204 protein-coding genes, 4 tRNA genes, 1 pseudogene and 1 riboswitch (1 of these 210 running past the window's edge) are annotated in these 227,453 nt (G+C 59.1%); of the genes and pseudogenes, 102 read left to right on the top strand and 107 right to left on the bottom strand.

The annotated features are described in order from the left end of the window. Positions 1–95: 95 nt before the first annotated feature. Positions 96–1,310: a pyridoxal phosphate-dependent aminotransferase gene (locus ACW5XC_RS02895; protein WP_005334367.1), complete on the bottom strand. Its 1,215-nt coding sequence runs from the start codon at positions 1,308–1,310 to the stop codon at positions 96–98. Between the two features lie 381 nt (positions 1,311–1,691). On the opposite strand from ACW5XC_RS02895, the gene ACW5XC_RS02900 reads away from it, so the two are divergent. Then, entirely contained in the window at positions 1,692–1,904 is a 213-nt protein-coding gene (locus ACW5XC_RS02900; protein ID WP_005334366.1) for a DUF1653 domain-containing protein, read from the top strand. Between the two features lie 270 nt (positions 1,905–2,174). Beyond that, on the top strand, positions 2,175–2,864 hold the full coding sequence (gene aqpZ, locus ACW5XC_RS02905) for an aquaporin Z (protein WP_005361747.1): 690 nt from the start codon (positions 2,175–2,177) through the stop codon (positions 2,862–2,864). Positions 2,865–2,956: 92 nt separating this feature from the next. On the opposite strand, the gene ACW5XC_RS02910 is transcribed toward aqpZ, so the two are convergent. Further along, the gene (locus tag ACW5XC_RS02910; RefSeq protein ID WP_408649420.1) at positions 2,957–3,706 is read right to left on the bottom strand and encodes a lytic transglycosylase domain-containing protein; all 750 of its coding nucleotides are present in this window, start codon (positions 3,704–3,706) and stop codon (positions 2,957–2,959) included. 328 nt (positions 3,707–4,034) lie between these two features. On the opposite strand from ACW5XC_RS02910, the gene ACW5XC_RS02915 reads away from it, so the two are divergent. Next, entirely contained in the window at positions 4,035–4,475 is a 441-nt protein-coding gene (locus ACW5XC_RS02915; RefSeq protein WP_041980377.1) for a GNAT family N-acetyltransferase, read from the top strand. 5 nt (positions 4,476–4,480) lie between these two features. On the opposite strand, the gene ACW5XC_RS02920 is transcribed toward ACW5XC_RS02915, so the two are convergent. Then, the gene (locus tag ACW5XC_RS02920; RefSeq protein WP_042055457.1) at positions 4,481–5,023 is read right to left on the bottom strand and encodes a DUF1439 domain-containing protein; all 543 of its coding nucleotides are present in this window, start codon (positions 5,021–5,023) and stop codon (positions 4,481–4,483) included. Between the two features lie 97 nt (positions 5,024–5,120). On the opposite strand from ACW5XC_RS02920, the gene cls reads away from it, so the two are divergent. Both cls and ACW5XC_RS02930 read left to right on the top strand, forming a co-directional pair. Then, positions 5,121–6,602 (top strand): cardiolipin synthase, encoded by a 1,482-nt coding sequence (cls, locus tag ACW5XC_RS02925; RefSeq protein ID WP_005361740.1) that lies wholly within the window; start codon positions 5,121–5,123, stop codon positions 6,600–6,602. Positions 6,603–6,709: 107 nt separating this feature from the next. After that, positions 6,710–7,972 carry a DUF945 family protein gene (locus ACW5XC_RS02930; protein ID WP_042055459.1) on the top strand — a complete coding sequence of 421 codons (1,263 nt, stop codon included), beginning with the start codon at positions 6,710–6,712 and terminating at the stop codon, positions 7,970–7,972. Between the two features lie 79 nt (positions 7,973–8,051). On the opposite strand, the gene purU is transcribed toward ACW5XC_RS02930, so the two are convergent. Beyond that, positions 8,052–8,888, bottom strand: a complete 837-nt coding sequence (gene purU, locus ACW5XC_RS02935; RefSeq protein ID WP_005344188.1) for a formyltetrahydrofolate deformylase — start codon at positions 8,886–8,888, stop codon at positions 8,052–8,054. Between the two features lie 259 nt (positions 8,889–9,147). After that, a riboswitch (FMN riboswitch) is annotated at positions 9,148–9,304 on the top strand. Between the two features lie 104 nt (positions 9,305–9,408). Between purU and ribB the strand changes: the two genes are divergently transcribed. After that, positions 9,409–10,062 (top strand): 3,4-dihydroxy-2-butanone-4-phosphate synthase, encoded by a 654-nt coding sequence (ribB, locus tag ACW5XC_RS02940; protein ID WP_042055519.1) that lies wholly within the window; start codon positions 9,409–9,411, stop codon positions 10,060–10,062. Between the two features lie 225 nt (positions 10,063–10,287). Further along, positions 10,288–10,530 (top strand): Lpp/OprI family alanine-zipper lipoprotein, encoded by a 243-nt coding sequence (locus ACW5XC_RS02945; RefSeq protein WP_005334342.1) that lies wholly within the window; start codon positions 10,288–10,290, stop codon positions 10,528–10,530. A gap of 172 nt (positions 10,531–10,702) precedes the next feature. On the opposite strand, the gene ACW5XC_RS02950 is transcribed toward ACW5XC_RS02945, so the two are convergent. Both ACW5XC_RS02950 and ACW5XC_RS02955 read right to left on the bottom strand, forming a co-directional pair. Further along, the gene (locus ACW5XC_RS02950) at positions 10,703–11,551 is read right to left on the bottom strand and encodes a tetratricopeptide repeat protein (RefSeq protein WP_005353298.1); all 849 of its coding nucleotides are present in this window, start codon (positions 11,549–11,551) and stop codon (positions 10,703–10,705) included. Continuing rightward, complete coding sequence (locus tag ACW5XC_RS02955) at positions 11,548–12,270, bottom strand: 4'-phosphopantetheinyl transferase family protein (protein ID WP_042055461.1); 723 nt, start codon at positions 12,268–12,270, stop codon at positions 11,548–11,550. The genes ACW5XC_RS02950 and ACW5XC_RS02955 overlap by 4 nt, the downstream gene beginning before the upstream one ends. Positions 12,271–12,545: 275 nt before the next feature. Between ACW5XC_RS02955 and ACW5XC_RS02960 the strand changes: the two genes are divergently transcribed. The 4 genes from ACW5XC_RS02960 to ACW5XC_RS02975 all read left to right on the top strand — a co-directional run bounded on the left by ACW5XC_RS02960 (position 12,546) and on the right by ACW5XC_RS02975 (position 16,786). Further along, complete coding sequence (locus ACW5XC_RS02960; RefSeq protein ID WP_005334331.1) at positions 12,546–13,034, top strand: C40 family peptidase; 489 nt, start codon at positions 12,546–12,548, stop codon at positions 13,032–13,034. 148 nt (positions 13,035–13,182) lie between these two features. After that, on the top strand, positions 13,183–14,154 hold the full coding sequence (rlmF, locus tag ACW5XC_RS02965; RefSeq protein ID WP_042055463.1) for a 23S rRNA (adenine(1618)-N(6))-methyltransferase RlmF: 972 nt from the start codon (positions 13,183–13,185) through the stop codon (positions 14,152–14,154). A 245-nt stretch (positions 14,155–14,399) separates the two neighbouring features. Continuing rightward, on the top strand, positions 14,400–15,125 hold the full coding sequence (locus ACW5XC_RS02970) for a MaoC family dehydratase (protein WP_042055466.1): 726 nt from the start codon (positions 14,400–14,402) through the stop codon (positions 15,123–15,125). A 245-nt stretch (positions 15,126–15,370) separates the two neighbouring features. Further along, positions 15,371–16,786 carry an SLC13 family permease gene (locus ACW5XC_RS02975; RefSeq protein ID WP_042055470.1) on the top strand — a complete coding sequence of 472 codons (1,416 nt, stop codon included), beginning with the start codon at positions 15,371–15,373 and terminating at the stop codon, positions 16,784–16,786. A 65-nt stretch (positions 16,787–16,851) separates the two neighbouring features. Here the strand turns inward: ACW5XC_RS02975 and ACW5XC_RS02980 are convergent, their stop codons facing one another. Further along, positions 16,852–17,841, bottom strand: coding sequence for a DUF481 domain-containing protein (locus tag ACW5XC_RS02980; RefSeq protein ID WP_042055473.1), 990 nt, complete (start codon positions 17,839–17,841; stop codon positions 16,852–16,854). 39 nt (positions 17,842–17,880) lie between these two features. Beyond that, the gene (locus ACW5XC_RS02985) at positions 17,881–18,837 is read right to left on the bottom strand and encodes a L,D-transpeptidase family protein (protein ID WP_042055474.1); all 957 of its coding nucleotides are present in this window, start codon (positions 18,835–18,837) and stop codon (positions 17,881–17,883) included. 391 nt (positions 18,838–19,228) lie between these two features. On the opposite strand from ACW5XC_RS02985, the gene ACW5XC_RS02990 reads away from it, so the two are divergent. Then, positions 19,229–19,318 (top strand) — tRNA-Ser (locus tag ACW5XC_RS02990). 86 nt (positions 19,319–19,404) lie between these two features. Here ACW5XC_RS02990 and ACW5XC_RS02995 read toward each other — a convergent pair. Both ACW5XC_RS02995 and ACW5XC_RS03000 read right to left on the bottom strand, forming a co-directional pair. Continuing rightward, positions 19,405–22,539, bottom strand: coding sequence for a multidrug efflux RND transporter permease subunit (locus tag ACW5XC_RS02995; RefSeq protein WP_042055476.1), 3,135 nt, complete (start codon positions 22,537–22,539; stop codon positions 19,405–19,407). Positions 22,540–22,554: 15 nt separating this feature from the next. Next, positions 22,555–23,712, bottom strand: coding sequence for an efflux RND transporter periplasmic adaptor subunit (locus ACW5XC_RS03000; RefSeq protein ID WP_042055478.1), 1,158 nt, complete (start codon positions 23,710–23,712; stop codon positions 22,555–22,557). Between the two features lie 157 nt (positions 23,713–23,869). Between ACW5XC_RS03000 and ACW5XC_RS03005 the strand changes: the two genes are divergently transcribed. The 3 genes from ACW5XC_RS03005 to ACW5XC_RS03015 all read left to right on the top strand — a co-directional run bounded on the left by ACW5XC_RS03005 (position 23,870) and on the right by ACW5XC_RS03015 (position 29,996). Then, positions 23,870–24,598 (top strand): response regulator, encoded by a 729-nt coding sequence (locus ACW5XC_RS03005; RefSeq protein ID WP_040065122.1) that lies wholly within the window; start codon positions 23,870–23,872, stop codon positions 24,596–24,598. Further along, positions 24,595–25,680: an ATP-binding protein gene (locus ACW5XC_RS03010; protein WP_042055480.1), complete on the top strand. Its 1,086-nt coding sequence runs from the start codon at positions 24,595–24,597 to the stop codon at positions 25,678–25,680. Before ACW5XC_RS03005 ends, ACW5XC_RS03010 begins: the two co-directional genes overlap by 4 nt. A 440-nt stretch (positions 25,681–26,120) precedes the next feature. Next, positions 26,121–29,996: a DEAD/DEAH box helicase gene (locus ACW5XC_RS03015; protein ID WP_042055483.1), complete on the top strand. Its 3,876-nt coding sequence runs from the start codon at positions 26,121–26,123 to the stop codon at positions 29,994–29,996. 156 nt (positions 29,997–30,152) lie between these two features. On the opposite strand, the gene ACW5XC_RS03020 is transcribed toward ACW5XC_RS03015, so the two are convergent. Next, positions 30,153–31,046, bottom strand: a complete 894-nt coding sequence (locus ACW5XC_RS03020; RefSeq protein ID WP_042055486.1) for a DNA replication terminus site-binding protein — start codon at positions 31,044–31,046, stop codon at positions 30,153–30,155. A 525-nt stretch (positions 31,047–31,571) separates the two neighbouring features. On the opposite strand from ACW5XC_RS03020, the gene ACW5XC_RS03025 reads away from it, so the two are divergent. Next, a complete protein-coding gene (locus ACW5XC_RS03025) occupies positions 31,572–31,781 on the top strand; it encodes a DUF1127 domain-containing protein (RefSeq protein WP_005337823.1) in 210 nt (69 codons plus the stop codon). Positions 31,782–32,073: 292 nt separating this feature from the next. Then, positions 32,074–33,099: a succinylglutamate desuccinylase gene (gene astE, locus ACW5XC_RS03030; protein ID WP_042055489.1), complete on the top strand. Its 1,026-nt coding sequence runs from the start codon at positions 32,074–32,076 to the stop codon at positions 33,097–33,099. A 160-nt stretch (positions 33,100–33,259) separates the two neighbouring features. Here the strand turns inward: astE and ACW5XC_RS03035 are convergent, their stop codons facing one another. Together ACW5XC_RS03035 and gloB are read right to left on the bottom strand one after the other, a co-directional pair. Next, a complete protein-coding gene (locus tag ACW5XC_RS03035; protein WP_042055492.1) occupies positions 33,260–34,813 on the bottom strand; it encodes a LysM peptidoglycan-binding domain-containing protein in 1,554 nt (517 codons plus the stop codon). A 70-nt stretch (positions 34,814–34,883) separates the two neighbouring features. Further along, entirely contained in the window at positions 34,884–35,648 is a 765-nt protein-coding gene (gene gloB, locus ACW5XC_RS03040) for a hydroxyacylglutathione hydrolase (RefSeq protein ID WP_042055494.1), read from the bottom strand. A gap of 72 nt (positions 35,649–35,720) precedes the next feature. Here gloB and ACW5XC_RS03045 point away from each other — a divergent pair, with 72 nt between their 5' ends. Next, positions 35,721–36,443, top strand: a complete 723-nt coding sequence (locus ACW5XC_RS03045) for a methyltransferase domain-containing protein (RefSeq protein WP_042055496.1) — start codon at positions 35,721–35,723, stop codon at positions 36,441–36,443. Here the strand turns inward: ACW5XC_RS03045 and rnhA are convergent. Next, positions 36,431–36,895: a ribonuclease HI gene (gene rnhA / locus ACW5XC_RS03050; protein ID WP_005337815.1), complete on the bottom strand. Its 465-nt coding sequence runs from the start codon at positions 36,893–36,895 to the stop codon at positions 36,431–36,433. The genes ACW5XC_RS03045 and rnhA overlap by 13 nt on opposite strands. A gap of 79 nt (positions 36,896–36,974) precedes the next feature. On the opposite strand from rnhA, the gene dnaQ reads away from it, so the two are divergent. Together dnaQ and ACW5XC_RS03060 are read left to right on the top strand one after the other, a co-directional pair. After that, the gene (dnaQ, locus tag ACW5XC_RS03055; RefSeq protein ID WP_005337813.1) at positions 36,975–37,709 is read left to right on the top strand and encodes a DNA polymerase III subunit epsilon; all 735 of its coding nucleotides are present in this window, start codon (positions 36,975–36,977) and stop codon (positions 37,707–37,709) included. After that, positions 37,706–38,971, top strand: coding sequence for a TIGR03503 family protein (locus ACW5XC_RS03060; protein WP_042055499.1), 1,266 nt, complete (start codon positions 37,706–37,708; stop codon positions 38,969–38,971). Before dnaQ ends, ACW5XC_RS03060 begins: the two co-directional genes overlap by 4 nt. A 93-nt stretch (positions 38,972–39,064) precedes the next feature. Here ACW5XC_RS03060 and ACW5XC_RS03065 read toward each other — a convergent pair whose 3' ends face one another. After that, a complete protein-coding gene (locus ACW5XC_RS03065; RefSeq protein WP_042055501.1) occupies positions 39,065–40,582 on the bottom strand; it encodes an HD domain-containing phosphohydrolase in 1,518 nt (505 codons plus the stop codon). Positions 40,583–40,905: 323 nt separating this feature from the next. On the opposite strand from ACW5XC_RS03065, the gene ACW5XC_RS03070 reads away from it, so the two are divergent. The 5 genes from ACW5XC_RS03070 to ACW5XC_RS03090 all read left to right on the top strand — a co-directional run bounded on the left by ACW5XC_RS03070 (position 40,906) and on the right by ACW5XC_RS03090 (position 45,750). Then, the gene (locus tag ACW5XC_RS03070; RefSeq protein ID WP_042055504.1) at positions 40,906–41,709 is read left to right on the top strand and encodes a siderophore-interacting protein; all 804 of its coding nucleotides are present in this window, start codon (positions 40,906–40,908) and stop codon (positions 41,707–41,709) included. Positions 41,710–41,884: 175 nt separating this feature from the next. After that, positions 41,885–42,901 carry a FecCD family ABC transporter permease gene (locus tag ACW5XC_RS03075; RefSeq protein WP_042055507.1) on the top strand — a complete coding sequence of 339 codons (1,017 nt, stop codon included), beginning with the start codon at positions 41,885–41,887 and terminating at the stop codon, positions 42,899–42,901. Between the two features lie 7 nt (positions 42,902–42,908). Further along, positions 42,909–43,946 carry a FecCD family ABC transporter permease gene (locus tag ACW5XC_RS03080; RefSeq protein WP_456516092.1) on the top strand — a complete coding sequence of 346 codons (1,038 nt, stop codon included), beginning with the start codon at positions 42,909–42,911 and terminating at the stop codon, positions 43,944–43,946. After that, a complete protein-coding gene (locus ACW5XC_RS03085) occupies positions 43,946–44,749 on the top strand; it encodes an ABC transporter ATP-binding protein (protein ID WP_042055512.1) in 804 nt (267 codons plus the stop codon). The genes ACW5XC_RS03080 and ACW5XC_RS03085 overlap by 1 nt, the downstream gene beginning before the upstream one ends. A gap of 83 nt (positions 44,750–44,832) precedes the next feature. Beyond that, on the top strand, positions 44,833–45,750 hold the full coding sequence (locus tag ACW5XC_RS03090; RefSeq protein WP_042055514.1) for an ABC transporter substrate-binding protein: 918 nt from the start codon (positions 44,833–44,835) through the stop codon (positions 45,748–45,750). Between the two features lie 119 nt (positions 45,751–45,869). On the opposite strand, the gene ACW5XC_RS03095 is transcribed toward ACW5XC_RS03090, so the two are convergent. The 4 genes from ACW5XC_RS03095 to ACW5XC_RS03110 form a co-directional block, all read right to left on the bottom strand. Further along, entirely contained in the window at positions 45,870–46,223 is a 354-nt protein-coding gene (locus ACW5XC_RS03095) for a copper-binding protein (protein WP_042055517.1), read from the bottom strand. A gap of 44 nt (positions 46,224–46,267) precedes the next feature. Then, positions 46,268–49,396 (bottom strand): efflux RND transporter permease subunit, encoded by a 3,129-nt coding sequence (locus ACW5XC_RS03100; protein WP_074042639.1) that lies wholly within the window; start codon positions 49,394–49,396, stop codon positions 46,268–46,270. Continuing rightward, entirely contained in the window at positions 49,393–50,901 is a 1,509-nt protein-coding gene (locus ACW5XC_RS03105; RefSeq protein WP_042056441.1) for an efflux RND transporter periplasmic adaptor subunit, read from the bottom strand. The genes ACW5XC_RS03100 and ACW5XC_RS03105 overlap by 4 nt, the downstream gene beginning before the upstream one ends. 293 nt (positions 50,902–51,194) lie before the next feature. After that, a complete protein-coding gene (locus ACW5XC_RS03110) occupies positions 51,195–51,695 on the bottom strand; it encodes a hypothetical protein (RefSeq protein ID WP_042056443.1) in 501 nt (166 codons plus the stop codon). A gap of 392 nt (positions 51,696–52,087) precedes the next feature. On the opposite strand from ACW5XC_RS03110, the gene ACW5XC_RS03115 reads away from it, so the two are divergent. From ACW5XC_RS03115 to ACW5XC_RS03130, 4 genes are all read left to right on the top strand, one after another. Further along, positions 52,088–53,272 carry an OmpP1/FadL family transporter gene (locus ACW5XC_RS03115; protein ID WP_042056444.1) on the top strand — a complete coding sequence of 395 codons (1,185 nt, stop codon included), beginning with the start codon at positions 52,088–52,090 and terminating at the stop codon, positions 53,270–53,272. A 284-nt stretch (positions 53,273–53,556) separates the two neighbouring features. Further along, on the top strand, positions 53,557–53,862 hold the full coding sequence (locus ACW5XC_RS03120; RefSeq protein WP_021231217.1) for a hypothetical protein: 306 nt from the start codon (positions 53,557–53,559) through the stop codon (positions 53,860–53,862). Then, positions 53,859–54,119, top strand: a complete 261-nt coding sequence (locus ACW5XC_RS03125) for a hypothetical protein (RefSeq protein ID WP_236727600.1) — start codon at positions 53,859–53,861, stop codon at positions 54,117–54,119. The genes ACW5XC_RS03120 and ACW5XC_RS03125 overlap by 4 nt, the downstream gene beginning before the upstream one ends. A 70-nt stretch (positions 54,120–54,189) precedes the next feature. Beyond that, the gene (locus ACW5XC_RS03130) at positions 54,190–54,945 is read left to right on the top strand and encodes an HlyD family secretion protein (protein ID WP_236727601.1); all 756 of its coding nucleotides are present in this window, start codon (positions 54,190–54,192) and stop codon (positions 54,943–54,945) included. Between the two features lie 60 nt (positions 54,946–55,005). Here ACW5XC_RS03130 and ACW5XC_RS03135 read toward each other — a convergent pair whose 3' ends face one another. From ACW5XC_RS03135 to ACW5XC_RS03160, 6 genes are all read right to left on the bottom strand, one after another. Further along, positions 55,006–58,110: an efflux RND transporter permease subunit gene (locus ACW5XC_RS03135; RefSeq protein WP_042056447.1), complete on the bottom strand. Its 3,105-nt coding sequence runs from the start codon at positions 58,108–58,110 to the stop codon at positions 55,006–55,008. A 9-nt stretch (positions 58,111–58,119) separates the two neighbouring features. Then, positions 58,120–59,319, bottom strand: coding sequence for an efflux RND transporter periplasmic adaptor subunit (locus ACW5XC_RS03140; RefSeq protein WP_042056448.1), 1,200 nt, complete (start codon positions 59,317–59,319; stop codon positions 58,120–58,122). Positions 59,320–59,715: 396 nt separating this feature from the next. Beyond that, entirely contained in the window at positions 59,716–60,522 is an 807-nt protein-coding gene (xthA, locus tag ACW5XC_RS03145) for an exodeoxyribonuclease III (protein ID WP_005337776.1), read from the bottom strand. A 115-nt stretch (positions 60,523–60,637) separates the two neighbouring features. After that, positions 60,638–61,600: an ion channel gene (locus ACW5XC_RS03150; protein ID WP_042056449.1), complete on the bottom strand. Its 963-nt coding sequence runs from the start codon at positions 61,598–61,600 to the stop codon at positions 60,638–60,640. Between the two features lie 66 nt (positions 61,601–61,666). Beyond that, positions 61,667–63,313: a tetratricopeptide repeat-containing response regulator gene (locus ACW5XC_RS03155; RefSeq protein WP_042056451.1), complete on the bottom strand. Its 1,647-nt coding sequence runs from the start codon at positions 63,311–63,313 to the stop codon at positions 61,667–61,669. Between the two features lie 159 nt (positions 63,314–63,472). Then, entirely contained in the window at positions 63,473–64,519 is a 1,047-nt protein-coding gene (locus tag ACW5XC_RS03160; RefSeq protein ID WP_080771419.1) for an FAD:protein FMN transferase, read from the bottom strand. A gap of 335 nt (positions 64,520–64,854) precedes the next feature. On the opposite strand from ACW5XC_RS03160, the gene azu reads away from it, so the two are divergent. Then, on the top strand, positions 64,855–65,295 hold the full coding sequence (gene azu / locus ACW5XC_RS03165) for an azurin (protein WP_005337768.1): 441 nt from the start codon (positions 64,855–64,857) through the stop codon (positions 65,293–65,295). 114 nt (positions 65,296–65,409) lie between these two features. Here azu and ACW5XC_RS03170 read toward each other — a convergent pair whose 3' ends face one another. The 14 genes from ACW5XC_RS03170 to ACW5XC_RS03235 form a co-directional block, all read right to left on the bottom strand. Continuing rightward, the gene (locus ACW5XC_RS03170; protein ID WP_042056581.1) at positions 65,410–65,967 is read right to left on the bottom strand and encodes a HutD family protein; all 558 of its coding nucleotides are present in this window, start codon (positions 65,965–65,967) and stop codon (positions 65,410–65,412) included. A gap of 84 nt (positions 65,968–66,051) precedes the next feature. Beyond that, a complete protein-coding gene (locus ACW5XC_RS03175; RefSeq protein ID WP_042056452.1) occupies positions 66,052–66,711 on the bottom strand; it encodes a YceH family protein in 660 nt (219 codons plus the stop codon). A 139-nt stretch (positions 66,712–66,850) separates the two neighbouring features. Beyond that, positions 66,851–68,977, bottom strand: a complete 2,127-nt coding sequence (locus tag ACW5XC_RS03180; RefSeq protein WP_042056453.1) for a GGDEF domain-containing protein — start codon at positions 68,975–68,977, stop codon at positions 66,851–66,853. Then, positions 68,974–70,167, bottom strand: a complete 1,194-nt coding sequence (locus tag ACW5XC_RS03185; RefSeq protein ID WP_042056454.1) for a sugar ABC transporter substrate-binding protein — start codon at positions 70,165–70,167, stop codon at positions 68,974–68,976. Before ACW5XC_RS03185 ends, ACW5XC_RS03180 begins: the two co-directional genes overlap by 4 nt. A gap of 162 nt (positions 70,168–70,329) precedes the next feature. Continuing rightward, on the bottom strand, positions 70,330–70,545 hold the full coding sequence (locus ACW5XC_RS03190) for a YdcH family protein (protein WP_005337763.1): 216 nt from the start codon (positions 70,543–70,545) through the stop codon (positions 70,330–70,332). A gap of 276 nt (positions 70,546–70,821) precedes the next feature. Then, entirely contained in the window at positions 70,822–71,433 is a 612-nt protein-coding gene (locus ACW5XC_RS03195) for a hypothetical protein (protein WP_042056456.1), read from the bottom strand. After that, positions 71,430–72,791 (bottom strand): MATE family efflux transporter, encoded by a 1,362-nt coding sequence (locus ACW5XC_RS03200; protein WP_013723595.1) that lies wholly within the window; start codon positions 72,789–72,791, stop codon positions 71,430–71,432. The genes ACW5XC_RS03195 and ACW5XC_RS03200 overlap by 4 nt, the downstream gene beginning before the upstream one ends. Positions 72,792–72,912: 121 nt before the next feature. Then, complete coding sequence (locus tag ACW5XC_RS03205; RefSeq protein ID WP_042056458.1) at positions 72,913–74,736, bottom strand: SulP family inorganic anion transporter; 1,824 nt, start codon at positions 74,734–74,736, stop codon at positions 72,913–72,915. 71 nt (positions 74,737–74,807) lie between these two features. Continuing rightward, positions 74,808–75,398, bottom strand: coding sequence for a nucleotidyltransferase family protein (locus ACW5XC_RS03210; protein WP_042056459.1), 591 nt, complete (start codon positions 75,396–75,398; stop codon positions 74,808–74,810). Further along, positions 75,385–75,645 carry a GNAT family N-acetyltransferase gene (locus ACW5XC_RS03215; protein ID WP_005337747.1) on the bottom strand — a complete coding sequence of 87 codons (261 nt, stop codon included), beginning with the start codon at positions 75,643–75,645 and terminating at the stop codon, positions 75,385–75,387. The genes ACW5XC_RS03210 and ACW5XC_RS03215 overlap by 14 nt, the downstream gene beginning before the upstream one ends. Positions 75,646–75,848: 203 nt before the next feature. Beyond that, positions 75,849–77,033 carry an iron-containing alcohol dehydrogenase gene (locus ACW5XC_RS03220; RefSeq protein WP_042056460.1) on the bottom strand — a complete coding sequence of 395 codons (1,185 nt, stop codon included), beginning with the start codon at positions 77,031–77,033 and terminating at the stop codon, positions 75,849–75,851. Positions 77,034–77,051: 18 nt separating this feature from the next. Continuing rightward, the gene (locus ACW5XC_RS03225) at positions 77,052–77,570 is read right to left on the bottom strand and encodes a hypothetical protein (protein ID WP_005361659.1); all 519 of its coding nucleotides are present in this window, start codon (positions 77,568–77,570) and stop codon (positions 77,052–77,054) included. Beyond that, positions 77,551–78,171, bottom strand: coding sequence for a TetR/AcrR family transcriptional regulator (locus ACW5XC_RS03230; RefSeq protein WP_042056583.1), 621 nt, complete (start codon positions 78,169–78,171; stop codon positions 77,551–77,553). The genes ACW5XC_RS03225 and ACW5XC_RS03230 overlap by 20 nt, the downstream gene beginning before the upstream one ends. Positions 78,172–78,182: 11 nt before the next feature. Further along, the gene (locus tag ACW5XC_RS03235) at positions 78,183–79,628 is read right to left on the bottom strand and encodes a coniferyl aldehyde dehydrogenase (RefSeq protein ID WP_042056461.1); all 1,446 of its coding nucleotides are present in this window, start codon (positions 79,626–79,628) and stop codon (positions 78,183–78,185) included. A 212-nt stretch (positions 79,629–79,840) separates the two neighbouring features. Here ACW5XC_RS03235 and ACW5XC_RS03240 point away from each other — a divergent pair, with 212 nt between their 5' ends. The 3 genes from ACW5XC_RS03240 (at position 79,841) to ACW5XC_RS03250 (ending at position 81,767) form a co-directional block, all read left to right on the top strand. Beyond that, the gene (locus ACW5XC_RS03240; protein ID WP_005353197.1) at positions 79,841–80,134 is read left to right on the top strand and encodes a hypothetical protein; all 294 of its coding nucleotides are present in this window, start codon (positions 79,841–79,843) and stop codon (positions 80,132–80,134) included. A 222-nt stretch (positions 80,135–80,356) separates the two neighbouring features. Next, the gene (locus ACW5XC_RS03245) at positions 80,357–81,325 is read left to right on the top strand and encodes a nucleoside hydrolase (RefSeq protein ID WP_005337734.1); all 969 of its coding nucleotides are present in this window, start codon (positions 80,357–80,359) and stop codon (positions 81,323–81,325) included. 106 nt (positions 81,326–81,431) lie between these two features. After that, positions 81,432–81,767 (top strand): DUF3634 family protein, encoded by a 336-nt coding sequence (locus tag ACW5XC_RS03250; RefSeq protein ID WP_005353195.1) that lies wholly within the window; start codon positions 81,432–81,434, stop codon positions 81,765–81,767. Between the two features lie 88 nt (positions 81,768–81,855). Here the strand turns inward: ACW5XC_RS03250 and ACW5XC_RS03255 are convergent, their stop codons facing one another. Beyond that, entirely contained in the window at positions 81,856–83,061 is a 1,206-nt protein-coding gene (locus ACW5XC_RS03255; protein ID WP_042056466.1) for a cytochrome c, read from the bottom strand. Next, the gene (locus ACW5XC_RS03260) at positions 83,058–84,983 is read right to left on the bottom strand and encodes an NAD(P)-binding protein (RefSeq protein ID WP_042056470.1); all 1,926 of its coding nucleotides are present in this window, start codon (positions 84,981–84,983) and stop codon (positions 83,058–83,060) included. The genes ACW5XC_RS03255 and ACW5XC_RS03260 overlap by 4 nt, the downstream gene beginning before the upstream one ends. A gap of 366 nt (positions 84,984–85,349) precedes the next feature. On the opposite strand from ACW5XC_RS03260, the gene ACW5XC_RS03265 reads away from it, so the two are divergent. After that, positions 85,350–85,724 (top strand): DUF805 domain-containing protein, encoded by a 375-nt coding sequence (locus ACW5XC_RS03265; RefSeq protein WP_042056473.1) that lies wholly within the window; start codon positions 85,350–85,352, stop codon positions 85,722–85,724. 82 nt (positions 85,725–85,806) lie between these two features. Here ACW5XC_RS03265 and ACW5XC_RS03270 read toward each other — a convergent pair whose 3' ends face one another. The 5 genes from ACW5XC_RS03270 to manA all read right to left on the bottom strand — a co-directional run bounded on the left by ACW5XC_RS03270 (position 85,807) and on the right by manA (position 94,313). Next, positions 85,807–86,910 carry a YdcF family protein gene (locus ACW5XC_RS03270; protein WP_042056475.1) on the bottom strand — a complete coding sequence of 368 codons (1,104 nt, stop codon included), beginning with the start codon at positions 86,908–86,910 and terminating at the stop codon, positions 85,807–85,809. A 300-nt stretch (positions 86,911–87,210) separates the two neighbouring features. Next, on the bottom strand, positions 87,211–87,963 hold the full coding sequence (locus ACW5XC_RS03275; RefSeq protein WP_005361643.1) for a DNA/RNA non-specific endonuclease: 753 nt from the start codon (positions 87,961–87,963) through the stop codon (positions 87,211–87,213). Between the two features lie 233 nt (positions 87,964–88,196). Further along, a complete protein-coding gene (locus ACW5XC_RS03280; protein WP_042056478.1) occupies positions 88,197–90,089 on the bottom strand; it encodes a PTS fructose transporter subunit EIIC in 1,893 nt (630 codons plus the stop codon). A gap of 519 nt (positions 90,090–90,608) precedes the next feature. Beyond that, positions 90,609–92,249 (bottom strand): methyl-accepting chemotaxis protein, encoded by a 1,641-nt coding sequence (locus ACW5XC_RS03285; protein WP_005353179.1) that lies wholly within the window; start codon positions 92,247–92,249, stop codon positions 90,609–90,611. Between the two features lie 864 nt (positions 92,250–93,113). Further along, entirely contained in the window at positions 93,114–94,313 is a 1,200-nt protein-coding gene (manA, locus tag ACW5XC_RS03290) for a mannose-6-phosphate isomerase, class I (RefSeq protein ID WP_042056480.1), read from the bottom strand. Between the two features lie 129 nt (positions 94,314–94,442). Between manA and ACW5XC_RS03295 the strand changes: the two genes are divergently transcribed. Both ACW5XC_RS03295 and icd read left to right on the top strand, forming a co-directional pair. Then, on the top strand, positions 94,443–95,318 hold the full coding sequence (locus ACW5XC_RS03295; RefSeq protein WP_042056482.1) for a helix-turn-helix transcriptional regulator: 876 nt from the start codon (positions 94,443–94,445) through the stop codon (positions 95,316–95,318). 156 nt (positions 95,319–95,474) lie between these two features. Further along, positions 95,475–96,728 carry an NADP-dependent isocitrate dehydrogenase gene (icd, locus tag ACW5XC_RS03300; RefSeq protein ID WP_005347179.1) on the top strand — a complete coding sequence of 418 codons (1,254 nt, stop codon included), beginning with the start codon at positions 95,475–95,477 and terminating at the stop codon, positions 96,726–96,728. Positions 96,729–96,800: 72 nt separating this feature from the next. Here the strand turns inward: icd and ACW5XC_RS03305 are convergent, their stop codons facing one another. From ACW5XC_RS03305 to dsdX, 3 genes are all read right to left on the bottom strand, one after another. Next, on the bottom strand, positions 96,801–96,977 hold the full coding sequence (locus ACW5XC_RS03305) for a hypothetical protein (protein WP_005337712.1): 177 nt from the start codon (positions 96,975–96,977) through the stop codon (positions 96,801–96,803). Positions 96,978–97,285: 308 nt separating this feature from the next. After that, positions 97,286–98,617 carry a D-serine ammonia-lyase gene (locus ACW5XC_RS03310; protein WP_042056485.1) on the bottom strand — a complete coding sequence of 444 codons (1,332 nt, stop codon included), beginning with the start codon at positions 98,615–98,617 and terminating at the stop codon, positions 97,286–97,288. A 16-nt stretch (positions 98,618–98,633) separates the two neighbouring features. Beyond that, positions 98,634–99,971 carry a D-serine transporter DsdX gene (gene dsdX / locus ACW5XC_RS03315; protein WP_042056486.1) on the bottom strand — a complete coding sequence of 446 codons (1,338 nt, stop codon included), beginning with the start codon at positions 99,969–99,971 and terminating at the stop codon, positions 98,634–98,636. A gap of 222 nt (positions 99,972–100,193) precedes the next feature. Between dsdX and dsdC the strand changes: the two genes are divergently transcribed. Further along, positions 100,194–101,138, top strand: coding sequence for a DNA-binding transcriptional regulator DsdC (gene dsdC / locus ACW5XC_RS03320; RefSeq protein WP_042056489.1), 945 nt, complete (start codon positions 100,194–100,196; stop codon positions 101,136–101,138). A gap of 168 nt (positions 101,139–101,306) precedes the next feature. Here dsdC and ACW5XC_RS03325 read toward each other — a convergent pair whose 3' ends face one another. The 3 genes from ACW5XC_RS03325 to ACW5XC_RS03335 form a co-directional block, all read right to left on the bottom strand. After that, entirely contained in the window at positions 101,307–101,483 is a 177-nt protein-coding gene (locus tag ACW5XC_RS03325) for a hypothetical protein (RefSeq protein ID WP_005337704.1), read from the bottom strand. Positions 101,484–101,794: 311 nt separating this feature from the next. Then, on the bottom strand, positions 101,795–102,244 hold the full coding sequence (locus ACW5XC_RS03330; protein ID WP_042056492.1) for a C40 family peptidase: 450 nt from the start codon (positions 102,242–102,244) through the stop codon (positions 101,795–101,797). 194 nt (positions 102,245–102,438) lie between these two features. Beyond that, the gene (locus tag ACW5XC_RS03335) at positions 102,439–103,347 is read right to left on the bottom strand and encodes a hydrogen peroxide-inducible genes activator (protein WP_005337702.1); all 909 of its coding nucleotides are present in this window, start codon (positions 103,345–103,347) and stop codon (positions 102,439–102,441) included. Positions 103,348–103,493: 146 nt separating this feature from the next. Here ACW5XC_RS03335 and ACW5XC_RS03340 point away from each other — a divergent pair, with 146 nt between their 5' ends. After that, positions 103,494–104,096: a peroxiredoxin C gene (locus tag ACW5XC_RS03340; RefSeq protein ID WP_005337701.1), complete on the top strand. Its 603-nt coding sequence runs from the start codon at positions 103,494–103,496 to the stop codon at positions 104,094–104,096. Positions 104,097–104,396: 300 nt separating this feature from the next. Here the strand turns inward: ACW5XC_RS03340 and ACW5XC_RS03345 are convergent, their stop codons facing one another. From ACW5XC_RS03345 to ACW5XC_RS03370, 6 genes are all read right to left on the bottom strand, one after another. Beyond that, positions 104,397–105,362 (bottom strand): alpha-L-glutamate ligase-like protein, encoded by a 966-nt coding sequence (locus ACW5XC_RS03345; protein ID WP_005337700.1) that lies wholly within the window; start codon positions 105,360–105,362, stop codon positions 104,397–104,399. A 3-nt stretch (positions 105,363–105,365) separates the two neighbouring features. Further along, a complete protein-coding gene (locus ACW5XC_RS03350) occupies positions 105,366–106,904 on the bottom strand; it encodes an inactive transglutaminase family protein (protein WP_005337699.1) in 1,539 nt (512 codons plus the stop codon). Between the two features lie 3 nt (positions 106,905–106,907). After that, positions 106,908–107,696 (bottom strand): ATP-dependent zinc protease family protein, encoded by a 789-nt coding sequence (locus ACW5XC_RS03355; RefSeq protein WP_005337698.1) that lies wholly within the window; start codon positions 107,694–107,696, stop codon positions 106,908–106,910. A gap of 52 nt (positions 107,697–107,748) precedes the next feature. Next, positions 107,749–108,726, bottom strand: a complete 978-nt coding sequence (cmoB, locus tag ACW5XC_RS03360) for a tRNA 5-methoxyuridine(34)/uridine 5-oxyacetic acid(34) synthase CmoB (protein ID WP_042056497.1) — start codon at positions 108,724–108,726, stop codon at positions 107,749–107,751. Further along, positions 108,723–109,469 (bottom strand): carboxy-S-adenosyl-L-methionine synthase CmoA, encoded by a 747-nt coding sequence (gene cmoA, locus ACW5XC_RS03365; RefSeq protein WP_042056499.1) that lies wholly within the window; start codon positions 109,467–109,469, stop codon positions 108,723–108,725. Before cmoA ends, cmoB begins: the two co-directional genes overlap by 4 nt. A gap of 275 nt (positions 109,470–109,744) precedes the next feature. After that, complete coding sequence (locus ACW5XC_RS03370; RefSeq protein ID WP_042056501.1) at positions 109,745–110,593, bottom strand: DUF72 domain-containing protein; 849 nt, start codon at positions 110,591–110,593, stop codon at positions 109,745–109,747. Between the two features lie 162 nt (positions 110,594–110,755). Here ACW5XC_RS03370 and ACW5XC_RS03375 point away from each other — a divergent pair, with 162 nt between their 5' ends. The 3 genes from ACW5XC_RS03375 to ACW5XC_RS03385 all read left to right on the top strand — a co-directional run bounded on the left by ACW5XC_RS03375 (position 110,756) and on the right by ACW5XC_RS03385 (position 113,649). Then, positions 110,756–111,007, top strand: a complete 252-nt coding sequence (locus ACW5XC_RS03375; RefSeq protein WP_005337686.1) for an FmdB family zinc ribbon protein — start codon at positions 110,756–110,758, stop codon at positions 111,005–111,007. A gap of 32 nt (positions 111,008–111,039) precedes the next feature. Further along, positions 111,040–112,806 carry an aspartate--tRNA ligase gene (gene aspS, locus ACW5XC_RS03380; protein ID WP_005337684.1) on the top strand — a complete coding sequence of 589 codons (1,767 nt, stop codon included), beginning with the start codon at positions 111,040–111,042 and terminating at the stop codon, positions 112,804–112,806. 102 nt (positions 112,807–112,908) lie between these two features. Beyond that, on the top strand, positions 112,909–113,649 hold the full coding sequence (locus ACW5XC_RS03385; RefSeq protein ID WP_005337681.1) for a YebC/PmpR family DNA-binding transcriptional regulator: 741 nt from the start codon (positions 112,909–112,911) through the stop codon (positions 113,647–113,649). Positions 113,650–114,148: 499 nt separating this feature from the next. Here ACW5XC_RS03385 and adhE read toward each other — a convergent pair whose 3' ends face one another. Next, positions 114,149–116,815 (bottom strand): bifunctional acetaldehyde-CoA/alcohol dehydrogenase, encoded by a 2,667-nt coding sequence (gene adhE, locus ACW5XC_RS03390; protein WP_042056504.1) that lies wholly within the window; start codon positions 116,813–116,815, stop codon positions 114,149–114,151. Between the two features lie 840 nt (positions 116,816–117,655). Between adhE and ACW5XC_RS03395 the strand changes: the two genes are divergently transcribed. The 8 genes from ACW5XC_RS03395 (at position 117,656) to ACW5XC_RS03430 (ending at position 125,535) form a co-directional block, all read left to right on the top strand. Further along, positions 117,656–118,291 carry a YchE family NAAT transporter gene (locus ACW5XC_RS03395; RefSeq protein ID WP_005337678.1) on the top strand — a complete coding sequence of 212 codons (636 nt, stop codon included), beginning with the start codon at positions 117,656–117,658 and terminating at the stop codon, positions 118,289–118,291. A 279-nt stretch (positions 118,292–118,570) separates the two neighbouring features. Beyond that, complete coding sequence (locus ACW5XC_RS03400) at positions 118,571–120,190, top strand: ABC transporter substrate-binding protein (RefSeq protein WP_005337675.1); 1,620 nt, start codon at positions 118,571–118,573, stop codon at positions 120,188–120,190. A 98-nt stretch (positions 120,191–120,288) separates the two neighbouring features. Beyond that, positions 120,289–121,209: an oligopeptide ABC transporter permease OppB gene (gene oppB, locus ACW5XC_RS03405; RefSeq protein WP_005337672.1), complete on the top strand. Its 921-nt coding sequence runs from the start codon at positions 120,289–120,291 to the stop codon at positions 121,207–121,209. Between the two features lie 14 nt (positions 121,210–121,223). Beyond that, the gene (gene oppC / locus ACW5XC_RS03410; protein ID WP_005337670.1) at positions 121,224–122,135 is read left to right on the top strand and encodes an oligopeptide ABC transporter permease OppC; all 912 of its coding nucleotides are present in this window, start codon (positions 121,224–121,226) and stop codon (positions 122,133–122,135) included. Between the two features lie 54 nt (positions 122,136–122,189). Continuing rightward, the gene (gene oppD, locus ACW5XC_RS03415; protein ID WP_042056506.1) at positions 122,190–123,176 is read left to right on the top strand and encodes an ABC transporter ATP-binding protein; all 987 of its coding nucleotides are present in this window, start codon (positions 122,190–122,192) and stop codon (positions 123,174–123,176) included. After that, positions 123,173–123,292, top strand: coding sequence for a hypothetical protein (locus ACW5XC_RS03420; RefSeq protein ID WP_042056508.1), 120 nt, complete (start codon positions 123,173–123,175; stop codon positions 123,290–123,292). The genes oppD and ACW5XC_RS03420 overlap by 4 nt, the downstream gene beginning before the upstream one ends. Continuing rightward, the gene (gene oppF, locus ACW5XC_RS03425; protein ID WP_005337666.1) at positions 123,293–124,288 is read left to right on the top strand and encodes a murein tripeptide/oligopeptide ABC transporter ATP binding protein OppF; all 996 of its coding nucleotides are present in this window, start codon (positions 123,293–123,295) and stop codon (positions 124,286–124,288) included. 302 nt (positions 124,289–124,590) lie between these two features. Next, positions 124,591–125,535, top strand: a complete 945-nt coding sequence (locus ACW5XC_RS03430) for a TerC family protein (protein WP_042056510.1) — start codon at positions 124,591–124,593, stop codon at positions 125,533–125,535. A 64-nt stretch (positions 125,536–125,599) separates the two neighbouring features. Here ACW5XC_RS03430 and alr read toward each other — a convergent pair whose 3' ends face one another. Then, positions 125,600–126,826: an alanine racemase gene (alr, locus tag ACW5XC_RS03435; RefSeq protein ID WP_042056513.1), complete on the bottom strand. Its 1,227-nt coding sequence runs from the start codon at positions 126,824–126,826 to the stop codon at positions 125,600–125,602. Between the two features lie 173 nt (positions 126,827–126,999). Here alr and ACW5XC_RS03440 point away from each other — a divergent pair, with 173 nt between their 5' ends. Then, positions 127,000–127,449 (top strand): methyltransferase family protein, encoded by a 450-nt coding sequence (locus tag ACW5XC_RS03440; RefSeq protein WP_042056515.1) that lies wholly within the window; start codon positions 127,000–127,002, stop codon positions 127,447–127,449. A 93-nt stretch (positions 127,450–127,542) separates the two neighbouring features. On the opposite strand, the gene tapW is transcribed toward ACW5XC_RS03440, so the two are convergent. Together tapW and ACW5XC_RS03450 are read right to left on the bottom strand one after the other, a co-directional pair. After that, positions 127,543–128,682: a type IVa pilus ATPase TapW gene (gene tapW, locus ACW5XC_RS03445; RefSeq protein WP_005353124.1), complete on the bottom strand. Its 1,140-nt coding sequence runs from the start codon at positions 128,680–128,682 to the stop codon at positions 127,543–127,545. Between the two features lie 58 nt (positions 128,683–128,740). Then, positions 128,741–129,097: a DMT family protein gene (locus ACW5XC_RS03450; RefSeq protein WP_005337656.1), complete on the bottom strand. Its 357-nt coding sequence runs from the start codon at positions 129,095–129,097 to the stop codon at positions 128,741–128,743. Positions 129,098–129,209: 112 nt separating this feature from the next. Here ACW5XC_RS03450 and ACW5XC_RS03455 point away from each other — a divergent pair, with 112 nt between their 5' ends. From ACW5XC_RS03455 to ACW5XC_RS03465, 3 genes are all read left to right on the top strand, one after another. Then, the gene (locus ACW5XC_RS03455) at positions 129,210–129,941 is read left to right on the top strand and encodes a substrate-binding periplasmic protein (RefSeq protein ID WP_021230624.1); all 732 of its coding nucleotides are present in this window, start codon (positions 129,210–129,212) and stop codon (positions 129,939–129,941) included. Between the two features lie 97 nt (positions 129,942–130,038). After that, positions 130,039–131,046: a vitamin B12 ABC transporter permease BtuC gene (gene btuC, locus ACW5XC_RS03460; RefSeq protein ID WP_042056519.1), complete on the top strand. Its 1,008-nt coding sequence runs from the start codon at positions 130,039–130,041 to the stop codon at positions 131,044–131,046. A gap of 65 nt (positions 131,047–131,111) precedes the next feature. Continuing rightward, positions 131,112–131,909 (top strand): ATP-binding cassette domain-containing protein, encoded by a 798-nt coding sequence (locus ACW5XC_RS03465; RefSeq protein WP_456516094.1) that lies wholly within the window; start codon positions 131,112–131,114, stop codon positions 131,907–131,909. Positions 131,910–132,025: 116 nt separating this feature from the next. Here the strand turns inward: ACW5XC_RS03465 and ACW5XC_RS03470 are convergent, their stop codons facing one another. Then, positions 132,026–133,087: a 3-deoxy-7-phosphoheptulonate synthase gene (locus ACW5XC_RS03470; RefSeq protein WP_042056526.1), complete on the bottom strand. Its 1,062-nt coding sequence runs from the start codon at positions 133,085–133,087 to the stop codon at positions 132,026–132,028. A 144-nt stretch (positions 133,088–133,231) separates the two neighbouring features. Here ACW5XC_RS03470 and ACW5XC_RS03475 point away from each other — a divergent pair, with 144 nt between their 5' ends. After that, the gene (locus ACW5XC_RS03475) at positions 133,232–133,612 is read left to right on the top strand and encodes a diacylglycerol kinase (protein WP_005337641.1); all 381 of its coding nucleotides are present in this window, start codon (positions 133,232–133,234) and stop codon (positions 133,610–133,612) included. Between the two features lie 83 nt (positions 133,613–133,695). Here ACW5XC_RS03475 and serA read toward each other — a convergent pair whose 3' ends face one another. From serA to ACW5XC_RS03500, 5 genes are all read right to left on the bottom strand, one after another. Next, the gene (serA, locus tag ACW5XC_RS03480; RefSeq protein ID WP_005337639.1) at positions 133,696–134,928 is read right to left on the bottom strand and encodes a phosphoglycerate dehydrogenase; all 1,233 of its coding nucleotides are present in this window, start codon (positions 134,926–134,928) and stop codon (positions 133,696–133,698) included. A 324-nt stretch (positions 134,929–135,252) separates the two neighbouring features. Next, positions 135,253–135,906 carry a ribose-5-phosphate isomerase RpiA gene (gene rpiA, locus ACW5XC_RS03485; protein ID WP_005353106.1) on the bottom strand — a complete coding sequence of 218 codons (654 nt, stop codon included), beginning with the start codon at positions 135,904–135,906 and terminating at the stop codon, positions 135,253–135,255. 161 nt (positions 135,907–136,067) lie between these two features. After that, the gene (locus ACW5XC_RS03490) at positions 136,068–136,664 is read right to left on the bottom strand and encodes a 5-formyltetrahydrofolate cyclo-ligase (protein WP_042056528.1); all 597 of its coding nucleotides are present in this window, start codon (positions 136,662–136,664) and stop codon (positions 136,068–136,070) included. A 213-nt stretch (positions 136,665–136,877) separates the two neighbouring features. Continuing rightward, positions 136,878–138,212 carry a Na+/H+ antiporter NhaC family protein gene (locus ACW5XC_RS03495; protein WP_042056531.1) on the bottom strand — a complete coding sequence of 445 codons (1,335 nt, stop codon included), beginning with the start codon at positions 138,210–138,212 and terminating at the stop codon, positions 136,878–136,880. A 428-nt stretch (positions 138,213–138,640) separates the two neighbouring features. Further along, positions 138,641–139,621, bottom strand: a complete 981-nt coding sequence (locus tag ACW5XC_RS03500; protein WP_042056534.1) for an alpha/beta hydrolase — start codon at positions 139,619–139,621, stop codon at positions 138,641–138,643. Between the two features lie 273 nt (positions 139,622–139,894). Between ACW5XC_RS03500 and dapB the strand changes: the two genes are divergently transcribed. The 4 genes from dapB to ACW5XC_RS03520 all read left to right on the top strand — a co-directional run bounded on the left by dapB (position 139,895) and on the right by ACW5XC_RS03520 (position 147,211). Continuing rightward, a complete protein-coding gene (gene dapB / locus ACW5XC_RS03505) occupies positions 139,895–140,707 on the top strand; it encodes a 4-hydroxy-tetrahydrodipicolinate reductase (protein WP_005347132.1) in 813 nt (270 codons plus the stop codon). Between the two features lie 669 nt (positions 140,708–141,376). Continuing rightward, the gene (carA, locus tag ACW5XC_RS03510) at positions 141,377–142,513 is read left to right on the top strand and encodes a glutamine-hydrolyzing carbamoyl-phosphate synthase small subunit (protein WP_005337628.1); all 1,137 of its coding nucleotides are present in this window, start codon (positions 141,377–141,379) and stop codon (positions 142,511–142,513) included. Between the two features lie 20 nt (positions 142,514–142,533). After that, positions 142,534–145,758 (top strand): carbamoyl-phosphate synthase large subunit, encoded by a 3,225-nt coding sequence (gene carB, locus ACW5XC_RS03515; protein ID WP_005337626.1) that lies wholly within the window; start codon positions 142,534–142,536, stop codon positions 145,756–145,758. A 301-nt stretch (positions 145,759–146,059) separates the two neighbouring features. Then, the gene (locus ACW5XC_RS03520; protein WP_042056536.1) at positions 146,060–147,211 is read left to right on the top strand and encodes a DUF1615 domain-containing protein; all 1,152 of its coding nucleotides are present in this window, start codon (positions 146,060–146,062) and stop codon (positions 147,209–147,211) included. 57 nt (positions 147,212–147,268) lie between these two features. Here the strand turns inward: ACW5XC_RS03520 and ACW5XC_RS03525 are convergent, their stop codons facing one another. From ACW5XC_RS03525 to ACW5XC_RS03550, 6 genes and pseudogenes are all read right to left on the bottom strand, one after another. Then, positions 147,269–148,276, bottom strand: a complete 1,008-nt coding sequence (locus tag ACW5XC_RS03525; protein ID WP_042056538.1) for a DUF1176 domain-containing protein — start codon at positions 148,274–148,276, stop codon at positions 147,269–147,271. A gap of 74 nt (positions 148,277–148,350) precedes the next feature. Next, positions 148,351–148,506: pseudogene (locus ACW5XC_RS03530) on the bottom strand (nuclease); the annotation flags it as partial. 23 nt (positions 148,507–148,529) lie between these two features. Next, a complete protein-coding gene (locus ACW5XC_RS03535; protein WP_042056541.1) occupies positions 148,530–149,237 on the bottom strand; it encodes a phospholipase D family protein in 708 nt (235 codons plus the stop codon). A gap of 311 nt (positions 149,238–149,548) precedes the next feature. Next, entirely contained in the window at positions 149,549–149,932 is a 384-nt protein-coding gene (locus ACW5XC_RS03540) for a hypothetical protein (protein ID WP_042056543.1), read from the bottom strand. 87 nt (positions 149,933–150,019) lie between these two features. Then, the gene (locus ACW5XC_RS03545) at positions 150,020–150,559 is read right to left on the bottom strand and encodes a hypothetical protein (protein ID WP_042056545.1); all 540 of its coding nucleotides are present in this window, start codon (positions 150,557–150,559) and stop codon (positions 150,020–150,022) included. 625 nt (positions 150,560–151,184) lie between these two features. Beyond that, entirely contained in the window at positions 151,185–152,108 is a 924-nt protein-coding gene (locus tag ACW5XC_RS03550) for an autotransporter domain-containing protein (protein WP_234896986.1), read from the bottom strand. 265 nt (positions 152,109–152,373) lie between these two features. Between ACW5XC_RS03550 and ACW5XC_RS03555 the strand changes: the two genes are divergently transcribed. Further along, a complete protein-coding gene (locus tag ACW5XC_RS03555; RefSeq protein ID WP_005337611.1) occupies positions 152,374–153,249 on the top strand; it encodes a flagellar protein MotY in 876 nt (291 codons plus the stop codon). Positions 153,250–153,335: 86 nt separating this feature from the next. On the opposite strand, the gene gloA is transcribed toward ACW5XC_RS03555, so the two are convergent. From gloA to ACW5XC_RS03600, 9 genes are all read right to left on the bottom strand, one after another. Next, positions 153,336–153,749 (bottom strand): lactoylglutathione lyase, encoded by a 414-nt coding sequence (gene gloA / locus ACW5XC_RS03560; RefSeq protein ID WP_005337610.1) that lies wholly within the window; start codon positions 153,747–153,749, stop codon positions 153,336–153,338. A gap of 56 nt (positions 153,750–153,805) precedes the next feature. Then, the gene (gene nth, locus ACW5XC_RS03565) at positions 153,806–154,447 is read right to left on the bottom strand and encodes an endonuclease III (RefSeq protein ID WP_042056548.1); all 642 of its coding nucleotides are present in this window, start codon (positions 154,445–154,447) and stop codon (positions 153,806–153,808) included. 13 nt (positions 154,448–154,460) lie between these two features. Beyond that, positions 154,461–155,222, bottom strand: coding sequence for an electron transport complex subunit E (locus ACW5XC_RS03570; RefSeq protein WP_019445996.1), 762 nt, complete (start codon positions 155,220–155,222; stop codon positions 154,461–154,463). Positions 155,223–155,237: 15 nt separating this feature from the next. Then, positions 155,238–155,870: an electron transport complex subunit RsxG gene (gene rsxG / locus ACW5XC_RS03575; RefSeq protein WP_042056550.1), complete on the bottom strand. Its 633-nt coding sequence runs from the start codon at positions 155,868–155,870 to the stop codon at positions 155,238–155,240. A gap of 43 nt (positions 155,871–155,913) precedes the next feature. Then, the gene (rsxD, locus tag ACW5XC_RS03580; RefSeq protein WP_042056553.1) at positions 155,914–156,966 is read right to left on the bottom strand and encodes an electron transport complex subunit RsxD; all 1,053 of its coding nucleotides are present in this window, start codon (positions 156,964–156,966) and stop codon (positions 155,914–155,916) included. Between the two features lie 11 nt (positions 156,967–156,977). After that, a complete protein-coding gene (rsxC, locus tag ACW5XC_RS03585; RefSeq protein WP_042056555.1) occupies positions 156,978–159,728 on the bottom strand; it encodes an electron transport complex subunit RsxC in 2,751 nt (916 codons plus the stop codon). Positions 159,729–159,742: 14 nt separating this feature from the next. Further along, on the bottom strand, positions 159,743–160,321 hold the full coding sequence (gene rsxB, locus ACW5XC_RS03590) for an electron transport complex subunit RsxB (RefSeq protein ID WP_005350799.1): 579 nt from the start codon (positions 160,319–160,321) through the stop codon (positions 159,743–159,745). Between the two features lie 2 nt (positions 160,322–160,323). Then, complete coding sequence (gene rsxA / locus ACW5XC_RS03595; RefSeq protein WP_005337600.1) at positions 160,324–160,905, bottom strand: electron transport complex subunit RsxA; 582 nt, start codon at positions 160,903–160,905, stop codon at positions 160,324–160,326. A gap of 181 nt (positions 160,906–161,086) precedes the next feature. Continuing rightward, a complete protein-coding gene (locus ACW5XC_RS03600) occupies positions 161,087–164,230 on the bottom strand; it encodes a DUF3427 domain-containing protein (RefSeq protein ID WP_042056558.1) in 3,144 nt (1,047 codons plus the stop codon). A 214-nt stretch (positions 164,231–164,444) separates the two neighbouring features. Here ACW5XC_RS03600 and ACW5XC_RS03605 point away from each other — a divergent pair, with 214 nt between their 5' ends. Both ACW5XC_RS03605 and ACW5XC_RS03610 read left to right on the top strand, forming a co-directional pair. Then, positions 164,445–164,708 carry a hypothetical protein gene (locus tag ACW5XC_RS03605; protein ID WP_042056561.1) on the top strand — a complete coding sequence of 88 codons (264 nt, stop codon included), beginning with the start codon at positions 164,445–164,447 and terminating at the stop codon, positions 164,706–164,708. Positions 164,709–164,912: 204 nt separating this feature from the next. After that, positions 164,913–165,281: a VOC family protein gene (locus tag ACW5XC_RS03610; protein WP_005337594.1), complete on the top strand. Its 369-nt coding sequence runs from the start codon at positions 164,913–164,915 to the stop codon at positions 165,279–165,281. Between the two features lie 122 nt (positions 165,282–165,403). Here the strand turns inward: ACW5XC_RS03610 and ACW5XC_RS03615 are convergent, their stop codons facing one another. Continuing rightward, positions 165,404–166,984, bottom strand: coding sequence for an alpha/beta hydrolase (locus ACW5XC_RS03615; protein ID WP_042056564.1), 1,581 nt, complete (start codon positions 166,982–166,984; stop codon positions 165,404–165,406). Between the two features lie 345 nt (positions 166,985–167,329). Here ACW5XC_RS03615 and ACW5XC_RS03620 point away from each other — a divergent pair, with 345 nt between their 5' ends. Then, a complete protein-coding gene (locus ACW5XC_RS03620) occupies positions 167,330–167,452 on the top strand; it encodes a hypothetical protein (protein WP_005337590.1) in 123 nt (40 codons plus the stop codon). Beyond that, entirely contained in the window at positions 167,442–168,458 is a 1,017-nt protein-coding gene (rluF, locus tag ACW5XC_RS03625) for a 23S rRNA pseudouridine(2604) synthase RluF (protein ID WP_042056566.1), read from the top strand. Before ACW5XC_RS03620 ends, rluF begins: the two co-directional genes overlap by 11 nt. An 80-nt stretch (positions 168,459–168,538) precedes the next feature. Here the strand turns inward: rluF and ACW5XC_RS03630 are convergent, their stop codons facing one another. Continuing rightward, on the bottom strand, positions 168,539–169,813 hold the full coding sequence (locus tag ACW5XC_RS03630) for a cyanate transporter (RefSeq protein WP_042056569.1): 1,275 nt from the start codon (positions 169,811–169,813) through the stop codon (positions 168,539–168,541). Next, the gene (locus ACW5XC_RS03635) at positions 169,806–170,336 is read right to left on the bottom strand and encodes a nucleoside deaminase (RefSeq protein ID WP_042056572.1); all 531 of its coding nucleotides are present in this window, start codon (positions 170,334–170,336) and stop codon (positions 169,806–169,808) included. The genes ACW5XC_RS03630 and ACW5XC_RS03635 overlap by 8 nt, the downstream gene beginning before the upstream one ends. Positions 170,337–170,445: 109 nt before the next feature. On the opposite strand from ACW5XC_RS03635, the gene ACW5XC_RS03640 reads away from it, so the two are divergent. Continuing rightward, on the top strand, positions 170,446–171,288 hold the full coding sequence (locus tag ACW5XC_RS03640; RefSeq protein WP_042056574.1) for a LysR family transcriptional regulator: 843 nt from the start codon (positions 170,446–170,448) through the stop codon (positions 171,286–171,288). A gap of 45 nt (positions 171,289–171,333) precedes the next feature. On the opposite strand, the gene rsmS is transcribed toward ACW5XC_RS03640, so the two are convergent. Continuing rightward, positions 171,334–171,489 carry a pleiotropic regulatory protein RsmS gene (rsmS, locus tag ACW5XC_RS03645; protein ID WP_074042636.1) on the bottom strand — a complete coding sequence of 52 codons (156 nt, stop codon included), beginning with the start codon at positions 171,487–171,489 and terminating at the stop codon, positions 171,334–171,336. A gap of 95 nt (positions 171,490–171,584) precedes the next feature. Beyond that, positions 171,585–172,052 carry an acyl-CoA thioesterase gene (locus tag ACW5XC_RS03650; protein ID WP_005337580.1) on the bottom strand — a complete coding sequence of 156 codons (468 nt, stop codon included), beginning with the start codon at positions 172,050–172,052 and terminating at the stop codon, positions 171,585–171,587. A gap of 139 nt (positions 172,053–172,191) precedes the next feature. Between ACW5XC_RS03650 and ACW5XC_RS03655 the strand changes: the two genes are divergently transcribed. Then, on the top strand, positions 172,192–172,830 hold the full coding sequence (locus ACW5XC_RS03655) for a tellurite resistance TerB family protein (RefSeq protein ID WP_042656069.1): 639 nt from the start codon (positions 172,192–172,194) through the stop codon (positions 172,828–172,830). A 154-nt stretch (positions 172,831–172,984) separates the two neighbouring features. After that, on the top strand, positions 172,985–173,443 hold the full coding sequence (locus ACW5XC_RS03660) for a GNAT family N-acetyltransferase (protein ID WP_042056363.1): 459 nt from the start codon (positions 172,985–172,987) through the stop codon (positions 173,441–173,443). A 93-nt stretch (positions 173,444–173,536) separates the two neighbouring features. On the opposite strand, the gene ACW5XC_RS03665 is transcribed toward ACW5XC_RS03660, so the two are convergent. Beyond that, positions 173,537–174,952: an aminotransferase-like domain-containing protein gene (locus ACW5XC_RS03665; RefSeq protein ID WP_042056391.1), complete on the bottom strand. Its 1,416-nt coding sequence runs from the start codon at positions 174,950–174,952 to the stop codon at positions 173,537–173,539. 122 nt (positions 174,953–175,074) lie between these two features. Between ACW5XC_RS03665 and ACW5XC_RS03670 the strand changes: the two genes are divergently transcribed. The 8 genes from ACW5XC_RS03670 (at position 175,075) to ACW5XC_RS03705 (ending at position 181,560) form a co-directional block, all read left to right on the top strand. Further along, positions 175,075–176,646 (top strand): cytochrome ubiquinol oxidase subunit I, encoded by a 1,572-nt coding sequence (locus tag ACW5XC_RS03670; protein WP_042056360.1) that lies wholly within the window; start codon positions 175,075–175,077, stop codon positions 176,644–176,646. Further along, entirely contained in the window at positions 176,646–177,785 is a 1,140-nt protein-coding gene (gene cydB / locus ACW5XC_RS03675; RefSeq protein ID WP_042056357.1) for a cytochrome d ubiquinol oxidase subunit II, read from the top strand. The genes ACW5XC_RS03670 and cydB overlap by 1 nt, the downstream gene beginning before the upstream one ends. 16 nt (positions 177,786–177,801) lie before the next feature. Then, on the top strand, positions 177,802–177,912 hold the full coding sequence (cydX, locus tag ACW5XC_RS03680) for a cytochrome bd-I oxidase subunit CydX (protein ID WP_005337572.1): 111 nt from the start codon (positions 177,802–177,804) through the stop codon (positions 177,910–177,912). Positions 177,913–178,041: 129 nt separating this feature from the next. Continuing rightward, complete coding sequence (locus ACW5XC_RS03685) at positions 178,042–179,001, top strand: MBL fold metallo-hydrolase (RefSeq protein WP_042056356.1); 960 nt, start codon at positions 178,042–178,044, stop codon at positions 178,999–179,001. Next, a complete protein-coding gene (locus ACW5XC_RS03690) occupies positions 178,994–179,323 on the top strand; it encodes a hypothetical protein (protein ID WP_042056354.1) in 330 nt (109 codons plus the stop codon). Before ACW5XC_RS03685 ends, ACW5XC_RS03690 begins: the two co-directional genes overlap by 8 nt. After that, positions 179,311–180,168: a DUF692 domain-containing protein gene (locus ACW5XC_RS03695; RefSeq protein ID WP_042056351.1), complete on the top strand. Its 858-nt coding sequence runs from the start codon at positions 179,311–179,313 to the stop codon at positions 180,166–180,168. The genes ACW5XC_RS03690 and ACW5XC_RS03695 overlap by 13 nt, the downstream gene beginning before the upstream one ends. Continuing rightward, positions 180,161–180,955, top strand: coding sequence for an HvfC family peptide modification chaperone (locus tag ACW5XC_RS03700; protein WP_042056349.1), 795 nt, complete (start codon positions 180,161–180,163; stop codon positions 180,953–180,955). The genes ACW5XC_RS03695 and ACW5XC_RS03700 overlap by 8 nt, the downstream gene beginning before the upstream one ends. Next, complete coding sequence (locus tag ACW5XC_RS03705; RefSeq protein WP_005337566.1) at positions 180,952–181,560, top strand: HvfX family Cu-binding RiPP maturation protein; 609 nt, start codon at positions 180,952–180,954, stop codon at positions 181,558–181,560. The genes ACW5XC_RS03700 and ACW5XC_RS03705 overlap by 4 nt, the downstream gene beginning before the upstream one ends. 115 nt (positions 181,561–181,675) lie before the next feature. On the opposite strand, the gene ACW5XC_RS03710 is transcribed toward ACW5XC_RS03705, so the two are convergent. Continuing rightward, on the bottom strand, positions 181,676–182,347 hold the full coding sequence (locus ACW5XC_RS03710; protein ID WP_042056346.1) for an NAD(P)H-dependent oxidoreductase: 672 nt from the start codon (positions 182,345–182,347) through the stop codon (positions 181,676–181,678). Between the two features lie 155 nt (positions 182,348–182,502). Beyond that, on the bottom strand, positions 182,503–183,681 hold the full coding sequence (locus ACW5XC_RS03715) for an MFS transporter (protein WP_042056344.1): 1,179 nt from the start codon (positions 183,679–183,681) through the stop codon (positions 182,503–182,505). A 340-nt stretch (positions 183,682–184,021) separates the two neighbouring features. On the opposite strand from ACW5XC_RS03715, the gene ACW5XC_RS03720 reads away from it, so the two are divergent. Further along, the gene (locus tag ACW5XC_RS03720; protein ID WP_236727599.1) at positions 184,022–185,032 is read left to right on the top strand and encodes an HAD family hydrolase; all 1,011 of its coding nucleotides are present in this window, start codon (positions 184,022–184,024) and stop codon (positions 185,030–185,032) included. A 161-nt stretch (positions 185,033–185,193) separates the two neighbouring features. Here the strand turns inward: ACW5XC_RS03720 and dkgB are convergent, their stop codons facing one another. From dkgB to ACW5XC_RS03735, 3 genes are all read right to left on the bottom strand, one after another. Continuing rightward, positions 185,194–185,997: a 2,5-didehydrogluconate reductase DkgB gene (gene dkgB / locus ACW5XC_RS03725; protein ID WP_042056339.1), complete on the bottom strand. Its 804-nt coding sequence runs from the start codon at positions 185,995–185,997 to the stop codon at positions 185,194–185,196. Positions 185,998–186,063: 66 nt separating this feature from the next. Next, positions 186,064–186,360: a putative quinol monooxygenase gene (locus ACW5XC_RS03730; protein WP_042056337.1), complete on the bottom strand. Its 297-nt coding sequence runs from the start codon at positions 186,358–186,360 to the stop codon at positions 186,064–186,066. Positions 186,361–186,994: 634 nt separating this feature from the next. Next, positions 186,995–187,381: a DUF6404 family protein gene (locus ACW5XC_RS03735; RefSeq protein WP_042056331.1), complete on the bottom strand. Its 387-nt coding sequence runs from the start codon at positions 187,379–187,381 to the stop codon at positions 186,995–186,997. Positions 187,382–187,572: 191 nt separating this feature from the next. On the opposite strand from ACW5XC_RS03735, the gene ACW5XC_RS03740 reads away from it, so the two are divergent. Next, a complete protein-coding gene (locus ACW5XC_RS03740) occupies positions 187,573–188,475 on the top strand; it encodes a LysR substrate-binding domain-containing protein (RefSeq protein WP_042056329.1) in 903 nt (300 codons plus the stop codon). Positions 188,476–188,620: 145 nt separating this feature from the next. On the opposite strand, the gene ACW5XC_RS03745 is transcribed toward ACW5XC_RS03740, so the two are convergent. The 4 genes from ACW5XC_RS03745 to ACW5XC_RS03760 form a co-directional block, all read right to left on the bottom strand. Then, the gene (locus tag ACW5XC_RS03745) at positions 188,621–188,854 is read right to left on the bottom strand and encodes a hypothetical protein (protein ID WP_042056325.1); all 234 of its coding nucleotides are present in this window, start codon (positions 188,852–188,854) and stop codon (positions 188,621–188,623) included. Positions 188,855–189,047: 193 nt separating this feature from the next. Then, positions 189,048–191,024: a methyl-accepting chemotaxis protein gene (locus ACW5XC_RS03750; protein WP_042056323.1), complete on the bottom strand. Its 1,977-nt coding sequence runs from the start codon at positions 191,022–191,024 to the stop codon at positions 189,048–189,050. A gap of 226 nt (positions 191,025–191,250) precedes the next feature. Continuing rightward, on the bottom strand, positions 191,251–192,753 hold the full coding sequence (gene glpK / locus ACW5XC_RS03755; protein WP_005337546.1) for a glycerol kinase GlpK: 1,503 nt from the start codon (positions 192,751–192,753) through the stop codon (positions 191,251–191,253). Positions 192,754–192,807: 54 nt separating this feature from the next. Continuing rightward, a complete protein-coding gene (locus tag ACW5XC_RS03760; protein WP_042056320.1) occupies positions 192,808–193,656 on the bottom strand; it encodes an MIP/aquaporin family protein in 849 nt (282 codons plus the stop codon). A gap of 489 nt (positions 193,657–194,145) precedes the next feature. Here ACW5XC_RS03760 and glpT point away from each other — a divergent pair, with 489 nt between their 5' ends. The 9 genes from glpT to ACW5XC_RS03805 all read left to right on the top strand — a co-directional run bounded on the left by glpT (position 194,146) and on the right by ACW5XC_RS03805 (position 204,058). Beyond that, on the top strand, positions 194,146–195,504 hold the full coding sequence (gene glpT, locus ACW5XC_RS03765) for a glycerol-3-phosphate transporter (RefSeq protein WP_042056318.1): 1,359 nt from the start codon (positions 194,146–194,148) through the stop codon (positions 195,502–195,504). Positions 195,505–195,606: 102 nt separating this feature from the next. Then, positions 195,607–196,365, top strand: coding sequence for a DeoR/GlpR family transcriptional regulator (locus tag ACW5XC_RS03770; RefSeq protein WP_005337538.1), 759 nt, complete (start codon positions 195,607–195,609; stop codon positions 196,363–196,365). Positions 196,366–196,682: 317 nt separating this feature from the next. Then, the gene (gene glpD, locus ACW5XC_RS03775; RefSeq protein ID WP_042056315.1) at positions 196,683–198,170 is read left to right on the top strand and encodes a glycerol-3-phosphate dehydrogenase; all 1,488 of its coding nucleotides are present in this window, start codon (positions 196,683–196,685) and stop codon (positions 198,168–198,170) included. Positions 198,171–198,277: 107 nt separating this feature from the next. Continuing rightward, positions 198,278–199,366 (top strand): glycerophosphodiester phosphodiesterase, encoded by a 1,089-nt coding sequence (glpQ, locus tag ACW5XC_RS03780; protein ID WP_042056313.1) that lies wholly within the window; start codon positions 198,278–198,280, stop codon positions 199,364–199,366. A gap of 218 nt (positions 199,367–199,584) precedes the next feature. Then, complete coding sequence (gene eco, locus ACW5XC_RS03785) at positions 199,585–200,067, top strand: serine protease inhibitor ecotin (RefSeq protein WP_005337529.1); 483 nt, start codon at positions 199,585–199,587, stop codon at positions 200,065–200,067. 298 nt (positions 200,068–200,365) lie between these two features. Then, a complete protein-coding gene (locus ACW5XC_RS03790; RefSeq protein WP_005350885.1) occupies positions 200,366–200,737 on the top strand; it encodes a DUF413 domain-containing protein in 372 nt (123 codons plus the stop codon). After that, positions 200,737–201,609 carry an HTH-type transcriptional regulator HdfR gene (hdfR, locus tag ACW5XC_RS03795; RefSeq protein WP_042056309.1) on the top strand — a complete coding sequence of 291 codons (873 nt, stop codon included), beginning with the start codon at positions 200,737–200,739 and terminating at the stop codon, positions 201,607–201,609. Before ACW5XC_RS03790 ends, hdfR begins: the two co-directional genes overlap by 1 nt. A 171-nt stretch (positions 201,610–201,780) precedes the next feature. Then, positions 201,781–202,722: a hypothetical protein gene (locus ACW5XC_RS03800; protein ID WP_042056307.1), complete on the top strand. Its 942-nt coding sequence runs from the start codon at positions 201,781–201,783 to the stop codon at positions 202,720–202,722. A 145-nt stretch (positions 202,723–202,867) separates the two neighbouring features. After that, on the top strand, positions 202,868–204,058 hold the full coding sequence (locus ACW5XC_RS03805) for an amino acid aminotransferase (RefSeq protein ID WP_005350888.1): 1,191 nt from the start codon (positions 202,868–202,870) through the stop codon (positions 204,056–204,058). 106 nt (positions 204,059–204,164) lie between these two features. Here ACW5XC_RS03805 and ACW5XC_RS03810 read toward each other — a convergent pair whose 3' ends face one another. Both ACW5XC_RS03810 and ACW5XC_RS03815 read right to left on the bottom strand, forming a co-directional pair. Further along, on the bottom strand, positions 204,165–204,668 hold the full coding sequence (locus ACW5XC_RS03810; protein ID WP_042056304.1) for a DUF2062 domain-containing protein: 504 nt from the start codon (positions 204,666–204,668) through the stop codon (positions 204,165–204,167). After that, on the bottom strand, positions 204,662–205,180 hold the full coding sequence (locus ACW5XC_RS03815) for a DUF2062 domain-containing protein (RefSeq protein WP_005350890.1): 519 nt from the start codon (positions 205,178–205,180) through the stop codon (positions 204,662–204,664). The genes ACW5XC_RS03810 and ACW5XC_RS03815 overlap by 7 nt, the downstream gene beginning before the upstream one ends. A gap of 27 nt (positions 205,181–205,207) precedes the next feature. On the opposite strand from ACW5XC_RS03815, the gene ACW5XC_RS03820 reads away from it, so the two are divergent. From ACW5XC_RS03820 to ACW5XC_RS03900, 17 genes are all read left to right on the top strand, one after another. Further along, positions 205,208–207,409, top strand: coding sequence for a DNA internalization-related competence protein ComEC/Rec2 (locus tag ACW5XC_RS03820; protein ID WP_042056301.1), 2,202 nt, complete (start codon positions 205,208–205,210; stop codon positions 207,407–207,409). Positions 207,410–207,513: 104 nt separating this feature from the next. Then, on the top strand, positions 207,514–209,277 hold the full coding sequence (gene msbA / locus ACW5XC_RS03825; protein ID WP_042056299.1) for a lipid A ABC transporter ATP-binding protein/permease MsbA: 1,764 nt from the start codon (positions 207,514–207,516) through the stop codon (positions 209,275–209,277). Further along, positions 209,277–210,272, top strand: a complete 996-nt coding sequence (gene lpxK / locus ACW5XC_RS03830) for a tetraacyldisaccharide 4'-kinase (protein ID WP_042056297.1) — start codon at positions 209,277–209,279, stop codon at positions 210,270–210,272. Before msbA ends, lpxK begins: the two co-directional genes overlap by 1 nt. A gap of 121 nt (positions 210,273–210,393) precedes the next feature. Then, entirely contained in the window at positions 210,394–210,582 is a 189-nt protein-coding gene (locus ACW5XC_RS03835; protein WP_005347033.1) for a Trm112 family protein, read from the top strand. Continuing rightward, on the top strand, positions 210,579–211,328 hold the full coding sequence (kdsB, locus tag ACW5XC_RS03840; protein ID WP_042056295.1) for a 3-deoxy-manno-octulosonate cytidylyltransferase: 750 nt from the start codon (positions 210,579–210,581) through the stop codon (positions 211,326–211,328). The genes ACW5XC_RS03835 and kdsB overlap by 4 nt, the downstream gene beginning before the upstream one ends. A gap of 212 nt (positions 211,329–211,540) precedes the next feature. After that, complete coding sequence (uvrY, locus tag ACW5XC_RS03845; protein WP_005337448.1) at positions 211,541–212,185, top strand: UvrY/SirA/GacA family response regulator transcription factor; 645 nt, start codon at positions 211,541–211,543, stop codon at positions 212,183–212,185. A gap of 127 nt (positions 212,186–212,312) precedes the next feature. Continuing rightward, on the top strand, positions 212,313–214,166 hold the full coding sequence (gene uvrC, locus ACW5XC_RS03850; protein WP_042056293.1) for an excinuclease ABC subunit UvrC: 1,854 nt from the start codon (positions 212,313–212,315) through the stop codon (positions 214,164–214,166). A gap of 199 nt (positions 214,167–214,365) precedes the next feature. Continuing rightward, complete coding sequence (pgsA, locus tag ACW5XC_RS03855; protein WP_005337443.1) at positions 214,366–214,920, top strand: CDP-diacylglycerol--glycerol-3-phosphate 3-phosphatidyltransferase; 555 nt, start codon at positions 214,366–214,368, stop codon at positions 214,918–214,920. Positions 214,921–215,101: 181 nt separating this feature from the next. Then, positions 215,102–215,177, top strand: a tRNA-Gly gene (locus ACW5XC_RS03860). Between the two features lie 35 nt (positions 215,178–215,212). Further along, a tRNA-Cys gene (locus ACW5XC_RS03865) sits at positions 215,213–215,286 on the top strand. 41 nt (positions 215,287–215,327) lie between these two features. Next, positions 215,328–215,414 (top strand) — tRNA-Leu (locus tag ACW5XC_RS03870). A 261-nt stretch (positions 215,415–215,675) separates the two neighbouring features. Next, entirely contained in the window at positions 215,676–216,884 is a 1,209-nt protein-coding gene (locus ACW5XC_RS03875) for a tyrosine-type recombinase/integrase (RefSeq protein ID WP_042056291.1), read from the top strand. A 243-nt stretch (positions 216,885–217,127) separates the two neighbouring features. Further along, positions 217,128–217,337: a helix-turn-helix transcriptional regulator gene (locus tag ACW5XC_RS03880; RefSeq protein ID WP_042056289.1), complete on the top strand. Its 210-nt coding sequence runs from the start codon at positions 217,128–217,130 to the stop codon at positions 217,335–217,337. A 10-nt stretch (positions 217,338–217,347) separates the two neighbouring features. Next, positions 217,348–217,761, top strand: coding sequence for a hypothetical protein (locus tag ACW5XC_RS03885; protein WP_042056287.1), 414 nt, complete (start codon positions 217,348–217,350; stop codon positions 217,759–217,761). A 14-nt stretch (positions 217,762–217,775) separates the two neighbouring features. Next, positions 217,776–218,315: an ash family protein gene (locus ACW5XC_RS03890; protein ID WP_074042635.1), complete on the top strand. Its 540-nt coding sequence runs from the start codon at positions 217,776–217,778 to the stop codon at positions 218,313–218,315. Between the two features lie 151 nt (positions 218,316–218,466). Further along, positions 218,467–218,727 (top strand): hypothetical protein, encoded by a 261-nt coding sequence (locus ACW5XC_RS03895; protein ID WP_042056284.1) that lies wholly within the window; start codon positions 218,467–218,469, stop codon positions 218,725–218,727. Between the two features lie 123 nt (positions 218,728–218,850). Further along, a complete protein-coding gene (locus tag ACW5XC_RS03900; protein ID WP_074042634.1) occupies positions 218,851–221,115 on the top strand; it encodes a DUF927 domain-containing protein in 2,265 nt (754 codons plus the stop codon). A gap of 520 nt (positions 221,116–221,635) precedes the next feature. On the opposite strand, the gene ACW5XC_RS03905 is transcribed toward ACW5XC_RS03900, so the two are convergent. From ACW5XC_RS03905 to cutC, 7 genes are all read right to left on the bottom strand, one after another. Continuing rightward, positions 221,636–221,965: a DMT family transporter gene (locus tag ACW5XC_RS03905; protein ID WP_074042633.1), complete on the bottom strand. Its 330-nt coding sequence runs from the start codon at positions 221,963–221,965 to the stop codon at positions 221,636–221,638. 48 nt (positions 221,966–222,013) lie between these two features. Then, positions 222,014–222,394 (bottom strand): DMT family transporter, encoded by a 381-nt coding sequence (locus ACW5XC_RS03910; protein WP_042056282.1) that lies wholly within the window; start codon positions 222,392–222,394, stop codon positions 222,014–222,016. A 19-nt stretch (positions 222,395–222,413) separates the two neighbouring features. Beyond that, a complete protein-coding gene (locus ACW5XC_RS03915) occupies positions 222,414–223,115 on the bottom strand; it encodes a hypothetical protein (RefSeq protein ID WP_042056279.1) in 702 nt (233 codons plus the stop codon). Between the two features lie 11 nt (positions 223,116–223,126). Continuing rightward, positions 223,127–223,747 (bottom strand): phosphate propanoyltransferase, encoded by a 621-nt coding sequence (locus ACW5XC_RS03920; protein ID WP_042056276.1) that lies wholly within the window; start codon positions 223,745–223,747, stop codon positions 223,127–223,129. Continuing rightward, positions 223,744–224,196 carry a BMC domain-containing protein gene (locus ACW5XC_RS03925; RefSeq protein ID WP_042056273.1) on the bottom strand — a complete coding sequence of 151 codons (453 nt, stop codon included), beginning with the start codon at positions 224,194–224,196 and terminating at the stop codon, positions 223,744–223,746. Before ACW5XC_RS03925 ends, ACW5XC_RS03920 begins: the two co-directional genes overlap by 4 nt. Positions 224,197–224,208: 12 nt before the next feature. Continuing rightward, a complete protein-coding gene (cutD, locus tag ACW5XC_RS03930) occupies positions 224,209–225,156 on the bottom strand; it encodes a choline TMA-lyase-activating enzyme (protein ID WP_410489887.1) in 948 nt (315 codons plus the stop codon). A gap of 113 nt (positions 225,157–225,269) precedes the next feature. Next, positions 225,270–227,453: the 3' portion of a choline trimethylamine-lyase gene (gene cutC / locus ACW5XC_RS03935; RefSeq protein WP_042056268.1), read on the bottom strand. The gene runs 1,203 nt beyond the window's last position; 2,184 of the gene's 3,387 nt are visible here — the last part of the coding sequence; its start codon lies off the right edge, out of view; the stop codon is at positions 225,270–225,272.

The following is a 227,453-nucleotide window of genomic DNA, read 5'->3' on the forward strand; positions in this document are numbered from 1 at the left end:
TGAAATACAGAACCCCCGATGCGGTACATAGGGGGTTCTGAGTAGAGAAATGCTAGTTGAAAATGTGTAAACCTATTTCAGGACTAGACACTTGCTTACTGCTTGTAGCCCTTGAGGAAGCGGGCGAGGCGGCCGATGGCATCCTCCAGCTCCTCTTCGCGGGGCAGGAACACCAGCCGGAAGTGATCCGGTGCCGGCCAGTTGAAGCCGGTGCCCTGCACCAGCAGCAGCTTCTCTTGCTGCAGCAGGTCGAACACCATCTTCTGATCGTCGCGGATGTCATACACCTTGGGGTCGAGGCGCGGGAACATGTAGAGCGCTCCCTTGGGTTTGACGCAGGAAACCCCGGGGATCTCGTTCAAGAGCTCCCACGCCTTGTCCCGCTGCTTGCGCAGGCGGCCGCCCGGCAGGATCAGCTCGTTGATGCTCTGGTAGCCGCCAAGCGCAGTCTGGATGGCGTGCTGCATCGGCACGTTGGCGCACAGTCGCATGGAGGCCAGCATCTCCAGCCCTTCAATGTAACCGCGGGCACGGCCTTTTGGACCGGTGATGACCATCCAGCCCTGACGGAAGCCGCAGGCACGGTAGGCCTTGGAGAGGCCGTTGAAGGTCACCACCATCACATCGTCACACAGGGTGCAGACGCTGGTGTGGGAGATATCGTCGTAGAGGATCTTGTCGTAGATCTCGTCGGCGAAGATGATGAGGTTGTGCTGGCGGGCAATCTCGATCACTTCCAGCAGGAACTCGCTGCCGTAGACGGCACCGGTCGGGTTGTTGGGGTTGATCAGTACCAGGCCGCGGGTGCGCGGGGTAATGCGGGCGCGGATATCGTCGAGATCCGGGTACCAGTCAGCCCCTTCGTCGCAGCGATAGTGCACCGCATGGCCACCGGAGAGAGTGACGGCGGCGGTCCAGAGCGGGTAGTCGGGGGAGGGCACCAGCATCTCGTCGCCATTGTTGAGCAGCGCCTGCATCGCCATCACGATCAGCTCGCTGGCGCCATTGCCAATGTAGATGTCGTCGATATCGACCTTGCGCATCCCTTTTTGCTGGTAGTACTGCATCACCGCTTTACGGGCAGAGAAGAGCCCCTTGGAGTCGCAGTAGCCCTGGCTCAGCGGCATGTTGAGGATGACATCCTTGATGATCTCTTCCGGCGCATCAAAGCCGAACGGGGCCGGGTTGCCGATGTTGAGCTTGAGAATGCGGTGGCCTTCGTCTTCGAGACGGCGAGCCTCTTTATGCACCGGGCCGCGGATGTCATAGCAGACATCGTCGAGCTTGTGCGACTTGTCGATTGTGAACATGGTGACAGTGATTCCTTCCCCACAGGGACGCGTTGGCGAAAAAGGCGATTTTTAGTATCAAATTTCTTTTCCCCTATTCTTCACAGAATTGAATGCTAGAACAATCCTCTTTTTAGAAGAATTCCCTGATTTTTAGCCCTAAAACAGGGTTGCTAGAACGTTAAATTCAGCACGATCTTTGGTGCTAACCAAGGTTAACTAGTGAAACATGGGGAACGAATTAACAAAGCTGCCTGACTGTGTTGCAATATCCGGATCCTGTGGCACGATTGGCTTGTGTAAAAAATCGTCTTCGTCCCCCTTTTCGATGAGTTGACTGGCACTCATGGTGTCATCTTTATGTGGTTCGCTCATCGGTGTTCACTTCTGCGAGGTTTTCCCATGCAAGCACCCGTTCCAGGCCGCTATCGCCACTTCAAGGGGGGTTACTATCAAGTGCTTGCCTTGGCTCTGCATACCGAAACCCAGGAGCAGCTGGTCATTTATCAATCCGAGCAGGATGGTCAGGTCTATGCCCGACCCGTCGCCATGTTTATGGAGTGGATTGAGCATCAGGGGCAGGTTGTCAGCCGTTTTGCCCCGGCAGGAGACTGACCACGCCTCCGTTTTTATCGTTCAAGGGATGAGCACTCGAGCTAAACGGTGTCACAAGTTGTCGCATGACGCCCTTGGGTATGAGATGTGCAGCCGGCTGTCTTAATGATAAATCCCTTATCTAATCAACAAATTGTGACGAATATCACATTCAATGAGCTCTGCCTGCCGGGTTCGCAATCTGGACTCACACTCCCATAATGCTGCGCTTGTTCAAGCATGGGCCCTTCTCGGGTCTTGTTCGGTGTTATCTCAAATGGGAGAAATAATGTGAAACCTGTTGCTGCTGAGTTTATGGGCACTTTCTGGCTGGTATTGGGCGGGTGCGGCAGTGCCGTGCTTGCTGCAGCCTTCCCTCACGTCGGGATTGGTCTGCTGGGGGTCTCGCTGGCTTTCGGTCTGACCGTGCTGACCATGGCGTTTGCCATCGGCCATATCTCCGGTTGCCACCTCAATCCGGCCGTGACCGTCGGTCTGTGGGCGGGTGGCCGTTTTCCTGCATCTGGTGTACTGCCTTATATCGTGGCGCAAGTGCTGGGTGGCATTGCCGCTGCTGCCGTGCTTTACGTGATTGCCAGCGGTCAGGCCGGGTTTGATCTCTCTGCCGGTTTTGCTTCCAACGGCTACGGTGAGCACTCTCCGGGTGGTTATAGCCTGACTGCTGCACTGGTGTGTGAAGTGGTGATGACCGGTTTCTTCCTGTTCGTCATCATGGGCGCCACCGATAGCCGTGCGCCTGCCGGTTTCGCGCCGATCGCCATCGGTCTGTGCCTGACCCTGATCCACCTCGTCAGCATTCCGGTGACCAATACCTCGGTCAACCCGGCCCGCAGTACCGGTGTTGCGCTGTTTGTCGGTGACTGGGCTATCAGCCAGCTGTGGCTGTTCTGGGTTGCCCCGATTGTCGGTGCCATTCTGGGTGCGCTGGCTTATCGCCTGGTGGCGACTGAGCAGAAGTAATCATTTGCGAAACAAAGTGTGGTATCGACACGCCTGCGGGCGTGTTTTTTGTTTCTGGAGGGGCGAGAAAAGAGCATTAACCGAGGATAACCTCAGAGCCCTTTGACCTGCAGCATCTCTTTGTAGCGCAGGTGGAGGAGCTGGACGCGCTCCACATAGGCACGGGTTTCCGCATAGGGCGGGATACCGCCATGTTTTTGTACGGCGCCCGCGCCGGCGTTGTAGGCCGCGGTCGCCAGCGCCACGTTGCCGTCATACTGCTTGAGCAGTCCCGCCAGGTATTTCACCCCGCCGAAGATATTCTGCTCCGCCAGCAAGGCATTGCCGACCCCCAACTCCCGCGCTGTGGCGGGCATCAGCTGGGTCAGCCCCATCGCCCCCTTACGGGAGACCGCCAGCGGATTGAAAGCGGATTCCGCATGGATCAGCGCCCGGATCAGCGCCGGCTCAACCTGATAGGTTTTGGCGGCCGCCTTGATGGTGCTGGCATAGTCATAGAGAAACAGCCCTGTGGTCTGCCAGTTGACGCTGGATTTGGGGTCGCAGGCGAAGCAGTCGTTGAACAGCAGCAGCTCGTAATGGCCCTCTTCGGGTGCCATATCGGAGTAGCGAACCACCCCGTTTTGTTGCACCGATTTATAGACCTGGATCTGCTTCTTGCCGTTGGTGGCGACTGCCGCTGTTTGAGCGGTGTCGGGTTGTGAGGCGGGAGTGGCATCTTTGCTCGGACGCAAGGGGGAGGGAGCTGCGGTCAGGAAGATCACCTCCGCGGGGGGGGGAGTCTGGCTCCATCCGCTCAGGGGGATCAACAACATATGGCCTGCCAGCATCCATGCTTTCAACCCTAATACTCCTTCTTGTGATGACCATGTTGAGTAAAGCATCATGACGAGGGCAGAACAAGCGGCCAACAGGGGGCAAATGATCCGATTCGGTGACCGGGATCAAAGTATCCGCCGCAATAAAGGATTGTCATCATAAAGCACGGTTTTGGCAGTCGGGCGGTGGGTCATGGCCTCTTCCACCGGGTAAGCAAGCTGCCCACGACGTCCGCTTTTTTGTTGACGAAAGGCATGCTATCGTGCTGGCGTCATGTGGTCGGATTAGCGCACCGTATCTGGCACTAATAACTGATTATCAAAGGATTTGTCTGTGACAAGCAAGCTGGCGATGGAACTCACTTTCGAAGAGTACTGCGACGCCGACCTCTCCCTTATCAGGGACTATTACGAGACGACGTTTTCCCACTATGTGCCGGATCTGGCCGAGCGGATCTTTGTCGTGCGTGATGCTCACTGGCTGGTGGGGGCGGTTCGGTTGCGGGACGAGGAGGAGTTTTACCATCTGTGCGGCTTTCGCCTGTTGCCCCACTACCAGTCGCTGGGATTGGGGTCACGTCTGTTGCAGCACGCCTGCCACGGTCTGTTGGACAAACCTGTGGTCTGTCAGGCGCTGCCCTTTGAGAAGCCTTTCTATCTCAAGGCCGGGTTTGCCGATATGCCCCTCAATCAATTGAGCGGGTCGCTTTTCTCCCTCTACGAGCGGCAGCAGCAGCAGGGTTATCAGGTGGAGCTGCTGGTACGGGATACCACCCAGCCCCTCCTGAATTGAGCGGTTTAGCGGGATTTGGTCAGCAGGTGGATCTTGCCCGGTGACAGCTCCAGCCCCAGCAGATTCTCCTTCAGCCACGCCTGATCCGGATCCTTGTCGTTGAGTTTGTAGACCGGCTTGGTCTCGAGTCGCTTCTCCATGCTCTGCAGCAGCATGTTGAGCATCAGCCCGAACTTCTTCTCGGCCGCCTCCGGCTCCAGCTTGTACTCCACCAGCTTCATGTTATCGAGAAACAGCGCGCTCTGGCTCTTGTCATAGCGGGGTCTCGCCTCATAGGTCATCTGCAGGCGGGCGTCATATTCGGTATTGTCTGGCAGGGCGATTTTGAGCTTGCCCTTGCCATAGACCCGGGCGGTATCGGGGCGTTGGCGACCGATCTGGACATCGCTCTGCTCAAGCGTCACATGGGCCTTGATGATGCCCGGCAGCTCCAGCTGTTTGTCGACTTGCACCTGAGATTGCAGGTACTGGTTTATCTGTTGCTCATTGATGTCATATGAGCCTTGGCCTAGCATGGCCAGGCTGAGCAGCATAGATTGCAGGATCATGCGTGCGACCTGATAGAATGGATTTGCCTTACAGCATACCATCCCGGCCGGTTGGGGTCTGCCCACCGCGCTGTTTGTCGATTAGAAGGAGTCCCCGTTGTTTAACGGTCTGGAACACGATCTTCAACTGCTGTTTTCCCGTTTTCTGGGTTGGCTGCTACTGCTTTTTCATACCGTGATTGTCACCGGTGTGTCGTTTCGGGTGGTGATGAAACGCCGTCCCATCGGGGTGTCGCTGGCCTGGCTGGCGCTGATTTATGCCATTCCGTTTGCCGGGGTGGGCTTCTATGTGCTGTTTGGTGAAATAAAGCTGGGGCGCCGCCGTGCCGAGCGCGCCCAGGCCATGTATCGCCCTTATGCCATCTGGATCCGCCAACTGGCCCGTCTGTTCCCGCAACACTGCTGCGAAGTGGGCGCCAAGGCACAGCCGCTGCACGATCTCATCCAGGGACGGCTCGCCATGCCGATGCTCTCCGGCAACCGCATGACCTTGCTCAACAAGCCGGACTGGATCTTGCGCGAGATTGCCCAGGATATCCGTCGTTCGACGCTCTCCTGCTATCTGGAGTTCTATATCTGGCATCCGGGCGGCGATGCCGACGAGGTGTGCGAGGCGCTGATTGAAGTGGCGCAACGCGGCGTGGATTGTCGCTTGCTGCTCGATTCGGTGGGCAGCAAGCAGTTCTTCCGCTCCCACTGGCCCAAAAAGCTGCGCAAGGCGGGGGTCAAGCTGGTGGAGGTGCTGCCGGTCGGCGCCTGGCGCATTCTGTTCCAGCGTCAGGATCTGCGGATGCACCGCAAGCTGGTGGTGATCGATGACAGGGTGGGGTACACCGGCTCCATGAACATGGTGGATCCCCGTTTCTTCAAACAGGATGCCGGGGTCGGCCAGTGGGTCGACATCATGATCCGGGTGCAGGGGCCCATGGTGCCGCTGATGTGGTCGATCTTTGTCTGGGACTGGGAGATGGAGACCGGCGAGCGGCTGCTCGACAGTCTGCAGCATGAGCCGGAGGCCTGGCCCCAGACCAACTACCGCGCCCAGCTGATCCCGTCCGGCCCCTTCGTCGGCGGCGACTGCATCCAGCAGAGCCTGCTGCTGGCCATCTATCAGGCGCGCAGCCATCTTGTGCTGACGACCCCTTACTTTGTACCCGACGATCCGCTGGCGGCGGCACTCAGTTCGGCAGCGGCGCGCGGGGTGCAGGTGCAGCTGGTGTTGCCGGCACGCAACGACTCCATCATGGCCAATTACGCCTGCAACGCCTTTATGGAGGAGCTGCTGGCGGCCGGGGTGGAGATCTACCGCTACGATGCCGGTCTGCTCCATACCAAGAGCGTGCTGGTGGATGATGACTTCGCGCTGGTGGGGACGGTCAATCTGGATCGGCGCAGCCTCTGGCTCAACTTCGAGGTGACCCTGTTGGTGGACAACCCCTCGTTCGTGGCTCAGATGACCCGGCTGGTACAGGGCTATATGGCGGAAGCCACCCCGATGACCCTGGCCCAATGGCAGGCCCGCCCTTGGTACAAGAAGGCGATGGAGAACATCTTCTATCTCTTCAGCCCCTTGCTGTGATGTTGTGGCGAGCCGCAAGAAAGTGGACTCGCCATCTGATTGGACTTGCCTAGCCCCGAGTCCGCCCCGTAGAGTGCAGTGACAACTCCCTGGAGACACATGGATATATGAAAAAGATAGTGGCCCTCGCCGTGGGTGCGGCACTGGTAGGTGGTGGTCTGGCTGCGTGCTGGTACACGGGCAACAGCTTCGACAACATCATGGCGGAGCAGATCGCCAAGGTGGAGAAAGAGAGTGGGCTCGACATGCAATGGCAGCCGGGCAGCAGCAACCTTTTCACCCGTGACGGGATCCTGAAGGTCGTGGTGACGCCGGAGGAGCTGGCTGCCATCGACAGCGAGCTGGAGGGTAGTCAGCCCATCGAGCTGCAACTGGTGGTCAAGAGCCAGATCCTGCCGCTCTACATCAAGAGCCACTTCCTGCTCGATACCCATAATGGCACTCTGGCGCCGGTCTTTACCGCACTGGGCATGGAGCAGTGGGAACTCGGTCTGGAGTCGGTCACCAGTCTCTGGACCCAGGGTAACAGCAGCCGTTTCTGGGCCAATGAATTCAAGATCAAACAGGGGCTGGACGAGTTCAGCTTCCTGCCCCTGAGCGGTGAGTTCCACGGCAATCTGGAGGGGAATGGTCACCTCACCATGACCTGGCAGGGGATGACGGTCCATGAAGAGCAGAGCAAGATGGACTTGGTGCTGGCCGATCTGAAAGGGAGTGCCGACATTGCCGAGATCAGCGGTGTGCTCCTCTCGCCCCAGAGCGAGATGACCCTCTCGGCCCTCACGGTGCAACTGCCTGACAGCGTCAAGGTCGCCCTGCAGGGGATGACCACCGAGACTCAGCTGACCGGTGATGATGCCCAGACCCTCTCCAGCAGCTATCAGATGAAAATTGCCAAGCTGGATCTGGAGAACGAGACCGACACCCTGGCGGTGACCGACAGCAAGTTGGCGCTCAACCTCAACGGTCTGGATCTGGAAGGGTATCAGGGGCTGCAGGCCGCCGGTGGCAAGGGGGTTGAAGATGCCGCCATCCAGCAGGCGCTGGACAAGATGCTCAAACGTGGCGCGACCCTTGAACTGGCCGATCTCAGCGCCAAGCTCAACGGTGAGGCGGTGACCATGAAGGGGGACGTGAAGCTGGCCTCCACCTCGCTGGAGCAGCTGTTCAACAGCGACGCGGGGATGCAGGCCCTCTCCGGCGTGCTGCATGCCAGCCTCAGCGACAAGCTGGGCAAGGCGGTGCCGCAACTGGCCCCCATGCTCGATCAGCTGACCCTGATGGGTTATCTGAAGGCCGACAAGCAAGCGCTGACCTCCGAGCTGAAGCTGGAGAAGGGCGCGGTGACGGTAAACGATCTGCCGCTCTGACACTCGGCGCAGAAACAACAACGGCTCCCGCGGGAGCCGTTGTTGTTTCTGGCGTTTGCATACGGGCCGTGTGGGCGAATTACTTGAAGACCACCGTCTTGTTGCCGTAGACGAACACTCGCTCGTTCAGTACCAGCTCCAGCGCGCGGCTCAGTACCGATTTCTCCACATCCCGACCCGCCTTGGCCATGTCGTCCGCACTGAAGGCATGACCGACGTGGATCACGTCCTGTTCGACGATGGGGCCTTCATCCAGATCGTCGGTCACGAAGTGGGCGGTGGCGCCGATCAGCTTGACGCCGCGATCAAACGCCTGCCGGTAGGGGCGGGCACCGATGAAGGCGGGCAGGAAGGAGTGGTGGATGTTGAGGATCTTGCGCGGGTAGGCCTCGACGAAGCTCGGGGTCAGCACCCGCATGTACTTGGCCAGGATCACATAGTCAGGCTCATAGCTGTCGATGATGGCGCGTACCTGCTCTTCATGCTCTGTCCGGCTCAGACCCTCGTGACTGACGGTGTGGAACGGGATATCGAACTTGCCGGTGAGCTCGGCCAGGGTGTCGTAGTTGCCGATCACCGCGACGATATCCATATCCAGCGCGCCCGCATAGTTCTTCATCAGAATATCGCCGAGGCAGTGGGTCTCCTTGGTGACCAGAATGACGATGCGCTTCTTGCCCGCCTTGACCAGACGGCGCTGGGCACCGGTGGGCAGGGCATCATCGAGGTCGGCCAGCAGAGTCTCGTCGTTGAAGCGTCCCTCCAGCTCGGTACGCATAAAGAAGCGGCCATTCTCGTGATCCACAAACTCATCGTTCTTGATGATGTTGAGCTGGTGCTTATAGCAGATGTTGGTGATCTTGGCGATGAGCCCTTTGGCATCCGGGCAATCCGTGAGCAGTATTTTCTTTTCCATCTCTGTCATTTTCCGTTTGTGGTGTTGGCGCTGCTGTCTGCGCCGGCAGCGTTGTTCAGGCTCTCTTTTCGGGCCCTGTTTTTTGGTTTCGGGAACTATGCCATAAACCGATCCGCGCCATAAAGAAATTCGCCAGTCATAGCCTCTCGCGCTGGCGAGCAGGCCGCAGAGCGGGATCCCGGGCGCAATGTTGAAACGCTTTTCAGCCTGCGGGGGATTTTGGCTGGTATCTGCAACCGTTTTTCTTTAGGCTGTCTGCGCTTATTCTCAGGGCGGGGTGCAATTCCCCACCGGCGGTATCCCGATTGACTCGGGGAGCCCGCGAGCGCCCGACTTGGCTGATTGCCAGGTCGGGGTCAGCAGATCCGGTGAGATGCCGGAGCCGACGGTCATAGTCCGGATGAAAGAGGATAAGACAGACCTTGCCGCGTTGGCCCTTGTGGGCTGGCCGCTGCATGCCCATCTCTGTCTGCCTTTCCATGCCCTGATTCTGGTCCTTGTCTTGTTTAGGAGTTTTACCATGAATCAGTCTCTACTCAGTGAATTCGGTGATCCCGTTGCCCGTGTCGAAGCGGCTCTGTTTGCCTTGCGTGCCGGAGGCGGCGTGCTGGTGGCCGACGATGAAGATCGGGAGAACGAGGGCGACCTCATTTTCGCCGCCGAATCCATGACCAATGAACAGATGGCGATGATGATCCGCGAGTGCTCCGGTATCGTCTGCCTCTGCCTGCCCGACGAGCGGGTTCGCCAGCTCGAACTGCCGATGATGGTGGAGGCCAACTCCAGCCACTACCAGACCGCCTTTACCGTGACCATCGAAGCGGCGCAGGGGGTCACGACCGGTGTCTCGGCGGCTGATCGCATCACCACTATCCGTGCAGCCATCGCAGACGGCGCCAAACCGGGTGATCTGCATCGCCCGGGTCATGTTTTCCCGTTGCGTGCGCGAACCGGTGGGGTGCTTACCCGCCGTGGTCATACCGAAGCGACGGTCGATCTGATGCTGCTGGCTGGTCTCAAACCGTTTGGTGTGTTGTGTGAATTGACCAAAGAAGATGGCTCGATGGCGCGTCTGCCAGACCTTGTTGCGTTCGGTCGCAAGCACCAGATGCCGGTGCTGACCATCGAGGATCTGGTGCAATATCGTCAATTGTCGTCAGAACGTACAGCCTGAGCCTCATACGAAATTGTAATAAGGCAAAAATTTGGTTAACCTTTGTCCGTGCCCCCACCACACGGCACTCATTTTTTAGACGAATCTGGACAAAAACTGTCCATTCAAAAAAAAATGAGGGTTTTAATGCATTTATCTGTGGTGGGGACTATGCAAAGTAGGATTTTTTTGTGCCATAATCACGCCGCTTGCTAAACGTCTGGCGAGTTCAAGGGAGCTTTAAAAATGAAAAAATTGTTGTTGGTAGGTGTTGTTGGTCTGTCCGCTCTGCTGGGCGGTTGTGCAAACACCAGCGAACTGGAAACTTCCGTTCAGAATCTGTCTAACAAAGTTGACCAACTGGCTCAAGATGTTAGCGCAGTTCGTGCTGATCAGTCCAAAATCGCTGCTGATGTTGCCGAAGCCAAGCAAGAAGCTATGCGTGCTAACCAGCGCATCGACAACATGGCTACTTCCTACAAGAAGTAATCCATGCGAAAAAAATGGCGCAGTTTTGCGCCATTTTTTTTTGCCTGAAATTCACCGTATCTCCACTATTCCCACAGCACCTTATTCCCACAATATCTTCTTCGTACTTGACCCATGAGGTCATGCCGGTCTCCCGGCACTCCCCCATCATTACCAGCCAGTTCGATTCCGCTCAGTAGAGCAGACTATAGAGTTTGCGACGGTAGCTCTGCGCCGCCGGTGTGCTGCCCATGGTCGCCAGAATATCGAGATAGGTCTTTCTGGCATCGCCGAATGCCAAATCCCGCTTGAGGATCTCCAGCAGCAGTCCCAACGCCTCTTCCTGACGACCAGCCTGGTTGTATTGCACCGCCAGCTCCTGAGCCAGGGCAAAATCATCAGGCTGTTCAGCATGGCGGGCTTCCAGCGCGCGCAGCTCCGGGCTGTCTGCCGCTTGCAGGGCCAGCGCCAGTCGTGAGCTCAGGGTATGGAAGTGGCCATCCTGCGCCGCCATCGGGATGGTGCCGAGGCGCTCCTGCGCTTCATCCAGCAGGTTGAGGTCGAGCGCAGCTTGAATGAGCCACAGGCTGATGTCGTGACGTTCAGGAGCCAGCTGGTGTGCCTTGGTCAGATGGGCATAGGCGATGCTGGGCTGCTCGTCAGCCAGTGCTTGTTGCCCCTTGGCCAGCAACTCTTCCTCTTCTTTGGGGGCGAAGGCGGCGAAATACTGGCGCAGGGTGGCTTCATCCTGCGGCCCTTCGATGATCCCCTGTTCGTCAGGGCGACCCTGATGGAACAGCACCAGCGCCGGCAGGGCGCGCAGGCCGAGCTGACTGGCCAGCGGCTGCAACTGGGGATCGTTCATATCCACCTTGGCCAGGGTGACCTGCTCATTGGCGGGCCCAACCAGTGATTCGATCAGCGGTGTCATCCCCTGACACTCCGGCATCTGCGGAGCATGGAAATAGATGACGACCGGCTTCTTCATGGACGCATCGATAAGTTCAGCGTGAAAATTCTGGGGAGTAATGTCGACGATCATGAGTTGGACTCTTCAGAAATGGTGTTGAGTAACATGGGGTTAAGCGAGTGGCAATTCAAGCGCTCATCCAGCCGGTAAAAGGTCACAGGGGCTGCCGCCGCTGCGAGGCTGAGCCAGCCGCTGGCAAAGGGCCAATCCTGTACCTGATAAGGGGTGTCATCGAGCCGGTTGTCGAGTCGCCATCCTTCCTTCGGGAGAAATCGCACCTTCTCCAGCCCCGCCGCTATGCCGCCACCGTGGGCTTTCAGTACCGCCTCCTTGCGTGACCAGAGCCGGTAGAAGGCGCTCTCCTGCTCTTGAGCAGGCTGTGCGCAGAGCCACTCATATTCACTCTGTGCATAAAAGCGGCGGGCCAGGGGGAGGGGATGCCGCCGCCGTTTGCCCAGTTCTATATCCACTCCAAGCGGCCCCTGCGGGCAGAGCGCCAGCACCAGCCAGCTGCCACTGTGGCTCAGATTGAACTGCCAAGCATCATCATGCAGTCGGGGCTTGCCGTGGGGGCCGTTGCAAAATTGCAGACTGGCGGCGGGTTGTTGCAGCCGCTCGGCCAATAGCTGGCGCAGCAGGGCGCGGCTCACCAGATATTCCTGACGCCGTTCAGGATGGGTCATGGCTTGCCAGATATGCTGCTCATCGGTTGACAGCCATTCAGGCAATTGAGCAAGCAGCTCCTGGCATACCCTGGCCGGTTTTAACAAAAAAAGATCGGTTTTGATCATGATTTTTCACTTTAAAAAGGTGCTGAAGCAGGGATAAAAGCCAGTTATCTATGAGGCCCAAGGCTCTTTTTGCGATTGTATATTGTTTGGGCATGCTCACATTAATTATGAAAAATCGTGCATTTCCTTGCAAAAATGTGAGCTTGATAGGGATTTTCACTTGCCTCGATAGAATTCTTGGATATAGTCGGGTGCTGTTGCCTTATAAATTGCCCTTTGGGGCCGTATTTTAACAAGATTTACTATTTAGCGGGGATAAAGGATTGCGCCACCTGATGCTACTGCTGGTCGCGCTCGGAATGGTGGGTTGTGCCTCGGCACCCCAACCCGAGGTCGCGAGCAAGATCGAAGTTTCCATGGTTGAACCTGTCATCGAACCGGAAGCTTCCCAGACACCCGATGTGAATGAAATCCTGACTGTATATAAAGAGTGGCGTGGTGTTCCGTACCGGATGGGTGGCAGCAGCCAGCGTGGTATTGACTGTTCCGCCTTTGCCCGTGAAGTGTTCCGCAATGCCGTCGGTATCGAATTACCCCGCGATACCCGTTCCCAAGTCCATGAAGGGACGCGCGTTTCCAAGCAGGATCTGGTCGAGGGTGATCTGGTCTTCTTCAAAATCAATCGTCGTCTCAACCACGTTGGTATCTATGTCGGCAATGGCGAATTCATCCACGCTTCGACCCGCGCCGGTGTGACGCGCTCCAAACTGGATAGCCAATACTGGCGCAACAAGTTCTGGCAAGCTCGCCGGATCGATATCTGAGTCAGGCTGGACAAACGGCTCGCAGTACGGACTGTTTTTCCAACCTCACTTGAACCGGGCTCGATAGCCCGGTTTTTTATTGCCCTCGTTTAGACTTTCCCGAGTCAAATCACTATAGTGTGGGCCCGTTTTCTTCGGCAGGCTCAGCATGAAACCCCGCATCCCATCAGCCGGTGGCCCCAAGTCGGGCGACCGTAAATCCGGACTTCACTCCCGTAATCGCCATCAGGCGGGTTACGACTTTGAGGCGCTTTGCCTGCGAACTCCCGAATTGGCCGCTCATGTCTTTATCAATGACTACGGCACCCGCACCATCGATTTTGCCAATCCCGATGCAGTGAAGACCCTCAATCGCGCCCTGCTGGCCCATCACTACGGGATTGCCCACTGGGACTTGCCTGCCGGTTACCTCTGCCCGCCTATCCCGGGACGGGTGGACTACCTGCACTGGGCGGCCGACCTGTTGGCCGAGAGCGCAGGCCAGCTCCCTACCGGCAAGGGGGTGAGGGTGCTGGATATCGGGGTGGGGGCAAACTGCATCTATCCGCTGCTGGGTGCCCGCGAATATGGCTGGCGTTTTGTCGGATCGGATATCGATCCGGTCTCGGTCAAGGCGGCCACCCTGCTGGCCAGGAGCAACGGACTCGGCAACCAGATTGAGTGTCGTCTGCAGGGCAATCCCAACCATGTGTTTCGCGGCATCATAGGGCCAAAGGAGCGCTTCGCTCTGACGCTGTGCAATCCGCCGTTCCATGCGTCGCTGAAGGAGGCGAGCAAGGGGACGGAGCGCAAGCTGCGCAATCTGGGCAAGGAGGTGACAGGCGCCCCTGTGCTTAATTTTGGCGGCCAGAAGGCCGAGCTCTGGTGCGAAGGGGGCGAGGCGGCGTTTCTGGCCAACATGATTGCTCAGAGCAAGGAGTTTGCCACTCAGTGTCTCTGGTTCAGCTCGCTGGTGTCGAAAAAAGAGAATCTGCCGGGGGCGAAAAAGGCGTTGAGCCGGGTGGGGGCGCGTCAGGTTCGGGTGATCGACATGGCACAGGGCAACAAGGTGAGCCGGATCCTCGCCTGGTCCTTTCTGGATGAAGTGGGATTGCGTAGCGGCTGGTCGAGCGCGCGCTGACTCCCCACCACAAGGCCCGATGAGGGCCTTTTTTCATGATGAGCCCCGCGAATTTCCCCTGCTGGCGGCATCTTTGGCAATCGATTTCCTCATTGGCAGATCGTGCTGGTTTAGATGATGTAAGTAGTTACTTCCGCCTTGGTACAGGTGTACGCCGAGATTTTTTTGCACTTACAGCTGAAACTTTAATAAAATAGGACTGGTTAGACCTCTTTACAGGCATTGAATCAAATAGGGATCGGTAGATGAAAGTTGTCGATTTTCTGAAGCGCAAGCGCGAAATTCTGGCGCAGCACCCCTTTGAGCTCAAGGATTGGCTCTCTCCGGCGATCCGCGACTACTGGCGTGAGTTTCAGCAAAAGGCACATCTTCACCCTTTGCTGGGGCGTGTGCTGGACTTGCAAGCCGAGTCCCAGAACGAGCAGCAACAGGATGCAGCAACCGTGGCACAAGTAGCCAACGGTCAGCCTGCCGTGGCTCAGGAACCCGCTGTTGAGCTGGGGGCCGAGGCGGCCGAGCTCTATGCCGCCCTGCAGGCCCGCATTGGTGAAGAGACCCATGTCGGCGAGTGGCTGCACGTCAGCCAGCAGATGATCGATCAGTTTGCTGCCGTGACCGGGGATCACCAGTGGATCCACACCGATCCGGAGCGTGCGGCCGCCGAGTCGCCTTTCAAGACCACCATCGCCCACGGCTTCCTGACCCTGGCGCTGCTGCCGCAGTTGACCGGCTCGGTCGATGAGGCCACCCCCGAGTTCCCGACCGCCCGCATGGTGGTGAACTTCGGGCTGGATCAGGTACGCTTCCCGTATCCCATCAAGGTGGACAGCAACATCCGCGCCCGCACCAAGCTGGCCCGGGTCACCCCCATCAAGGGTGGGCTGGAGCTGCTCAAAGAGATCAAGGTGGAGATCGAAGGGATCCGCCGCCCGGGTTGCGTCATCGAGTCGGTGACCCGCATCTACTTCTGAGCCCCCTCATCGGCATGAATGGTGAAACGGGCCCGCTGTCGTGTGCAACGAACAGCGGGCCCGTTTTTTTGCCTGTTTGTTGAAAGGGTTGAGGCGTCAGCCATCGCGCGCCGACCCTAGCTTGATATGACTCACAAAACGGTGCGCCGTGCAGTTAGCCAGCTCTCATTTTGGCGAGTTGGCCGCGTGAGGCGATAGCATGTTATGCCACTATTGGCTTCTTACTCCCGATCCTGGAGACAATAGTGCCCATCAATAACAAGATTATTCTGCCACTGCTGCTGAGCCTCGCCATCCTGTTGATCCCGACCCACTGGATCCCGCTGGAGGGGATCACCGTCATCGAGCAGCGGGTCGTGGCCATTTTCGTGTTGGCCGCCCTCTGCTGGATCCTGGAGCCCATCCCTATCTTTGCTACCTCGGTGCTGATCATCGTGCTGGAGCTGCTGCTGCTCTCCGACAAGGGGCTCTGGTTCATGACTGCCGACAAGGCAGAGCCGGGCTTTGGTGAGCTGCTCAAGTCCACCGAGGTGATGGCGACCTTTGCCTCGCCGGTTATCATGCTGTTTCTCGGCGGTTTTTTCCTCGCCATTGCGGCGACCAAATACCAACTGGACGTCAATCTGGCGCGGGTGTTGCTGCGCCCGTTTGGTCAGGATCCCCGGATCGTCATGCTGGGGCTGATGTTGATCACCGCCACCTTCTCCATGTTTATGAGCAATACCGCCACCACCGCCATGATGCTGGCCATCCTTACCCCTGTGCTGGCGGCGTTTCCCGACAAGGACCCGGCCAAAATCGGCTTTGTGCTGGCCATTCCGCTGGCGGCCAACCTCGGGGGGATCGGCACTCCCATCGGCACTCCGCCCAACGCAGTGGCCCTCAAATACCTGACCGGCGAGCATGCCATCTCGTTCGGTCAGTGGATGGGATTTGCGGTGCCCTTTGTGGTATTGCTGTTGCTGCTTGGCTGGTTTCTGCTGGGGAGCTTCTTCCCGAGCACTCTAAAGCGGATGGATCTCAAGATTGAGGGGCGCTTTATGCAGACCCCTCGCGCCTGGGTGGTCTACCTCACCTTTATCACCACCATAGTGCTCTGGCTACTGGGGGATCTGCATGGCATGAGCTCCTACGTGGTCGCCATGATCCCGGTAGCGGTGTTCCTGACCACCGGCATCATCACCAAGGACGATCTGCACAAGATCTCCCTCGACGTGCTCTGGCTGGTATCGGGCGGTATCGCGCTGGGGCTGGCGCTGGAGGACTCCGGGTTGGCCGAGCGGCTCATCACCCATATTCCGTTCCACGAATACTCCACGCTGGCGGTGCTGGTCGGCGCCTGTCTGCTGGCAGTGGTGATGGCCAACTTTATGTCCAATACAGCAACCGCCAATCTGCTGCTGCCACTGGTGGCGGCACTGGCGGTCAGCATGCCGGAGCTGGCCGAGTGGGGTGGCAGTCACACCCTGATCCTGGCGGTCACCATTTCGGTTTCGCTCGGGATGTCGTTGCCCATCAGTACCCCCCCCAATGCGCTGGCCCACGCCACCGGTCTGGTGGAGAGCCACCAGATGGTGCGCATCGGCGTCATCATGGGATTGGTCGGCACACTGCTGGCGATGGTATGGATCTACCAGATTGCCGCTTGGGGGCTGATCTAGCGAGCCTGTCAGCCTGAAGCAAAGAGGAGCCGATTTGGCTCCTCTTTGCGTGTTGGGGTGGGGGGCTAGAAACTGGCGCCAAGGCTGAGCAGGTGTCTTAGTTCGCTTTCCCGGGGTTCCGGGCTGCCTGTGTCAACAAGGATGTCAGCATCTTCCCAATCCAGCTCACTCGACCAGGAGAGGCGCAGATGGTCGTTGAAGTAGTAGCGCAATCCTATGCTGCCTTTCAGATCCTGATTACGGGTGAAATAGGGGGAGGCTTGTGCCAGATATTTCAGATAGCGCCCCTGGCTGAACAGCTCCATTTTCTCCTGCCAGAGGGAGAAAGGTTGGCGATAATCCCAGTTAAAACCGGCGAAGGGGTAGTCAATGACCCGTTCACCCAGAAAAATCTTGGGAACCTCGCTATCTTCACGGAAGTAGAGTCGGCTTAATCCCCCTTGGGCCATCAGCTCCAGTCGGCGGCGTTTGTCGTTCCAGAAGCGGTAGCCAGGCCCCGAGCCATAGTCCATGTAGAGATAGCGATCTTTATCCAGCATGTCATATTCGGCATCGAGTGAGGTGCGCAAGAACCACTGCTGGTTGAAGAAGTAGTCCAGCGTAGGGTTGAGCTGATAATCATGGCTGTCGGTGACGTTGTCAGCGGTCTCATAGGTATATTCACCGGAGAAGCTGTAACGCCAGTCCAGATTGGCCAGCTCGCTTTTCCACTTGAGGTTGACGTTGTTGGTCTGCTTGTCATTCTGTTTGAGTTTGACATTGAGATCGCCGCTGCCGGTCCAGAGCCAGGCGTTGCGTTCATCCTGGTCATCCTCGAACAGCTTGAGCCCACCCTTTGCCGTTGCCTTGGGTTTGTCCTCTTTATCGATGCGCCAGCGTTTGATGGCCTCCCGCTGGACGGTGACTGCGCCGCTGTAGGGCAGGGCGATGCGCACCGACTGTTCGGTCACCTCCTCGATGTTGCCGGTCAGACGGTCGCCATTGCTCATCCAGAGGATGTCCTTGGCCCACAAGGAGTGACAGGCCAACAGGAGTAGGAGGGGCAGGAATTTCATGAGGTAAGGTGACTCCGGTGCGACTCGGGCGCTGCTGACTTAACCACTGACAAGCTGGCTGCTGATGGGGCGGGGCAGGCCATTTTTGCTCTCCAGCGCCGCCGTCACCTCATCCTGCATCACATCAGGTGCGCTGATAAAGCTCTCTATGGCCGGTGATAGCATCAGCGGGGCGCCATTTTCAAGCTCCTCTTCGGTGCGGGAGAGCGGGGAGTGTACCTCCAGCCAGCGGCGACCATCCGGTTCGATGGCTACCTTGACCGGTTGATTGATGACCCGTACCGACGTGCCGATCGGCACAATCTTGAACAGGGCTTCGATATCGTCAGGTCGCAGCCGGATGCAGCCTGCACTTACCCGCAGGCCAACGCCAAAATCCTTGTTGGTGCCGTGGATCAGGTAGTCGCGCTTGCCATAGCCAAGGCGCATGGCGAACTTGCCGAGGGGATTCTCCGGGCCGGGGGGCACCACGGCGGGCAGGGTGATCCCTTTTTGCTCCAGCCAGGATTTGCGCACCATGGGGCCGGGCACCCAGGTCGGGTTGGGATTCTTCTCGATGACGGTGGTGGTCATCTCCGGAGTCTCGCGGCCGATATCACCAATCCCGATGGGCAGCACGATGACCTCGTTTTTCCCTTTGGGGAAGTAGTAGAGGCGCAGTTCGGGCAGATTGATGACGATCCCCTCGCGAGGCACATCAGGCAGCAGCATCTGGGTGGGCAGCGTCAAGCGGGTGCCCGGCTTGGGTAAATAGGGGTCTACACCCGGATTTGCTTCAAGCAGCGCCAAAAATCCAATTTGTGTATTTTTGCCAACCAGCTCCAGATGCTCATTCTGCTGGATGATGTAATCCTCCAGCTCACCGATGAGGCGACTCCCGGCAGGTGGCAGCGGGTAGCGTTTGGCCTCTGCCGGCGCGGCGCAAAGCAGGATGGCTGCCAGCAGCATGGAAAGGGCAGGCGTTATGGAGAGGGGCATGAGTTTTGGCAATCGCATAAGGAGATCCATCAGTTCAATCGGGGCGGAACATCATCAACACAGCCGCCAGAATGGCGCGATTGTTCCTCAATCAGCCCATGATTACCAGCTTGCCGCGCACCTGTAATGATGTGGGGATACATAGGAAACCGGCCAAAATCGGCATCACCCATAAATTTGAGCGCCAAGCAGGAAAAAGAGGCGCCTCATGGCAATGGGGGAATATCACGACGTGGATAATGGCCAGGTGTGCGAGCGGGTTAATGTCGGGTGGATGCAGGGTGGCCTAGCAACGCGAACAGCACGCGCCGCATTGTGAGCCTGCTCTCAGATATCTGATTCAGCCATTTGATATCTAAGAAATTTTTATTGCATCCTCGGCCCAGCTTGGGTAAAAATCTCTCTCCACGGAGAGATGCCGGAGTGGCCGAACGGGATTGACTCGAAATCAATTGTGGCAGCAATGCCACCCAGGGTTCGAATCCCTGTCTCTCCGCCACATACCAAGCCCAACCTGTTTAGCAGGTTGGGCTTTTTCTTTTGGTGATGTGCTGAGGAATTATCTGGCTGACTGTGTATCTGTGGTCATCGAGCCGGATTAATGCTGTTGGATGCTCGCCGTGCCTGCCAGGAGTGCAGGCGCTGCTGCGCCCCGATGATGAAGACAAAAAAGACCGGTACGAAGAAGATGGCCAGCAGGGTGCCGCTGATCATGCCGCCAAACACGCCGGTGCCGATGGCGTGCTGGGTCTCCGCGCTGGCGCCACTGGCGAGCATCAAGGGCACCACCCCGAGGGTGAAGGCCAGCGAGGTCATCAGAATGGGGCGCAGGCGCAGGCGGGCAGCAGTAACAGCCGCATCAAGCAGCGAGCGTCCTTCACTGTGCAACTGGCGCGCAAACTCCACGATGAGGATGGCGTTCTTGGCCGACAGACCGATGATGGTGATCATGCCCACCTTGAAGAAGACGTCATTGGGCATGCCGCGCAGCATCACGGCCGCGACAGCACCGAGCAGGCCCAGCGGCACCACCAGCATCACCGAGAGCGGGATCGACCAGCTCTCGTAGAGTGCCGCCAGCACCAGGAAGACCACCAGCGCCGACAACAGCATCAGCAGGGGGGCCTGCTCGGCCGACTGGCGCTCTTGCAACGACTGTCCCGTCCAGGCCAATGCGAAGCCTGGCGGCAATTGCGCCACCACACGCTCCATCTCCGCCATCGCCGCTCCGCTGGAGATGCCGGGCGCTGCCCCCCCGGCAATACGCACGGCAGGGAAGCCATCGAAGCGCATCATCTGTTGCGGCGATTCGCGCCATTCCGGTGTCACTACCTCCCGCAGGGGGACCATGCCGCCGCTGGCATTGCGCACCCGCAGGCCGAGCACATCATCGAGCTGCATGCGCGCCGACGCGTCGGCCTGCAGAATGACCTGCTGCATATGCCCGCCGTTGGGGAAGTCGTTGACGTAGAGCGACCCCATTGCGGCCGACAGGGTACTGCTCACGCTGGCGAACGAGAGTCCCATGGCTTCGGCCTTCTGTCGGTTGATCTCGAGGTGAATGCTCTCGCCGGGAGGCAGATTGTCGGGATACACATCACTGACTACCTGGCTTTTGGCGGCCAGTTCCAGCAGTTGGGCCTGGGCGGCCAGCAGCGCGGCATCTCCCCGGTTGGCCCTGTCTTGCAGGAACAGGGTGAAGCCGGAGGCGGTGCCCAGCTCGTCGATGGCGGGTGGCAGCAGGCTCATTACCGTGCCTTCAGGAATGTTTGCCATGGCTGCTTGTGCCAGATCTGCCTCTTCGGCTGCCGTGGCGCCATGACGCTGATCCCAATCTTTGAGCATGGTGAAGGCCATGGCCGCATTGGGGCCTGCGCCGGAGAAGCTGAAGCCCTGCACCACCAGGTTGGTGTCCAGCGCCTCGCGAGAGGCGACGTGAGCCTCGAAGGCCTTGACCACCTCAAGAGTACGCTCGCTGGTGGCGCCGGTCGGCAGCTGGATGGAGGTCATGAAGTAGCCCTGATCCTCGTCCGGCAGGAAAGAGGAGGGCTGCTGGGCGGCGGCGATGGCCAGCACGGCGCAGAGGGCGGCAAAGGTTGCCATCATCCGTCCGCTGCGCCCGACCAGCCGGGTTACCCGCGCACCGTAGCCTGCAGTGAACCGCTCGAAACCCCGGTTGAAGGCACCGAAGAAGCCGCGCTTCTCATGATGATCCGGACTGACCGGACGCAGCAGGGTGGCGCAGAGCGCAGGCGTCAGGGTCAGGGCGAGGAAGGCCGAAATCAGGATCGACACCGCCATCGACAGGGTGAACTGCTGGTAGATGACCCCCACTGAGCCGCTGCCAAACGCCATGGGGAGGAACACCGCCGTGAGCACCAGGGTGATGCCGATCACCGCCCCGGTGATCTCCTTCATGGCTTGCGACGTCGCCTCCCGGGGCGACAGCCCCCGGGTGGCCATCAGGCGCTCGACGTTCTCCACCACCACGATGGCGTCGTCGACGATGATGCCGATGGCCAGCACCATGCCGAACATGGTGAGGGAGTTGATCGAAAAACCGGCCAGCAGCATCACCGCGAAGGTGCCAAGCAGAGCGATGGGGGCGACGATGGCCGGGATCAGGGTGTAGCGCAGGTTCTGCAGGAAGAGAAACATCACCATAAACACCAGCACCATGGCTTCCAGCAGGGTGTGGATCACCTTTTCGATGGAGACCTTGACGAAGGGGGCCGAGTCAAACGGGATCGAATAGGCCATGCCCGCCGGCAGGGTGGGAGCGAGCTGGGCGAGACGGGTGCGCACCGCATCGGCGGTACGCACGGCGTTGGCGCCGGGGGAGAGCTGGATGGCGGCGCTGGTGGCGGCTACCCCGTTCTCGCGGTTGGAAAAGGCGTAGGATTGCGCCCCCAGCTCGACCCGGGCGACATCACCCAGCACCAGCTTGGCGCCATCACCACCGGCTCGCAGCACGATGGCGGCGAATGCCTCGGGGGTCGTCAGCTGCCCCTGAACCGTGAGGGGAACCGTCAGGCGCTGCCCCGGCAGGGAGGGTTCGTCACCGAGGCGCCCCGGGGCAATCTGGATATTCTGCTGCTCGATGGCCTGCGCCACCTCGCCGATGGTCAGCCCGTAGGCGGCGAGTTTGGCCGGATCTACCCAGATGCGCATGGCCTGCTCGGCGCCGAACAGCTGCACTCGTCCTACCCCGTCGATGCGGCGCAGCTCCTGCACAATATTGCGTGCCATGTAGTCGTTGAGGGCAACTTCATCGAAGCGGCCATCCGGTGAGGTCATGCCGACCATCATCAGAAAGCCGGATGAGGCGGACTCCACCTGCAGGCCGGTTTGCCGCACCGCTTGTGGCAAGCGAGGCTCGACCGCCTTGATGCGGTTTTGCACGTCCATCTGGGCCAGCTCCGGATCGGTGCCCGGCTTGAAGGTGGCAGTGATCTGCGCGCTGCCCGAGGCGTCCACCGACGACTCGAAGTAGAGCAGGTTCTTCACTCCCGACAGCTCGCGCTCAATAAGGTTCACCACCGCATCGTTCAGGGTCTGCGGTGTGGCGCCCGGATAGGTGGCATAGAGGGTCACCGACACCGGCGCCACCGAGGGATAGCGGGAGATGGGGAGCTCGGGGATGGCGATGACCCCTGCCAGCACGATGAACAGGGCGATCACCCAGGCAAACACCGGGCGATGGATAAAAAACTGCGGCATGGATAACTCTCCGATTCAGCGAATGCCACCGTCAGCCGGTTGGCTGACAGCGGGTGGTTGCCAGGGGGAAGCTGTGACCTGAACCCCCGGGGTCAGACGGTCGATCCCTTCGATCACCACCTGTTGCCCGGCACTGAGCCCGGACGCGATGCGGTACTGGCCATTCACCAGTTCTGCGGTATTAACCGGAACCAGCTGTGCCTGCCCCTGGCCATCCAACACCCACACGCTGGTCTGACCCGATGTGCGAACTACCGCCTGCTGGGGCACGGTCAGGGCGTTGGCATAGCGGGCACGGGGGATGCGCGCCTGCACATAGAGGCCGGGCAACAGCCGCCGCTCAGGGTTATCCACCAGCACCCGCAGCAGCACGTCGCCGGTCCCGGCATCGACCTCGATGCCGGAGAAGAGGATGCGCCCCTGCATTCCCAGCGGTGTGCCATTGCTACCGAGGATCTCTACCGCCAGTTCCGGTGCCGTTGAGCCAGCTTGCTGGCGCAGGGATTCCAGCACCGAGGCCGGTTGGCGCACATCGACGTAGACCTGATCAATCTGCTGGATCCGGGCCATGGGGGTGGCATCGGTGGGCGACACCAGGGCCCCTTCACTCACCAGCGCCTGATCGATGCGCCCGGCGATGGGGGCCTCCACGCTGGCAAATTGCAGGTTCAGCTGGTGCCGGGCCAGAGTCGCCTTGGCCTGGGCTACATCGGCAGCCGCCTGATCCCGCTGGGAGACCGCATCGTCATAGGTCTGGCGGCTGATGGCGTCGGTGCGCAGCAGCGGCTGCAGGCGCTCAATCTGGATGCGGGCGCGAGCCAGCACGGCCTCGGCCCGTTGCAATGCGGCGGCGGCGCTGTCGACATCGGCCTTGAAGGGGGCCGGGTTTATCTGGAACAGCACTGTGCCTGTGCTGATCTCGGCGCCCTGCTCGAACAGGCGGCGCTGTACGATGCCGCTAATCTGGGCGCGAATGTCGGCGCTGCGCAGTGCCGCCACCCGGGCGGGCAGATCCTCGCTGATGACCAGCTCCCGACCAGTCAGAGTCAGCACCGATACCTGAGGAAGGGCGGGTGCCTCCTGCTCTTGCGGCGCGACATCGCAACCCGCCAACCCGAATGCGGCAATGACGGCGAGCAGGGCGCCCGCATACCGCTGTTTGACAAACATCATCCACTCACCTCGTTAAACCGTCTCTCCGGTGTGATGTGACCGGAGAGTGCATCGAGCGGCCATTATGGCGAGGGGCTATTGCGAATGATTCGAGGCTTTGTGGAGAATCCATGGAGGCGATGATAAAGTTCAACGCCACCTTTTTTCGAGTCCGACTATGTCCCATCTCAATGCTTCCGCCAGCCCGGCGGGCCAGTCACTGGTACTGATTGCAGAGGATGAAGCCGAGATCGCCGACATCCTCGCCGCTTACCTGCAACGTCATGGCTTGCGCTCCCTGCACGCCGCCGATGGCCGTGAAGCGCTGGCCATGCATCAGGCATTCAAACCCGATCTCCTGCTGCTGGATGTGCAGATGCCGCAACTGGATGGCTGGCAGGTGCTCAGCGAGATCCGGGCGCGCGGCGATACGCCGGTGATCATGCTGACCGCCCTCGATCAGGATCTCGACAAGCTGATGGGGCTGCGCATGGGGGCGGATGACTATGTGGTCAAACCCTTCAATCCGGCCGAAGTGGTGGCGCGAGTGCAGGCCGTGCTCAGGCGCACCCGAGCCGTAAAGCCTGCCACGGCGAACGTGTTGCGGGTCGGCCAGTTTCAGATCGATCTGGAGAGCCACGAGGCCAGCATTTTCCGCGATGACCAGCAGCAGGTGCTGGAGCTGACCCTGACCGAGTTCAAGTTGCTCGCCTCTTTGATGCGGGCGCCGAAACGGGTGTTCAGTCGCGCCGAACTGCTGACTCACTGCTTGCCGGAGGGGGATACCCAGGAGCGCACTGTGGATAGCCACATCAGCAAGTTGCGCAAAAAACTGGAGACACACGGCATTCAGGGGGTCCCCGCCAGTGTCTGGGGCGTTGGCTATCGCTTCGGGGGCGATGCATGAAATCGGCGCCCGGCCTTCGCAGGCAGATCATCCGCTCTCTGGGCTTGATGACGCTTGGTATCATCTCCCTCGCGGTGATCGGCACCTATGTGTTTTATGGTATCGCCGTGGCGTTTGTGCCGGGCAGCATCTCCGAGACCTGGGTGCCCTCCAGAGTCGAGATGTTATGGATCGGCTCCACCATTCTCATTGCATTGGGGATGGCGCTGTACGTGGCGGTGCGCCTCTCTCGCCGCATCCTGACTCCCCTCAACTCGGTGGCAACCAGCCTGCGCGAGGTGGCCGAGGGCAAACTCGATGCCCGTGTGCCGGAGGATGAGCAGGCGATCGGGGAGACGGCGCAGCTGGTGCGCGACTTCAATACCATGGCCGAGCGGCTGCAGAGCATGACCCGCGAGCGGGAGTTCTGGAATGCCGCCATCGCCCACGAATTGCGCACTCCGGTGACCATTTTGCGCGGCCGCTTGCAGGGGCTGGCCGAAGGGGTATTTCCTCCCAGTAGCGAACTCTTCGAGGGGTTGCTGCGTCAGGTGGAGGGGCTAAATCACCTGATCGAGGATTTGCGGGTATTGAGCCTCAACGACAGCGGCCATCTGGAGTTGCAGCGGACCGAGGTCAGGCTGGCCGACGAGCTTGCCGTGGTGCTTGAGGCATTTGCCAGCCCTCTGGCGGCGAGCGGATTTGTGTTGCAGCGGGAGCTCGATAGCGAACTTCATGTCTGCTGCGATCTGTTTCGCATCCGTCAGGCCCTGATGGCGATGTTGGAAAATGCCCAGAAGCACGCGCTGCCGGGGTTGCTGACTGTGCGGCTGCATCGCTCGGAGAGTGTGTGCGTCCTGAGTGTGGAAGATGAGGGACCAGGCATCAGCGAGGAGATCGCCGCCTGTATCTTCGATGCGTTTCGTCGGGGAGATCCGTCACGCTCGCGCAAGAGCGGCGGCAGTGGACTCGGACTCGCCGTGGTCAAGGCGATTGCCGAGGCTCACGGCGGCAGTGCGGTTTGCCAAGCTACCGGGCGGGGAGGGAGCCGATTCGTGCTCTCCTGGCCCATCTCGGCCATGTCCGGTTGCCCTGAAACCTAGCCTGCGGGCGGCAGGTTCTGATGAAGCTATACAGCTGACAGCTGACAGCTGCCAGCACAGGGGCGTTCGACAAGCGACCGTCATAGGGTTTTCTACCGCTTGTGCCGGGTGAGCAGGAGGGGTTGGGACATGGCTCATTTGGCGCGAAATCATGGTTTTTTGCCGCTAAAAATTGAAACCGTTTTCAGAAATCCTTTTCAACTGTGATCCGCTTCAAAGCTTTTTCGGGCGCCAACCTCTAGCATTGGCTCCACGAATTAGGGGCTAGCGCTCCCGATTTTCCCGCTGTGGGAGGTAACCGGATGATCCGGCTATTTCCTTCGTTACTTTCGACGGTCATCATGGATGGCCGTTTTTTTTTGAGTTATTTCACGGTAAAGGGTCGAGCCGCTGGCGCTTTACCGTTAAAATTCCGCTTTTGCACTTGCCCGTGAGTCTTGATGTCTGCGTCCACCCTCTCTTCGGATAGTTATGCCCTGCTCGCCACCCTGCAATTGCAGCGCGTTGCCAGTACCCGTTTGCTGCAAGAACAACTGGCGATAGGCCATGCCCTGATCGATAAACTGACCCGATTGCAGGATGCGGGGCTGGTCAGATTGCGCGGGGAGCAGCAGTGGAGCCTGACTGCCGAGGGGACGCTGGCGCTGATCCTGGGGGTGCGTGCCGGTCTCTGCCCGGCACCGGACTGGAGCCGGGTGTCCTCATTGACCGGGCAGGATCTTACCCATGCGGTGGTGCGCGAGCTCTGCCGCGGCAAGGCGGGGGAGATCCCCACCTATTTCTCGGCCAGCGATCTGCTGACCCTGCTCGATACCCCGGACGCTCACCAGTTGTTGGCGGGCTCCAGCCCCGCCTGGCAGCAAATGTTGCTGGAGCACTTCTCGCTGCAACTCTTGCTCGATGCCCCCTATGAAGAGCGCTGGCCGCTGGCCAATGCGCTGGTGCGCTGCGCCCCCGAGGTGCAGGCCCGGGCCAAAGCGTTCGAAGCGGAGTGGCGCTGGCTCTGCGGGGATGGCGAGAGCACATCGCCAACCGGCGAGGACAAGGATGCCGCCCCCGGCTGGCCAGCCCTGCAGGCGCTGGCCCAGCAGAGCCAGAGCGGCCCGCTTGGCGAGCGACTGCTCACCGCGCTGGGCCAGTGGCAGGCAACCGATGAGGGTGAAGCGGGCCAGTGGCCACGTTCATTCAGCGCCCTGCTCTGGCTTGGCTGGTTGCAGCAGGCCGATCCCGTCATCGCCAGCGAACAGCGCAAGAAGTGGCAGCGCAGTCTGACTGGCCAGTTCCCCCTGCTTGCCGACTTGCTCAGCCAGTGGGCGGGCGATCGCCACGGTCAGGCGGTCGGCCTGTTCGATACCCTGCAGCTGCCGGTGGAGGAGCTCCACTGGGGCTATCTCTGGCTCGATCTCTGCGCGCTGGCCCGTCACGGTGCCCAGAGCCCGCAGGTGGCCATGTTGCACAAGTGGGATCTCTCCCATTTGCTCGATGCCGAGCCCCATCATCGCCTGATGGCCTTTTGTCAGGATCTGCTGCGTATCTTGTTGGGCGAGGCGGCCAAAGGGGCGCCCCTGTGCCAACTGCGCGGCAGTGAGGAGAGTGCGCAAGAGGGCAGTGATGAGCAGGATGATGACGGGGACGAGGATAAAACCGCGGCCTCTGCCAGCTGGCTCAACTGGCTGCAGGGGCTGGGACGCTCGAGTGGCGTACGCAAGCCGCAGGAGCGGTTGGTGTGGCTGCTCCATGCCGACGGCCCCGAGCTGGAGTGCAAGATCCAGAAGCTCAGTACCAAGGGGGAGTGGACCGCCGGTCGCCGGGTCGATCCGGCCTTGCTCTCCACCCAGTATGCCGCCATGCTCGACGAGCATGACTGGGCACTGGTTCGCACCCTGCCACGGGTGATGGGACGACTGCCGCGGGATGTCTGGGCGCCGCTGGCCGATCACCCCCGCTTGTTCAACGCCAAGGGGCAGAAGCTGCAACTGGCCATCAGTGCCCCCCTGCTGCAGGTGGTGGCCACCGAACAGGGGATGAGCGCGCAGCTCTGCCCCGATGCGGCCGCCCGCGGGGCCCATATCATGCCGCTGGCGCAGGATCTGTGGCAGCTCATCCTCACCCCGCAGCCGCTGCTCGACCGCTTGCCAGCGCTCGAATCCATCCCGCTGCTGCCCGCCGAGGGGCTGGCCGAGCTGCAACGCACCCTGGACGCCATTCCCGAGCTGCCCTGGCACAGTCAGGTTGCGGGGCTTAGCGGCAACGCCGAACTGGCTCCCTGGCCGGGCATTCCTTCGGTGCAACTGGATTGGCAGGATGGTCAGCTGTCGGTCAAGCTGGTGACCCGCTTTGAGGATCTGCCGCCCCAGCCACTTGGCAAGGGGGAGGCGATCGTACGGCAGGGGATCAAGGCGTACCACTACTGGCAGCGGGATCTCGCGGCCGAGAAGCTGCAGGCCCAGCTACTGCGCAATCAACTCCCCATCGGCCTGCCCGGCAGCGAGTGGCTGCTGCAGGGGGAACAGGCGCTGGCGCTGGTCAATGCCCTGCCCGAGCTGGTGGATGCCGGTGTGGTCATTCACTGGCATCAGGACAGCGCCCGCCTCAAGAGCCTCGATGAAGCGGCTCTGAGCCTGCGCATCGAGCGGCGGCAGGACTGGTTCCAGGTCGAAGGGGCGCTGGCCCTCGATGAGCATCAGATCCTCGATTTGCGCCTGATCCTGCGTCAGCTGACCCCGGGTCAGCGCACCGTTCAGCTCGACGAGAAGACCAGCCTGATGCTGAGCGACAAGCTGGTAGAGCGGCTCACCATGCTGGGGGCCATGCTCGATGAAGAGCAGCGCATCAACAACAAACTGGCCTATCCCCTGACCCGTCTGCTCTCTGTCATTACCACCGAAGGGGATGCGGCGTGGCAATCCCTGCAGCAGGAGTGGCAGCAGGAGGTCGAGTGCCCGGACGAGCTGCTCACCTCCCTGCGGGACTATCAGAAAGAGGGGGTGCGCTGGATGGCGACCCTGGCTCATCACGGTTTTGGTGCCTGTCTGGCCGATGACATGGGTCTGGGCAAGACGCTGCAGGCGCTGATTGTGCTGCGGATGCGCCAGCACCTTGGCCCTGCGCTGGTGGTGGTGCCCAAGTCAGTGGTCACCAACTGGCAGGAGGAGGTGGCCCGTTTCGCCCCCGAGCTGGAGGTGGTGATCTTTGACAATCCCGCCGAGCGCGAGCGCATTATTCGCGATGCCAAAGCGGGGCAGGTGATCATCATCAACTACGGTATGCTCGGCAGTCTGGCGGAGGCGCTCAAGGGGCGTCGCTGGCCCTCCATGGTGCTCGATGAGGCCCAACAGATCAAAAACGCCGGTACCCAGCGCGCCAAGCTGTTGTTCCAGCTCGACGGCGATTTTCGCCTCGCCCTCTCCGGCACCCCCATCGAGAACCATCTGGGGGAGCTGTGGAGCCTCTTCACCTTTATCAACCCGGGGCTGCTCGGCAGCCTTGGCGAGTTCAAGCGTCGCTTTGGCAAGGCGGTCAAGGATCCCCAGCACATGGCGCTGCTGCGGGCGGTGATCAGCCCCTTTATCCTGCGTCGTCTCAAGCAGCAGGTGTTGACTGAGCTGCCGGACAAGACCGAGATCATTCACCACATCAGCCTCTCCCCCGAAGAGCGCCAGCTCTACGAGGCGACCCGGCGGGAAGTGGTGCAGCAGGTGCAAAGCGCCGATGGTCGCGCCCTGATGCATGTGCTGAGTGGCCTGACCCGGCTGCGCCGTCTCTGCTGCTCGCCGGAGCTGGTGATGCCCGAGTGGTCGCAGACCAGCAGCAAGCTTGATGAGGCGATGGCCCTGCTGGAAGAGGCGATCGACGGCGGTCATCGGGTGCTGGTGTTCAGCCAGTTTGTCGATCTGCTGAGCCTGTTGCGGGCCCGCATCGAGCAGAAATCCTGGGATTACTGCTATCTGGATGGGGGCTGCTCCGCCAAGTCCCGTCAGGACTCCATCCTGCGTTTTCGTCACGAGGAGGTGCCGCTGTTCCTCATCAGCCTCAAGGCAGGGGGGACCGGCCTCAACCTCACCCAGGCCGATACCGTGCTGCACCTCGATCCCTGGTGGAACCCGGCGGTGGAAGATCAGGCGAGCGATCGGGCGCACCGGATGGGCCAGACCCAGCCGGTGACCGTGTACCGGCTGGTGTGCGAGCAGACGGTGGAGGAGAAGATCGTCGCTCTGCACGACGAGAAGCGGGCGCTGGCCGATGGCCTGCTGAGCGGCCAGTCCGAGGTGCGCGGGCTGGATGTGGAGAGCCTGCGGGCCCTGCTGATGGGCTGATTGGCGACGCCGCCTTACATACCGTCTATCGATACAGAAAAGGGGAGAACATCCAGAGATGTTCTCCCCTTTTTCGTTTGGGATGCAGATGCGGGAGGCGCCATTTATCGCGGCAAGGCGGCCCGGTTATCCCTGAACCAACTATCCCTGATCCAGTCACCCCTGATAGAGATAGAGGTGCAGCCGCTCGATGATGGGCTCACCGCCAATCTTGCGATCTCGCCGCGCCTGACGGCTCTTGGGGGGATAGTTGCCCAGATGGGTGACCGCGGGCGGGGTATCCGAGCAGAGCAGCAGAGGCAGGCTCGCCTTGATCTGCTGCTTGCGCGGGGTGCGCTCCAGCCAGAGCAGGTTGATCATCGGGTGGGTCTTGACCGGGCGGCGGATCCGCAGCTCGGCATCGGCCGGCAGGCGGCGAATGTCGTACACCTCCTGATCCACCATCTTGCTCCACTCCTCGTTGTTGGAGAGGGCCGGTATGTAGCGGCGGCTGCGCTCCAGCATCTCAAGCACCTGTTCGCGACTGAGGCGATTGATGGTCTGCTTGTCAGCCCAGGTAAAGCCGAGGGATTGCAGCTCCCCCGCCAGCAGGGTCAGTTTGCGGTAGACCTGCAGGGTGATCACCCCGGGCAGGGCGGTATGTACCAGCTCGAACTTCTCGTCACGTCCCCCCGCCTGCTGCACCAGCGCCTTGAAATCGAGCTTGCGCTGATTGATCTCCTCAACCAGAGGCTGGATCAACGGAGCGGCGGCGGCAGGAAAGCGCAACCAGCCGGGCAGCCGGTGAGTCGCCTTGGTGGAGCAGCCAGGGCGGGCGCTGTGATCCCGATAGGCGGCGAGGGTGGCCGCCAGCGCGGCTTCACCGTTGAGATAGCCCACCTCAATTTGCTCGATCGGGTCGTGCTCTTCCCCCTGCGCAACCGGAGGGAGGGGATAGACATGAGCCTCCTGCAGGTCGAGCTGACCAAGCAGATCGGCCAGCTGGTTGAGAGCGCCTTCAATGGCGGCCATCTGTTGACGCAGGGCGGCGGTCGGGGTAAAGGTATCCATCGATGATCCTGTGGTCTGACCCGCTGTTGACGACATCAGGTATGACATCGCTGCGGGGAGCAAAACTACTGTATAAATAAACATACCAGCATGCGATAGGAGTGCCAAGAGGCACTTTGAGGAGGGGGCAATGTGCGCCTCTGAATGGGGATGTGGTGATGGTTTTATTTATGTTTCAGGGTGTTAAATAAAGATCACCACAAGATCATCAAATTAACAATCATGTGTAACTCCGCTGTTGCCAGCTGTTCACACCTTGTCCACCTCTGCATATGTAAAGCAGTAAAATGCATATATAGATGGGTGCCATGCAGCACAATATGCTGTGCAACTCTGTTGGCCAGCCGTTAAAATAATTATTTGTTTAAAATCAAAGCATTAAAATTAAATCCTGCCGTGTTTAGACATTAGATTTACTAATGTAATGTATCAAAATTCGTCAATTGAGTCGGCCCTGCTCCCTGACTAAGCTTTGCGCATCAAATAAAGCCCAGTGCGTAAACAAATATTCAGAGGAGCCACATCATGGCCAACATGACTTATACCGAAACCGGTTACCAGCATTCCAGCCAATTGAATCTGGTTGCTCGCGTTAAAATGACCGTTCTGACCTGGCTGGAGCGCAGCCGCAGCCGTCGCCAGCTCTCCGAGCTGCCCGAGTACCTGCTCAAAGACATCGGCCTGAACGAAGCTGACCGTTATCAAGAGACCACCAAGCCGTTCTGGCGTGGTTGATCAGCCGGGCATGGATGCCTTGTTTTTCTACTGAGTCGTTTGCTGTTCTGCCCCGTGGCGCCCGGCCGCCAAGTCTGTCATTTTCTGCTTTAAATCCCCCGTTTTCCCCCTGTTATTTGTTGGTCCTTTTTCCTCTCCTCTTTATTCCATATAGCTACTGTCATTGCTGTCATCGTTCGATTGTTATCACACTTGTATCGTTAATGTTTGAATTTGTTTAAAAATTGATTTTATGCTGCAACGCCTTGCGTATAATCCGGCCATAGTATTCCAGCGCAAGAGGGTGAGACGGATGATTCCCCAGCACGATTTTTTGGCCTTGACCCGCAGCCATGAGTGGCAGCTTGAGCCCTTTGAATTTACCCTGCCCGATGGTGCGCGGGTCAGCGTCTGGGATACGGGCGTACTCTGTCTGGAGCCTGCCAGCGGCGCGGGCGGCCAGCCGGGAGGGCGCAAGGATATCGTCCTCTCCTGCGGCATCCACGGCAACGAGACCGCCCCCATCGAGATCTGCAACCAGCTGCTGAGCCGTCTGCTCTCAGGCGAGCTGAGCGCCCGTCATCGGGTGCTGTTCCTGTTTGGCAATCCGGCGGCGATGAATCTGGGATTGCGGGAGGTGGAGGAGAACATGAACCGGCTCTTCTCCGGAGCCCACAGCAAGGGAGAGGGGCTCTGCAATCGGGAGCGGATCCGCGCCATGCGCCTCGAGCAGTATGTGAGCCGCTTCTTTGCCGATCCGGCTCGTCCCCGTTACCACTACGACCTGCACACCGCCATTCGCGGTTCGCGCCACGAGAAGTTTGCCGTCTACCCCTTCCCCCACGAGCGGCCCCACTGCCGCGAGCAGGTGCAGTTCCTCGGCGCCTGCGGGGTGCGTACTATTCTGCTCTCCGCCAGCCCGACCACGACCTTCAGCTACTACAGCTCCCGCCAGCATGGTGCCCACGCCTTTACGGTGGAGTTGGGCAAGGTGCGCCCGTTTGGCGAGAACGATATGACCCGCTTTATCGAAACCCGCCAAGCGCTGCAAGAGCTGGTCACTCAGGATGAGGTGGCGCTGGAGCCGTGGCGGGCGGATGATTTCACCCTGTTTGCCATCGATCGGGTGATCACCAAAAAATCGGCGGACTTTCGCTTCCTGTTTGCCAGCGATGTCGACAACTTCACCGAATTTCCGCAAGGGTTCGTGCTGGCCGAGGATGGCGAGCTTCGCTACACGGTCGAGAAGCCGCGTGAGGCGGTGGTCTTCCCCAATGCCAACGTGGCGATTGGTCAGCGCACCGTGCTGATGGTGGTGCCGACAAGGCTTTGGGAATAGCGGTGATAGTTTTGCCTGCAGAGCGGTGATGCATCCGCAGGCGGCGCCAAGCCATTGTTTTAGTCGGTGGCTCAGACACAGCAGCGGTTAGCCGCAGTAATAAAAAATGGGGCCAGTCAGATGACTGGCCCCATTTTTTATCGGGTTCAAGTGGTGTGGCTTAGCTGTTGTTCTTCACAAACAGGGTCAGCTCCTGGCCGGGCTTGAGGTAATCCCCTTTATCCAGCTGGTTCCAGCGCATCACATCATTGATGGCCACCTGGAAGCGAGCCGCAATGGAGGAGATGGAGTCGCCACGGCGAACCTGATACACCATCGATTTGTCGCTCTTCTTCCCTTGCTTGGGATAGACCACCAGCTTCATGCCTGGCTTGAGCGCCGACTTGGCAGTCAGACCATTCCACCTGGCGAGCTCTTCGTGGGAGACGCCGTGTGCCTGGCTGATGCTCCACAGGTTGTCACCCGAGCGCACCTTGTAACTGACCTTGGCCTTCTGGCTGCTGCCACGGCTTGCCAACTGCTGCGGTTTGCTGGCAGAGCTGGCCTTGCTGCTGACCTGACCGTGGGTCGGGATCACCAGTTGCTGACCGCGACGCAGGTTATTGCTGCGCAGATTGTTGGCCAGCTTCAGCTCGTTCACGCTGACGCCATGATTCTGGGCGATGCGCGACAGGGTATCGCCACTGGTGACCTGATAGGAGCGGGTACGAATACGCTCGCTCTTGGGCAGATCGGCCAGTGCCAGCTCCAGAGTATCGGCATATTCTACCGGTACCAGCAGGCGGTAAGGGCCACGGGGCGACATCACGCCACGGCTCAGGGCCGGATTGACCTCCTTGAGCTGTGAGGTGCGCAGACCTGCCAGTTGGGCGGCCACGTTCAGATCGATTTGGCTGCCGGTCTCCACCACTCGCAGCTTCGGCTCGTTGGCTAGCACCGGCAACTGGATATTGTACTTGTCCGCATTGCTGATCATGTCAGCCATGGCGAGGATCTTGGGCACATACATCCGGGTTTCGCGGGGCAGATCGAGCGACCAGTAGTCGGTCGGTTTGCCTGCGCGCTGGTTACGCTGGATGGCGTTGCGCACCCGTCCTTCACCGGCATTGTAGGCGGCCAGCGTTTGCAGCCAGTCACCGTCAAAGAAGCGGTTCAGGTATTCCAGATAGTCGAGCGCCGCATTGGTGGAGGCCAGCACATCGCGCCGTCCGTCATACCAGTTGTCGTGGCGCAGACCGAAGTTTCTGCCTGTCGCTGGCACAAACTGCCAGAGTCCGACGGCATTGCTGCGGGATCGGGCATGAGGATCAAACATGCTTTCGATCATCGGGACAGTAATAAGCTCCATTGGCAGCTCACGCCGTTCAATCTCCTCTACCATCAGATAGAGGTAGGGTTCAGCCCGGCTGGCAATGGTCGCCAGATGCTTATCATTGCGCAACAGCCACTCACGTTGCTGGCGGATGCGCGGATTGTCCGGAGTTTCCAGTTGCATATCATCGCTGATACGCACCCACAGATTGTCCGTCTCTTCCATTTCATCCAGTTGTTCATCGCCAAACAGGAAATGGGAAGAGTGTTTTTTATGCGCTTTTTTCTTGACCTGGGGGGACTTGATCGGCTCGATTGCCGTTAGCGCCCGGTCATCCTGATGGCTCAGGTTTTGGCAGCCGCTGAGCAACAGCGCTGCCAATAAGGCCGTTCGTACCTTCATCTCGTTCCGGTCATTTTTGGGAAAAACAGCCCGCATCATAAGGGGCAATGGCCCCCTGATCAAGGTTTGTTCAAAAAACGTCCTTCCACTGACGCAAGATGGTGAAGGTATCTACCGGATTTTCCACGCATTTTAGCCCCTTCTTTTCAGCAGAAAATTTTACCGAATCGAGCTCGCAGCGCAGAAAAACATTAAACTTGCGTTCATCCTCCAGCCGGGTGGGCAGGCTTGGCAGCCCTTGTTGCCGCAGTTTGCTGATCAGTCCGATCTGATCACGGATCGCCGGATTGTCCGGTTCAACTGCATAGGCAAAGCGCAGGTTGGAGAGTGTGTACTCATGGGCGCAGTAGATCAGGGTCTCGTCGGGCAGGGCGGCAAGGCGCTGTAAAGAGTGGTACATCTGTTCCGGCGTCCCTTCAAACAGGCGGCCACAACCGGCCGAGAAGAGGGTATCGCCACAAAAGAGCATGCCGTTACCATAGTAAGCGATATGGCCACGGGTGTGCCCGGGCACATGGATTACCTCGAGGGCGAGGCCGTGCCAGTTGATCTGATCACCATCTTCGAGCCACTGGCCATGATGATCCGGCATGGGGTCAAGTTTGGGGCCATACAGTCTCGCGTGGGGGAAGTGCTCGAGCAATGTGCTGACGCCTCCCACATGGTCATGATGGTGGTGGGTGAGCAAGATGGCATCAAGCACGAGATCCAGTGCCGAGAGCCGCTCCAGCACGGGGGCGGCATCGCCCGGATCGACAACCAGACAGTGATTTTCGTGTCTAATCAACCAGATGTAATTGTCATTAAAGGCTGGAACTGTGATCACTGGATACATGAGTCTGCTTCTCTTTAGGGAGGGTATCTTATATAACAGGATGGCGTTCGAAACCGCGAGTTGAACCCTATTATGCAGGTGGCACGTACCGAACAACAAATCGAGATCCCGACCAGCTGGTCAGCGCTGCCTATGGGTGACTGGGTGGCGGCCGAGATCCAGGAGCGGCTCGACAGCTGGTGCCCCAACTTGTTCGGGTATCACTTGCTCAAGGTCGGAGCCCTGAGCGCCGAGCTCTCCTGCAAATGTTCATCCATTCGTCATCAGGTGGGTGTCGCGCCTGAGGGACGACTGCTGGACATCTATGGCGATCCCCTCGAGCTGCCGGTGCGAACCGGCAGCGTCGATGCCTGTCTGCTGGCTCACTGCCTCGATTTCTCCGCCGATCCCCATCAGGTATTGCGTGAAGCCGAAAGGGTGCTGACCGATGATGGCTGGCTCATCATCAGTGGTTACAATCCGGTGAGTCTGGTGGGAGTTGGCCACTGTATCCCTTTTTTACGGCGCAAGTTGCCCTGGTCTGCTCGGATGTTTACCCCTGGGCGGGTGACGGACTGGCTGCATCTGCTGGGATGCGAGGTGATGTTCGACGAGCGCTTTGGCTATTCATTTATGGGGAAACAGAGCTGGCACAGCTGGTGGCGGGAGAGTGTGGGGCGGGACTATTGCAGGGCATTTGCGTCGGTATACGTGATTGCGGCCCGTAAACGGCGCTTTCCATTGATCCCGGTGCGGCGGCGCTGGCAACTGCCAAAGTCCCTCGCCACACCGGGAATGGCCCGTCAGGGCTGGTAGCCGGTATCTTCGGCCAGATCCTTGCCACAGGCGGCATCTCTGGCCAGCTCGTCGCACCGTTCGTTCTCCGGATGGCCGGAGTGACCCTTCACCCAGAGCCACTCAATCTGGTGGCGACCCACTTCCGCATCCAGCTCCTTCCAGAGATCGACGTTCTTGACCGGTTGCCGGTTGGCGGTCATCCACCCTTTCTTCTTCCAGCCGATGATCCACTGGGTGATCCCCTGGCGGACATACTGGCTGTCGGTAGTGAGGCGTACCTTGCACGGTTCGTTGAGGGTGCGCAGCCCCATGATGGCGGCCATCAGCTCCATCCGGTTATTGGTGGTCAACTTGAATCCGGCGGAAATCTCTTTGCGGTGCTTGCCGTAGACCATGACGGCCCCGTAACCACCCGGGCCCGGATTGCCGAGGCAGGAGCCGTCGGTATAGACATCAATCTGTTTTAACATGAGCAATCAATCTGTTTTAACATGAGGCTTGGGGTAAACTAGCGAGTAATTAAAGCCGAAGTTTGACATAGATTGGATCATGAACACACCCCAACTGAATCGCCAGATCATTCTGGATACTGAAACCACAGGTATGAATACGGCGGGTGGCCCTGTCTATCTGGGGCACCGCATTATCGAAATCGGCTGTGTGGAGGTGATCAACCGCAAGCTGACCGGTAACCACTATCACGTCTATATCAAGCCTGATCGTCTGGTCGACCCGGAAGCGATCCAGGTGCACGGTATTACCGACGAGTTCCTGCGTGACAAACCGTCGTTCAGCCAGATTGCCGACGAATTCCTCGACTTCATCCGCGGCGCCGAACTGATCGCTCACAACGCACCGTTTGACGTGAGCTTCATGGACTACGAGTTCAGCAAGCTCGGACTCAACTTCAAGACGGCGGATATCTGCACCATCACAGATACCCTGGCGATGGCGCGGGATCTCTTCCCCGGCAAGCGCAACAACCTGGATGTGCTGTGCGATCGTTACGGTATCGACAACTCCCACCGTACCCTGCACGGGGCTTTGCTCGATGCGGAGATCCTGGCGGACGTCTACCTGCTGATGACCGGCGGCCAGACCAAACTCAATCTGGCCACCGAGAGCAACGAAAACGAAAGCAATCAGGACACCAGCATTCGCCGGTTAGAGAGCAACCGACCCGCCCTCAAGGTGGTGCGTGCCAGCACCGAGGTTCAGGCCCTGCACGAGGCGAGACTGGACCTGGTACAGAAGAAAGGAGGAAGTTGTCTGTGGCGGCAATGAGCAAGTGGTATGCCGGTCTGCTGCTATTGCTCTCGCTGGGGGCGACGGCGACCGAGGTATTTGCCCCTTCCGATATTCCGCTGCTGGATAACCGCTTTCGCATCGATTACGGGGTGAAGGAGATCACCTTCATCATCAAGCGCAAGCCGGGCACCCCGTCCGTGATCCTGGTTCGCCCCGATGGCAGCAAGCTTTACGTGGGCAAGGTCAAACCCGCAGATGTGGGTTGGCTGGCGCTGCCGGAGCATGATCTCATTACCCTGCGCAATCCCATGCCGGGCCCCTGGCAGGCGATTGGCGAGGTGGATCCCGACAACCGGGTGCGCATTCTCTCCGATATCCGGCTCGATATCGCCGCCCTGCCGATGCAGCTCTATCAGGGGGAGGTGGTCAAGCTCAAGGCGTGGTTGCTGATCAATGGTCAGCCGCCGAAAGATAAATACTATCTCTCTGATCTTGGCATGACCGTCAAGCTGCAATCGTTCAGCGATGCCGATAAGAAAGAGGTCGTGCTGGATCAAGTACTTGGCCACTATCGCGATGATGGCAAGGGGCTCGACGAAGTGCCGGGCGATGGCATCATGACGGCGGAGGTGACGCTGCAGGATATTCCCGGTGGCAAGTACCGCGCCATGTTCAGCACGGGCAATGAGGTGTTTGTCCGTGCCCGTTATCAGGATGTTCTGCTTTACCCCTATCCGTTCAGCTATAACTTGTCGCCGCCTTCGGATGAGCTGGGTGCCAAGCTCTCACTGCTAATCGACCGTGATGAGCTGGATCCTGCTTCCGTGGTTGTCAAGGGGAGTGTGACCAGCAATGTGGGCGGCCTCTACGAGTTCAGCGAGACCGCCAGCGACCCCAAGCTTGATATCGATCTCTCCAACATCAAGGAGGTCGGCCAGCATGAGGTGAAAGCAACCCTCTATGGCACCACTCGCCTCGGCCGTGAGCTGAAAATCGAGTTGCCGGTTAAAACCTTCAATGTATTCCCGCCACCGCCGCCTCCTGTAGAGGTGGTGTCGGCCGCCGCACCGGCCTCCAGTGCCGAAGCGACCCATGAAGCCCCGGCAGAGGAGGAAATGGGCTGGTTGATCTGGGCATTGGCAGGTGGTGGTGTGCTGCTGGCGGTCTTGGGTGTGGTCGGGTTTGTGGTGATACAAAAACGGCGTGCCCTGAAGCGTGCTCTGGCCGCTGCGCAGGCCGAGAATCAGCAAGCCGGACAACCTACTGCCAAGCTGGATCTCAATCTGCCAGAGCAGTAACCCTCGTACTGAAGTGGCGTGATGCCAGATATAGAAAACCGCCCTGATAAGCAGGGCGGTTTTTTTGAATTCATAAACAGAACAAGCTGGCTATCAGTGTTCGCCGATATAGACATCCTTGTTCTGCTCGCGGATCTCGAGGAACTTGTCCAGATTGGCCATCATCAGCTCGACCAGCTGGGGGTCGAAATGCTGCCCCTTCTCCTCTTCAATCAGGGCCAGCACCTTGTCCAGCGGCCACGCCTTCTTGTAGCAGCGATCCGAACCCAGGGCATCGAACACGTCAGCCAGCGCCACAATCCGCCCCTCCAGCGGAATATCGGCCCCCTTCAAACCGCGGGGATAGCCACTGCCATTCCACTTCTCATGGTGATTGCCAGCGATGGTGGCCCCAATCTGAAACAGCGCCAGATCGCTGCCGGAGAGCATATCCTGCCCGAGCTGGGCGTGGGTTTTCATGATCTCCCACTCTTCCGGTGTCAGCTTGCCCGGCTTGTGCAAGATGGCATCGGGAATTCCCACCTTGCCAATGTCATGGAGCGGCGAGGCGCGTTTCACCAGCTCGCTCTGCTCTTCGCTCATGCCCATCAGGTGGCAGAATTGTTCGGTATAGAGCGCGACCCGTTTGACGTGCAGCCCTGACTCTTTTGAACGGGTTTCGACCAGTTCGCCGATGCGATAGATGATCTCCCGCTGGTTGTCGGCGATCACCTCATTGAGCCGGATATTCTCCAGCGCCACTATGATGTTTTCGGTAAACAGCGTCAGCAGACTGGTATCGATCTGGCTGAGCTGGCGGGTGGTCTCGATGTGGAACAGCAGGTGGTGGCGCGGATTCTGACAGTAGAGCACCATCTGGGTGGCGTTATAGACGTTGCTGCGCTTGCTCATAGCCTGGCGCAGGATCTCCGGCGCTTCTGTGAGGAGCATGGCGGGATGGCCGGGGAGCAGGGGCTCCAATACTTGATCCTTCACCTCATAGGCGTATTGCTTGACGTCGTATATCTGGGTTTCCCCCAGATGGAGCAGGGCGCTGAGCTGCTCCTGGGCGCCTTCGACAAACTGGCGCAAGGCCCGTTTCTCAAAGATCCCCTTGGAGGCTTCGATGACTTTTTCCAGCCCCTGACGGTTACTCTCCAGGGTGCGGATATCCCGATAGGATCGAAGGCTGGCCCGCAGCAGGGTGCGCAGCTTCTGGGAGGTGAGCTCGGTTTTATCCTTGTAGTCGTTGATGTCGTAGTTGGTGACCACGTCATCTTCCGGCGCCTGGCCGGGTTGGCCGGTACGCAACACGATGCGTACCATCTTGTTTTGCAGATCTTCACGGACATATTTGACGACATCAAGGCCAGCGTGGTCGACCTCCATCACCACGTCCAGCAGCAACAGAGCAACGTCCGGGGTGGTGGCCAGCAACTCTTTGGCCTGTGCCGCGGAATAGGCATGCAGAAAATCGATGGGGCGATTGTCAAACTCGAATTTGTTCAAGGTGATTTTGGTGATGCGATGCACTTCAGGCTCATCGTCAACAATCATCACCTTCCAGCCCGCTTGCTGTGCGTCGGGGAGGGAGAGATCGTCATCATCAATAATCAGGATCTGGTCATCCATCATACAATCCTGTTTGGCATCCTGTGCTTACATTAACTGCTTCACTAAGGATAGGAAACTTATTGGGAAATAAAATTTGATCTCGAAAAACTATGGTCGAAATAAGCAAATGGAACCCTTTGTAACTGTGGCGTTGTCCGGCTGCTTTCTTTCCCAATCATGGAGCTAGCGTGCATAAAGCCTATGTCTGGATTGGGGTGTGGACGCCAGTGGTTGGGGATGTTTGAATCCAGCTTGTAGCTATTAGACGAGAGATATTCTTATTTGATAGTGATTCCTATTTGTGTGTAGCATGGGCGACACACTCAACGAGGAGCCCCATCGTGTCCCCATCTCTGCCTCCCAATCGTCCCCGTCTGCTGACTGTCAAAGCCATCACCCAGATCACCCCCCATTTGCGTCGCATCACCTTTGGTTGCAGCGAGTTGGCTGACTATCCCTTTACCTGCGGTGGGGCCCATATCAAGGTGATGCTGGCCCAGCCCCATCAGGTAGAGCCGGTGCTGCCTGCCATGACCCCGAGCGGCCCGCGCTGGAGTGACCCGGCTGACAAGCCGGTGATCCGCACCTACACCATCCGCGCGTTTCGCCGTGATGAGCAGGAAATTGATATCGACTTCGTGCTGCACGGTGACGGCGGGCCCGCCAGCGCCTTTGCTACCCATGCCAAGCCGGGAGAGAAGGTGATCCTCTCCGGGCCGGGTGGTCCCAACCCCATGCTGCAACCGGCCGATCACTACTGTCTGGTAGGGGATCTCACCGCCTTGCCCGCCATCATGGCGATGTGTGAGGTGATGCCTGCCGATGCCAGAGGGGAAATTGCGATTCTGGTGCCGGATCAGGCCGATGCTCAGCCGTTGACACTACCGGTCGGGGTGCGCTGTCACTGGTTTGTCGGCGAGCCCGAGTCCAGCGGCCTGCTGGAGCATGTGATTGCTCTGCCGCTGGTGCGTGATGGTGGCTTCTTCTGGCTGGGTGGGGAAGAGGCGCTGGTGCTGCCGCTGCGCCGCCATTTTCGTTCCGTGCTCGAGGTGGATCGTCAGTCGCTCTACGCCGTGCCGTACTGGCGCCGGGGCAAGAGTGAAGAGGCCTATCACCAGACCCGTCACGATGTGATGGATAATTAAGCGGATGCGAAAGAATACCTGATTCACCCTTGCAAATAAAAATGATTTGCATTTAGTATTGCGCCGTCCGGGTATTCGTCCGGGCGGCGTTTTTATTTCCGTTGACACAAGAGTGCCCTGTTTTCACGTCGGTTTGGCTGCATGTTGTCAGACCCAACGCAAGGAGTCGTAAAGGGTGGTTAAGTACCAGACCCGTCTGTTCTGGCTGGCATTGTTCCTTCTCTGCACGCTGTTTTGCCTCTCGCTGGCCACCGGGGCCGGCGTCTATGGTGCCCGCGAGGTATTCGGGTATCTGACGCACAATCCCCTGTGGGTCAGTGACGAGAAGCTCGCCATGGTGCTCAATACCTTGCGACTGCCGCGCACCCTCTGTGCCATGGTGGTCGGCGCCTCTTTATCTCTGGCTGCCTCCTTGTTGCAGAGTGCGACCCGCAACCCGCTGGCGGAGCCCGGCCTGCTCGGGGTCAACGCTGGGGCCGTCTTTGCGCTGGTGGTGGGGCTCACCTGGTTTGGGGTGGAGTCCGCTTACGGCTATCTGCTCTGGGCCGGACTCGGTGCGCTGCTCGGCAACGTGATTGTGCTGGGGCTTGGCATGATGATTGGCCGCTCCAACCCCCTCAAGCTGATTCTGGTCGGGGTGGCGCTCTCGGCCACCTTCGGCGGTCTCTCCAGCTTTTTGCTGCTCTCCAACAAGATGGTGCTGGAGCAGTACCGCTTCTGGAACCTCGGCTCCCTGTCGGCGGCCAATCTCGATGCCATCATCGCCGTGCTGCCCTTCGTGCTGGCGGCGTTTGTCATCACCTTGCTGCTCTGTCGCCAGCTGACCCTGATGCAGATGGGGGACAGTCAGGCCCAGGCGCTGGGGATCCGCCCAAACCGGGTGCGAATTGGCGTGCTGTTGGCCGCCACCCTGTTTACCGCCAGTGCCATTGCCATCGCCGGTCCCATCGGCTTTGTCGGCTTTCTGGCCGCCTACTGTGGCCGACTGGTAGAGCCGGTTAGGTTGTCGGTGCAGGTCTGTTTCTCCGCCCTGTTCGGCATGCTGTTTCTGCTGTTGGCCGACATTCTGGCGCGCTGGCTGATCCAGCCGTTCGAGCTGCCCAATGGCGTCATTCTGGCCCTGATCGGTGCACCTGTGCTGATCGCCATTGTTCATCGCGGGGGCTTTCGTACCCTGCTGACCGTCAAGTGAGGGGCTGATGCGCACACCTACCGATATGCTCTGCCTGCGGGCCGGCAACCGCTCTTTGCTGGTCCATCTGCCGAGCTGGCGCTGGCTGGCTCTGCTGGCCATGGCGCTGCTGGCACTTGCTCTGCTGGCCCTGAGTGTTGGCGGCGGCAAGCTTGGCTTGGCCGGGGTGGTCAACACCCTGCTGGGGGAGGGGACGCGGCTTGAGCAGCTCACCCTGTTCAAGATCCGGCTGCCGCGCATTCTTGGGGTCATGGTGGCGGGTGCCGCCATGGGGCTCTCCGGCTGTCTGGTGCAGACGCTGGTTCGCAACCGGCTGGCCACACCCGACATGGTGGGGGTCAACAACGGGGCCTCTCTGGCCATCATCATCTTCTCCCTCTATCTGACCGTGGGCAGCTGGCCCTGGTGGGCTGCCCCCATCGGCGCTATCTTCGCGGCGCTGGTGCTCTATGCCCTCTGCCGCAAACCGGGTGAGCAGGGCTATCTGTTCGTGGTGATCGGTATCGGCCTCTCCGAGCTGTTCGAGGCGCTCGGCCAGTTTGTGATGTCCACTCAGGCCCTGCTGCACCTGAGCTCCCTCTATCTGTGGAATATGGGCAGCTTTATCGCCGTGGGTTACAGCACCATCACCCCCATCGCCATCCTGTTGCTGCTGCTCTGCCCCTGGATCGTCTATCTCTCCCGCGCGCTGGCGGTGCTGCGCTTTGGTCCCGAGATGGCCAGAGGGCTTGGCGTCAACGGCGATCGGGTACAACTGGGCATTCTGGCCCAGGCCATTCTGGTGGCGGCGCTCGGCACCGCCATCGGCGGGCCCGTGGTCTTTATCGCCATGGCGGCCCCCATTCTTGCCTCCTGGCTGGTAAAAGACCGGGTGGTGCCGCTCTGGCTGGCGGCGCTTAGCGGCGCCCTGCTGCTGCTTGCCAGTGATACCCTGGTTCGGGGGGTGGCCCGCCCCCACGAGGTGGCGACCGGTATCATGACCCGCATTCTCGGTGGCCTGTTGCTGCTGTTTCTTCTTGTTAACGATCGCCAGAGGGCTGACTGATGACGCTCACCGTAAATCGCCTCCACTTCGCCTATCAGCAGACTCCCATCCTGCGGGACATCTCCTTCAGCGTGCCAAGGGGCAAGCTGGTGGGGATCGTCGGCCCCAACGGCTGCGGCAAATCGACCCTGCTCAAGCTGCTCTCCGGCCAGATGAAAGCCCAACGCGGCGAGATCCTGCTCAAAGGCAAGCCGCTTGCCAGCTACCCCATGAAGGGGCTGGCGCGGGAGCTCGCCTATCTGCCCCAGCGGCCGACCCTGCCTGCCGGCATTCTGGTGGAGCAGCTGGTGCAGTATGGCCGCCACCCTCATCAGGGCTGGTTCAATCAGTGGGGTGAGGAGGATGCCCGCATGGTGCGTATTGCCTGCGAGCGAATGCAGCTTGAGGGGATCTGGCAGCAGAGCGCTGCGTCCCTCTCCGGCGGGCAGGCGCAGCGGGCGTGGCTGGCGATGATCCTGGCGCAGGACAGCGACATGGTGCTGCTCGACGAGCCCACCAGTGCCCTCGATATCGGTCACCAGACCGAGGTGATGGAGGCGATCCATCGCATCACGGCCGAGGGCAAAACCGTGCTGCTGGTGATCCACGATCTGGCGATGGCGGCCCGCTACTGTGACGAGCTGATCGCCATCGGCGAGGGGACCATTGCCGCCATGGGCCCGGCCCGGGAGGTGGTGACCAAATCCCTGATCGACCAGCTCTACCAGACCAGTGTCGACATTCTGCATGCCCCCGGCGACGGGGCGCCCATTATCGTACCCCGTCGCCACGAACATGGCCGCACCCTGCGTTCGGCGAGTTGAGTCATATGGGCCTGTTCTGTGGGCCCAACGAGTATATTCACGCGGCCGATTATCCGGGCCGTGCAACGAGAAGGAGTGAGATGATGAAGCGTTTTGCCGCCCTGGCAGCAGCCATCCTGATGCTGGCCGCGCCGCTGGTTCAGGCGCAGGAGATGCGTGAAGTGACCGATGCGTTTGGCCAGAAGGTGCAGGTGCCAGTCCAGCCAACGCGGGTGGTGGTGCTGAGCGAGCTCGAACTCGACAGCACCCTGACCCTGGGGCTGACCCCCATCGGCGCCGTCAATGGCCGTGGTCAACCCACCTTGCCCCGCTATTTGCTGAACAAGGCGGGCATGGGGATCCAGGTGATCGGCGATCTCGACAGCCCCAATCTGGAGTCGCTGATTGCGCTGGAGCCCGACCTTATCCTGACAGGCCAGACCCGTCCAGAGCTGCTGACCTTACTGGGGGAGATCGCGCCGACCGTGGTGACCAGCAAGTGGGGTGAGCCGTGGCAGGATAGCTTCCGCCGCACCGCCCACACCCTCAACCGCGACCAGCAAGGGGATACTTTCTTGCTGCAGTATGCCGAGCGGTTGACTCAGGCCCGCAGCAAGCTGGCCAAACATCAGGGGGAGAGCATCAGCATAGTGCGCTGGAACCCCAAGGGGCCGAGCTTTATGTATCAGGGCACCTTTGCCAGCAGCGTAGTGGAGTCGATGGGCCTGGTGCGTCCGGACAAACAACAGGGGACTGGCGCGCCCCACTCACCGGCGCTCAGTCTGGAGTCCCTCAACCTGCTGGATGCTGACTGGCTGGTGGTCGGCACTCTGAGCGCCAGCGGTGATGCGGTGGATGCCATGCGTCAGGCGGAGCAGACCCCGGCGTTCCAGCAACTGCCGGTGATCAAGGCAAAGCGCTTTGGTGCCGTTGACGGGTCGCTCTGGACCTCCAGCGGCGGCCCGCAGGCGGCCCTCAAGGTGATCGAGGATGTGGAGCAGTTGCTGGCAACCCGCAGCTGAGTGCTATCGCGCGCCAGAGTTTGACCCAACGAACAGGTTGAGCAAAAGAAGAGGGAGGCTGATGCCTCCCTCTTGCGTTGTCACTGTCTATCGTGACCTCTTCGGCGAGCCAGAGCCGTTTATTGCGGTTGGATGGCTGTCACTGTGAGCTTGCCGCTCTGGCTTTCGGCATGAAAGTGGATGGCATCCCCCACCTTGAGCCCTTTGAGCTGGGCCGGATCTGCCACTCGAAAGACCATGGTCATGGCGGGCATCTTGAGATTCTCGATCGCCTCGTGCTTGATGCCGACCTTGCCGCTCCCCTCATCGAGGCGGGTAATGACCCCCTTGGTCATCACCATTGCGCCCTGTTCGCTCATCTCACCCGTCTGACTCATATCGTGCCCTTCATGGTGCATCATCTCTTCGGCTTGCAGGCTGGTGTGGGTAGCAAGGCCAAGCAGCAGGGTCAGGGTCAGCGTCTTGTAGTTCATGATGGTTTCCTCATAGTTCAGTCAATATGGATCGTGAAATCGGGTTATTCGGATTGCGGGTTCGCGCCCTTGCCAAGGCTGCGGCTGCGCCACAGGTAATAGGCCGCTGGCAGCACCAAGAGGGTCAGCACCAGCGCGCTCACCATGCCGCCGATCATGGGGGCGGCGATGCGCTGCATCACTTCGGATCCGGTACCGTGGCTCCACATGATGGGCAAGAGGCCGGCGATAATGGTCACCACCGTCATCATCTTGGGACGCAGGCGCAGGGCGGCGCCGTGGATCACCGCCCGATGCAGACCCGCCTTGTCCGGCTTGCCACTGGCCACCAGGTCATCCCAGGCGTGGTTGAGGTAGATCAGCATCAAGACGCCGGTTTCCACCGCCACCCCCGCCAGAGCGATAAAGCCCACCCCGACCGCCACCGAGAGGTTGAAGTCGAGCAGCCAGAGGGTCCAGATCCCCCCCACCACCGCCAGCGGCAAGGTGGTGAGAATGAGCAGCACCTCCTGGAAGCGGCGAAACGCCAGATAGAGCAGCAGCACGATAATGGCGACCGTGAGTGGCACCACGTAGGCGAGGCGCGCCTTGGCCCGCTCCATGTACTCGTATTGGCCAGACCAGGTGAGGGCGTAGCCTGCCGGCAGCACCAGCTGTTTGTTCACCTCGACCTTGGCCTCATCGACGAAGGAGCCGATATCGCGGCCGCGAATGTCGACGTAGACCCAGCCGTTGAGGCGCGCATTCTCGCTGCGCAGCATGGGGGCCTCGTCGCTGATGTAAACCCGGGCCACGTCCGCCAGCGCGATGCGCGCCCCGCTCGGGGTGACCACCGGCAACAGCTCCAGGCTGGCCACCGAGTCGCGATAGCTCTGGGGGTAGCGCAGGTTGATGGGATAGCGCTCGCGCCCCTCGATGGTTTGCCCCACCTCCATGCCGCCCACTGCGGTGGCGAGCACCGCCTGCACGTCGGCGATGTTGAGGCCGTAGCGGGCCGCTTTGAGCCGGTCGATATCCACCTTGACGTAGCGGCCACCGGCTACCCGCTCGGCGTAGACCGATGAGGCGCCCTCCACCTTTCCGACAATCTGCTCAAGCTGCTGGCCGAGCTGCTGGATCACCTTGAGGTCCGGCCCTGCTATCTTGATGCCGACCGGGGTCTTGATGCCAGTAGCCAGCATGTCGATACGGGTCTTGATGGGGGGCACCCAGGCGTTGGTGAGGCCGGGGAAGCGGATAAGGGAGTCCAGCTCCTCTTTGAGCTTCTCAGGGGTCATGCCGGGACGCCACTGGTCGCGTGGCTTGAGCTGGATGCTGGTCTCCATCATCACCAGGTCGGCGGGGTCGGTGGCCGATTCGGCGCGGCCCGCCTTGCCGAACACGTTCTGCACCTCGGGCACGGTGCGAATGAGCTTGTCGGTTTGCTGCAAAATCTCCCGCGCCTTGCCCACCGAGATATTGGCCGCTGTGGTGGGCATATACATGATGTCCCCCTCATCGAGCGGCGGAATGAACTCGGAGCCGAGGTACTTGAGCGGCCAGAAGCCCACCACCGTCACCACGGCGGCGATGGCCAGGGTGGTTTTCGGGCGCGCCAGCACGGCCTTGAGCAAAGGCACATAGCCCTGACTCAGGCAGCGGTTGAGCGGATTGGCCTGCTCCGCCAGCACCTTGCCACGGATGAAGTAGCCCATGATCACCGGCACCAGCGTGATGGCAAGCCCGGCCGCCGCCGCCATGGCGTAGGTCTTGGTGTAGGCGAGGGGGTGGAACATCCGCCCCTCCTGCGCCTCCAGTGCGAACACCGGCAGGAAGCTGATGGTGATGATCAGCAGGGAGAAGAAGATGGCGGGCCCCACCTCGATGCTCGCCTCGGTGATGATACGCCAGCGGTTCTTGTCGGTGAGCGCCTCCCGCTCCATATGCTTGTGGACGTTCTCGATCATCACGATGGCGCCGTCCACCATGGCGCCGATGGCGATGGCGATGCCCCCCAGCGACATGATGTTGGCGTTGATCCCCTGCAGGTGCATGACGATGAAGGCGGTCAGGATGGCGATGGGCAAGGAGATGACCACCACCAGGGACGAGCGCAGGTGGAACAGGAAGGCGAGGCAGACCAGCACCACCACGGCGAACTCTTCCACCAGCTTGCCGGAGAGGTTGTCGATGGCGCGCTGGATAAGATCGGATCGATCGTAGACGGTGACGATCTCCACCCCCTCCGGCAGGCTGGATTTGAGCTCCGCCAGCCGCGCCTTGACCCCGTCTATGGTGTGCTGGGCATTCTCGCCATAGCGCATGACGATGATGCCGCCCACCACTTCCCCTTCGCCGTTGAGCTCGGCCAGGCCGCGTCGGCTCTGGGGGCCGGTGACCACATCCGCCACATCCCCCAGCAGCAGGGGGGCGCCGCGCACATTGGTGCCGAGCGGGATCTGCTTCAGATCCTCCACGCTTTTCAGATAGCCATTCGAGCGCACCATGTATTCCGCTTCCGCCATCTCGATGACGGAGGCGCCGGTCTCCTGGTTGCCCTGCTTGATGGCGGTCTCGATAAGGGAGAGCGGGATGCCGTAGGCGCGCAGCTTGTCCGGGTCGACCCGCACCTGATACTGGCGCACCATGCCGCCCACGGTGGCGACCTCGGAGACGCCGTCCACCGTCTGCAGCTCGAACTTGAGCAGCCAGTTCTGCAGGGAGGTGAGCTCGCTGAGGTCATGCTTGCCGGTTCTGTCCACCAGGGCGTACTGGTAGACCCAGCCCACCCCGGTGGCATCGGGGCCGAGCTGGGGGCGGGCGGAGGCGGGCAGGTTGGGGGCCACTTGGCTCAGGTACTCCAGCACCCGGGCTCGGGCCCAGTAGAGGTCGGTGTCGTCGTCAAACAGCACGTAGACGAAGGAGTCGCCGAAGAAGGAGTAGCCGCGCACCGTGGTGGCGCCCGGCACCGCCAGCATGGCGGTGGTGAGCGGGTAGGTCACCTGATCCTCCACCACCTGGGGCGCCTGGCCCGGATAGGAGGTCTTGATGATCACCTGCACGTCGGAGAGATCCGGCAGGGCGTCCACCGGGGTTTGCTTGACCGACCAGAGCCCCCAGGCGGTGAGCATAAGGGTCAATAGCAGCACCAGAAAGCGGTTGCCCACCGACCAGCGAATAATCGAGGGGATCATGGCTTGGCTCCCATATTGTGCTGGCTATGGCCCATCCCTTCCATTTCATCTTTTGCCTGCTCCAGAGCGTGGCCGCTGGTCGGGGCCTTCTCCTGATGGATGGTGGTGATGCGGTACTCATCCCCCTCCTGCATCACTTGCAGATGCAGGGTCTGCCCCTCGGCCAGCTTGCTGATGTCGACTCCTTCGGCGACGGTGAACTCCATTTCCATGGCGGGCCACTGCCACTCGGGGATGGGCTGGTGGGAGACCATCAGGGTACAGTTGGCCAGATCGATGCTTTCAACCTCACCCTGGGTCCACACCTGGGCGGGGCGTACCGCCGTCATGCGCTGGAAGTCCGAATCGATGGCCGACTCGGAGTCGAGCAGGAATTGGGCCGAGCTGACGATGTTATCCCCAGCCTCTACCCCTGCCTTGATGGCCACCTTGTCGCCAAACTGGGGGCCCAGGGTGACAGCGACCGATTTGAAGCTGCCATCCCCCAGCGCCAGCACCAGCCGGTCCTGGCTGCCGGTGCGGATCACCGCTTCGCTCGGCACTACCAATTGCGGCTCTCCCTTGCCCGCCTGAATCGTCACCTTGGCGAACATATTGGGTTTCAGGAACTCGTCCGGGTTGGCAAAGCGCAGCCGTACCTTGAGGGTGCGGGTGGTGGCATCCAGAGTCGGGTAGAGGTAATCGACCCGGCCCTGCCAGCTGCGGCCGGGGGCATAGTCGAGAGTCATGGTGACCGGATCCCCCACTTTCAGCTGGGCGGCTTGACGCTCGAACACCTCGGCACTGACCCACACCTGCTTGAGGGTGCTGATGTTAAAGAGCGCCGCTGCGGGCTCCACATACTGGCCTTCCCGCACTTTCAGCTCGGAGACATAGCCGCTGCTGGGGGCGTAAATGCTGATGGTTTCGCGTACCTGACGGGTGCGCTTGAGGGCGGCGATTTGATCCGCCGGCACCTGCAGGGACTTGAGCTTGCCCTCGGCGGCGCGCAGCAGCAGGGGGTTGGCGGTGTTGAGAGCGAGCAGGTATTCGTGCTGGGCGTTGACCAGATCCGGCGCGTAGAGCTCGTAAATAAGGCTCCCCTTGCTCACCTGCTGCCCTTCACTCTTGATGGCGAGGGTGCGGATCCAGCCTGCCATGCGGGCGTTGACTGCCTCCAGCCTGTCCTCGTCATACCCGACATAGCCCACCGTCTCGATCTGCTGGTGGATAGGCAGTCGCTCGACCTTAGCCAGTCGCACCCCCAGGTTCTGCTGGATCTCGGGGCTGATGGTGACTGTGCCCGGCGAGCCGTTTTTTTGTTCCTCATAGACGGGGATAAAGTCCATCCCCATGTTGTCCTTGGCCGGGCCGTCGCGCTTGTCGCGGGGATCCATGGGATTGACCCAGTAAAGGGGCGTCTTCTCTTTGGCGCTTGCGCCATCGGAGGTCTGTTTGGCGGCCCAGTAGCCGCCACCGGCGCCAAGGGCAAGTAGCAGGGCCGACATCAGGACGGTCTTGTTCATGACTGGCCTCCAGCGCGGATCTGCATGCAGAAAGTGCAGGAGGGTAATGCGCCCGCAAAGGCAGCAACCTTGGACGGTGAAAAGTGGGCTGGTGACATAATACGTCTTCTCTTTTGCAGGCCGCCGGTCGGGTGAGGTGCAAGGCATCACCCAAGGGGCTGGCGGCAAACGGGGCGCAGCTGTATCAGTGCGCACGGCTCCCTGTTGCTGGCGGGGCCAGTCGTCACAGGGTCAGGCAAGGCAGCAGAAAACGGACAAGCCGAGGCTTGCCGTTGCCGCAAGAGAAGGACTTTCTAGTGGCGTAACACCGACAGCATCAGATGTCGGCGCGGCCAGGAGGGAGGGTGAGTACCGCGCGAGCGCAGGAAGGGATCCCGCAACCAGTTATCAAGCAGTGACGCTGCGACGTTGTTGCCAAGTAGTAGGGGGAAGATCAGCAGGGCGACCAGTACACCCAGCAGAGCCATCGCGCCGAAGGAGAGAGCATTGACGCCGGTCTGCATCTGGCACTCATCGCCCATGGCTGACCCCTCGTCTCCCTGATGGCAGGAGAGAGGCATGACATCGCCCGGGTGATCCATTGCGGGCATTGCATGAGAGATATCGTCATCCGCCATCGCCATGGATGAATCGAACATCACCATCGACTGGGCCCTGTTTGGGGTCGGCTCGGAGGAGAGGGGAGAACCATGCCAGCTGATGCAGAGAGTCAGATTGCAGACGAGCAGCAGCGCCAGCAATAGCCGGGCCAGAGCAACAGAGGGCAATCTTGCAGCAAGCTGGGTGAGTGACAAACCGAGCATCCTGAGGGAGCAGATGGCGGGACTGTAAACCTTGCCATAAGGTGAAGGTCAATGGCGCCAGTGATGTTATAGAGGGGCTGTGTTGGGGGGGATATTTAAGCAATGCTTAACCATTGCGTATGCCCAACCCTAATGAAGCATGCCCCTCATCCCGTTAGGATGCCCTCTGTCAGTTACCACGATGGCGTGATGGTTCACTCTTTTGCTCCGGCATAAATGACTGCGGCAGGAGTGCTTGCCGACCTTATCCATCCCGTGACGCCATGAGCGAGCAGTATAAAGCAGCAGGTCTCCCGGATGCTGACAGTCAAAGAGTCAAACCGTGTTTTTGAGCAGCACACCTTGCCGGGTGCTCACCATGTTCACTATTCAGGAGTATTGAAATGCAGCCACGACTGCTGTCGCTGATGCTTGCCGCTTTGCTGAGTCCATCAGCCATGGCTGGCGGCCTTGCCCTCTACGAGACCAGCACTGCCAACAGTGCGCTGGCCAACGCAGGGTCTGCCGCCCGTGCCCAAGGGGCAGATACTATCGCAAGCAACCCGGCCGGTATGACCAAACTGGAAGGTACCCAGTTGCAGGTCAATGGCGGTGTGGTATACGGCGATCTTGAGCTGGATCTGGACAACGGCGGTAACAACGGTGGAAATGCCCTGCAGACCGCGCCGCTCGGCAGCCTCTATCTGACTCATGCCATCGACGATCAATGGGTCGCAGGTATCGGCGTCTTTGGCAGTCACGGTCTGGGTATCGATTATGGCGATGGCTGGGATGGTCGTGGTTATACCCAGTCGGCCAAGCTGACCGGCATCGCCTTTGCTCCGAGTCTGGCGTACCGCATTGACTCAAATTGGTCAGTGGGAGCCAGCCTGATCGCCATGAATGGTTCGCTGGAAGCCTCTGTGGATCTGACGTCCGGGATGGGAGAAGGGCGGGAATTCTCCAATAGCGACTGGGCGTATGGCGCCTCCTTCGGGGTACTTTACGAGCTGGATCAGCACTCCCGTATCGGCCTGAGCTACTTCTCCGAACTGAAGTGGGAGCTGGAAGATCAGCTCTTCCCACGTGCTGATGTGGCAGGTCTAGGGGTCGAGATCATGATTCCGCAGACCATTACGCTAAGTGGCTATCACCAGCTCAACGACCAGTGGGCCTTGCTGGCCAGTGCCAACTGGCAGCAGTGGTCCCGTTTTGGCGATATCGGTGTGGCATCTGCCATGGGCAGCCAAACCATTGATATGAATTACAAGGATACATGGCATGCCAGCCTGGGGGCACAGGTTGATGTCACCCCTGCACTGCGTTTGAGCAGCGGAATAGGCTATGACAGTAGTGCCGTGAGTGATGAGTACCGTACTGTGATGCTTCCAGTGGGTTCTGGTTGGCGCTGGGGTATGGGGGCCAGTTATCAGTTGAGCCCAGCCACCAAGGTGGAAGCCAGCTATACCCTGGCCTGGCTGGGTGATATGCCAGTGGATCAGGACGGGATCGGTCGCCCGCACTTGTCCGGCAGCTACAACAACAGCTACCTGAGCTTCTTCAACATCGGTGTGCAACACCAGTTCTGAGTTGTGAGCCTTGCAAGCCTTCACTGGTTGGGGGCTTCTCCATCCTAGCCGTCGCGCCGATCCGGCGCGTTATTAGCTGGGTGGCTCGTGAGGTCCACTTGTTTGCTCATCCGTTACTCAAGGAACAACATCAAATGTCATCACAATCAACCTCTGCGTTAGCGCGGTGGCTTTGGCGCCTGACGTTTATATTGGTCACGGTTGCTCTGGTTCTCTTTTTCTCGAAAGGTGCCCACATCTATCCAATTGAGGCGACCAAGTTCAACCATGCTTTGCCAGCCATCATGGTACTGCTTGATTCCGAGATCTTTATGGGGGTGATTACTGTGATCACTCTCTATGTGGTCCTCTATCTGGTCTATCTGCTGTGGCAACTGCATGAGATCGCTGTGCATCGTGCCAAGGTGTCCGAGTCGGTGCATATCACCCTGGTGTTTGCGCTCTCCTTGTGCGGACTGTTTATCGACAAGACCTGGTGGGTGCTTGCCGTCATCATCGCCTTTGCCCGTTGGGATGTGCTGAGCGAGCGGATGAGCCTTATTATCGGCCATGGTATTCGACGTGGCCGTCATGAGGGGGAGGCATCATGAAAGAGATCCTGCTGCCCTATATCCTGATCGTCTGGTTGCTGGTCAAGCTGAACATATTGCCTTGGAACCTAAAAACGGGTTTTTGGAGTACCGCAATTGGCGCGTTATTAGCGCTTGGTTTGTTGACTACCTCTCGCCATTTGGCTCCGGTGGATTTTACCGATTCAGCGACAGTCAAGGCACCTCATGCGGTGTTGGGACCCTTACTTAGGCATCAACCAGTTTCATCAGATAGATCAGATTTATGTTGCGCATAATCAGCGCGTTGCGCGTGGTCAGCCCATTTATAGTCTTGCGGACTGGGAAAGTAACGGTAAGTCCCAGGCGTTGAGCTATCAGATTGACGCCCAGCATGCCCAGGTGGCGTCAGAGGTAAGCCAGCAGCGAGCGATCCAGTCACGACTGAACCTCAATCACAAGGAATTGGCTCGGCTGACCCAGTTGGGTAACTTTGCCAGTATTCAGAGCCGTGACCAGCTGCAGACCCAAATTGATGGCGATCTGGCGCAACTGAGTGCCAGTGAAGCGAAGGTTCAGGCGATTGAAGCTCAGGTGTTGAATCTGGAGACAGAGCTGGCCTTGCAGGAACGACGGAATGAAGAGAAGGTGATCAGGGCTCCGTTTGATGGTCAGGTCTCGATAGTCAATATTGCCAGCGGTTCCCGTACCGGCAACATGCATCTATACGACACTTCTCGCAAGTTTCTGGAGTTTCGCATTCCGGATCAGAGTTTTCGCAACATAGCACCAGGCCAGTTTGCCGAGTTTTATGTAGATGCCTATCCCGGGCGCATCTTTCGGGCACGGGTGCACTCAGTACTTACTGGTACGGGGGAGGCCCAGATGAGTGTTGCGCAGGGGGATCAAGATGTACGACAGCATGTGGGCAACAACATGTCCAGCCATGGCCGGACAGTGGTGCTCGACATGCTGGTGCCGGACGGTGTGGACTTGCCAATTGGGGCAACCGGCTCAGCCTGGATTTCGGCACATAAACCCCATCCGCTGCTTGGCTTTATCGACATCATCGGTGCGGCTACCGTGCGTCTCAAGGCGATGAAGGCCTATCTGTTTGCGATGTAACGGACTGACATAAAAAAGCCCCTCCGTGAGGGAGGGGCTTGGTGAGCGAGACCGCAGTGGTCAGGCCCGTTTCTCCGAGCGGCGCATGATGAGCCGGAAGAAGAGCGGGATAAAGAAGATGGCGATAAAGGTGGCCGCCAGCATGCCGCCGATGACCGGCCAACCGAGGGCGTGACGGCTTGCCGCGCCGGCCCCGCTGGAGGTGACCAGCGGCACACAGCCGAGGATGAAGGCGAGCGAGGTCATCACGATGGGGCGGAAACGCAGGCGCGCCGCCTCCAGTGCCGACTCGATGAGGCTCATCCCCTCTTCGTGCTTCATCACCGCGAACTCCACGATCAGGATGGCGTTCTTGGCGGCAAGGCCGACCAGGGTCACCAGCCCGATCTGGAAGTAGACGTTGTTGGTCAGTCCCACCAGCCAGGTGGCGAGCAGGGCACCGAACAGGGCGAACGGTACCGCGGTGATCACCGCAAACGGCAGGCTCCAGCGTTCATACTGGGCAGCCAAAATGAGGAAGATCATCACGATACCGAAACCAAAGGCCATGCCTGCGCTGCCTGCGGCCGCTTTCTCCTGATAGGCGGAGCCGGTCCACTCCAGCTTGGCGTCGTTGCCAAGAGCCTCATTGGCGACCTCTTCCAGCGCGGCGATGGCCTGACCCGAGCTGTAGCCTGGGGCGGGCTGGGCCATGATCTTGGCGGCCTGGAAGATGTTGAAGCGTTCGACCAGTTCGGGGCCGGTGGCATCACGCACCGTCACCAGACTGCTGAGCGGGATCATCTCTCCCTTGTCGGAGCGGACATAGACGTTGCGGATGTCGCTCTTCTTGGCGCGGTAGTCGGCCTCGGACTGCAACTGCACCCGGTAGGTACGGCCGAACTGGTTGAAGTCGTTGACATAGACCTGGCCGAAGGTGGCCTGCATGGTGTCAAACACCGCGTTGATCGGCAGCCCCAGCGCCTTGGCCTTTTCGCGATCCAGGTCGAGATAGACCTGCGGCACGTTGGCGCGGTAGGTGCTGGTGACGCTGGCAAACTCCGGGCGCGCCTTGGCTGCTTCGAGGAAGCGCTGTACTTCGCCTGAGAAGGCCTGGGCGTTGCCGGTGCCACGGTTTTGCAGATAGGCCTCAAGGCCACCTGTGGTGGACATCCCCTGAATGGGAGGCGGGTTGAAGGAGGCGACAAAGCCATCCGCCAGCCCCATCAGGCTCAAGCCCTGGAAGGTCTTGGCCAGCGAGAAGGAGTCCTGTCCGGCCCCCTGACGCTCGCTCCAGTCCTTCAGGGTAATGAAGGTCATGCCGCTGTTGCTGATGATGGCATTGGAGAGAATGTCAAAGCCCGAGAAGGTGATCACATCTTTCACATGGGGGTTGGCCATGGCGATCTTGTCGAACTGATCCGCCACCGCCTGGGTCCGGCTCATCGCGGCCGCATCCGGCAGCATGACGGCGGAGATGAGGTAGCCCTGATCTTCGTTCGGTACCAGTTCGCCCGGCACTTTCAGGAAGAGGCCGTAGATGGAGAGGATCAGCACGCCGATGATGGCAAAGGCGACCCCCACCCGACGGTTCAGGAAGGCCACACCGCGTACATAGCCGCGGGTCAGCTGGTCAAATTTTTCGTTGAACCAGACGAAGAAGCGGGCCGGTTTGTGGTGTCCCTCTTTGAGCAACACGGCACAGAGGGCCGGGGAGAGAGTCAGTGCCACCAGACCTGAGATGGCGACCGAGACCGCGACCGTGATGGCAAACTGCTTGTACATCACCCCGGTCATGCCGCCCATAAAGGCGACCGGCAGGAACACGGCGCAGAGCACCAGCACGATGGCGACCACCGGACCGGAGACCTCCTGCATGGCGAGGATGGCAGCCTCCTTGGCGGAGCACTTCTTCTCGCTCATGATCCGCTCGACGTTCTCGAGCACCACGATGGCGTCATCCACCACGATGCCGATGGCAAGCACCATGCCAAACAGGGTCAGCAGGTTGATGGAGAAACCGAGCACCAGCATGCCGGCGAAGGTCCCGATGAGCGACACCGGCACCGCGATACAGGGGATCAGGGTGGCGCGGAAGTTCTGCAGGAACAGATAGACCACCACGAACACCAGCACGATCGCCTCGAACAGGGTGTGTACCACCTCTTCGATGGAGATCTTCACGAACTCGGTGGTGTCGTAGGGGATCTGGTACTCGATATCCTGCGGGAAGCGCTCCTTGAGTCGCTCCATGGTGGCGTGCACGGCATCAGCGACCGCCACTGCGTTGGCACCCGGTTGCAGATAGGTGGCGATACCGATGGCCGGTTTGCCGTTGGCGCGGGCGACCAGATCATAATCCTTGCCCCCCAGCTCGACCCGGGCGACATCGCGGACCCGGATCTTGGAGCCATCGGGCATGGAGCGGACGATGATGTTCTGGAACTCCTTCACATCCTCAAGGCGCCCTTTGGTCTGCACCGTGTAGGTGAAGTCGATGGGTGCCGTGGTGGGTTGGGCTCCGATCTTGCCCGCAGCGAACTGCGTGTTCTGTTCTCGAATGGCGCCAATCACGTCGCTCGGGGTGAGCTCGAGCTGGGCCAGTCGATCCGGCCTGAGCCAGATACGCATCGCGTAGTCAGTACCGCCAAACAAGGTGGTATCACCGATGCCGGGAATCCGCTTGAGCTCGTCGATGATGTTGAGCAGGGCGTAATTCGACAGATAGGTGGTATCAAACGAGCCGTTCGGCGACTGGAGGGTGACCACCTGCAGGATGGAGGTCGATTTCTTCTTGACCGTCACCCCCTGCTTTTTCACCTCTTCCGGCAGCTGGGCCATGGCGGCCGAGACCCGGTTGTTGACGTTGATGGTGGCCTGATCCGGATCGGTGCCGATCTCGAAGTAGACGTTGAGGTTCATCTGGCCGTTGGAGGCCGACCCCGACTGCATGTAGATCATCCGCTCGACGCCGTTGATCTGCTGCTCCAGCGGCGCAGCCACGGTCTGGGAGATCACCTCCGGGGTTGCGCCCGGATAAAACGCCGTGACCGAGACCACAGGCGGGGTGATCTGGGGATATTGCTCGATGGGGAGCGCCCGCATCGCCGCCAAACCGCCCAGCACGATAATGATCGAAATCACGCTGGCGAAGATGGGGCGTTCTATGAAGAACTTGGAAAACATACGGGCTCCTTACTTGGCCGCAGACTGGCTGACCACCTTGCCGGTGATCGCCTTCATCTCGTCGGCAGAGACAGGTTTTACCACGGCGCCGGGGCGAGCCTTCATCAAGCCTTCGACGATATAGCGCTCACCTGCCTGCAGGCCGCTCTCGATCAGCACGCCGGAGTCGACTGCCGCGCCCAGAGTCACCGGACGGGGCACCACCTTGTTGTCGGCATCGACCACCATCACCATGCGGTCAGCCTGGGACTGGACGATGGCGCGCGGCGGCACCACGATGGCGTTTTTGCGCAGGCCCAGATCGATGGTCATTCGGACAAACTGGCCGGGCAGTAGTACGCCGTCCTTGTTGTCGAAGATGGCACGGGCACGGATGGTGCCGGTCTGGGGATCGACCCGGTTGTCGGAGAAGTTGAGCTTGCCCGCCTCCGGGTAGAGGGAGCCATCGGCCAGACGGATATGGGTGCGCCAGGTGGTGGCATCCTTCGCTTCAATCACCCCTTTCTTTACCGAGTTTTCGAAGTTGAGGCGATCCTGCTCCGAGTAGGAGAAGTTGACGTAGAGCGGATCAAACTGGGTGATGGTAGTGAGCAGGCCGTTGTCGCCGCTGGTGGAGATAAGGCTCCCCTCGGACTGGGAGCTCTTGCTCGCCATGCCGTTGATGGGGGCGGTCACCTGGGTGTAGCTGAGGTTGAGCTCCGCCTCTTTCACCTTGGCCTGAGCGGCCTGATGGCTGGCGATGGCCGCTTCGTAGTTGGCGATGGTGTCGTCATAGTCCTTGCGACTGACCACCTGACGCTTGAAGAGGGGAATGATGCGATCCCGATCGGCACGGGCCTTGTTGAGACGGGCCTGCTCCTGAGCCAGGGTGCCCTTGGCCTGCTCCAGCGCCACCTTGTAGGGCTCAGGGTCAATCAAAAACAGCTCCTGACCGGCGGTAACCGGCTGGCCTTCCACATAAGTGCGCTTGAGCAGGATGCCACTGACCCGGGAGCGCACATCGATCTCGCGAAAACCGGCGGTCTCTCCCACCATCTCGGTGGTGAGCGGCACATCGGTCAGCTTGACCTCGGCGACCACCACAGGGACGGCGGGCATGGTCTGGGCCGTCTGGGTCGTCTCGCCGCCACAGGCGCTCAGACCACTGATCAGCGCCAGGGTCAGCAAGCTGCGTTTGTAAACCTCTCTTCCGGCATTGGGCACCTTCATCATCACACTCCTGTTGGATCGATTTCGGCTGCTGCGTTCAGCATGTTTCTCCATATACATCATTAACTTCATGATTAAAAAAACAACTTCTTTATGATTGGAATGGGAGATGATAGGGCGGCAACCTTGAACACAACCTTCTCAAAGTAGCAATTAGGGTTGCCGATTGACGAAAAAGTCTGACTTTTCCGATATGGGCGGGGGGCTTCGGGGATGTTCATCCCGGGCCCGGGCTCTTCGTAACCGTATCACGCCAGCCACTCCTTGCTGCAAAAAATAAGGTGCCATAAGGCACCTTGTCTGGATGGGTTTTTTACGCCCTTTTATCGCAGGCAACCGCGAGCCGCTTCACAGTTTACGAATTCGTCGCGGCTCATCGGTTAATCTTGCGCCGCATCAGGCGAAGCAGGCCCAGATGGGGGCGTGGTCGGAGGGTTTCTCGATGCCGCGCAGCTCGTAGTCGATACCGGTCTCGGTCACCTTGTCCTTGAGGGCGTCCGAGGCCATGATGAGGTCGATGCGCAGGCCGCGGTTCTCGTCAAAGCCCTTGGAGCGGTAGTCAAACCAGGAGAAACGCTCGCACTCGGTGGGGTTGGCGGCGCGGAAGGTGTCGGTCAGGCCGAACCCTTTCAGTCGCTCCATCCATTCGCGCTCGATGGGCAGGAAGGAGCATTTGCCATCCCGCAGCCAGCGTTTGCGGTTTGCCTCGCCGATGCCGATGTCGAGATCGGTGGGGGAGATATTCATATCCCCGATCAGCACCAGCTGGTCGTCCGGGGTGTGGTTGGTCTCGAGGTAGTGCTGCAGATCCTCGTAGAACTTCTGCTTGGCCGGGAACTTGGTCTCGTGATCCTGACTTTCACCCTGCGGGAAGTAGCCGTTCATCACCTTGATGAGAGAGCCGTCTTCGCGCTCGAAGGTGGCCATGATCATCCGGCGCTGGGCCTCTTCGTCATCGGTGGGGAAGCCTTTCTCCACCTTGACCGGCTTCTGCTTGCTCATGATGGCGACCCCGTAGTGGGCCTTCTGGCCGTGAAACTCCACGTGATAGCCCATGGCCTCCACATCGGCCAGCGGGAAGGCTTCATCGTGCACCTTGATCTCCTGCAGGCCGATCACATCGGGCTGGTGCTTGTCGATGATGGCTTGCAGCTGGTGCAGACGGGCGCGCAGGCCGTTGATATTGAAAGAGATGATCTTCATGTCCGGGATGCTCATGTCATTTTTATAAGTGGCTATTGGACTAGGAATCGGCGGTGGATGCAAGTTTGGCCGCGGGCCTGCATCAGTGACAGGCACCGCGGGGTGGGCAGAGGTGTCAGCGGGTCATCTTTTTGACGAATACCACCACAAACAGCGCCAGCGTAAAGCTGCCGGTAAAGGCTTCAAAAGCGGCGAAGATCCTGGAGAGGCCGACTGGAGTGAAGTCGCCGTACCCTAAAGTGGTGAAGGTGACCACGCTGTAGTAGAGGCATTCGAGCAGGAAGATGGCATTTTGCTCGAGCGGGGCACCGGGCTGGTAGATGAGGTGCTCGCCCTGAAAATGCAGTCCGCAGAAGAAGTAAAAAATGCTGCAGATAAAGATGAGCAGCAACGAGAAGAGCACCACCCGCATCGGGGCCTCGCCATAGCCGCAAAAGAGATCGACCACCCAGGAGGTAAAACGCTGGCTCGACCAGAACGGCAGTTGCAGGCGGCGCATGGTGAGCTCCTGCTGGATATAGTTGCCGGACATGGTGAAGATCCCTTGTGCCTCTGAGGCTTTGCGCAGATCCCGGTAGGTCTCTTCCGCCTCCTTGAACCAGATGCGCGCCTGTTTGGGATCCCGTTCGCGGCGCCCCTTGCGATCCTGCATCACCCGTTTGCCGGTCTGCATGTTGTCGAGCCGGGTGTTGTGCCAGCGGATGCCGAGCAGGTTGACGTCATCGAGGGTAGCGCACTGGAGGTTGGCATCACTGAGATCAGCCTTCATCAGGCTGCCGCCCTTCATGCGCAGGCCGTAGAGGTGACCACCGCGCAGGTTGGCTCGATAGAGGTTGCACTGCTCCAGTAAAAATCCCTGATCGGACTCTTTGTTGACCAGATTGAGACCGGCCAGATTGGCGCGGGCCAGCTGCAGGCCGTGGCAGAGTCCGCCAGCGCGAACGTACTGTTCAAGCGCCTCGGCGCTGTGGGCTTCCTGGTGGGTATGGTGGGGATCATGCCAGTGGCAGAGATCGTGCTCGCCAGCCTCTTCACTGCAGTGGCGGCCATCGGCCACCAGATAACGACACATCGCCATCTTCGTTTCCCTCGCATTGCCGAACTGGTTTCAGCATAGGCGGGGAAAAGGGGGGGCGGCGGCGTCTTAGCTGAACTGGTTGAACTCCTGACGCAGCTTGCGAAAACGCTCCTGCTGTGCCGGGTTGAGGGGGATGCCGTCGAGCACGTCCAGGGTGTCCTTGCACTCGGCACCAAATTCCGGACTCTTGCGGTTTTTCTGCATCAGTTGCAGCAGCACCTGGATCTTGTTGAGAGCCGCACCGGTATTGGCGGGAGCGCGGCGCAGGGCCTCGCGAAAATGGCCGAGGGCCTGCTCCAGCTCGCCGCTCTGATAGGCCTTGATCCCCAGGTCGTTGAGCTGCTGATAGCGCTGACGCCGCTCCAGCACCGTCTTATCATCCCGGGTTGCCTGAATGCAGGTGGTGAGCAGCCGATCTTCGTCCTCCGCCAGCAGCCCTTGCAGGCTTTCGGCATATTCAAACTCGCCGAGCTGGTAGAGGGCAAGGATGGTCTCGCCAAGCAGGGCGGGGGGCATGGTGGCCGGTTCATCGAGCCAGTTCTGGTTGGCGCGATAGAGCATCTTCTTGCCCTTGAGCAGCTCCCCCAGCGCAATCTGCACACGGGCCTGACAGATCTGCTCGAACACCGGGTAGTTGAACTCCGACATCATCAGCGAATCGCGGATGCGCGACAGGGCAGAATTGACCTGCTTTTGCAGGTTGGCGATGTGGTAGCTGTCGTTGCTATTGAGGGCGTAGAGGGTCAGGGTCTGGATATAGGCCCCCAGATAATGGGGCGTGCGATGGATGGAGTTGCGTGACAGGTCGATGAGCGACATCAGCACATCCTTGGCCTGGGCGTAGTCGTGACGCTGCAGGCACACCTCTGCCAGCCGACGGGAGAGTTGCACCGACTGAGGGGAGATATCCACCGCCCGTCTGAGCTCCTGCTGCGCCTGCTCGTCATTGCCAAGGGCCAGCAGGGATTCCGCCAGCCAGAGGTGAGCCTCCACCATCAGCGGGGTATTTTTGAGGGTCGCCTGCAGATGGCTGACCGCCTCTTCGTGGAGCCCCAGGGTGTTGCACGCCTTGCCCAGAGTCAGGCGGGCCCAGCTGTTCTCCTGCCCGGCCAGCAGTTGGCGCATCAGGGAGCGCGCCTCCTGCGCCTGACCCAGCTTGAGGTGGGTATCGGCCTGCAGGCAGCGGCAGTAGTTGGCAAAACGGGGCACCGCATCGGCCCGCTCGGCGCAGGCGGTAATGAGCGCCGCCAGATTGTCATCGGCCAGCGCGGTAAAGACGCTGGCCAGGGCGTTGCGCCGGGCGAGGGCGCGCTTCAAGCGAAACGAGAACTGCTCCTGAGAGAAGGGCTTCATCAGGTATTCGTCGGGTTCGGCTTCCAGCGCGCTCAGTACCATGGCGCGGGAGCTGTCTCCACTGACCATTATCACCACGCTCTGGGGCGGGATCAGGTCTTTGTCGCGCAGGCTCTCGAGCAGCTGGCGGCCATTCTCGCCAACCCCCAGATCGTAATCGATGAGATAGATGTCGAAACTGCCCTTCTGGCAGCGGCGCCGCGCATCCTCGGCGGTATTGGAGTAGGTGATGTTGCTGATCCCCAGATTGAGCAGCATCGCCTTCATCATCACCTGAAACGAGCGCTGCTCATTGACCATCAGAATGCGTTGTGGCTTGGCTGGGCTCTTTTTTTCTGGTTCTTGTTCAGGTGTCTGCATCTGTCTGGGTCGAGGCGCTACGGGCTGATGGGAGAAAGTGTGCCACCAAAGCGCCCGAAGAGGCAATTGGCCAAGTTGTCGATTGCGAACCATCTCCGTTTGTCCGCCTTTTGCCCGCGATGAGTGAAAGAGAAAGGCCCTGTTGCCAGGGCCTTGAACTCACTGTTTTTTCTCTGCCAGATAGGGAGCAAATTGCGGCGTGTACTCGGCCTTGAACCCCTGTTCGGTCTTGATGATGAGATAGACCGCCAGCTGGTGCTGTTTGGCAAATGCCATCCCCGCTTCAGGCCCCATCACCATCAGCGCGGTATCGAGGGCATCGGCCTCCAGCGCGGTCGGGGTGATGACGCTGGCGGAGACCAGCTTGTGGGTGACCGGCTGGCCGGTGGCGGGGTCGATGATATGGGAGTAACGCTGGCCATCCAACTCGTAGTAGTTGCGATAGCTGCCCGCGGTGCTGAGCGCCATGCCGTTGGGGATGACGATATCGGAAAACGCTCCCGGCTGATCGGAGGGTTCGACGATGGCTACTTTCCATGGCGAGCCCTTGCTGTTGTTGCCCTTGCTACGCACCGCACCGGCCACTTCGATCAGGTAGTTGTGTACCCCCTTGCCTTCGAGCAGGGAGGCAATCTCGTCAGAGGCGGCCCCCTCGCCGAGGGTTGAGAGGTCGAGATAGAGATCCGGGATCGTTTTTGCGAGCAGGAAGTGATCACTCTGCGGGGTCAGGGTCAGCTTGTCGATCCCCACCTTGTGGCGGGCGGCGGCGATGGCTGCCTCATCGGGCCGCTTGATCGGCCGTTTGTCCGGGCCAAAGCCCCACAGATTGACCAGAGGCCCCACGGTCACATCCAGCTTGCCGTCGGTCAGCTTACCGGCATCCATCCCCTGCTGGACTATGTTGGCCATGGCGGGCGTGATGGCAAACGGGGTGTTGGCGGGCCCTTGATTGAAACGGGAGATGAGCGAGCCCGGATCGTAGGTGGAGATCTCCTTGTTCATCCGGGCCAGCAGGCTCTCTACGTCGCTTTTGAGGGCGGGCTCCCCACCGGGGTAGCTATCGCTCAGGGTCACCACATAGTAGGTACCCATGGTCTTGCCCTGAATACGGGTCTGGGCAGGCGGGGTGGGCTGGCAGCCGGCCAGCGCCAGCAGCAGGGTCAGCAGCAGGCCGCGCAGGGCCGCCACGGGGGTTATCGCAATCATCTGGCGCTCTCATCTGGAGAAGGTTCATATCGGGGCGCTAGCTTAGCCAAGGGGCGCCCGCCGGGCGAGCCCTGATAGGGGCAATCGGAGGGAAAAGAGCAGAAAAAATTAAACAGTTTTGAACCTGTGGCGGGAGCGGGTCGTAACGTCCATCCGTGAGGGAGAGAGTGGCGAGTAGATCACCGTCTGGTGACCTGGCCCGCAGCTTTGGCCAAAAGCCATAGCCGATTGAAGACAATTGAGTAAAATGAAGGTCGATTTAGACGGCATCTTTGCGAAGCGTTAACCGCATCCGCCAAGTCGTTGCCATCCATTGCCAATCAAAGGAGAAGATGATGAAAAAGGCGATTACCCTGCTGTTTCTGAGTACCCTGGCTGCCCCTGTGCTGGCGGATGAGTGTGCACTGGTCATCGAAGGCAATGATGCCATGCAGTACAACCTCAAAGAGATGAGCGTGCCGGCCACCTGCAAGGAGGTGACGGTCACCCTGAACCACACCGGCAAGCTGCCTGTGACCGCCATGGGTCACAACTGGGTGCTGGCCAGCACCGCCGACTATCAGACCGTGGCAACTGCCGGGATGAGCGCCGGGGCCGAGAACGGTTATCTGCCCAAGGATGATCCCCGTGTGCTGGCTCACACCAAGCTGATCGGCGGCGGCGAGAGCAGCAGCGTCACTTTCAAGACCGACGGTCTGGCGGGCAAGGATCTCACCTTCTTCTGCTCCTTCCCCGGCCACTTTGCCATGATGAAGGGCTCCTTCAAGGTCAACTAAGGTGCTGACCGGCACGAGCCGGTTGCCTCAATAGCAAAAGCCGGGATTTCCCGGCTTTTTCATCTCTGCTGTTTGTGTGTGGCGTGGCATGACTGCACACCGCCGACTTTTGCGCTATTTAGTCTGCAGGGTAAAGAAGGCGATGGCGGTCTTCTTCTGGCATTCGAAGTGAATGCTCTCTTCACCGGTCACCACCAGCGTCTCGTTGATGGCCACCTCTTTGCCCTGCACGGCCAGCTGGCCGCTCAGCAGGTGACAGAGGTAGGTCTTCTCTGGCTCGAGGGTAAGGGTCAGCGGGAAGGGGAGGTTCAGCACCCGCACGTTGGCGCTGATGCGATCCGGATGGTAGATAAGCCCCAGATCGGTCACCTCTTTTTTCAGCAACTCGCAGTGGGTCTCCTCATCGCCGCTAAAGTGCGCTGCCTCGAAGGTGGCGTAGGGGTGACCGTTGAGCACAAAGCCAGCCCCGCTCACCGGCAGCAAAATGCGCTGATAGCCGGGAAAGGGGGAGAAGGGGCCCGCGCTCTTGATGGGGGCCGAGCTCAGTCGATAGTCAAAGTCGAGTTTGGCAAGGCTGCTCCCCTTGGGGGAGATGAGGATCTGGCTGGTAGTGCCCTGCTGGTTTTTCCAGGGCATCTTCTGGTGGTCAGACTCTTTAATCAGGGTGATCACGGGCACTTCCTCACGATAAAAAACGCAGGGAGCCGGGGACATCTGCCCCGGCTCCCTGATAGAGATTGGCGATGTTAAAGGCGATCAGCCCTGACCATCCAGTGCTGCCAGCCGCGCTTCCATGGCGGCGAGACGGCTCTTGAGCTCGTTCACCTCCTGCTCCAGCTCGCTCAGGCGGTCGGCGGCAGGGGAGGCATAGGGCGTGGCGGGGGCTGCATCCATCATCGCCTGAATATCCACTTCGCCGCTGAACAGGTGGGCGTAGCGGGATTCGCGCTTGCCTGGCTCGCGCGGCAGCTTGACCACGTAGGGGCCACGCTCGATGAGCTGGGTCAGCACCGCATCCACCTCGGTAACATCATCGAAGCTACAGAGGCGGTTGGTACGGGAGCGCAGCTCCCCCGGGGTTTGCGGGCCGCGCAGCAGCAGTTCGCAGACGATGCCAAGCTCCTGGGCACTGAATTTCAGCTCGCCAAATTCGGTGTTACAGAATCTGTGCTGATAGCGGGGCACCCGGGCGTTGAAGCCTGCAGTGTTGACCACCAGCCGCTTGCGGATCAGCTCGTCCACCACGGCGCGGATATCGAGCTCGGAGAGCTCCAGCACCGGCTCGCGGTTGCTCTTCTGGTTGCAAGCGTTGACCAGTGCATTAAGGGAGAGGGGATATTGATCCGGGGTGCAGATCTCTTTTTCAATCAGACAGCCGATGACGCGGGCTTCCAGTGGGCCAAGTACTAACTCCATTTCCTACTCCCTTCCAAATCGAGACATCAAGAGCCCCTATCTTAGTCATGGTCCGCGCCGCGTCTAGCGTTGCGCGCCATTTTTGCGAGCTGATCAGGGCGTTGGCGAAAGGCTCGCCAACGCCAGAGGCCTCTGCTTTTTATCGCTGCCCCTGATAGAAGCGCGCCTTATTGGCATACATGGCGTCGTCAGCCACCCGGCTCAGCTCCGCCAGCGGGGTCTGGTCGCTGCTGCTCCAGCCGATGGCAAAACGCAGCGGGAAGCTGTGCTCCCCATGCTGCACGATGGCGTGCTGCTGGCTTGCCTCCAACCTGCCTGCCAGCTGCTGACTGGCGAGGTGATCCGCCTCCGCCAGCAGAACGAACTCGTCGCCGCCGATGCGGAAAATCTTCTCATTCTGACGGCAGAGAGTGCGCAGCTGGCGAGCCATCTGGATCAGCAGGGCGTCGCCTGCCTCGTGCCCATACTGGTCGTTGGTACGCTTGAGGCCGTTGAGATCGAGCATGAAGAGGGCGAGGTGACGCTCCGGATGGCGCGCCAGCACTGCTTGATAGTGGTGGAAGGCCTCTTCGAACGCCTGCCGGTTGGGTAGCCCGGTGAGGTTGTCGGTGCGGGCGACCCGCGCCAGCTCGTCGGTGAAGAGGCGCCCCTCGATGCCCACCGCCAACTGCTTGGCAAACAGCCGCAAGATGGCCCTGTCTTCGGACTCCAACCCTTCTGCGCTCACCATCAGATAGCCAAACAGCACGCCGCTTTGGCTGCCGGGCAGGGTCATGATCTTCCAGAGTGCGTTATCCCACTGGCATTCGGAGTGTTTGACCTCCTCATCCATCAGTTGAGCCAGTTTCTCCTGCAAGGCATCCAGCAAGGGGGCATCGACCCCCTGGGTCAGGGAGTAGTGAGGCTGGCCATCGCGGCGGATCACCAGTCCCCAGCGGTGGCCAGGATAGAGCTGCGAGAGCTGCAGCAGGGCGGAGCTGGCCAGCTCGGCAATATCGATATCCAGCTGCTGATGCAGACCGAACTGCAACCAGGATTGCAGGATATGGCGGCTGCGCTCCTCCCGGCTCAGGGCCGAGCGCAGGGCGGTCGTTTGCGAGGCAACCTCTTGCTCCAGTTCATCGTTGAAGCCGAGCAGCCGCTGGTTGAAGGCCTCTTTCTCGCTATTGGCCTGCTGCAGCTGTTCATTTTGCTGATAGAGCGCCCGCACCTGATCCGAGATGGTGCTGGCCATCTCCTGCAGCAACTGGCGCACCTCGTCGTACTCCACAAAGCGCAGCGGCGCCTGCCGTTGCTGGTAATTGCCCTTGCCATAGCTGCGCACCAGCGCGGCCAGCGATCGCAGCGGTCGGGTGAGCCAGACGCAGCCGATGGCCACCAGCAGCAACATGACAGCGATGCTGACGGTCAGCAACTGCTGGGATTTATTGAGCTCGCTGACCCTGTCATTGCTGTAGCTGTAGAGGGTGATGGTGGGGGTGATCTCCTGCTCCAGCTGGGGCCAGCCAATGGCCAAGGGCTGCGCCATCTTGCTTGGTTCCCTGTCATCCATCGCGTTGGCGCTCTGGTGAGCCCCTTCGTAAAGACGGTTCTCGCCCTGGGAGATCACCAGATATTCGCTCCCCTTGAGATAGGGCTCCAGCAACTGGGCCATCTGCCGCCAGGGGAGAATGGCCATCACGAAGCCGGAAGGAGTCTGCATCACCCCTGCGCGCTGGTGGTTGCGATAGATGGGGGCCACCAGCGCCAGCCCGCCGCTGCGGTTTTGCTCCATGTCGTCGACCAGCACGGGATCATCGACGGGCAGCAGCAGATGCTTGCCCTGTTTTGCCTCGCGCGTCTTGCCCCAGGCCATCAGCTGCGGCATCAGGTCGCTCGACTCGAGGTGGGAGGCCTGGCCATTGATGTACTCCACCACCAACCCCTTGTCATCGATGAGGTAGGCCGAGGTGATCAGGCTGTTGGATTTGACAAAGGTGGCCAGCGCCAGCCGGGCATGGCTGGAGAAGAGAAAGTTGTCGAGGGCCTGATGGAGCACCCGATCCTGGCTGAGCTGATTGAGCTGGGTGCCGATCAGCTCGCTGCGAAAGCGGGCCTCGCGGGTCATGCTGGTGAGGGCCCGCTCCAGCTGCGATTGCTCGCTCTGGGCGATGATCTGGTGCTGGCGGATCAGCAGCACAGTGCTGGCCAGCAGTGCCGGCAGCAGGGCGACGGTGAACAGGATGATGATGAGGGTCGGGCCGAGCCGAAAGGTGCGATGTTTCATGGTGTTTTGACCTGCCGGTACTGCTGATCGGCCAGCTGCTGCATATAACGGGCGGTGTCGGCGGCACTGATCCCCTCTTTAAAGCGCTCGAACCCTTTCTCCATCGCTTGCCAGGCGATGGACATGGCGCTGTCGGAGGGCATGGGGGTACTGAGGGTGAACTGTTCCAGCAGCACTTTTTCCTGAGGCGCGGGACGGCGGCTGATGGCGGTAAAAGCCTGCTGATTGACTGGCAGCAGCGCCCCCTGATGATAGATGAACTGCTGAATATCCTGACGCTGGATAAAGGCCATTAGTGCCTTGATGACGGGTTTCCGATCCTCATCGTCCATCGCCCAGCGGGAAGCTCCCATCACGTAGGCGCCGCTCATGGAGTGCATGGGATGGCTTTGCCAGCGGGGCAGCAGGGCGACACCCAGCTTATCCCCCATGTTCTTCACCAGATCATTGAACGCCCAGTCTCCGTTGATGAGGTAGGCGCTCTTGCCCTCATTGAAGCGGGCGAGGGCGGTGTCATAGTTGCACTCGGGATCGACCCACTGTTCGCTGGCGACGGTGCGGTAGGCCTCCAGTGCCTGCACCATGGCCGGGCTGTCGAGGGTGATGCGCCCTTCGGTCACCGGCGAGCCGCCAAAGGTGTGTAAAAAGGCGGCGAAGTAGTACATGTCGTGATAGGGCCAGCTGACGGGGTAGACCCCCTTGGCCTTGAGGGCCGGGGTGATAGCAGTCAGTTGCTGCCATTGGGTCACCGGAGTCGAGACCAGCGCCTTGTTGTAAAACAGCATCAGATGGTTGCCCTGCATCATGGGCATGCCCCAGCGTTGCCGATCCAGGGTGACATAACGCAAGGCGCTGGCCATCAGCGCGGGGGAAAACCACTCGGCCGGGAGGGGAGCGAGGGTCATCTGGCGATAGAGGCCGATAAAATCGGAGGGGATCAGCATCAGATCGGGCAGCCCCCTGGCCTGAGCTGCCAGCAGGAGATCCGCCTTGATCTTGCCCGGCTCAATCTGGGTGACCCGCACTCTGTGGTTCCCCTCCTGATTGAAGCGGGCGATCACGTCGTCGATCACATAACCGGCTTGCTGGGAGTGCCACAGCTCCAGTTCAGGCTCCTGAGCCTGCAGGGGGTGGCTCAATGCGAACAGGCAAAGCAGCAAGAGATGATAAAAAGATCGTTTTCTGCTCATGTTATCATCACCGTTATTCCCTGAATTCCAAGGGAAAAATGTAACAAACTACCAGCAAGATCGGTAGGCTCGGGTGTCAACTAATTGACTGAAACAACAAAAAGCCCGGCGCGTGGGCCGGGCTGGGGGATAAATTGCTTATCCGCATATTCTTCGAGGCATCTATTGTGGATGTTGTTTGAGGATGTCGTATATCTCCTCTTTCAGTTTGAGTTTCTGTTTTTTCAGATCTCTCACCTCGGCGCTATAGTCGCTGGCGTGATGCTTTTCCAACTTTCTAATCTCCGCATCCAGGTCGTTGTGCAAGTCAAACTTCTTCTGGAAATGGACATCACTGCTCTTCAGTTTCGAGATGAGTTCTCTGTACTCTGGGAACATGTAATGGAGCCTCCTTGGTTTCGTTTGATTGTGCCTGTAAGACCAAAGCTACCCCTTAGTGCCGGGGATAAATGTGATCCTGATCGGATTTGGGGGCAATGATTTGGAGTATTCGGCGGGATATTTATAACTTGTTGAATCAAAACAATATAAGTGATTTATCAATCTGAATGGTGAGCCAAACTGTGCGGCAAGTCACAACTGGGGCAGTGTTGGCGTGAGGGGGCTGGATCAAAAAAGGGGCCGAGTGGCCCCTTTTTATGGATGGAGGCAACATTACTCTTTCTCTTCGCCCGCCTGCTCTTTTTTCTTTTTCTTCTCGGGCAGGGGCTTGCCGTCGCGGTGGATCACCTTGCCCGCCTCAAAGCCAATCTGGGCGGCCAGCTCTTCCAGATCCGCCGACTTGGCCTGATCCCCGATGGCGTAGCGATAGTTGGCGATGGAGAGCTTTTCGGCCACCGGCGTGCCCGGGACGATAGGCTCGCGCCAGCCCTGGCCGATGTGGGCCACCAGGGTGCCGTTCATCAACAGCTCGCCGACGATCTCCTGGGTCGGATTGCCCTTGCCGTAGGTAAGACCCTGGGGGTGCTTCTTGCCGACCAGCGGCTCGTTGCTGGCGGGGATCAGCTTGGTGCGGATCAGCCACTTGGGCTTTTTGGTGTTGCCTACCGCCTTGCCGGTTTGGTACTCGTTGATCTTGATGGTCTTGATCATCTGGGCCATGAAGTCCTTGGTCAGCGCCTTCTGGGCATCGCTGGTTTCATCGATGGCGATGGGGGCCACATACCAGGTCTGGGTGGATTGAGCCTTGGGAGCGGCAGGGGCAGTTTGCGCCATGGCCAGGGGGCTGAGCAGGATGGCAGCCAGCAAGAGTCCTATCTTCTTCATTGTGATTCCGCTTTTGTTTCAACAAGAATTTTGTTTTGCCAGCGACGACTGCGCCAGCGCCAGAACATGGCCAGACCGCGCACCCACTCGTCGCAGGCCAGCGCCAGCCAGATACCGACCAGTCCATAACCCTGCATGATACCGAGGAAATAGGAGAGTGGCACGGCAATTCCCCACATGGATAGCAACGCCATGTAGAGGGGGAAACGGGCATCCCCGGTGGCCCGCAGGGCGTTGATCACCACCAGATTGAAGGTGCGGCCGGGTTCGAGGATAAGGCTGATAAGAAACAGTTGCGCCACCTGAGTGATGATGTCGGCATCATCGGTAAAGAGGCTGATGATGGTACGGCCATTGAGGGCCGCCGCCACGGCGATGACGCAGGTAACTGCCAACCCCAGCTTGAGGCTCTTGAGCAGCTGCTGATAGGCGCGATCGAACTGTCTTGCTCCCGCCAGATGGCCGATGATGATCTCGTTGCCAAGGCCGATGGAGAGGCCAAACAGCAGGATAAACAGGCAGATCTGAAAGAAGTAAGACTGGGTCGCCAGCGCCTTGTCACCCAGCAGTCCGACAAAGGCTGTCACCACCATAAACTGCAGCATCCAGGAGAGGTTCTCCCCTGCCGCTGGCAGGCCGATATGGAGCACCTTGCCCAGCATCTCCCGGCTGGGGTGGACGATATCGCGCACCACCAGGCGAATGCCGGTCTTGCGGGCTACCAGCCACACCAGCAGCACCACGCCGATCAGGCGGCCCGCGACCGTGCTGATGGCGACACCGGCGACGCCAAGCTGGGGCAGGCCGAACCAGCCGTAGAGCAGCAGCAGGTTGCCGACGAAGGTGATGAGGTTGACGATCAGGGTCACATACATCGCCTGACGGGTGTGGCCGTGAGCGCGCAGGGTGGCTGCCAGACAGAGGGCTGCGGCCTCCGGCAACAGGCAGAGACCGATGATCTGCAAGTAAAGCGTCCCGTCGCTCATCAGATTGGCAGGCAGGTTCATCAGCGCCAGCATGGTGCTGGCCCCCGCCATCACGCCGATGGCTGCTACCAGACCGATCAGCAGGTTGAAGCCGATAGCGGTGTGGATCACCACCCGACTCTTCTCCCGATCGCCGGCCCCCAGATACTGGGTGATCACCACGCTGGTACCGATACTGACGAAGCTGAACAATGTGATGGCGAGATCGAACACCTGATTGCCGACCGCCAGCGCCGCCACTCCCTGATAGGAGACATGACCCACCATGAAGGTATTGAGGGCACCCGTCAGAAAGTGCAGGGCGAGATCGATAAAGAGCGGCCAGGTCAGCGCAAAGAGGGTGCCCGGGCCTGCGTGGGATTGAGATTGCATGGCATGTCCAACAGCTGGGAGGGCACGGGGGAGTGCCCTCTGGGGGCGCATTTAACACCAAGGCCAAGGCCGGTGCAATCCTTGTGCAGGATTGCACCTGCCAGGGGCGCAGGCCAAGGGGTCAGGCAGGCGTGGCGCCCGCCTCCTGTTCGCTTGGCAGGGTGAGGCGAGCCGAGTCGGGCAGGGCATCATCCTGCGGCCAATTCGAGCGGATGGCATCTGTGGTGCTCTCCACCACCGCATCATCCTTGAACACCGGCTCGCGGTAGCAGCGGGTCAGGCGTAGCGCCTGATACATATCGGGGCAGAGGATGATCCCCTCATCGCCCACCCGCACGCCTGCCTGCTTTAGCCAGTGGGTCATCTGGCCGTGGCGACCCGCCATCACCATATGGATGCCGCGCCGTTTCAGCTCCTTGTGCAGCTCTCCCACCATGCTCATCACGCTGATGTCCTGATGGGTGAAGCAGGCGACCGCATCGATCACCAGGCACTTGGGGGCTCGGGGATCCTGCACCAGCAGGGCCAGTACCCGCCGCTTGAAATAGGGGGCATTGAAGTAGGTGAGCGGCGAGTTGAAGCGATAGACCAGAATACCCGGGATCGCCTTGGCCTGTTCGTTGTCCCCCAGGGTGCGCACCACCCCCTCGTCATCCATACCAAGCAGCTGGTCGGTGGGACGCATCACATTGCGCAGGAACTGGAACAGCCCCAGCAACACGGCGAGGGTGATCCCGGGGATCACCCCCATGGTGAGCACGCTGATAAAGGTGACCAGCGCCAGCCAGAAGGCGGATCGATCGGAGTGGCGCAGTGCCCAGAGACCGCGAAAATCGGTGAGCGACAGGGAGGCCATCACCAGCACCACCCCGAGGGCGGCGGTGGGTATATATTTGAGCGGCGCCGTCAGATAGAAGGTGATGAGGGCGATCACCGCCGCAGCGATGATGGAGACCAGCTGGCTCTTGCCGCCGTTGGCGTCGTTGACCGCGGTGCGTGAATCCGCGCCGCTGATGGCAAAACCCTGGGAGACCGCGGAGGCGAGGTTCGCCATACCGAGGGCCCGAAACTCCTTGTCCGCGTCGATTTCGTAACCGTTTTTGGCTGCAAAGCTGCGAGCGGTCAGCATCATGGAGACGAAGCTCACCATGGCCAGGTTAAGGGCGGGCAGCACCAGCTCCCGCATCAGACCGGGGGGAAATTCCGGCATCTGGAAGGCGGGCAGGCCGGAGCCCACCGTCCCCAGGGTGGCGATATCAAACTGGCCGAGATTAAAGCCCCACACCAGCGCAGCGGTCACCACCATGGCCACCATGGAGGAGGGCCATGCCGGTTTGTAGCGCTTGGCCAGCAGCAGGGTGAGCAGAGCCACCAGACTCATGGCCAGGGTCGGCAGATGGGTTTGGGTAATATAGGTAGCCCCGCTGGCGATCCGCTCGATGAGGTAACGTTCGCTGAAAGTGAAGCCGAAGATCTTGGAGAGCTGGCCCACCATGATGGTGATGGCCACACCATTGAGCAGCCCCATCAGGATGGGGCGGGAGAGAAAGTCCGCCAGCACCCCCAGCTTGAAGCGGCTGGCAATCAGGCACCAGAAGCCGGTCATGGCGGTCATGGTCATCACCAGTTGCCAGTGACGGGTTGGGTCGCCTGCGGCCAGCGGCGTCACCACGGCGGCGATGACCGCACAGGTGGCGGCATCGGGGCCGACAATCAGCTGGCGGGAGGTACCAAACAGGGCGTAGACCAGCATGGGCAGGATGCAGGAGTAGAGACCGACGATGGCACCTACCCCGGCAAGCTCGGCATAGGCGATGGCGACGGGCAGCGCCACTGCCGCCACCGAGAGTCCGGCGAGAAGATCTGGCATCAACCAGGCGCGCTGGTAATGCAGCAGGGCGGCGAGGCCCGGTAGCCAGCGTTCGAGAGAGAAGAAGTCGCGCATTATTTAACCCATTGAGTTACAACCAGCTTTTACCCTAGTGTGCCCAAGGTTATCGAAAGATTGCAATCAGGTTATGGCCAGTTTACCTGAAGGTCAGGCCAGAGGGTCTGCCACTGCTTCTCCTTGATGCGCTGGGTGAAGATCTGTTTGTCCTGGCGGCATCTGGGGTTGGCACTCACTTGCAACGACCAGTTGATGGCAAAGCCATAGGGGGCAAGCCACTCGAACTCGCCATCTTGGGTCAGGCGCACGCCAATGCAGGTGGGCACCTCGACCCAGTGGCTAAGCGCCTCAAGGCTGCTGGCAAATGGCGCCACCAGCTGGCGAGTGTGCATGCGGGCCTGATTGCGCACCTCCCACTGCTGATCCGGCAGCCGCTTTGCCAGCCAGGCTTCATGCGTCGCCTCGGCCAGCCCTTGCGGATCGGTTTTATCGAGATAGATAAGGTCGATATCGTTGAGCGGGGTAGGCACCGCCTTGTGGTGAAGGTAATCCCAGATGAGATTGCGGATAAAGCCTGCTCCCAGCGCCCAGTCGGGCAGATTGAGCTCGGCCGCGGCTTGCAGGCAGGCCATCCGCTGCGGATCGGCCCGCAGCAGGGCTTCTGTTTTGGCTTGGAATTGCTGTTCGAGGACGGTGTTCAGAGGTTCAGTTGTTGGCATTGCGGCGTAACCAGACATCAATGTAGCGGCAGCTCGGCACTATAGTGAGCCCCTCCGCCTGAGTCCAGTTGAAGAAGGCACGCGCCAGCTGATCGGCAATCCCCTGCACCCGCAGCTCGGGGGGCACGAAGGTGCTGTAGGCGTCGATGGTCTTGGCATCGAGCCGCCGGTAGCGCAGTCTCGACTCTTTCCCCTCCACCATACAGATGAACTGCTGCTGGTTGGCCTGATGGATGATGTCGCTCATGGTGGGCACCTCTGGCATAAAGTTGGGTCTCTCGGCACAACATAACTGTTAGCCAAGGTATAGAACAGATAATGAGAGCCCGTGGTCAATATCATCCCCCTTTGACAGGGGGCACATCGATATCGCGATGCAGATCAAGGTGCCCGATGGTGAGTCGGGCACCGCGTTAGTGTCAGCACAAGAGTGTTGGCAAAGGGGCGGGATCAGACCCAGTCTCGCTCCAGCAGGGTGAGTAACTGCTCACGGTCGGCGTCCTTGCGATTGAACAGCAGGGCACCGTCGTTGATCGCCAGATCGCGGATCTCGGTCAGTAGCGAGCGATCGCTTACCCCAGCCTCGCTCATGGTGCGCGGCAGCTTGACCGCTTGCCACAAGGTGTCGCGCAGGGTGCGAATGGCTGTGATGGTCGCCTCCGCCCGCTGATGGGCCGGGGTGGCAGCAAAGCGCTCTGCCCCCACCAGCGGCAACAGCAGCCGGGCCAACTCGCTATCCACCTCGGGGCGGTTGTAGTCGAGCACGGTCGGCAAAAAGAGGTTCATGCACAGCCCGTGGGGCAGATGGCAGCGGGCTCCCAGACTGTGGCCGAGGGCGTGCACCAGCCCTACCATGGAGTTGGAAAAAGCCATCCCAGCCAGCGTGGAGCCTTCCGCCAGTTGCAGCCGCAGCTGTTTGTTTTGCGGGTCGTGGATTATTTGCGGCAGGGCGCTGGCGATCTTCTCCACTGCCATCAGGGCCAGTGCATCGCTCACCGGGTTCTTGGCGGTACCGATAAAGGCCTCGATGGCGTGGGTCATGGCGTCCATGGCAGTGGCGGCGGTGATATTGAGAGGCAGCCCCTGGGTCAGGCGCGGGTCGAGCACCGCCAGCTGGGGCAGCAGGAAGGGTGAGGTGAAGGGCACCTTGCGCCCGCTCGCCTCATCCTTGATCACTGCAACCAATGTCACTTCTGATCCTGTGCCCGCCGTGGTGGGCACCACCGCCAGCGGCTTGAGGGGACGGGTCAGGCAACCGGCGCCCGAGTAGTCGAGCAGATGATCCCCCCCCATGGAAGTGAGAATGTTGACTGCCTTGGCGGTGTCGATGACCGAGCCGCCCCCCAGCGCCACCAGACTGTCGCAGTCGAGCTCGCGATAGCGTTTGGCGATCCGCTCCACTACGGCAGTGGAAGAGTCGGCCGGGATCTCGTCCCAGATGGCGGCGACCGGCAGCTCCCCCTCGGCCAGCACATTGGCCAGCAGGGTGGCAAGGCCGGTGTCATTGACCCCCTTGTCGGTCAGCAGCAGCGGGCGACGGGCCCCGAGGCTGGCCAGCTCGCTGGCCAGTTGCTCCAGCGCCTGTTCACCGGCCAGCAGTTTGACCGGGCAGAAGAAATCGTAATAGCGGCTCATTTCAAGGCTCCTTGCGCGTTAGCCGGTCACCAGACCCAGATAGATGTTGCAGGCCCGGCCGATCTTGTTGGTCGGGGCGGGATAGTGGCGCAGCAGCGGCCGCGCGATAAAGGCGGGCAGGATCAGGGACTGCAACTGCTCAAGCCCCCGCACCAGATGCATGGCAACGGTCAGGTCTCCCTCCACCAGCAGCCGGTTTTCGCCAAATGCCTGATTGACCCCGAGCCGAAAACTCAGGGCGCGAAAGGCGATATTGGGATGCTTGAAGCGCACCCGTAGCGGATGGATGGTGGCATGAGGGGCGACTGGCGCGCCGGGATACCAGCGGCCACCCTGCTTGTGCATGTTCATGGCGTAGCCGATGCCGCCCACTTCGAGGCGGATTGCCAGCCCGTCCGGCAACGGCGCCAATTCACGGCGTACCGCCTCATCGGTGCGGGCGGCGCGGCAGAGGGTGCGACCCACCACCCAGAGCAGAGTGGTGATCCAGAGGCGGCGACCAAGGGCGGCCGCAGGTTCAAACATCCTTGTTTGCATGGGGATTGGCTCCTGAGATGGCTGACCAGAAGAGGGCGAACGCACTGGCTTGCCAGTAGTCGTCCTCTCCCAGCTCCGGTTGATCGACAAACAGTGATGCGCAGGCGAGGAACTGGCCCTGACACACCTCCAGCAACAGTGGCGCGGGAGCCTGCATCAGCTCGCCGCTGGCCTGCCCCTTTGCCAGCAGAGCAGGCAGAAAGCGCAGGGCATCGTTCAGGATCTGGCTGCGGGCCGGTCTGGCCAGCAGCGGAGAGTGAAAGAAGCCCAGCACGAATTTGAGCTCATTGGGATGCGCGAGCATCCACCCCATCGCCAGCTGCCAGTAGTGGCGGGTCTGGTAGTACAGCGGCAGGGTCGGATCTGCTTCATGGATGGCGCTCCCCATCCGGGTCTTTACATCCTGATAGAGGGCGAGGATCAGCGCCTCCTTGCTCGGAAAGTGGTGGAACAGAGTACCGTTGGCCACCCCGGCCGCCTTGGCGATGCGGGCGGTGGCGGCCCCCTGCAGACCATCTTCGGCGCAGAGGGTGAGGGCGGCATCCAGGATCTGGCGGCGCTTGTCGGTCATGGTTTGTGGCTGCGGGATAGCCTGGTTCATGGTCATCTCCATCAGCGCAGGAAGAAGGCCATCATCAGCTTCTGGATCCAGCTGTGGTAGGGGGGATGGATCAGGGAGCCGGTGGTGAACTTGCCGCGGGTCAGCACGGTTTTCGCCTTGGAGAAGGTAAGAAAACCCTCGTGGCCGTGATAGTGGCCCATGCCGGAGGCGCCGATGCCGCCAAACGGCACATCGTCGGCCGCCACCTGAAACAGGCTCTCGTTAATGGCCATGCCGCCGGAGTGGGTCTCCCGGGTCACTCGCGCCTGCAACTCGGGATCGAAGCTCATCAGATAGAGGGCCAGCGGGCGGGGTCGTTCGGCCACATAGGCGAGTGCCTCCTCCAGGGTGTCGTAGGGGATGAGCGGCAGCAGCGGCCCGAAGATCTCCTGCTGCATCACCTGACACTGACTTGGTACCCCGGTCAGCAGGTGGGGCACCAGCAGGCGACGCTGATCGTCGCGGGCCGGGCTGCCACAGGGGTGGAGCTGGGCTCCCGCCTGCTCGGCTTCATCGAGCCAGCTGACGAGACGTTGATACTGGCGGTCGTTGATGATGGCGCCGTAGTCGGCACTATTGAGCCCCTGCGGGTAGAGCTTGCTGAAGTGGCGGCGATAGGCGGCGATAAAGTTATCCACCTCGCTGCGGGGCAGCAGCACATAGTCGGGGGCGACGCAGATCTGCCCGGCATTGAGGCTCTTGCCGAAGATCATCCGCTCGACCGCGGTGGCCACCGGCATGTCGGGGGCGATGAGACAGGGGCTCTTGCCACCCAGTTCAAGGGTGAGCGGGGTGAGCTGGGGGGCGGCGGCAGCCATCACCAGCTTGCCCACCATGGTGGAGCCGGTAAAGAGCAGGTGATCGAACGGCAGTGAGCTGAACGCCGCCGCCATCTGGGCATCTCCCTCGATGATGGCGATCTCGTTTTCGTCAAATACGCTGGTGAGCATGGTGCGCAGCACAGCGTTGGTATGAGGGGTGAACTCGGAGAGTTTCAGCATCGCCCGGTTGCCCGCCGCGATGGCGGTGATGAGGGGGCCGAGGCTCAGCATCACCGGAAAGTTCCACGGCACGATAATGCCGACAACCCCGAGCGGCTGGAAGTGCACCTCTACTTTGGCGGGGGCCAGCAGCAGGCCGGTGTGACGGCGGTGGGGCTGCATCCAGCGCTTGAGCCGCTTCTGGGTGTAGTTGATCTGCATGATGCAGGGCAGCACATCGGCGATCAGGCTGTCGTAGTGGCTGCGCTGGCCATAATCTGCCGCCAGCGCCTTGCACAGCTGCCCCTTGTGGGCGAGCAACGCCTGTTTGAGTTTGGTCAGCTGTGCCCGGCGCTCGGCCAGGGTTGGCATGGGGTGAGCCAGACTCGCCCGCTTGAGCCGCGCCAGCTGATCCGGCAGGGACAATTTGATGGCGAGGATATCCTCAGGAGTGTGTTGAAGCTGCGCCGCACCCATGTTGTTCTCCGCATGAAAAATGACCGACTGATTAGTCGGTCTAAATCTAGTTGTTTGTTACCGGAATGTAAAGCTGGCAAGCTCTCTCCCGTTCACCTCGAGCCAGACGCAAGAGAGAACTGTGTGTCTCCCCACACTTTTGTGGTTTGCTCGTTGGTGACTTATCTAATAAGGGGTAGTTTTTGGCTATTAACCTACACGGAGAGAGCACTATGACCAGGGAACTGAACAGCTTGTTGGCCCGGCTTGAAGATGTGGTTGAGCGGATGCCGGATTGCTTCAACACCTACGAATTCGCCCAGAAGCTGGCACTGCAATATCAGCCGGAGTTCTTTGCCGCGGGCCACTCTCTGGCCGAGCACGAGGGCAAGGTACTGCGGGTGCTGCACCAGAAGATCGCCGAAGCGCTGGCGGGCAGCGAGATGGTGATTGAAGGGGCGCTGCTCCCCTGCGTCACCCCCTGGGGGGAGAAGGCGACCTCACCGCGTTGGCACCGCAAGCACTGAGGATCCGGTCAGGCAGATCACTGCCAGATAGCAGATAACGAACAATGATAAAGGGCGCGGCGCTGGCAACAGGGCCGCGCCGTTTTTTGTGCAGATTGTCGCCAGCCGCGCCCCCGCTGCCGGGAGCAAAGGCCCGGTCTGTGATCCCATGCCGGGATACGAGACCGTCAGCCGGGTAGACTCTCCCTTTTGTCGCAGGGTTTGTCACCGTAGGAATTTCTCATGACCCATAAAATCATTCTGGATACCGACCCGGGTATCGACGATGCCATGGCCATCCTGTTTGCCGAGGCCCACCCCGCCATCGAGCTGCTCGCCATCACCACTGTTTTTGGTAACGCCACCATCGACAATGGCACCCGCAACGCCCTCTGGCTCAAGCAGAAGTACGGCATGAAGGCGGATGTGGCCAAAGGCGCGGCTGCCCCGCTGCTGCGCGAGCCGGTCGGCCCTACCACCATAGTCCACGGCCCGAGCGGCTTTGGCGACATGGAAGCGGGAGAGGTGACTATCGCTCCGGACCCCCGCCCCGCTTGGCAATATATTGTCGAGGCGGTGAAAGCCGCGCCGGGGGAGATCACCCTCGTCACTATCGGCCCACTGACCAATCTGGCGCTGGCGCTACAACAGGCGCCCGAGATTGTCTCGCTGGTGAAACAGGTGGTGGTGATGGGGGGCGCCTTTGGCGTCAACGGCCATCGCGGCAACGTCACCCCCTATGCCGAAGCCAATATCCACGACGATCCCGATGCCGCCGACCGGGTTTTTACCGCAGACTGGCCGGTGGTGATCATCGGGCTGGACGTGACCCAGCAGAGCTTCTTCAGCAGCGCCTATCTGGATGAACTCAGGGACAAGGCGGGCGAGCCGGGCCGCTTCCTGTGGGATGTCAGCCGCTTCTACCTGCGCTTCTACTCCGAGAAGCTGGGGCTCTCCGGTTGCCACGTTCACGACCCGTCCGCCATCGCCTATGTGATCGATCCGACCCTCTTTACCCTGCGCGAGGGGCCGGTGCGGGTTATCACCAGCGGCCCGGCCATCGGCCACACCCTGCAAAAGTTCGATGGCAAACGCCACTCCCACGATGACTGGGCAGCCTATCGTCCGCAGCAGGTCGGGGTGGCGGTGCGCGATGAAGCCTTGCTGGCGCTCTATCGCGAGACGCTGGTGGGCTGGGGCAAGGATTGCTGAGCAAAGAGGCGCTATTACGTTGAGGCGGGGGCTGTGATCGGCGCCAAACAATCGGAACGCTCGGCCGCTTATACTGCCTTATATCAAGAGCTTGGGAGGGATGAAGATGGCCTGGATTTCCTTGATAGTGGCGATTGCGCTGATCTGGTGGTTGATGAAGCTGGGGCGTGGCGCCCTGTTCGAGATCCGCCTTGCCCCCGGCAAGGTAGTGGTCAAGCAGGGCAAGGTGTCACCCGCCTTTATTGAGCATGCCAAGCAGATCCTGCGCCACGACACGGTGCGCGGTCGCATCGTGGGGCAGCGTGATGGCGATGGCGTGAAGCTGATCTTCTCCCGCTCCATCCCCGAACCAGTGGCCCAGCGGTTTCGCAATATCTTCCCCTATGGCGATTACCGCCAGCCAACGGCGCCACTGCCGGGGCCCAAATCCCGCAAGGGATAAGCACCGGAACCTGGTTCATCAATAGCAAACGGGCCTCCAGTGGAGGCCCGTTTTTTATGGCACTTGGCCAAGAGAGAGCTGGCAGCCCTTACTCCTTGCCGTGCAGCTCGCGCTGGGTCTTGACCGCCGCCGCCTTGACGGCGGTGCCTTCATTGCCCCAGGAGGCGCGCAGGGTGTTGACCAGCTCGGCGAGCCGCTCATCATCCATGGTCCAGCCATAGCCCGGCATGTGGTAGCCGAGATGACCGCGGGTGACCGGGGTCTCGGCCCCGTGCAGCAGCACATTGATCAGGCTCGACGGATCGCTCGCCAGCACGGTGCGGTTGTTGACCAGCGAAGGGATGACGTGGTCATTGCCCTGGCCGTTGACCCCGTGACAGGTGGAGCAGTACATGGCGTAGTCCGCCTTGCCGCTGGCACTGGCGTAGGCGCGGGCCCCTTTCTCCGCCACTGGCTCATCTTTCAGATCGGTGAGGTAGGTGGCGATGCTGGCCAGATCGGCGTCGCTGAAATATTGACTGCTGTGAGTGATCACTTCCCCCATGGGGCCCGCGACCGCTTCATGCTGGCTGCGGCCGGTTTTCAGCAGGTCGATCAGCGCCTGCTTGCTGTAACGGCTGCCGCGAATATCGGGGGCATACCAGCCATCCAGCGCCGCCCCGCTCAGGTAGACGGGATCCGCCTCGGTCAGCGCTTTCTCCTGCATGCCAAGCCCGCGCGGAGTGTGGCAGCTGCCGCAGTGGCCGGCACCCTGCACCAGATAGGCGCCGCGGTTCCACTCTTCGCTTTTGCCTGCGACCGGGGTGAAGCGGCTGTCATCGTGGTAGACCCAGTTCCAGCCCATCAGCGGCCAGCGCATGTTGAGGGGCCAGGGGATGTCGCTCTCCTTGTTGGCAATGGCCAGCGGCTGCACCTCCTTCATCAGATAGTGATAGAGATCTTCGAGATCCTGATCGCTCATCTTGGCGTAGGCGGTGTAGGGCATGGCCGGATAGAGGCGATGCCCGTCGCGGGCCACCCCTTCGCGCATCACCTTGATGAACTCCGGCAGGCTGTAGTTGCCGATACCGTGGGTCTTGTCCGGGGTGATGTTGGTGGCAAATACGGTACCGATGGGGGTCGGGAACCCTTTGCCGCCCGCCAGCGGCTTGCTGGTTTCGCTGGTGTGACAGGCAGCGCAATCGCCGAGCTTGGCCACGTATTCGCCTGCCGACATGGCGGGGGCTGCGTTGGCGGCAAGGGCGGGCAGGGCCAGCAGCAGGGCGCTGGCGGTCAGTGACAGGGCGCGGTTCATTGGGCACCTCCCTTGCTCATGGCTACCAGCTCGTTGACGGCGCGCCACGCTTCGTCGATGGCGGCGTGGGCGTAGGGGCTCCAGCCTGCATCCGAGTTGGCGATGGTGATGTTGCCGATCGGCTGGCGACCCAGTTCAATCCATTTTTCGCACTGCGCTTCGTCATCAAACAGGGTGTTGGTGACATAGGAGTAACCGTGAGACCAGCGGTTGACCGTGATGGCGAGGATGTCCTGCTCATGGTTGAAACCGGCGCTGCCCAGCATCCCCTGCAACTGCTCGCGGATCATCTGCTCATGCTGCTCGAACGGCATGCCGAGGATCATGGCGCGCCCCTTGCGGGACTGTTCGCGGGCCGAGAGGCCGCTGCCCGGCAGGGTCGGCACATAGACCATGTGCAGGCACATCGGCTGATCCGGGCTCTTGGGATGCTCGTAGCCACCCATGCTGACCGGATAGTCGAGCTTGACCCGGCTATAGGGTGCGGCGGGGGAGTAGACCTCGTGTACCCCCAGCTTGACGAAGGCTTGCCAGTTCTTGATCACCACCTTGGTGTAGACCAGCGGCGCCTTGGCATTCTGGCGCAGCGCCTCCTTCTGGGGCTCCGGCATCTCGGGCACCATGTAGGGGATCATCATGTTGTAGCCCGCCATGATCGACTGCTTGGCTCGCACCCGATGCAGTTTCCCCTCCTTGATGTAGGTGACATCCACCGCCAGCTTGCCGTCGGCGAGGCGCACGTTTTTGGCCTGCAACGCCGTGCTGCCAAGGCGCAGTTGCACCTTGTGCTCAGGCAGGTCGAGCTTGCTGTAGTCAAACTTGGCCAGCACTACATCCTGCATGGTGTGACCCGGCGCCACCTGCGGAATGAGCTTGCGTACCATCAGGCGGGTGAGACCGGCGTTGCCATCGGGGAAGTGGAAGATGTAGGGATCGTCCAGCTCCGCCTGCTCCTCGGCATCCAGCGGCGTCAGATTGAGGCCGTCGAAACCCGGCAAGGCGCAGAGGCGCGCATCGGCGCAGGCGGTGGCGTCGATGCCGACCGCCTGGAAGTCGTTGGTGCGCTGCTGGAAGTAACTGATCGCCCGCTCGCTGAGGCCCACTTTATCGCGCAGGAAGGTGGTGTAGCTGTTGCGAGTCACCCACTCATCCTGCTGCTCGCGGGTCATGCCGCTCAGGTAGTCTATCTTCGCTTCGTGCAGGGCCAACAGGGCGGCCTTGTCGGCATCATCGAGGGGGAAGTCACCGATAAACTCTGCCAGCGGACGACCGTTCAGGCGATCGCGGGGGATATCGTCCGCCACGTTGTGGCCCGGATCCCCGTTCACTATCTTGTTGACGCCAAAGTGCTTCTCGTCGAAATAGACGCCGCGGCTCAGCCCCAGATCCGGATAGAAGGTCTGCTGGAAACCGGCGGCCAGCTCGTCGATGTTGACCTCCAGCGCCTTGAGCAGACCGAGCGCCACCGGGCTGTAGACCGAACGCGGTGATTGCAGGGATTCACTGCCGCCGTAGCCCAGCCGCAGGCCATCGGGAGTGGTGAACTCGTTGCGCTTGGCGTGGCCGCCGAAGTCATCGTGGTTGTCGAGCAGCAGGATCTTCTTATCCGCGCCGAGCAGTTGCTGATAGAAGCAGGCAGCGGCCAGACCGCTGATCCCGGCGCCGACGATCACCAGATCGTACTCCCCCTCGAGGGGAATATTGGCAAAGTCATACTGCTTACCGTCACGGGCGATACTGTGGGCCGGTTCGAAGGAGCCCGGGTGGTTGCCGCGCAGGCCGGTGAGGGCGGGCGGGTAGGCCAGGGTTTTATCCGCCAGCGTGCTGCCGCCTTCGGCAGCCTTGAGCAGATTGATGGGAGCGACGCCTGCCGCAATGGTGATGGCAACGCCGTTGAGAAAATCTCTGCGTGTAATACTCATGGCTATCCCTGTGTTAGGAGAAGTAATGAATAAGTGGATTCATTATGGGAGGGAGACACAGATCCTGTTCAGGATTGGGCGCCGAATCTACCGCTATCCTCACGCTGAGTCCATACGATTGCTAATGGATTATTAAGCACCATTTTCCTGCTTGTGACGAGAGTGATGCGCTGATGGGGGTGATTTGTCCTGTTGCAGGGCCAATTATCTCTCGGCTCGGTCGGTCAATGATTGCCGCAGCTGATTAGTTTAGGAGGCGTTCGGGCATCATTGTCGACTCGGGGGGATGATCGCGCTAAGCTCTTAACTACTTGTTTTATCGACTCTCTTTTTATTCATAGGCATAAAGGCCACTCAGGAGGCGCAATGAACTGGTACATCTCGGTCCTCAAGCAATATGCGGTATTCAGCGGGCGGGCCCGTCGCACCGAATACTGGATGTTCGTGCTGTGCAACGTCATCGTCATGCTGTTGCTCGGCATGGTGGACAAGTTGATTGGCGGCGACAATGAGCTGATCAGCTCCATCTATTCGCTGGCTGTGCTGCTGCCATCGCTGGCGGTGGCAGCCCGTCGCTTGCACGATACCGACCGCAGCGCTTGGTGGCTGCTGCTCGGGCTTATCCCCGTTATCGGCACCCTGGTACTTATCTACTTTATGGTTTGCAACGGCCAGCAGGGGCCAAACCGCTTCGGTGACGATCCCAAAGCGGCCCCCTCGCAGGGATTTATCGTCAGCTAACGGGCGAGGCTTGGCCAATCATCGGCCAATAAAAAGAGAGGGAGGCATCACGCCTCCCTCTCTTTTTCGTTTTGATGGCCGATCAACGCTCGATCAGTGGGGCGGAGCGGTAGCTCCACATGCCGTAGGTGCGCAGGGCGTCGCGGTAGATGCCGAGCAGCTCGCTCTCGCTCGGGGTAGCCAGCTCCTCGAGGGGCTTGTCGGGGTAGCTGACGCTCGCCACCTTGAGGTTGGCCGGGCCAATCTGGTCGCAGGCGATTTCCAGCACAGTCTGGCCGCGGCGTACATGGCTGGCGGAGCTTACCAGCACCGCATAGTCAATCTGGTGGCGGGCGAGGGCATAGGCGCTGTAGAGGGCGTTATCCACCGTGCTGGTGGCGTAGTTCTCTTCAATCAGGCGGCTGCGGTCGATGCCATGGTTGGCCAGCCAGTCGGCCATCAGCTTGCCCTCGGTCTGGCGGTTCTGGGGCACGCCGCCGGTCAGGATGATCAGCGCCTCCGGGTCGGCCTTGGCCAGCGCCAGAGTGGTTTGCAGGCGGCCCAGCAGGATCTTGTCCATGCTGCCGTCGGGGTTGAGGGCATAACCCAGGGTGACGATGGCGCGTTTGCCCTCCCTGCTGGCCTTGACCTGATCCCCGGTCAGTTCGGTCTGCAGCGGGGCGGCGGTGATCCGCTGCACCCGGGCAATGATCTCCTCCAGATCGGCGGCGCGGCCACTGTTGCGATCCGCCACTTTCGCCAGATAGTTGCGGGAGGCCTCCTTGTTGCCTTTCACCAGCTGCCAGATGGCGAGATAGCTGTTGATGTCGAGATCATCGGGGGCGACGGCCTGCGCCTGCTCCAGCAAGGTGATGGCGCGGCTCAGGTTGCCGTTGTAGATCTGGGCGTTGGCAGCCGAGATGAGCAGGTCGGTGCGGTAGGGTTCCAGCTGGTAGGCGGCCAGCAGCCGCTCGGTCACCAGCTCCATATTGCTCGGCATCTTGGCGGTAAAACCGGCGTGGGAGATCTTGGCTGGCGACTTGTAGATTTGCAGCGCTTCGCCTAGCAACATGTCCACCGCCTGGCGTTTGCTGACTAGGGTATTGAGGTCGTGCTCCATTTGCATCGAGCTCTCGGCCGCTTGCAGGGCGAGGGGCGAGAGCGCCAGCAGGCCGCCGAGGGTGAGGGCAAGAAGGGTCTGTTTCATCAAAAGGTCCTCTGTCGGGCTGAATCGCGCCGTGGTGCGCCGGCTTGTGGGCCGATGGGATAAGGCAAATGTGCGTCAATTCAGTCTGTTAGTGCCAAAGAGAGGGCAATATACCAGTTAACGGTGCGGCAAACTGTGAGTCGGGGCGAGTCGTCGGGTGATGCCACACCAGTGGCCGCAAAAATGGCCGCAACGGGTCAGCAGCCATCTGAAAAGGGCAGGGGGAGCGTGACTCCCCCTCCCTCTGTTGCGATGCAAGACAGATGGAGTGTCAATCCATCTGTTGGCGAGTGTTCGCGGTCAATTCCACATCGGGGAGATGCGGGCTTCCAGCGTCTCTTGCTGCTCTTCGGGCATATCGCTGAAGAAGTTGAGCTGGGTCTGCTCTTCCACCTCGCGTACCGAGACCCGGTAGTCGGCGATCTGGCTGATGGGCACCTCTTGCTGCGGCATGATAAAGGCGATGGCCTGCAGTCTGGCCGGGTCCATCACGATCTTGTAGTAGGCACTCGGGATCGCCACACCCTGACCGATGGACTCTTCAGAGCCGGTAAAGATGGGGCCCGTGATCACCTGCACATCCTTGCGGGAGACCGCCCACTTGTTCACCTTGTCCTCCAGCACGCGCCATGCCTTCTGGTTGAGCACCCCGATCTGCGGCGTCATGTTGCTCAGCAGGAAGCTCTCTTTCATGGTGTTCTTGTTCGATTTCATGTCCCCCGCCGGGGCCTGATGGCCACGGTCGTAGCCCGAGCCCTTGTAGTCGGAGAGGGTGGCGCGGTAGGCGACCGGGATCTCCCTGTCCTCGGCGAAGGCATCCTTGCGCGGCACTGTGCCCTGTGCGCTCTGGGCAGTCATCCGGTAGGAGACCCAGTCCGCCACCTTGTAGTCGTAGTTGTAGCCGACCGCATACCCTTCACGGCAGAGCTTCTGATCCGATTCAGAGGGCAGACCAAAGCGCACGTGCTCGCCGCACTCCCAGTGGGCGGCCAGCAAGGGGGTGGCAGTGAGGGTGAGGGTAACAGCCAGAACCAATTTATTGATTTTTATCATTTTTGTGATGCTCCAGTTTAGTAGGCGGAGCCATTTGACATGAGATCTGACCAGCGCTTCAATTGCTGTTTTTTTACACGTCACCGTTCTGTGACGGCTCGCCAAGATCCGTGATGTGACTGGTTAATATGTTTTAAATCAGTGGCTTGGTCGGTGGGATGATATGCGGTTGCTCGGCAGGCAACGAAAAGGAGCCCGCGATGGGCCCCTTGTGCTGGTTGGTCTGACTGCTATCAGGCGGCGTTTGCCTTGTTGCCCAGCGTGCGGGCCAGCAGTGCTTCCGGATTGTGGATCGCCTCCTTGGTCTTCACGTCGATGACCTCGATATCGGTGAAGCGCTCGCGGTTCTTGATAGCCACGTCGTGGGCGAAGATGACGCAGCGGGCGTTGGCGACATCCTTGGCGGTAATGCGGTTGATGATGCCGTTGGCGCCCTGGGTCTCGACCTTGATCTTGATCCCCTGCTGGGCAGCGGCCTTCTGCAGGCTCTTGGCGGCGAGGAAGGTGTGGGCCACGCCAGACGGGCAGGCAGTGATGGCCAGAACGTCTGCTTCCCCTTCCGCTTCAATGACTTCGAAGCTGGTGTGGGTGGCGGTCACGTCATCTTCTTCGCTCACCGGCTTCTTCAGCAGGTTGACGATGATGGCGGTGGTCAGGGCGCCGAGGATGGTACCCAGGATGTAGCCCATCTTGCCTTCAACAACCGGCAGGACAATCCAGCCACCCCAGGGGGCGTGGTTGATACTGTGCATCATGAAGCCAGTGATGTTGCCGACGATGCCGCCTGCGACGATGGCCGGGATAACACGCATGGGGTCAGCGGCAGCGAACGGGATAGCACCTTCACTGATACCGATCATGCCCATGATGGCGGCCGCTTTGCCGGATTCACGCTCTTCTTTCTTGTAACGCTTCGGAGACATGAAGGTCGCCAGTGCCATACCCAGTGGCGGTACACAGATGGCGATACCGACACCACCCATCAGCCAGGGCTGGGTGTTGACCTGAGTCTGGGCAAACAGGGTAGCAACCTTGTTGACCGGGCCGCCCATATCGAAGGCGGTCATACCACCCAGAATGGCACCCAGCATTACTTTACCTGAGCCCGCCATGCTGGAGAGCCAGTGGTTCATCCCTTCCATCATGGCTGCGATCGGGGCACCGATCCCCCACATCACGATGCCACACACCAGGAAGGTACCGATCAGCGGATAGATGAAGATGGAACCAAGGGAGGTCATGGAGTCAGGCAGCTTGATCCGTTTGAGCTGATTGACCACGAAACCTGCGATAAAGCCCACCAGAATGGCGCCGAGGAAACCGGTTTGATAGTGCTGAACGGCAATCCAGGAGCCGATCATGCCCGGAGCCAGGCCCGGCTTGTCAGCCAGCGAGTAGGCGATGTAGCCACCCAGTACGGCAGTAAACAGAGTCAGACCGGCGATACCCATGGTGGCCATGTCTTTGAGGAAGCCCGCTTCCGGCACGGCGCCCTTGCCGCTCATCATCACCGACAGGGAGAGCAGCACACCGCCTGCCACGATGAAGGGGATCATGTGGGAAGTACCAAACAGCAGGTGCTGCTTCATGGTGTTGAGGCGATCCTTGAAGGTGCGATCGGTGGGTTCAACCGGAGCAGTGGCAGCCGGTTTGGCGGTTGGCGCCGGTTTTTCCGCTTTCGGGCCTTGCTTGAGCAGAGTCAGGGCTTGCTCGACGGTAGTGGCCGCCTTCATCTGCTCGATAAAACCCGGCTCCAGCAGACGGGTGGAGAGCTCGGCCAGCACTTCGATGTGGTGGTTGGCGCCGCCATCCGGGGAGGCGATCATGAAGATCAGCTGGGTCGGTTTGCCATCTTCGGCGCCGTACTCGATACCCTGACGGCTGACACCGATGGCAATGGCCGGACGGCTGACAGCCTTGCTCTTGGCGTGGGGCAGGGCGACCCCCTGCTCGAAGCCGGTGCAGTCCAGCTGCTCGCGGGCCCAGATATCCTTGACGAATTGTTGTTGATCAGACACGGCGCCATCGCGCGCCAGCATCTGTGCCATCTCGTCGAATAGAGCCTCCTTGCTGGTGGCCTTCAACTCCAGGCAGATGAGTCTGCCGTTGGTCATGGTGGGTAACATATTACTCTCCTGGCTCCATTGCCGAGCCGCATGATGGGGGGAACAATTGACCTGGATATTGTTCTCCCGTTGGCGCGGTGCCGAAATCGGACAAATGTGTCGTTTACTGGATTTTTGTGCTGTGCAAGTCGCCATGTGACCCAGCTCGCATATCATCATGAAAGCCAATTCATACCGATTCTTTTATTTTTTTAAATAAAAACAATTAATTGTGAGTGAGTCTTGCTACTTGTATGAGAGCAACGAAAAGGTTTCGTCTTCGGAGGTATGGAGATTTGTGTGCTGTTTTGAGGGCGGAAAATGTGAAGGTGCTGGCAAAACGCGTTGAGATAACAATCAGAAAGAGAGAGGGCAGCTCTTGATGTGAGTCAATCCACTGCTCACTTGTTATGTGCAGCATGGGTGTCTTCGGGTTTTGTATGGTTCCTTATTTGACAAAGCCCGCCACTATTATGAATGGCGGGCTGTTTAGTGCTTCAGCCTTATTGAGCTGATGAATGAGGGGAGGAGAATCGGGCGTTATGTCCGAAACTTGCGTACAACCTCCTGCAGTTGTGTTGCCAACAGGTTGAGGTCGTTGCAAGCCTGAGCCATTTGTTTGGCGCCGGTCGCCACTTCTTCCGAGGCATTGCTGATGTTGACTACATTGCGATTGAGCTCCTCGCTTACCGCCCCCTGCTCTTCAGTTGCGGTGGCAATCTGAATATTCATGTGGGAGATACTGTTAACCGAGCTGCTTATTTCAGCAATAGAGGCTCCCGCTTCGCGAGCAGTATGGACCGTCTCGGACATCATATCCTGACTCTGTTGCATGGTGACGCCCGCTTCGTTAGCACGCTGCTGCAGTTCGGAGATGATGTGGTTGATCTGGGAAGTGGAGTCTTGGGTTCGTTTGGCCAGAGTGCGGACTTCATCTGCAACCACGGCGAAACCACGACCTTGTTCACCGGCTCGGGCTGCCTCGATTGCCGCATTCAGTGCCAGCAGGTTGGTTTGCTCGGCAATCCCCTGAATGACTTCAAGCACCATGCCGATATTTCGGCTGTCATCACCCAGCTGGCGGATCACCAGAGCTGTCTCTTCGATGGCGGTAGCCACCTTTTCAATCCTGCCGATTGAGTCATTGACGGTCTCGCTGCCTTGTGCGGCTGTGTCGCTGGCCGACGTTGCTGCGCTGGCGGCGTCGTTGGTGTTGCGGGCCACCTCCTGCACCGTGGCTTGCATCTCGTTCATGGCTGTGGCCAGCTGATTGAGCTCATGTTGCTGGGCGCCCATGTTGTTGGCCGATTGCTGTGCCACCGCGCTGATCTCTTCGGCGGCCGCACCCAACTGCACTACCGAGCCGGAGACCTCGTTGACCAGCATGCGCAGATTGGATTGCATCTCGTTGAACCCTTGAGCCAGCTTACCCAGCTCGTCATGGGAGAATTGCTTCATGTCGAGTTGGCTGGTGAGGTTGCCTGCCGCCACCTGGCGGGTCTGCTCCAGCAGGGTCATCACAGGATTGCGGATCTGCCGGATCAGCAGCCAGGCCACAATAACGACGAACAACAAGGTTAGCGCACCGACGGTAGTGCTCAGCAGTTTTGCCCGTTCATAGGAAGCCTCACTCTGCTTGGTCAGCAGGTTGGCAACCCGATCGTTCTCCTTGCGAAGCTCCAGACCATCCTGTCCTGCCTGCTCGAGGGCTGCACGAGATTCGTTTTTGATCAGCGACTGCACCTTGGCAATATCTCCCTGCCGTATGGCTGTTTCCAAGTCACCATGGGCTGAAAAATATTTGGCTGCTGCAGTTTTCAGCTCTGCAAACATGTTGCGATCTCGCTCCGACACAAAAGGCATCGATCCATACCGTTGCTCGGCGGCCATGTACTGACTCTTTGCCGCTTCGAAAGACTGTGTGCTGCTGTTGAGGGAGTCGGGATCCTTGCCCAGTGCATCTATCACCATGTTCAGTTCGGCACGGCGAGCGTCCAGCAAGGACACATGCATCTGGCTGGATGCCCGGATGGAGGGAACGATATTGTCGCTGACCTCACTGGCGTCACGGTAAATATTGGAGAGTTGTAAAGTGGCAAACCAGGCAAAACCCAGCATCAACAAAGCGAGAGTGGTAAACGCCATGGTCAGCTTTTGCCCAATTGTCATTTTTGTCAGCATATATCCTCTTTTATCTATTTTTGTCAGGGGATCTTTGTGTGAAATTTATAGCGGCGAATGGATGTGATACCTTAAAAATAAATCAAATAAAAGAGATCTTAATCACAGAGGGTATTTAAGGTCTATTTCTTTACTGCGATGAGGTTTGGCTGGCATATCAAAAAATAAATATCAAATCTCTCATTACCCTGTCTTTAAATTGATTGGATTGTCAGTTAATGCGGCCTAGCTTTTTTACGGATTATGTCAATTTAAAGTAGGATTAAAAATAAATATGCTTATATATCAGTACGTTAATGTTTATTTCTTATGCTGTTATTCTCAGCAAAGATCGAATGGTCTGCTTGGGATTAAATTATAGAACGACTAAAAAATAGGGCCGCATCTTGGAAATTCAAAAGAGATTCCTTTCGTTTGTATTATTAATGGTTCTGTATGACTACGTGTGCTAAATGTTTACAGACCGAATGATGATGGCTGGGGAAAGGTTTAATGGCGATGCATCTATGTGCTGTTTTAGTTTTCATCAGGGGGTGAAAATAGTAGAGGGTAGAGTTGTTATTTTTATTGCCTCCATTTTAGCCGGATACTCAGAGTGTTGCCGTTGCTTGTGCAGGCTGGAATTTTCTTCGTTTCAGCAAACCAAGTCATCTGCATCAGGGGAGCGCCAAGCTCAGGCGACAAACCTGTGGAGCTGGTTGTAGGCAGGATGCAGTCAGGGATGGACTTCAGAGCGAGATGCCTGAAGGAAGGTAGGCATAAGAGAGCAGTAGAGATACAGACGGACTTGACTGGTAGGCCATATTGCTCTGTTGGGAGGGGGAGGCATATTCCCCCTCCAACGAGAGTCGGCTCTTATGCTGATTAGCAGCGGTTGCCGGCGCGGGCGACCCGCCCTTCGGCCAGCAGTTGATAACTGCCAGTCGCTGCAGGAATAAAGGCAGATTGCCCCTTTTCCAGACGCAGTGACTGTTCGCCTTGCTTGAGGGTCACTGTGTCATCGATGGCAAACAGGATCTCGGCGCTGGCAGTGGTGAGCTGGTGCTCGCCAGCTGGGTAGACGCTGAAAGTGAAGTCAGGTACCGGCACGTCGAAGTGCTGTACCGCGCCATCACAGCGGGGGGCCAGCAGGATCTGGTCGTTCGGCTTGGGCAAGCAGCGGGTGCAATCCAAAAGCTCTGCCACATCGATGTATTTGGGGGTGAGGCCGGCGCGCAGCACGTTGTCGGAGTTGGCCATGATCTCGAGGCCGGTGCCGCGCACATAGGCGTGCGGGGTGCAGGCATCGAGGAACATCGCCTGACCGGGTTTGAGGGTCACCACGTTCAACAGCAGCGGCGAGAAGAGGCCCACATCTCCCGGGTACTGGGCCGCCAGACTGGTGATGAGGGCAAACGTCTCCTCATCCTGATGGGCTGCGGCATAGGTTAGCAGCCCTGCCAGCGCCTCGTCCTTGCGCACCCCTTCCAGTACCAGCAGCTGGTGGAAGAAGTGCTGCAGGCCTGCTTCATTCTGGCTGGCGGCAAGGGCTGCGGTCAGATCGGTGATGGCCGCCAGATTGACCCGCTCGAACAGTGCCAGAATGGCGGGAATGGCGCGAAAGCCGTTCATCGCCTGATAGGGGGTGAGGGCAAAGACCAGCTCCGGCTTATGGTTCGGGTCCTTGTAGTTGCGATTGCTCGCCTTGATATCGATGCCTGCGGCCTCCTCTTTGGCAAAGCCCGCTTCGGCCTGAGCCTTGCTCGGGTGCACCTGAATGGAGAGAGCCTTCTCGGCACACAACACCTTGAACAGGAATGGCAGGCTGCCAAAACGGGCGAGGGTGGCCTCACCCAGCGCGGCGGCCGGAGCCCTGTCGATCACCGAAGAGAGCTTTTGCACACTGCCCGCCAGCGTCACCTCGGAGCAGCCGTTGGGGTGAGCCCCCATCCAGAGCTCGGCCTGGGGTTTGCCTTGCGGGTTGGGAATGCCAAACAGGGTGGTGAGGGAGTCATGACTGCCCCAGTCATAGCCTTGAATCGGGTTTTGCATCAACAGAAAGGAGGGCAGATCGCTACTGCTCATAAGGGACGCCTCGTCTAGTTTGAAGAAAATCGGGTGCAGAAAAGGGTGGCATTACTGCTGTGGACCGGACTATAACATGGGCGGTCGTGTGCGCCGCAACCGCTTGCCTCTCTCTTGATCAGGATCACCATGTCTCTCATCTTCAGCCAACTGCTCGACGGAGCCCTGAGCGAACAGGTTCCATTTGACCAAATCTGGTTTGCCAGTGAACAGGGGGTGCCACCCAGTTTCAGCTATCAGGTCAACTTTCCTCGCCTCGAGTTGGTCTTTAGTGGCGAGTATCTCAACCAAATTTGGGACAAGGAGGAGGGGGTCAGAGAGATCAGTGTATTGCCGGGACAGGCGCTCTATATCCCTCCCAACGGCTGGAACAAGCCGCTCTGGACCACCGACTGCTCGGTGCTGAGCCTGCTGTTTGGCAAACGCCAGCTGGGGTTCAGCCTGGTGAGCAAGCGCCGTGAAGATCCCGATTTCTTCGATGTGCAAAAGCACAGCATCATGGCGCGGGCGGGCCATGTGATCGAACACATTCTGGCGGCGCTGAACGTACTGACCGAGGATCCTGGTCGCTCCCCCACCGATGATCACCTGCTGCAGGCCCTGCTGGCGAGTGCCCGTCAGCTGTTGCTGGAGTCCGCCACGGATCGGCCACGGGGGGCAGAGCTCTTTCACGGGATCTGCATTTATATCCAGGAGAACTTTCACCGCCCCATCACCCGGGATTCCATTGCCCACCGCTTCAACGTCTCGGCCAGCCATCTCTCCCACCTGTTCCGCGAGCAGGGTCATATGCGCCTTGCCGATTACATCAGCTGGGTGCGGATCGATCGGGCCAAATTCATGTTGAAAAAGTACCGCTTTCGTCTTGAGGAGGTTGCCAGTCGCTGCGGTTACAGTGACGTGAACTACTTCTGCCGGGTGTTCAAACAGAAGACCGGCTTGACCCCTTCCCAGTACCGCTCCCTGAGTCAGCCGCAGGCTGCGGCCAGCGAGCTGGAGGGATAACGGGGCTGGGTCGGGAAGGCGTGGTGACGGCGCACTTGCGGGTGGCTACCTCTTTGGTCTGACATGCTTTCTTGTCGTTTTATTATGAAAATGAATGGGCTAAGATGGCCGCGCGCAACAAACAAGTTGATAACAAACGGAAGTTAGGAGATGCCGATGGAAAGCAAAGTAGTAATCCCGACCCAGGGTCAGAAAATCACAGTCGATGCCAACGGCAAGCTGCAGGTTCCCAACCATCCGATCATTCCGTTTATTGAAGGGGATGGCATCGGTGTTGACGTAACCCCGGCCATGTTGAATGTGGTGAATGCTGCGGTCGAGAAAGCCTACAAGGGCGAGCGCAAGATCGCCTGGATGGAGATCTATACCGGCGAGAAATCGACTCATGTCTATGGCGAAGGTGCCTGGCTGCCGGCCGAAACCCTGGATTTCATTCGCGAATATTGCGTGGCCATCAAGGGCCCGCTGACTACTCCGGTCGGTGGCGGTATTCGCTCCCTCAACGTAGCCCTGCGTCAGGAGCTGGATCTCTACATCTGCCTGCGCCCGGTGCGTTACTACGACGGCACCCCGAGCCCGGTGAAACGTCCTGATCTGACCGACATGGTGATCTTCCGCGAAAACGCCGAAGACATCTACGCCGGTATCGAGTGGAAGGCCGACAGTGCCGAAGCAAACAAGGTGATCGCCTTCCTGCAAAACGAGATGGGCGTGAAGAAAATTCGCTTCCCCGAGTCCTGCGGTATCGGCATCAAGCCGATGTCCAAGGCGGGTACCGAGCGTCTGGTGCGTGCCGCCATCGAGTATGCCATCGACAATGATCGCGACTCCGTGACTCTGGTGCACAAGGGCAACATCATGAAGTTCACCGAAGGTGCCTTCAAGGATTGGGGCTATGCTCTGGCCCAGAACGAGTACGGTGCCCAGCTGATCGACGGCGGCCCCTGGTGCTCCTTCAAGAACCCGAAAACCGGCAAGACCATCGTCATCAAGGATGTCATCGCCGATGCCTTCTTGCAGCAGATCCTTCTGCGTCCGGCCGAGTATGACGTCATCGCCTGTATGAACCTCAACGGCGACTACATCTCCGACGCGCTGGCCGCTCAGGTAGGCGGTATCGGCATCGCGCCGGGTGCCAACATCGGTGACGGCGTGGCCCTGTTTGAAGCGACCCACGGCACTGCACCTAAGTATGCCGGTCAGGACAAGGTCAACCCGGGCTCCCTCATCCTCTCCGCCGAGATGATGCTGCGCCACATGGGTTGGGTTGAAGCGGCCGATCTCATCATCAAGGGGATGGAAGCGGCGATCCGCAACAAGACCGTCACCTATGACTTCGAGCGTCTGATGGAAGGGGCCACCCTGCGCTCCTGCTCCCAGTTTGCTCAGGACATGATCGACCAGATGTAATCTGCTGCTTGCCAGAAACGCAAAACCGGCGCCATGTGCGCCGGTTTTTTTATCGCGAAAGAGTGAAGGGGCTTATTGCGCCTGCTCTACGTGTTGCTGATAGCGTTGCTGCCATTTGCTGGTTTCTGCTTCATCACCCTGGGCCTTCCAGAAGGCGCAGATGGTGTTGGCAAGTTCCGAAGCCATCGCGTGATCTCCGTCACGTCGACTCATCAGATAATCTCCCAGCCAGCTTTGATATTGTTTCATTACCCGATCTCCTTATCTCATGTGCCCTTGAGGGTGCCCACCTTGACGGAAGCCTGTCGGCTCATCCTGGGGGGAACATCATCAGGCATGATGGTGCAAAGTCACGACCCGGGCAGAGAGCCCGATGGGCCATCTGGCGGCGAACGTGACGCGAGATGTCAAAAAATGAGCGCCATTTTAGCACAAACTGACCAATTTGGGGAAATTGTCGCCATGGATTGCGACAGAACGGCCCCATCCCCTTGTTCCCACAACAGAAAACCCGCCGTGATGGCGGGTTGATTTGCAGATAAAAGTGGCAAAACAGCCTAGATCTTGGCGCTGGCCAGGTACTTTGCCATCTCTTCGGCGGGCACCATGCCACCGCCGGTGGCCCACACCAGATGGGTGGCCTGTGCCATGGTTGCGGCATCGCAACCGCGCCCGGTTAGCCACTCGGGATTGGCTGCCACCCGCCACGGGCCGGCCATACCAGCCAGAGCGGAGGGCTCGAGTGTGATCTGTTCATCGCGCGCCAGCAGCCCCAGCAGGTCATACATCTCCTGATCGCTCAGGGTGTAGAAGCCCGCCAGTAACCGCTCCATGGCGCGGCCGACGAAGCCGGAGGCGCGACCTACCGCGAGGCCGTCGGCTGCGGTGAGGTTATCGATGCCCAGATCCTGCACCGCAATGGCATCGTGCAATCCGGTGTGGACCCCCAGCAACATGCAGGGGGAGTGAGTGGGCTCGGCGAAGAAGCAGTGGACGTTGTCTCCGAACGCGAGCTTGAGACCAAAGGCCACGCCGCCCGGGCCGCCACCCACGCCGCAAGGGAGGTAGACAAACAGCGGGTGGTCGGCATCCACCTTGATACCCATCTGGTCGAACTGCGTTTTCACCCGCTCGCCCGCCACCGAGTAGCCGAGGAACAGGGTGCAGGAGTTCTCGTCGTCGATGAAGAAGCAGTTGGGATCGCGCTCGGCCTCTTTGCGCCCCTGCTCCACCGCCACCCCGTAATCTTCGGCATATTCGACCACGATGACGCCGTGTTCGCGCAGCTTGCGCTTCTTCCACTCCCGCGCATCGGCTGACATGTGGACGGTGACGGTAAAGCCCAGTTTGGCGCTCATGATGCCGATGGACATGCCAAGGTTGCCGGTGGAGCCCACTGCGATGCTGTACTGGCTGAAGAACTTGCGAAACTCGTCGCTGAACAGTTTGCGATAGTCATCCTCTTCCCGCAGCAGACCAGCCTTGATCGCCAACTGTTCGGCGTGAGTCAACACCTCGTAGATACCGCCTCGCGCCTTGATGGAGCCTGAGATGGGCAGGTGGCTATCTTTTTTGAGCAGCAGTCGACCGGTGATCTCAACCCCGTAGCGCTGATTGAGCGTGGCCTGCATCGCCGGAATGGCGGCGATGTCGGACTCCAGAATACCGTTGCTGGCGCGGGTTTCGGGGAAGGCTTCGCACATGTAGGGGGCGAAGCGGGCCAGCCGAGCGGAAGCGTCCGCCACATTGTTGTTATCGAGCCCCACATAGGGCAGACCGGCAGCCAGAGTGGTGGTGTTGGGGTTGAACCAGGTGACTGGCTCAAGCGCGATCAGGGATTGCACCAGTGGAAATTGTGCGGTGAGCTGTTGTACGTCGATGTTTTTCATAGTGTTCTCGGTCTTGTTACACGATATAGGAGAGCAGGAAGGTACCGGCCAGCGCCATCAGGGAGGCAACAAAGGTGGCGGTGGTGTAGTACTTGAGCGTTTCGTTCAGGGTGGCGCCGCAATACTGCTTGACCAGCCAAAACAGAGAGTCAGTCACCATGGTGCAGCCAATGGCGCCGGAGCCGATGGCCAGGGTCATGATCTCCGGGCTGATATCTGGGTAGTGCACCATGATGGGGGAGACGATAGCGGTGGCGCCCATCATGGCAACGGTAGCGGAGCCCACGGCGGCGTGCAGCACGATAGCCACCAGCCAGGCGAGCAGAATCGGGTGCATATCCAGCTGTGAGAGGATAGTGGCCAGACTATCGCCCAGCCCGCTTGCCTTGAGCACGCCGTTGAAGGCGCCGCCCGCACCGATAATGAGCAGGATATTCGCGATGGAGGAGAAGCACTCCTCGGTCTTGTTGAGCAGCCCTTCCATCTTCATCTGCTGGCGGATCCCCAGCACGTAGTAGGCGGTGAAGGCGGCGATAAACATGGCGGTGATGGGGTTGCCGATAAACTCCAGCACGGTGTAGAGGTGGCTGGCGTGCTCCATATTGAGCTCGGCGACCGTCTTGGCCAGCATCAGCAGGATGGGAAGCAGCACGGTAAAGAGCGAGGCGCTTAAGGTCGGGAGAGTTGCCTCATCGCGCGCCTTGATGTCGGCAAAGGCGGCTGGCACCTCCTTGAACGGGAGCCGGTTACCCAGCAGCTTGAGGAACAGGGGGCCGCCGATAAGCGAGGCAAACAGGCCGACCGCCAGACCATAGACGATGACGGAACCCACATCGGCGCCCAGCTGATTGGTGACATAGAGGGCAGCAGGGTGCGGCGGCACTATGCAGTGCACGGCCATCAGGGCAGTGCAGAGCGGAATAGCCAGCTTGAGCAGCGAGGTATTGGTCTTGCGGGCGATGGAGAAGGCCAGCGGGATCAGCAGTACCACGCCGACTTCGACAAACAGGGTGATGCCGCACACCAGACCCACCAGCACCATGATGACATCCGGCGAGAGCCAGCGGCATCTCTGCAGGGCGAGACCGATGCGCTCCGCCGCCCCTGACACCTCCATCATCTTGCCGAGTATGGTGCCAAGACCGATGACGGCGGCGAGAAAACCGAGCGTGCCACCAATGCCCGCTTCCATGGCATTGACCATGTTGACTGGGTTCATCCCCATCAGGGTGCCGACATAGAAGCTCGCCAGCAGCAGGGCAAGGAAAGGATGCACTTTGCCCTTCACGATGGTGACGACAATCAGGATGATGCTAGTCAGCAAGGTACCGACGACCCACACTTCAGAATTCATACTGCGCCTCTACGATGTAATAAGGGAAGATTTATGCGCTTATTGAATGAAAATGGGGCTGTGCTGACAAATGATGAAATTCGCTTCTTGGATGAGTTGAGGTGATGCAAAGGCGCCACATTGGTCACAATTTATCGAAATCACATCCTTTGGGTCTTTTGAATTCATCCTGAAGGCGGCCTGTGGGTGTATCATAGGTGGCCATTGCGAAGAGGGGGATGAATGTATAACGGGGATAATTACATATCGCGCAACAAGCTGCTGAGTGGCTACCAGCTGGCCAAGCTGCACACCTTCGAGGCGGCCGCCCGCCACGGATCCTTTGCCATGGCAGCTGATGAATTGTCGCTGAGCCCCAGTGCCGTGAGTCACCGGATCAGCGCATTGGAAGAGGAGCTGGGGTTCAAGCTCTTTGAGCGTTTTCACCGCAAGGTGGTACTGACGGCGGATGGGCAGCGGGTGTTCTGGGCGCTCAAATCCTCGCTGGAGTTCATCAATCAGGAGATCCTGGAGATCAAGAATCAGGAGCTCTCCGGTACCCTGACCATCTATTCGCGTCCCTCCATCGCCCAGTGCTGGCTGGTGCCCAGGTTGGCTGATTTCTCCCGCCTGCATCCGCAGATCGAGCTCAATATCATCACCGGCAACGAGAACATCAACCTGCATGGCTATGGCATCGATTTGACCCTCTATTTCGATGAGAAGAGCCCGGAGCGGCTTGCCATCCACCCGCTGATGGATGAGTTCATGCTGCCGGTCTGCAGCCCGGAATATGCCGAGCAGCACGGGCTTGTCGGCAATCCCGCCAACTTGTCCTTGTGCCGTTTGCTCCATGATCGGCAGGCATGGGGATTTGACTCGGATACCGACGAATGGAGCTGCTGGGCTCGCCACGCCGGGGTCAGCCTCGAGGCATGCCAGCTGAGCATGGGTTTTGATCGCTCGGATCTCGCCATCATCGCCGCCATGAATCACGCCGGGATCGCCATGGGGCGCAAGAATCTGGTGAGCAAGCGACTGGCACGCAACGAGCTGGTGGCCCCTTTTGCCGGGCTGGAGGTCAAGTGCGAGCAGCGTTATTACATGGCGACCCTGCCCAATCGGGCGTGTCCCAAGATCCAGGCCTTTATCGACTGGGCGCAGGAAATGGCCGTCGAGATGGAATGAACAGAGGCCGGTGCGCAAGAGCAAAATGAAGATGGTAAAGCGCGAGTGAACGAAGGTAGTGGTTTAACGTAGCGGGAAAATTGGGGGAGAGGGGTTGGCTGATGGTGGTTGGTCGCGAGTGGCGTTGCTGCCAACACCGGGTGGCGGGCAGCAAGGCAACGGTCGGGATCAGGTGGTCTTTTCCAGATGGTTCTGGTAAATCTGCTGCCACTTGTCCAGTTCGTTTTCATCACCCTGCTGCTGCCAGAACTCGCAGATGGAACTCGCCATCTCGCATGCCATGGCGTGGTCACCGTCACGGCGACTCATCAGGTATTGCCCTAGCCAGCTTTGATACTGTTTCATTGCACGATCTCCTTATCTATTTAACCCTTGATACTGCAGCTGTGGGCCACCCGTCCGGCAGTGTTGCGCCACACTCCACTTTCGCCGCGCGCTGCTTGTTATCGCCTCGCTTGTTGTCAATCAGGACAGAGAGCGTATGAGAAAGAGGCGAAAGTGTTAAAAATTGGCCACCACCTTATCACAAAATGGTGTGATATGCAGGCTTTGGGGCCAATTGAGTTATAAGCGTGGGTTGTGTGTCCCGACATAGCGACATGGATTGACGGAGAGTATCGGCACGCAACTTGTGCCGTAAGCAGGCGTTTGAGTGGTTACTGGGTCACCCGACGTGCCTGCCAGTAGCGACTGTTCCAGTAGACGTTGTCGAGGCGGGAGCGGATCACTCCCTTGCTGGTGGAGGCGTGAATAAACTCGCCGGCACCTGTGTAGACCCCCACATGGTACTGTTGCCAGCCGGTTTTGAAGAAGACCAGATCCCCGTGTTGCAGCCGGTAGCGATCCACCGGTTTGCCAATGGTGGCCTGAGATTCGGTGGTTCTTGGCAGGTTGAAGCCCAGCACCTGACTGTAGGCGAGCTGGGTGAAGGCGGAGCAGTCTAACCCGGCGCGGCTGGCGCCGCCCATGCGGTAGGGAACACCGCGCCATTGTTGGTAGAAGCCATCAAAGGCACTGCTCTGCCGGGGGGCCGGAGGCGGCTCCGGCGTGCTGGAACAGGCGGCCAGCAGCAGAGTCAGCAGGGATAGCAGCAGCTTGCGATACATCGGGCTCTCTCCACGGACGGGTCTACCAAACGAGACATTTATCGAGCGCCATATCCTGCCAAATCGTTCTTGCTGCAGGAGGACACGCGACAACTTTTCCATCATAAACAGGGATCTGGCTCCAGACCTAGTCTCCGAGAGGAAAAATGTGGCGGGGAACTGAAAAACGCCAACCTGAGGGCTGGCGTTTGTTGTCACTCGTTGTGGCTGATCAGCGGTTTAAGCAGCTCGGCCAGTTTGTAGAAGGTCTGTACCCGGGTGGTGCTGGGGCGCCAGACCAGCCCGATTTCGCGATAGGAGGTCTCTCCCGGCAGCGGGATGGCCACCAGATCGGAGTTGGCAAGAATGCCGGCATCAATGGCCATCTGCGGCAGGAAGGTGGTGCCAAGGCCCGCTTCCACCATCTGCACCAGGGTGTGCAGGCTGGTTGCAGCGAACGGGTTGATCTTGCTCTTGTCCCGCAGGCGGCAGGCGCTCACTGCGTGCTCGGTGAGGCAGTGCTCCCGCTCCAGCAGGAAGATGCTCTGGTTGGGCAGCTCCTTGTAGTCGAACGGGGTATGCAGACCGGCCGCCATGCTGGCGGGCATCACCATGTGGAACGGATCCTGGCCGACGGTCTTGCAGTGAAATCCCCCGATCTCGATGGGCAAGGCAAGGATCAGCAAGTCGAGCTGACCCTGTTCCAGCTGCTTGAGCAGATTGCTGGTGGTGTCTTCACGCAGCAACAATTCGAGGTCAGGATAGGTTTTGCTGCACTCTTTCAGCAGCTTGCTCAGCAGGAAGGGGGCGATGGTGGGAATGCAGCCCAGACGTACCGTCCCCTGCATCACGCCGCCCTGATGTTGCCCGAGCTCCATTAGATCCCGCGCATCGGAGAGTAAATTGCGAGCGCGCTCGACGATTTCCATGCCGACCGGGGTCATAATGAAGCTCTTGTGGTCCCGCTCCACCAGTTGCAGGTTCATCATGTCCTCCAGCGTCTGGATCCCGGTACTCAGGGTCGACTGGCTGACATGACAGGCCTTGGCGGCGCGGTTAAAGTTCTTGTGCTCATCGAGAGCGACCAGATATTGCAGCTGTTTGAGGCTGGGCCAACGTTGCATAGAAAAACCCGATTAATGCTATCTATTTAATTTGATTTAACTAATCTACCACCGGGTCTATAGTTTGTCGCTTGAATTAGATGGACTTGGCTCTAGGTAGCCCAATCCTCACCGGATTGTTCACTTCACATAAAGAGGAATTGAATATGGTATTGGTAGGCCGTCCCGCACCCGATTTTACCGCCGCAGCTGTTCTGGGTAATGGCGAGATCGTTGATTCATTCAACCTGTCATCCCACATCAAAGGCAAAGCTGCCGTTGTCTTCTTCTACCCGCTCGATTTCACCTTCGTCTGCCCGTCTGAGCTGATTGCCTTCGATCACCGTTATGAAGAGTTCCAGAAGCGTGGCGTGGAAGTGATCGGTGTTTCCATCGATTCCCAGTTCTCCCACAACGCATGGCGTAACACCAAAGTGGAAGATGGCGGTATCGGTCAGGTCAAGTACCCGCTGATCGCCGACGTGAAACACGAAATCTGCAAAGCCTATGACGTTGAGCATCCGGAAGCCGGTGTGGCGTTCCGTGGCTCCTTCCTGATCGACAAGAACGGTGTCGTTCGCCATCAGGTTGTCAACGATCTGCCGCTGGGCCGCAACATTGACGAGATGCTGCGCATGGTCGATGCCCTGCAATTCCACGAAGAGCACGGCGAAGTGTGCCCTGCTCAGTGGGAAAAAGGCAAAAAAGGTATGCAAGCCTCTCCGGACGGCGTTGCCAAGTACCTGTCCGAGAATGCTGACTCCCTGTAATCGGGTCGTACTCTCCTTGAAGAACCGGCGTCTTGGCGCCGGTTTTTTTATACCTGTGAGTCATCTATCCCCCTGACATCGCCGGTCACACTCTTCTCGTTCCATCGTTCCATCGTTCCATCGTTCCATCGTTCCATCGTTCCATCGCTCTCCTCGCTATTCCAAGCTGCCGTTCGCTGGTGTACTCGTCGTTTCGAAATGAGGTGCTGATCCTATGGTTGGGAAGGTATGTGACGACAGACAAACATCAGTCGTAAAAAAAAGCGCGCCATAGGCGCGCTCAGTTCACAAACGGAGGCGTTATTCCTCAAAGATCCCGAAGTGATCCTTGGCGAAATTGACCCGCTGCTCCACGTTCATCTTCACCTGCCCCAGCTTCTCGATGGTCTTGAGATTGGGCACCAGGCCGCGACCGTTGGCGATCTGGATGGCAAGACCAGGACGGGCGTTGAGCTCCAGCAGCATGGGGCCGCGGAACTTGTCCAGCACCATGTCGGTCCCGATGTAGCCCAGACCCGACATCTCGTAGCAGGAGGCTGCCAGGGTGAGCAGGGTATCCCAGTGTGGGACCTTGAGCTCATAGAGGTCGAGGCCGGTATCCGGATGGTGGCGCAGCGGATTGCCAAACTGCACCGCCCGCAGGGCACGACCGGTACGCAGGCACAGACCCACCCCCACGGCGCCCTGGTGCAGGTTCGCCTTGCCGTCGGAGGCGGCGGTGGAGAGGCGCATCATCGCCATCACCGGGAACCCCTTGAAGATGATCACCCGGGCATCGGGTACCCCTTCAAAAGAGTAGCCGTCGAACACATCATCAAAGTTGATGAGGCCTTCCACCAGTGCCACGTCGGGCTTGCCTCCAAGCGAATAGAGCCCCGCCAGAATGTTGGAGACATGGCGCTCCAGATCCTGACCGTTGGAGGCGCTGCCGTTGGGTTTATAGAAGAGGCCATCTTCCTGACGCAGGATCACCAGGATCCCCTTGCCGCCCGAGCCACGGGCCGGCTTGATGCAGAATCCCGGCCAATCTTTTACCAGCTCGGTGATGCGACCCACATCGTGCTGGGCACGGATGGTACCGATCAGCTCAGGCACGGTAACGCCTGCATCCAGCGCAATTTGCTTGGTCTGCAGCTTGTCATCCACCAGCGGATAGAGGCTGCGTGGATTGTAGCGGCTGATGTAGGAGTGGTTGCGCTTGTTCATGCCGAGGATGCCTGATTGGGACAGGCTCCACGGGGTGGTGTATTTTTCCCAGAACCACATCGGTTACTTGTCCTTACCCGGGGTGACGCCAGATTTCATCTCGTCCACCAGCGGCTTGAAGCGCTTCAGTTCGCTCAGCTTGTAGCCGGTGTAGTTACCCATCAACAGCACGGTCGCCATCAGCACCAGCTGCAGGCCGAGGAAGTTGAAGGTGAGGTGACGAATAAGCTCGTTATCCATGGCCAGATAGGCGATGACGGCAACCAGCAGAGAGCCGCCGCCCTGGCGGAATACCTCTTTCGGGCCCTCTTCTTCCCACAGGATGGACATCCGTTCGATGGTCCAGGAGAGGATGATCATCGGGAAGAAGGTGATCTTCATGCCATCGGTCAGCCCCAGCTTGAAGGCGAACGCCGAGAAGATACCGATCATCGAGATAACCATGATGATGATGGCCGATATTCGGGCGACCAGCAGCAGGTTAAGCCGCGACAGGTAGGAGCGGATGATGAGACCGGTGCCGACGATCAGCAGGAAGCCGATGAGGCCGGTGACCAGCGAGGTCTGGATAAAGGCGACCGCGATCAGCACAGGCATAAAGGTACCTGAGGTCTTGATCCCCACCAGAACCCGCAGGAAAACCACCATCAGCACGCCGATCGGGATCAGCAGCAAGCCCTTGAACAGAGTCTGCTCTTCCAGCGGCAGGCTGTGGATGGAGAAGTTCATCATCTCTGATTTTTCGAACTTCTGCGCCAGAGCAACGCTCACCGGCTGTTCCTGTTCGATCATCGAGAAGCTGACACGGGAGTTATGGCCACCGGTCACGTCCAGCAGGGCGCCGGAGTTATATTCCCACAGCAGCAGGTTGGCCGGACGACCCTGTTCACCGGTTTGCGGGTTGAACAGCTTGTAGTCGGTCGGGCTGTTGAATACCTGCAGGTAATCCACCAGCTCCTGACGACGGCGGCCATCTTCCAGATTTAGGGCATGCACCACGCGGGTGGGGACGTCAGCATTGTTGAGCAGCTCGGCGATCAGGTTGGCGCGGCTCTTGTGCTTTTTCAGCAGCTCGGCGTTCTGCTCCTGCTTCTCGATCTCCTTGATGATCTCGCGAGTCAGGGTGTAGCCGTCGGCAGAGCGCTCCTGTGCCCGCTCGAGGATCTGCTTCATCGCGGTGGCGTAAGGCTCACTCTCGATCTGCTTCTCGATGGCAGGCGGCTGCGGATTGGCGGCCGGTTTGGCGTGGGCATCCGCCATCATGTCGACGCGGTAGTAGAGCTCCTGACGGCCAGAGGCGGTGCGGATGGACCACTCGGCGCGGGCATCGCCATCTTTTTCGACAAAGGAGAGGCCGTAGCCTGGGCTGGCGGCGTTCTCGTTCATCAGGGTGAAACCGGGCTGGGTGCCCGGAATGGCCAGGGAGGCGATCACCGGCTCACCGGTCGCCTCAAACTCCAGCTTGGCTTCGATGGACCAGATCTGGCGCTTTTCACCGGGCGTCAGCGGCACATCCAACGCGATATGGTGATAGATCGTCATCCCCAGGCCGACAATGTACAGCAGGGCTACCAGCAAATAGAACGGCTTACGGGAAACCATGGATTATTTCACATCCTTGAGCTTGGGTTTGGGTTGGATATATTCGCGGGCCACATCAACCACGGCGATGTCTTTCAAAAATTCGCGACCCAGCAGCACAGGGAAGGTCATGTCGCTACGGTCTTTCAGGGTAAATTCGGCTTTCTCGGTCATGTCGCCAATGCGCACGGCCAGACGCACTACCGGACGGCGGTCCAGATCGTCGGCAGAGGCCTGACGCACCCGCACATGGCGCACCAGCGGCGCTTCGATCTGGATCTTGTCGTCCACTTCCTGATGGCTCAGGAAGAAGCGCACCCAGTTTTTGCCGTTGCGCTCGAAAATGGTGATCTCCTGCGCACTGATGGAGGAGGTGGTCGCACCGGTATCGACCCGCGCCTGGAAGGCGTCGTTGGCCGCATCAACCCAGATCCACTCTGCTTCACCGACCATCAGCTTGCCATCGATGGTGTGACCCTGATTGGGGGCCGGGCACTTCTCGGTGGGGATGGCCATCGGCTTGGGCGGCTCGGAGGGGAGGGTGGCGAGCTTGTGGTCTACTTGCTTGACGGACTCTTTCATATTGGTGACATCTGTGTTGAGCTGAACCAGCAGGTGCTGTTGCTGCACATACTGCTTCTGTTGCTGTTCCATGGATGTTTGCAGGCGCTGCTCGCTCTGGCTCAGCTCGCTACGAAGCTCGGCCAGCGTCAGAGCTGGGACCTGAGGCGCTTTTTCCATATTGACACACCCGCCGAGACTAAGCAGGGAGAGCAGGGTCATTCCTTTTAATTTGCTTTTCATGTCATTCATTTAACTGTGCTTCCTGGAATTGGGTCAGTGTAACTTCCTGAATCGCCATCGGCTAGTCTTTGGCCTTGCGGGCAATCAGTACGGCACGTTTCGGCGCCGGGTGTCCTTCTACCGTGAGTGCCGGATTGTCTGGATCCAGATAGTCACTCAGGGATTCATTAATCATCCAGTCGGTACGACGCTGTTCGTCGGTGCTGGTCATATTCTCGTCTACTATCCGCACGTCGGTGAAGCCGCAGCGCTCGACCCACAGCTTGAGGGCGCGGCTTGAGGGAATAAACCAGACGTTGCGCATTTTGCCGTAACGATCGGTGGGCATCAGCACGTCGTTGACACCGCCGTCAATCACTAGCGTCTCCAGCACCAGCTCGCCATCATCTTTCAATTGATTGCGCAGCTGCTCGATGTGCTCGATGGGGGATTTGCGGTGATAGAGCACCCCCATGGAGAAGACGGTGTCAAAGGCCCGCAGCTCCGGCAGCTCCTGAATGCCGAGCGGCAACAGGTGGGCGCGCTGGTCGTTGCCGGCGAAGTGGCGAATGGCCTCGAACTGGCAGAGGAACAGCGGACTCGGATCGATGCCGACTGCAAGCCGAGCCCCTTCACCCACCATGCGCCAGAGGTGGTAGCCGCTGCCGCAGCCCACATCAAGCACGTAACGGCCTTCGAGCGGGCTGATATGGGGCAGCACCCGATCCCACTTCCAGTCAGAGCGCCACTCGGTATCGATGTGGATGCCGTGTACGGTGAACGGCCCCTTGCGCCAGGGCATGAAGTGGCGCAGCAGGCTCTCGACCTTCTTGCGTTCACCTTCGCCAAGGCTCTCGGCCGAGCCAATCTCGACCCGGCTTTTCAGCTCGACGTTGCCGGGGGAGACCACCGGCAGCTTGTTGAGGGCGCGGTTCCAGCGCGGCAGGTCGCCATGCTGGTTGTCATGTTGCCAGGCGTGCAGCTGGGCGGGCAGGGTATGCAGCCAGTGGCTCAGCCGGTTTTTGGCAATCAGTTGATAGAAATTGGCAAAGTCGATCATGGCTGGGCGTCGCTGGATTTGATGGCAATCATGGAGCCGAAGTTGAAGCACTGGAACCAGAGATCCTGATGGACGAAACCGGCATCCCGCAGACGGGCCTGATGCACCGGCAGGCTGTCGGTGCGCATCACGTTCTCAAGGGCAGTGCGCTTCTGGCTGATCTCCAGCTCGCTGTAGCCATTGGCCCGCTTGAAGTCGAGGTGCAGATCGATGAGCAGCTCGTTGACCGGTTCATCTTCAAAGCGGAACTTCTCGCTCAGGATCAGGATCCCGCCCGGGCGCAGACCGTCGTGAATGCGCTGGATTAGGACTGCCCGCTTTTCGGGCTCGACAAATTGCAGGGTGAAGTTGAGCACCACCACGGAGGCGTTCTCGATCTCGATGTCGCAGATATCCGCCTCCACCAGCTCCACCGGCACCTCGGATTTGAAACCGGAGAGGTGGGCGCGGGCGCGCTCGATCATCGGATGGGAGAGATCCACCGCGGTGATGCGGCAGCCGGGCTGGCTGACATGGCGACGCATCGCCTGGGTCGCGGCGCCCAGTGAGCAGCCGAGATCATAGAGTCGGCTCTCGGGTTGGGCGTAGCGGGCGGCCATCATGCCGATGGCAGAGATGATGTTGCTGTAACCCGGCACCGAGCGCTGGATCATATCGGGAAACACGTCGACGACCTGTTCGTCAAAACAGAAGTCACCCAATCGGGCGATCGGGGCGGCAAAAATTTGATCTTTGGTATGCATGCTGGCGCAACCTGACAGTCGGGACATCACCCGGCTGTATTGTTCAATTGAGTCGTTGGGTGACACCCATCAGAGTAGATTTATCACCTGTTTACGAACGGGGTGGCTGGTCGTGAAATCCTTTGGACCGTTCCTGTTCGTACGGGCCATGTTCCGGACCCTTACTTGGGGCGGTAGTGTAGAGGATTGATGGCCGTTTGTCTTGACGCCAGGGCTTGCCACGCCACAAAAAAGCACTTTTTTTGCAGCGAAACGATGGCCGCAGAATGGGTTGGCTAAAAGCGCAGCACTCCCTGCCGTGCGCGATCGTTTTCCCCCGGCCAGGGGGCCATCTCCTGCTCCAGCAAGCGGGTGATCTGGCGGGCCACCTCAGGTGCCTGGGCGTTGTCGGCAGTATGTATATAGAGGTAGAGATCTTTCCCCTCCACGAGCCACTGGCGCCAGTGGGGGAGCCAGCTGGGCAGGAAGGGGTGATTGGCCGCCGGATCCGGCAGGCCGATAAAGCGCACCATGGGGGCGTTGGCGGTGGCCAGCAGATGTACCGGCAGGCGTGGCTTCTTGCCCTGGGCATCGACAAGGGCTGGCGTGGTTGCTGGCACCGAGAAGAGTGGCCGGCTGTCGAGCATCACCCGGTTCACTCCCTGTTCCATCAGCAGCCGGTTCAATGCCCGCTCGGCCTCCCCCTTGGCGAAGAACTCAGGGTGACGCACTTCGAGGACGTAGCGAAACGCCCGCGGCAGCCGATCGATGAAGGCCGCCAGTCTGGCCAGCCCCTGTGGCCCGAAACGGGCGGGCAACTGCAGGGTGAGCAGCCCCAGCTTGTCGTGCAGCGGGGCGAGCAGGCGAATAAAGTCGGCGACTTGTTTGTCTGCGCTCACCAGATCGCTCTGGTGGCTGATGGTTTGCGGAAATTTGAAGTTGAAACGAAAGTGAGCGGGCACCGCATCGGCCCAGCGCTGTACCGTGTCCAGTGTCGGCAGGGCGTAGAAGGTGGTGTTACCCTCCACCGAGTTGAAGACGGTCGCATAGTGGGCGAGGTGTTCGGCAGGCTTGGCGCCAAGGCCCAGCAACTGGCCTGGCCAGCGGGGGTGGGACCACTGCGGCAGGCCCAAATAGAGGCTCATGATGGCTATTCTCTTCGCTCTTGGTGCATTCGTGCCGATTTTTTGCCCGCTTTTTGCCATCGAGTGCAAAAAACTGGCGAAAGGAGGCTGCTGGCCATTTTACCCAAAAGGGGGTTTTCCTCTATAATGCCAGCCCTTTTGTTTTTCAATTTCTTGTGACCCATGCCTATCTACGAATATCGTTGCGACGTCTGTGGCCATGAATTGGCAAAACTGCAAAAGCTTTCCGATGCCCCCCTGACCGACTGTCCGGCCTGTAGCAAGCCGAATCTGGTCAAGCTGATATCGGCGGCAGGCTTCCGGCTCAAGGGAACCGGATGGTACGAGACTGATTTCAAACCGGGTAAGAAAAAGAATCTGGCCAGCTGTGAGACAGACGGTGCTTGCCAGTCGTGCCCGGCGGCCCAAGGTTAACCGTCTCTCTACAATTTCGAAGGAAGAAGTCCATGCGCTCTATCTATTGCGGACAGGTCAATGAGGCCCATGCAGGGCAGACCATTACATTGTGCGGTTGGGTTCATCGTCGTCGTGATCTCGGCGGTCTGATCTTTATCGATATGCGCGACCGGGAAGGGATCGTTCAGGTGTTCTTCGATCCGGACAAGCCGGACGCGTTTGCCCTGGCCTCCGAGCTGCGCGGCGAGTTCTGCATCCAGGTGACCGGCGTGGTGCGCACCCGTCCCGAGTCCCAGCGCAACAGCGACATGGCCACTGGCGCCATCGAAGTGTTCGCCCACGAACTCAACATCATCAACCGTGCCGAGCCGCTGCCGCTGGACTTCAATCAGGTCAACAGCGAAGAGATCAGCCTCAAGTATCGCTACCTGGATCTGCGTCGTCCCGAGATGGCCAAGTACCTGAAGACCCGTGCCAAGGCCAGCGCCTTCGTACGCCGCTTCATGGACGAGCACGGCTTCCTCGATATCGAGACCCCGATGCTGACCAAGGCCACCCCGGAAGGTGCCCGTGACTATCTGGTGCCGAGCCGCGTGCACAAGGGCAAGTTCTACGCTCTGCCGCAATCACCCCAGCTGTTCAAGCAGTTGCTGATGATGTCTGGCTTCGATCGCTACTACCAGATCGTCAAGTGCTTCCGTGACGAAGACCTGCGTGCCGACCGCCAGCCGGAATTCACCCAGATCGACGTGGAGACCTCCTTCATGACCGCGCCGCAAGTGCGTGAAGTGATGGAAGAGATGATCCGCAAACTGTGGTTGCACATCCTGAACGTGGATCTGGGCGACTTCCCGATCATGACCTTCGACGAAGCCATGCGTCGCTATGGCTCCGACAAGCCGGATCTGCGTCTGCCGATGGAGCTGGTCGATGTGGCCGATCTGCTGACTGCTGTCGAGTTCGCCGTGTTCGCGGGCCCCGCCAACGATCCGAAAGGCCGTGTGGCAGCCCTGAAAGTACCGGGCGGTGCCGAGCTTTCTCGCAAGCAGATCGACGAGTACACCAAGTTTGTCGGCATCTACGGTGCCAAGGGCCTGGCCTGGATGAAGGTCAACGAAGCCGCCAACGGCATCGAAGGCGTGCAGTCTCCGGTTGCCAAGTTCCTCTCTGACGCCATCGTGCGCGAGATCCTGGCTCGTACCGGCGCTGCCGACGGCGACATCATCTTCTTTGGCGCTGACAGCAAGAAAGTGGTCTGCGATGCTATGGGCGCCCTGCGTCTGAAAGTGGGTCGCGATCTGGGCCTGCTGGAGAACAGCTGGAAACCGCTGTGGGTCATCGACTTCCCGATGTTCGAGGAAGATGGTGAAGGTGGTCTGGCCGCCATGCACCACCCGTTCACCGCGCCGAGCAACATGAGCCCGGCCGAGCTGAAAGCCAACCCTGTGGGTGCTTACGCCAACGCCTACGACATGGTGATCAACGGCTACGAAGTGGGTGGCGGCTCTGTCCGTATCCACAACAGCGAGATGCAATCCACCGTGTTCGACATCCTGGGTATCACCCCGGCCGAGCAGCGCCTGAAGTTCGGCTTCCTGCTGGATGCGCTGAAGTACGGTACCCCGCCGCACGCCGGTCTGGCCTTCGGTCTGGACCGTCTCAGCATGCTGCTGACCGGCACCGAAAACATTCGGGACGTCATCGCCTTCCCGAAAACGACCGCGGCTGCCTGTCTGATGACAGACGCCCCCAGCCTTGCCAATGCCGCCCAACTGGGTGAGCTGGCGATTGCAACCACCGTCAAGGGCGACGAGTAAGCCGATACCGGCACCGGAGGCCGCCGCCGTGCGGCCTCTGTGTTTCCCTTGGGTTAGTCATGATCAGTGTTACTGACATTTAAAAAATAACGGAGAGTCTCTATGGCAGGTCACAGTAAATGGGCCAACATCAAACACCGCAAGGCCGCTCAGGACGCCAAGCGTGGCAAGATCTTCACCAAGTTGATCCGCGAAATCACTACCTCCGCGCGTCTGGGTGATGCCGATCCGGCCAACAACCCGCGTCTGCGTGCTGCGGTGACTGCCGCCCTGACCAACAACATGACCCGCGACACCATCAACCGTGCTATTCAGCGTGGCGCCGGTGGTGGCGATGGCGAACAGCTCGAGACCATCGTGTACGAAGGTTACGGCCCGGCTGGCTCTGCCGTGATGGTAGAGTGCCTGACCGACAACCGTAACCGTACCGTAGCCGAAGTGCGTCACGCCTTCAGCAAGTGCGGTGGCAACCTGGGTACCGACGGCTCCGTTGCCTATCTGTTCAGCAAGAAAGGTCTGCTGACTTTCGTGGGCGTAGACGAAGATGCCCTGATGGATGCCGCGCTGGAAGCGGGCGCCGATGACGTGGTCACCGAAGAGGATGGCACCATCGAGGTGTACACCACCCCGAACGACTTCGGTACCGTGCTGGACGGTCTGGAAGCTGCCGGCTTCAAGGCCCAGAGCGCCGAAGTGACCATGATCCCCTCCACCGAAGCGGAGCTGGATGCAGAAACTGCACCCAAGCTGATGCGTCTGATCGACATGCTGGAAGATCTGGACGATGTGCAAGAGGTGTATCACAACGGCTCCATCTCCGATGAAGTCGCTGCGACCCTCTGATCGCTGAATCGTGCTCTCCCGATGGCAGCCAGATGGCTGCCATTTTTTTATCTTTGCATCGTGGCAACTGCTGATGTGTCGGTTGCGCAACCGGCGCAACAACTCTCTTCACTGACAGTCTTTCCCGCTTTATCTGCGCATTATCATTGCTCTATTCATGCCAGTCGGCAGTTCTGCTGCGTTGCGTTAGCGAGGCTCCGCGTATCCTGTTTATCACACCTATAGCTCTTGAGATGGCGTTGACTGCTCACATCTGCCCGTCAGGGTAATTCGTTGCGGGTAGGGGAGAGGAGGTGATGGGGCGTGCTCTTGTTATCACAGGTGCCCATCAATACAGAGTGACAGGTTGGGATGTCGATAACGGATTGGCTAGGGCACGCTGGTTGGTTGGGAAGTTAGGGGCTGCACTTGCGCAATCGTCAGGGAGATGATGGCTGTGATTAGTAGCAGATAAAAAAAGCCCGCGCAGTGCGCGGGCTTGTTATCTCAGGACTGGTTATCAGGCCTTGGATTTCTTCTTGCCTTCAACCTTGGCTTCAACCGGGGCAGCAGTTACCGGAGCGGCTTCGGTGAACGGACGACCGTAGTAGGAGTCCAGCAGAACCTGCTTCAGCTCGCTGATCAGCGGGTAGCGCGGGTTGGCGCCGGTGCACTGGTCATCGAAGGCTTCGATGGACAGCTGGTCAACCTTGGCCAGGAAGTCAGCCTCGGCAACGCCAGCTTCGCGGATGGAGGCCGGGATACCCAGGGTAGCCTTCAGCTCGTCCAGCCAGGTCAGCAGCTTCTCGATCTTGGCCGCAGTGCGGTCACCGGCAGCAGTCAGACCCAGGTGGTCAGCGACTTCGGCGTAACGACGACGAGCCTGCGGGCGGTCGTACTGGGAGAACGCAGTCTGCTTGGTCGGGTTGTCGTTCGCGTTGTAGCGGATGACGTTGCTGATCAGCAGGGCGTTAGCCAGACCGTGCGGAATGTGGAACTCGGCACCCAGTTTGTGAGCCATGGAGTGGCACACACCCAGGAAGGCGTTGGCGAACGCGATACCGGCGATGGTGGCAGCATTGTGCACCTTCTCACGAGCGATCGGGTCGTTGGCACCGTTCTGGTAGCTGGACGGCAGGTACTCTTTCAGCATTTTCAGGGCTTGCAGCGCCTGGCCGTCGGAGTACTCGTTAGCCAGTACGGAAACATAGGCTTCCATGGCGTGAGTCACGGCATCGATACCACCGAAGGCACACAGGGACTTCGGCATGCCCATGACCAGGTTGGCATCAACGATGGCCATGTTCGGGGTCAGCTCGTAGTCAGCCAGCGGATACTTCTGACCAGACACTTCATCGGTTACTACTGCAAACGGAGTGACTTCAGAGCCGGTACCGGAAGTGGTGGTGATACAGACCAGTTCAGCCTTCACGCCCATTTTCGGGAACTTGTAGATACGCTTGCGGATATCCATGAAGCGCATGGCCAGATCTTCGAACGCAGTGTTCGGGTGTTCGTACATCACCCACATGATCTTGGCTGCATCCATCGGTGAACCACCGCCCAGCGCCAGGATAACGTCCGGTTTGAAGGAGTTGGCCATCTCGGCACCCTTGCGAACCACAGCCAAGGTCGGGTCAGCTTCTACTTCGTAGAATACTTCCACTTCCATATTCTGTGCTTTCAGCAGGCTGACCAGTTCATCGGCGTAGCCGTTGTTGAACAGGAAGCGGTCAGTTACGACCATGGCACGCTTTTTACCTTCCAGGTCGCTCAGAGCGATCGGCAGGGAACCACGACGGAAGTAGATGGATTTCGGAAGTTTGTGCCACAGCATGTTTTCTGCCCGTTTTGCGACTGTCTTCTTGTTGATCAGGTGCTTCGGACCCACGTTTTCGGAGATGGAGTTACCGCTCCAGGAGCCGCAACCCAGGGTCAGGGACGGAGCCATTGCGAAGTTGTACAGGTCACCGATACCGCCTTGGGTAGACGGAGTGTTGATCAGGATACGCGCGGTCTTCATCTTATCGCCGAAGTACTTGATGCGGTCAGCGTTGCGGTCCTGGTCGGTGTACAGACCTGAGGTGTGGCCGATACCACCGATGTTGACCATGTCACAGGCCATATCAACGGCGTTTTCGAAGCTGCTTGCACGGAACATACCGAGCAGCGGGGACAATTTCTCGTGAGCAAACTCATCTTCTGCACACAGCTTGACGCCTTCACCGATCAGGATCTTGGTATCAGCCGGTACAGTCACGCCTGCCATCTCGGCAATCTTGGTGGCTGGCTGGCCAACGATGTTGGCGTTCAGGGCACCGTTGATCAGGATGACTTTACGTACCTTGTCAGCATCTTCTTTGGAGAGCACGTGGCCCTTGTGGGATGCAAAGCGCTCTTTAACCTGGTCGTAGATGGCATCAACAACGATGACTGCCTGCTCGGAAGCACAGACCACGCCGTTATCGAAAGTCTTGGACATCAGGATGGAGGCAACGGCACGCTTCACATCGGCGGTTTCGTCGATAACGATAGGTACGTTACCGGCACCCACACCGATAGCAGGCTTACCGGAGGAGTAGGCTGCTTTGACCATACCCGGGCCACCGGTGGCCAGGATCAGGTTGATGTCTTCGTGCTTCATCAGGGCGTTGGAGAGCTCAACAGACGGTTGGTCGATCCAGCCGATGATGTCTTTCGGTGCACCGGCGGCAACAGCTGCATCCAGTACCAGCTTGGCAGCGGTATTGGTGGAGTTCTTGGCGCGGGGGTGCGGGGAGAAGATGATGGCGTTGCGGGTCTTGAGCGCGATCATGGATTTGAAGATCGCAGTGGAGGTCGGGTTGGTGGTCGGAACGATACCACAGATGATACCTACCGGCTCGGCGATGGTGATGGTACCCATCTGATCATCTTCGCTCAGAATGCCGCAGGTCTTCTCGTCTTTGTACTTGTTGTAGATGTATTCGGAGGCGAAGTGGTTCTTGATAACCTTGTCTTCGATGATACCCATACCGGATTCTTCCACGGCCATCTGGGCCAGGGGGATACGGGCGTTGTTGGCGGCCAGGGCGGCGGCACGGAAGATCTTGTCTACCTGCTCTTGAGAGAAGCTGGCGAATTCACGCTGGGCTTCCTTAACGCGGGCGACCAGTGCATCCAGTTCAGCCAAATTGGTTACTGCCATGTTTATCTCCTGATTATTTGAAAACTGTTTAGTAAGACGTTGGCAATGCCCGGCAATTATAGTCGCCCTGTCAAGACGGTATTGTTGCAACAGCTTTTTCACATGCCTTACTAAATCGCTTTCTGAGTCGATTATAGAGCGGGGCTGACTCAGAAAAACTTGATCTGGATCATGTGTAACAAAAGAACAAAAGAAATTTTATTTCACAATCCTTGTTTGACTGATGTTATCGGAATGTGCATCAAAGGGAAAGGTGAGAGGCTTGTTAACGCAGGGTAATAAACCACATTTATCAAGTGGTTAATTGCAATCGAACATAGGATTGCAGAGCTATTTTGGCGGTATAGGTTAGTAAATATGAGTGAATCGGTTTCAAAATCACCGACAAACGCACTTTATTCCAGCGTTTGTTGCAAAAATGATTGTTGTTTTAATCCATGACTAATCCGCTTTATTCCCCGAGGGGGCCATTTCTGCCCGCTTTCCCGGTTTTTGCATTGTGGCTCTCTTGCCGAGTCAATGAAGTGATGTCTGGCCTGAAATAGTAGGAAGGCAAAGCTTGGATTCTCTCGAGTCGCTTGGTCATTCGGTCAGTCATCGTCGGACTCTCTGGTCATGATTAAGCAGGCTTGCGCTCACTTTTCTGGCGCGTGTCGGGCGGTAGAAAGGGCTTTTGGCATCGGTTTATGCCAGTTAGCGCGGATGCATTAGATGAACTAACTAAAAAACCCTCAAAATGGTGAGATTATTTGATTGGTACCCACTCTGGCTATGATGTAAATTTACGCACGAAATTAATGGACTGGCCCGCTGGGCCCGAAACTCTATTGGAAGGCGCCTATGGCAGCAATTGACGTCTCGTTGTATCTGAAGTTTTTTGTCGGTTTGTTCGCAATTATCAATCCGCTTGGTTTGTTGCCGGTGTTTGTCAGCCTGACCAGCCACCATACCCAGGCCGAGCGGATGAAAACCAATACCACCGCCAATATCGCGGTGATGGTGATCCTGCTGGTCTCCATGTATATGGGGCAGCTGATCCTCGATGGGTTTGGCATCTCGCTGGCATCGTTCCGGATCGCCGGTGGGTCGCTGATTACCCTGATTGCCTGGTCGATGCTGCAGGGCAAGCTGGGCGAGGTAAAGCACAACAAACAGGAAAAGGGCGAACTGGCGGTGCGCGAGTCTATCGCCGTGGTACCGCTGGCGCTGCCGCTGATGGCGGGCCCAGGTGCCATCTCCTCGGTGATTGTCTATGCCAGCCAGAGCCACTGGCAGCAGCTGCTCGGCATGTCAGTGGTTGTCGTGGTCTTCTCCTTCTGCTCCTGGCTCATCTTCCGCGCCGCGCCGCTGCTGTTCAAGATCATGGGCAACACCGGCATCAACGTGGTGACCCGTATCATGGGTCTTATCATGATGTCGCTGGGTATCGAGATCATGGTGGCCGGTATCAAGGGGGTTTTCCCCAGTTTGATGTGAGCCAGCTCCGCTTTATGAAAGCCGGTCCTCGTGACCGGCTTTTTATTGGTTGCTTTTTGCCCTGTCTTTTCTAGAATCGGTCGTTTGTGTGAAAAATGAGCGCTTTGCCGGTGTTTTAATACTGAAAAAGCGCATGTTAGCTGATTTTTTGACCAGAAAATGACGATTACCCTGACAATATCTGTTGCATTATCGGAATTGGCAGGGAATTATGCTGGGAGCGGGTTTTAACCCCGTCACTTTAAAAAATGCATGGAATGTTCTTGTTGGAGTAGGGAAATGACTCATAAAAAAACAATGATTAACACATTGCTGGTGGCTGCACTGTTTGGTGGCGTCAATGTGGCTCAGGCTGCCGATGTTCCGGCGGGAACCAAGCTGGCTGAAGTCCAGCAACTGGTAAAAGGCAACGGCTCCGAGCCTGCGACCCTTGACCCGCACAAGACCGAAGGAACGGTCGAATCCAATATCCTGCGCGACCTGTTCGAAGGTCTCGTTGCATCCGGCCCGAAAGGGGAAATTCTCCCGGCTGTGGCTGAATCCTGGGAAACCAAGGATAACAAGCACTACGTCTTCCACCTGCGCAAAGATGCCAAGTGGTCCAACGGTGACCCGGTCACTGCCCACGATTTCGTTTTTGCTTTCCAGCGTGCCGTTGATCCGAAAACCGCCTCTCCTTACTCCTGGTATCTGGAGATCCCGACCATTGCCAATGCCTCCGAGATCATCGCAGGTAAAAAGCCGGCTGATACGCTGGGCGTGAAGGCGACCGACGACTACACCTTCGAAGTGCAGCTTGAGAAAGCGATCCCTTACTTCGTCAGCATGCTCTCTCACACCACCACCTATCCGGTACCGAAGAAGGTGATCGAGAAGTTCGGTGACAAGTGGACCCAGCCGGAAAATATGGTATCCAACGGTGCCTATACCCTGAAGAACTGGGTGGTGAACGAGCGCGTCGAAGTGGAGCGCAACAAGCACTACTGGAACGATGGCAAGACCGTCATCAACAAGGTGGTCTATCTGCCCATCCAGTCTACCAACGCTGACCTGAGCCGCTATCTGGCGGGCGAAGTGGACATCACCTATCAGATGCCCATCGAGCGCTTCAAGCAGATGAAGAAAGAGAAGCCGGACGAGCTGAAAGTGACCGGCTATGTTGGTACTTACTACTACCAGTACAACGTCAAGAAGAAGCCGTTTGACGATGTGCGCGTCCGTACTGCGCTCTCCTATGCCATCGATCGCGACGTGATCGCCGACAAGGTGATGGGGCAGGGTCAGACGCCCGGTTACACCCTGGTGCCGGACTTCGTCGATGGCTTCAAGCCGGTAGCGCCCGAGTGGTCGAAGATGACCCAGGCCGAGCGTGATGCCAAGGCCAAGGCGCTGCTGCAAGAGGCCGGTTTCGATGCCAGCAAGCCGCTGAAGTTCGAGCTGCTCTATAACACCGATGACAACCACAAGAAAGTGGCTGTGGCCGTGGCCTCCATGTGGAAGAAGCTGGGGGTGCAGGTGAGCCTGGTCAACCAGGAGTGGAAAACTTACCTGGAAACCAAGAAACAGGGTCAGTTTGATGTAGGTCGTGCCGGCTGGATCGCCGACTACAACGAAGCCTCTTCCATGCTGGATCTGATGCAGACCACCCACGGCAACAACGACGGCAAGTACTCCAATCCGGAGTTCGACAAGCTGATGGATTCATCCCGTGATCAGGTTGATGTGGCGGCCCGCAACAAGCTCTACGTCCAGGCTGAAGAGATCCTGGCCAAGGACATGCCGATCGCCCCCATCTACCAGTACGTGACTGCCCGTATGGTCAAACCCTATGTCGGCGGCTATCCGGCCAACCCGCTGGATAACCTCTACAGCAAAGATATGTACATCATTGCTCACTGATTTAAAGCAACAAGTCGCATAACAAGCAGGGCCCGCCGGACGGCGGGCCTTTATTACAACCGCGACCATTTGGAAGCAGTACAGGACAGGAAATGTCTATGTTGAAATTCATTTTTAAACGGCTATTGGAAGCGATCCCGACTCTGCTGGTCTTGATCACCGTCTCTTTCTTCATGATGCGTTTCGCCCCGGGTAACCCCTTTACCAGCGAGCGTTCACTGCCCCCCGAAGTCATCGCCAACATCGAGGCCAAATACGGGCTCGACAAACCCATTGGCATGCAATATCTCACCTACCTGGGCAACCTGGTGCAGGGTGATTTGGGCCCCTCTTTCAAATACAAAGATTTCACCGTCAATGATCTGGTGAGTCAGGCGCTGCCTGTTTCCGCCAAGATCGGGACCACGGCCTTCTTCTTCGCCGTGCTGCTGGGGGTCACCTTCGGCACCATAGCGGCACTGAAACAGAACACCATCATCGACTATCTACTGATGTCGTCGGCCATGGCCGGGGTGGTGATCCCGGGCTTTGTGCTGGCGCCCTTGCTGGTGCTGTTTTTCAGTATTCATCTGGGTTGGTTCCCTGCCGGTGGCTGGCAGGGTGGTGGCATCCAGTTTATGGTGCTGCCGGTGTTCGGCATGATGATGTACTACATCTCTGCCATCTCGCGGATCATGCGGGGCAGCATGATCGAGACCATGAACTCCAACTTCATCCGTACCGCCCGTGCCAAGGGCTTGCCGCTGCGCCATATCATCCTGAAACACGCGCTGCGTCCGGCCATGCTGCCGGTGGTCTCTTATCTGGGCCCGGCCTTTGTCGGCATCATCACAGGTTCCGTGGTGATCGAGACCATCTTCGGCCTGCCGGGGATCGGTCAGCTGTTCGTCAACGGTGCCCTTAACCGTGATTACTCCATGGTGCTCGGTCTGACCATTCTGGTCGGCGCCCTCACCATCACCTTTAACGCTGTGGTCGATATTCTCTACGCCTTTATCGATCCCAAGATCCGTTACTAATTCGGGAGTTCATCATGGTTGTTTCAACTGAAAAACGCGATGCCGTCGAGGCGTTCGCGCAAAAAGTGGAAGTGGTGGAGGGGCGCTCCCTGTGGAAGGATGCCCGTCGCCGTTTCCTGCGCAACAAGGCGGCCCTGACCAGCCTGATCATTCTGACCATCATCGGTCTGGCGGTCATCTTTGGCCCCCATTTGTCCCAATACACCTTTGACGATCCGGACTGGGGCGCCATGCAGTCGCCGCCGGATATGGAAGCGGGTCACTACTTCGGTACCGACAGTCTGGGGCGCGATCTGTTCGTGCGCACCCTGCTGGGCGGTCGCATCTCCCTGATGGTCGGCATCATGGGCGCCATGGTGGCGGTCATCATCGGCACCCTGTATGGCGCGGCCTCCGGCTTTATCGGCGGGCGGGTCGACAGCCTGATGATGCGGGTACTGGAGATCCTCAACGCCTTCCCCTTCATGTTCTTTGTCATCATGCTGGTCACCTTCTTTGGCCGCAATCTGGCACTCATCTTTATCGCCATCGGGGCGGTGAGCTGGCTTGACATGGCGCGGATCGTGCGCGGCCAGACTCTCAGCCTCAAGAGCAAGGAGTTTATCGAGGCAGCCCACGTCTGTGGCGTCTCCAAGTGGAAGATCATTACCCGCCATATCGTGCCGAACGTACTCGGTATCGTGGCCGTCTACGCCACCTTGCTGGTGCCGGGGATGATCATGTTTGAATCCTTCCTGAGTTTCCTGGGCCTTGGGGTTCAGGAACCGATGACCAGCTGGGGTGCCCTGCTGGATGAAGGCTCCAAGTCGATGGAAGTGGCCATCTGGCAACTGCTGTTCCCCGCCTGCTTTATGGTGGTGACCCTGTTTTGCTTCAACTTCCTCGGGGATGGTCTGCGTGATGCCCTCGATCCGAAAGATCGTTAATCGAGCATCGGATCGACAGGAAAGCATCACGAAAGATCGATAAGGAGTTTTTATATGAAGTTACTGGATGTGAAAGATCTGCGGGTCGAGTTCAAGACCCCGGACGGCAATGTGGTGGCGGTCAACGACCTCAACTTTTCTCTCTCTGCGGGGGAAACCCTGGGGATCGTCGGCGAGTCCGGCTCCGGCAAATCCCAGACGGCCTTTGCCATCATGGGGCTGCTGGCCAAAAACGGCATTATTACGGGCTCCGCCAAGTTTCAGGGGGAGGAGATCCTCAACCTGCCGGAGTCCAAGCTCAACAAGATCCGCTCCGAGAAGATCGCCATGATCTTCCAGGACCCCATGACCTCGCTCAACCCCTACATGAAGGTGCAGGATCAGCTGATGGAAGTGCTGATGTTGCATAAGGGCGTCAGCAAGGCGGAAGCGTTCGAAGAGTCGGTACGGATGCTCGATGCGGTGAAAATTCCCGAAGCACGCAAGCGGATGGGCATGTATCCCCACGAGTTCTCCGGCGGCATGCGTCAGCGGGTGATGATCGCCATGGCACTGCTCTGCCGGCCGCAACTGCTGATCGCTGACGAACCGACTACCGCACTCGACGTGACCGTACAGGCCCAGATCATGACTCTGATGAACGAGCTCAAGCGCGAGTTCAACACTGCCATCATCATGATCACCCATGACCTTGGCGTGGTCGCTGGTATCTGCAACAAGGTGCTGGTGATGTATGCCGGTCGTACCATGGAGTACGGCAAGGTAGACGATATCTTCTATCGTCCGAGCCACCCCTACACCGAAGGCTTGCTGCGCGCCATTCCTCGTCTCGATACCGAAGGGGAAGTGCTGCCCACCATCCCGGGCAATCCGCCCAACCTGCTGCGTCTGCCCACCGGCTGCCCCTTCCAGGAGCGTTGCCACAGGGTCAGCGAGATTTGCGGCCAGCAGTCACCGATCCTGACTCCGTTCAACGACGGTCGGGAGCGTGCTTGTCACTGGATATCTGATGCCATCAACGCCAAGGAGGTAAGTGTATGAATGCTGTTAACTGCGGCCAGCAATCATCCATGCCTCTGAAGCCGTTCAACGACGGTCGGGAGCGGTTTTGCCACTGGCACTGGGTTTCGGATGCCATCAACAAGGGGGCCAACTAAATGGGTGCCGACAAAAAATTGCTGTTGGAAGTGTCTGACCTCAAGGTTCACTTCAGTATCAAGAGTGGCAAGGCGTGGCCCTGGGCCAAGCCGTCTGATCTCAAGGCGGTCGATGGCGTGACCTTGCGTCTCTATGAGGGTGAAACTCTTGGTGTTGTGGGGGAATCCGGCTGCGGCAAGTCCACCTTTGCCCGCGCCATCATCGGTCTGGTACCGGCCACCGATGGCAAGGTGGTGTGGCTGGGTGACGATCTCACCAAGCTCGATCAGAATGCCCTGCGCGAGAAGCGCAAAGAGATCCAGATGATCTTCCAGGACCCGCTGGCCTCCCTGAACCCGCGCATGACCATCGGCGACATCATTGCCGAGCCGCTCATCACCTTCTACCCCAACCTGCCACGGGAAGAGGTGAAGGAGAAGGTGCGTGCCATGATGAGCAAGGTGGGGCTGTTGCCCAACCTGGTCAACCGCTACCCGCACGAGTTCTCCGGCGGTCAGTGCCAGCGGATCGGGATTGCCCGGGCACTGATCCTCGAGCCCAAGATGATCATCTGTGACGAGCCGGTCTCGGCGCTTGACGTATCCATTCAGGCGCAGGTGGTCAACCTGCTCAAATCCCTGCAAAAGGAGATGGGGCTGTCGCTTATCTTCATCGCCCACGACCTGTCGGTGGTCAAGCATATCTCCGATCGGGTGCTGGTGATGTATCTGGGCAACGCCGTCGAGCTGGGGACCCGCAAGGAGATCTTCGCCAACCCGCTGCATCCTTACACCAAGGCGCTGATGTCAGCGGTGCCAATCCCGGACCCTGAGCTGGAGCGCAACAAGGTGATCCAGATCCTGGAGGGGGATTTGCCCTCACCGATGAATCCTCCGTCAGGCTGCGTGTTCCGCACCCGCTGCCCGGTGGCTGGCCCCGAGTGCGCCAAGACCCGCCCTGTGCTGGAGGGCAACTTCGATCACGCGGTCTCCTGCCTCAAGGTCGACCCGCTCTGATGGGGATGTGTTGAACCTGTTTGCGGGGCTCCTTGATGGGGCCCCGATTTATTTCTGGCGGTAGTGAAGATGCCTCTTGGCGTTATCTTTTACCGCTGCTACTATCCGCGCAACAAGGGGAGTAACTTCTCGCCGGTTTGTCGTCATTACGGTGCACCCATTTCCTGCAGTGCACCCGGCAGCCGGGCAGTCGATGCAAATCAGCTGTAAGTGAGACCTTGCCGAGAGGCAAGGTGTATCTGCTCCAAACGCAAACCCACGCCTCTCGGTCGTGGGTTTTGTCGTTTTTGGGAGAAGTGAACATGGGTGAATGGTGGATGTGGACCGGTTTCTTCAGCATAGTGCTGGTCCTGTTATGGATAGACATACGCTTTGTCGGTGGCGGCAAGTCACACAAGGTGTCCCTCAAAGAGGCGGGTGTCTGGTCTCTCATCTGGGTCAGCGTGGCCCTGCTCTTCAACCTGGCTATCTGGCTCTGGCTGGATCACAGCGCGGGCCGTGAAAGCGCCAACCAGAAGGGACTGGAGTTCCTCACCGGCTACCTCATCGAGAAAGCGCTGGCAGTGGACAACGTCTTCGTCTGGCTGATGCTGTTCGGCTACTTTGCCATTCCGGCCGAGCTGCAGCGCCGGGTGCTGCTCTACGGGGTGCTGGGGGCCATCGTGATGCGTGCCGGTATGGTGTTCGCGGGCAGCTGGCTCATCGAGCAGTTCCACTGGATCCTCTATCTGTTCGGCGCTTTCCTGCTGCTGACCGGTGCCAAAATGCTGTGGGCGGCCGACAAGGAGCCTGATCTCGCCAACAACCCGCTGCTGGGCTGGATGCGCCGTCGCTTCAAGGTGACCGAGACCCTGGAAGGGGAGAAGTTCTTCGTCTGGCGTGACGGTGTGCGCTATGCCACCCCGCTGCTGCTCATTCTGGTGCTGGTGGAGGTGAGCGACCTCATCTTCGCGGTGGACAGTATCCCGGCCATCTTCGCGGTGACCACGGATCCCTTCATCGTGCTGACCTCCAACATCTTCGCCATCATGGGTCTGCGTGCCATGTACTTCCTGCTGGCCGGTGTGGCTGATCGCTTCGCCCTGCTCAAATACGGTCTGGCGCTGATCCTGATGTTTATCGGAGTCAAGATGCTGCTGCTGGATATCTTCAAGATCCCGACCGGCATAGCACTGGGCGTAGTCGCGTTGATCCTGCTGGCATCCATGGGGCTGAGTCTGTTTGTGACCCGTAAAAAGGCCGCTTAAACGCAACATTATTTAATACCAAACAACAAGGGCTCCCGCGGGAGCCCTTTTTCATATCGCGTGATCAGCGTTTGATCTTCTTGGGGTTGGTGTAGCCCCAGATGGTGTACATGTCCGCCAGCAGGGCGCCGTTGTACTCCTCCAGATCCGCCTGTTTCACTTCGGCTTCACCCTGACGGCCAAACAGCACCACCTCGTCGCCGGGTTTCACCCCTTTCAGATCAGTCACATCCACCATGATGGTGTTCATGGAGGTCTTGCCGACCACCGGCACCTTCTGACCCTGGATCAGCACATAGGCCTTGTTGCTGAGGGCGCGGCGATAGCCATCGGAGTAGCCCAGCGGCAGGTTGGCGAGCCAGGAGTCACGCTTGAGAGTGAAGGTGCGGTCATAACCGACGGTGTTGCCCGCGGCATAGTGGTTGACCGAGGCGACCTGGGTTTTGAATGCCATCACCCGCTTGTATTCGGTATGGGAGGGGATGGAGTCGCCGTAGAGCAGGCCGCCCGGGCGCACCATGTCGAAGTAGGCGTCCGGCACGGCCAGGGTGGCGAAGGAGTTGGCGGCGTGGATGGTGATCTTGCTGCGATCCAGCTTGCCCGCTTCCAGCAGCCACTGGGAGTCCAGTTTGAACTGGGCCAGTCCCATCTTGACGTCCTCTTTCTCCTCCACCGGGAAGTGGGTCATGATGCCGACCGGGGTGATCCCCTTGAGCTTGAGCATGGCCAGCGCATCCTGCTTGGCATCGGCCAGACGCAGGTCGATGCCGTTGCGGCTCATGCCGGCGGAGTTGAGTGCAATATGCACCGGAATGGTGGTGTGGTGGCGCTGGGCGATATCGGCGATACCCTGGGCACTCACCAGACTGCCGATCAGCTCCTCCATCTTGTAGGGCAGGGCCTGCTCTACTTCATCCGGGGTGGCAGCACGCACCCGCATCAGACGGCCGGTAAAGCCCTTCTCGCGGGCGACGCGCGCCTCTTCGTTGCTGGCGATGCCGATGCAGGGGATATTGGCCTTGACCACGGAGGGGACCAGCAGATCGATGCCATGACCATAAGCGTCGGCCTTCATGATGGCGCAGATCTGCGGGCCCTTGTCGCCGAGGCGATCCTTGAGGGTCTGGATATTGTGTTCAAAGGCGCCCAGATCCACTTCCAACCAGGCGTTGCTGGCGGTTTGCTCCTGGCCGTTGCGATGATCCGTCGCAAGGGGCAGATAGGGAGCCGCAACGGCTTGGCCCGCGAGCAGGCCGAAGATCAGGGTAGCCAGCAGAGTTTTCTTGTGCATGGTGATTCCTTTTTGTTGTTCGCGTTGGATAGTTTGGACGGGGTCGGCCACATTGGTGGTGGTTTAACCACAACTTGTTGTTATTATTATGATCTTTGTCACTCTCAACAGGCGCTGACTGGTTGGGAGTCTACCGCAACACGGGTTCGGCCGACACTCGTCAGGGGAAGAAAATGGTCAATCTTGAGTTACGTTTGCCACCACCGCTGATCTTTCTGCTCTGTGCCGGGGCCATGTGGTGGCTAAGAGGGGAGAGTCAGCCCGGCATCTGGGCAATGGCTCTGATGGCTGTGCTGGTCGTGGCGGGGGCCATCATGGGCTTTGGTGCCCTGCAACGGTTTCGTCACCACCAGACCACGGTCAGCCCCACCAAACCTCAGCACACCAGTCGTCTGGTGACCTGTGGCGTCTATCGTGTCAGTCGCAATCCCATGTATCTGGGACTGCTCTGCTGGCTGGTCGCCTGGGGCTGTTATCTGGGGGGAAGTTGGGTCTGGGTTGGGCCAATCGTGCTGGTGGCCTGGCTGACCCGCTTCCAGATCATGCCGGAGGAGCGGCTGCTGCGTGCCCGTTTTGGCGACGAGTATGTGGCGTATTGCCAGCGCGTTCGCCGTTGGTGCTGACTGGCTGTGATCTGCGTGAGCTGAGGGATAAGTCGGGTCAGCCGTGCTGGATAAAGAGAACCCCGGACGGGCCTGGGGTTCTCGAGGGGCTAGTTAGAAAAAATCGCCCTTCTCGTCCTTGGTGGGTTCGAGGCTCCAGCCGGTGGCATCGCTGCTGCTGGCAATCTGCCCCTTCTCCTTCCACAGCTTGATCTTGAGGCGCAGGTTGTTGGCCGAGTCGGCGTTCTTCACCGCCTCTTCTTCCTCAATTACCCCTTCCACCACCAGATCAAACAAGGCACTGTCGAAGGTGACCATGCCGAGGGCCTTGGATTTCTCCATCACCTCTTTGAGACCACCAAATTCGCCGCGCTTGATCATGTCGCGGATGGTGTGGGTGCCAAGCATGATCTCCACTGCGGCCCGGCGACCGCCATCGGTGGTTTTCACCAGCCGTTGGGAGACAAAAGCCTTGAGGTTGTTGCCCAGATCGTTGAGCAGCTGGGGGCGACGCTCCTCGGGGAAGAAGTTGATGATGCGATCCAGCGCCTGGTTGGCGTTGTTGGCGTGCAGGGTGGAGATGGCAAGGTGGCCGGTTTCGGAGAAGGCCAGCGCATGTTCCATGGTCTCGCGATCGCGGATCTCGCCGATAAGAATGACATCCGGCGCCTGACGCAGGGTGTTTTTCAGGGCAGCGTGGAAGCTACGGGTATCCACGCCAACCTCCCGCTGGTTGATGATGCTCTTGCGGTGGCGATGAACGAACTCTACCGGATCTTCGATGGTGATGATGTGGCCGCCGCTGTTGCGGTTACGATGGTCGATAAGCGCCGCCAGCGAAGTGGATTTGCCCGAGCCGGTACCGCCGACAAACAGTACCAGACCGCGTTTCTCCATGATGGTGTCGAGCAGCACTGGCGGGAGTTTGAGATCTTCAAAGCGGGGGATTTCGGTCTTGATGTTGCGGGCCACCAGAGAGACTTCGTTGCGCTGCTTGAAGATGTTGACCCGAAAGCGGCCGATCTGGGGCAGGGAGATGGCGAGGTTCATCTCCAGATCCTTCTCGAACTGCTGCTTCTGCTCGCCATCCATGATCTCGGCGGCGATCCGCGCCACTTCCCCCGGCTCCAGCGGCGTTTCGTTGAGGGGGCGCAGGCCGCCGTTAAACTTGGCGCAGGGGGGCGCGCCGGTCGACAGATAGAGGTCTGAGCCATCCTGCTTGGCCAGGATCTGTAACATGTCTCGCAATTCCATTTTTTTGCCTCGTCGATCAATGAGATGCCATGAGCGGGATGATATTGAGTGTACAGCCTCAGGCGCCGGTCAGTTTCTCGCGAAAGACAAAAAAGACCGCACCGAGAATGCAGAGCCCTGCCCAGAGATAGTCCCATTTCAGGTCTTCCTTGAGATAGAAGATAGAGAAGGGGACGAATACGGTGAGTGTGATCACTTCTTGCAGGATTTTCAGCTGGCCCACGCTCATCACGGTGTGACCGATGCGGTTGGCGGGCACTTGCAGCAGGTATTCGAACAGGGCGATACCCCAGCTCACCAGGGCGGCAATGATCCAGGGTTTATGGTTCATGCTCTTGAGGTGAGCGTACCAGGCGAAGGTCATAAAGACGTTGCTGCAGAGCAGCAGACCGATACTGGTGAAAATCGGGTTCATAGGGTTCTCCTTGAAAATCCGGCGCATTTTATCCCTGAACCACGGGTTTTCATACGTGGTGCGGGAGGGTATTTTTAACCAACAGGATAAGCCGTGCGAGGTATGCGACGGGATGGGCAAGTTATGCGGGATAGTGTTGTTACTGTTATTTGCCATGCCGGTGCGTGCGGCCCCGACGCTGACGGTGGCCACCGATCTGTGGCCGCCATTTCGCATCCTGCAAGCGGATGGCCGGTTGCAGGGGCTCGACATGGACATCCTGCGCCGGTTGCAACAGGCGAGCGGCATTGAGTTGCAGGTACGGCGGATGCCGTGGGGCAGGGCGCTCAAGCAGATGCAGACCGGTCAGGTCGATCTGATGATTGGCCTCGCCTATACCGCCGAGCGGGCGCAGTTTATCGACTATCTGCAGCCTGCCTACTACCAGTGCTGGCCCGCGTTTTATGGTCAGCCGGTCAATGTGGCCCGGATCCACCAATACCGCGATCTGCAGGGGGTGAAGGTGGGCTATGTGCTCAACTCCGCCTACTTTGAGCCCTTCAACAGTGACAGCCGCCTCGACAAGCACGGAGTACCCACCGAAGATCAGCTGCTGCGCATGGTGCAGCGCGGTCACCTGCCGCTGATGATTGGCACCGACTGTCAGGTGGACTATGCCCTGAGTCAGGGAAATGCCAGCCGGATAGGCAAGGCGGACTACCGCCCCGCCACGCCGGTGACCCTCTATCTGGGGATGAGCAAGCACTCACCTCACCAGTCGCTGCGCCAGCCCTTGCTGGTGGCGCTGCAAAATCTGGTGGCCAGCGGCGAGATAAGCGTGATGGCCAAGCGTTACCAGCCTTGACCTTGGGTGGCAAGCCACTGTTATCATGCCCTTTTCCTGCTTCTCCCCCGGCGCTGCGACAGGGCCGGGGGGAAGCCTTGTTATTCGGGGATCATCCTTGTACCTCTCCCTTATCGCCCGCCAGCAGCGCTGGCAGCGGCGCTGGCTCAGTGGCCTGACGCTGCTGACCTTGCTGCTGTTTCTCTTCTCCCTCGTCTGGGGCGAGTTTGTGCTGCTGCCCTGGCAGCCCCTTGGCGATCTCGAACAGCGCATCCTGCTGGAGCTGCGGCTACCCCGTGCCTTGCTGGCCCTCTTGGCTGGCGCAGCCCTTGCTTGTGGCGGCGCCGTGTTGCAGGTGATGCTGCACAATCCGGTGGCCGAACCCGGGTTGCTTGGCGTTTCAAGCGGGGCAGGCCTTGCCGCCATGGTGGCGATGGCGGTGGCCAAATCCCTTGGCTTCTATCTGCCAGGCTGGGGGCTGTCGCTGGCGGCCTTCGGTGGCGCCTTGCTGGTGACCATGTTGCTCATTCGGCTGGCTCGCCGGGCGCGTCTCGGTCATGCTCGCTTGCTGTTGTTTGGCGTCGCCATCGGTATTCTTACCAATGCCGCCATGACCTGGTTGATGTACTTTGCCGACGACGGCTCCTTGCGTGAATTCATGTTCTGGATGATGGGGAGCCTCTCTTACGGCAGCCAGCAGTTCGGCTGGTGGTGGCTGGTGCTGCCGCTCACCCTGGGCTGGCTCTGCTGGCAGGGCAAGGCGCTGCAACAGTTGCTGCTGGGGGAGACTCAGGCCCGCCTGATGGGGATGGATGTCGACAAGATGCGGGTGCGGCTGGTGCTGGCGGTCTGTCTGCTGACCGGTGTGGCGGTGTCGTTGTGTGGTGTCATCGGTTTTGTCGGGTTGGTGGTGCCCCATCTGCTGCGGCTCTGCGGTGGCAGCGATCAGCGCTTTCTGTTACCTGCCTCGGCCCTTGGCGGCGGGGCCCTGCTGCTGGCGGCCGATTTGGTTGCTCGATCCACCCTGAGCGCGGGGGAGTTGCCTATCGGCGTCATCACCGCCTCGGTGGGGGCGCCGCTCTTTATCTACCTGCTATTGAGGCAAACTGCCGATGGTGCTGCATGAATATCTGCATGATTTGGTCGGGGCGCGCAGTCTCCTTATTTACCTGTTGTTGAGGCAAGATGCCGATGTCACCCGCTGATCCCATGCCGGTTTCTTCTCGTGCTGCTGCGCCGCTGCTGGAGGCGCGCGCACTCGCCATTGCTGGACGGCTCTCTCCCCTAGATATCTGCTGGCATGGCGGCCAGTTGGTGGCGCTGCTTGGCCCCAATGGCAGTGGCAAGTCGACCCTGCTCGGGGCGCTGGCGGGGATTTTACCCGCCGATGGCACAGTGCTGCTGGGGGGGGAAGTGCTTACTGACCTGAGTTGGCCCGAGCTTGCCAAACGGCGTGCCATGCTGCCCCAGCGTCAGCCCCAGCTGTTTCATATTCCGGTGTTTCAGGTGTTGAGCCTCGGGCTCAATGAGGCGGTTGCGCCCGCCAGACAGAACGAGGCGATAAATGCATTGTGCGAGGCATTGGAGCTGGACGCTTTGCTGGCTCGTGACTTCAGCCGGTTGTCGGGGGGCGAACAGCAGCGGGTGCTGATTGCCCGCACCTTGCTGCAGGTGTGGCCGAGCCTCAATCCGACCGGCAAGGTGCTGCTGCTGGACGAGCCGCTGGCGGGGCTCGACCTTCATCACCAGCTGGCGCTATTGCGGTTGCTGAAAACCCTGGCCGCTCAGGGCTTGCTGGTGGTGCTCGCCATCCACGATATCAATCTGGCCATCGACTGGGCCGACCGCATTCTCTGCCTGCAAGGGGGCGCGGTGGTGCGCGAAGGGGGTGTCGAGCTGGTGGATGAGGCGCTGCTGGCACAGGTATTCCAGATCCGCACCGACCGCATCGAAGCTGCGGGGCGCGTGTGGTTTATGCCCAGTTTGTAAGTAGGGTGTACAGGAAAGAGGGCGCATGTAGGGCCGATTAGCGAAGCGTAATCGGCTGGCAGCAAGAAGAAGGGGCCAGTATCAAAAATACCGGCCCCTTTGGTTTTATTCGCAGTTCAAGCCTGTTTGCTCAGGCGCACCTGCGCCGCCTCTGCCAGCATTGCCAGCAGGGTTTCGGTGTCCTGCCATGACAGGCAGGCATCGGTGATGCTCTGGCCAAAGGTGGCGGCGCAGCCGTTCTCCACATCCTGACGCCCTTCCACCAGGAAGCTTTCGGCCATGATGCCGGCGATGCCGGTACGGCCGCGGCGCAGCTGATCGCAGATATCTTGCGCCACCAGCAGCTGACGGCGGTGATCCTTCATGCTGTTGCCGTGGCTGAAATCGACCACCAGACGCTCCGGCAGGCCCACATCGGCCAACGCTTCACAGGCTTCATCGACACTGGCGGTGTCGTAGTTGGGTCGGTGGCCGCCACGCAGGATCACATGACCAAAGGGGTTACCGGCGGTGCGGTAGATGGTCATCTTGCCGTCTTTGTCCGGCGAATAGAAGATGTGGCTGTGACGGGCGGCGCGCACCGCATCGATGGCGATGCGGGTATTGCCGTCGGTGCCGTTCTTGAAGCCAACCGGGCAGGAGAGGGCCGAAGCCATCTCGCGGTGTACCTGGGATTCGGTGGTACGAGCGCCGATGGCGCCCCAGGTGATGAGGTCGGCAATATACTGGCCGGTCACCATATCGAGGAATTCGGTGGCAGTGGGCATGCCGATCTCGTTGATGTCGACCAGCAGTTTGCGCGCCAGTTTCAGCCCTTCGTTGACGTCGAAGCTGCCATCGAGGCGCGGATCATTGATCAGCCCTTTCCAGCCGACGATGGTGCGCGGCTTCTCGAAGTAGGTGCGCATCACGATGCAGAGGCTCTCTTTATACTGCTCGCGCAGAGCGTTGAGGCGCTGGGCATACTCGCGAGCAGCAGCGGGATCATGGATAGAGCAGGGGCCGATAATGACCAGCAGGCGCTGATCGTCTCCGGCCAGAATGGCTTCCACTTCGCGACGGGCATCCAGCAGATTCTGGGCAATGGTATCGGTGATCGGAAACGCGTGGGCAAGCTCGCTCGGAGTGATCAGTGACTCCAGGCGACGGGTGCGCAATTCATCTGTGTGAATGGACATACAACTCAAGTCTCGAGTGGGTGGTGTCAGCCGCAAGGGGCGAAAAAGCAAAGAGATAAAATAAAGCAAAAGTCCCCTGATTGAAACCTTGGGGGGCTCTGATAGGATGTGAGGCCAAAATCGATTCCAAATGAGGTAGATAGCGTGGCAAAGCCAGGGGCAACCGGGGTCACCCGCATCATCAACGCAACCGGTTACAGCATGAAGGGGCTCAAGTCAGCCTGGATTAACGAGGCGGCGTTTCGGCAGGAGCTGATGCTGATCCTGTTGCTGATGCCACTTGCCTTCTGGCTGGGGGATTCTCTCAACCAGATCCTGCTGCTTATCGTCATCAGCTGGCTGGTGGTGATCGTCGAGATCCTCAACTCCGCCATTGAAGCTGTGGTAGACAGGGTTGGCTCCGAGCATCATGAGCTCTCCGGTCGCGCCAAGGATTTGGGCTCTGCCGCCGTCTTTATCGCGTTGGCCCTCAATGCCCTGGTGTGGGGCGCGCTGGTAGGCCGCAACCTGTTGGGGTGGTGGTAAGCCACTACGCTGCTTTGAGGTTCTGCTTCATACAAAAGCCCGTCATCACGACGGGCTTTTTGGTGCTTGGATAAACGGGTCTATCAGTGGAGGATGCGGGCGCGGATGGTGCCGTTGATCTCCTTGAGCTTGGCGAGCGCCTTCTCGCTGTGCTCGGTCTCCACGTCGATCACCACGTAACCGATATGGCTGCTGGTCTGCAGGTATTGACCGGCGATGTTGATCCCCTCTTCGGCGAAGATCTGGTTGATCTGGTTCATCACGCCCGGCTGGTTGCGGTGAATGTGCAGCAGGCGGCTGGAGCCCTTGTGGCCCGGCAGCGACACTTCCGGGAAGTTGACGGCGGAGAGGGTGGAGCCGTTGTCGGAGTATTTGACCAGCTTGTTGGCTACTTCCAGCCCGATGTTCTCCTGCGCCTCATGGGTGGTGCCACCGATGTGCGGGGTCAGGATGACGTTCTCCAGCCCACGCAGCGGGCTTTGGAACTCCTCGTCATTGGACTTGGGCTCGACCGGGAAGACGTCGATGGCGGCGCCGGCAATATGGCCGCTCTTGATGACGTCAGCCAGCGCATCGATATCCACCACAGTACCGCGGGCGGCGTTGATGAAGATGGCGCCCGGTTTCATCATCCGCAGCTGCTCGGCACCGATCATGTTCTTGGTGGAGGCTGTCTCCGGCACGTGCAGGCTGATGACGTCAGACATATTGAGCAGCTCGACCATGCTTGGCACCTGGATGGCGTTGCCCAGCGAGAGCTTGTTCTCGATATCGTAGTAATAAACCTTCATGCCGATGCTTTCGGCGATGATGCCAAGCTGGGTACCGATGTGGCCGTAGCCGATGATGCCGAGCTTCTTGCCGCGCGCTTCCACCGAGCGGTTGGCCAGTTTTTCCCACACGCCGCGATGGCACTTGGCGTTCTTCTCGGGGATGCCGCGCAGCAGCAGCAGGATCTCGCCCAGAACCAGCTCGGCAACCGAGCGGGTGTTGGAGAAGGGGGCGTTGAAGACCGGAATACCGCGGATCTGGGCCGCTTCCAGCTCGACCTGGTTGGTACCGATGCAGAAGCAGCCGATGGCAACCAGCTTGTTGGCGGCGTCGAGGACTTTCTCGGTGATCTGGGTGCGGGAGCGCAGCCCGATGAAATGGACGTCGCGGATCTGCTCGATCAGCTCCTCTTCGGAGAGCGAGGTCTTGAGATACTCCACACTGGTGTAACCTGCGGCACGAAAGGTCTCTACGGTGTTGGGGTGAACCCCCTCCAGCAGCAGAACCTTGATTTTATCCTTGTCCAACGAAAACTTGGCAGTCATGACGATCCCTCTGTATGTGCAAACGTAAGTGCAGATTTGGTGTGCGAAGAAAACCGTAAAGTAGCAAAAACGTTTGGGAGAGGGAATATTTGTGACGAAAGTCAAATTCTTTGAAGTTATCAACGAATGTTGTAAACATCCGTATGCAAATTGTTGAGGGATAAATAAAAACAGCGCCATCAGGCGCCGTCATTTATTCACAGTGCAATGTTTGGGTCATATCACATCCCAGGGCTCAATCAACGCCGCTGCTGCGTCAGGGGTGGCAGAGTGGCGCTGGCGTGCGAGGGAGGATGCCGCTGCACTGTGCTGCCGGTGTCGGGATTACTGGGTAATCACGCCGTCCGGCGTACCGATCAGGACCACATCGGCGCCGCGGGCTGCGAACAGGCCGTTGGTGACCACACCAACAATGGCGTTCAGTCGTACTTCCAGCGCCTTGGCGTCGGTAATGGCCATGCCTTTCACATCCAGAATGTGGTTGCCGTTGTCGGTGACCACCCCTTCACGCCACACCGGGTTGCCACCCAGTTTGCGGATTTCGCGGGCCACGTATTCGCGGGCCATCGGGATCACTTCAACCGGCAGCGGGAACTGGCCCAGCACGTCGACGGTCTTGGTGTTGTCGATGATGCAGATGAACTTGTCAGCAACGGCGGCAACGATCTTCTCGCGGGTCAGGGCTGCGCCACCACCCTTGATCATGTCGCGGGTTGCGTTGATCTCGTCGGCGCCATCCACATAAACGGAGAGGGCGTCGATCTCGTTGAGATCATATACGGTGATGCCGAAGCCCTTGAGGCGCTCGGTAGAGGCCACGGAGCTGGATACCGCCCCCTTGATCTCGTCCTTCATGGTCGCCAGCGCGTCGATAAAGTGGTTGACGGTAGAGCCGGTGCCCACCCCGACGATGGTGCCGGGAACCACATACTTGAGCGCAGCCCAACCGGCCGCCTTCTTCATTTCATCTTGAGTCATGATCGTTCCTTAAGAAAAAAGCGGGCGCATTATATCCAACCCGGTACCCCGTCGCGACCTTGTTGCTCACGTTCCGGGGCAAAAAGAGGGACTTTGTAAATCGTTTGCCTGTTTATTCTGCGTTTGCGCGCACAAAGCAGGGGCTGCCTGCCAAAAACAGCTTATTCAAAGCGCCAGCAGTGGCGCGGGGTGATGATCTGGGGCAGCGGCACATCCCACTCCTCTTGAGGGACCGCATCCACCTGCTGGCAGTCGTGGGCAATGCCGAGCGGCTTGGGGCCCAGCTTGTGCTCATGCCAGATGGCGAGAGTGCGATCGTAGTAGCCGCCCCCCATGCCAAGACGATTGCCCTGGGCATCGAAGGCGACCAGCGGGGTGCAGATAAGATCGAGCGTGCTGTGGGGCACCACCTGCAGGATATCCAGCTCCGGCTCTTCGATGCCGTAGCGGTTGCGCACCATGGGGCTGGTGGCGGTGTAGCGCAAAAAGAGCAGGTGACCCGGGGTAAAGGGGTGGAGCACCGGCAGGTAGACCTCTTTGTGCTGGGCCCACAGCCAATGGATGGTGGGCAAGGGGTTGATCTCCCCGTCATTGGCCAGATAGAGGGCAATGCGTTTGGCGGCGAGGATCTCGGGGTGTTGCTTGAACTGGGCCAGCAGCTGTTGGGCCGCCGCCTGCTGCTCGGCCGGACTCAGATTTTTGCGGCGTTGACGAACCAGTTGGCGCAGGGATTGACGTTCGGGTTGGGACTCATGCATGGGGAACCTCTGGTATAGCTGCGCATCGATGGCTTGAACGCGCTCTACCTTAGCACATTCACTCTTGACGTTAAGGGGTGACAGGGGAACTCTCGCCCCGGACGGCTGATGCCCGGAACGGTGGGATAAATGCTGGCGGATCCGTTAGTGAGCCAACAAGGGCCAGGATGTGGCCCCTGTTGACGGCATGTCGGCGCGCCAGCCTCTGGTCTGTTACTTGTCAGCTTTGCCGCGCATCTGGTGCTTCACGAACACGGCAATGAGTGCCGCTACCGCGAGTGCCATCGGGTAGAAACTCATGCTCACCACTGCCAACGGCGACAGGGCGAAGATGGATCCCAGCAGCAGCGCCTGTGCGCCCCAGGGGATCAGACCCTGTACCACGCAGGAGAAAATATCGAGCATGGAAGCGGCTCGGCGCGGGGTGACACCGTGGTGCTCGGCCAGATCCCGGGCTACCTTGCTGGCGACGATAATAGCCACCGTGTTGTTGGCGGTGCACAGGTTGGTGAGGCTCACCACCCCGGCGATGCCGAGCTCGGCGGCTTTCTCGTTCTGTTCACCGTTGTGCTCGCGAGTGAAACGGGCAATCAGGGCGCTGATGCGCTCACTGATCCAGGCCAGACCACCCTGACGCTCCATCAGGGCGCCGAGGCCGCCGATCAGCATGGAGAGCAGGAAGATCTCCTGCATGCCGGTAAAGCCCTGATAGATATCCTTGCTGAACTGACCGATGGCGTAGCCGTTGATCATGCCCACCACTCCGGCGGCCAGAATGCCGATCCCCAGCACCACAAACACATTCACTCCGGCGAGCGCCAGCCCCAGGATCAGCAGATAAGGCATCACCTTGAACAGTTCGATGGCGCTGCCACTGGCAGGGGATTCACCCACTGAGCCCAGGGTCAGATAGAGCAGGATCACCGCGATGGCAGCGGGGGCAGCAATCTTGAAGTTCTCGCGGAACTTGTCCTTCATCTCGCACCCCTGACTGCGGGTGGCCGCTATGGTGGTGTCGGAGATGATGGAGAGGTTATCGCCAAACATGGCGCCGGAGAGAATGGTGCCTGCCATCAGTACCGGATCGATGCCGGCCGCCTGCGCCACGCCCAGCGCGACCGGCGCCACGGCACCTATGGTGCCCATGGAGGTGCCCATAGCGGTAGCAATAAAGGCAGAGATGAGGAACAGTCCGGGCAACAGCGCCCAGCCGGGAATGAGGGAGAGACCCAGCGCCACGGTGGCATCAACGCCGCCGGTGGCCTTGGCCACGCTGGCAAAGGCGCCCGCCAGCAGATAGATAAGGCACATCGCCATGATATTGCTGTGGCCGACCCCCTTGAAGAAGGTCTCCAGATTGCTGTTGAAGCTCTCTTTGCCAAGCAGCAGGGCGAGCATCACCGCAGGCAGGGCTGCAACCGGAGCGGGCAGCTGATAGAAGGCGAATTCGACCCCCTGCAGGGTCAGCCAGGTACCGGTACCGATAAAGAGTGCGAGAAAAACCAGAAGTGGCAACAAGGCCCTGGCACTGGGTTGGATCTGGATCATGTGTTCCTCTGAAATTGAACAATGACCTCCTGTCATAAACTGCTTTGTACCTGTATCGGATAGGGATAGGGGGAAAACAGGGCGGGCATCCTGCCGCATTGGGGTGCCCACAGTAGTGAGTCAACCTCGCTTGGTCAAGATAGACGTCCAGATGGATAGGTGTTTTTGTTTGATGATTCTGGTGTTGTTGAGATGTCCAAAGAATATTCGGAAAAAGAAGTTAGCATTGTTTATTGTTCGTTACTGTTCTGACGCAGTCCGCGGGTATCGCGTGCCTTTAATAAGGAAAGAGGTAAACGATAAGATCTCTGCATGCCATCTTGGGGATTTCTCCCGCTGCCAAACGTCAGCCGCACCTCTCTCTATCTCTACGTGAGCATGGTGCGGATATTTCCAGAACGCGTGGACACAAGACCTGGGCTGTGTGGTTACTGTGTCAGTTTCTCCACCGCCTGAACGGCTGTCGCGAGAGCATCCTGTTCCAGCGTCAGCGGAATGTGGCCAATACCGGGCAGCAGGGTGACAGGCCAGGAGATGCCGAGACGTCTTAACTCAGGTTCAAGTTGATCTGTTTGGAAGGCTTCGTCATTTGCACCCGCGATCACGGCGCAGGGGGGTTGCACATTGCGCAAATTCTGCTGATAGTCGCGCTCTGGCTGAAAGTTCGAGGCAAGGTTGAAGGAGTAAGAGGGGGTCAGCAGGGATTTCGCCTCATCATTAAGGGCAAAGTTCAGCACGGTCAGATGGTTGAGTGCGGAAATATGGAAACCGTTGAGGATGCTCAGGGCGATGAGGCGAGGCAAGCCGACACGCACCCAGCCACCGCTGTTGGGCCGGTAGTTGGCGGCGGTGGGGCCGAGATAGGGGGAGAGCAGCAGATAGCTCTCGAACAGGGTTTGTCGCGCACTGCCAGCAACACGCAGCACAAAGCCACCCCCTGACGAGAAGCCGACGAGTGTTGCAGGCTTGTTGGGGGCTACCGACTTGATGAAATCTTCCAGATCGTCCTCAAGCTGGCCGATGTAAGCAATGGTGCCTTTGTTGCCCGATGCGCCATGGCCGCGAATATCGAGGGCGTAGGCGTCGTATCCCGCTTGCGAAAAGGCGTTCGCCATCTTGTGCATGCTTTGACTGCTGGCAGAAGAGCCGTGAACCAGTACCACGCTGCCCTTGACCTTGTTGTTCTTCGTATTGCCCTCTGCGCCATAGTGCCGATAGGCCAGCTGCGTGCCGTCACACGCTGGGTATCTTGAGAGGGGTGGCATGTTGCTCCAGTCACTCCCCTTGAAAGGGTCGTTGATGCTGGCCATCGCCGGTGCCGGACTCGGCCCGCCAAACAGCAGAGCCGCGGCCAGCATGACCAGGGTCAGTGATATCAACCCCACCGCAAACAGCAATCCTGCGCTCATCCTTGCACCTCATTTGATATCGACACGGGCGTTGCCCTGATTTTGCTTATGCTGGCATTTCACTCGTTCGAACCTATCAGATGGCACCCGGTCTGCCAAATGATGGAGTGAGATGATGAAAAACGGCCTGTGACCAAAAGGAAGTTCTTGGCCAGCCAGTGGGCGCTGCCGTTGGCGAGTGCAGCAAGGAGTGGTGGCATCATGGCTTTTCAAACCCGGCGCGGGCTGGTAAAACGGTCTCTTTCCATAATTAAAAGAGATGAGAGGGTGGAGATGGACAATCCGATCCGTGTGGCCGTGATGGGCTGTAATGGTCGTATGGGCAAGGTGCTGCTGGAGGCCATCACCAACACCGATGGCGTAGTGGTCGGTGCCGCGCTGGAGCGGCCGGGTTCGGCGGTGATCGGCCTCGATGCCGGTGAGCTCAATGGGCTGGGCCATCTGGGTGTGGCCATCAGCGATAGTCTGGACAAGGTGCGCGATGAGTTTGATCTCATCATCGACTTCACCCGCCCCGAGGTGACCCTTGCCAATCTGGCCTTTGCGCTGGCCCACCACAAGCAGATGGTGATCGGCACCACCGGTTTTGACGATGCAGGCAAGGCTGCTCTGAAAGAGGCTGGCAAGCAGATCGGTATCGTGTTCGCCTCCAACTACTCGGTCGGGGTCAACCTGGTGTTCAAGCTGCTGGAGCAGGCCGCCAAGGTGATGGGGGATTATACCGACATCGAGATCATCGAAGGCCACCATCGCCACAAGGTAGATGCGCCATCCGGTACTGCGCTCTCCATGGGTGAAGTGGTCGCCAAAACGCTGGGTCGCGATCTCAAGGAGTGTGCCGTCTATGGTCGCGAGGGGATCACTGGCGAGCGGGATCGCAACACTATCGGCTTTGCCACCATTCGCGCCGGCGATCTGGTGGGGGAGCATACCGTCATGTTTGCCGATATCGGCGAGCGGGTGGAGATCAGCCACAAAGCTTCAAGTCGCCTGACTTTCGCCAACGGTGCTGTGCGGGCGGGCAAGTGGCTTGGTCAGCAGGGTGCCGGTCTTTATGACATGCAGGATGTGCTCAATCTCAAGTGATGCCTCTGTGCGGCACTTTCGTACTACAGCTACCCAGTGAAAAACCCCGGCTTGCCGGGGTTTTTGCTGTCAGTCAGCCAGATTTTGTGTAAAAAGACACGCTATCAGCAATTTTTATCTGAATGCCTTATAAATCACACTATTGTGTTATCCACCAGATTTTCCCTTCCTGAATGTCATCACCAGGTAACAGATTTGAGCATCTTTATGGCTGATAAAGCCATTTTTTTACACCGATCGGAAAAGACTAAAAATTCAAACGCAGAAAAACGTTTTCCATTTTTCATGTTCACTCTTGTCATCTTAAAAGCGTTAAATTTGTCATTAATGTTTTTTGTGTAAAAATAAATGCCATTGTTTTAATTAGTTTTTTTGTTTGTTTTTGTCGCTATTGCTGGCTTGGTGTCATCTTTTGGTGGTGGTTTTTCCTTTTCTTTCGTGGGAGGGGGTTGCAAAGCGATTAAGTGCATAGATAATGGGTAATGTTGCTTTTTTATTGAATTTAGATGCATTTCGTCTGAGAAAAGACGTTGAAATGCCACTTTTTTTAAGTAGAATGCGCCCAATTTGCCAGAAATCTGCCGGGTTCGAGTCCTGTCCAAGACCGGAACCGAGCCCGCAACACCCAGGTAAATTGCTGAATTTAAAGCTAAATAACTGGAGGTTGTCTTGAATCACACTGCATTGCTAGTGCTGGAAGATGGAACTGTGTTCAAAGGCGTGTCGATAGGCGCCGAGGGATGTTCCGTTGGTGAAGTGGTTTTCAATACGTCGATGACGGGCTATCAGGAAATCCTCACCGATCCCTCTTATTCCCGTCAGATAGTCACCCTCACTTACCCCCATATAGGCAACACCGGCACCAACAGCGAAGATGAAGAGTCCAGTCAGATCCATGCTCAGGGATTGATCATCCGGGACCTTCCGATACTTGCCTCCAATTTCCGCAATCAGCAATCCCTCTCCGAATACCTCAAGTCTCACAACATCGTTGGCATCGCCGACATCGACACCCGTAAACTGACCCGCATCCTGCGCGAGAAAGGCGCTCAGGCTGGCTGCATTCTGGCCGGGAAACAGGTCGATGAAGCCTATGCCCTCGAACAGGCCCGCGCCTTCCCCGGTCTGAAGGGGATGGATCTGGCCAAAGAGGTGACGGTTGGTGAAGCGTACAACTGGACCGAAGGGAGCTGGCAGCTTGGCAAGGGGCATGTCACCCCGGATGCCGACCAGCTGAAATACCACGTAGTGGCCTATGACTTTGGCGTCAAGCGCAACATCCTGCGGATGCTGGTTGACCGTGGCTGCCGCCTGACCGTGGTGCCTGCCAAGACCCCGGCCGCCGAGGTACTGGCGATGAACCCGGATGGCATCTTCCTCTCCAACGGCCCCGGCGACCCCGAGCCGTGCGACTACGCCATCGAGGCCATCAAGGCTTTCCTTAATACCAACACGCCGGTGTTCGGCATCTGTCTGGGTCACCAGCTGCTGGGTCTGGCCTCCGGTGCCAAGACCGTCAAGATGAAGTTTGGCCACCACGGCGCCAACCATCCGGTGAAGAGCCTTGATGACAACACCGTCATGATCACCGCTCAGAACCACGGCTTTGCGGTAGACGAGAACAGCCTGCCGGATTGCCTGCGCGCCACCCACGTCTCCCTGTTCGATGGTTCCCTGCAAGGTATCCATCGCACCGACCGTCCGGCCTTCAGCTTCCAGGGGCACCCCGAAGCGAGCCCGGGCCCGCACGATTGTGCCGGTCTTTTTGACCACTTTATTGAATTGATTAAGCAGTATCGCGCCTAAGAAATAGAGGAAAGAGTTTCATGCCAAAACGTAACGACCTTCAGAGCATCCTGATCCTCGGCGCCGGCCCCATCGTCATCGGCCAAGCCTGCGAATTTGACTACTCCGGCGCCCAGGCGTGCAAAGCCCTGCGCGAGGAGGGCTACCGCGTTATTCTGGTCAACTCCAACCCGGCCACCATCATGACCGACCCGGAGATGGCAGACGCCACCTACATCGAGCCCATCACCTGGGAAGTGGTGCGCGAAATCATCAAGAAAGAGCGCCCGGACGCCATCCTGCCCACCATGGGCGGCCAGACTGCGCTTAACTGCGCACTGGCGCTGGAAAAACACGGCGTGCTGGCCGAGTTCGGTGTCGAGATGATCGGTGCCACCGCCGACGCCATCGACAAGGCCGAAGACCGCTCCCGTTTTGACAAGGCGATGCGCAGCATTGGCCTGGAGTGCCCGCGTGCCGGCATCGCCCACAACATGGAAGAGGCGTGGGGCGTGCAGCAGATGGTCGGCTTCCCCTGCATCATCCGTCCCTCCTTTACCATGGGCGGCTCCGGTGGCGGCATCGCCTACAACACCGAAGAGTTCGTAGAGATCTGCGAGCGCGGTCTGGACTTGTCGCCGACCAAAGAGCTGCTCATCGACGAGTCGCTGATCGGCTGGAAAGAGTACGAGATGGAAGTGGTGCGGGATCGCAACGACAACTGCATCATCGTCTGCGCCATCGAAAACTTCGACCCCATGGGTATCCACACCGGTGACTCCATCACGGTCGCGCCAGCCCAGACGCTGACCGACAAGGAGTACCAGCTGATGCGCAACGCCTCCATGGCGGTGCTGCGCGAGATCGGCGTCGAGACCGGCGGCTCCAACGTCCAGTTCGGTATCAACCCGAAAGATGGCCGCATGGTCATCATCGAGATGAACCCGCGGGTGTCACGCTCCTCCGCGCTGGCCTCCAAGGCGACGGGTTTCCCCATCGCCAAGATCGCCGCCAAGCTCGCCATCGGTTACACCCTCGACGAGCTGATGAACGACATCACAGGCGGTCGCACTCCGGCCTCCTTCGAGCCGGCCATCGACTACGTGGTCACCAAGGTGCCGCGCTTCAACTTTGAAAAATTCGCCGGTGCCAACGATCGTCTGACGACCCAGATGAAGTCGGTCGGTGAAGTGATGGCCATCGGCCGCAACTTCCAGGAGTCTCTGCACAAGGCGCTGCGCAGCCTCGAAACTGGCAAAACCGGCTTCGACCCCATGGTTGACCTCAATGCCCCGGACTCCCTGACCCGCATCCGTCACGAGCTGCAGGACGCTGGTAGTGACCGTATCTTCTACATCGCCGATGCGTTCCGCGCCGGTCTCTCCATGGATGGCATCTTCAAGCTGACCAAGATTGACCCCTGGTTCCTGGTACAGATTGAAGACCTGGTGAAGCTGGAGGAAGAGGTGAAAGAGCGCGGCATGGCCGGTCTCGATGCCGACTTCCTGCGCGCCCTCAAGCGCAAAGGCTTTGCCGATGCCCGTCTGGCCAAGATCCTCGGTGTGGCCGAAGGGGAAGTGCGCAAACTGCGCGCCCGCCACAACATCTTCCCGGTCTACAAGCGGGTCGATACCTGCGCCGCCGAGTTCGCCACCAACACCGCCTACATGTACTCCAGCTATGACGAGGAGTGCGAAGCGGCCCCGAGCAACCGCGACAAGATCATGATCATCGGTGGCGGCCCGAACCGTATCGGTCAGGGTATCGAGTTCGACTACTGCTGCGTGCACGCAGCGCTGGCCCTGCGCGAAGACGGTTACGAGACCATCATGGTCAACTGCAACCCGGAGACCGTCTCTACCGATTACGACACCTCGGATCGTCTCTACTTCGAGCCGGTGACCCTGGAAGATGTGCTGGAAATCGTGCGCATCGAAAAACCCAAGGGCGTGATTGTCCAGTACGGTGGCCAGACCCCGCTGAAACTGGCCCGTGCACTGGAAGCCAACGGCGTGCCGATCATCGGTACCAGCCCGGATGCCATCGACCGCGCCGAAGACCGCGAGCGCTTCCAGTCTGCCGTCGAGCGCCTCGGCCTCAAGCAGCCGGAAAACGGCACCGTCACCGCGCTGGAGCAGGCCGTGCTGCTGGCCGAGCGTATCACCTACCCGCTGGTGGTTCGCCCCTCCTACGTGCTGGGTGGCCGCGCCATGGAAATCGTCTATGACGAGCAGGATCTGCGTCGCTACTTCGCCGAGGCGGTGAGCGTCTCCAACGAATCGCCGGTACTGCTGGACCGCTTCCTGGACGATGCGACCGAGCTGGACGTGGATGCCATCTGCGACGGCACCGATGTAGTCATCGGCGGCATCATGGAGCACATCGAGCAGGCCGGTATTCACTCCGGTGACTCCGGTTGCTCCCTGCCTCCTTACACCCTGTCCAAGAAGATTCAGGACGAGATCCGCGAGCAGGTGCGCAAGCTGGCGCTGGAGCTCGGCGTTATCGGCCTGATGAACGTGCAGTTTGCGGTCAAGGGTGATGACATCTACCTCATCGAGGTGAACCCGCGTGCCGCCCGTACCGTGCCGTTTGTCTCCAAGGCGACCGGTGCTCCGCTGGCCAAGATTGCCGCCCGTGTTATGGCCGGTCAGTCGCTGCAAGAACAGGGCTTCACCAAAGAGATCATCCCGCCCTACTACTCGGTGAAAGAGGTGGTACTGCCGTTCGCCAAGTTCCCGGGGGTTGACCCGCTGCTGGGGCCAGAGATGCGCTCTACCGGTGAGGTTATGGGGGTGGGCAGCAGCTTTGCCGAGGCCTATGCCAAGGCGCAGCTGGGTGCCAACCACGCCGTACCGAAAGAGGGTCGAGCCCTCTTGTCAGTGCGTCACAGCGACAAGGCGCAGGTGGTCGACTTGGCCGCCAAGCTGCTGGAGCTGGGCTACGAGCTGGATGCCACTCACGGCACCGCCGTCGCGCTGGGTGAGGCGAGCATCAACCCGCGTCTGGTCAACAAGGTGCACGAAGGTCGCCCGCACATTCTCGACCGCATCAAGAATGGCGAGTACACCTACATCGTCAACACCGCCGAAGGGCGGGTGGCGATCCAGGACTCCAAGCAGCTGCGTCGCGCCGCCTTGCAAAACAAAGTGGCGTATACCACCACCATGAACGAGGCGTTTGCCACCTGCATGGCCATCAGTGTGGATGCCACCGCCAACGTCAACTCGGTGCAGGAGCTGCACCAGAAGGTGAAAAACCGCTAAGAGTTTGCAGCGGGCATCTGCCCGCCTTGCCAGACGACCAACCCCCGCCAGCGATGGCGGGGGTTTCTTTTTATCAGGCGCTCACCGTTCGGTTCGGGCCGGGTGAATCCTTGAAGAAGGTCATGAGTTCCGCATCGCAGACAACGGATGGCGCGTGGGGTGGCAAAAGCTGGCAAGGGGAGGGGATGCTGCGAGCTCGGGTTTCAACTGCGGCAGGCAATCCTCTACAATGGCCCCACTTTGCTTGTCAGTGCAGTGCCAGCGGCGCTGCCTGTAGGGCCTACAAAAAATGGACATGCTTATGACCGCTTTGCCTTCCTGTCGTCTTCTTGCCTTCTGCTCTGCCTTGTTGCTGGCCGGTTGTGCCAGTGATCCCGCCTCCGCGCCTGCCAAAGAGGTGAGCGTGAGCAACCCCAAAACGCCGCCTGCCATGCAGCCGCGCAAACCGGCGGATATGAAGAGCCGCATCGTGCGCTTCTTGCCCCGTCAGGTGCCTGACAAACAGGGGTGGGCCAACGACGTGGTGACGGCGCTCACCACCCAGGGGGTGACGGTCAATGATCACAATGTCTGTAGCGTGCTGGCGGTGGCGGAGCAGGAAGCCACTTATCAGGCCGACCCCGTGGTGCCGGGCCTTGGCAAGATCGCCTGGAAAGAGATCAACTCACGGGCAGCCAAGCTGCTGATCCCCGAATTTATGGTGCGGGCCGCGCTCTCCATCAACTCGCCCACCGGCAAGAGCTACGCCGAGCGGATCGACAAGTTGCGTACCGAGCGGGAGATGAGTGAAATCTTCGAAGACATGATCAGCATGCTGCCGATGGGCAAGACGCTGTTTGGCAATCTCAACCCGGTGCATACAGGCGGCCCGATGCAGGTGAGCATCGCCTTTGCCGAGGCCAACGCCCGTGGCTACCCCTATCCAATCAAGGATTCCATCCGCCACGAAGTCTTTACCCGTCGCGGCGGCATCTGGTTTGGCACCAAACATATCTTCGGTTATCCCGCCGACTACCCGGATACCCTCTACCGCTTTGCCGATTTCAACGCCGGCTGGTACGCCAGTCGCAATGCCGCCTTTCAGGCCGCCGTCAGCCGCCTGAGTGGCAAAACTCTGGCGCTGGACGGGGATCTGATCCGCTATGACTCGGATCTGCCGGGCAACACCGAGCTTGCCGTCTACACCCTCGCCAACCGGGTCAATATGAGCAAACAGGCGATCCACCAGAGTCTGCGCAAAGGGGATACTGCCGAATTTGCCGAGACCGATCTCTACCATCGCATCTTTACCCTGGCCGACAAGCAAGCGGGCAAGCGATTGCCCCGAGCCATCCTGCCCGGCATTCAGCTAAAGAGCCCGAAAATTACCCGCAACCTTACCACCGCCTGGTTTGCCAAGCGGGTGGATGACAGAGAGCAACGCTGCGTGCGGCAGATGGCGACGATTCGCTGATTGCCGATGGGGGTCGTCATGTATTGATAAAGTAAGGGCGCTTTGAGCGCCCTTACTTTATTGAACTTTGATGATTTCGCTTCGCCACAGAGGCATATTCCAAGTTCCTCCCGGCGTAATGAGTCGACACATCCCGGTAGTACTTCGTTCGGTGAGTTTAAATGTCTCGCCATTCCACCCCCAGCTTTCGCTTTCCCAACAATCCCCCAGACCGCGAGCCTTCATCGAAGATGTGATCTCTCCTTGCATGTAGCCGGTGGCAGATGATGTGACCAAGCGTGCAAGCTTGAGATCAAGTTGGTTGTTGGTAAGAAGATAGGCATAAGTTTGATTGTACGAGCTCATATTGCAGGGCATCTCGATCAGCAGTTGTGCCTTACTGAGTCGATAGACTATGCCAAGTGATGGGTAATCTTGCCACGAGCAATAGTTGTCCCCCTTTTGCGCATCGAGCCATTGACCTATGGCGTTGAATTCATCGCCGGTCAGTGCTCGCTCACTGTTCTCCGGGACTTGGGGAACACGAATAAGTGGTACGGGGTGGGAGGGCGGAACCAGTGACGCGGCGTTGGTGCCAGGTTTGACGAAGGCGGTTTCTGTACCAATCCGCCCCTGAAATTCATCCATCTTGAGCAGTACTGCTGTGGCGCCAGCGCCTGAGAGTGACCAGCGATGGGAAGGCTCTGCAGTAAACTCTACGAGACTGCTGCCTTTGATGGCGCTTACCAGTGGTATTAATGCTGTAGCTGGCAGTTGGTAGTAGTCACTTTTCTGATCATAACGGGCTGTTCCGACGATGTTGCCGTCAATAAGCATTGTCAGTGGTGATGTAACTGGACTCTTTTGGGTATCGTTCATGATCGAGACTGCCAAGTTGCCACTGAGTCCACCTTTAGGGCCGCCTTCTCGCGTTAGCAGCACCGAGATACCTCCAGACTCGGAGCTATAACCGGCGGCCCTGCAGGTCCGGGTATTGTCGCAGGCGATCTCCCAGTCTTTATGGGCAAAATATAGGGCTTCGGGTTGTGTGGCCAGTATGGTGGCCAAGAGGGTAGATATAAGCATCGATGGATTCCAGTGAGAACTTTAAAGAGCATACCATGGCTCTTATGTCGCTTTGACTGTTATCTAGCTTGTATCCGCTTGTCGAGAAAAAGCCGGATGCCCAAGTTGATAAATGTCTCCCCAACCATCCCCTTGAACCTGGGCGTTTTGATCAGGGTGGCAATCAACAACAGGGGCAGCAGATACCAGAACTGGCCCAGCAGAACCGCAATAACGGGTGTGAAGTCCATTTCACATTTATCCAGTCAGTGAATTAGAGGGGATTCATGGCCTCTGGCCAGAGGAAATAGGGGCCAAATTTGGGGCTCATTCTAAACTCCCCTCCTTCCTCTTTGCCTTTCGCTGTGAGGTAATGCTTGCTGTCACGCAGCTCAAGCAAGCCGTGAGTCACCATTTTTTCCAACAACTCATTGGTTTTGATCCCCCACTTTTGCGCCAGTTTGGATGAGGTCAGTTTTTCAGTGGCTGACTCATTTTCGTTAGCAGAAGGCTGTTGGGTCTCGGCTTCACTGACAACCCGTTCAAGGGATATGCGGACTTCATCACTAACCCGAATAATTCGTTGTGCCTCATCATAGGCATCACGATAAAGGTCATGATCTTCCGAACGCTGGATCAATACCCCCATCTCGTTGTTATTGACCTGACTGAACTCGTAGAGATTGAGGCTGGTGACAATGCACATCTCTTCATTGAGATAGCACTTGGCATGGAGGTTTTTGCAAAAGCTGGTGCGGATATAGGTGAGCTCTTTGAGCCAGCTGATCTCTTCCGGTTGCAGCTCGCTTTTGCCATAGACGATCCGCACATCGATCTTGAGGCGGTTCTTGTCGGTGAGCAGCTCCTTGATCCTGTCGTTGAGCTTTAGGAAGGGGCTGATCAGGATCAGACGTTCTTTGGCATCTTTGATAAGTTCTTCAAGAAAATAGTTGGTTGCGCTGGTATTCAAAAACTTGGCCATGGCAAAAATCTCTATCCCTGTGGTGTAACTGGTGGCGCAAATACTTGGCTGGCGCTCGGCAGGCCATCTCCATTCCGTGTGCCGTGATCACCCAGCCAGTGCGGTTGGCAATCGACATCGTTGCTCTATGTGGATGATGGGGGCCAAACTGAGCCATTCTACCCATTCCATCAGAAGGAATATGTGACAGATTGCACTAACTCTGTGACAAGGCTGGATTTTTCGGGGCGGGCTGTGGTTGATGGTAAATCGCAGGTGCAAAAAAGCCCCTTGGCGGGGCTTGGTGTCTGGCAAGGCCGGTGTCGGGATTATCAATCGAACAGGATGCGGCCGCTGGTGCCGGCATCGCTGTCTTTCCAGCTGGCGCCGCTTTTGCGCAGGGTGTAAGTGATGGTCTCCTGCTTGAATTTCAGGTAGTCGCTGCCGCTGTGGCTTGGTTTTACCTGATTGCCATCGATATAGGTCTCCCCTGTGGTATCGACGTGAATTTCGGCCACGGTGCGGCCATCGTCAGTGACCGCCTTATAGTTGCCAGCCCACGGGCTCTCGTCGCCATACTGCACGGCCCCTTCCTGAGCGTGCGCTTGGGCATGGGTCTTGTGGCCGTGATGGGTTTTGGCCACGGCACAGCCGGAGATACCGACAGCCAGCAGGCAACCGAGGGCGACATTGAGCAGAGTCTGTTTGGATTTCATCTTCATTTACCTGTATCAAATAATTGCAATGGATAAGGGGTGGAGCCCCCACGGTAGGTGTGGGCCCCGCTGAGCCGTGGCTCGAAATCAGTCCTGATTGATGCCAGAAATATGGCCGCGGGCGTCGGTGAGGCAGTGCCAGAGCCGGTCATGGGGCCCTTTGATATCAATCATCATCCCCGCCTGGGAGTCGGCCACATAGTCGAGGGTCAGTTTGCTGCGGCTGACGCCCGCTTTTCTGGCGACGGCGTTCATGCAGGCGTTCTCTGCAACCTTGGTTTGCGCAGTGCTGCCGTTGTAGGCACTGCTGCTGGCGCTCTCATCATCGCCGTCGTCATCGTTCTCATCGTCATTGAGCTGGCAGGCGCCACTGTCGCCATTTTTGACAAAATAGGTGATGCCCCAGTCGCCATTTTTCACCATGGAGAGGGTGGTGCGCCCCTTGCTCGCCTCGTAGAAATTTGAATTCACTTTTTTAAGTGGAACTTGCTGGTTATTGATATAAGCCGTGCCATCTTCGACGCGAAGATTAATATGTCCAGGACAACTGGCGGATAAATCAGGCACCCCTGCATATGCAGTTCCGGTTATGACCAATACAGAGAGAGCAAGCAGCTTTTTTTTCATCAGATAACCTCAAATCAACAAGGATCAGCAAGTGTGATGTCGTCAAAATAACGGTTGCTATGCCTGAACGTTATTTCTGTGCTCATTGCACACTTGTTATCGGTAGCCCGCAGTCAGTCGTTTCAGTGCGCCTCGTCCTGCCGGGATGACGCCAAATTTAGCAGTCGGGTGATGTAAGTAAAATAAAACAGGATTAATTGGATTCATAAAATATGAAAAACTATAAATCATTTAAAACAATGATTTAGGTGCGTTTTAAGTCACTGGGTAAAAGATGGGGGACCTCCGGGTTGGTTCCTTATGGGTATCGGTAAAGTTGGCCATTGGGCTGCAATATCTGGAGTCGAGTATTTTCTCTGTTGCAAGCGGGTACAGGCTGGCGACATCACAGGGCAAATCAGCCATTGCGCGCCGTAAATACACAGACAAAAAACTCCAATATTTGGTGTGCGAGGGGGGAAACTAGCCTACCAGCAGGTAGATATTTTTACCTGATATGGCTGGGTGGTGAGATATATGAAAAGGATCGAATAAATAAACCCTCCATCAATAGAGGCATGATTATCTGGAACGTTAATGTACTTTCCCTGAGGATTGCCCACTTTTGTCAGGCAAAAATAACGACTCAGAAACTCATGGCCAACCCGATGGAATAACCGCTGGTGTTGTGGCTGAACATATAGCGGGCAACCAGCCGGGTACGGGTGACTATGATGTCGTATTTGCTGCTGTCCAGCTCCAGACCGGCGCCGATAGAGTTGAGGGAGTCAAAGCCAAGCAACCCCCGCTGTTCCCCCAGATATGCGGTATGGGCCCCCTCCAGTACATAGCGCACCGGTCTGTCGAGCAGTGTCCAGTCAAACAGCGGGGCTCGGCGGCGCAGATAGAGACCGAGGTTCTCCGCCTCGGCGTGACCACGGACGCTGGTCGAGGTACCGCCAAAGCTCTGCAGGTGCTGGTAGGAGTAGCGAACTTCGATATCGATATCCTGCGTCTTTGAAAAGAGCTCGTAGTCGAGCATCAGCGAGCCCCCCAGTCCGTACATATTGAGCTGTCCACCATCGAGAAAATCCAGCGAGTAGCCCTTGGTGCGCTCCAGCAGCCAGTTGCCGATCCGCAGATCGCTGGCCATGGTACCGAGCGAGACGTTGGCGATAGGGCGCAGCACCCAGTGGCCACCGCGCGGGTCTTCATGGAGGGCGATATCCCAGCCGATCCCGCCCGAAGCTGTCAGGCTGTTCCATTTGGTCGGGAGGGTGCGGCTCTCGGTGCCGTTGCTCACCACAAACTGGGGATCGTAGCGGCTAAAGCCGATCGCCCCTTCCAGATAGATGGGCACGGCTTCGCTCATGGTGGCGCCGCCACCGATCTGGGTCATGTTAAGGGCGGCAGATTGATTGGTGCCGCTGCCGATATCGAGGTTGCTGGCGGTGATGTCGGGCACCACAGTGAAGGTCATCAGCGAAAGCACCGCATTGGCGCGCTCCTGTGCCCACTCCTGATCCTGTGTTGCGGCCTTGACGGCGCTGCCGGATAGCGCCAGCAGCATTGGCAACAACATCTGCAATAAAGAGAAGCAAGAGCGGTGCATGAGTGTGGTTCCCGATAAGCGGCGTCTGATTGCCCTGGTTTTACTGTAGCGAGCTTCCTGCCGGCTGGCACGGAGCTAAGAGGGGGGAATAAGCGCCGCTTGCGGTCGGTTGCCGCTGAGGGGCAAGCCTTTGCCACACCAACGGCACGCCTTTGCAGTTTGTCGCTAAAGCTTGGCCTCTTGCCGCCGATATCTCTTGTGAGATCGTGTGGAGGACAAGCAATTGAACGCTTGGGTGTTGGGGTTGGTCAGCATATCCGTGAGTATGCAGTTACAGGCTGGGGTCACCGAATTTGGTGCCGGTCTGGATCAATCCGTCTGGCGTTTGACCTCCGATACCCAGATTGAGTGTCGCCTCGAGCATCCTATTCCCAACTGGGGAACGGGGGCTTTTGTCAGTCGTGCCGGGCGCAAGATCAACCTCGACTTCGAGCTCAAGGGCAAGCGGCCGCAGGCCCAGACCCAGACGGTGAGTCTTGGCATCATGCCGCCGGTATGGCGCCCGGGTATCGCCGGGCGAGAAGTGAGTCAACTGCGCTTCTATCAGCAGTTCGATGGGCTGGTGGAGGGGCAAACCGCCTGGACCATGCTCGACGAGCTGGAGGGGGGGCGGATGCCGACTTTCCAGTATCGGGACTGGTATCGCCAGAACCGCGCGGTGCGGGTGTCCCTCTCGTCGGTCAACTTTCGGGTGAAATATCAGGCCTTTATAGACTGTCTGAGCGGGCTCTTGCCCTACAGCTTCAACGATATCGCCTTTAGCGTGCTTACCTACGACAAGAACAGCGATCAGCTCTCCATCCCCTCCAAGCGGCGGCTGGCGATGATCAGCGAGTTTATCAAGGCGGACAAGAGCATCGACGTGGTGGTGATCGATGCCTACAGCGACAGCTATGGCGGCCGCTGGCCGAACCTGAAACTCTCCGAGAAGCGGGCCGATGCCATCAAGAAGGTGTTTGTCGATCTGGGGATCGATCCCGGCAAGATCTCGGTGGAGGGGCATGGCGAGAAGCAGCACGTCGCCTCCAACGAAACCGAACAGGGTCGTGCCAAGAACCGGCGAGTGGTGATCAGCATGGGGCGTAACGGCGAGATCTAGCTTTGCGGCCCGGTCAGAGAAGCATAAAAAAGAGCGCATCTGCGCTCTTTTTTGATCCTGCCATTCGGCAGTGGGATTAGGGCAGCTTAGAAGCTGTCGCCCAGGCCGGTACCGGCATCTTTCTTGGCGATCAGTTCAATCTTGTAACCGTCCGGATCTTCGACAAAGGCGATCACGGTGGTGCCGCCTTTAACCGGGCCCGGCTCGCGGGTGATCTTGGCACCGGCGGCGCGCAGCGCTTCGCAGGTGGCATAGATGTCGTCTGCTTCCAGCGCGATGTGGCCGTAGGCGGAGCCCAGTTCGTACTCGCTCACCCCCCAGTTGTAGGTCAGCTCGATCACCGCTTCATCCTTCTCGTCACCGTAACCGACGAAAGCCAGGGTGTACTTGTACTCGCTGTTCTCGCTCTTGCGCAGCAGCTTCATGCCAAGGACACGGGTGTAGAAGTCGATGGAGCGTTGCAGATCGCCGACACGCAGCATGGTATGCAGAATTCTCATTGCTCAGTTCTCCGGGTTGGTGATGTGTACTGCTTTCAATCTCGGTTGCGAGGCCATCAGCTTTCTGGATAGACCTTCTCTTTGTACTCGCACAAGTCCTCAATGATACAGGAACCACAACGGGGCTTGCGAGCCAGACAGGTGTAACGCCCGTGCAGGATCAGCCAGTGGTGGACATCCAGCTTGAACTCGGCGGGCACCACTTTGAGCAGCTTCTCCTCCACCTGATCCACGTTCTTGCCTACCGCAAAGCCTGTGCGGTTCGATACCCGGAAGATATGGGTATCGACGGCGATGGTGGGCCAGCCAAAGGCGGTGTTGAGCACCACGTTGGCGGTCTTGCGGCCGACGCCGGGCAGGGCTTCCAGCGCTTCTCGGTTCTCCGGCACCTCGCCGCCGTGGCGCTCCAGCAAGATGGCGCAGGTCTTGATGACGTTCTCGGCCTTGGTGTTGAACAGGCCAATGGTCTTGATGTACTCCTTGAGCCCGTCCACCCCGAGATCCAGCATCGCTTGCGGGGTGTTGGCCACCGGATAGAGCTTGTCGGTCGCCTTGTTGACGCTGACATCGGTCGCCTGCGCCGAGAGCAGCACGGCGATCAACAGCTCGAATGGCGAGTTGAAGTTGAGCTCTGTGGTGGGGTGGGGATTGTGCTCCCGCAGTCGCTCGAGGATCTCTCTGCGTTTCTGGTTGTTCATGCCTTGCGTCCGATCATAGCTCGGTCGCCCGGACGCGGGCCGGGGCAACGTTGCAGTGGGCTACGGTGGCTGCCTGTTTGCGGTCCCGCCAGTCGTTGATGGCGTTCTTGGCGGCGATCAGCAGCCCCAGCCCGATAAAGCCGCCCGGCGGCAAAATCGCCAGTAGCAGGCTGGCATCGGCGTGGAACAGCTCGATGCGCAGGGATTTGGCCCACTCGCCCAGCAGCAGTTCGGCGCCATCAAACAGGGTGCCCATGCCGATGATCTCGCGCATGCCGCCCAGCACCAGCAGCACCAGGGTAAAGCCAAGGCCCATCATCAGGCCGTCGAGGGCCGCCAGCAGCGGCGGGTTCTTGGAGGCATAGGCCTCGGCGCGGCCGATGATGACGCAGTTGGTGACGATCAGGGCGATAAAGATACCGAGCGCCTGATAGAGGCCATAGGTGTAGGCGTTCATCAGCAGCTGCACGCTGGTCACAAGCGAGGCGATGATCATCACATAGACCGGGATGCGAATATCCTTCGGCACCCAGTTGCGCACCAGCGAGACGGCGAGGTTGGAGCAGACCAGCACCGCCATGGTGGCAAGGCCCAGCCCCAGCGCATTGGTAAAAGTGGAGGAGACGGCGAGGGTCGGGCAGAGCCCCAGCACCTGCACCAGCGAGGGGTTGTTCTTCCACAGCCCCTGACTCATCAGCTCCTTGAGCTCGCCCTTGCGGCTTTCCAGCTCGGCAAGCGGGGTTGCGCCCGTTTCAATCTGTTCCATCTGGTTCATGATGGCTCGACTCCGTTAGTTCGCCGCCGGACAAGCCGGGGCGTTGCTGAGCAGTTCGGGTTGCTCCTGCTGCAGTTTAAGCAGGTTCTTCACCGCCTTGACCACGGCTCGCGGGGTGATGGTGGCACCAGTAAAAGCATCGAACTCGCCGCCATCCTTCTTCACCGCCCACTGGGGCTCGTTGTCATGGGTCAGGAATTTTCCGGCAAAGCTGTTGATCCAGTCCGATTTTTTCAGCTCGATCTTGTCACCCAGGCCCGGGGTCTCGTTGTGAGCGAGCACGCGCACGGCGGTGATGGTGCCCTTGGCATCAAAGCCCGCCACGATGCGGATCGCCCCGCTGTAACCATCCGGCGCGATCGCCTCCAATGCATAGCCGGTCACCACGCCATGCTTGCTGGCGGTATAGAGGGCTTGCGGCTGATCACTGCCGAGATACTTCCTGCTGGTCACCTGCTTGCAGCTGGCCACCAGATCGTTGTCATAGCTCCCCTCCGGCAGCAATACCGAGAGGGTCTGCTGCTTCTCCAGCTGCTGCTGGTGGGCGATTTTATCCTTGGTCAGCTCGTTGGTCAGTACCACCAGCGCGGTACAGCCCAGCGCAAACATCGCCAGAATAAGGCCGTTCTTGCGCATGCTCTTTAACATGTCCGGGCTCCGTCAGCTGTGATGGGGGAAAAGGGCAGAAACATCATTGGCGACGAGCTCCATACACTTTCGGGCGAGTCAGGCTGTCAATAAACGGCACACAAAGGTTGGCCAGCAGCACGGCGAAGGCAAACGCATCCGGATAGCCGCCAAAGCGGCGAATGATGTAGACCAGCATTCCGATCAGCACGCCATAGACCAGTCGGCCGCGCGGCGTGGTGCAGGCACTGACCGGATCGGTGGCGATAAAGAAGGCTCCCAGCATAGTCGCGCCGCTAAAGAGATGGAACATGGGCGTGGCAGTCGCATCCGGGCTTACCAGATAGCCGATGGTGGAGGCCGCCAGCAGGGCACCGAGAATCGCGGTGGGAATGCGCCAGTTGATCACTTTCTGTTGCAGCAGGAACAGGCCGCCCAGCAGATAGCCGAGGTTGACCCAGCTCCAGCCGATGCCGCCCCAACCCTCGAACAGCGGGCCGCTCAGGATCTCGCCGGTGGTGAGCCCCTGAGTCAGGCCGGTTTTCAGGGTATCGAGGGGAGTTGCCATGGTGAGACCATCCACCCCCTGCTTGAGCTGGGCCATGCTGTAGCCGTCGAGGCTAAAGCCGGTGAAGATCACCGACGCTGCATCACCAAAGCCGAGGCTGTAGGCGCGCACGCTCTCCGGCGGCAGCCAGCTGGTCATCTGCACCGGGAAGGAGACCAGCAGCAGCACATAGGCCACCATGGCCGGGTTGAACAGGTTCTGGCCCAGTCCGCCGTAAAGGTGTTTGGCGACAATGATGGCAAAGGCCGTGCCCACCACCAGCATCCACCACGGCAGCAGCGGCGGCAGGGAGAGACCGATCAGCACGGCGGTGAGCGCCGCACTGCCATCCATCAGGGCAGGCTTGATGGCGCGGCCACGGAGCTTGAGCACCAGCGCCTCGCACAGCAGCGCAGTGACCAGCGCCAGCAGGATCTGGATAAAAGAGCCCCAGCCGAAGAACCAGGTCTGGGCCAGCAAGCCCGGCACGCAGGCCAGGATCACCAGCAGCATCAGGGTTCGGGTCTGTTTGCGGTTATGGGCAAACGGCGCAGTCGCAATATTGAACATGAGTCTGTCGATTACCTTGTGGTTGTTCGGTCGGCTGACGGGGCATCTTCAGCGGCGGTCTCTGCGGCTCTGGCTGCCTCGGCTGCCAGCTTCTTCGCCTTGGCGCGGGCCACCGCGGCTGCAATGGCCGCTTTTTTCGGATCAACCGGGGCATCAGCCGCAGGGGCGCTCGCTTCAGGCGCGGCAGTGACGGCAAGTGGTTGCTCACTGCTAGCTGCATCGCTTTGCATCGGCTCAGCCGATGCGCGCTCACCCTCAGTTCCGGCTCTATCTAACTGAGTAGCGGCACTTTCTACCTCAGCATCGGCATTTTCTACCTCAGCACTGGTATTTGCGCTCTGCTGGGCCAGCTTTTTGGCCTTGGCCCGGGCGATGGCTGCGGCGATAGCGGCTTTCTTGGGATCGACCGCTTCGCTTGCAGCCGTATCGCTTTGGCTGGTGGTTACTTCGCTCTTGGCTACCGCCACGTCGCGGGTCTGTGCGCTGGCTGCTGGCTCACTCTGCGCACCTTCAGCACCGGCACTTTCGCCCTGCTGGGCCAGCTTTTTGGCCTTGGCACGGGCGATAGCAGCCGCGATAGCGGCTTTCTTGGGATCAACCGCTTCGCTGATAGCAGATTGCGCATCGCTTTGGGTTGCAGCCGTGTCGCTGGTGCCTGCGTTTGCAGTCAGATCGCCCTCAGCGCTGTCACCCTGCTGGGCCGCCTTTTTGGCCTTGGCGCGGGCAATGGCGGCGGCAATTGCAGCTTTCTTGGAGTCAACTGCTTCGCTGGCAGCAGATGGCGCATCGCCTTGCGAGCCTGCGTCTGCTACCGCGCTGTTGGCTGCGCTTACCGGCGCGCCATTCGCCTCGGCCTTTTTGGCCTTGGCACGGGCGATGGCGGCGGCAATCGCTGCCTTTTTCGGATCGGCCTCTGTCTTTTGCTGATCAACATCTACCGCAGGCGCAGCAGTGGTTTCGGCAGTCGCAGGCTCGGCGCTATCGCCAGCCTGAGCCGCTTTCTTGGCCTTGGCACGAGCAAGGGCCGCGGCGATGGCCGCTTTCTTGGGATCGCTGGATGGGTCAACCGCCTCGGCGGATTGCGGCGCAGCGGCTGTTTCGCTATTTGCGCTCTCCGCCAGTTTGGCGGCGCGGCGCGCCTCCGCTTCCCGTTTGCGGGCTTCGCGGGCGGCAATCACGGCGCTATTGTCAGGCAAGCCCTCGGCGGTGGCGGCAATGGCTGTGATGGGGGCATCCTGCTTGGCCTTGATGCGGGCGAGGGCCGCTGCCACCGGATCTTCCCCGCCTGCGGCCGTCATGGTCTGACGGCGCTGGGCGGCGGCTTCGGCGTGGCGCGCTTCGCGGGCTGCTTTCTCCCGCTCGAAACGGGCCTGCTTGGCTTCGAATCGCTGCTTGGCGCGCTCGGCCTTCTCGGCCTCGGCGCGGGCTTCGCGAATGTCGTCTTTGGCAATCTTGTAGTACTGCACCAGCGGGATCTCGCTTGGGCAGACCCAGGCGCAGGCGCCGCACTCGATGCAGTCCATCAGGTTGAGCTTTTCGGCCTTGTCATACTCCTTGGCCCGGCTGTACCAGTAGAGCTCTTGCGGCAGCAGGGTAGCCGGGCAGGCATCGGCGCAGGCGCTGCAACGGATGCAGGGCTGCTCCGGGCCGGGGGCGGGCAGTTCGGCCTGCGTCGGCGCCAGCAGGCAGTTGGTGGCCTTGACCACAGGCACCATGGCGTGGGGCAGGGTAAAGCCCATCATGGGGCCACCCATGATCACCCGCTGCTCCGCTTCCGGTTGCAGCTCGAAACGCTGCAACAGCCAGCGTACCGGCGTACCGAGGCGCACCCAGGCATTGCCGGGTTTTTTGAAGCTGTCGCCGGTGAGGGTGACGATCCGCTCGATCAGCGGCTCGCCGTCGATAATGGCGCGTTTGATGGCAAACACGGTGGCGACGTTGAGCACCATGATGCCGATATCGACCGCGCGGCCGCCTTTGGGCACCTGACGGCCGGTCAGCAGCTCGATTGTCTGCTTGGCACCGCCCGAGGGGTACTTGGTCGGCACCGTCTTGACCAGCACATCCGGGTCTGTGGCGTGGCGGGTCAGCTGCTCGATCGCCTCGGGCTTGTTGTCTTCCACCCCGATCAGGGTCAGCTTGGGTTTGAGCAGGTGCTTGAGCACCCGGATGCCATCCATGATCTCGTCGGCATACTGCTGCATCAACCGATCGTCGGTGGTGATATAGGGTTCGCACTCCAGCCCGTTGACGATCAGGATCTCGGTGAGCTGGCCGCGGCCATCGAGCTTGCTGTGAGTGGGGAACACGGCGCCGCCAAGGCCCGCTACCCCCGCTTGCTGAATGCGCTCGAGCAGCTCGCCCCGCTCCAGATTCCAATAATCGGCTTTGCCGTTGCGTTCGCCCCATTCATCTTCGCCATCGGGGGTGAGAATGACGCAGAGATCGCCGAGCCCGGAGGGGTGGGCAACCGTGTGGTTGCCAATCTCGGTGATGGTGCCGGAGGTAGAGGCATGGACAGGGACGACCCGCCCCTTGGCATAACGGGTCAGCGGCTGACCCTTCTTGACCTTGTCGCCCACCTGCACCAGTAGATCGCCGGCGGGGCCTGCGTGCTGGCGCAGCGGAATGATGAGGCGCGGTGGCAGACCGGCGTCTACCACCGGGCTCTGGCTTGATTGCAGCTTGTTGTCGGCGGGGTGAATGCCACCGTGAAAGTCCCAGAGCGTGCCGGCTTTGATACGTTCGAGTAAGGAATGCATGGTTGCTCCGCTGTTTATTCCACTATCTTGACCGGAATCTTGCCCGGAACATGCACGTTATTGAGATCCCACTTCCAGTTATCGACCGTGGTGGGCACCGGGATCATCTCGATGCAGTCGGTCGGGCAGGGATCAACACAGAGATCGCAACCGGTGCACTCGTTGGCAATCACGGTATGCATCGCCTTGGTGGCGCCGACGATGGCATCCACCGGGCAGGCCTGAATGCACTTGGTGCAGCCGATGCACTGATCTTCGTGGATAAAGGCGACCTTTTTGACTGGCACAGCGGCCTCGTCACTGCCCCCCAGCGGCTGGGGCTCGACCCCCATCAGATCGGCAATCTTGCGCATGGTGGCCTCGCCACCGGGTACGCACTTGTTGATCTGATCGCCGTTGGCGAGCGCCTCGGCGTAGGGTTTGCAGCCGGGATAGCCGCACTGGCCACACTGGGTCTGGGGCAGCAGGGCATCGAGCTGATCGACGATGGGGTCTGCTTCCACATGAAACTTGACGGCGGCAAAGCCCAGGATAATCCCGAACGCCAGCGCCAGCAGGGTGAGCACCAGAATGGCAAAGAGAATATGGATCATGGTTATATCTTGATAAGGCCGGTAAAGCCCATAAAGGCCAGCGACATCAGACCGGCGGTGATCATGGCAATCGATACCCCGCGAAACGGGGCGGGCACATCGGCTGCGACCAGACGCTCGCGCATGGCGGCAAACAGGATCAACACCAGCGAGAAGCCGGTGGCGGCGCCAAAGCCGTAGATCACGCTCTGGATAAAGTCGTGTCGCTCATTGATGCTGAGCAGCGCCACCCCGAGCACCGCACAGTTGGTGGTGATGAGCGGCAGGAAGATCCCCAGCAGGCGATAGAGGGTCGGGCTGCTCTTGCGCACCACCATCTCGGTAAACTGCACCACCACGGCGATCACCAGAATAAAGGCGAGGGTGCGCAGATAGGCGATATCCAGCGGCAGCAGGATATAGTGCTCCACCAGATAGGAGCTGGCACTGGCGAGGGTCATCACGAAGGTGGTCGCCAGCCCCATGCCGATGGCGGTTTCCAGCTTGCCGGAGACCCCCATAAAGGGGCAGAGGCCGAGGAATTTCACCAGCACGAAGTTGTTAACCAGCACGGTGCCGATCAATAAAAGCAGGTACTCAGTCATCAATTACCGTCACTGAAAGTCGGGTTATCGGGGTTTGAAGGCGGGCGGTATTATCTGACGTTAGGGCCAGTTAAACAACCGCAAGGCCGCATGGTTATTATGCAACTGGATAATTTAGCCGGGGTTTTGGGCGAGAATCCGGTGGGTTTTGCGCCATATCCCCACCGGGTGAGAAGCCTTACTAACCAACAGCCAGTTTGGCGGCTTCTTTCCACATAAATGGCGGCATCGGAGTAGTGAGACGCCATTTAATGTTCATCGGTTGGCTGCCAGTGTGGGATACGTACTCCACCTCACCAAAGTTCACAAAGCCAAGGGTGCGGCCAAATTCATCTTTGCTCTGCTCGCGGACGAACAAAAACAAGCGCTTACCTTCTGCTCTGTGGTTGATGTAACTCAGCCCCTTACCCCGTTCTGGGCGAGCGCTGTTTTGGCTCTGCCAATGAAACAGCGACTCGTTGATGGCGTAGTCGTGATAACGGGTAGTGGGGGAGAAGTGCTGCTCCGTTTTGTTCAAGGTCACGAACAGCAACTCGATATTTTGCTCTGCGATGACATAGACCCCTTCGCGAGCCGTGGGTTGCTGCGCGAAGGTGGTCGCGCCAAAGCCAACCAGTACCTGCTCTCTGGCATAACGGGCATGCAGTTGCAGTGGATTGCCGGGAAGGTCAGGCATGGCCAGTTGCTCGTGTTGCACCCGGTTGATCAGCATGGGCAACAGATCTGCAAGCTCGGCCCTCAACTCTGGTTGATTGAGTTGTTTCAGGCTGTGCGCCAAGGAGCTAAAGCCGGCGTTGGGTCCGCTTTGTTGCCAGAAGTCGTAATGGCACATCAAAGCCATCCGCTCATCCTGCTCAGCCGTTAAGGTAAAGGTGCTTTCCACCAAGGTTTGTAAGAAGTGCAAGTAATGGAGCGCATCGCAGCCCAATAGCCGGGTTTTGATGGCCCGGGTGTAGAGGGTAGATAGCTTCTCATCGCTCATTTCAGAAACAGTGTGGTTGCGGGCTTGTTTGACCAAGGTGCTCCAATTGCCGCGCTTGTAGATCTCCTCAAGGCTGATGTGAGGGTAGAACTTCAAAAAGTTCGCCAGTGTCAGCGGTAAATCGCAATCCTGTGAGAAACGGCGGATCAGGCCCATGAGGCGCGAGGTATTGAGAGTCGCCTTCTTGATATTGCTCAGAATTAACTCTTGGGTCTGTTTTGAGAGTTCGATGCGGCAACCCAATGGGGCATGGGGAAAGCCTTGTTTGATTTCGTGGCTGATCGCCTTATTGGTTTTACCCACCAGAGACCGGAATTTTTGGGCAAAGTCATACTCTGCGCGAGCATTGCCAACAAAATCCAACACGGTACAGCACTCTTTATCGTTCGCCAGCCGCAGGCCCCGCCCTAATTGCTGCAAGAAAATGGTGAGGCTTTCCGTTGGTCGTAAAAACAGCAAGGTATCGACTTCTGGGATATCAACACCTTCGTTGAAGATGTCTACCACGCAGAGAATATTGATAACGCCGGTACGCAAATCCTGTTGTTTGCTATGACGCTCGTCTCGGTTATCGCTGGTGAGGATGTCAGCCTTGATGCCCTTCAATAAAAATGCCTTGCACATAAAATCGGCATGTTCGCGGCTCACACAAAATGCCAGCGCTTTGATCTTGGTAATATCGGTGACGATCTCATAGAGGCTTTGGACTATTTTCTGTACCCGCTGTTGATTATGGGTGTAGATATTGGTGAGCTCAGTGATGTCATAACGACCACTTTTCCAAGTCACTTGGCGCAAGTCAGTATCATCGTCGATACCAAAATATTGGAACGGACAGAGATGGCGACGATTGATGGCCTCTGGTAAACGGATCTCCGCTGCGATGACACCACAAAAATCAGCGAGAATATCGCCGCCATCATGGCGATCTGGCGTTGCGGTTAATCCCAACAGAATGTGAGGTTCAAAGGCGGCGAGCAGACCACGATAACTGGCCGCTGCAATATGGTGAACCTCATCGATGACAATGTAATCGAAATAGTCTGGGCTAAGACGTAAATTAGCCAGCTGGTTATTCAAGGATTGCACCGAGGCAAATAGCTGACGGTAGTGAGTAGGTACGGCACCGCCGACCAAGAGTTCGCCAAAATTGGATTGCTTGAGCACACCGCGGTATGAGGCCAATGCTTGGCGCAAGATCTCCTCTTTGTGGGCGACAAACAGAAACTTGGCATCGGGTTTGGTTTTCAGAAAACGCGCAAAATCAAAAGCGGAGATCAGGGTTTTCCCTGTACCGGTGGCCGCAACCACCAAGTTACGGAAGCGCTGGTGTAAAGTGCGCTCCATCGCCAATTGTTCAAGGATCTCCTGTTGATGGGGAAACGGCGCGATATCAAAGAAATAGGCCGGGTTATTTTTGTCCCCATCGCCACGGGCCTCTTGCAGGGCATGCTGCAATTTTGTACGGCTTTCGAGCTTGCCATCAAACAGCTCAAAATCATCGGATTCCCAATAGGTTTCAAAGGTACTCAGGGATTTCTCGATAATATGAGGGATCTCTTGCGAGGTGATTTTTAGGTTCCACTCCAAGCCGCTGGTGAGGGCAGAGTGAGAGAGATTGGAGGAACCTATATAGCCGGTATGAAAGCCGGTATTTCGGCAAAAGAGATAACTCTTGGCATGCAACCGCTCGCGCTGGGTGTTATAGCTGAGTTTGACTTCGGTATTGGGGAGGCTGGCTAAAAATTCAACTGCCTTGGCGTCGGTTGCCCCCATATAAGAAGTAGTAATTACTTTTAATTGGCGGCCGCTATGGGTGAACTCTTCCAGCTCATGACGGAAAATACGGATACCTGCCCATTTGATAAATGAGACCAGCCAGCAGATGCTATCTGCAGATAATATCTCCCGTTTAATCTCCGACTCCATCGACAAACCCGCATTGCTGCCGCAGAACAGCTCACTTTGCGTTAGACCGGTCAGAGGGAAAATATCCTCGGCATATTGCTTTAAATTGGCTGAGATGGGGTTATCCAACTGGTAGAGCGCTGTCAGAATTTTCCCCTGACTATCGATGAGGTTCTCGCCAATAAAGTCTGGGTCTTGGGTGCGATCCTTTAGCCAAAGCAATAACTGGTTAGCCAGCTCAATCTGCTGTTGCAGCTGATCTTCACCAGTTACCGAACCCACCGCATATTCCAAAACCCGACTCAGAAATCTGGATAACCAAACTGCCGCTTCGGCAGGCTCAAGTTGGCGTTCCCCTACGTAAAAGCGCTCACGGTCGAGTCGAGATGTCAGCAGTTGAGTAATGAGCTGTTCATAAATACCGCATTGTTGCATCACGCACGAGCCTCTAACATTGTCTATAGAAGAAAGGGATAATATCATTTTTTTCATCTAAATCAGCATGTTATTATCGGTGGCATGTTTGGTTATGGAGCCCGTATTATTAATTTTTTCACGTGGCTCGCAGATTCAAGATGTGGCAGCATTTTTTTCTTACCCCATGCTGGGCTTTATTACTGCCACTATCTGCAGTGACTGAGGAGTACAAATGTTCAAGAAACCGGTAGCGGTTGAACTGGAGGCCATCAATCAGGAAGGTGAGATACAAGTGGTGCGTGACAGCGGTCTGACCGTTCAAGGCTACAGCGTTTACTTGCGAGTCGAAGAGAGCAACGGCTGTGCCTTGGCAACCTGTGTGGCAGACTACGACACCATCGGCCCTGCCTACGAACTGGCGGAGCGGTTGAGTCAGGCGCTGGCCATCCCGCTCATTGTGATGACTCCAGAAGCATTAATGCCAGTGAAGAGTTAGCCAAACGCGACAACAGCAGCCATTGCAACGCCCAACTGAACACCCCTTAAAAATTACATCATCATTTGCGCTCTCTTTGCGCGTCACGGCACACATGGGTTCCCCCTTGCCGGGTATGATGGGGTAGCCCGCCGTGGCGGCAACAGTCGGATGTTTGCGGGTATATGCCGGTCACATCAGCCAGATCACCACCAGGAGGTAACCATGATCAGCCATATCGACCATCTGGTATTGACGGTCAGTGATATCGAACGGGCCGTGGCGTTTTACAGTTCGGTGCTCAATATGGAGGCCATCACCTTCGGTGCGGGGCGCCGGGCGGTAGGGTTTGGCAACCAGAAGATCAATCTGCAACTGTTGGGGCAGGAGCCGCGCAATCGGGCGCAGGTGGGGTCGGGAGATGTCTGCCTTATCACCCGCTGGCCGCTGGAGCAGGTGATGGCCCAGCTTGCCTGCCACGGGGTGGAGATTGTCGAGGGGCCGGTGACCAAAAGCGGTGCCTGTGGGCCGATAGAATCCATCTACTTCCTCGACCCGGATCAGAATCTGATAGAAGTGAGCATCTATCCCTGAGCCCATCAAGCCATCACACCCATCGCCATCAGCAATAGAAAGGGGCCGTCAATTGACGGCCCCTTTCTTGTATCGCCATCGACCCAGCGCCAGTGGCTCTTTGCCGATACTCCAGAAACGCCCTAGAAAGGCGCGCTGCTCTCGTCGCTCTCCTGTAAAAACTGCTCCACTTCTGCCTGATAGGCCGCATCAGGTTGACCGCTGCTGGCAGGGGTTACGGCAGCAGACGGGGCGACGGGAGGGGCGGTGAGGGTCTCCATTACCCGCTGCTGCAGATAGGGGTAGAAGGGGTTGGAGGAGGTGCGGGTGAGGGCGCCGGGGTTGACGATCAGCACGCCGCGCTCGCCGCGCAGGGCCAGACCGCCGAGATTGATGCCGTATTGCTCCCGCTGCTCCGGGCGCGCCGCCATACCATAGAGGGGGTCGTCCATCGGGAAGGGGAGCGCCACATGGGAGAGGGAGTAGATCTCCTTGGGATAATCGATACCCAGCGGGCGGAGTTGTTCAGGCTGATCGCCGGTGGCCAGCGTTCTGGCCTGCGTCGCGGGGGAGGCGGGTTCGACATTGCCCACCACGGTGAGGCGATAGTGCTGGGGGGCGTTTGGCAGCAAGCGGTGCAGCGCCAGCTCGGAGGCCGAGCTCATCAGCGGGCCAAACAGGGTGCTGCGGTTGATATCAAACAGCACCAGTTCGCTGCCGTTGGCCGGCAGGTAGTGGTAGAGATCGGCAATGATGGAGCGGGTGCTGACGGTGTAGTCCATCACCGACTGGAAGGTGAGGGCGGGGGGAAATGCCGCCAGCTCGCCACTGGCGGCCAGCTGGCGCACCTGCTGCTGGATGGCGTGGGTCAGGCGATAGGACTGGCGAGCCCCGTTGACCGGAAACGAGTTGTACTTGAACGGGTTGAACTCCGGCATGGTGTCGAGCCAGGCTGCGTTGGCAAAGGCGGGCAGCAGGGCAGGCACGGCCTTGAGCCCGGCGAAGCGGGCAAAGCGGGTCACCCCGATCATCGGGGAGATCAGCACCAGCCGATCCGGTTTTGCCAGCGCACCGCTCGGGTCGGCCAGCGCATCGAGCGCATATTTCACCGCCAGCGCGCCGCCGTTGGAAAAGCCTACCAGATGCAGCGGCCGCTTGCCCGGCGCCAGCAATCTGGCCTCCCGCACCGCCAGTCGGGTGGCGGCCAGCCAGGTTTCCCAATCCACATCCACGAGGCCAGCGGGCACTGTGCCGTGGCCGGGGATCCTCAGCCCCAGCGCGATAAAGCCCTGCTGCTGATAGCGTCTGGCCAGATGGCGCAGACTGTAGGGGGAGTCGGTCAGGCCGTGCAGCAGCACCGCCACCCCTTTGATGTCCCCCTCGGGGCGCAGCAGGTAGGAGCGGTTCCAGTTCTGTTGAAAGCGGGCGGGATTGATGGGGGCGTCCTGATAGTAGCGATTGCTGGCCAGTTGCTGCTCCGGCGGCGTCTTGGCGACTACCTCGGTGGCCACCAGCTCGAACAGCTCTGTTTCGCGGGCCAGATAGGTTTGCCAGTCGCTGCTGTCGAGCTCATCGGCGCTGAGTTCGGGGGGCACCACTGTGTGCCACAGTTGCAGCGGCGCTGCCTGCCAGGCGAAGTAGGCGATCACCGCCCAAGCGGTCAGCAACAGCAGCAACAGGGTCAGCAGAGCACGGCGAACAAGGCGGCGAGTGTGAGCCAGCATGGTGCAATCCTTGGCGATAGAGATGGGGCCGCCTCTGGGCGGGCGAGTTTGGCGCAGCACATTGGGTGCAGCCAATCGGCTTAAAGCCTAATGGAAACAAGGTGATATGTATAGTTGATGGCGTTCTGCCGCGCTGGCTGTGGGCGCCGGATCCCGCCGTTGGCATCAGGCTGGTTGTTCAAAGGCTGCATCGCGGGCCATCTGGCGGCGTGAACTTGTTCGCAGATGCCCGCTTGGACGCTGCGACCCTGCAACTATCTGCCCCTGAAAGGGGGCAATTATGCTACTGTAGCGGCGTTTTTTGATGGATAAGCTGGCATTGGCCTTTTTTGAAGATGGAATGGTATGCAGAACTTTGACGTAGTGAATTGGCTGATGCAGCAGACAGCCTCCCCGGCGCAGCCGGAACAGGCGATGGCACAACCGGGCGCAGCCCAGAACCTGTGGCAGGTGACCCATGCTGGCTAACGAATCCATGCGCCTGAACAAATACATCAGCGAGAGCGGCATCTGCTCGCGCCGCGAGGCCGATCGCTTTATCGAGCAGGGCCACGTCTTTATCAACGGCAAGCGGGCCGGGATTGGCGATCAGGTGCAGGTTGGCGATCTGGTCAAGGTGAACGGTCAGGTGATCGAGCCGCGCGAGGCGGACAGTCTGGTGCTGATCGCCCTCAACAAGCCGGTGGGCATCGTCAGTACCACGGAGGCGGGCGAGAAGGACAACATCGTCGATTTCGTCAACCACAGCACCCGGGTCTTCCCCATCGGGCGTCTCGACAAGGATTCGCAGGGTCTGATCTTCCTTACCAACCACGGCGATCTGGTCAACAAGATCCTGCGGGCGGGCAACGATCACGAGAAAGAGTATCTGGTGACCGTCGACAAGCCGGTGACCGACGAGTTTGTGCGCGGGATGGCGGCCGGGGTGCCGATCCTCGGTACTGTGACCAAGAAGTGCAAGGTGAAGAAAGAGGCGCCGTTCGTCTTTCGCATCACCCTGGTGCAGGGGCTTAACCGCCAGATCCGCCGCATGTGCGAGTACTTCGGTTTTGAAGTGACCAAGCTGGAGCGCATCCGCATCATGAATGTCAGCCTCAAGGGGCTGCCGGTGGGCGAGTGGCGCGATCTGACCGACGACGAGCTGATCGATCTGTTCAAGCTGATTGAGGACTCCTCCTCCGAGGTGAAACCGGCCAAAGGCGACAAGCCCAAGGCGGCCAAGGCCCCTGCGGCGCCAAGCGCCAAACCGGGGCAGGGCAAGAAGCCGCGCCGCGATGACGATCACGAGATTGGCGGGCGTCCCAATGTGCCGGGCCCGGAAGCTTTCGAGAAGAAGCTGCCGGTGGGCAAGGGGGGCGCGGGTAAAGGTGCTGCCAACAAGGGCGGCGCTGGCAAAGGGGCTCCCAAGGGTGGCAAACCGGCCGCTGGCAAGCCGCGCACCGCTAACACCGGACGGCAGAAGAAGGGGCGCTAAGTTGCTCCCCTGAGTGGCATCAGCCGCCAGTCATCTCCAATACGGTTATCCCCAACACTATTATCTCCAACACACCGGCCTCAGGCCGGTGTGTTGCTTTGGGCCGCAGAGCTGGCCGGGAGGGCCGTCGAAAGGGTTGGCTCGCTGGCGATTGGTAACCCCATGACGCGAGGGTAGTGGCGCGGGTCGAGGCGCAGCACCAGCAGGCTCATCAGCAGCAAGCCCCCCAGCTGCCACTGCCAGGCGGCGGCGAAGTCGCCGAACAGGTGATAGAGGCGGGCGGCGACCCAGGGGCCGGTGGCCGCCAGCATAAAGCCGAACCCCTGCATCAGGGCGCTCAGGGTGCCGGCGCGGCGCGGGTCGGGCAGGTGATCGAGCGCAATCACCATGATCAGCGAAAAACTGCCGCCAAGACCGGCGCCGCACAGCATGCACCAGAGAATCGGGGCACTGGCTGGCGCCAGCCAGAGGCCGCCAAATCCCGCCAGCTGCATGGCGATGGCAAGCCCCATCCACGGCCGCCGATCCATCTTGCGCGCCGCCAGCAGCGGCAGACCGAGGCCGCTGGCGGTCTGCGCCAGCGCCAGCCAGGCGACCAGCTCGCCCGCTTGCGCCGCGCTCCACCCTTGCGCCATATAGGCGGGGGCCAGCCAGGCCACTACGATGCCGTAACCGCTGTTGATGATGCCAAAGCAGACGATCAGCAACCAGCTGCGTGGCAGGGTGATCAGCCGCTGCTCGCCATCGGGAATGGCGACCGCTGCGGTGTTTGGCAGACGCACTTTCCACCCTAGCCAGACGAGGGCCAGCAGCACCGGCAGGCTCCAGAGCGCCAGTGCCCGCGACCAGTCGAGGCTGACTGCAAGCCTTGGGGTGAGACTGGCCCCCAATGCCCCGCCCCCCATCATGCAGGCAGAGAAGATCCCCATCACCAGCGGCACCTTGTGGGCGAAGGCCTGCTTGATCAGTGCCGGCAGCACCCCCTGTACCAGTGCCGACCCCAATCCACACAGCGCCGCGCTGGCGATCAGCAAGGCACCGCTTTGGGCATCGAAGCGCATAGCGCTGCCAACGCCGAGCAGCAACAGGGCCAGCCCCAGCAGTTGGCACGCACTGGCGCGCCGACGCAGGCTGGGAGTGAGCAGCACGCCAATCCCGATGAGCCAGAGCGGCAGCAGGGTAAGCCAGGCGAGGGTGTCCATCCCCAGCGACAGGGCGCGGCCAATCTCGCCGCTCAGCGGGCCGATGGCGGTAAGAAAGGGGCGCAGATTCAGGCCAGTCAGGATCACCAGCACCAGCAGGGCAAACTGCTGGCGGCGCGCTTCTGCCGGGCGTTCGAAAGTCCCTTTACTCATGATCAGGCGCTGCTTGTGTGGCTTGTTGTAACTGGGAGCCGTAGAGATCCGCCGCCGTCATGGTGACGGCCAGTTTGACCAGCGGCAGAGGTGGCGGTGCCAGCGGCAGTCCCAGCGTTTGATAGGCGGCAGTGCTGTCAAAGCCGAACGGGGCCGCATCGGCGTTATCAAAGGCGTAATAGACGGCGGCTATACCGTTCATCACCAGCGCGCCGAGGCACATGGGGCAGGGGTGACCGCTGGCATAGACGATGCTGCCCGCGAGCGGCGCGCTCTGGCTTGCCTTGCGCAGCGCCTCCAGCTCGGCGTGACGGGTGGGATCGCCATCCAGATGAATGCCGTTGACCGCGCTCGCCACCAGCTGGTCATCGCGCACCAGCAGGGCGGCGAAGGGGCGACCGCCCTGCCGGTGATTTGCTCTGGCCAGTTGCACCGCCTGCTCCAGCCATTGTCGGTGAGTCTGGAGTGAGGTTGATGGGGTGAGCGAGCGAAGAGGGGTAGACGCTACAAGAGGCTGTGACATGATGAAAAACCCTGATTTGACAGAACAAATGCCAGCCTAGCGGCGAAAAAAGTCATTTGGAAATTAAATGATAGAATGAGTTTCAGTGGTTTTGTAAATGGAGTGCCCCATGCTGGATCCCCTGTTGCTGCGCAGTTTTGTCGCCATTATCGACACCGGCAGTTTTACCCGCGCCGGTGAACGGGTTCATCTGACCCAATCCACCATCAGCCAGCAGATCCGCCGCCTTGAGCAGCAGCTCGGCTGCCCGCTGCTGGACCGCTCCGGTCGGCAGGTGGTGGCAACGGCGGAGGGAGAAAAATTGCTGGGGCTGGCCCGCCGCATTCTGGCGCTGCTGGCGCAGGCCGAAGAACAAGTGACGGAAGGGAGCGTGGCGCTCAGCCTCGGGGTGCCGGAGGATTTCGCCGCCGGTGCCATCACTCCGGTGCTGGCCGCCTTTGCCCGCGACTACCCCGAGGTGCGGCTGGAGGTGCAAAGTGGCCTGAGCCACGAGATCTGGCAGCGCTTCGAGGCGGGGGAGCTGGATCTGGCGCTGGTCAAGCAGACTCGCGGGCAGGGTTCGCCCCTTGCCAGCTGGCGCGAGCCGCTGGTGTGGGTCGATAGTCACGACTGGCCGGCACGGGAACGGGATCCGCTGCCGCTGGTGGTGTTCCCGAGCGAAGGGCTCTATCGGCGGCAGATGACCGAGGCGCTTGATGGTCTGGGTCGGCGTTGGCGTATCGCCTATGTCAGCGCCAGCCTCGCCAGTTTGCAGGGGGCGGTGAGCGCGGGGATCGGGGTGAGCTTGCTGCCCAAACGGCTGATACCCGCCGATCAGCTGGTCCTGACCCAGTGGCCCAAGGTGGCATCGGTGGAGCTGGCGCTCCATGCGGCAAAGGATGGGGGTGAACCGCTCAGCCGCTTGAGTTCGGCCCTGATCGCCCTCTGTGATGAGGTGATGGGGCCGCAGTAACTTGTGGTATGGGGAAAACTGAAGTCGGAAAGATAAACGGGGGGATCAGTGATCCTTCCCCTCCGCCAGCTTGCGCTCGTAATCCTGTTTCACGATGGCCAGTGCTGCCAGCACCAGCTCCGGGGCCAGTTGGTTGGTCTCCAGCAGTTCAATCAGATCCACCGCGAGTTTCACCTCGGGCGGGGCAGTTTCCAGTGACATGGGCAGGGTTCCGGTTGCGGGAAGAGGGGGGATTATACAGGGGCGCCGCCGTTGGCCGAAAGCGCCCCCTCTATCGGGCAGAGGAATCACCAAGGTCAGAGGTGTTGACGCATCTCCTTGTCGATCTCCTCGCGCAGGGCAATGAGCTTTTTGGCGTACTGCTGCAACTGCAGATCGCTCTCGCTCACCGGCTGCCACTGAGGCACCGGGGTCGGTTTGCCCTGCTCATCCATCGCCACAAAGATGATGATGCAGTGGGTGGTCTTGTGGCGCTCGGTCTCGGTGGGGTGGCGGCTGTAGACATCCACCGCCAGATGCATGCTGGTGGTGCCGGTGTGGATCACCTGGGCGTGCACCTCTACCAGCTGGCCAATCTGGATGGGGCGCAAAAAGCGGATCCCCCCCACATAGACGGTCACCGCATAGCCGCCGCACCAGCCAGCGGCGCAGGCATAGCCCGCCTGATCGATCCACTTCATCACCATGCCGCCGTGTACCTTGCCGCCGAAATTGACGTCGGAGGGTTCGGCCAGAAATTGCAGGGTCAGTTCGCGATTGGGCACAGTTACATCCTTATTGCCTGAAGGGTTTCCCCTGAGCTTTGCCCCATCGGCCTGCCCGGTCAAGGGTTCATCCCCGATTCAGGGGGGCGGGGTCACTATCTTGCTCTATCGACGGGAACATAGCCGCAGGAGTGACACCATGAAACAGATGCTGGAACAGTTGTTGGGGGCAGGCAAAGGCTGGCTCAACGAAGGCGGAGACAAGCGCAAGGGGCAGATGCAGGGGGCGCTGGCCGGTGGCGCGCTCGGTCTGCTGCTGGGCAATAAAAAAGTGCGCAAATATGGCGGCAAGGCCGCTGCCGTGGGGGGCGCCGCAGCCCTTGGCGGGCTGGCCTACAAGCTCTATCAGGATTGGCAGGCCCAGCAGGCGGCGCCCGCCCAGCCCACCCATCCCATCAGTGGGCTGGAAGGCAATGCGCTGGATGCCCGTGCGGCCCTCTTGGTGCGCGCCATGGTGGCCGCGGCCCGGGCCGATGGCCATATCGACGGCGCCGAGCGCCAGAAAATTCAGGAGTACCTGACCGAACAGGGCCAGAGCGATGTCGCCCGCTGGATTGACGCCGAGCTGGCCCGCCCCCTCGATCCCCACGCGCTGGCGCGGGAAGTGACCGATATGGAGCTGGCCACCGAGGTCTATCTCGCCTCCCTGCTTGCCATCGAGGTGGATCACTTTATGGAGCGAGGCTATCTCGACGAGCTGGCGCGCGCCCTCAAACTCGATGACAACCTCAAAGGGAGCATCGAGCGGCAGGTGGCCCAACTTAACGCCCCCGCCTGATACCCCTCATCGCCATGGATTGCCGATAACGCCCCGCTCATGGGGCGTTGTTGTTTCTGCGGCTCGTCAAAAGATACGGATGAGCCTATTTGGATTGCGGGACACAGCCCCTAAGATGGCGCATGACCATCACCTTTTTTGCAAGGAGCAACCGTTGGAGATACGCAAGGCAAGCGAACTGGATATCGACGCCATTGTCGAGCTGAACCGGCAGATAGGAGAGATCCACCATCAGCACTATCCCGAAGTGTTCAGTCCCCCTTCGCCAGAGGAGCGGGCATTTTTGCTGAGCGCCATCGGCGCCGAAGGGCGTCTATTCTGCGTTGCCGAACAGGATGGCAGGGTGGTGGGCTTTTTGACGGCGCGGATAGACATCAATGAGAGCGTGCCTTTCCTCAGCAAGCTGCCTCTCTGCCGGATCGGCTCGGTGGTGGTGGATGAGCAGCACCGCTCCCGCGGGATTGGCAAGGCGCTGATCGCCCATTGCGATGAGTGGGCCAAGGCCCGTGATGCTCAGCAAATCCGGCTGGAGGTGATGGCCTTCAACGAGCGCGCCCAAGCTCTCTACGAGGCGCTGGGGTTCAAGGTGCAGTCGCAGATCATGGCCAGATGATCTGTTTCTGATTGCTAGCCAAGCCGCGTCACTCCCCGACCACAAAGGCCCGTTGCGGGCCTTTGTTCGTTTCGCCAGCGGCTCCTTGCCTCGTTACTTTTCACCGAGCTGTGCGGCAATCAGTGCCGCCAGCCGGGTGAGGGCCTGCTCCAGCTGCTCGCTCCATGGATGGGAGCTGTTGAGGCGCAGGCAGTGGTTGTGTTGCCCCTGACTGGAGAAGAGGGCGCCGGGGGCTACTGAAAAACCACTGCCCAGAGCCTTGGCGTGCAGGGCGCGGCTGTCGAAATGGGCAGGCAGCGCCAGCCAGAGGAAGTAGCCGCCATCGGGGGAGGAGATCCGCACCTCGCCCGGCAGCAGTCGCTGCAGCGCGGCTCGCATCTGCTGCTGGCGCTGGGCCAGAGTGTGGCGCAGACGGCGAAAGTGGGCATCGACCCCGCCTTGGCGCAGCATCTCGGCCAGCGCCAGCTGGCTCGGCACATTGGTAGAGAGGGTAGACATCAGCTGCAGCCGCTGCACCCGCTCAGCATGGGGTCCCGCCACCACCCAGCCGACTCGAAAGCCCGGTGCCAGACACTTGGAAAAGGAGCTGCAGAGCAGGCTGTCACCACGCTGATCCCAGTGGCGGATCGGCTTGGGGCGCTCGCGGCCGAAGTAGACCTCTGCATAGACGTCATCCTCCACCAGCGGCACCCCGTGGCTGTTGAGCAGTGCCATCAGCCGCGCTTTGTGGCTATCCGGCATGGTGTGGCCCAGCGGGTGCTGAACATTGCCCATCAACCAGCAGGCCTTGACCGGAATGCGGGTGAGGGCGTCTTCCAATAGCGCCAGATCGATGCCCACCCCCGGAATGACCGGGATCTCCACCGCCTTGAGTTTCAGCCGCTCGATGGCCTGCAGGGCGCCATAGAAGGTGGGGGACTCCACCACCACCCAGTCACCGGGCTCGGTCAGCACCTGCAGACTGAGGGAGAGTGCCTCCATGGCGCCTGTGGTGATGATGATCTCCTGCGGATTGACCGCCACCCCGTCGCTGGCGTAACGCTGGGCGATGGCGCGGCGCAGCGCTTCGTTGCCGGGGGGCAGGTCGGCCACCGTGCTGAAGGGATCGAGCTTGCGCATGCAACTGGCCAGGGCCCGCCCGAGCTGGGGATGGGGGAACAGGGTCGGGTCTGCTACCGACATGCCAAGGGGTACCAGATCCCGTGATTTGCTCGCCTGCAACACCTCGAACACCAGATCGTTGATATCCACCGAGCCGCTGTAGTGGGTCTGGCTCGGGATGTGCTGCACGACCTGCGGCGAAGCGGCTTTGACGTAGTAACCGGACTGGGGGCGGGCGAGGATCCGCCCCTGACTTTCGAGCAATTGATAGGCCTGCAACACCGTCATGGGGCTGAGCCCGTGGGTCTTGCAGCTCTGGCGAATGGAGGGGATGCGCTCCCCCGGTTGCCAGATACCATCGTCAATCTGGCTTTGCAGGCGGTCGGCCAACTGCTGGTAAAGGGACATGATCTGGATCAACTGTTATAGGTGTAATTCAATATAACTGCATCTGTTATAGGTGTCATGCTCCGTGATGTACTTGTCACGCACGAAACGTGCAAGGCAAATACAACAAAAGAGAGTGACGCATGATCAATCCGGATGACGTGGTCAGCCTGTCTCGCCTGCAATTTGGCGCCACGGCCCTGTTCCACTTCCTGTTTGTGCCCCTCACGCTGGGGCTGTCCTGGATCCTGGTGATCGCCGAGTCGGCTTATGTGATGACCGGCAAGGTGATCTATCAGGACATCACCCGCTTCTGGGGCAAACTGTTTGGCATCAACTTCGTCATGGGGGTCACCACGGGGATCACCATGGAGTTTCAGTTCGGCACCAACTGGGCTTACTACTCCCACTATGTGGGGGATATCTTCGGTACCCCGCTGGCCATCGAGGGGCTGATGGCCTTCTTTCTCGAATCGACCCTGGTGGGGCTCTTCTTCTTCGGTTGGGACAAGCTCTCCCGCGGCAAGCACCTGCTGGTGACCATGCTGGTGGCGCTCGGCTCCAACCTCTCGGCGCTCTGGATCCTGATCGGCAACGGCTGGATGCAAAACCCGGTGGGGGCCGAGTTCAACCTGCTGACCCAGCGGATGGAGCTGGTGGATATCGCCGCCGTGCTGCTCAATCCGGTGGCGCAGGTGAAGTTCGTTCACACCGTCGCGGCGGGTTATGTGGCCGCCTCCATGTTCGTGATGGGGGTGAGCAGCTGGTATCTGCTGCGCAAGACCGAGGTGCAGTTTGCCCTGCGCTCTTTTGCCATCGCCTCCGGCTTCGGGCTGGCCGCCATCCTCTCGGTCATCGTGCTCGGGGATGAGTCTGGCTATCGCACCGGCGAGGTGCAGAAGGTGAAGCTCGCCGCCATCGAGGCTGAGTGGCACACCGAGCCGGCGCCAGCTTCCTTTACCCTGTTCGGCTTTCCGGATCAGCAGGGGGAGACCACCCACGCCGCCATCAAGATCCCGTATCTGATGGGGATCATCGCCACTCGCTCCCTCGACGAGGCGGTGACCGGCATCAAGGATCTCAAGGTGCAGCACGAGGCGCGCATTCGCAGCGGCATGGTGGCGTCCGGTGCACTCGAACAGATCCGCGCCGGCAACGACTCGGCCGAAAACCGGGCGCTGTTTGCCAAACACGGCAAGGATCTTGGCTACGGTCTGCTGCTCACCCCCTATGCCAGCAATATCGCCAAGGCGGGGGAGGCGGAGATTGCCAAGGCGGTGGAGGACTCTATCCCGCAGGTGGCGCCGCTCTTCTTCGGTTTTCGTCTGATGGTGGGGCTGGGTGTCGCGATGCTGGGGCTGATGGTGGTGAGCTTTGTCCAGCTCTGCCGCAACCGGCTGCAAGACTCACCGCGCCTGCTCAAGACCCTGCTCTGGAGCATTCCGCTGCCCTGGATTGCCATCGAGGCGGGCTGGCTGGTGGCCGAGCTCGGCCGTCAACCCTGGACCATCAGCGATGTGCTGCCGGTCTCGGCCTCGGTCTCTTTGCTTCAGCCGGGCCAACTCTGGTTCAGCCTGATCGCTATCTGTTCCATCTACACCCTGTTGCTGGTGGTGGAGCTGTTCCTGTTGCTCCATGTGATCCGCAAGGGGCCCGCCATTCTCCATACCGGCCGCTACAGCGGTGAACAACCCGAACTTGCGAGGATCGCCTGATGGATTACGCAACCCTGAAACTCATCTGGTGGGCGCTGGTGCTCTTCATGATGGTCGGTTTTATCGTGATGGATGGCTTCGATCTCGGCATCGCCATGCTGCTGCCGGTGGTGTCGAAAGATGACGACGACCGCCGTCTGGTGATCAACAGCGTGGGACCGGTGTGGGAGGGCAATCAGGTGTGGTTGATTGCCGGTGCCGGTGCCCTGTTTGCCGCCTGGCCGCTGGTTTATGCCGCCGCCTTCTCGGGGCTCTACATCCCCATGGTGGTGCTGCTGCTCGGGCTCTTTCTGCGTCCGGTCGGTTTTGACTATCGCAGCAAGCTGGCCGATCCGGTTTGGCGCCGCTGGTGGGATCGGGCGCTGGTGGCCGGTGGCCTGATACCGGCGCTCATCCTCGGTGCGGCTATCGGTCTGGTGATGGAGGGGCTGCCGTTTCGCTTCGACACGGCGCTGCGCCTGCACTACGGCGCGTTCGACTTCCACTGGGGCTGGCTGCTCTCGGTGCTGGCCACCGCCATCACCCTGTTGCTGCTGCACGGCGCCGGTTTTCTGCAAGCCAAGGTGACCGGCACCCCTGCGCTGCGCGCACGGGGGATCGCCATCCTGCTGGCCCCGCTGGTGAGCCTCTGCTACCTGCTGGCCGGCTGGCATCTGGTGGAGCTGCAAGGGTTTCAGCTGACCGGTGTCGGCACACAACCCTTTGACCCGAATGCTGCCATCAGCCCGCTGATGAAGGGGGTGATCCCCCACGCCGGAGGCTGGCTGCGCAACTATTTTGACTATCCGCTGCTGTGGTTGGTGCCGATCATCGGGACGCTGGCGCCGCTGGTGAGCGGGATTGCCTCCTGGCTGGAGCGGGGCCGGATTGCGCTGCTGGCCAGCGCCATCGCCTGCGCCGCCATGCTCTGCTCGGTGGCCATCGCCCTGTTCCCCTTCGTGCTGCCTTCATCCCTCGATGCGGTCAGCAGCCTGACCCTGTGGGACAGCACCTCCAGCTACAAGACCCTGGCCATCATGTTCGGCCTCGTGCTGGTGCTGATGCCGATCAACCTGGGCTACACCGGCTGGGTCTATCGGGTGGTGCGCGGCAAGCTCGACCGTGCCCGCATCAAGCGCGACAGCCATCAACTCTACTGACCTCAAGGGATCTGCTATGTGGTACTTCACCTGGATTTTGGGCCTCGGATTCGCCCTGCTGCTGGGCTTGTGCAACCTGCTCTGGCTGGAAGCGCGCTGGCAGGCGGACGAACGGGACGGTAACTGACGGCGGGGGCTCGCGCCCCGCCACGGCCGGCGGTTGGCGTTCACTCGTCGCCATCGGCCCCTCTCTCCCTCTCTTTAAACGACACAAACGACACACTTTCAACCGACAACCAACCGACAGGTAATTGTGATGAAACAGAGATTGAAAGCGGTGGCGCTGGCCATCGGGTGCGCGCTCACCGTCGCCCCGGCCTGTGCCGAACCGGTACAACTGACGCCACTGGATAAAGCCTTCACCCTGCAGGTGCTCGGCAGTGGTGGCCCCATCTCCGACGATCTGCGTGCCTCCTCCAGCGAGGTGATCTGGTGGAAGGGGAAATCCCGCATCCTGATCGATGCCGGTGGCGGCGTCTACCTGCGCTTCGGCCAGGCGGGGGCCAAGCTCGAAGAGGTCGATTTTATCGGCATCACCCACTTTCACACCGATCATGTGACCGACCTGCCCGCCCTGCTCAAGGGGGCCTACTTCTTCGAGCGCAGCGATCCGCTGGATCTGGCGGGGCCAGAGGCCGGCTCGGCCTTTCCCTGCATGAGCGGCTACTTTGATGCCCTCTTCAACAAAGACAAGGGCGCTTATGCCTACCTGAGCGGCTTCAAGGATGGCACCGATGGCCTCTTCCCCATCACCTTGCACGATGTGCCCTACCAGAGCCCGCAGCCCCACACCGTCTATCAGCAGGATGGGCTGACCATCACCGCGCTCGGTATCCCTCACGGTGACGTGCCCTGTCTGGCCTATCGTATCGAGAGCGCCGAGGGAACCATCGTTATCTCGGCGGATCAGAACGGCAGCAACCCGGCCTTTGTGCCGTTTGCCAAGGGGGCCGACATTCTGGTGATGCCGCTCGCCATCCACGAAGGGGCCGACCCAGTCTCCGCCTCGCTTCACGCCAAGCCATCTGTGGTGGCCAAAATTGCCGCCGAGGTGAACCCCAAGCTGCTGGTGCTCAACCACTGGATGGGGGTTGGCCTCAATCACAAGAAAGAGGCGATGGCCATCGTCAAACAGCAGTTCCACGGCCAGATCGTGGCTGCCCGCGATCTCTCCAGCTACCCCGTTTCATCAGTCAAGGAGTCCGCCCATGAGTAACTCAAGCAGCAACAAAACCACCGGCAAACTGACCCTCTCCATCGCCATGACCAGCCTGATTGCCCTGACTCCGGGGCTGGCGCTGGCGGCCACCCCGAGCGATGCGCCGGTGAAAGCCGCCCCCAGCGAACAGCACGGCGGCAAGTGTGCGGCGGGCAAGTGCGGTACCGAGAAGCGCTTCGAGAAGCAAGCCCTCGACAGTGATCCGCAGGGGCGGCTGGTGCGCGCTCGCGATGGCAAGTGTGGCGTGGCGGGCGAGGGGATTGATGGCAATACATCCAGCCAGGGCAGCAAGATGACGGAGGGGGTATGCGGCCAATAAGCTCCCGCAGTCGTGGGATCGGGCTGCGCCAGGAGCATCTGGATGCGCTCTGCGCCGGCCCCGTCCGCCCCGGCATCGACTTTCTCGAGCTGGCGCCGGAGAACTGGATGGCCATCGGCGGCGCCAAGCGGGCGCAGCTGCATCAGCTGGCCGAGCGTTACCCGCTGGTGGCCCACGGCCTCAGCCTCTCTCTCGGCGATTGCCAGCCCCTCAATCGCACTTTTCTCAGCCAGATCCGCACCTTTCTGGATGAGTTCGGCATAGAGATCTACAGCGAGCACCTGAGCTTTTCCCGCGACCAGCAGGGGTATCTCTACGAACTGCTGCCGGTGCCGCGCCAGTGGGAGAACATCCCCTATTTGGCCGAGCGGATCGCGCAGGTGCAGGATGCGCTGGCCCGCCCGCTGGTGCTGGAAAATATCTCCTACTACCACGGCTATGACCACGAGATGCCGGAGGAGGATTTTCTCGCCGAGCTGGTGGCGCGCAGCGGCTGCGAGCTGCTGCTCGATATCAACAACGTCTTTGTGAACAGCCGCAACCACGGTTACTGCCCCAAGCGGATGATCGCCGGGCTGCCGGGCAGTGCGATCCGCTATTTCCATATCGCCGGTCATCTGGAAGAGGCGGATGGCACCTTGCTGGATACCCATGGTCGTCCGGTCTGCGAGGAGGTGGTAGCGCTGGCCCGTTATACGGTTCAGACCCACGGCCTGCGCCCCCTGCTGCTGGAGCGGGATCACCATCTGCCACCGCTGGCAGAGCTGGAGGCCGAGCTGGCGCGGGTGCACGGCGCCTGTTGCGAGGCGAACGACAGTCAGGTGCGGGAGGTGCGCTATGGATAGACGGTTATCACTGATCACTGCGCCCAAAACGGCACCGCAGCGGATGCAGCAGCAGACCGCCTGGCTGGCGAGCCGGGTGCGGCTGCCGCAGGATGGCATTGCCTGCCACTATGCCCGCAGCGTGCGCGCCAATGTGGAGTCGGTGCTGGAGAGCGCTTTTCCGCTCACCCACGCTCACTGGGCGCCGGTGGACAGGTGGCAACTGGTGGAGGGCTTTGTCATCGCGCACGGCGCCGAGGCCCCCGAGTTTCACCATATCGCCACCGAGTTTGTCCGCTATGTGCAGCATCGCCACGGCGAGGGCTCTCTCAACTGGCCCAGGCAGCGGCTGGCGCTGCTGGAGTACGAGTGGGCCTGCCTCTGTGTCGAGATTGATGAAGGGGTGGTGCCGCAAGTTATATCGGGGGTTGAGGTGACGGCGGAGAGTTCGTTTGTGCTCAATCCCACCCTGCAACTGCTTGAGCTCCCCTTTGCCATTCGTCGCAGCGGCGTGGTGCCGACCCGGCAGGGCAACCACTTCTATGGCCTGTTTCGCAGCCCGGAACATCAGGTGGTGACCCAGCGCTTGCGTGAATGGGACGTGGCGCTGATCCAGCTGCTGCAACAGCAGCCGGGGATCACCCAAGCCGCGTTCCTGCAACAGGTACAACAGGTTCGCAGCGACTTTGATCTGATCGGGTGGGCACGCCATTTTCACCGGCTGGGTCTGCTGACCTTGCCCGTCGGTGAGCGCCAGACTGGCACTCCCTTGCCCCCATTTAGCAAACACCAAGGAGAATTCCCATGAACAACACCCTGATCCAGTGGTACGAGCGGGCGGTAGCCCAGTGCAAGCGGCTCGATTTTCTGGCCCTGCTGGCCATTCGCCTCTATCTCATTCCGGTCATCTATGTGGGGGCCCACTCCAAGGTGATGGGGTTTGCCGGCACGGTCGCCTGGTTTGGTGCCCCGGTCTCGGAAGGAGGGCTCAACCTGCCGTTCCCGACCCTGCTCGCCTTTCTGGCGGCCGGTACCGAGGTGCTGGGTTGCATCTGCATCGCCCTTGGCCTCTTTACCCGCATCATGGCCATTCCCACCATCTTCCTGATGAGCGTGGCGAGTGCCATGGTGCACTGGAAGCACGGCTGGGACGCTATCGCCACCGGCAGCATGGAGGCCACTGTGCGCCTCAACGGCTTTATCGAGTGGCTGGCGGCCAATTTCCCCGGTCGCTACAACTACATCACCGAGCTCGGGGATCCCGTGATGCTCAACAACGGGATGGAGTTTGCCGCCACCTACTTCGTGATGCTGCTGGTGCTGCTGGTTTACGGTGGTGGCCGCTACGTCAGCCTCGACTACTGGCTCAAACGTGCCGTGACCGGCAAAGCAGGCGTGCAACAGGCGGCATAAGACCCGCCAACGGATAACAAAAACCATAACGACAGAGCGTGAAAAACAGCGAGCGGCCGGGAGCCGCTCGCTGTTTTTGTGCTTTTTGGGGTGGGAGTGTCAGCTGCGTCAGCCGTTACTGGTAGCGGCCGACCGCGATGGGGGACTCCTGCTCAATCTGGCCAAGGCGTTCGGCCCACTGGGCGAGCCAGGTTTCCCGCTCTTCTTGCGAGACCCGCACCGGGGCATAGCAGATATGGGGGCGCAGCACATCGAAGCCGACAAATTGCAGGGTCCCGCGCTGGATGGGGCGCAGCACCCCGTCGATATCGCCGTTGAAGCCGTCGGGCAGATAGGTCTCGGCAGGGCCGCCGGTGGTGAGGCTCAGCAGGGCCCGCTTGCCGCGAAATTTGCCGCTCTCGTAGATATGGCCCTGACCATAGACCCGCCCCATGGCAAAGACCCGATCCACCCACCCCTTGAGGATGGCGGGCAGGCCAAACCACCAGAGCGGAAACTGGAAGATCAGCAGATCGGCCGCCTCCAGCTTTTGCATCTCCTGCTCCAGCTGGGGGGCAAAGCTGCCCTGCTCGGTGGCAGCCAGTTCTTCGAGTTGCAGCTTGAGAAAATCGGGATCGCTGGCGGCGGTGAAGTTGCGCCGATCCGAGACGGGATCAAAGCCCATGGCATAGAGATCGCTGGTCATCACGGTGTGGCCCGCCTGCTCCAGCGCCCTGATGGCGTGGCAGAAGAGGGCACCGTTGAAGCTTTTGGGTTCGGGATGGGCATAGACGATAAGCACCTTCATAACAGACTCCGTGGCAAATGATGCGAGGGTGACAGGCTTGGTTGCTGAAAAAGTTGCTGAAACAGTTGCCGGGTTAACGCTGTGTCACAGCATAGAAGCCTGCCGCGCCGATTGCAGCAGGCGCCACGCCCTTGCGTGACGCCTGCTGGCGCAGCTTATGCCTGACAGGCGGCGAGCCGGAGGGCTTCGCGGCGCTCGCTGACATGGGTCAACCCGTAGGCCAGCAGCACGATAAGGGCGCCGATCCAGGGGGTGTGCATCAGGCCGAGGTGCTCTACCACCAAGCCACCAACCACAGATCCCAGCGCAATGCCGACGTTGAAGGCGGCAATATTGAGGCCCGATGCCACATCCACCGCCTTGGGGGTGTGCAGTTCGGCTTGTTTCACCACCAGTACCTGCAAACCCGGCACGTTGCCGAAGGCAAAGGCGCCCCACACCAGCACGGTGAGCACCGCCAGCACCGGATGGGGGGCGGTGAAGGTGAGGGCCAGCAGCACCAGCGCCAGACCGGCAAACAGCAGTTTCAGCGCCTGCAGGGGGCCCATCTTGTCGGCCAGCTTGCCACCCCAGATATTGCCGACGGCGACCGATACCCCGTAGACCAGCAGGATCAGGCTCACCGCACCGGCGCTAAAGCCGCTCACCTGCTGCAGGATGGGGGCGAGGAAGGTAAACGCCGTGAAGGCGCCGCCATAACCGAGGGCGGTCTTGGCGTAGACCAACAGCAGCGGCTTTTTGGTCAGTACCGAGAGTTGTTCGCGGATGGTCGAGGCTGCCCCCTTGGGCAGGTTGCTCGGGATCAGCAGCAGGCTACCCACCATGGCGATCAAACCGAGCAGGCTCACCACCAGAAAGGTTTCACGCCAGCCAAAGACCTGACCAATCCAGGTGCCGAGCGGTACGCCGGTCACCAGCGCCACAGTTAGGCCGCTGAACATGATAGCGATGGCGCTCGCCGCCTTCTCTTTGGCCACAAGACCCGTGGCGATGGTGCTGCCCACCGAGAAGAAGACCCCGTGCGCCAATCCGGTCAGGATGCGGGCCACAATCAGGCTCTCGTAACCGGGAGCTTGCCAGGCCAGCAGGTTGCCGGCGGTAAAGAGTGCCATCAGCCCTACCAGCAGCCACTTGCGCGGCACCTTGCCGGTGAGCGCCGTGAGCACGGGGGCGCCGATGGCTACCCCAAGGGCATAGAGGCTGACCAACAGGCCCGCGGAGGGGAGCGAGACATTGAGCTGCTGGGCGATGGTAGGGATAAGCCCCACGATCACAAATTCGGTGGTGCCGATCGCAAAGGCACTCAGGGTAAGGGCAAATAACGCCAGTGGCATAACAACTCCTTGGTTAGGGACTCCCGACGGGAGAATGGCGCCAGTATGCCGATGGGTTTTGTTGGCGAAAATGACGGTGACATCAAATTACTTTTGCCAAATCAGCAGCAATGGCGATGAGTGGGAGGGGGTTGTGTTGCCCGCGGCGTGAGCGCAACGCAGTGATCTGCCTCGCAGAACGGGATGACCGCTGCTCCTTTTCTGAGCTTGCTTAAGCTCCAGTACAAGCTGGCCGCCATAGGATTTTCCCTGTGAAACCCGAGTGTGTTGAACCCATGTGCGCCGGTGGTGTGATGGCCGTGCGTTTTCATCGACAGGCAATATCCAGCTGACAGGTAACATGATGATATTGAATCGACTCTCCTCTCTTTTGCTGCTGTGCGGCGCCTTTGCGGTACAGGCTGGCCAGAGCGATCCCCTCTCTGCCTGGAATGACACGGCGGCCAAGCAGGCGATTACCCGCTGGGTGACCAATGCCACCGATCAGCAGCAGGCCACTTTTATTCCGCCAGAGAAGCGCCATGTGGTGTTTGACAATGACGGCACCCTCTGGCCGGAAGCGCCCATGACCTATCAGCTGCAGTTTGCGATGGACGAGATCAAGCGCCTGGCGCCGGAACACCCGGAGTGGAAGGCTGACCCCATCGTCGCGGCAGTGCTGAACAACGACCTCAAAGCCGTGGCCAAATCGGGGGAGAAGGGGCTCGCCAAGTTGGTGGGACTGACCCACAGCGGCATGACTACCACCGAGTTTGCCGAGCGGGTCACTCGCTGGATCAACAGCAGCAAGGATCCCCGTTTTGGCTGCCACTACGATCAGCTCGGTTATCTGCCGATGAAGCAGCTGCTGGGGTATCTGCGGGATAATGGCTTCCAGACCTGGATTGTCTCCGGCGGTGGCATCGATTTTATGCGGGTGATGTCCGAGCAGATGTATGGCATCCCGCCCCAGCAGGTGATTGGCTCCTTTACCCTCGGCGAGTTTGCCCTGACCGGGGAGGGCAGCGAGATCCGCAAGACCATGAACGGCGCCTATTTCGATGACAGCAAGGCGAAACCGGCCGCCATTCACCTCTTTATGGGGCAGCGTCCGGTCGGCGCTTTTGGTAACAGCGATGGCGACGTGCCCATGCTGCAATACACCTCGACCAACCCGGATTACCACACTTTTGGTCTGTTGGTGCACCACACCGATGCCACGCGCGAATACGCCTACGACAGCCATCCGCCTGCCAGCGGCAAGCTGATCGATGGGCTGGCACAGGCAAAAGCGCGGGGCTGGGTGGTGGTCGATATGAAATCAGACTGGAAGCAGGTGTTCGATCCCGCCCTTTGCCAGAACGCGCCCTGATTGCGGGGCTGCATCTGGCATCAATATGGCTGCTGGACGTTCAGCAAGCGCTGCAAAGCGTGAGGCAAGAAAAGAGACAGGGAGAGCATGATGCTCTCCCTGTTTTATCTGGCTTGCTGGCGAGCCAGCCTTTCTTTCGCGTTAGTCTCACGCCTTTCGCGTCAGTCCCATGCAGGGGCAAAGTCGGGATTGGCGCAGCGCTCGCCCCGATCCAGCGTGGCGATGGCGGCCATCTCCTCGCTGCTCAAGATGATATCGAGAGCGGCCAGATTGGCGGCCTGATTCTCCCGTTTGGTGGAGCTCGGGATCACTGCCATGTCCTGCGCCAGCAGCCAGGCCAGCGACACCTGCGCCGCCGATACCCCGTGGCGCTGGCCAATCTCCATCAGCAGCGGCTCGTTCAGCACCTTGCCATACGCGAGCGGCATATAGGCGGTGACGGCGATACCGTTGGCTTTGCAGAACTCGACCACCTTGCGGTTTTGCAGCAGGGGATGAACCTCGATCTGTTGGTGAGCGATGGCCCCCGGCCCCAAAATCTCGATAGCCTGTTTGAGCTGGGCCACGGTGAAGTTGGAGACCCCGATCTCCCGGGTCAGGCCCCGGGCCTTGGCCTCGGCCAGCTGCTCCAGATAGACTGCCATCGGCACCTCATCCTTGGGGGATGGCCAGTGGATCAGCGCCAGATCCAGATAGTCGGTGCCCAGTTTTTCCAGGCTCACCTCCAGGCTCGGGATCAGCTTGCCCGGGCCAAACTCGCTGGTCCACACCTTGGTGGTCAGGTAGATCTCGTGACGGGCAACAGTGCTGCGGGTCAGCACGGCACCGACTTCGGCTTCGTTGTCATAGATCTGGGCGGTATCGATATGGCGATAGCCCAGCTCCAGACCGTTGGTCAGGGTGGCAAGCAGCGGCTCGCCCTTCAGGCGGAAGGTGCCCAGACCCATGGGTGGCATATTGATCATCTTGTTCCTCAATGGGGTGGTGGTTGGCCCCTTTATGGGCTGAACAGAAACAGGCTCTAGGGCCAGTCAGGCGCCCAGTGGCTGATAGCGGCGAATGGTGCTGCTGGCAAACCAGGGCTCGGCCTTGGCGACAAATTCGGTAAAGTGGGGTTGGCCCTGATGGGCGATGAGGGCCGCTTCGCTCTCCCACACCTCGTAGAGCATCCAGCTGTGTGGATTGTCCAAGTCCTGATGCAGCTGATAGCGCTGGCAGCCCGCCTCTTGCAAGGTGGCCGCAATCAGCGGCTCAAGGGCGGCGCGAAACTGGGCGGCGAATTCGGGTTTGGCTTCAAGCTGGGCAATCACAATCACGGGTGATGACATCTGAACCTCCTTGGCAAAAACGAAGGGTCAGTATGCCTGCCGTGACTTGCTGGAAACAGGGCGCTGGTCGCAAAACAGTATTGGGGGGAGAGCAGCAATAGCAGTCGTGAGAAATTTTTATGAATGATTGTCTGAATTTGTAGTCAACACCCCTGTTTCTGCATGAGTCACCAGCTCACCTTCGCTGATTGCGCGTTCAATGGCAAACCACCTAAAACCCGCAAAGAGGTATTACTGGCCCGTATGGACGCTTTGATCCACTGCTTATCTCACAGTGAGGGCACAACTGTTTGATCATCTGGTGAACTACTTGATTGAACGTCCAAGCTATGGCCAATCACTACAAGGTTGCCATGATGGCCGGATGAAGCTTTTTTGCGATCACCATGCCAAGGAAAATGGAGGCAAATAGAGGGAGAGGATCCCAGCTTCGTCGATAGCTGCGCCAGTTGCCATTGTGGTGGCGGAAAAGCCTGTAGGCGAGAACCAAGAGGCCAATGGCGGTTTGGATGAGGCAGTTAATTGAAAAGCTGATAAAAAATTTAACGAAATCTGGCAAGGTGAGAGTCCGAGTCTGTGAAAGTGTGCTCTTCAGAACCTGTATTGCACCCAGTTTCAATCGGCAGCAGGAGCTTTAACCTTCTTCTGCTGTGCCTTCACTGATGTGCTGGTGATCCAACTGCTCCCATGGGGTCAATCCAAGCTGCCGGCGCTTGAGCCAGAGTCCAATTAAGGTGAAAAGACCAAATACGCCAGCGAACATGGCTGTGTTGAACAGGGCTGATAAAAGATCCCTTCCCTCTGGATGCCAGACGAATGTCCACATAATCAGACCCCATAACGGCGCAATAGAGAGGCCGGAACAGAGGAAATTGGTAAGCCAGCCCGCGTAATAAGGCGGCTTGACGGGGACGCCGAGTTTACGCAGCAATTTGAACAGCCACGGATTGTAGTGAAATTCCTTGAGGCCACTATCAGCCAGTAGTTGATGGGCAATAGCCAGCCGTTCTTCAAACTCCATTAATGTATCTCCTTGATGAACTGGCTTCATACGATTCCTCTTGATGGCATTCTACTGATTAAACAGGATGAGCGATAGTGATTCTCTCTGGTTATTTCTCTTCGAAAAACAAGATCGTCTCTCTGAGCACGCTTGCCAATCCACAGCAGCTACGCCTATAAAGACTCATTACTCTTGTCCGGATAACAGCAATGAAGACCCATTCTGATGAACTGACCCTGTTTGTGGCGGTGGTGGAGGCGGGCAGTTTTCGCCAGGCGGCGGAGAACCTCGGCATGGATAACTCGGTGGTGAGTCGCGGTATCAAGCGGCTGGAGGAGAAGCTCTCCACCGTGCTGCTCAATCGCACCACCCGCCGGGTCAGCCTGACCGAGGAGGGGAGCTGGTTCTATCAGCGGGCGGTGAAGATACTGACCGAGATGAGCGAGGCGGAGGGGCATCTGCTGATGCGCCGGGAACAACCCGAAGGGGTGTTGAGAGTCGATGCGGCTACCCCCTTTATTCTGCACCGGTTGGTGCCGCTCATCGGCGAGTTTCGCCGCCGCTACCCTGCCATCGAGTTGCAGCTGCACAGTTCGGAGGGCTTTATCAATCTGATGGAGCGGCGGGTGGATATGGCCATCCGCATCGGCGAGCTGACCGACTCCTCCCTGCGTGCGCTGCCACTGGGCCGTTCGCGGCTGCGGCTGCTGGCCTCTCCCGCTTATTTGAGCGAGCGCGGCACCCCGCGCCAACCGGCGGATCTGCTGAGCGGTCACGAGCTGCTTGGCTTTTTGCATCCCGATCACCTCAACCACTGGCCGCTGCTCAGTGCCGAGCAGGGGGATCGCTTTGCCATCACCCCCAGCCTGCGTGCCAGCAGCGGTGAAACCTTGCGTCAGCTGGCGCTGGCGGGGCAGGGGATCGTCTGTCTGTCGGATTTTATGACCGGGCCGGATCGGGAGATCGGCGCGCTGGTGGAGGTGCTGGCCCGCAGCAACAGTGGCGCCTCGCGCCCCATCAATGCGGTCTTCTACTCCGATGCCCAGCGGGATATCCGACTACGGGTCTGGCTCGATTTTCTCAAAGAGCAGCTGGGCAGCCATACCCTGTAGTTCAGGTTCGTTGCTGCGGTTTGCTTGGCGAAGAACAAGGCGCGCCTTCGTTGCGGCCAATCAGCATTAGCCTGGTGGCAGATAAACAGACGGCCGACTTGAGGGTCGGCCGCCGGTTCGGGAAGGTGTGTGAGCTGAAGCGCAGTTAGTGGGGCAGTTTGCCCCATACCCGGCTGAGCAGGGCGCCGCCGATCACCGGCGGAATGGCCAGCAGCAGGGTCCACTGCCAAGAGAGGCCGCCGACGGTGGCGGCCAGTACGATACAGGTGAGCACCACCAGTTGGGCCACCATCATCAGGAAGGTGCCTTCGCGGGGGGTCAGTGTCTCTTTTGGAGTGGCGACGTGAGCTACGGGCGCTTGAGTGGTGGTCGGTTTCATGGCGATATCCCTCTGTTGAGTCTGATATCACTAAGCAATGGCCGTTCCACATTTTTTCATGTTAATTATCAATGTCTTGCGAGTTTTGTCGTCATTCCCGTTTCGAGAGCGCAGGCAAAATGATTTGCAAAATGAAAACGCCACCCTGTGGTGGCGTCTTGGTTATTGAGAGGGAGAGAGGAAAGCGCCGGGTCTAGCCAATCCGGTATTGGCGGATCTGCTCGTCGATGGCTTTGGCCAGTTCGAACAGTTCGCGGCTGGCTGCATTACTCTCCTGCGCGTGTTCCCGCTGGTGTTCGGCCACCATGGCCAATTCGTCGAGCGCCGTTCTGGCTTGCCCCATCTGTTGATTCTGCGCCTGCGCCAGCGCGCTGATCTCGTTGATCTCGAGGGCGGTCTGGTTGATCTGGCTGGTGGCATCAACCAGCACCTCTCTGGCCTGATTCATCCGGTTGTATCCCTCTTCGCTCAGGTTGCGGGAGTCTGCCATCGAGCTGCTGGCCTGCCGGGTTCCCTCCTGCAGGCGCAAGATAAGATCCTGCACATCCTTGGTGGCGGTCTGGGTACGCACCGCCAGTTGGCGTACCTCATCGGCCACCACCGCAAAGCCCCGTCCCATATCCCCTGCCCGGGCCGCTTCGATGGCTGCATTGAGGGCCAGCAGGTTGGTCTGGTTCGAGACATCGCGGATGAGGTTCATGATCTGGGTGATGTTGTTGCTGTCTTTCACCACTTCATCGAGCAGGGCCGAGGAGCTGCCGATGCTGCTGCGCAAGGTGTCGAGTTGCGCGGCGCTCTGGGTCACATCCTGCTCGATGCTGAGCATATGGTTGGCGATGCGTTGGGTTACGTCGTTGACCCCTTCCGAGCGGCTGGCGATCTGCTCGGCGTTGTCGCCGATGGTGGTGACCACAGTGGTCAGCTCCTGAATGCTCTGGGCCTGCTGGCACGCTTCTCCTGCCAGTGCCTGGGCCTGCTGCATGGATTGGGACGACTGCGCGGAGAGGGCGCTGCCTGACTGCTGGAACCGGGAGAAGCTCTGGTTCAGGCTCTGGATCAGCTGATTGAAACTCTGGGCCATCATTCCCAGCTCCGACTCGTCAGAGAAATCGAGACGGGTCGCCAGATCCCGATCGGCGGTGATGTGATGCATGCCATCGGCTGCCTGACGAATGGGGCGACTGATGGAGTGAGCCAGCCAGGCGGATGCCAGCATGGCGATCCCGCCGATGGCGAGCGAGACCATGATGATGAGCTGGCGGGATTCCTGCAGTCCCTCTTCCAGCTCGGCGCTGTTGATCTCGCCAATCAGCAGCCGGTTGAGGGTGGGAATGTAACGTACCGCGATGAGGTAGGTTTGCCCCTCCAGTGTTAGCGCCTCTACGGCCACCTGTTCCCGGGCATTGGGAATAAGCCGTTTGACGGTATCGAGGAAGGATTGCTGGTGGTGGGCGGCGCCTTCCACCTCCTGCTCGGGGTGGATCTCGATATTGCCCTCCATGTCCGCCAGATAGACCTGACCGCTCTTGCCGATCCGGTAGCCGCTGATGAGTTTGCTCAGGGCGCTCATGTCGATGGAGGTGCCTGCCACTGCCAGGGTCTTGCCCTCGTGGGTGACGGCGGTGTTGATATAGAGGGAGGCGCGCTTGTCAAAATCCGAGATGTCGAGGTTCAGCTCATAGAGTTTGCTGCGTTTGAGAAAGCCGAAAAACCACCCATCTTTCGGGTCTGATTCGCTCAGCGATTTCTGGGCGGTGGGGCCGCCGCTGAAGTTGATCAGGGTGTTGCTCTGGCGGGGTGCGATAAAGACGTTGCCGCCGATCCGCCGTTGCAGATCCTGAAAGTAGCGCTCCATGGCGGGCCACTCTTGCTCTGGCATGCCAGCGGTCAGCCAGTCGATGACAAAACGGTTGCTGGCCAGCGCCTGCGCCTCGGTCAGGTGCTGGATAAGCTGGGCGGTCAGCTGGTTGGCAATGCGATCCACGCTGCTTGGCAGCTCGTAGCGTTCGACCCGCTGCTGGGCCTGACTGTGTGATATCTGCTCGAGGATCAAGGTGATGCAGCTGATGGCGATGGCCATCAGTATCGCCACGCCAGCGAGGATCCGGGTGCGGATCCCGAGCCCTGACCAGAGTGAGTGCAGTGTAAAACGGTGTATCGCCCTCTCCATATCGCTCTCCTCATAAATAAGGTCGCATATGCGACCCAGATGATGATTATAGATAGAGAACTCAATTGCGTTGTGGCGGATGGTGACAACAGAGGGCGGCAGAAAAACAGGAGGGAGCAGTTGGCGGGGAAGGGGGCAGAAAGCGGCAAGGGAAAGCATAAAAAGAGAGGCCGACATTGCGGTCGGCCTCTCTGGGGTTTCTCTCAACAGAATGTCGGATGCCCGATCAATCCTCTTCAGCCCAACGGCGTGAACGCTCAACCGCTTTTTGCCAGCCGCTGTAACGTTTGGCGCGATCGTCTCTGTCCATCTGCGGGATGAACTCGCGGTCCACGCTGAACTTGTCTTCCAGCTCGTCCGAGCTCTTCCAGAAGCCGACTGCCAGACCAGCCAGGAAGGCGGCGCCCATGGCGGTAGTCTCGATGCGGGTCGGACGTACCACCGGGGTGTGCATCATGTCAGCCTGGAACTGCATCAGGAAGTCGTTGGCTACGGCGCCGCCGTCTACCTTGAGGGCTGCCAGCTTGATGCCGGAGTCCTGCTGCATGGCATCCAGCACATCGCGGCTCTGATAGGCGATGGATTCCAGCGCAGCACGGATGATGTGGTTGCGGTTGGCACCACGGGTCAGACCGACCATGGTGCCGCGAGCATACGGATCCCAGTAGGGCGCGCCCAGACCAACGAAGGCCGGTACCAGATAGACGCCGTTGGTATCGCCCACCTTGGAGGCGAAGTAGTCGGTATCGCGGGCATCGTGAATGATCTTCAGCTCGTCACGCAACCACTGGATGGTGGCGCCGCCCATGAATACCGCACCTTCCAGCGCGTAGTTCACTTCCCCTTTCGGGCCGATGGCAACGGTAGTCAGCAGACCGTTGCTGGAGCGAACCGGCTCGGTGCCGGTGTTCATCAGCATGAAGCAGCCGGTGCCGTAGGTGTTCTTGGCCATCCCTTTTTCAAAGCAGAGCTGGCCGAACAGGGCAGACTGCTGGTCACCGGCAATACCGGCGATGGGGATGCGGGAACCGCCGCCACGGGTGGTGTAGCCGTACACTTCGGAAGAGGGTTTCACTTCCGGCAGCATGGACATGGGGATGCCCAGCTCGTCCAGCATCTTCTCGTCCCACTTCAGCTCGCGGATGTTGTAGAGCATGGTACGGGAGGCGTTGGTCGGGTCGGTGACGTGCACTTCACCGTTGGTCATCTTCCAGACCAGCCAGGTGTCGATGGTGCCGAACAGCAGCTCGCCGTTCATCGCCTTTTCACGGGCACCTTCCACGTTGTCGAGGATCCACTTCACCTTGGTACCGGAGAAGTAGGCGTCCAGCACCAGACCGGTGTTTTCACGCACGTACTCTTCCAGACCGCGTGCTTTCAGCTCTTCACAGATGGCTGCGGTGCGGCGGCACTGCCAGACGATGGCGTTGTAGATGGGTTTGCCGGTGGCCTTTTCCCACACCACTGTAGTTTCACGCTGGTTGGTGATACCGATGGCGGCGATCTCTTCGCTGCGAAGGCCAGTCTTGGCCAGCACTTCGGTGAAGACGGAGGATTGGGTTGCCCAGATCTCCATCGGGTCGTGCTCTACCCAGCCCGCTTTCGGGTAGTGTTGGGTGAATTCGCGCTGGGAGGTGCCAACGATATTGGCATCCTGATCAAAGACGATGGCGCGGGAAGAGGTAGTACCCTGGTCCAAAGCGACGACATATTTCTTTTCAGCAGACATGATGTTCTCCACGTTTTTATTTTCCACGTTTTTACACGTTGGGGAGGGGCGCTCTTAGGCGGCGGCCTCTTCTTTGGCGGTTTGGGCAGCTTGCTCGGTGGCGGCAACACGGTTGCCCGGTACACAGGGAGCCAGCACTTTGACATAGAGGGCAGTACCAATCTGGGCACCGACGATGGGGCCAAGGATGGGTACCCAGAAGTAGGGGTTGTCACGACCACCGGTCAGGGCAACATCACCCCAGCCAGCAAAGAACGCGAACAGTTTCGGACCAAAGTCACGGGCCGGGTTCATGGCAAAACCGGTTAACGGGCCAAGGGAGGCACCGATCACCGCGATCAGGATACCGATCAGCAGAGCGGCTGCGAAACCTTTAGGAGCGCCGTTGTTGTTGTCACCCAGCGCCATGATGCCCAGCATCAGGACGGCGGTGATCACCAGCTCGACGGCAAAAGCTTGCATGTTGGTCAGCAGGGCATTGGGGTAGGTGGAGAAGATCCCGGCGGTGCCGAGGCTCTCGACGCTGCCGCGCACCACGTTGTGGGTCACTTCCCACTGGGTGAAAAGGTTACCATAAAGGAAGTAGACAAGGGCGGCGAAGCAGAAGGCACCGGCCATCTGGGCGATGATGTAGGGGACCACCTTGCGCTTGTCGAACCCGCAGAAGGTCATCAGCGCCAGGGTTACAGCCGGGTTCAGGTGGGCACCTGAAATGCCGCCGGTCACATAGATGGCAATGGCTACACCCAGACCCCAGGTAATGGAGATTTCCCACTGCCCGAAGTTGGCGCCTGCCAGCACCAGTGCCGCCACACATCCGACGCCGAAAAATATCAGCAGGCCGGTTCCGATAAACTCGGCGATGCACTCGCCAAGCAGGGTATTGGGTCTTTGTATGCTCATACTTTTGTTCCTTATATCCACCCGTAGAGGTTTGATGTTCCGTTTTATCTTTTTGTGTCTATCCGTTGCTGCCGAAAACGTTTCCTTGTTGTTTTTGCGTCTTTCGCAAACGTTATGCTCGTTTGCGCTCGTTATCGGTCGTGACAGAAAATAACCCTTCCCAATAATTTCACCATCCCCCCTCCATAGGAAATGTGGACAAGATCCCACTCATTGCTAAGAAAATGTGACGTAAAGCATCTTGATAACCGCCAGTTACCACTTAGGGGGTAGCTTGCAACCCTTGCCACACAAGGGCTCGCGCTTGCTGAGTGATTTCTCATTTGGAGCTTTTATTTGTAATAAAACTGCAATATTTGAGCATGCATCACAGATTAAATGAGCGCATATGAGCACAATAGGCTCGCTTACGAATCAGCGGACTCACATGATTCGTCGGAATGGTCAGGGCATCCTCAACCGCCCATAACAACAATAAGGAAGCAGAACATGCTTAGTCTCTTCAGGCCTGCGGCGCACATCGACAGGCTCCCGGCTGACAAGGTCGACCCCTTCTACAAACGCATGCGTTGGCAGGTGTTTTTCGGGATCTTCTTCGGTTACGCCGGCTACTATCTGGTACGGAAAAACTTCAGTCTGGCGATGCCCTATCTGATCGAGCAGGGCTTCTCCCGTGGTGATCTCGGTTTCGCGCTCTCCGGGGTCTCCATCGCTTACGGTTTGTCCAAGTTCCTGATGGGGAACGTCTCCGACCGTTCCAACGCCCGTTACTTCCTCTCCGCCGGTCTGCTGCTCTCGGCTGCCATCATGTTTATGATGGGTACCATGCACTGGGCCACCTCCAGCATTGCCATCATGTTTGTGCTGTTGTTCCTGAACGGTTGGGCACAGGGCATGGGCTGGCCGCCCTGCGGTCGCACCATGGTGCACTGGTGGTCACAGAAAGAGCGTGGCGAAGTGGTTGCGGTCTGGAACGTGGCACACAACGTGGGTGGCGGCATGATTGGCCCGCTGTTTATCCTCGGGATGGGCTGGTTCAACGACTGGCGCAGCGCCTTCTATGTGCCTGCGGCAGCGGCGGCCGCCATCGCGGTGATCGCCTTCTTCGTGATGCGTGATACCCCGCAATCGGTCGGTCTGCCTCCCATCGAGGAGTACAAGAACGACTATCCGAAGGATTACAACGAGAGCCACGAGCAGGAGTTCTCCGCCAAGGAGATCTTCGTCAAGTACGTGCTGCACAACAAACTGCTGTGGTACATCGCGATTGCCAACGCCTTCGTTTACCTCATTCGTTACGGTGTGCTGGACTGGGCGCCAACCTACCTGAAAGAGGCCAAGCACTTTACCGTCGACAATTCTTCCTGGGCTTACTTCCTCTACGAGTGGGCCGGTATTCCGGGCACCCTGCTGTGTGGCTGGATCTCTGACAAGATGTTCCAGGGCCGCCGTGCACCGGCCGGTATCCTGTTCATGGTGCTGGTGACCCTGGCTGTACTGGTTTACTGGTTCAACCCGGCCGGCAACCCGACCATCGACATGATGGCGCTGGTGGCAATCGGCTTCCTGATTTACGGCCCTGTCATGCTTATCGGCCTCTATGCCCTTGAGCTGGCACCGAAGAAAGCAGCCGGTACTGCGGCAGGTTTCACCGGTCTGTTCGGTTATCTGGGCGGCGCCGTGGCAGCCAACGCCATGCTGGGTTATACCGTTGACCACTTCGGTTGGGATGGCGGCTTCATGGTGTTGACCGTCTCCTGTGTGCTCTCCATCATCCTGCTGGCGATGACCCTCAAGCACGAGAACATTGCCGTTACGGCCAAGAAAGCGGCTGCCCATAAGGCATAAAACGTGATCCTCAGCTTATTGATCCCAAAGGGGATCAGGTAAACTGCCAAAAGGCCCCGCATCTGCCGGGGCCTTTTTTTGTCTCATCATCGGAGTGCAAGCGTGAAGCAAACCCAACGACATCTGGAGATCCTGGACGTCCTGACGCGGCAGGGATTTGTCTCGACCGACGATCTGGTGACCCACTTTGACGTCAGCCCCCAGACCATTCGCCGGGATCTGAACGATCTCGCCGAACAGAACAAGATCCGGCGCCATCATGGCGGTGCCTCCCTGCATTCGAGTACCGTCAATACCGCCTATAGCGCCCGTAAAGTGATGCAACTCAAGGAGAAAGAGCGCATCGCCCGCGAGGTCGCGGCCAATATTCCCGACGGCTCATCGCTCTTTATCGACATAGGTACCACCACCGAGGCGATTGCCCGCGCCCTGCTCGATCACCGTGAGCTGCGCATCGTCACCAACAACCTAAACGTGGCCAGTATCCTGACGGCCAAGGATGACTTCACCGTCATCATTGCCGGTGGCGAGATCCGCAACCGCGATGGCGGCATCGTGGGGGAGGCGACCCGCGACTTTATCGGTCAGTTTCGCATGGACTATGGCGTCATCGGGATTTCGGGGATCGATAACGACGGCTCCCTGCTCGATTTCGACTATCACGAGGTGAAGATTGCCCAGGCCATCATCGCTCACTCCCGTCAGGTGTTCCTGGCCGCCGACCACACCAAGTTCGGTCGCAACGCCATGGTCAATCTGGGCAATCTCAGCCAGATCCACGCCCTCTTTACCGATCAGGAGCCACCGGAAAAGCTGGCGCGATTGATGGCGCAACACCAGATCGCCTGCCACATCTGCTGACGGCGAAACACGCCAAGGCTGTGCCGGTCGCCCGTCAGGGCGGCCTCCTTTATCTTTCTCTCCCCCAGTCCCGCACTCATCTCACCCCTTTATGGGTATTGCAAAAACCACTATTCAATCAGGTTTTTTTGGCTATTAACCCGCCGGTTTTGGCCCGACGCCATTCGGTCACTTGCCGTATCACTTTTGCCACCTCTGGCGGGCTGTGGCGATCACACTTTCGCCATAAAATGTTCGTTTGTTGTATTTTCATGTTCTAAAATGAGCGAAATCAAACATTGCTGTTATGGCAATCATAAAAATGAAAGTAGGTGAACATGAGCGAACATTATGATCTGGTCGTCGTCGGTGGCGGCATCAACGGGGTCGGCATCGCAGCCGATGCGGCAGGACGGGGTCTGAAGGTTGCCCTGTTTGAGGCGCAAGATCTCGCCTCTGCCACCTCGTCCAACTCCAGCAAGCTGATCCACGGCGGTTTGCGCTATCTCGAGCATTACGAATTCCGGCTGGTGAAAGAGGCATTGGCGGAGCGGGAGGTGCTGCTCGGTATGGCACCTCACATCGCCCGTCCCATGCGTTTTCGCCTCCCGCACCGCCCGCACCTGCGTCCGGCCTGGATGATCCGCGCCGGTCTGTTCCTCTATGACAATCTGGCCAAGCGCGACAAGCTCAAGGGGAGCTGTGGCGTGCGCTTCCTGCCGCAAGATGGCTTGACCGCAGGGATCAATAAGGGGTTTGAATACTCGGACGCTTGGGTCGACGATGCCCGGTTGGTGGTGCTCAATGCCATGATGGCCCGTGACAAGGGGGCCGACGTGCAGACCCGCACTCGCTGCATCAAGGCGGTGCGCGGTTCCAAACACTGGACGCTCACTTTGGAGCGGGAAGGGGGCGAGCAGTTCACCGTCACCAGCCGTGGTCTGGTCAATGCAGCGGGCCCCTGGGTCAAGACCTTCTATGACGAGAGCCTGCACGAGAAATCCCCCCGCGGCATTCGCCTTATTAAAGGCAGCCACATGATAGTGCCGCGCATCCACGAGCGCGAAGAGGCCTATATCCTGCAAAACGAAGACAACCGCATTGTCTTCGTTATCCCTTATCAGCAGGACTACTCCCTTATCGGCACCACGGATGTGGAGCACCACGGCAGCCCGCGGGAAGCGAAGATCAGCGAGGCCGAGATCAATTACCTGTGCAAGGTGGTCAACGCCCACTTCACTCGCCAAATTGCCCCGAAAGATGTGATCTGGACTTACGCCGGGGTGCGCCCGCTCTGTGACGACGAGTCAGATTCACCGCAGGCGGTGACCCGCGACTACACCCTCGAACTTTCTGGTGAGTCTGACGGTGCGCCGCTCTTGTCGGTGTTTGGCGGCAAGCTCACCACCTATCGCAAGCTGGCGCAGGCCGCCTGCAACAAGCTCAAGCCCTGGTTCAGCCAGATGGGGGATGACTGGACTGCGACCAGCCGGCTGCCCGGCGGCGAGTTTGACTGCTCGGTACGCGAGCTGGCCCGCGCCTTTGCGCTGGAGTTTGACTGGCTCGATGATCGCAGCGCCCTGCGCATTGCCGAGGCCTATGGTGCCCATGCCCGTCTCTGGCTGAAAGAGGATCGCGGCATTCACTTCGGTGGCGGCCTGTACGAGTCTGAAGTGCGCTATCTCATCGAGCGGGAGTGGGCCTGTTCACTGGACGATATCCTCTGGCGCCGCAGCAAGCTGGGGCTGCGCCTGAACGAGTCAGAGCAGCAGATGTTGCAGATCTGGCTCGACCAATACCATCAGGCTCTGCGCAAGGCGAGCTGATGAGTGACGGTGGGCAGTGCGCTGCTGCCCACCGCTTTCCACCGTAAATGTGCAACAAACCTCTGATAGAACAATTACCTACACACAATAATAAAAGAGCATCACATATGAAAAAACTCGCCGTTTCCCTCATCGCCTTGAGCCTTGGGGCATCCCTCTCATTACCCGTGTTGGCTGCCGATGAAGGCAAGGTGGTGATCGCCCACCGTGGCGCTTCCGGCTACCTGCCCGAGCATACCCTGGAGTCCAAGGCGCTGGCTTATGGCATGGGGGCCGACTATCTGGAGCAGGATCTGGTGATGACCAAGGATGACCAGCTGGTGGTGATGCACGATCACTTCCTCGATGGTATCACCGATGTGGCGGCGCGCTTCCCCGGTCGTGCCCGTCCGGACGGCCGTTATTATGTGGTGGATTTCACCCTGGACGAGGTGCGCTCCCTGCGTATGACCGAGCCGTTCCAGCTGGTGGATGGCAAGCAGGTGCCGGTCTATCCGGCCCGCTTCCCGCTCTGGAAGTCAGACTTCAAGATCCATACCTTCCAGGAGGAGATCGAGATGATCCAGGGGCTCAATAAGAGCACCGGCAAGAACATCGGGATCTACCCGGAGATCAAGGCGCCCTGGCTGTTCCGTCACGAAGGCAAGGATATCTCCAAAGCAGTGCTGAAGGTGCTCAAGGAGTACGGCTACACCGGGAAGGATGACAAGGTCTATCTGCAGTGCTTCGATGCCGATGAACTCAAGCGCATCAACAGCGAACTGATGCCCGCCATGGGTATGGATCTGAAACTGGTGCAGCTGATGGCCGAGACCGACTGGAACGAGACCATGGTCTACGACGCCAAGGGTAAGGCGATCCCCTACAACTATGACTGGATGTTCAAGCCGGGAGCGATGAAAACCATCGCCAGCTATGCCGAAGGGATTGGCCCGTGGAAACCGATGATCGTCACCGAGCCGGGCACTTTGGGCAAACCGGTCTTCACCGGCATGGTAAAAGAAGCCCATGCTGCGGGCCTGAAAGTTCACCCCTATACCTTCCGTCAGGATGAGGGGCAGATCCCGGCCTATGCCAAGGACTTCACCGATCTCCTTAATATCTTCCTCTATCAAGCCGATGTGGACGGGGTGTTCAGCGACTTCCCCGACAAGGCGGTGGCCGTCATCAAGGCCCATCAAGAGGCGGCCAAATAGCACTCTGGCACCATTTGAATGCAAAGCGAGGCCAATTGGCCTCGCTTTTTGTTTCAGGTTCCCGCAACGGGAGTGTGCGCCCTGTCAGAAAATAGCCAGATCACGTCATGGTGTGCCGGATCTGCATCATTTTACGCAGTTTTTACGTAGCAGATCGCTGGCATGAAATCGGCAGAGCGGTTAGTCTAGCGGCGTTGAACCAACCCCATGAGGTACAGATGAAAACCGTATTGCGTTTTAGCCTGCTGGGCGCCTTGTTGCTGGGTGGCCATGCCTTCGCCGCCGAGCCGAAAAAATTTGATATCAGCATGTTCCCAGCCGCTGACGTGAATCAGGAACGTGTGGTGATCCGCCTGCCTGAAGTCGAAAAAGAAGCCGACATGATGGTCGAGCTGCAGGTCGGCAAAAAGATGATGGTTGATTGCAACGTACCGCGTTTTGCAGGCAACCTGGAACAGCACAGCGTCAAAGGCTGGGGCTACAACTACCTGAAACTGGGCAAGGTTTCCGACCCCATCAGCACCCTGATGATGTGCCCGGATAACCAGCAGAAAGAGACCTTCGTCCAGATCTACGGTCAAGGCTTCTTCGTGAACTACAACTCAAAACTGCCGTTCGTGATCTACGTGCCGCAGGAGTATGAAGTGCGCTACCGTCTGTGGCGTGCCGACAACCTGGCCCAACCGGCCATGATTGAGTAAGCATGTTTGAACCAAAGGTTCAGCTGGTTCACCTGATGTGACAAATAAAGCGCCGTATGGCGCTTTATTTTTGCCTGCACAGTCCAGAAAGTGACGTGCAAATTGGCTGCACGTTTACATAAGTTTATTATTTATCAACGTTTTTTGTGTGTTATGCCACAAAATCGGCGTCAGCGATGGGGCAAAGTGACTTCGATAAAAGATATTTATTAACATAGTGAGAAAATTGATTTTGCACTCGGCGATGGCCTGATGATACTTGCCCGCAAAGGTCAAACTAACCAGAAAAAAGAGCACTATGAGCTTCGAATCAGACAAGCGTTTCAACGACTTCAAACATTTTCCCCGTGGCCTGCGTCGCAGTGGCGAATTCACTGTGGCCGAAGCGGACAGTCTGGAAAAGTATGGTACCGCCATGCTGGCACTCTACCAGGGCAACCTTGCACCCCGTGACGATGTCGAGTCCGCCTTCGTCGAGCAGGTCAAATCCGGCGAAGCCGGTGCCAACCCCCATGCCAAGGTGTGGTTCAAGTACCTCAAGGTGATCGGTCCCAAGCGCGTTCATCGCCTCTGCACCGTCGTTGGCGGCGCCAGCGAAGAGAGCAGCGGTGGCGGCAGCTTTGATGTCGGTGGTGGCAGCGGCGGTGGCAGTGACGAGTCCATCGATTAATGGATACCGAGCTGCTTCGGACCTTTATCGAGGTGAGCAAGACCCGGCATTTTGGCCGGGCTGCTGAAAATCTCTACCTGACCCAGTCGGCGGTGAGTTTCCGGATCCGCCAGCTAGAGCAGCAACTGGGTGTCAGTCTGTTTGCCCGTCATCGCAACAATATCCGTCTGACCGCCTCCGGTGAGCGTCTGCTGCCCTACGCAGACGCCATCTTGCACACCCTTGGTCGTGCCAAGCAGGATGTGGCGCTCTCACCGGGATTCAGCCAGCAGTTGGCCATCGGCGCGCCCGCGGTGTTTTGGGAGCTCGATTTCAACGACTGGCTCAACCACATCTATGCGCTGGCGCCCGGTTTGGCGGTGCGGCTGGAAACAGCCTCCCGCGAGCATCTCTGCCGCCAGTTGCTGGAGCGCTCCCTCGATCTGGCCCTGCTCTCCGAGCCCACCAAGATCGACGAGATTGCCCTGCATCCCATCGGTGAGCTGGTGTTCGAGCTGGTGAGTCGGGAGCCGGCCGCCAATGCCGACAACCTGATGCAGATGCCGCACATCCACCTCGACTGGGGCACCAGCTTCGAGCCGCAACCCAGCCGTTTGCAGAGCCTGCAAAAGACCCCGGTGCTGCACTCCAGCTCCGCCAGCATGGCGTTGCAGTTCGTGCTGGCCAACGGTGGTGCTGCCTACCTGCCACGGCGGATGGTCAGCCCCTTCCTCGAGAAGGGGGCGCTCCATTTGGTCGAGGGGGGCCAGCCGCTGAGCCGTCCGCTCTATCTCGCCTATCTGGAGAAATCCGATCGCCGGGAGCTGATCGATCAGCTGCTGACCCTGCCACTGGGTTGGCACGATGCCGAGTTGCGCCTCAACGTCGAATAAGTATCGAGTGTTATCCAAGAAAGAGCCCACCCCACGGTGGGCTCTTCTGTTTGGGGAAAATTGCAGGGAGCGAGGTCACGTAATTGGCGTGGGAGGCTTGGCGTCATCGGCCTGTAACGGTACCTTTTCAGGCTGTTTATCCGATTGAGCACTGACAGGGATGGATTGTAATTGATCGACTTTAGTCACCCCGAATGGCGGGCTCTGGCGCAGCAGTTGCTGAGCCACTCACCTGTGGTGATCCGTGGCCGCCAGTGGCAACCGCTGGTGGGCCTGCTCAAGGATAACCAGCTGCTGCTCGCCCATGGCAGCCACAGCTATGAGCTCACCCCGGCCGGGCGGCGCTATCTCACCCGCGAGCTGATGCTGGCCGAGATCGCCACCGCTCCTCCCGAGCCCGAGGAATGGTTGCATGCTCAGGGCTGGCAATTGGGGGAGCAGGTAAACGAACGGGTGCTGGCGGCGCTCTATCGCAAGAGCGAGGTGAACTTCACCCCCAACGAGCAGATTGATTTCGAGGACAAGGGGATCCGGCTCTGTGCCGATCAGCTGTTGCGCTTGCGCGCCGCCCAGCCGTTCAGCCTCTTTTTCAGCGGCGGCACCCTGATCGATGCTGCCCCCTGGTTGCAGGCGCTGGGGGAGGTGGCGCTGCCCGAGCGCACCCTGGCGGGTCTTGGCAAGATCCTGTGGGGGGAGGGGAGTATCGAGCGGGTGATCACCACAGATAGCGTCGGCGCCTTTGCCGAGTTGCCCCTTGATGCTGGCACCTTGCTGGTGTGGGCTCCCCCATCGGCTCCTCTCGCCTTGCAGCAGGTGGTGGCCGCCTTGCCCCCCAATGTGCTGTGGAGTCATCTCACCGCCCTTGACCCTGCCGGGGTGGATCGGCTGCAGGCGTTGGCCCAGCGCTTGGGCCGTCCGGCCAGCTGGTGGTTGCCCCGTGATCTGGCCCCCATCCTTAGCGCGTATGCCCAACCTTTGACTGAGGCTAGGCACTGGGAGCCGAGCCGGATCCCCAAGCGATTGTTAGCAGTTTGTTGTGGTTTGGTTGAGTCCAATGGTGGCTTGTCGGCCGAGGTGTGTGCGCTGGCGCCAGCGTGGCATGCCGTTGGTTGAAATTGGCCTGAAAGCGAGCCAAAAAGCGGTTTTCCCCCATTGAACGCGGTGATATAAAGAGTTGACGAAGCGCTCGCCAGATGAGCGCTTTTGTTTATCAAGCCGCTTTGCCACCCAACGAACTCAACGGAATACAGGGAATACCATGTTTGAAAAGGTTGTTGCCGCCCCAGCGGATCCGATCCTGGGCCTGACCGAAGCCTTCCGCGCTGACTCTCGCAGCCACAAGATCAATCTGGGCGTAGGGATCTACAAGGACGAGTCCGGTGCCACCCCCATTCTTCACTGCGTCAAGAAAGCCGAGCAGAAGCTGCTGACCGACGAGAAGACCAAGAACTATCTCGGTATTGAAGGCAATATCGAATATGGCCGCATCGTGCAGCAACTGCTGTTCGGGCAGCACTCTGCGCTGGTTGCCAGTGGCCGCGCCAAGACCGCGCAAGCGCCGGGCGGTACCGGTGCCCTGCGTATCGCGGCCGAATTCGTGGTGCGCAACGGTCTGGCCAAGACCATCTGGATCTCCGATCCCACCTGGGCCAACCACGTCAGCGTATTCCAGGCCGCGGGCCTGACCGTCAAGTGGTACAAGTACTACGACGCCGCCACCAAGGGGCTCGACTTTGCCGCCATGCAGGCCTCGCTGGCCGAAGTGCAGCCGGGTGAGCTGGTGCTGCTGCACGGTTGCTGCCACAACCCGACCGGTATCGACCCCACTAGCGATCAGTGGCGCGCGCTGGCCAAGCAGAGTGCTGCCGCCGGCTGGTTGCCGCTGTTTGACTTCGCCTATCAGGGTTTTGCCCGTGGTATTGAAGAGGATGCCGAAGGCCTGCGCATCTTCGCCGAGTGCCATGACGAGCTGCTGGTGGCGAGCTCCTTCTCCAAGAACTTCGGCCTCTACAACGAGCGGGTCGGCGCCTTCACGCTGGTCAGCGCGACCAAGGAGATCGCCGATGTGGCCTTCACTCAGGTCAAGACAGTGATCCGTGCCAACTACTCCAACCCGCCGTCACACGGTGCCGCAGTAGTTACCGCCGTGGTGAGCGATCCGGCTCTCTATGCCGAGTGGGTCGAAGAAGTGGCCGCCATGCGGGTGCGTATTCGCGAGATGCGCGAATTGCTGGTAGAGAAGCTGGCTGCCCTCGGCGTGAGCCAGGATTTCAGCTTTATCCGCGAGCAGAACGGCATGTTCTCCTTCTCCGGTCTCACCAAGGATCAGGTTGAGCGCCTCAAGAGCGAATTTGCCATCTACATCGTTGGCTCAGGCCGGATCAGCGTAGCCGGTATTACCCGCGCCAATATCGATCCCCTCTGCGAGGCCATTGCCAAGGTGCTGTAATCGCATCACCTTGCGCTCTGGCACTATGCCATGAAAAAGCCCGTCACCTTGGTGACGGGCTTTTTTGATCGCCAACGGCTGATCGTCAAACGATAGGAAGGGGGACTCACTGTTGGCGGGCACCTTGCCACAGCTTGCGTAGTTGCAACAGCAGCGCGGTCAGGGCGCCGCCGCTCAGGGCGGTGAGTACCGCCAGCAGCAGGCTGCCGAGCAGGAAGGGAGGCACCAGGGTCGCAGCCTCCTGCTCCAGCCAGTGGAGGGTCCAGCTGAGGTGGAAAGGCTCCGGCGTCTTGTGCAGCACCAGACAGCCGGTGCGATAGGCGTAGAGATACATGAATGGCAGGGTCAGCGGATTGTTGAACCAGACCGCCAGCAGCGCCAGCGGCAGGTTGAGGCTGAATGCCAGCGCCAGACCGACTGCGATGAGCGAGTGCATCGGGATGGGGAACCAGCAGGCGAAGATCCCGGCCGCTACCGCGCCGCTCAGGGCGCGGGTGCCCCCTTGCCAGAGTGCTGGGGCAAGTAGTCGTTCACCAAACAGGGCAAACCACTTCTGCTGGCGCAGGGTGTCGGGATCGAGCTTGAAGCGGGAAAACCAGCGACTCAGCATGGGCGGGCCATCTTGCGTTTTTGCCACTGGCGCACCGTGCTGATCCGCCAGAAGGTACGGATCAGGGTGTAGCCGATAAGGGAACTGAGCAGGGCCAGGATCAGCGAGCCCAGCAACAGCGGTGGTGCCACTGTGCCTAGTACCGAGACCAGCCACTCCCAGGTGAATTCAATCTCGATCTGCTGCGCCGAATGTCCCAGCAACTGGCAACCCACCAGATAGGCGCCATAGAGCAGGGGAGGCATGGTAAAGGGGTTGGAGAGCCAGACCAGCGCCACCGAGAGCGGCAGATTGACCCGGCACAGGATGGCGCCACCGGCGGCAAGCAGCATCTGGCAGGGGAGCGGCACCCAGGCCATGAAGAGGCCTACCGCAAATGCCCCAGCGGCCGAGCGGCGGTTGAGGTGCCAGAGGTTGGCATCGAGCAGCAGTTTGCCGAACAGTCGCAGGTGCTTGTGTTCTTTCAGGGTTTGCTGATCGGGCATCCAGCGTTTAATGAGTCGTTTGGGCATATTGAAACCTTGCTAAATACTTGCTCCATGGATCTGCGTCTGTTGTCGTTTGCCCTGGGGGCAAGCTCCTCACTGCTCTGGCCATGGTTACCTTCACTCGCATGGGGGGGCCTGTTGCTGTCCCTGCTGATCCCCCTTGCATATTGCCGTGCCTGGCGGTGGCTGTTTCTCCTGCTCGGCATCCTCTGGATGCAGGCCAATCTTGCCTATCGGCTGGCCTGGCTGGAGCGGTTGGGCGATCAGACGAGCCACATGATAACCGCACAGCTGCAAAGTGCAGAGCCCGAGGGGGATAAATTTGTCCGGCTGCTTCTGCGGGTGAGCACCCTCGACGAGCAACCGGTGACACCTGAGCCCCTGATCCGGGTCAATGCCTATCAGGCATTACCCGCCATGACAGTAGGCAGCCGGATCACCCTGGTGACCTCGTTGAAACCGGCTCACGGTCTGGCCAACGAGGCGGGGCTGGATGGGCGGCGTCTGCTGCTGGGCAAGGGGATCACCGCCACCGGCAATTTGCGCCGGGTGATCGACATTCAACAGGCACCAGCGGGGTGGCGTGAACGCTGGTTGGGGGCCGCGACCGAGAGTTGGCGCCCGCTTGACCATGCCCCCTTGCTGGTGGCGCTCACTTTTGGCGAGCAGAGTGGCATCACGGATGCCCAGTGGGAGCTGTTTCGCGGCAGTGGTCTGACCCATATCATCGCCATCTCAGGGCAACACATCGCGCTGGTGGCGGTGCTTGGGTGGTGGCTGGGCAGGTTGTTTGGCCTGCGTGGCGCCATCATCACCTCCCTGCTGTTTGCCGCCGTCTACAGCGCGTTGGCGGGGTTTGCGGTGGCGACCGAGCGGGCCTTGATCATGGTGCTGGTGTGGAGTGTGCTGCGCTGGAGCCGGCGAGAGTGGCCGGCCTGGCGCATCTGGCTGTGGGCTTTTGTGGTATTGACCCTCTGGGATCCCTTCGCCCTCTATTCGGCCGGCTTCTGGCTCTCGTTTCTGGCGGTGGCCATCTTGCTGCTGGTGGAATATGTCCACGACAAGCCGGGGCTCTGGCAGATCCAGCTCTGGCTGCTACTTGGTCTGCTGCCGCTGCAGTTGGCGTTGTTCGAGGGGATAGCGCCCCTCGCCATGGTGATCAACCTGTTGGCGGTGCCGCTCTTTTGTATCGCCATCATCCCGCTGGCCCTGATCGGTGTGCTGCTGGCGCCGCTCTCCAGCTCGCTTGCCTATGGCCTGTTCTGGCTGGCGGATCTGGGGCTCGGGTGGGTGTTGACGATCCTGAACTGGCTGGCCGCTCAACTGCAACTGTGGTGGCCACTGCCCGGCTGGTGGCTGCCACTCTGCACCTTGCTGTTGTTGCTCTGGTTCGCCGCGCAGTGGCGCCCGGCACGCTGGCTGTTGCTACCGGGTCTGTGTGCGCTGTTATTGGCGCTCTGGCCAACGCCTGTCCGCTGGCAGCTGCGGGTGCTGGATGTGGGACAGGGGCTGGCGGTGCTGATCAGCAAGGGGGAGCGTGCCATCCTCTATGACACCGGCGATCGTTATCCCGGAGGCTACAACATGGCGGATGCTGTGATCCTGCCTCAGCTAAACCATCTGGGGATCCGCGTGATTGATCGCCTCATCATCAGCCACAAGGATCGGGACCATGCCGGCAATCGCAAGCGACTGCTCAGCGCCATGCCGGTGCGTCACGAGCTCTCCTCTTATCCCTTCAGTGAGGGAACGACGCTCTGCCAGCGTGGGCAACAGTGGCGCTGGCAGGGGCTCTCGTTTGCAGTGCTCTGGCCCGAGCGCCCAGGTGGCGGGCGCAATAACGATGGCTGCGTGGTGCGTATCAGCGATGGGCAGCGCAGCGTGCTGCTGAGCGCCGATATCGAGCGGCAGGCCGAGCAACGGCTGGTGGCGCTGGAGGGAAAGGGATTGGCCAGCACCTTGCTGGTGAGCCCCCATCATGGCAGTCGCACCTCTTCCACACCCCCGTTTGTCGCGGCGGTAGCGGCGCAGGAGGTGATCCACAGCGCCGGCTTTATGAATCAGTGGGGCTTTCCCCGTCCTGATGTGGTGGCCCGTTATCGGGATGCCCGCCAGTGGATCACCGGTCAGCAAGGGGCGATGCTGGTCGAACCCACCGCAGAGGGCTTGAGCGTCACCGCCAAGCGAGATGTGGGGCCCTGGTACCGGCGCAGTGGTGAGTGGTGGCGACCGCGAGTGTGGTTTGAGCAATAATCGGCCATTTCTGCCGTGTAGGAATGCGATATAGGTGGCGGCGCTTGGTGTAAGCCTGCGCTTTGGCTAGAATAGCCCGTCATTTCCATTACTAACGGCTATTCATGCAACAAGAAACCTCACAAGAGAGCTGGCCAGTATTCAAACGCCTGCTCGGTTATGTCCGTGATCGCAAGCTGGGCCTGGTCGGTGGCATCATCGGGATGCTGGGCTACGCCGCCGTGGATACCACCTTTGTCTACTCCATCAAGCCGCTGATCGATCAGGGCATCAATGGCAACGACAGCACCGTTCTGAAATGGATGCCCTTCTTCGTCCTCGGCATCGTGGCCCTGCGCGGTGTCGCCAACTTTCTCTCCAACTACTGCATGGCCTGGGTCGGCAACCACGTGGTGATGCGTCTGCAACAGCAGGTGTTCAATCACATGGTGGCGATGCCGATGAGCTTCTTCGACCGTCAGAACACCGGCCACCTGCTCTCCAAGGTGACCTATGACGCGAGTCAGGTCTCCTCGGCGGCAAGTACCACGCTGGTGACCCTGGTGCGGGAAGGGGCGACCGTGGTCGGCCTGCTCGGCCTGATGTTCTGGCACTCCTGGCAGCTGTCAGTGATCTTTTTGGTGGTTGGCCCGCTGGTGGGCATCATCATCGGCCTTATCAGCCGTCGTTTCCGCCAGATCAGCCGTCACATCCAGCAGGCGGTAGGGGATATCACTACCTCCACCGAGCAGATGCTCAAAGGGCACAAAGAGGTGCTGATGTTTGGTGGCCAGAAGGTGGAAGAGAAGCGCTTCTTCCAGGTCAGCAACAACATGCGCCAGCAGACCATGAAGATGGTCGCTGCCGATGCCATCGGCAGCCCTGTGGTGCAGATGGTTGCCTCCATCGCGCTGGCGGCCTTCCTCTATGTAGCTACCATCGACAGTGTGCGCAGCGAGCTGACTGCCGGTACGTTTACCGTCATGATCACCTCCATGATGATGCTGCTCAAGCCGCTGAAAAGCCTGACCGACGTCAACAACCAGTTCCAGCGCGCCATCACTGCCTGCCACAGCCTGTTTGGCCTGCTCGACAGCGAGCCGGAGCAGGATACTGGCACCCGCACTCTGGAACGTGCCCGCGGCGAGATCGAGTTTCGCAACGTCACCTTCACCTACCCGACCAAGGACACCCCGGCGCTGCACAACGTCAGCTTCAAGGTGGAGGCGGGTAAATCGGTGGCGCTGGTGGGCCGTTCCGGCTCTGGCAAGAGTACCATTGCCAGCCTGCTGACCCGCTTCTACGACATCGATCAGGGCGAGATCCTGCTGGACGGCATCAACATCCGCGAATACAAGTTGAGCGAGCTGCGCAAGCAGTACGCGCTGGTCTCCCAGCATGTTCACCTGTTCAATGACTCGGTGGCCAACAACATCGCCTACGCCGCAGAAGACAAATACAGCCGCGACCAGATCGTGCAGGCCGCCCGTATCGCTCATGCCGACGAGTTCGTCAGCAAGATGAGCAACGGGTATGACACTGTGGTTGGCGAGAACGGTGCATCCCTCTCCGGTGGTCAGCGTCAGCGTGTTGCCATCGCCCGCGCCCTGCTGCGCGATGCGCCGGTTCTGCTGCTGGATGAGGCCACCTCGGCCCTCGATACCGAGTCCGAGCGCCACATTCAGGCGGCTATCGACGAGCTTTGCAAGGCGCGTACCTCGCTGGTGATCGCCCACCGTCTCTCCACCATCGAGAAGGCAGACGAGATCCTGGTAATCGACGAAGGTCATATCGTCGAGCGCGGGAACCACGAAGCATTGATGGAGCAGCGCGGCACCTATGCCCAGCTGCGCGCCATTCAGTTTGGCAACGCGGGAAGCAAGGCCTGATGCTGGAACGGCTCTGGTATCGCAAAAGTGGCTGGCGCTGGTTGCTGGCCCCCTTTGCCCTGCTGTTCGCCATCATCAGCGGCAGCCGCCGCTACGCCTATCGTCATGGCTGGCGCAAGGGGTATCGCTCCTCCTTGCCGGTCATTGTTGTGGGCAATATTTCGGTGGGGGGCAACGGCAAGACGCCGGTGGTGGTCTGGCTGGTGGAGCAGTTGCAAGCCCGCGGCTATCGCCCCGGGGTGGTGAGCCGTGGTTATGGTGGCAAGGCGCCCCATTACCCCTATCGGCTGGATGAGACCAGCACCACGGCGCAGGCCGGAGATGAGCCGGTGCTGATTGCCCGGCGCTGCGGCTGCCCCGTGGTGGTTGCCCCGAAACGGGCCGACGCGGTACGACTGCTGGAGCAGAGCGGTGAGGTGGATATCATCATCACCGACGACGGCCTGCAGCACTATGCGCTGGCCCGCGACATCGAGCTGGTGGTGGTGGACGGCGCGCGCCGTTTCGGCAACGCCTGCTTGCTGCCGATGGGGCCGCTGCGCGAGCCGATCACTCGTCTCAAACGGGTGGACGCCATCATCTGCAACGGCGGCGAGCCGGGCAAGGGGGAGTACCCCATGCAACTGGTCGCCGACACCCCGCGCCGGGTGCGCGACGATGCACCACTTGCCGCCCCCTTGTCGGGGCCGGTTGATGCGCTGGCGGGGATCGGTCATCCACCCCGCTTCTTTGCCACCCTGGAAGGGCTCGGCTATCAGCTGGATCAGCAGGCCGCCTACGGCGATCATCACCCCTTCGATCGGGATGAGCTGGTGGGGCGCTTTGCCAGCAAGCCGCTGCTGATGACCGAGAAGGATGCGGTCAAGTGCCGTTCGTTTGCCCTCGATAACTGGTGGTATCTGCCGGTCAGCGCCGAGTTGCCCGCCTCCCTGCTCGATGCCCTGCTGCACAAGCTGGGGGCGAAGGCAAAGGGCGCGACCAAGGCACAAGATTAATCTCTCTCGCCTCGGCGAGGGAGCAGGGGCTTGATATGCCCCGCATGGAGTATCTGGTTGCTCGACATCCATCGCTGGCGTGATGAAGCCGCCAGCGCGACATCGTTGAAGGAGTATCGTTTTGGCTTTGGACATCAAGTTGCTCGACATCATCGCCTGCCCGGTCTGCAAGGGTAAGCTGCACTACAACAAAGCAGTTCATGAGCTGGTCTGCCGCTTTGACAAGCTGGCCTATCCGCTGGAGGAGGGGATCCCGGTGCTGCTGGAGAACCGTGCCCGTCCGCTCAACAGCGATGAGCTGCCGTCATGAGTTTCGTCGTCGTCATTCCGGCCCGCTATGCGTCAACACGCCTGCCGGGCAAGCCGCTGGCGGATATCCATGGTAAGCCTATGGTGCAGCACGTGGTGGAGAAAGCCCTGCAATCGGGGGCCGATCGGGTGATCGTCGCCACTGACGATGCCCGGGTACAGCAGGCACTGCTGAGCACCGGCGTCGAGGTGTGCATGACCTCACCGGATCACCAGTCCGGCACCGAGCGTCTGGCCGAGGTGTGCCGTCACTACGGCTTTGCCGCCGATACCATCATCGTCAATGTGCAGGGGGATGAGCCGCTCATTCCGCCCGCCATCATTCGTCAGGTAGCGGATAATCTGGCCGCCGCCACGGCGCCGATGGCGACCTTGTCGGTGCCGATCAAGGATGCCGAAGAGGCGTTCAATCCGAACGCAGTGAAAGTGGTGACTGACAAGGATGGCTACGCCCTCTACTTCAGTCGCGCCACCATCCCCTGGGATCGGGATCGCTTTGCCAACAGCCACGAGCAGATTGGTGACCACTACCAGCGTCATATCGGTATCTATGCCTATCGTGCCGGCTTTATCCAGCGTTACGTAGACTGGGCACCGAGCGTGCTGGAGCAGGTCGAGGCGCTGGAGCAGCTGCGGGTGCTCTGGTACGGGGAGAAGATCCACGTCGCCCAGGCCCTTGAAGCGCCGCCGGTCGGGGTGGATACCCAGGCCGATCTTGAGAAGGTGCGCGCCTTTTTGGCCAAGTGATGGCCACAGCACTAACGTCATGAAAAACGGTGTCGCAAGGCACCGTTTTTTGTTTTGAAAATTTATATAATTATTTGATTTTAAACGCTAAACATGGGTTTTCTCAAACTTTTGGCGTGCATGGTTTGCCAACGCGACGAGTTTGGTTATGATGCAAGACGCCCTGTTAACCCTAACCGGGCGGCTAAAACGAGATAAAACGGGGTGTTTGGGTGATAAATGTATTCCTGGTCGATGATCATGAGCTGGTGCGTACAGGGATAAGACGCATTCTTGAAGATGTGCGCGGGATCAAGGTGGTGGGCGAGGCACAGAGCGGCGAGACCGCAGTTACGTTCTGTCGCCAACACCATCCGGACGTGATCCTGATGGACATGAACATGCCGGGTATTGGTGGTCTGGAAGCGACCCGCAAAATTCTGCGGATCCGCCCCGATGTGCGCATCATAGTGCTGACCATTCATTCAGAAAATCCGTTCCCCACCAAGGTGATGCAGGCGGGCGCCGCCGGTTACCTGACCAAGGGGGCTGCCCCTGACGAGATGATCCAGGCGATCCGGTTGGTGCACTCCGGTCAGCGTTACATCTCCCCGGAGATTGCCCAGCAGATGGCCCTCAGCCAGTTTGCCTCCGCTGACGAGAATCCCTTCAAGTCCCTCTCCGAGCGCGAGCTGCAGATCATGATGATGATCACCAAGGGGCAGAAGGTGACCGATATCTCCGAGCAGCTCAACCTGAGCCCGAAGACGGTCAACAGCTACCGCTATCGTCTGTTCAGCAAGCTGGGGATCAACGGTGACGTGGAATTGACCCATCTGGCCATTCGCTATGGCATGCTGGATGCCGATACCCTCTAATCGGGTGGCGTGTGGTCACAAAGGCGGCGAGTGCCGCCTTTTTGCTTTTCTGCCCCTTTGCTTTTCGGGCGGCGAGGGCAGTATGCTCTGCCCGTCAATTTTTGCCTTTGTGTGAGCCGAGTAGCTGATGACCCTCTCTCCCGAACCTCTCTTCGACAGCAAGGCGTTTCTGAGCGCCGTCACCCATCAAAGTGGCGTCTACCGCATGTATGACAGCGGTGGCACCGTGATCTACGTGGGCAAGGCCAAGGATCTGAAAAAGCGGCTCGCCTCCTACTTTCGCACCAACGTCGACAGCATCAAGACCCGCACCCTGGTGCGACAGATCGCCGATATCCAGGTCACCGTCACCCACACCGAGACCGAGGCGCTGATCCTCGAGCACAACCTGATCAAGCAGTACCAGCCCCGTTACAACGTGCTGCTGCGGGACGACAAATCCTACCCCTGGATCATCATCACCGCGCACCAGCATCCGCGCATCGGCGTCCATCGCGGCGCCCGCAAGGTGAAGGGGGAGTACTTCGGCCCATACCCCTCTGGCGGTGCGGTGCGCGAGAGTTTGCATCTGATGCAGAAGATTTTTCCGGTGCGCCAGTGCGAGGATGCGGTCTATGCCAACCGCACCCGTCCCTGTCTGCTCTATCAGCTCAAGCGTTGCGCTGGCCCTTGCGTGGCCGGATTGGTGAGCGAGGCCGAATATGCCCAGCAGGTGGAGCTTGCCAAACTGTTTCTGGCGGGCAAGAACCAGCAAGTGATTGGCGAGCTGGTGGGCAAGATGGAGTCCGCCAGCGGCGATCTGCGCTTTGAAGAGGCGGCCCGCTACCGGGATCAGATCCTGGCGCTGCGCCGGGTCACCGAACAGCAGTCGGTGAGCGGCAACGTACTGGACGAGCTGGATGTGGTGGGGGTCGCCTTCCAGCAAGGTGCTGCTTGCATCCACGTGCTCTTTATCCGTCAGGGCAAGGTGCTCGGCTCACGCAGCTACTTCCCGAAAGTGCCGGCCGATACCCAGCTTGACGAGGTGGTGCAATCCTTCCTGCTGCAGTTCTATCTGTCGGGGCAGGGGGGGCGGCAGATCCCGAGCGAGGTGCTGCTCGATGTGGCCCTTGAGGACGAGAGCGTCATCGCCGAGACTCTGAGCCAGACCGCAGGCTACAAGGTGCGGGTGGTGAGCCGTACCCGCGCCGAGCGGGCCCGCTTTATCAAGCTCGCTTCCATCAACGCCGAGACGGCGCTGCGCTCGCGGCTGGCTCACAAGAGCACCATCACCGCTCGCTACGACCAGCTGGAAGAGCTGCTGGAGCTTGAGCGCCCCATCGCTCGCATGGAGTGTTTCGATATCTCCCATACCATGGGGGAGCGCACGGTGGCCTCTTGCGTTGTGTTCAACCGGGAGGGGCCGCTCTCATCGGAATATCGTCGTTTTAATATCGACGGTATCACTGGCGGTGATGACTACGCGGCGATGGAGCAGGCGCTGGAGCGCCGCTTTGGCAAGCAGCAGGAGCCGGACAAGGTGCCGGACGTGCTATTTATTGACGGCGGCCTCGGCCAGTTGCGCCGCGCCGAAGAGATCCTGGCCCGTCAGCTGGAGTTCCTCGGCGGCAAATATCCGCTGCTGGTGGGAATTGCCAAGGGGGTGACCCGCAAGGCCGGGTTGGAAACGCTTATCATGGGGGAGAGCCACGAAGAGCTGCATTTGCCGGCAGATATGCCCGCTTTGCACCTTATTCAGCATATTCGCGATGAATCCCACCGTTTTGCCATTACCGGGCACCGGGCCAGACGGGCCAAGGCCCGCACCAGCAGCAGTCTTGAGGATATTCCGGGGGTGGGGCCAAAGCGGCGGCAGGCGCTGCTCAAATATCTGGGCGGCCTGCAGGAGGTCAAAAAGGCGAGCGTGGATGAACTAGCCAAGGTACCCGGCATCAGTCAGGAGCTGGCCCAGATCATCCACGATGGCTTGCACAGCGCCTGAGCAGGGTTAGCGGCATGGCAAAATCGCTAACTCCTTGATGCACAAGAGCCGTGACGCGGGGGGGCCGTAAATGCCATAATGGCCCTCGCATTTTGAGAAGATTGATGGATTAAAAAGACCAAGACGGGCGCCAGTGCGGTTGCATCGCAAATCGGCTTTGGCGCACTATGTAGCGACGTACAAGAAGTGGCTGAAAATAATGACAAACATACCTAACCTGTTGACGTTTTTCCGGATTTTGCTCATTCCCGTCTTCGTCATCCTGTTCTATCTGCCTTATCAATGGTCCTATCTGGCTGCCGCCATCGTCTTTATTCTAGCCGCTGCCACCGACTGGTTTGATGGCTATCTGGCTCGCAAGCTCAATCAGTCCACCGCCTTTGGTGCCTTCCTTGACCCGGTTGCCGACAAGATCATGGTCGCCGCCGCACTGGTGGTTATCGTCGAACACTACAACACCATCTGGGTGACCATCCCCGCCATGACCATGATTGGCCGCGAGATCATCATCTCCGCCCTGCGTGAGTGGATGGCCGAGCTCGGCAAACGCTCCTCGGTGGCGGTCAGCTGGATTGGCAAGTGGAAGACCATGATCCAGATGGTGTCGCTCACCGGTCTTATCTGGCAATACAACGTCTGGATGGTGTGGCTCGCCTATGTGATGCTTTATGTCGCCACCGTGCTCACCTTCTGGTCGATGTTCCAGTACATGAAGGCGGCCTGGGGCGATTTGACCCACCACGCCAACCTGTGAGTCACCTGCGCCGCAAGGTGAGGTTTCCGCTGATTTGAGGCAGGAAACGGCCAAAGGCGCTAAAACCGTTCAAAAAGGGCAAAAAATGCCCGAACGATCAGGTAATTAAATATTTCTGGTTGACTGGGCGAGGAACATCGCTAGAATGCGTCCTCGTAGTCAGGCAGTCAGCCAGACCAATGCGGGAATAGCTCAGTTGGTAGAGCACGACCTTGCCAAGGTCGGGGTCGCGAGTTCGAGTCTCGTTTCCCGCTCCAAATTCAGACAATAGAGAGCCAACTCTCTTTTGCATGGCGCGTTAGCAAAGCGGTTATGCAGCGGATTGCAAATCCGTTTAGTCCGGTTCGACTCCGGAACGTGCCTCCATATTGACAAGCCCGCCACGCGAGCTTGATACCGATTGCGGTGCCCGAGTGGTGAAATCGGTAGACACAAGGGATTTAAAATCCCTCGACGTTCGCGTCGTGCCGGTTCGATTCCGGCCTCGGGCACCAAACTATAGTTTCATACAGTCTCAAGACATACCATAAACCCGCATAGCTAAAGGCTTTGCGGGTTTTTTGTTGTCTCTCGTCGTATCATAAGGCCTCATGACATCCCCCCGAGTTTGGGGGTACATTTGGGGGTACATGTTCCCACAGGTGTAAAAAGTACCCCCAAATGCCCGCTATCCCGCGCCATTCCTGGCCTGTGAGGTAGAGGCTTATACCCCCAGCGTCTGTCATGTACCCCCAATTGAATCGGGAGATACCCCCATGCCGCTATCTGATACCGCAGCTCGACAAGCCAAGTTCACTGGTAAGCAGCAGAAGCTGTCTGATGAAAAGGGCCTCTTTTTACTTATAACTTCGTCGGGGAAGTACTGGCGCCTCAAGTTCCGCTTTGCTGGAAAGGAGAAGGTGCTAGCTCTAGGGGTCTACCCAGAGGTTTCCTTGAAAGAGGCGAGGGCTAAGCGAGAGGAGGCGCGCAGGCAACTGGCAGACGGTATCGACCCCAGTCTTGCCCGTAAGCAGAGCAAGGTGGCCAACCGACTCGCCAGCGAGAACAACTTTGAGGTCATTGCCAGGGAGTGGCACCAGAGTCAGCTAGCTCGCTGGAGCCCTGGCCATGCCAAGCGGGTGATCGAGTCTTTGGAAGTGGATGCCTTTCCCGACCTGGGGCTAGTTCCGGTAGCAGAACTAACAGCGCCGATCATGTTGGATGCTCTGCGCAAGATAGAGGCGAGGGGAGCGACTGAAACAGCTGGGCGGGTGCTGCAACGGATCAGTTCCGTCATGCGTTACGCCATCCAGACTGGGCGGGTCAGCTACAACCCAGCCCAAGACCTGAAAGGAGCGCTCAGGGCTACCAAGCAAGAACACCGTCCAGCACTTCCACGTGCTGACTTACCGGAGTTTTACCGGCGCTTGGCTGCTGAGCCACTGAACCCTGCAACTCGTCTAGCTATCCACCTATTGATGTTGACGATGACTCGCCCTGGCGAGGTGCGCTTTGCTCGCTGGGATGAGTTCGACTTGGCGCGAGCAGAATGGCGGATCCCTGCTGAACGTATGAAGATGCGGGTACCTCATATCGTACCTCTTTCCCGTCAGGCTCTTGCTGTGCTTGAGGAGCTACGTCAGATATCAGGACATTGTGAGCTGTTGTTCCCGAGTGAACGGAAGTTGACCAATCCCATCAGCGAAAACACCCTGAGTTATGCTATGGGACGAATGGGTTACAAAGGAATTGCCACGCCACACGGTTTTAGGGCCTTGGCATCCACCATCCTCAATGAGGAGGGCTTTGACCCTGATGTGATCGAACGCCAGCTTGCCCATGCTGAGCGTAACAAGGTTCGGGCGGCCTATCACCGGGCTGAGTACCTTGATGATCGCCGCAAGCTTTTGCAGTGGCTGGCTGATTTCTACGAGTCACAACAGGGCAGCAATGTTCGTCCTGTGAACTTCAATCGAGTAGGGTAGGTAGCAGGAGGATGTGACACGTTACGCGACTGCTTGACTCGTTATCACACCAACGTTAGGATTTCCCCATAATGGCCCATTCTTTAGAGATTGGGCCTTTTTCATATCCAAACCCGGCCATCGTGCCGGGTTTTTGCATTGGAGGAGACGAAACCAAAACTGACCCCCATTCATTATCGATAACTGTTTAGCCCCCTTAAGCCCGACCACTGTGTCGGGCTTTTTCATTTCAGGAGAGCACACATGAAAATTCCAGAAACAGGGTTTATTCGAGAGGCACAACTGGTAACGACGGCCAGCAAGGTAGGTCCATTGCCGTTCAGCAAGTCCACGTTGTGGAGGATGGTTGGTGAAGGCAAATTCCCTAAGCCAATCAAGCTGGGCGCGAGAGTCACGGCCTGGCGCTGTGAAGATGTTCACGCCTGGATCAATGCTCAAGGCAAAGCTGCCTAAGGAGGGGAAGATGCAAAAAGAAAAAGGCTGCACCATGAACGGCACGACCCAGCTTGAACAGGGTCAGCATATCACCAAGTACGAATTGGTTGCTCTCCACCTGCTGGAGCAGGGGGCTCAGGGGGTCAATGCCTTGTCTGGCCTGGCTGGACTCCATGATCTCAACTTGCGCAATAGCATTGGCCTGCTCCGTCGAAACCACGGGATAGACATCACCGATGCGTTTTTCGAACACCAGCACTGCGGCGGCGGGACCACCCGCTTCAAGCGCTATTGGCTAGCCGACCGAGAGCAAGCCTATAAGCTGGTGGCCCTGGTCAACCATTGGCGATACCAGAGGCAAGCAACCCCTTTGGACGATGACTACGCAGCCATTCTGTGTGCTCGTACACCAGTGTCCAACCCCCTCCCTCCTGCAGCTTAATTCCGAGGTATGCCATGAAAAAACAATATGGGCTCACTGCCCAGGGCGAAGCTTTGCTCAAATCCCAAGAGGTGGGCTTGTTCCTCAATGTTCAACGGGGTACGATTCGCCCCGCAGCGGCAAAATCCGTTGCCGAGATTGGCGTCTCGATAATCAGAAAGGAGCCGACCCACGCTCTTGCGTGGTTTTTTGTCGGTACTCAACCCCCATCTCTTGGGGCTGCTTCGCTATATCCGCTTGGCAGCTTCAGCTGTGTTATGGCGGTTCGGGCAAGGGCCTCGCAAGAGGCGCTGGTTTCCTTTCTGACCAGTTACGCCAACCTTGTCCGGGCTGCCACCATACTTAGATTGGCGTCTTCTGGTGGCAGAGAAAATCTGACCAGAAAGGAGGCTGCCATTATGGCTACTGTCCCCACCCAGGCTTTATCTAGCCGACTCAGATCCCTGATTGCTCATCCGTGTCACTCGGCCGCACTTTGGCGCCTTTGCACTCCCCCTCCCTGTTGCATGACCCCCTACGGGGTTACCCCACCTGATGGGGGGCTCATCGTATGAATCTCATTTATCCACTCCCTCTTTACGCCTTGCTCGACCAGTTTGAGGCGCTGCTAGAACAAACCGACCTCAGCATTCAGGAGCGAACACAGTTTCGGTTTCTGCTTGATGCCTTGCGTAGCGAGGTTGCTATCTGCCAAAGGAGGTTGTCATGACTTACTTCGCATGGGCCAATGGCACGAATCCACCGACCTTTATTGGTCCACCTAACCCCAGAACAGGGAAGCGTACACAGCGGGGCACCCTGAGTGCTTTCCTTTGCCGAAATGACCGTGATCGTTTTATTGCCCAGACCCAGGGCGCTGCGGTGGCTATCACCGCGAAGGAGGCTCGAGAGCTGAAAGCCGGTTTGGATGAGCGGGCGTTCAAGGAGCTGGTTACCGTTTTGCTGGGAGGGACATGCCATGAGTAAGCGACTGCTCAACACTCTAAATCGCCGCATGTGGTGCGAATTATCACGTAATCCACTTCGCCCCGCGGTGTTACGAGAACTCTTCAAGCGGCTGACCAAGGAGCGCAAGCGGAGGGCGATGCAATGACAACGGTATTCCAAAGAACTGTTGGTTCCGGGGATCGTAGTAGTCCTCCATCCCGGACCGGTGCCTTCCTCAAGTTTGCAGACCTGGATGACCTGCAGGTTGTCGTGATCCACACCGGTGAACAAGCCAGCAGGGATGCTGGCATCAGGGCGACCCTACAGCGTGCTCATAATGACGCGATAGCAGCAGAGAACCCGATTGACCCGGAGCTCGAACCGGAGCAAGTGCTGTACGTGGGGCCGGCCCAACTAGACGAAGGGGGCAAGCTTTACAAAATGGCAGATCGTGATGCCACCAAGCGGGTCATCGTTCACCAGTATGGCAATCTGCACTCTAAGAAAGCCAAACGCCTGATCATGGCTCTACGTGAGCAAGCTCCGAGGGCTGAGATCTATCGTGGTTACCAAGGGCAGAATGCTGAGCCTTGGCCGCTGGTGGATATCGTTGCTTTCGAACAGACATTGGAGGTGACCCCAAACACCGATGAAGCGCCCAGGATGGTTAATGTGGCCCCACTTCATCTGGTGAAAGGTGAGCCAGAGGAGGGGCAAGCATTACCGGCTGGATTTGAGGTGAGAGGCTCGCGTTTGTGTGCCCTGACGACTGTCGGTAGAGGGGAGGATGCCCGGCAAGAGTGGCTCCCAATTGCCAGCCCCATCCACGTGTTGGCTGAAACCTCCGATGAGCAAGGCCGAGGCTATGGCCGCTTGCTCGAGTGGCGAGACAGTGCCGGGCGCGTGCGCCAGTGGGCCATGCCGGTGCGTTCCTTGGTCCCGCGCAATGGTGAAGAGGTGTTTGCCGCACTACTGGATGCGGGGCTGCCCTTTATCGAGCTCAGTCATAAACGCAGGCTGGCGGCCTACCTGATGAGCTGCCAACCAAAGCGGCGTATCACCTGTGTCGAGCGAACAGGATGGCATGGCAAGGCTTATGTGCTGCCAGGGGGCGCTATTGGGCCGGATGCCGAGCGGGTCATTCTGCAGACTGCCGGCTACACCAGCAGCGACTTTACTGAGCACGGTACCCTGGCCGGCTGGCAACAGGGGGTCGCAGGGCTGGCCGTGGGTAACTCTCGGCTCTGCTTTGCGCTGTCCCTGGCTTTTGCGGCCCCTCTGCTTTCCTTGGTCGGCATGGAGGGCGGAGGCTTTCACCTCAAAGGGGAGAGTACCGACGGCAAAACCACCGTGATGAAGGCGGCCGCCAGTGTCTATGGTCACCCGGACCGCTATGCCCAAACCTGGCGGGCTACCGGCAACGCCATCGAGGGGATCGCCAGCCGGCGCAATGATGCCCTGCTCTGTCTGGATGAACTGGGTGAGCTGGACGGGCGGGAGGCTGGTCAGACTGCCTATATGCTGGCCAACGGCCAAGGCAAGGGCCGCAGTAAACAGGATGGCGAGCTGAGAGAGCGGAAAGCCTGGCGGTTGCTGTTCCTCTCCACCGGTGAGCTGAGTCTTGAGGACCATGCCGCCAGTGCAGGGAAGAGTACCCAGGCCGGAATGGAGGTGCGGACCATCCAGATCCCCAGTGATACCGGGCACCATGGCGCCTTTGAGTGGCTTCATGGCATGGATGGTGGCCGCTGTTTTGCCGACACCCTCAAAACCAATTCAGAAGAGCATTATGGCATCGCTTTTCGCACCTATGCGCAAGCTCTGACCCAGGCGATAGATGAACACAGTGACCGGTTGAGGGCTGAGATTAAGCAGTTGGCAGCCGAGCTGACACCCAAGGGGGCGGGTAATCAGGTAGGGCGCGCCATCAATCGGTTTGCGTTGGTAGCCGCGGCCGGGGAACTGGCCACCCGATTGGGGGTGACTGGCTGGCCAGAGGGAGAAGCCATCAGGGCGGTGAGGGTCTGCCTCAAGGCTTGGCTGGCAGAACGGGGGAACCTGGGAAATCAGGAGGACGCAGCCACCCTGATGCAGGTACGTGGTTTTGTCTTTGCTCATCAGTTCACTCGTTTTGCTGATTGGTTCGATGCCAACCACCGGCCAGCCAATATGGTGGGCTACCGTAAGGTGGAGTCGGATAGCGTGAGCTTCTTTGTGCTGCCCCAAGGCTGGCTTGAGATCACCAAAGGGAGAGACCCCAAACGAGCGGCCATCTTGTGCCTTGAGGCCGGTTATCTTCTCACTGGCAAAGACAAGAAGCGGTTACAGCGACAGGTCAGATTGCCGGGGATGGGGAAGGGGATGAGGGTTTATGTACTGAGCGAGCGGGTATTGGGTGATGAGGGGGATGGCTTGGAGGACGAATAGCCTCTGCCAACAGGAGCTAAATGGCCACCGAGTGTGGCCCTTTCCATTTCGGCCTCGTGCGTGCGCGTGAAAGAACAAGCAAAAATGGTGGCTACAGTGGCTACACCACAACAAAACACCGCTGTGGGCCTGATGTATCACGGGATAGAGGTGTAGCCACTGGGTATATTTTTAGTGGCTACACGATGGCTACAGTGGCTACACGACAGTGCCTGCGTGGATGGTTTAGAGGGGGAGAGTTATGCAGTAGTTTTAGTCATCAATTTTTGCACTTAGAAAGTTAGAAGTTTTCCATTTTTTCTGCATGGGTAAGCTATTTAAATTGGCACAGCACTTATGTTGCACATATGACACTTGGTTTAAAATAGAATTTTATTTAGGTGCTACAATAATGTTTTAGATAAACGAACATATAGCTGGTGATGTATGTTGTTTAACCTGCTTTTTTGTCAAGATAATACCTTGTGGCTTTGAAAATAACGGGAACCTTTGCCGATATTGGTGAAGGCTCCCGTACAATTTACATTGCAGAGAATACATTCATAATTACACCGCCTGAAATAATCAGAATCATAGCTGCTATTGCGGGGAAATCAGGCTTCTGCTTATACAGAATCATAGAGCAAATTGTAACACCAACGATACCAAATCCACACCAAAGTGAATAGGCAACGCCTACGGGAATTGTACTCATTGCACGTGTCAGAGCAAAGTAACAAAGGCTGTAGGCACAAACGACTAATGCTGATGGAGCTAGCTTGCTAAATCCATTTGTTTTTTTAATCATTGAGGTGCCAGTTATTTCAGAGCCGATGGACAGTGCTAGCCATAAAAAACCTATGTTAAACATGGTGTATATTCCTTAATTTTAATTATCAGATTGTTAGCGTTGTTATTTTTAAACTTCGCCTGATGAGGCGTCATCTTCTTCACTACCCATTTTTGAAAATACGTTCATTATAACTATGCCACTTGCAATAACTGCCATCCCGATAATGGCAGCTGTGTCTGGATGTTGGCCATAAAAAGCCATACCTAATGTAGATACGACTAAAATTCCGGTGCCAGACCAAGTAGCGTAGGCAAGTCCAACTGGAATATCTTTTACCGCACGAGAGAGTGAGTAGTAGCAGGTACAATAGAGCAGTATGAGCAAGCCGAGCAGTAGCATCTTAGTGATGCCCTCACTACTACCGAACATTTTTAAGGTGGAGGTTGCCGATGTTTCGGACACAATCACCAACAGCATCCATAACCAACATTTTGCTTTTGAAGACATAACTTAAACTCCGGGGTTGTTATTTAAGGTAAGGTTCTCTTTCTTTTTTACTGTTTTTCAAAAAATCAATCGCTGCATCGGTTAGCTGTGCCGTGGGGGCTCGGGCCAGCATCGGGTTCATCTCCACATCGCTGACGGTGAGATAGCGTCGTGGGGGGCTCGCCGTATTCACTGGTTTCAAGTCTGCAAAGTGGTCCGATGCCAATTTATCTAGCAGCTCATTCATGGTGCATAAGGTAACGCCAATCTCGTTCAGACCTGTTAGTGCAGCCTGCATATGCCCGGCATACGCCGTGTTCGTTTGCGCTCCCAAAAGTTGATTTAGTTCACTGGTGGGATCGCAGTGATAGCGCAGTGCAAGTACCGGCAAGCCGCTCAACAGGGCATCGTGCAGCCGCCGGGCCACGGGGCTTTGCAGCGAGCCGTGCAGCAGGTCCATCGCCAGCGGGTAGTCGAGAAAGGGCAGCACCAGCGCGCGATAGGGCGCGAGCGGTAGGGCCTGTTGCCAGACGTTGGCCGGCACTGTCTCCCCCAGCGGTTGCCACAGCGCGCCATCCTCGATCTCTTCTGCCAGTGCAAGCTGCAGGGGCTGCCCACAGCTGGCCAGACGGTTTCGAATGGCCTGCCGATAGCCCTGGGCCGCGGTCACCATCACCAGCAGTGGCGGCTGCAGGCGTTTGAGCATCTGCTCGACCAGGCGTTCAATTTGTTGGTCGGTCATTGGGATCTCCATTAGCCGAGCAGCCTAACCTGCGCGCCGTTTTTCAATCCGGCGGCGTTGGCCTCCTCGGTATCGATGTGAAACTCCAACGCGAAATCGTCGCGCACCCGCACCACCACCTCATCGAAGGTCAACTGGCGCTCGCCGTCGCTGCGCACGCTCACCTTCTGGCCATTGGTCACGTTCAGCTGGCGGGCGTCTTGTGGCGAGAGGTGGATATGCCGCCAGGCGCAGATCACTTGGGATCGCAACTCCACGTGGCCGGCGGGACCGATGAGCAGCGCGCTGCCGGTATTTTCCAGCTGGCCGGACTCACGGACAGGTGCCTTGATACCGAGGGTGAAGCAGTCGGCGCGGGATATCTCCAGTTGTGAAACCGGCCGGGTCGGGCCGAGCACCCGCACCCGGGTTAGCGAGCCTTTGGGGCCGACCACGGTGACGCACTCTTCGGCGGCAAATTGGCCCGGCTGGCGCAGCGGTTTGAGCGGTGTCAGGGTGTAGCCCTTGCCGAACAAGGCCTCCACATCCTGTTGTGCCAGGTGAACGTGGCGATTCGAGATGCCGACCGGGATCGCCGGGCTAACCAGGCTCAGGCGGGCGGCGATCTTTTGATGCAACTGGGGATCGATCATACTTTCTTCCCTTTTCTTGCCGCGGCCTGTCTGTCTTCCGCTTGATCCCCAGCAGGCTTGCTGGCCGCTGGAGTGGCCGGTTCGGTATCGGCACCGCTTGGCGGTGGCAGGGCCGGGGCTGCACCTGTTACGGCCGTTAGCTCAGTGCTGGTGCTGGCCGGTGCGCGCGGCGGGAAGCCCTTGAGGTTGCTAAGCGCCGCTACCGCGCTTGGCTCCGGGCGTGCAATCACCAGTGAATGGACCTGCTGGTCGATAGTGGCAGCCACTGCTACACCACGCTCGATGGCGGTATGGATGGCGCTGATCTCCCCTTGGAAGCAGACACTCACTAGCCCAGAACCCACCTTGCGATAGCCGATGCAGGTGACGCTTGCGGCTTTGCAGGCAGCGTCCACGGCCTGAATGGCGGCGATCAATCCTCGCGTTTCAATTACGCCCAAACTTTTCATCGTCGACTCCTGTTAGTGGCGGACCAAACGAATATCGAAATCAAATTGTGCAAAGAAGGTCTCCAGCCGTTCTAATTCATCCGGCGTGTAAGACGGGTCTTGCGTAATCGGGTAGGGCATATCCAGCCGCTCATATTTCTTGCGTCCCAGCTGGTGGTACGGCAGCATGTCGATCCGTAGGATATTTCCCCGCTTTGCCAGTTTTTGTACATATTCGATAGCGCCGGTGATGGCATCCCATGAATCGTTATATCCACGTATAAGGGGCATGCGCACAATGACCTTAGCACCATAATCGACTAGCCATTCCAGATTGCGGCGAATACCTTCATTGTCGATGCCCAGCATTGCCTTATGTTGTTCGCTATTTATTTGCTTAATATCGAACAGAAAGGTATCGGTGACGGGAGCAAGCTGCTGGTAATTAGCCAGCGAGGTGGTGCCCTGGGTCTCTATTGCGGTATTGATCATCATCTTTTTACATTCGCGAAACAGCGCGACAGCAAAGTCAGTCTGCAGGCTCATTTCGCCACCACCGATAGTGACACCACCGCCAGAGGAGATGTAAAAGTCATAGTCCTGCATGATGATGTCCATCAGCTCGCTGACGGTGACATCCTTGCCAATAATGTCCAAGGCATGCTGGGTGCAAACTTCTTCACATTTACGACAGCCGATGCAATCCTTATTGCGATTAATGAAGTGTTTCATACTGCCGTTCTCTTCGGCTCGGTAATGGATTCCGGCCGGGCAGACATTTACGCAGTCACCACAGTTAATGCATTTATCATGCGAGAACATCACCTGAAATTGGCTGCTCAGCCCTTCAGGGTTAGCGCACCAAGGGCAGCGAAGGTTACAGCCCTTGAAAAAAATCAGCGTGCGAATGCCATCGCCGTCGTATATTGAATATTTTTGGATATTGAATATGCGGCCGGTTAATTCATTATTCACGTTCACGCTTGCCTCCTCTCCGTATTTGGCAGGCCGCGGTTTCATTATTTGCGACCTGCCATTACGGAGTACTTCCGGTTATTTTTACGATTAAGAAGTATCTGTTATCAATATGTCGGTCAGAACTTCTCAATCACGGTACGGCTGATGATTTCATCCTGTACTTCTTTGCACAGCTCGACGAAATAGGCACTGTAGCCCGCGACGCGTACGATGAGATCGCGGTACTTTTCCGGTTCCAGTTGTGCTTTTTTCAGTACTTCGTTGTCGACGTAGCTGAACTGCATCTGGCCGTTGCCGAGGATTGAGGCTGTACGCAGCAAGGTGATGAGACCATGCCGACCTTCTTGGGTATCCAGCAACCCCTTGAGGAACTTGAAGTTATGCACCATTCCGATGTTCATGGTCTCCACGTTCATTTTGCTCACAGACTTGATAACAGCGGTAGGACCTTGTTTATCTGCCCCTTGGGTAGGACTAATGCCGTCAGAAAGCGGCATCCATGCCAAGCGGCCGTTTGGCGTAGCGTTGGTCAGCTGACCAATTGGCGTGTTGTTGGAGATGGATAGGGTGCCGTGACTCATTCTGGAGTAGAGCATTTTGTACTTGCGACACTCCTTCTCCGTCCACTCGGTAATATCCAGCGCATACTGGTCGACGTAGTTGTCGTCATTGCCGTACTTGGGGGCATTAAGACAGTCGCGGAGCAATGCTTCATACCCTTCGAAGTTGGCTAGCAACGCATCGCGGATTTGTTCCAGAGTGTATTTCTTCTCCTCGAATACCAGCTTTCTGATGGCAGCCATGGAGTCGACATAAGTTGCAAGGCCAGAAAAGATGAGTCCGGGTCCATAGTTGACCATTGCACCACCAGCAGAGACATCTTTTCCGCTCTCCATACACCCCTCCACCATCAATGACATCAATGGTTTCGGCGCCACATCGCGGTGAACACGCTGACTTATCACAGTCCCGATCGCTGACATACGTACGATATGGGCAATCTGCTGTTTTACCGCAGCATCGAACTGCTCAAATGTCCTCAAATCACGCAGATCGCCAGTATCCAGCCCTTGTTCGCTGTCGAACAACACCATACGTCCACGGTTGAGTACGAACTCGATGGCGATCGGCCATTGGGTGTAACCTGTGGAGGTCCACTGGTAGATCCGGCCTGACTTTTGCGGTTCGACACAACCCATCAGGCAGTAATCGCGAGCATCCTCAAAATCGAATCCCTTACGTAACATCATCTTGATGTGGGAGTCATCGAAGTGGCAGGCAGGGAAACCCATCCCTGCTTTCACGACATCGACGATTTTCTCCATATATTTCTGCGGTGACTGGTTGTGAATGCGGCATGCCAGCGATGGTTGGTATACCTTCACGAACCGCACGGCATCCATGATGAGGTAGGTCAGATCGTTGCAGGCATCGCCACCGATGCGTTTCTGGCCACCTACGGTCAGGTTGATGAAGGGCTGATAGCCAGCGAAGTATTTCGCCCCTAGCTCACTCGACATCCACATCAGCTCGGCACACTTGATGATAAAGGCTTGTATCATCTCGAGCGCGCTTTCATGTGTTAGGCGTCCCTCGCGGATATCCGCTTCGAACATGGGGTAGCAGTACTGGTCGACCCGACCGAGCGACAGGCCTGTCTGGTTTTCTTCGATCTCGAACAGTGACTCCACCGTCCAGATGCTCTGCAGCGCTTCTTGCAGGGTCTTCGGTGGATTGGCTGGTACATTCTCGTTAACCTCGGCGATAGTCAGCAACTCTGCGCGGCGCTGGGCATTCTGCTCTTTGGCAGCCAGCTCACGGGCGTGAGCCGCGATGCGGCGGGCGTAGTTGATAACCCCTTCACAGGTTTCGACTGCTGCCTTGTAGAAATAGATGCGGTCGATATCTTCCGGGTTTTCCATGCTCAGCTGATCAAGATGAGCCAGTGCGTCAGCCTTGATGCCATTCATTCCCTTAGTAAACAACAGTACGTCATAGCCAGGGCAGGTATCGCCACCACCGTTGATCTGGTGGTAGGAGAGGTCGCTGACATAGGTTTCGCCACTAAATGCCCAGACGCCAGCCTCACGGTATTGGGCTTCCATGACCTCATCCAATGAGCGCCCCTGCCAGAACGGCACAATCTCTTCGCGGATAGTTTTCTTGTCCGCTTCGCTGATTTCAAAGGGATCTTGCGGGCGTGTGCTCATTGTATCGAGTTCGTCATGAACCCAGCGCCAGGCAATGTCCGGTGAAAAGGCGCCAGCACGTGGCTTACCACACGGATGGCCGACGATCAG

The sequence above is a fragment of the Aeromonas sp. 25-AL00135 genome (assembly GCF_054052385.1).

What these genes read in the sequence shown, in the direction of transcription:
- ACW5XC_RS03180 (WP_042056453.1), bottom strand. Translation starts at nt 68,977, where the DNA reads ATGAAACATCGCACCTTTCGGCTCGGCCCGACCCTCATCATCATCCTG.
- ACW5XC_RS03665 (WP_042056391.1), bottom strand. Translation starts at nt 174,952, where the DNA reads ATGTCCCTTTACCAGCAGTTGGCCGACCGCCTGCAAAGCCAGATTGAC.
- ACW5XC_RS03610 (WP_005337594.1), top strand. Translation starts at nt 164,913, where the DNA reads ATGATCAGCCATATCGACCATCTGGTATTGACGGTCAGTGATATCGAA.
- ACW5XC_RS03220 (WP_042056460.1), bottom strand. Translation starts at nt 77,033, where the DNA reads ATGAGCCGCTATTACGATTTCTTCTGCCCGGTCAAACTGCTGGCCGGT.
- aspS (WP_005337684.1), top strand. Translation starts at nt 111,040, where the DNA reads ATGCGCTCTATCTATTGCGGACAGGTCAATGAGGCCCATGCAGGGCAG.
- ACW5XC_RS03100 (WP_074042639.1), bottom strand. Translation starts at nt 49,396, where the DNA reads ATGATCCCCTCGATTATTCGCTGGTCGGTGGGCAACCGCTTTCTGGTG.
- ACW5XC_RS03570 (WP_019445996.1), bottom strand. Translation starts at nt 155,222, where the DNA reads ATGAACCAGATGGAACAGATTGAAACGGGCGCAACCCCGCTTGCCGAG.
- ACW5XC_RS03095 (WP_042055517.1), bottom strand. Translation starts at nt 46,223, where the DNA reads ATGAACTACAAGACGCTGACCCTGACCCTGCTGCTTGGCCTTGCTACC.
- ACW5XC_RS03395 (WP_005337678.1), top strand. Translation starts at nt 117,656, where the DNA reads ATGGCAGCAATTGACGTCTCGTTGTATCTGAAGTTTTTTGTCGGTTTG.
- cmoB (WP_042056497.1), bottom strand. Translation starts at nt 108,726, where the DNA reads ATGATCGACTTTGCCAATTTCTATCAACTGATTGCCAAAAACCGGCTG.
- dsdC (WP_042056489.1), top strand. Translation starts at nt 100,194, where the DNA reads ATGTATAACGGGGATAATTACATATCGCGCAACAAGCTGCTGAGTGGC.
- ACW5XC_RS03330 (WP_042056492.1), bottom strand. Translation starts at nt 102,244, where the DNA reads ATGTATCGCAAGCTGCTGCTATCCCTGCTGACTCTGCTGCTGGCCGCC.
- ACW5XC_RS02995 (WP_042055476.1), bottom strand. Translation starts at nt 22,539, where the DNA reads ATGCCGCAGTTTTTTATCCATCGCCCGGTGTTTGCCTGGGTGATCGCC.
- ACW5XC_RS03270 (WP_042056475.1), bottom strand. Translation starts at nt 86,910, where the DNA reads ATGAAACAGACCCTTCTTGCCCTCACCCTCGGCGGCCTGCTGGCGCTC.
- ACW5XC_RS03085 (WP_042055512.1), top strand. Translation starts at nt 43,946, where the DNA reads ATGACGCTCACCGTAAATCGCCTCCACTTCGCCTATCAGCAGACTCCC.
- ACW5XC_RS02950 (WP_005353298.1), bottom strand. Translation starts at nt 11,551, where the DNA reads ATGATCGTCGACATTACTCCCCAGAATTTTCACGCTGAACTTATCGAT.
- ACW5XC_RS03210 (WP_042056459.1), bottom strand. Translation starts at nt 75,398, where the DNA reads ATGCCAACAACTGAACCTCTGAACACCGTCCTCGAACAGCAATTCCAA.
- dnaQ (WP_005337813.1), top strand. Translation starts at nt 36,975, where the DNA reads ATGAACACACCCCAACTGAATCGCCAGATCATTCTGGATACTGAAACC.
- ACW5XC_RS03245 (WP_005337734.1), top strand. Translation starts at nt 80,357, where the DNA reads ATGACCCATAAAATCATTCTGGATACCGACCCGGGTATCGACGATGCC.
- rnhA (WP_005337815.1), bottom strand. Translation starts at nt 36,895, where the DNA reads ATGTTAAAACAGATTGATGTCTATACCGACGGCTCCTGCCTCGGCAAT.
- adhE (WP_042056504.1), bottom strand. Translation starts at nt 116,815, where the DNA reads ATGGCAGTAACCAATTTGGCTGAACTGGATGCACTGGTCGCCCGCGTT.
- ACW5XC_RS03240 (WP_005353197.1), top strand. Translation starts at nt 79,841, where the DNA reads ATGACCAGGGAACTGAACAGCTTGTTGGCCCGGCTTGAAGATGTGGTT.
- ACW5XC_RS03370 (WP_042056501.1), bottom strand. Translation starts at nt 110,593, where the DNA reads ATGAGCCTCTATTTGGGCCTGCCGCAGTGGTCCCACCCCCGCTGGCCA.
- ACW5XC_RS03760 (WP_042056320.1), bottom strand. Translation starts at nt 193,656, where the DNA reads ATGAGCATACAAAGACCCAATACCCTGCTTGGCGAGTGCATCGCCGAG.
- rsxD (WP_042056553.1), bottom strand. Translation starts at nt 156,966, where the DNA reads ATGTTCAATATTGCGACTGCGCCGTTTGCCCATAACCGCAAACAGACC.
- gloA (WP_005337610.1), bottom strand. Translation starts at nt 153,749, where the DNA reads ATGAGAATTCTGCATACCATGCTGCGTGTCGGCGATCTGCAACGCTCC.
- xthA (WP_005337776.1), bottom strand. Translation starts at nt 60,522, where the DNA reads ATGAAGATCATCTCTTTCAATATCAACGGCCTGCGCGCCCGTCTGCAC.
- ACW5XC_RS03155 (WP_042056451.1), bottom strand. Translation starts at nt 63,313, where the DNA reads ATGCAGACACCTGAACAAGAACCAGAAAAAAAGAGCCCAGCCAAGCCA.
- ACW5XC_RS02980 (WP_042055473.1), bottom strand. Translation starts at nt 17,841, where the DNA reads ATGAAATTCCTGCCCCTCCTACTCCTGTTGGCCTGTCACTCCTTGTGG.
- ACW5XC_RS03630 (WP_042056569.1), bottom strand. Translation starts at nt 169,813, where the DNA reads ATGAGTAAAGGGACTTTCGAACGCCCGGCAGAAGCGCGCCGCCAGCAG.
- kdsB (WP_042056295.1), top strand. Translation starts at nt 210,579, where the DNA reads ATGAGTTTCGTCGTCGTCATTCCGGCCCGCTATGCGTCAACACGCCTG.
- ACW5XC_RS03455 (WP_021230624.1), top strand. Translation starts at nt 129,210, where the DNA reads ATGGGCAAGTTATGCGGGATAGTGTTGTTACTGTTATTTGCCATGCCG.
- ACW5XC_RS03495 (WP_042056531.1), bottom strand. Translation starts at nt 138,212, where the DNA reads ATGATCCAGATCCAACCCAGTGCCAGGGCCTTGTTGCCACTTCTGGTT.
- ACW5XC_RS03280 (WP_042056478.1), bottom strand. Translation starts at nt 90,089, where the DNA reads ATGTTACCCACCATGACCAACGGCAGACTCATCTGCCTGGAGTTGAAG.
- ACW5XC_RS03640 (WP_042056574.1), top strand. Translation starts at nt 170,446, where the DNA reads ATGCTGGATCCCCTGTTGCTGCGCAGTTTTGTCGCCATTATCGACACC.
- rsxG (WP_042056550.1), bottom strand. Translation starts at nt 155,870, where the DNA reads ATGTTAAAGAGCATGCGCAAGAACGGCCTTATTCTGGCGATGTTTGCG.
- ACW5XC_RS03430 (WP_042056510.1), top strand. Translation starts at nt 124,591, where the DNA reads ATGGGTGAATGGTGGATGTGGACCGGTTTCTTCAGCATAGTGCTGGTC.
- manA (WP_042056480.1), bottom strand. Translation starts at nt 94,313, where the DNA reads ATGAGCAGTAGCGATCTGCCCTCCTTTCTGTTGATGCAAAACCCGATT.
- alr (WP_042056513.1), bottom strand. Translation starts at nt 126,826, where the DNA reads ATGCACAAGAAAACTCTGCTGGCTACCCTGATCTTCGGCCTGCTCGCG.
- ACW5XC_RS03350 (WP_005337699.1), bottom strand. Translation starts at nt 106,904, where the DNA reads ATGGTTTCCCGTAAGCCGTTCTATTTGCTGGTAGCCCTGCTGTACATT.
- ACW5XC_RS02900 (WP_005334366.1), top strand. Translation starts at nt 1,692, where the DNA reads ATGCAAGCACCCGTTCCAGGCCGCTATCGCCACTTCAAGGGGGGTTAC.
- ACW5XC_RS03010 (WP_042055480.1), top strand. Translation starts at nt 24,595, where the DNA reads ATGAAATCGGCGCCCGGCCTTCGCAGGCAGATCATCCGCTCTCTGGGC.
- oppC (WP_005337670.1), top strand. Translation starts at nt 121,224, where the DNA reads ATGGTTGTTTCAACTGAAAAACGCGATGCCGTCGAGGCGTTCGCGCAA.
- ACW5XC_RS03150 (WP_042056449.1), bottom strand. Translation starts at nt 61,600, where the DNA reads ATGGCGATGTGTCGTTATCTGGTGGCCGATGGCCGCCACTGCAGTGAA.
- ACW5XC_RS03910 (WP_042056282.1), bottom strand. Translation starts at nt 222,394, where the DNA reads ATGTCTTCAAAAGCAAAATGTTGGTTATGGATGCTGTTGGTGATTGTG.
- ACW5XC_RS03465 (WP_456516094.1), top strand. Translation starts at nt 131,112, where the DNA reads ATGTCACCCGCTGATCCCATGCCGGTTTCTTCTCGTGCTGCTGCGCCG.
- ACW5XC_RS03340 (WP_005337701.1), top strand. Translation starts at nt 103,494, where the DNA reads ATGGTATTGGTAGGCCGTCCCGCACCCGATTTTACCGCCGCAGCTGTT.
- glpQ (WP_042056313.1), top strand. Translation starts at nt 198,278, where the DNA reads ATGAAAAAACTCGCCGTTTCCCTCATCGCCTTGAGCCTTGGGGCATCC.
- ACW5XC_RS03160 (WP_080771419.1), bottom strand. Translation starts at nt 64,519, where the DNA reads ATGATTGCGATAACCCCCGTGGCGGCCCTGCGCGGCCTGCTGCTGACC.
- rsxC (WP_042056555.1), bottom strand. Translation starts at nt 159,728, where the DNA reads ATGCATTCCTTACTCGAACGTATCAAAGCCGGCACGCTCTGGGACTTT.
- uvrC (WP_042056293.1), top strand. Translation starts at nt 212,313, where the DNA reads ATGACCCTCTCTCCCGAACCTCTCTTCGACAGCAAGGCGTTTCTGAGC.
- ACW5XC_RS03635 (WP_042056572.1), bottom strand. Translation starts at nt 170,336, where the DNA reads ATGTCACAGCCTCTTGTAGCGTCTACCCCTCTTCGCTCGCTCACCCCA.
- ribB (WP_042055519.1), top strand. Translation starts at nt 9,409, where the DNA reads ATGAATCAGTCTCTACTCAGTGAATTCGGTGATCCCGTTGCCCGTGTC.
- serA (WP_005337639.1), bottom strand. Translation starts at nt 134,928, where the DNA reads ATGACTGCCAAGTTTTCGTTGGACAAGGATAAAATCAAGGTTCTGCTG.
- ACW5XC_RS03355 (WP_005337698.1), bottom strand. Translation starts at nt 107,696, where the DNA reads ATGAATGACATGAAAAGCAAATTAAAAGGAATGACCCTGCTCTCCCTG.
- ACW5XC_RS03920 (WP_042056276.1), bottom strand. Translation starts at nt 223,747, where the DNA reads ATGATCGATCCCCAGTTGCATCAAAAGATCGCCGCCCGCCTGAGCCTG.
- ACW5XC_RS03200 (WP_013723595.1), bottom strand. Translation starts at nt 72,791, where the DNA reads ATGCAATCTCAATCCCACGCAGGCCCGGGCACCCTCTTTGCGCTGACC.
- ACW5XC_RS03880 (WP_042056289.1), top strand. Translation starts at nt 217,128, where the DNA reads ATGAAAATTCCAGAAACAGGGTTTATTCGAGAGGCACAACTGGTAACG.
- hdfR (WP_042056309.1), top strand. Translation starts at nt 200,737, where the DNA reads ATGGATACCGAGCTGCTTCGGACCTTTATCGAGGTGAGCAAGACCCGG.
- ACW5XC_RS03695 (WP_042056351.1), top strand. Translation starts at nt 179,311, where the DNA reads ATGCGGCCAATAAGCTCCCGCAGTCGTGGGATCGGGCTGCGCCAGGAG.
- ACW5XC_RS03700 (WP_042056349.1), top strand. Translation starts at nt 180,161, where the DNA reads ATGGATAGACGGTTATCACTGATCACTGCGCCCAAAACGGCACCGCAG.
- ACW5XC_RS03545 (WP_042056545.1), bottom strand. Translation starts at nt 150,559, where the DNA reads ATGAAAAAAAAGCTGCTTGCTCTCTCTGTATTGGTCATAACCGGAACT.
- ACW5XC_RS03470 (WP_042056526.1), bottom strand. Translation starts at nt 133,087, where the DNA reads ATGTCCATTCACACAGATGAATTGCGCACCCGTCGCCTGGAGTCACTG.
- cydB (WP_042056357.1), top strand. Translation starts at nt 176,646, where the DNA reads ATGGATTACGCAACCCTGAAACTCATCTGGTGGGCGCTGGTGCTCTTC.
- lpxK (WP_042056297.1), top strand. Translation starts at nt 209,277, where the DNA reads ATGCTGGAACGGCTCTGGTATCGCAAAAGTGGCTGGCGCTGGTTGCTG.
- ACW5XC_RS03805 (WP_005350888.1), top strand. Translation starts at nt 202,868, where the DNA reads ATGTTTGAAAAGGTTGTTGCCGCCCCAGCGGATCCGATCCTGGGCCTG.
- msbA (WP_042056299.1), top strand. Translation starts at nt 207,514, where the DNA reads ATGCAACAAGAAACCTCACAAGAGAGCTGGCCAGTATTCAAACGCCTG.
- ACW5XC_RS03420 (WP_042056508.1), top strand. Translation starts at nt 123,173, where the DNA reads ATGAATGCTGTTAACTGCGGCCAGCAATCATCCATGCCTCTGAAGCCG.
- ACW5XC_RS03175 (WP_042056452.1), bottom strand. Translation starts at nt 66,711, where the DNA reads ATGGAGTTAGTACTTGGCCCACTGGAAGCCCGCGTCATCGGCTGTCTG.
- ACW5XC_RS03310 (WP_042056485.1), bottom strand. Translation starts at nt 98,617, where the DNA reads ATGAAAAACATCGACGTACAACAGCTCACCGCACAATTTCCACTGGTG.
- ACW5XC_RS02960 (WP_005334331.1), top strand. Translation starts at nt 12,546, where the DNA reads ATGCTACTGCTGGTCGCGCTCGGAATGGTGGGTTGTGCCTCGGCACCC.
- ACW5XC_RS03205 (WP_042056458.1), bottom strand. Translation starts at nt 74,736, where the DNA reads ATGCGCGACTTCTTCTCTCTCGAACGCTGGCTACCGGGCCTCGCCGCC.
- ACW5XC_RS03115 (WP_042056444.1), top strand. Translation starts at nt 52,088, where the DNA reads ATGCAGCCACGACTGCTGTCGCTGATGCTTGCCGCTTTGCTGAGTCCA.
- ACW5XC_RS03325 (WP_005337704.1), bottom strand. Translation starts at nt 101,483, where the DNA reads ATGAAACAGTATCAAAGCTGGCTAGGGCAATACCTGATGAGTCGCCGT.
- ACW5XC_RS03525 (WP_042056538.1), bottom strand. Translation starts at nt 148,276, where the DNA reads ATGCTTATATCTACCCTCTTGGCCACCATACTGGCCACACAACCCGAA.
- ACW5XC_RS03890 (WP_074042635.1), top strand. Translation starts at nt 217,776, where the DNA reads ATGAAAAAACAATATGGGCTCACTGCCCAGGGCGAAGCTTTGCTCAAA.
- eco (WP_005337529.1), top strand. Translation starts at nt 199,585, where the DNA reads ATGAAAACCGTATTGCGTTTTAGCCTGCTGGGCGCCTTGTTGCTGGGT.
- ACW5XC_RS03335 (WP_005337702.1), bottom strand. Translation starts at nt 103,347, where the DNA reads ATGCAACGTTGGCCCAGCCTCAAACAGCTGCAATATCTGGTCGCTCTC.
- ACW5XC_RS03540 (WP_042056543.1), bottom strand. Translation starts at nt 149,932, where the DNA reads ATGAAATCCAAACAGACTCTGCTCAATGTCGCCCTCGGTTGCCTGCTG.
- ACW5XC_RS03810 (WP_042056304.1), bottom strand. Translation starts at nt 204,668, where the DNA reads ATGCTGAGTCGCTGGTTTTCCCGCTTCAAGCTCGATCCCGACACCCTG.
- ACW5XC_RS03000 (WP_042055478.1), bottom strand. Translation starts at nt 23,712, where the DNA reads ATGATGTTTGTCAAACAGCGGTATGCGGGCGCCCTGCTCGCCGTCATT.
- ACW5XC_RS03670 (WP_042056360.1), top strand. Translation starts at nt 175,075, where the DNA reads ATGATCAATCCGGATGACGTGGTCAGCCTGTCTCGCCTGCAATTTGGC.
- ACW5XC_RS03745 (WP_042056325.1), bottom strand. Translation starts at nt 188,854, where the DNA reads ATGAAACCGACCACCACTCAAGCGCCCGTAGCTCACGTCGCCACTCCA.
- ACW5XC_RS03875 (WP_042056291.1), top strand. Translation starts at nt 215,676, where the DNA reads ATGCCGCTATCTGATACCGCAGCTCGACAAGCCAAGTTCACTGGTAAG.
- ACW5XC_RS03600 (WP_042056558.1), bottom strand. Translation starts at nt 164,230, where the DNA reads ATGCAACAATGCGGTATTTATGAACAGCTCATTACTCAACTGCTGACA.
- ACW5XC_RS03820 (WP_042056301.1), top strand. Translation starts at nt 205,208, where the DNA reads ATGGATCTGCGTCTGTTGTCGTTTGCCCTGGGGGCAAGCTCCTCACTG.
- ACW5XC_RS03720 (WP_236727599.1), top strand. Translation starts at nt 184,022, where the DNA reads ATGATGATATTGAATCGACTCTCCTCTCTTTTGCTGCTGTGCGGCGCC.
- ACW5XC_RS03195 (WP_042056456.1), bottom strand. Translation starts at nt 71,433, where the DNA reads ATGAAGAAGATAGGACTCTTGCTGGCTGCCATCCTGCTCAGCCCCCTG.
- ACW5XC_RS03520 (WP_042056536.1), top strand. Translation starts at nt 146,060, where the DNA reads ATGACCGCTTTGCCTTCCTGTCGTCTTCTTGCCTTCTGCTCTGCCTTG.
- ACW5XC_RS03225 (WP_005361659.1), bottom strand. Translation starts at nt 77,570, where the DNA reads ATGCAAACAAGGATGTTTGAACCTGCGGCCGCCCTTGGTCGCCGCCTC.
- ACW5XC_RS03295 (WP_042056482.1), top strand. Translation starts at nt 94,443, where the DNA reads ATGTCTCTCATCTTCAGCCAACTGCTCGACGGAGCCCTGAGCGAACAG.
- ACW5XC_RS02945 (WP_005334342.1), top strand. Translation starts at nt 10,288, where the DNA reads ATGAAAAAATTGTTGTTGGTAGGTGTTGTTGGTCTGTCCGCTCTGCTG.
- rlmF (WP_042055463.1), top strand. Translation starts at nt 13,183, where the DNA reads ATGAAACCCCGCATCCCATCAGCCGGTGGCCCCAAGTCGGGCGACCGT.
- ACW5XC_RS03345 (WP_005337700.1), bottom strand. Translation starts at nt 105,362, where the DNA reads ATGTGGTTCTGGGAAAAATACACCACCCCGTGGAGCCTGTCCCAATCA.
- ACW5XC_RS03020 (WP_042055486.1), bottom strand. Translation starts at nt 31,046, where the DNA reads ATGGATACCTTTACCCCGACCGCCGCCCTGCGTCAACAGATGGCCGCC.
- ACW5XC_RS03385 (WP_005337681.1), top strand. Translation starts at nt 112,909, where the DNA reads ATGGCAGGTCACAGTAAATGGGCCAACATCAAACACCGCAAGGCCGCT.
- ACW5XC_RS03550 (WP_234896986.1), bottom strand. Translation starts at nt 152,108, where the DNA reads ATGCTGCTGGCGCTATCCGGCAGCGCCGTCAAGGCCGCAACACAGGAT.
- azu (WP_005337768.1), top strand. Translation starts at nt 64,855, where the DNA reads ATGAAAAAGGCGATTACCCTGCTGTTTCTGAGTACCCTGGCTGCCCCT.
- gloB (WP_042055494.1), bottom strand. Translation starts at nt 35,648, where the DNA reads ATGTATCCAGTGATCACAGTTCCAGCCTTTAATGACAATTACATCTGG.
- ACW5XC_RS03895 (WP_042056284.1), top strand. Translation starts at nt 218,467, where the DNA reads ATGACTTACTTCGCATGGGCCAATGGCACGAATCCACCGACCTTTATT.
- ACW5XC_RS03090 (WP_042055514.1), top strand. Translation starts at nt 44,833, where the DNA reads ATGAAGCGTTTTGCCGCCCTGGCAGCAGCCATCCTGATGCTGGCCGCG.
- ACW5XC_RS03255 (WP_042056466.1), bottom strand. Translation starts at nt 83,061, where the DNA reads ATGAACCGCGCCCTGTCACTGACCGCCAGCGCCCTGCTGCTGGCCCTG.
- ACW5XC_RS03915 (WP_042056279.1), bottom strand. Translation starts at nt 223,115, where the DNA reads ATGACCGACCAACAAATTGAACGCCTGGTCGAGCAGATGCTCAAACGC.
- ACW5XC_RS03605 (WP_042056561.1), top strand. Translation starts at nt 164,445, where the DNA reads ATGTTCAAGAAACCGGTAGCGGTTGAACTGGAGGCCATCAATCAGGAA.
- ACW5XC_RS02985 (WP_042055474.1), bottom strand. Translation starts at nt 18,837, where the DNA reads ATGCGATTGCCAAAACTCATGCCCCTCTCCATAACGCCTGCCCTTTCC.
- ACW5XC_RS03060 (WP_042055499.1), top strand. Translation starts at nt 37,706, where the DNA reads ATGAGCAAGTGGTATGCCGGTCTGCTGCTATTGCTCTCGCTGGGGGCG.
- rsxA (WP_005337600.1), bottom strand. Translation starts at nt 160,905, where the DNA reads ATGACTGAGTACCTGCTTTTATTGATCGGCACCGTGCTGGTTAACAAC.
- ACW5XC_RS03140 (WP_042056448.1), bottom strand. Translation starts at nt 59,319, where the DNA reads ATGAAGGTGCCCAATGCCGGAAGAGAGGTTTACAAACGCAGCTTGCTG.
- ACW5XC_RS03815 (WP_005350890.1), bottom strand. Translation starts at nt 205,180, where the DNA reads ATGCCCAAACGACTCATTAAACGCTGGATGCCCGATCAGCAAACCCTG.
- ACW5XC_RS03230 (WP_042056583.1), bottom strand. Translation starts at nt 78,171, where the DNA reads ATGAACCAGGCTATCCCGCAGCCACAAACCATGACCGACAAGCGCCGC.
- ACW5XC_RS03235 (WP_042056461.1), bottom strand. Translation starts at nt 79,628, where the DNA reads ATGGGTGCGGCGCAGCTTCAACACACTCCTGAGGATATCCTCGCCATC.
- ACW5XC_RS03500 (WP_042056534.1), bottom strand. Translation starts at nt 139,621, where the DNA reads ATGAGCGCAGGATTGCTGTTTGCGGTGGGGTTGATATCACTGACCCTG.
- ACW5XC_RS03135 (WP_042056447.1), bottom strand. Translation starts at nt 58,110, where the DNA reads ATGTTTTCCAAGTTCTTCATAGAACGCCCCATCTTCGCCAGCGTGATT.
- ACW5XC_RS03705 (WP_005337566.1), top strand. Translation starts at nt 180,952, where the DNA reads ATGAACAACACCCTGATCCAGTGGTACGAGCGGGCGGTAGCCCAGTGC.
- ACW5XC_RS03790 (WP_005350885.1), top strand. Translation starts at nt 200,366, where the DNA reads ATGAGCTTCGAATCAGACAAGCGTTTCAACGACTTCAAACATTTTCCC.
- ACW5XC_RS03305 (WP_005337712.1), bottom strand. Translation starts at nt 96,977, where the DNA reads ATGAAACAATATCAAAGCTGGCTGGGAGATTATCTGATGAGTCGACGT.
- ACW5XC_RS03900 (WP_074042634.1), top strand. Translation starts at nt 218,851, where the DNA reads ATGACAACGGTATTCCAAAGAACTGTTGGTTCCGGGGATCGTAGTAGT.
- ACW5XC_RS03450 (WP_005337656.1), bottom strand. Translation starts at nt 129,097, where the DNA reads ATGAACCCGATTTTCACCAGTATCGGTCTGCTGCTCTGCAGCAACGTC.
- ACW5XC_RS02915 (WP_041980377.1), top strand. Translation starts at nt 4,035, where the DNA reads ATGGAACTCACTTTCGAAGAGTACTGCGACGCCGACCTCTCCCTTATC.
- ACW5XC_RS03120 (WP_021231217.1), top strand. Translation starts at nt 53,557, where the DNA reads ATGGTACTGCTTGATTCCGAGATCTTTATGGGGGTGATTACTGTGATC.
- ACW5XC_RS03045 (WP_042055496.1), top strand. Translation starts at nt 35,721, where the DNA reads ATGCAGGTGGCACGTACCGAACAACAAATCGAGATCCCGACCAGCTGG.
- ACW5XC_RS03535 (WP_042056541.1), bottom strand. Translation starts at nt 149,237, where the DNA reads ATGGCCAAGTTTTTGAATACCAGCGCAACCAACTATTTTCTTGAAGAA.
- glpT (WP_042056318.1), top strand. Translation starts at nt 194,146, where the DNA reads ATGCTTAGTCTCTTCAGGCCTGCGGCGCACATCGACAGGCTCCCGGCT.
- astE (WP_042055489.1), top strand. Translation starts at nt 32,074, where the DNA reads ATGATTCCCCAGCACGATTTTTTGGCCTTGACCCGCAGCCATGAGTGG.
- ACW5XC_RS03400 (WP_005337675.1), top strand. Translation starts at nt 118,571, where the DNA reads ATGACTCATAAAAAAACAATGATTAACACATTGCTGGTGGCTGCACTG.
- ACW5XC_RS03740 (WP_042056329.1), top strand. Translation starts at nt 187,573, where the DNA reads ATGAAGACCCATTCTGATGAACTGACCCTGTTTGTGGCGGTGGTGGAG.
- ACW5XC_RS03905 (WP_074042633.1), bottom strand. Translation starts at nt 221,965, where the DNA reads ATGTTTAACATAGGTTTTTTATGGCTAGCACTGTCCATCGGCTCTGAA.
- carB (WP_005337626.1), top strand. Translation starts at nt 142,534, where the DNA reads ATGCCAAAACGTAACGACCTTCAGAGCATCCTGATCCTCGGCGCCGGC.
- ACW5XC_RS03490 (WP_042056528.1), bottom strand. Translation starts at nt 136,664, where the DNA reads ATGCATGAGTCCCAACCCGAACGTCAATCCCTGCGCCAACTGGTTCGT.
- oppD (WP_042056506.1), top strand. Translation starts at nt 122,190, where the DNA reads ATGAAGTTACTGGATGTGAAAGATCTGCGGGTCGAGTTCAAGACCCCG.
- ACW5XC_RS03685 (WP_042056356.1), top strand. Translation starts at nt 178,042, where the DNA reads ATGAAACAGAGATTGAAAGCGGTGGCGCTGGCCATCGGGTGCGCGCTC.
- rluF (WP_042056566.1), top strand. Translation starts at nt 167,442, where the DNA reads ATGCTGGCTAACGAATCCATGCGCCTGAACAAATACATCAGCGAGAGC.
- ACW5XC_RS03710 (WP_042056346.1), bottom strand. Translation starts at nt 182,347, where the DNA reads ATGAAGGTGCTTATCGTCTATGCCCATCCCGAACCCAAAAGCTTCAAC.
- ACW5XC_RS03655 (WP_042656069.1), top strand. Translation starts at nt 172,192, where the DNA reads ATGAAACAGATGCTGGAACAGTTGTTGGGGGCAGGCAAAGGCTGGCTC.
- oppF (WP_005337666.1), top strand. Translation starts at nt 123,293, where the DNA reads ATGGGTGCCGACAAAAAATTGCTGTTGGAAGTGTCTGACCTCAAGGTT.
- dapB (WP_005347132.1), top strand. Translation starts at nt 139,895, where the DNA reads ATGGACAATCCGATCCGTGTGGCCGTGATGGGCTGTAATGGTCGTATG.
- ACW5XC_RS03080 (WP_456516092.1), top strand. Translation starts at nt 42,909, where the DNA reads ATGCGCACACCTACCGATATGCTCTGCCTGCGGGCCGGCAACCGCTCT.
- glpD (WP_042056315.1), top strand. Translation starts at nt 196,683, where the DNA reads ATGAGCGAACATTATGATCTGGTCGTCGTCGGTGGCGGCATCAACGGG.
- ACW5XC_RS03215 (WP_005337747.1), bottom strand. Translation starts at nt 75,645, where the DNA reads ATGAGCGACATCATCCATCAGGCCAACCAGCAGCAGTTCATCTGTATG.
- ACW5XC_RS03925 (WP_042056273.1), bottom strand. Translation starts at nt 224,196, where the DNA reads ATGAAAAGTTTGGGCGTAATTGAAACGCGAGGATTGATCGCCGCCATT.
- tapW (WP_005353124.1), bottom strand. Translation starts at nt 128,682, where the DNA reads ATGGAATTGCGAGACATGTTACAGATCCTGGCCAAGCAGGATGGCTCA.
- oppB (WP_005337672.1), top strand. Translation starts at nt 120,289, where the DNA reads ATGTTGAAATTCATTTTTAAACGGCTATTGGAAGCGATCCCGACTCTG.
- ACW5XC_RS03285 (WP_005353179.1), bottom strand. Translation starts at nt 92,249, where the DNA reads ATGCTGACAAAAATGACAATTGGGCAAAAGCTGACCATGGCGTTTACC.
- ACW5XC_RS03730 (WP_042056337.1), bottom strand. Translation starts at nt 186,360, where the DNA reads ATGTCATCACCCGTGATTGTGATTGCCCAGCTTGAAGCCAAACCCGAA.
- ACW5XC_RS03265 (WP_042056473.1), top strand. Translation starts at nt 85,350, where the DNA reads ATGAACTGGTACATCTCGGTCCTCAAGCAATATGCGGTATTCAGCGGG.
- cmoA (WP_042056499.1), bottom strand. Translation starts at nt 109,469, where the DNA reads ATGCATACCAAAGATCAAATTTTTGCCGCCCCGATCGCCCGATTGGGT.
- ACW5XC_RS03260 (WP_042056470.1), bottom strand. Translation starts at nt 84,983, where the DNA reads ATGAGTATTACACGCAGAGATTTTCTCAACGGCGTTGCCATCACCATT.
- ACW5XC_RS03885 (WP_042056287.1), top strand. Translation starts at nt 217,348, where the DNA reads ATGCAAAAAGAAAAAGGCTGCACCATGAACGGCACGACCCAGCTTGAA.
- ACW5XC_RS03190 (WP_005337763.1), bottom strand. Translation starts at nt 70,545, where the DNA reads ATGTTCCCAGAGTACAGAGAACTCATCTCGAAACTGAAGAGCAGTGAT.
- rsxB (WP_005350799.1), bottom strand. Translation starts at nt 160,321, where the DNA reads ATGATCCATATTCTCTTTGCCATTCTGGTGCTCACCCTGCTGGCGCTG.
- ACW5XC_RS02930 (WP_042055459.1), top strand. Translation starts at nt 6,710, where the DNA reads ATGAAAAAGATAGTGGCCCTCGCCGTGGGTGCGGCACTGGTAGGTGGT.
- ACW5XC_RS03375 (WP_005337686.1), top strand. Translation starts at nt 110,756, where the DNA reads ATGCCTATCTACGAATATCGTTGCGACGTCTGTGGCCATGAATTGGCA.
- dsdX (WP_042056486.1), bottom strand. Translation starts at nt 99,971, where the DNA reads ATGAATTCTGAAGTGTGGGTCGTCGGTACCTTGCTGACTAGCATCATC.
- ACW5XC_RS03065 (WP_042055501.1), bottom strand. Translation starts at nt 40,582, where the DNA reads ATGGATGACCAGATCCTGATTATTGATGATGACGATCTCTCCCTCCCC.
- cydX (WP_005337572.1), top strand. Translation starts at nt 177,802, where the DNA reads ATGTGGTACTTCACCTGGATTTTGGGCCTCGGATTCGCCCTGCTGCTG.
- icd (WP_005347179.1), top strand. Translation starts at nt 95,475, where the DNA reads ATGGAAAGCAAAGTAGTAATCCCGACCCAGGGTCAGAAAATCACAGTC.
- ACW5XC_RS03035 (WP_042055492.1), bottom strand. Translation starts at nt 34,813, where the DNA reads ATGAAGGTACGAACGGCCTTATTGGCAGCGCTGTTGCTCAGCGGCTGC.
- ACW5XC_RS02970 (WP_042055466.1), top strand. Translation starts at nt 14,400, where the DNA reads ATGAAAGTTGTCGATTTTCTGAAGCGCAAGCGCGAAATTCTGGCGCAG.
- ACW5XC_RS03620 (WP_005337590.1), top strand. Translation starts at nt 167,330, where the DNA reads ATGCAGAACTTTGACGTAGTGAATTGGCTGATGCAGCAGACAGCCTCC.
- ACW5XC_RS03615 (WP_042056564.1), bottom strand. Translation starts at nt 166,984, where the DNA reads ATGCTGGCTCACACTCGCCGCCTTGTTCGCCGTGCTCTGCTGACCCTG.
- ACW5XC_RS03275 (WP_005361643.1), bottom strand. Translation starts at nt 87,963, where the DNA reads ATGATAAAAATCAATAAATTGGTTCTGGCTGTTACCCTCACCCTCACT.
- ACW5XC_RS02920 (WP_042055457.1), bottom strand. Translation starts at nt 5,023, where the DNA reads ATGATCCTGCAATCTATGCTGCTCAGCCTGGCCATGCTAGGCCAAGGC.
- ACW5XC_RS03005 (WP_040065122.1), top strand. Translation starts at nt 23,870, where the DNA reads ATGTCCCATCTCAATGCTTCCGCCAGCCCGGCGGGCCAGTCACTGGTA.
- ACW5XC_RS03185 (WP_042056454.1), bottom strand. Translation starts at nt 70,167, where the DNA reads ATGAGCAGAAAACGATCTTTTTATCATCTCTTGCTGCTTTGCCTGTTC.
- ACW5XC_RS03750 (WP_042056323.1), bottom strand. Translation starts at nt 191,024, where the DNA reads ATGGAGAGGGCGATACACCGTTTTACACTGCACTCACTCTGGTCAGGG.
- ACW5XC_RS03250 (WP_005353195.1), top strand. Translation starts at nt 81,432, where the DNA reads ATGGCCTGGATTTCCTTGATAGTGGCGATTGCGCTGATCTGGTGGTTG.
- pgsA (WP_005337443.1), top strand. Translation starts at nt 214,366, where the DNA reads ATGACAAACATACCTAACCTGTTGACGTTTTTCCGGATTTTGCTCATT.
- ACW5XC_RS03025 (WP_005337823.1), top strand. Translation starts at nt 31,572, where the DNA reads ATGGCCAACATGACTTATACCGAAACCGGTTACCAGCATTCCAGCCAA.
- ACW5XC_RS03125 (WP_236727600.1), top strand. Translation starts at nt 53,859, where the DNA reads ATGAAAGAGATCCTGCTGCCCTATATCCTGATCGTCTGGTTGCTGGTC.
- glpK (WP_005337546.1), bottom strand. Translation starts at nt 192,753, where the DNA reads ATGTCTGCTGAAAAGAAATATGTCGTCGCTTTGGACCAGGGTACTACC.
- rsmS (WP_074042636.1), bottom strand. Translation starts at nt 171,489, where the DNA reads ATGTCACTGGAAACTGCCCCGCCCGAGGTGAAACTCGCGGTGGATCTG.
- ACW5XC_RS02955 (WP_042055461.1), bottom strand. Translation starts at nt 12,270, where the DNA reads ATGATCAAAACCGATCTTTTTTTGTTAAAACCGGCCAGGGTATGCCAG.
- purU (WP_005344188.1), bottom strand. Translation starts at nt 8,888, where the DNA reads ATGGAAAAGAAAATACTGCTCACGGATTGCCCGGATGCCAAAGGGCTC.
- dkgB (WP_042056339.1), bottom strand. Translation starts at nt 185,997, where the DNA reads ATGATCAATATGCCACCCATGGGTCTGGGCACCTTCCGCCTGAAGGGC.
- ACW5XC_RS03735 (WP_042056331.1), bottom strand. Translation starts at nt 187,381, where the DNA reads ATGGAGTTTGAAGAACGGCTGGCTATTGCCCATCAACTACTGGCTGAT.
- rpiA (WP_005353106.1), bottom strand. Translation starts at nt 135,906, where the DNA reads ATGACTCAAGATGAAATGAAGAAGGCGGCCGGTTGGGCTGCGCTCAAG.
- nth (WP_042056548.1), bottom strand. Translation starts at nt 154,447, where the DNA reads ATGAACAACCAGAAACGCAGAGAGATCCTCGAGCGACTGCGGGAGCAC.
- ACW5XC_RS02895 (WP_005334367.1), bottom strand. Translation starts at nt 1,310, where the DNA reads ATGTTCACAATCGACAAGTCGCACAAGCTCGACGATGTCTGCTATGAC.
- ACW5XC_RS03015 (WP_042055483.1), top strand. Translation starts at nt 26,121, where the DNA reads ATGTCTGCGTCCACCCTCTCTTCGGATAGTTATGCCCTGCTCGCCACC.
- ACW5XC_RS03440 (WP_042056515.1), top strand. Translation starts at nt 127,000, where the DNA reads ATGGTCAATCTTGAGTTACGTTTGCCACCACCGCTGATCTTTCTGCTC.
- ACW5XC_RS03690 (WP_042056354.1), top strand. Translation starts at nt 178,994, where the DNA reads ATGAGTAACTCAAGCAGCAACAAAACCACCGGCAAACTGACCCTCTCC.
- ACW5XC_RS03715 (WP_042056344.1), bottom strand. Translation starts at nt 183,681, where the DNA reads ATGCCACTGGCGTTATTTGCCCTTACCCTGAGTGCCTTTGCGATCGGC.
- ACW5XC_RS03105 (WP_042056441.1), bottom strand. Translation starts at nt 50,901, where the DNA reads ATGAACAAGACCGTCCTGATGTCGGCCCTGCTACTTGCCCTTGGCGCC.